The organism is Lelliottia jeotgali, assembly GCF_016771845.1.
Lineage (GTDB): Bacteria > Pseudomonadota > Gammaproteobacteria > Enterobacterales > Enterobacteriaceae > Enterobacter > Enterobacter jeotgali.
Window position 1 is genome coordinate 56,846 of record NZ_JAENMQ010000001.1, and the last position, 230,686, is coordinate 287,531.

212 protein-coding genes and 6 pseudogenes (1 of these 218 only partly in view) are annotated in these 230,686 nt (G+C 53.6%); 117 read left to right on the forward strand and 101 right to left on the reverse strand.

Going from position 1 to position 230,686, the window contains the following annotated elements; all coding sequences use genetic code 11:
• From rsxG to blr, 8 genes are all read right to left on the reverse strand, one after another.
• On the reverse strand, positions 1 to 32 hold the beginning of the coding sequence (gene rsxG / locus JBO43_RS00300) for an electron transport complex subunit RsxG (protein WP_095281824.1). The gene continues 589 nt to the left of window position 1, outside the view; only the first 32 of its 621 coding nucleotides appear in the window; the start codon lies at positions 30 to 32; its stop codon lies beyond the left edge, outside the window.
• 9 nt (positions 33 to 41) lie between these two features.
• Entirely contained in the window at positions 42 to 1,094 is a 1,053-nt protein-coding gene (gene rsxD, locus JBO43_RS00305) for an electron transport complex subunit RsxD (RefSeq protein WP_103949073.1), read from the reverse strand.
• Entirely contained in the window at positions 1,095 to 3,116 is a 2,022-nt protein-coding gene (gene rsxC / locus JBO43_RS00310) for an electron transport complex subunit RsxC (RefSeq protein WP_095281826.1), read from the reverse strand. It abuts the gene before it with no gap.
• Positions 3,109 to 3,684: an electron transport complex subunit RsxB gene (gene rsxB, locus JBO43_RS00315; protein ID WP_095281827.1), complete on the reverse strand. Its 576-nt coding sequence runs from the start codon at positions 3,682 to 3,684 to the stop codon at positions 3,109 to 3,111. The genes rsxC and rsxB overlap by 8 nt, the downstream gene beginning before the upstream one ends.
• On the reverse strand, positions 3,684 to 4,265 hold the full coding sequence (rsxA, locus tag JBO43_RS00320) for an electron transport complex subunit RsxA (protein WP_095281828.1): 582 nt from the start codon (positions 4,263 to 4,265) through the stop codon (positions 3,684 to 3,686). The genes rsxB and rsxA overlap by 1 nt, the downstream gene beginning before the upstream one ends.
• A 76-nt stretch (positions 4,266 to 4,341) precedes the next feature.
• On the reverse strand, positions 4,342 to 4,782 hold the full coding sequence (locus JBO43_RS00325; protein WP_095281829.1) for a DUF2569 domain-containing protein: 441 nt from the start codon (positions 4,780 to 4,782) through the stop codon (positions 4,342 to 4,344).
• A gap of 86 nt (positions 4,783 to 4,868) precedes the next feature.
• Positions 4,869 to 5,084: a transcription modulator YdgT gene (ydgT, locus tag JBO43_RS00330; RefSeq protein WP_095281830.1), complete on the reverse strand. Its 216-nt coding sequence runs from the start codon at positions 5,082 to 5,084 to the stop codon at positions 4,869 to 4,871.
• A gap of 225 nt (positions 5,085 to 5,309) precedes the next feature.
• Positions 5,310 to 5,435 (reverse strand): division septum protein Blr, encoded by a 126-nt coding sequence (gene blr / locus JBO43_RS00335; protein WP_174348432.1) that lies wholly within the window; start codon positions 5,433 to 5,435, stop codon positions 5,310 to 5,312.
• A 246-nt stretch (positions 5,436 to 5,681) separates the two neighbouring features.
• Here blr and JBO43_RS00340 point away from each other — a divergent pair, with 246 nt between their 5' ends.
• On the forward strand, positions 5,682 to 6,722 hold the full coding sequence (locus JBO43_RS00340; protein ID WP_095281832.1) for an oxidoreductase: 1,041 nt from the start codon (positions 5,682 to 5,684) through the stop codon (positions 6,720 to 6,722).
• 83 nt (positions 6,723 to 6,805) lie between these two features.
• Here JBO43_RS00340 and add read toward each other — a convergent pair whose 3' ends face one another.
• The 3 genes from add to malX all read right to left on the reverse strand — a co-directional run bounded on the left by add (position 6,806) and on the right by malX (position 10,712).
• Entirely contained in the window at positions 6,806 to 7,804 is a 999-nt protein-coding gene (gene add, locus JBO43_RS00345) for an adenosine deaminase (RefSeq protein WP_202673450.1), read from the reverse strand.
• Positions 7,805 to 7,900: 96 nt separating this feature from the next.
• The gene (locus tag JBO43_RS00350; RefSeq protein ID WP_202673451.1) at positions 7,901 to 9,073 is read right to left on the reverse strand and encodes a MalY/PatB family protein; all 1,173 of its coding nucleotides are present in this window, start codon (positions 9,071 to 9,073) and stop codon (positions 7,901 to 7,903) included.
• Positions 9,074 to 9,122: 49 nt separating this feature from the next.
• Positions 9,123 to 10,712 (reverse strand): maltose/glucose-specific PTS transporter subunit IIBC, encoded by a 1,590-nt coding sequence (gene malX, locus JBO43_RS00355; protein WP_202673452.1) that lies wholly within the window; start codon positions 10,710 to 10,712, stop codon positions 9,123 to 9,125.
• Positions 10,713 to 10,890: 178 nt separating this feature from the next.
• Between malX and JBO43_RS00360 the strand changes: the two genes are divergently transcribed.
• Positions 10,891 to 11,919 (forward strand): Mal regulon transcriptional regulator MalI, encoded by a 1,029-nt coding sequence (locus JBO43_RS00360; protein ID WP_095281836.1) that lies wholly within the window; start codon positions 10,891 to 10,893, stop codon positions 11,917 to 11,919.
• A gap of 5 nt (positions 11,920 to 11,924) precedes the next feature.
• On the opposite strand, the gene JBO43_RS00365 is transcribed toward JBO43_RS00360, so the two are convergent.
• Positions 11,925 to 13,112 (reverse strand): serine hydrolase domain-containing protein, encoded by a 1,188-nt coding sequence (locus JBO43_RS00365; protein ID WP_202673453.1) that lies wholly within the window; start codon positions 13,110 to 13,112, stop codon positions 11,925 to 11,927.
• A gap of 193 nt (positions 13,113 to 13,305) precedes the next feature.
• On the opposite strand from JBO43_RS00365, the gene JBO43_RS00370 reads away from it, so the two are divergent.
• Entirely contained in the window at positions 13,306 to 13,821 is a 516-nt protein-coding gene (locus JBO43_RS00370) for a phospholipase D family nuclease (protein ID WP_103946394.1), read from the forward strand.
• A gap of 102 nt (positions 13,822 to 13,923) precedes the next feature.
• On the opposite strand, the gene JBO43_RS00375 is transcribed toward JBO43_RS00370, so the two are convergent.
• Complete coding sequence (locus tag JBO43_RS00375; RefSeq protein WP_103946393.1) at positions 13,924 to 15,441, reverse strand: YdgA family protein; 1,518 nt, start codon at positions 15,439 to 15,441, stop codon at positions 13,924 to 13,926.
• An 87-nt stretch (positions 15,442 to 15,528) separates the two neighbouring features.
• Positions 15,529 to 16,704, reverse strand: coding sequence for a mannose-6-phosphate isomerase (gene manA / locus JBO43_RS00380; protein ID WP_095281840.1), 1,176 nt, complete (start codon positions 16,702 to 16,704; stop codon positions 15,529 to 15,531).
• A 201-nt stretch (positions 16,705 to 16,905) separates the two neighbouring features.
• On the opposite strand from manA, the gene fumA reads away from it, so the two are divergent.
• Positions 16,906 to 18,552 (forward strand): class I fumarate hydratase FumA, encoded by a 1,647-nt coding sequence (fumA, locus tag JBO43_RS00385; protein ID WP_095281841.1) that lies wholly within the window; start codon positions 16,906 to 16,908, stop codon positions 18,550 to 18,552.
• Positions 18,553 to 18,793: 241 nt separating this feature from the next.
• Entirely contained in the window at positions 18,794 to 20,188 is a 1,395-nt protein-coding gene (gene fumC, locus JBO43_RS00390) for a class II fumarate hydratase (RefSeq protein WP_202673454.1), read from the forward strand.
• Here fumC and tus read toward each other — a convergent pair whose 3' ends face one another.
• On the reverse strand, positions 20,189 to 21,118 hold the full coding sequence (tus, locus tag JBO43_RS00395; RefSeq protein WP_202673455.1) for a DNA replication terminus site-binding protein: 930 nt from the start codon (positions 21,116 to 21,118) through the stop codon (positions 20,189 to 20,191).
• Between the two features lie 239 nt (positions 21,119 to 21,357).
• On the opposite strand from tus, the gene nikA reads away from it, so the two are divergent.
• The 6 genes from nikA to nikR are packed head-to-tail and all read left to right on the forward strand — an operon-like array spanning position 21,358 to position 26,654.
• Entirely contained in the window at positions 21,358 to 22,929 is a 1,572-nt protein-coding gene (gene nikA / locus JBO43_RS00400) for a nickel ABC transporter substrate-binding protein (RefSeq protein WP_202673456.1), read from the forward strand.
• On the forward strand, positions 22,929 to 23,873 hold the full coding sequence (nikB, locus tag JBO43_RS00405; protein ID WP_202673457.1) for a nickel ABC transporter permease subunit NikB: 945 nt from the start codon (positions 22,929 to 22,931) through the stop codon (positions 23,871 to 23,873). Before nikA ends, nikB begins: the two co-directional genes overlap by 1 nt.
• Positions 23,870 to 24,703 (forward strand): nickel ABC transporter permease subunit NikC, encoded by an 834-nt coding sequence (gene nikC, locus JBO43_RS00410; protein ID WP_103946387.1) that lies wholly within the window; start codon positions 23,870 to 23,872, stop codon positions 24,701 to 24,703. The genes nikB and nikC overlap by 4 nt, the downstream gene beginning before the upstream one ends.
• Positions 24,703 to 25,467: a nickel import ATP-binding protein NikD gene (gene nikD / locus JBO43_RS00415; RefSeq protein WP_202673458.1), complete on the forward strand. Its 765-nt coding sequence runs from the start codon at positions 24,703 to 24,705 to the stop codon at positions 25,465 to 25,467. Before nikC ends, nikD begins: the two co-directional genes overlap by 1 nt.
• Positions 25,464 to 26,237, forward strand: coding sequence for a nickel import ATP-binding protein NikE (gene nikE, locus JBO43_RS00420; RefSeq protein WP_202673459.1), 774 nt, complete (start codon positions 25,464 to 25,466; stop codon positions 26,235 to 26,237). The genes nikD and nikE overlap by 4 nt, the downstream gene beginning before the upstream one ends.
• A gap of 15 nt (positions 26,238 to 26,252) precedes the next feature.
• Positions 26,253 to 26,654, forward strand: coding sequence for a nickel-responsive transcriptional regulator NikR (gene nikR, locus JBO43_RS00425; protein ID WP_095281849.1), 402 nt, complete (start codon positions 26,253 to 26,255; stop codon positions 26,652 to 26,654).
• On the opposite strand, the gene rstB is transcribed toward nikR, so the two are convergent.
• Both rstB and JBO43_RS00435 read right to left on the reverse strand, forming a co-directional pair.
• On the reverse strand, positions 26,651 to 27,958 hold the full coding sequence (gene rstB, locus JBO43_RS00430; protein ID WP_103946385.1) for a two-component system sensor histidine kinase RstB: 1,308 nt from the start codon (positions 27,956 to 27,958) through the stop codon (positions 26,651 to 26,653). The two genes, nikR and rstB, sit on opposite strands and share 4 nt — an antisense overlap.
• Before the next feature lie 29 nt (positions 27,959 to 27,987).
• A pseudogene (locus JBO43_RS00435) lies at positions 27,988 to 28,353 on the reverse strand (tyrosine-type recombinase/integrase); the annotation flags it as partial.
• Between the two features lie 568 nt (positions 28,354 to 28,921).
• On the opposite strand from JBO43_RS00435, the gene JBO43_RS23110 reads away from it, so the two are divergent.
• On the forward strand, positions 28,922 to 30,844 hold the full coding sequence (locus JBO43_RS23110; RefSeq protein ID WP_202673460.1) for an acyltransferase family protein: 1,923 nt from the start codon (positions 28,922 to 28,924) through the stop codon (positions 30,842 to 30,844).
• Between the two features lie 159 nt (positions 30,845 to 31,003).
• Here JBO43_RS23110 and rstA read toward each other — a convergent pair whose 3' ends face one another.
• Positions 31,004 to 31,720: a two-component system response regulator RstA gene (gene rstA, locus JBO43_RS00445; RefSeq protein ID WP_103949057.1), complete on the reverse strand. Its 717-nt coding sequence runs from the start codon at positions 31,718 to 31,720 to the stop codon at positions 31,004 to 31,006.
• 128 nt (positions 31,721 to 31,848) lie between these two features.
• On the opposite strand from rstA, the gene JBO43_RS00450 reads away from it, so the two are divergent.
• A complete protein-coding gene (locus JBO43_RS00450; protein WP_202673461.1) occupies positions 31,849 to 32,184 on the forward strand; it encodes a GlpM family protein in 336 nt (111 codons plus the stop codon).
• Here JBO43_RS00450 and folM read toward each other — a convergent pair.
• From folM to ydgH, 3 genes are all read right to left on the reverse strand, one after another.
• The gene (folM, locus tag JBO43_RS00455; RefSeq protein WP_095281855.1) at positions 32,181 to 32,903 is read right to left on the reverse strand and encodes a dihydromonapterin reductase; all 723 of its coding nucleotides are present in this window, start codon (positions 32,901 to 32,903) and stop codon (positions 32,181 to 32,183) included. The genes JBO43_RS00450 and folM overlap by 4 nt on opposite strands.
• A 40-nt stretch (positions 32,904 to 32,943) precedes the next feature.
• Complete coding sequence (locus tag JBO43_RS00460) at positions 32,944 to 34,326, reverse strand: amino acid permease (RefSeq protein WP_202673462.1); 1,383 nt, start codon at positions 34,324 to 34,326, stop codon at positions 32,944 to 32,946.
• Positions 34,327 to 34,510: 184 nt separating this feature from the next.
• Positions 34,511 to 35,455, reverse strand: a complete 945-nt coding sequence (gene ydgH, locus JBO43_RS00465; RefSeq protein WP_095281858.1) for a DUF1471 family protein YdgH — start codon at positions 35,453 to 35,455, stop codon at positions 34,511 to 34,513.
• A 535-nt stretch (positions 35,456 to 35,990) separates the two neighbouring features.
• Between ydgH and pntA the strand changes: the two genes are divergently transcribed.
• Both pntA and pntB read left to right on the forward strand, forming a co-directional pair.
• On the forward strand, positions 35,991 to 37,520 hold the full coding sequence (gene pntA, locus JBO43_RS00470; protein ID WP_202673463.1) for a Re/Si-specific NAD(P)(+) transhydrogenase subunit alpha: 1,530 nt from the start codon (positions 35,991 to 35,993) through the stop codon (positions 37,518 to 37,520).
• Between the two features lie 10 nt (positions 37,521 to 37,530).
• Positions 37,531 to 38,919 carry a Re/Si-specific NAD(P)(+) transhydrogenase subunit beta gene (gene pntB, locus JBO43_RS00475; RefSeq protein WP_095281860.1) on the forward strand — a complete coding sequence of 463 codons (1,389 nt, stop codon included), beginning with the start codon at positions 37,531 to 37,533 and terminating at the stop codon, positions 38,917 to 38,919.
• Between the two features lie 174 nt (positions 38,920 to 39,093).
• Here pntB and JBO43_RS00480 read toward each other — a convergent pair whose 3' ends face one another.
• The 7 genes from JBO43_RS00480 to JBO43_RS00510 form a co-directional block, all read right to left on the reverse strand.
• Positions 39,094 to 39,609 carry a DUF4823 domain-containing protein gene (locus JBO43_RS00480; protein ID WP_202673464.1) on the reverse strand — a complete coding sequence of 172 codons (516 nt, stop codon included), beginning with the start codon at positions 39,607 to 39,609 and terminating at the stop codon, positions 39,094 to 39,096.
• Positions 39,610 to 39,738: 129 nt separating this feature from the next.
• Complete coding sequence (uspE, locus tag JBO43_RS00485; protein ID WP_095281862.1) at positions 39,739 to 40,689, reverse strand: universal stress protein UspE; 951 nt, start codon at positions 40,687 to 40,689, stop codon at positions 39,739 to 39,741.
• A gap of 136 nt (positions 40,690 to 40,825) precedes the next feature.
• On the reverse strand, positions 40,826 to 41,578 hold the full coding sequence (gene fnr, locus JBO43_RS00490) for a fumarate/nitrate reduction transcriptional regulator Fnr (RefSeq protein ID WP_014070017.1): 753 nt from the start codon (positions 41,576 to 41,578) through the stop codon (positions 40,826 to 40,828).
• A 184-nt stretch (positions 41,579 to 41,762) separates the two neighbouring features.
• Complete coding sequence (gene ogt, locus JBO43_RS00495) at positions 41,763 to 42,275, reverse strand: methylated-DNA--[protein]-cysteine S-methyltransferase (RefSeq protein ID WP_202673465.1); 513 nt, start codon at positions 42,273 to 42,275, stop codon at positions 41,763 to 41,765.
• A gap of 10 nt (positions 42,276 to 42,285) precedes the next feature.
• Complete coding sequence (abgT, locus tag JBO43_RS00500) at positions 42,286 to 43,812, reverse strand: p-aminobenzoyl-glutamate transporter (protein WP_202673466.1); 1,527 nt, start codon at positions 43,810 to 43,812, stop codon at positions 42,286 to 42,288.
• A 52-nt stretch (positions 43,813 to 43,864) separates the two neighbouring features.
• Entirely contained in the window at positions 43,865 to 45,310 is a 1,446-nt protein-coding gene (locus JBO43_RS00505; RefSeq protein WP_202673467.1) for a M20 family metallopeptidase, read from the reverse strand.
• Positions 45,310 to 46,620, reverse strand: a complete 1,311-nt coding sequence (locus JBO43_RS00510; protein WP_202673468.1) for a M20 family metallo-hydrolase — start codon at positions 46,618 to 46,620, stop codon at positions 45,310 to 45,312. Before JBO43_RS00510 ends, JBO43_RS00505 begins: the two co-directional genes overlap by 1 nt.
• A 175-nt stretch (positions 46,621 to 46,795) precedes the next feature.
• Between JBO43_RS00510 and JBO43_RS00515 the strand changes: the two genes are divergently transcribed.
• Together JBO43_RS00515 and smrA are read left to right on the forward strand one after the other, a co-directional pair.
• Positions 46,796 to 47,716: a LysR family transcriptional regulator gene (locus JBO43_RS00515; protein WP_095281867.1), complete on the forward strand. Its 921-nt coding sequence runs from the start codon at positions 46,796 to 46,798 to the stop codon at positions 47,714 to 47,716.
• Positions 47,717 to 48,053: 337 nt separating this feature from the next.
• Complete coding sequence (gene smrA / locus JBO43_RS00520; protein WP_103949052.1) at positions 48,054 to 48,617, forward strand: DNA endonuclease SmrA; 564 nt, start codon at positions 48,054 to 48,056, stop codon at positions 48,615 to 48,617.
• Positions 48,618 to 48,620: 3 nt separating this feature from the next.
• Here the strand turns inward: smrA and tcp are convergent, their stop codons facing one another.
• Complete coding sequence (tcp, locus tag JBO43_RS00525) at positions 48,621 to 50,279, reverse strand: methyl-accepting chemotaxis citrate transducer (protein WP_202673469.1); 1,659 nt, start codon at positions 50,277 to 50,279, stop codon at positions 48,621 to 48,623.
• A gap of 97 nt (positions 50,280 to 50,376) precedes the next feature.
• Between tcp and JBO43_RS00530 the strand changes: the two genes are divergently transcribed.
• Positions 50,377 to 51,243, forward strand: a complete 867-nt coding sequence (locus JBO43_RS00530) for an aldo/keto reductase family oxidoreductase (RefSeq protein ID WP_103946374.1) — start codon at positions 50,377 to 50,379, stop codon at positions 51,241 to 51,243.
• A gap of 916 nt (positions 51,244 to 52,159) precedes the next feature.
• Positions 52,160 to 53,002 carry a hypothetical protein gene (locus tag JBO43_RS00535; RefSeq protein ID WP_202673470.1) on the forward strand — a complete coding sequence of 281 codons (843 nt, stop codon included), beginning with the start codon at positions 52,160 to 52,162 and terminating at the stop codon, positions 53,000 to 53,002.
• A gap of 12 nt (positions 53,003 to 53,014) precedes the next feature.
• Here the strand turns inward: JBO43_RS00535 and JBO43_RS00540 are convergent, their stop codons facing one another.
• Positions 53,015 to 53,302: a putative quinol monooxygenase gene (locus JBO43_RS00540; protein WP_095281873.1), complete on the reverse strand. Its 288-nt coding sequence runs from the start codon at positions 53,300 to 53,302 to the stop codon at positions 53,015 to 53,017.
• Positions 53,303 to 53,426: 124 nt separating this feature from the next.
• Here JBO43_RS00540 and umuD point away from each other — a divergent pair, with 124 nt between their 5' ends.
• From umuD to JBO43_RS00555, 3 genes are all read left to right on the forward strand, one after another.
• A complete protein-coding gene (gene umuD, locus JBO43_RS00545; RefSeq protein WP_095281874.1) occupies positions 53,427 to 53,861 on the forward strand; it encodes a translesion error-prone DNA polymerase V autoproteolytic subunit in 435 nt (144 codons plus the stop codon).
• Complete coding sequence (gene umuC, locus JBO43_RS00550; protein WP_202673471.1) at positions 53,845 to 55,107, forward strand: translesion error-prone DNA polymerase V subunit UmuC; 1,263 nt, start codon at positions 53,845 to 53,847, stop codon at positions 55,105 to 55,107. The genes umuD and umuC overlap by 17 nt, the downstream gene beginning before the upstream one ends.
• A gap of 61 nt (positions 55,108 to 55,168) precedes the next feature.
• Entirely contained in the window at positions 55,169 to 56,101 is a 933-nt protein-coding gene (locus tag JBO43_RS00555) for a zinc-dependent alcohol dehydrogenase family protein (RefSeq protein ID WP_202673472.1), read from the forward strand.
• Here JBO43_RS00555 and JBO43_RS00560 read toward each other — a convergent pair.
• Positions 56,088 to 57,122, reverse strand: a complete 1,035-nt coding sequence (locus JBO43_RS00560) for an AI-2E family transporter (RefSeq protein ID WP_103946363.1) — start codon at positions 57,120 to 57,122, stop codon at positions 56,088 to 56,090. The genes JBO43_RS00555 and JBO43_RS00560 overlap by 14 nt on opposite strands.
• 135 nt (positions 57,123 to 57,257) lie before the next feature.
• On the opposite strand from JBO43_RS00560, the gene JBO43_RS23255 reads away from it, so the two are divergent.
• From JBO43_RS23255 to JBO43_RS00575, 4 genes are all read left to right on the forward strand, one after another.
• On the forward strand, positions 57,258 to 57,428 hold the full coding sequence (locus tag JBO43_RS23255; protein WP_095281878.1) for a protein YdgV: 171 nt from the start codon (positions 57,258 to 57,260) through the stop codon (positions 57,426 to 57,428).
• A gap of 125 nt (positions 57,429 to 57,553) precedes the next feature.
• Complete coding sequence (mdtJ, locus tag JBO43_RS00565; protein WP_095281879.1) at positions 57,554 to 57,916, forward strand: multidrug/spermidine efflux SMR transporter subunit MdtJ; 363 nt, start codon at positions 57,554 to 57,556, stop codon at positions 57,914 to 57,916.
• Positions 57,903 to 58,232, forward strand: coding sequence for a multidrug/spermidine efflux SMR transporter subunit MdtI (gene mdtI / locus JBO43_RS00570; RefSeq protein ID WP_095281880.1), 330 nt, complete (start codon positions 57,903 to 57,905; stop codon positions 58,230 to 58,232). Before mdtJ ends, mdtI begins: the two co-directional genes overlap by 14 nt.
• A gap of 83 nt (positions 58,233 to 58,315) precedes the next feature.
• Complete coding sequence (locus JBO43_RS00575) at positions 58,316 to 60,478, forward strand: bifunctional diguanylate cyclase/phosphodiesterase (RefSeq protein ID WP_103949040.1); 2,163 nt, start codon at positions 58,316 to 58,318, stop codon at positions 60,476 to 60,478.
• 1 nt (position 60,479) lies between these two features.
• Here JBO43_RS00575 and JBO43_RS00580 read toward each other — a convergent pair whose 3' ends face one another.
• The 3 genes from JBO43_RS00580 to asr form a co-directional block, all read right to left on the reverse strand.
• Positions 60,480 to 61,301 (reverse strand): trypsin-like serine peptidase, encoded by an 822-nt coding sequence (locus JBO43_RS00580; RefSeq protein ID WP_202673473.1) that lies wholly within the window; start codon positions 61,299 to 61,301, stop codon positions 60,480 to 60,482.
• A gap of 101 nt (positions 61,302 to 61,402) precedes the next feature.
• Complete coding sequence (ydgU, locus tag JBO43_RS23260) at positions 61,403 to 61,486, reverse strand: small membrane protein YdgU (RefSeq protein WP_095281883.1); 84 nt, start codon at positions 61,484 to 61,486, stop codon at positions 61,403 to 61,405.
• A 91-nt stretch (positions 61,487 to 61,577) separates the two neighbouring features.
• Positions 61,578 to 61,976 carry an acid resistance repetitive basic protein Asr gene (gene asr, locus JBO43_RS00585; RefSeq protein WP_095281884.1) on the reverse strand — a complete coding sequence of 133 codons (399 nt, stop codon included), beginning with the start codon at positions 61,974 to 61,976 and terminating at the stop codon, positions 61,578 to 61,580.
• Positions 61,977 to 62,221: 245 nt separating this feature from the next.
• Here asr and JBO43_RS00590 point away from each other — a divergent pair, with 245 nt between their 5' ends.
• The gene (locus tag JBO43_RS00590; RefSeq protein ID WP_103946361.1) at positions 62,222 to 62,503 is read left to right on the forward strand and encodes a hypothetical protein; all 282 of its coding nucleotides are present in this window, start codon (positions 62,222 to 62,224) and stop codon (positions 62,501 to 62,503) included.
• A gap of 53 nt (positions 62,504 to 62,556) precedes the next feature.
• Here the strand turns inward: JBO43_RS00590 and JBO43_RS00595 are convergent, their stop codons facing one another.
• From JBO43_RS00595 to JBO43_RS00625, 7 genes are all read right to left on the reverse strand, one after another.
• Complete coding sequence (locus JBO43_RS00595) at positions 62,557 to 64,044, reverse strand: carboxypeptidase M32 (protein WP_202673474.1); 1,488 nt, start codon at positions 64,042 to 64,044, stop codon at positions 62,557 to 62,559.
• Positions 64,045 to 64,165: 121 nt separating this feature from the next.
• Entirely contained in the window at positions 64,166 to 64,495 is a 330-nt protein-coding gene (locus JBO43_RS00600; protein WP_202673475.1) for a DUF1493 family protein, read from the reverse strand.
• The gene (locus JBO43_RS00605; RefSeq protein ID WP_202673476.1) at positions 64,489 to 64,932 is read right to left on the reverse strand and encodes an STM2901 family protein; all 444 of its coding nucleotides are present in this window, start codon (positions 64,930 to 64,932) and stop codon (positions 64,489 to 64,491) included. Before JBO43_RS00605 ends, JBO43_RS00600 begins: the two co-directional genes overlap by 7 nt.
• Positions 64,933 to 64,943: 11 nt before the next feature.
• Entirely contained in the window at positions 64,944 to 65,414 is a 471-nt protein-coding gene (locus JBO43_RS00610) for an Hcp family type VI secretion system effector (protein WP_202673931.1), read from the reverse strand.
• Between the two features lie 539 nt (positions 65,415 to 65,953).
• Complete coding sequence (locus JBO43_RS00615) at positions 65,954 to 66,394, reverse strand: GNAT family N-acetyltransferase (RefSeq protein WP_202673477.1); 441 nt, start codon at positions 66,392 to 66,394, stop codon at positions 65,954 to 65,956.
• 49 nt (positions 66,395 to 66,443) lie between these two features.
• Entirely contained in the window at positions 66,444 to 66,833 is a 390-nt protein-coding gene (locus JBO43_RS00620) for a GFA family protein (RefSeq protein ID WP_095281890.1), read from the reverse strand.
• Between the two features lie 93 nt (positions 66,834 to 66,926).
• A complete protein-coding gene (locus JBO43_RS00625; RefSeq protein ID WP_202673478.1) occupies positions 66,927 to 67,271 on the reverse strand; it encodes a cupin domain-containing protein in 345 nt (114 codons plus the stop codon).
• Between the two features lie 346 nt (positions 67,272 to 67,617).
• Between JBO43_RS00625 and JBO43_RS00630 the strand changes: the two genes are divergently transcribed.
• The 3 genes from JBO43_RS00630 to JBO43_RS00640 all read left to right on the forward strand — a co-directional run bounded on the left by JBO43_RS00630 (position 67,618) and on the right by JBO43_RS00640 (position 80,357).
• On the forward strand, positions 67,618 to 68,088 hold the full coding sequence (locus tag JBO43_RS00630; RefSeq protein WP_202673479.1) for a hypothetical protein: 471 nt from the start codon (positions 67,618 to 67,620) through the stop codon (positions 68,086 to 68,088).
• Between the two features lie 1,093 nt (positions 68,089 to 69,181).
• Positions 69,182 to 78,769: an autotransporter-associated beta strand repeat-containing protein gene (locus JBO43_RS00635; RefSeq protein ID WP_202673480.1), complete on the forward strand. Its 9,588-nt coding sequence runs from the start codon at positions 69,182 to 69,184 to the stop codon at positions 78,767 to 78,769.
• Between the two features lie 553 nt (positions 78,770 to 79,322).
• Complete coding sequence (locus JBO43_RS00640; RefSeq protein WP_103946354.1) at positions 79,323 to 80,357, forward strand: GIY-YIG nuclease family protein; 1,035 nt, start codon at positions 79,323 to 79,325, stop codon at positions 80,355 to 80,357.
• A gap of 111 nt (positions 80,358 to 80,468) precedes the next feature.
• Here the strand turns inward: JBO43_RS00640 and JBO43_RS00645 are convergent, their stop codons facing one another.
• Positions 80,469 to 80,912, reverse strand: a complete 444-nt coding sequence (locus tag JBO43_RS00645) for a VOC family protein (RefSeq protein WP_202673481.1) — start codon at positions 80,910 to 80,912, stop codon at positions 80,469 to 80,471.
• A 473-nt stretch (positions 80,913 to 81,385) separates the two neighbouring features.
• Positions 81,386 to 82,324, reverse strand: coding sequence for an omptin family outer membrane protease (locus JBO43_RS00650; protein WP_095281897.1), 939 nt, complete (start codon positions 82,322 to 82,324; stop codon positions 81,386 to 81,388).
• Positions 82,325 to 82,493: 169 nt separating this feature from the next.
• Here JBO43_RS00650 and JBO43_RS00655 point away from each other — a divergent pair, with 169 nt between their 5' ends.
• The gene (locus JBO43_RS00655) at positions 82,494 to 83,012 is read left to right on the forward strand and encodes a ClbS/DfsB family four-helix bundle protein (protein ID WP_202673482.1); all 519 of its coding nucleotides are present in this window, start codon (positions 82,494 to 82,496) and stop codon (positions 83,010 to 83,012) included.
• 21 nt (positions 83,013 to 83,033) lie between these two features.
• On the opposite strand, the gene JBO43_RS00660 is transcribed toward JBO43_RS00655, so the two are convergent.
• Complete coding sequence (locus JBO43_RS00660; protein ID WP_202673483.1) at positions 83,034 to 83,498, reverse strand: NUDIX hydrolase; 465 nt, start codon at positions 83,496 to 83,498, stop codon at positions 83,034 to 83,036.
• 111 nt (positions 83,499 to 83,609) lie between these two features.
• On the opposite strand from JBO43_RS00660, the gene JBO43_RS00665 reads away from it, so the two are divergent.
• The 4 genes from JBO43_RS00665 to JBO43_RS00680 all read left to right on the forward strand — a co-directional run bounded on the left by JBO43_RS00665 (position 83,610) and on the right by JBO43_RS00680 (position 87,581).
• Positions 83,610 to 84,014: a YybH family protein gene (locus JBO43_RS00665; protein WP_202673484.1), complete on the forward strand. Its 405-nt coding sequence runs from the start codon at positions 83,610 to 83,612 to the stop codon at positions 84,012 to 84,014.
• 21 nt (positions 84,015 to 84,035) lie between these two features.
• Positions 84,036 to 84,713, forward strand: coding sequence for a hypothetical protein (locus JBO43_RS00670; protein WP_202673485.1), 678 nt, complete (start codon positions 84,036 to 84,038; stop codon positions 84,711 to 84,713).
• 427 nt (positions 84,714 to 85,140) lie between these two features.
• Positions 85,141 to 85,635, forward strand: coding sequence for a putative pterin-binding protein (locus JBO43_RS00675; protein ID WP_095281901.1), 495 nt, complete (start codon positions 85,141 to 85,143; stop codon positions 85,633 to 85,635).
• A gap of 17 nt (positions 85,636 to 85,652) precedes the next feature.
• The gene (locus JBO43_RS00680) at positions 85,653 to 87,581 is read left to right on the forward strand and encodes a putative bifunctional diguanylate cyclase/phosphodiesterase (protein ID WP_202673486.1); all 1,929 of its coding nucleotides are present in this window, start codon (positions 85,653 to 85,655) and stop codon (positions 87,579 to 87,581) included.
• A 23-nt stretch (positions 87,582 to 87,604) separates the two neighbouring features.
• Here the strand turns inward: JBO43_RS00680 and catA are convergent, their stop codons facing one another.
• Complete coding sequence (gene catA / locus JBO43_RS00685) at positions 87,605 to 88,282, reverse strand: type A chloramphenicol O-acetyltransferase (RefSeq protein ID WP_202673487.1); 678 nt, start codon at positions 88,280 to 88,282, stop codon at positions 87,605 to 87,607.
• Positions 88,283 to 88,426: 144 nt separating this feature from the next.
• On the opposite strand from catA, the pseudogene JBO43_RS22850 reads away from it, so the two are divergent.
• Together JBO43_RS22850 and JBO43_RS00690 are read left to right on the forward strand one after the other, a co-directional pair.
• Positions 88,427 to 88,516, forward strand: a pseudogene (locus tag JBO43_RS22850) (VOC family protein); the annotation flags it as partial.
• 35 nt (positions 88,517 to 88,551) lie between these two features.
• Positions 88,552 to 88,929, forward strand: a complete 378-nt coding sequence (locus tag JBO43_RS00690) for a RidA family protein (protein ID WP_202673488.1) — start codon at positions 88,552 to 88,554, stop codon at positions 88,927 to 88,929.
• Positions 88,930 to 89,169: 240 nt separating this feature from the next.
• Here the strand turns inward: JBO43_RS00690 and JBO43_RS00695 are convergent, their stop codons facing one another.
• Positions 89,170 to 90,159 (reverse strand): hypothetical protein, encoded by a 990-nt coding sequence (locus tag JBO43_RS00695; RefSeq protein ID WP_202673489.1) that lies wholly within the window; start codon positions 90,157 to 90,159, stop codon positions 89,170 to 89,172.
• Positions 90,160 to 90,500: 341 nt separating this feature from the next.
• Between JBO43_RS00695 and JBO43_RS00700 the strand changes: the two genes are divergently transcribed.
• From JBO43_RS00700 to JBO43_RS00715, 4 genes and pseudogenes are all read left to right on the forward strand, one after another.
• Positions 90,501 to 90,983: a glutathione peroxidase gene (locus tag JBO43_RS00700; RefSeq protein WP_202673490.1), complete on the forward strand. Its 483-nt coding sequence runs from the start codon at positions 90,501 to 90,503 to the stop codon at positions 90,981 to 90,983.
• A 71-nt stretch (positions 90,984 to 91,054) separates the two neighbouring features.
• A complete protein-coding gene (locus JBO43_RS00705; RefSeq protein WP_202673491.1) occupies positions 91,055 to 91,399 on the forward strand; it encodes a DUF1294 domain-containing protein in 345 nt (114 codons plus the stop codon).
• Between the two features lie 80 nt (positions 91,400 to 91,479).
• A pseudogene (locus JBO43_RS00710) lies at positions 91,480 to 92,222 on the forward strand (isocitrate lyase/PEP mutase family protein); the annotation flags it as partial.
• Between the two features lie 42 nt (positions 92,223 to 92,264).
• A pseudogene (locus tag JBO43_RS00715) lies at positions 92,265 to 92,543 on the forward strand (methylated-DNA--[protein]-cysteine S-methyltransferase); the annotation flags it as partial.
• Here the strand turns inward: JBO43_RS00715 and JBO43_RS00720 are convergent.
• Positions 92,544 to 93,797 (reverse strand): multidrug efflux MFS transporter YnfM/SxtP(Kp), encoded by a 1,254-nt coding sequence (locus tag JBO43_RS00720; RefSeq protein ID WP_095284261.1) that lies wholly within the window; start codon positions 93,795 to 93,797, stop codon positions 92,544 to 92,546.
• A gap of 121 nt (positions 93,798 to 93,918) precedes the next feature.
• Between JBO43_RS00720 and JBO43_RS00725 the strand changes: the two genes are divergently transcribed.
• The 3 genes from JBO43_RS00725 to bioD all read left to right on the forward strand — a co-directional run bounded on the left by JBO43_RS00725 (position 93,919) and on the right by bioD (position 96,995).
• Positions 93,919 to 94,827, forward strand: coding sequence for a multidrug efflux transcriptional activator YnfL/SxtR(Kp) (locus JBO43_RS00725; RefSeq protein WP_095281908.1), 909 nt, complete (start codon positions 93,919 to 93,921; stop codon positions 94,825 to 94,827).
• Between the two features lie 119 nt (positions 94,828 to 94,946).
• Positions 94,947 to 96,167: a sugar metabolism global transcriptional regulator Mlc gene (mlc, locus tag JBO43_RS00730; protein ID WP_103946342.1), complete on the forward strand. Its 1,221-nt coding sequence runs from the start codon at positions 94,947 to 94,949 to the stop codon at positions 96,165 to 96,167.
• Positions 96,168 to 96,299: 132 nt separating this feature from the next.
• Complete coding sequence (bioD, locus tag JBO43_RS00735) at positions 96,300 to 96,995, forward strand: dethiobiotin synthase (protein WP_095281910.1); 696 nt, start codon at positions 96,300 to 96,302, stop codon at positions 96,993 to 96,995.
• A gap of 41 nt (positions 96,996 to 97,036) precedes the next feature.
• Here the strand turns inward: bioD and osmV are convergent, their stop codons facing one another.
• The 7 genes from osmV to JBO43_RS00770 form a co-directional block, all read right to left on the reverse strand.
• Complete coding sequence (gene osmV, locus JBO43_RS00740) at positions 97,037 to 98,182, reverse strand: osmoprotectant ABC transporter ATP-binding protein OsmV (RefSeq protein ID WP_095281911.1); 1,146 nt, start codon at positions 98,180 to 98,182, stop codon at positions 97,037 to 97,039.
• Positions 98,182 to 98,829, reverse strand: coding sequence for an osmoprotectant ABC transporter permease OsmW (gene osmW / locus JBO43_RS00745; RefSeq protein ID WP_095281912.1), 648 nt, complete (start codon positions 98,827 to 98,829; stop codon positions 98,182 to 98,184). Before osmW ends, osmV begins: the two co-directional genes overlap by 1 nt.
• 9 nt (positions 98,830 to 98,838) lie before the next feature.
• Entirely contained in the window at positions 98,839 to 99,738 is a 900-nt protein-coding gene (gene osmX, locus JBO43_RS00750; RefSeq protein WP_202673492.1) for an osmoprotectant ABC transporter substrate-binding protein OsmX, read from the reverse strand.
• 18 nt (positions 99,739 to 99,756) lie between these two features.
• Complete coding sequence (gene osmY / locus JBO43_RS00755; RefSeq protein ID WP_202673493.1) at positions 99,757 to 100,470, reverse strand: osmoprotectant ABC transporter permease OsmY; 714 nt, start codon at positions 100,468 to 100,470, stop codon at positions 99,757 to 99,759.
• Positions 100,471 to 100,880: 410 nt separating this feature from the next.
• On the reverse strand, positions 100,881 to 101,495 hold the full coding sequence (gene dmsD / locus JBO43_RS00760; protein WP_202673494.1) for a Tat proofreading chaperone DmsD: 615 nt from the start codon (positions 101,493 to 101,495) through the stop codon (positions 100,881 to 100,883).
• Between the two features lie 12 nt (positions 101,496 to 101,507).
• Positions 101,508 to 103,946 carry a selenate/tellurate reductase subunit YnfE gene (gene ynfE / locus JBO43_RS00765; protein ID WP_202673495.1) on the reverse strand — a complete coding sequence of 813 codons (2,439 nt, stop codon included), beginning with the start codon at positions 103,944 to 103,946 and terminating at the stop codon, positions 101,508 to 101,510.
• A gap of 134 nt (positions 103,947 to 104,080) precedes the next feature.
• Complete coding sequence (locus JBO43_RS00770; RefSeq protein ID WP_095281918.1) at positions 104,081 to 104,383, reverse strand: DUF1161 domain-containing protein; 303 nt, start codon at positions 104,381 to 104,383, stop codon at positions 104,081 to 104,083.
• A 335-nt stretch (positions 104,384 to 104,718) separates the two neighbouring features.
• On the opposite strand from JBO43_RS00770, the gene JBO43_RS00775 reads away from it, so the two are divergent.
• The gene (locus JBO43_RS00775) at positions 104,719 to 105,750 is read left to right on the forward strand and encodes a methyltransferase (RefSeq protein WP_202673496.1); all 1,032 of its coding nucleotides are present in this window, start codon (positions 104,719 to 104,721) and stop codon (positions 105,748 to 105,750) included.
• Between the two features lie 107 nt (positions 105,751 to 105,857).
• The gene (locus JBO43_RS00780) at positions 105,858 to 106,568 is read left to right on the forward strand and encodes a YnfC family lipoprotein (protein ID WP_095281920.1); all 711 of its coding nucleotides are present in this window, start codon (positions 105,858 to 105,860) and stop codon (positions 106,566 to 106,568) included.
• 54 nt (positions 106,569 to 106,622) lie between these two features.
• Here JBO43_RS00780 and speG read toward each other — a convergent pair whose 3' ends face one another.
• Both speG and JBO43_RS00790 read right to left on the reverse strand, forming a co-directional pair.
• A complete protein-coding gene (gene speG, locus JBO43_RS00785) occupies positions 106,623 to 107,183 on the reverse strand; it encodes a spermidine N1-acetyltransferase (protein ID WP_095281921.1) in 561 nt (186 codons plus the stop codon).
• 23 nt (positions 107,184 to 107,206) lie between these two features.
• Complete coding sequence (locus JBO43_RS00790) at positions 107,207 to 107,545, reverse strand: DUF1283 family protein (protein WP_095281922.1); 339 nt, start codon at positions 107,543 to 107,545, stop codon at positions 107,207 to 107,209.
• A gap of 139 nt (positions 107,546 to 107,684) precedes the next feature.
• Between JBO43_RS00790 and JBO43_RS00795 the strand changes: the two genes are divergently transcribed.
• From JBO43_RS00795 to JBO43_RS00815, 5 genes are all read left to right on the forward strand, one after another.
• Positions 107,685 to 108,011: a YnfA family protein gene (locus tag JBO43_RS00795; RefSeq protein ID WP_095281923.1), complete on the forward strand. Its 327-nt coding sequence runs from the start codon at positions 107,685 to 107,687 to the stop codon at positions 108,009 to 108,011.
• A 109-nt stretch (positions 108,012 to 108,120) separates the two neighbouring features.
• Positions 108,121 to 109,335, forward strand: coding sequence for a D-mannonate dehydratase ManD (manD, locus tag JBO43_RS00800; protein ID WP_095281924.1), 1,215 nt, complete (start codon positions 108,121 to 108,123; stop codon positions 109,333 to 109,335).
• Between the two features lie 14 nt (positions 109,336 to 109,349).
• The gene (locus JBO43_RS00805) at positions 109,350 to 110,369 is read left to right on the forward strand and encodes a Zn-dependent oxidoreductase (RefSeq protein ID WP_202673497.1); all 1,020 of its coding nucleotides are present in this window, start codon (positions 109,350 to 109,352) and stop codon (positions 110,367 to 110,369) included.
• A gap of 53 nt (positions 110,370 to 110,422) precedes the next feature.
• Positions 110,423 to 111,793, forward strand: a complete 1,371-nt coding sequence (locus JBO43_RS00810) for an MFS transporter (protein WP_237729897.1) — start codon at positions 110,423 to 110,425, stop codon at positions 111,791 to 111,793.
• A 139-nt stretch (positions 111,794 to 111,932) separates the two neighbouring features.
• On the forward strand, positions 111,933 to 113,396 hold the full coding sequence (locus tag JBO43_RS00815; RefSeq protein ID WP_202673498.1) for a mannitol dehydrogenase family protein: 1,464 nt from the start codon (positions 111,933 to 111,935) through the stop codon (positions 113,394 to 113,396).
• A gap of 44 nt (positions 113,397 to 113,440) precedes the next feature.
• Here the strand turns inward: JBO43_RS00815 and ydfZ are convergent, their stop codons facing one another.
• Positions 113,441 to 113,644 (reverse strand): putative selenium delivery protein YdfZ, encoded by a 204-nt coding sequence (gene ydfZ / locus JBO43_RS00820; RefSeq protein WP_095281927.1) that lies wholly within the window; start codon positions 113,642 to 113,644, stop codon positions 113,441 to 113,443.
• Between the two features lie 285 nt (positions 113,645 to 113,929).
• Between ydfZ and JBO43_RS00825 the strand changes: the two genes are divergently transcribed.
• Positions 113,930 to 114,361, forward strand: coding sequence for a universal stress protein (locus tag JBO43_RS00825; RefSeq protein ID WP_103946333.1), 432 nt, complete (start codon positions 113,930 to 113,932; stop codon positions 114,359 to 114,361).
• A gap of 41 nt (positions 114,362 to 114,402) precedes the next feature.
• Here the strand turns inward: JBO43_RS00825 and JBO43_RS00830 are convergent, their stop codons facing one another.
• The 4 genes from JBO43_RS00830 to JBO43_RS00845 all read right to left on the reverse strand — a co-directional run bounded on the left by JBO43_RS00830 (position 114,403) and on the right by JBO43_RS00845 (position 116,674).
• Positions 114,403 to 115,089: a GntR family transcriptional regulator gene (locus JBO43_RS00830; protein ID WP_095281929.1), complete on the reverse strand. Its 687-nt coding sequence runs from the start codon at positions 115,087 to 115,089 to the stop codon at positions 114,403 to 114,405.
• A 92-nt stretch (positions 115,090 to 115,181) separates the two neighbouring features.
• Complete coding sequence (ydfG, locus tag JBO43_RS00835) at positions 115,182 to 115,928, reverse strand: bifunctional NADP-dependent 3-hydroxy acid dehydrogenase/3-hydroxypropionate dehydrogenase YdfG (RefSeq protein WP_095281930.1); 747 nt, start codon at positions 115,926 to 115,928, stop codon at positions 115,182 to 115,184.
• Positions 115,929 to 116,029: 101 nt separating this feature from the next.
• Positions 116,030 to 116,335, reverse strand: coding sequence for an outer membrane protein assembly factor BamE domain-containing protein (bamE, locus tag JBO43_RS00840; protein WP_095281931.1), 306 nt, complete (start codon positions 116,333 to 116,335; stop codon positions 116,030 to 116,032).
• 81 nt (positions 116,336 to 116,416) lie between these two features.
• Entirely contained in the window at positions 116,417 to 116,674 is a 258-nt protein-coding gene (locus JBO43_RS00845; RefSeq protein WP_202673499.1) for a hypothetical protein, read from the reverse strand.
• Between the two features lie 267 nt (positions 116,675 to 116,941).
• Between JBO43_RS00845 and dcp the strand changes: the two genes are divergently transcribed.
• Positions 116,942 to 118,981, forward strand: a complete 2,040-nt coding sequence (gene dcp, locus JBO43_RS00850; protein WP_202673500.1) for a peptidyl-dipeptidase Dcp — start codon at positions 116,942 to 116,944, stop codon at positions 118,979 to 118,981.
• A gap of 155 nt (positions 118,982 to 119,136) precedes the next feature.
• On the opposite strand, the gene JBO43_RS00855 is transcribed toward dcp, so the two are convergent.
• Positions 119,137 to 120,126 (reverse strand): 2-hydroxyacid dehydrogenase, encoded by a 990-nt coding sequence (locus JBO43_RS00855; protein ID WP_095281934.1) that lies wholly within the window; start codon positions 120,124 to 120,126, stop codon positions 119,137 to 119,139.
• Positions 120,127 to 120,335: 209 nt separating this feature from the next.
• On the opposite strand from JBO43_RS00855, the gene JBO43_RS00860 reads away from it, so the two are divergent.
• The 3 genes from JBO43_RS00860 to JBO43_RS00870 are packed head-to-tail and all read left to right on the forward strand — an operon-like array spanning position 120,336 to position 123,491.
• Entirely contained in the window at positions 120,336 to 122,975 is a 2,640-nt protein-coding gene (locus JBO43_RS00860; RefSeq protein ID WP_202673501.1) for a YdbH family protein, read from the forward strand.
• Positions 122,972 to 123,163, forward strand: a complete 192-nt coding sequence (locus tag JBO43_RS00865; protein ID WP_095281936.1) for a YnbE family lipoprotein — start codon at positions 122,972 to 122,974, stop codon at positions 123,161 to 123,163. Before JBO43_RS00860 ends, JBO43_RS00865 begins: the two co-directional genes overlap by 4 nt.
• A 7-nt stretch (positions 123,164 to 123,170) precedes the next feature.
• Positions 123,171 to 123,491, forward strand: coding sequence for a YdbL family probable chaperone protein (locus JBO43_RS00870; RefSeq protein WP_095281937.1), 321 nt, complete (start codon positions 123,171 to 123,173; stop codon positions 123,489 to 123,491).
• Here JBO43_RS00870 and feaR read toward each other — a convergent pair whose 3' ends face one another.
• Complete coding sequence (gene feaR, locus JBO43_RS00875) at positions 123,492 to 124,400, reverse strand: transcriptional regulator FeaR (RefSeq protein ID WP_202673502.1); 909 nt, start codon at positions 124,398 to 124,400, stop codon at positions 123,492 to 123,494.
• A gap of 261 nt (positions 124,401 to 124,661) precedes the next feature.
• Here feaR and JBO43_RS00880 point away from each other — a divergent pair, with 261 nt between their 5' ends.
• Positions 124,662 to 126,140: an aldehyde dehydrogenase family protein gene (locus JBO43_RS00880; RefSeq protein WP_202673933.1), complete on the forward strand. Its 1,479-nt coding sequence runs from the start codon at positions 124,662 to 124,664 to the stop codon at positions 126,138 to 126,140.
• Between the two features lie 101 nt (positions 126,141 to 126,241).
• Here the strand turns inward: JBO43_RS00880 and JBO43_RS00885 are convergent, their stop codons facing one another.
• The 4 genes from JBO43_RS00885 to paaZ form a co-directional block, all read right to left on the reverse strand.
• Positions 126,242 to 127,348, reverse strand: a complete 1,107-nt coding sequence (locus tag JBO43_RS00885; protein WP_202673503.1) for a GGDEF domain-containing protein — start codon at positions 127,346 to 127,348, stop codon at positions 126,242 to 126,244.
• 66 nt (positions 127,349 to 127,414) lie between these two features.
• Positions 127,415 to 129,391, reverse strand: coding sequence for an alkyl/aryl-sulfatase (locus tag JBO43_RS00890; RefSeq protein ID WP_202673504.1), 1,977 nt, complete (start codon positions 129,389 to 129,391; stop codon positions 127,415 to 127,417).
• Between the two features lie 171 nt (positions 129,392 to 129,562).
• On the reverse strand, positions 129,563 to 131,836 hold the full coding sequence (tynA, locus tag JBO43_RS00895; protein WP_202673505.1) for a primary-amine oxidase: 2,274 nt from the start codon (positions 131,834 to 131,836) through the stop codon (positions 129,563 to 129,565).
• Between the two features lie 275 nt (positions 131,837 to 132,111).
• Positions 132,112 to 134,157: a phenylacetic acid degradation bifunctional protein PaaZ gene (paaZ, locus tag JBO43_RS00900; RefSeq protein ID WP_202673506.1), complete on the reverse strand. Its 2,046-nt coding sequence runs from the start codon at positions 134,155 to 134,157 to the stop codon at positions 132,112 to 132,114.
• 284 nt (positions 134,158 to 134,441) lie between these two features.
• Between paaZ and paaA the strand changes: the two genes are divergently transcribed.
• The 14 genes from paaA to JBO43_RS00970 all read left to right on the forward strand — a co-directional run bounded on the left by paaA (position 134,442) and on the right by JBO43_RS00970 (position 146,049).
• A complete protein-coding gene (paaA, locus tag JBO43_RS00905; protein ID WP_233210382.1) occupies positions 134,442 to 135,371 on the forward strand; it encodes a 1,2-phenylacetyl-CoA epoxidase subunit PaaA in 930 nt (309 codons plus the stop codon).
• Between the two features lie 11 nt (positions 135,372 to 135,382).
• Positions 135,383 to 135,670 (forward strand): 1,2-phenylacetyl-CoA epoxidase subunit PaaB, encoded by a 288-nt coding sequence (paaB, locus tag JBO43_RS00910; RefSeq protein WP_008502380.1) that lies wholly within the window; start codon positions 135,383 to 135,385, stop codon positions 135,668 to 135,670.
• Between the two features lie 8 nt (positions 135,671 to 135,678).
• On the forward strand, positions 135,679 to 136,425 hold the full coding sequence (gene paaC, locus JBO43_RS00915; RefSeq protein ID WP_202673507.1) for a 1,2-phenylacetyl-CoA epoxidase subunit PaaC: 747 nt from the start codon (positions 135,679 to 135,681) through the stop codon (positions 136,423 to 136,425).
• Between the two features lie 12 nt (positions 136,426 to 136,437).
• Positions 136,438 to 136,935 carry a 1,2-phenylacetyl-CoA epoxidase subunit PaaD gene (gene paaD, locus JBO43_RS00920; protein WP_095281946.1) on the forward strand — a complete coding sequence of 166 codons (498 nt, stop codon included), beginning with the start codon at positions 136,438 to 136,440 and terminating at the stop codon, positions 136,933 to 136,935.
• Between the two features lie 7 nt (positions 136,936 to 136,942).
• Positions 136,943 to 138,013, forward strand: coding sequence for a 1,2-phenylacetyl-CoA epoxidase subunit PaaE (paaE, locus tag JBO43_RS00925; RefSeq protein WP_202673508.1), 1,071 nt, complete (start codon positions 136,943 to 136,945; stop codon positions 138,011 to 138,013).
• The gene (paaF, locus tag JBO43_RS00930; RefSeq protein ID WP_202673509.1) at positions 138,010 to 138,777 is read left to right on the forward strand and encodes a 2,3-dehydroadipyl-CoA hydratase PaaF; all 768 of its coding nucleotides are present in this window, start codon (positions 138,010 to 138,012) and stop codon (positions 138,775 to 138,777) included. Before paaE ends, paaF begins: the two co-directional genes overlap by 4 nt.
• Positions 138,777 to 139,565 carry a 2-(1,2-epoxy-1,2-dihydrophenyl)acetyl-CoA isomerase PaaG gene (paaG, locus tag JBO43_RS00935; RefSeq protein ID WP_202673934.1) on the forward strand — a complete coding sequence of 263 codons (789 nt, stop codon included), beginning with the start codon at positions 138,777 to 138,779 and terminating at the stop codon, positions 139,563 to 139,565. The genes paaF and paaG overlap by 1 nt, the downstream gene beginning before the upstream one ends.
• A 1-nt stretch (position 139,566) precedes the next feature.
• Positions 139,567 to 140,994, forward strand: coding sequence for a 3-hydroxyacyl-CoA dehydrogenase PaaH (gene paaH / locus JBO43_RS00940; RefSeq protein ID WP_202673510.1), 1,428 nt, complete (start codon positions 139,567 to 139,569; stop codon positions 140,992 to 140,994).
• Positions 140,984 to 141,406, forward strand: coding sequence for a hydroxyphenylacetyl-CoA thioesterase PaaI (gene paaI / locus JBO43_RS00945; RefSeq protein WP_095281951.1), 423 nt, complete (start codon positions 140,984 to 140,986; stop codon positions 141,404 to 141,406). The genes paaH and paaI overlap by 11 nt, the downstream gene beginning before the upstream one ends.
• Positions 141,406 to 142,611, forward strand: coding sequence for a 3-oxoadipyl-CoA thiolase (gene pcaF, locus JBO43_RS00950; protein WP_103946319.1), 1,206 nt, complete (start codon positions 141,406 to 141,408; stop codon positions 142,609 to 142,611). The genes paaI and pcaF overlap by 1 nt, the downstream gene beginning before the upstream one ends.
• A 28-nt stretch (positions 142,612 to 142,639) precedes the next feature.
• Positions 142,640 to 143,959: a phenylacetate--CoA ligase PaaK gene (paaK, locus tag JBO43_RS00955; protein WP_095284264.1), complete on the forward strand. Its 1,320-nt coding sequence runs from the start codon at positions 142,640 to 142,642 to the stop codon at positions 143,957 to 143,959.
• A 167-nt stretch (positions 143,960 to 144,126) separates the two neighbouring features.
• Positions 144,127 to 145,050 carry a phenylacetic acid degradation operon negative regulatory protein PaaX gene (gene paaX / locus JBO43_RS00960; RefSeq protein WP_095281953.1) on the forward strand — a complete coding sequence of 308 codons (924 nt, stop codon included), beginning with the start codon at positions 144,127 to 144,129 and terminating at the stop codon, positions 145,048 to 145,050.
• Positions 145,051 to 145,060: 10 nt separating this feature from the next.
• Positions 145,061 to 145,663, forward strand: coding sequence for a phenylacetic acid degradation protein PaaY (gene paaY, locus JBO43_RS00965; RefSeq protein WP_095281954.1), 603 nt, complete (start codon positions 145,061 to 145,063; stop codon positions 145,661 to 145,663).
• 170 nt (positions 145,664 to 145,833) lie between these two features.
• A complete protein-coding gene (locus JBO43_RS00970) occupies positions 145,834 to 146,049 on the forward strand; it encodes a cold shock domain-containing protein (protein ID WP_095281955.1) in 216 nt (71 codons plus the stop codon).
• A 77-nt stretch (positions 146,050 to 146,126) separates the two neighbouring features.
• On the opposite strand, the gene JBO43_RS22855 is transcribed toward JBO43_RS00970, so the two are convergent.
• Together JBO43_RS22855 and azoR are read right to left on the reverse strand one after the other, a co-directional pair.
• Positions 146,127 to 146,297 carry a YnfU family zinc-binding protein gene (locus JBO43_RS22855; RefSeq protein ID WP_318261141.1) on the reverse strand — a complete coding sequence of 57 codons (171 nt, stop codon included), beginning with the start codon at positions 146,295 to 146,297 and terminating at the stop codon, positions 146,127 to 146,129.
• A 221-nt stretch (positions 146,298 to 146,518) separates the two neighbouring features.
• Positions 146,519 to 147,124: an FMN-dependent NADH-azoreductase gene (gene azoR / locus JBO43_RS00975; protein ID WP_095281956.1), complete on the reverse strand. Its 606-nt coding sequence runs from the start codon at positions 147,122 to 147,124 to the stop codon at positions 146,519 to 146,521.
• 202 nt (positions 147,125 to 147,326) lie between these two features.
• Between azoR and hrpA the strand changes: the two genes are divergently transcribed.
• On the forward strand, positions 147,327 to 151,229 hold the full coding sequence (gene hrpA, locus JBO43_RS00980; protein WP_202673511.1) for an ATP-dependent RNA helicase HrpA: 3,903 nt from the start codon (positions 147,327 to 147,329) through the stop codon (positions 151,227 to 151,229).
• Positions 151,230 to 151,322: 93 nt separating this feature from the next.
• Here hrpA and JBO43_RS00985 read toward each other — a convergent pair whose 3' ends face one another.
• The 4 genes from JBO43_RS00985 to JBO43_RS01000 form a co-directional block, all read right to left on the reverse strand.
• On the reverse strand, positions 151,323 to 151,982 hold the full coding sequence (locus JBO43_RS00985; protein ID WP_103946317.1) for an O-methyltransferase: 660 nt from the start codon (positions 151,980 to 151,982) through the stop codon (positions 151,323 to 151,325).
• Between the two features lie 89 nt (positions 151,983 to 152,071).
• Positions 152,072 to 153,451: an efflux transporter outer membrane subunit gene (locus JBO43_RS00990; RefSeq protein ID WP_202673512.1), complete on the reverse strand. Its 1,380-nt coding sequence runs from the start codon at positions 153,449 to 153,451 to the stop codon at positions 152,072 to 152,074.
• The gene (locus JBO43_RS00995; RefSeq protein ID WP_095281960.1) at positions 153,448 to 154,530 is read right to left on the reverse strand and encodes an HlyD family secretion protein; all 1,083 of its coding nucleotides are present in this window, start codon (positions 154,528 to 154,530) and stop codon (positions 153,448 to 153,450) included. The genes JBO43_RS00990 and JBO43_RS00995 overlap by 4 nt, the downstream gene beginning before the upstream one ends.
• Positions 154,531 to 154,559: 29 nt before the next feature.
• Positions 154,560 to 156,212: an MFS transporter gene (locus JBO43_RS01000; protein WP_370446854.1), complete on the reverse strand. Its 1,653-nt coding sequence runs from the start codon at positions 156,210 to 156,212 to the stop codon at positions 154,560 to 154,562.
• Positions 156,213 to 156,424: 212 nt separating this feature from the next.
• Here JBO43_RS01000 and JBO43_RS01005 point away from each other — a divergent pair, with 212 nt between their 5' ends.
• Together JBO43_RS01005 and aldA are read left to right on the forward strand one after the other, a co-directional pair.
• On the forward strand, positions 156,425 to 157,219 hold the full coding sequence (locus JBO43_RS01005; RefSeq protein ID WP_202673513.1) for a YdcF family protein: 795 nt from the start codon (positions 156,425 to 156,427) through the stop codon (positions 157,217 to 157,219).
• A gap of 197 nt (positions 157,220 to 157,416) precedes the next feature.
• A complete protein-coding gene (gene aldA, locus JBO43_RS01010) occupies positions 157,417 to 158,856 on the forward strand; it encodes an aldehyde dehydrogenase (RefSeq protein WP_202673514.1) in 1,440 nt (479 codons plus the stop codon).
• Between the two features lie 38 nt (positions 158,857 to 158,894).
• Here aldA and gap read toward each other — a convergent pair whose 3' ends face one another.
• Positions 158,895 to 159,896 carry a type I glyceraldehyde-3-phosphate dehydrogenase gene (gap, locus tag JBO43_RS01015; protein ID WP_202673515.1) on the reverse strand — a complete coding sequence of 334 codons (1,002 nt, stop codon included), beginning with the start codon at positions 159,894 to 159,896 and terminating at the stop codon, positions 158,895 to 158,897.
• Positions 159,897 to 160,088: 192 nt separating this feature from the next.
• Between gap and cybB the strand changes: the two genes are divergently transcribed.
• Positions 160,089 to 160,616, forward strand: coding sequence for a cytochrome b561 (gene cybB / locus JBO43_RS01020; protein ID WP_202673516.1), 528 nt, complete (start codon positions 160,089 to 160,091; stop codon positions 160,614 to 160,616).
• 224 nt (positions 160,617 to 160,840) lie between these two features.
• Here the strand turns inward: cybB and JBO43_RS01025 are convergent, their stop codons facing one another.
• Both JBO43_RS01025 and JBO43_RS01030 read right to left on the reverse strand, forming a co-directional pair.
• Positions 160,841 to 161,269, reverse strand: a complete 429-nt coding sequence (locus tag JBO43_RS01025; protein ID WP_103948997.1) for a DUF3828 domain-containing protein — start codon at positions 161,267 to 161,269, stop codon at positions 160,841 to 160,843.
• Between the two features lies 1 nt (position 161,270).
• Entirely contained in the window at positions 161,271 to 161,633 is a 363-nt protein-coding gene (locus tag JBO43_RS01030) for a CHAP domain-containing protein (RefSeq protein WP_095281966.1), read from the reverse strand.
• Positions 161,634 to 162,088: 455 nt separating this feature from the next.
• Here JBO43_RS01030 and JBO43_RS01035 point away from each other — a divergent pair, with 455 nt between their 5' ends.
• From JBO43_RS01035 to JBO43_RS01045, 3 genes are all read left to right on the forward strand, one after another.
• Complete coding sequence (locus tag JBO43_RS01035; RefSeq protein ID WP_032610935.1) at positions 162,089 to 162,364, forward strand: metal/formaldehyde-sensitive transcriptional repressor; 276 nt, start codon at positions 162,089 to 162,091, stop codon at positions 162,362 to 162,364.
• A 29-nt stretch (positions 162,365 to 162,393) separates the two neighbouring features.
• Positions 162,394 to 163,512, forward strand: coding sequence for an S-(hydroxymethyl)glutathione dehydrogenase/class III alcohol dehydrogenase (locus JBO43_RS01040; protein WP_202673517.1), 1,119 nt, complete (start codon positions 162,394 to 162,396; stop codon positions 163,510 to 163,512).
• Positions 163,513 to 163,670: 158 nt separating this feature from the next.
• A complete protein-coding gene (locus tag JBO43_RS01045) occupies positions 163,671 to 165,362 on the forward strand; it encodes a methyl-accepting chemotaxis protein (protein WP_095281968.1) in 1,692 nt (563 codons plus the stop codon).
• Positions 165,363 to 165,488: 126 nt separating this feature from the next.
• Here JBO43_RS01045 and JBO43_RS01050 read toward each other — a convergent pair whose 3' ends face one another.
• Both JBO43_RS01050 and JBO43_RS01055 read right to left on the reverse strand, forming a co-directional pair.
• Positions 165,489 to 167,873, reverse strand: coding sequence for a membrane-bound PQQ-dependent dehydrogenase, glucose/quinate/shikimate family (locus tag JBO43_RS01050; protein WP_202673518.1), 2,385 nt, complete (start codon positions 167,871 to 167,873; stop codon positions 165,489 to 165,491).
• Between the two features lie 287 nt (positions 167,874 to 168,160).
• Positions 168,161 to 169,084: a LysR substrate-binding domain-containing protein gene (locus tag JBO43_RS01055; protein ID WP_095284267.1), complete on the reverse strand. Its 924-nt coding sequence runs from the start codon at positions 169,082 to 169,084 to the stop codon at positions 168,161 to 168,163.
• A gap of 263 nt (positions 169,085 to 169,347) precedes the next feature.
• On the opposite strand from JBO43_RS01055, the gene hglS reads away from it, so the two are divergent.
• A complete protein-coding gene (hglS, locus tag JBO43_RS01060) occupies positions 169,348 to 170,691 on the forward strand; it encodes a 2-oxoadipate dioxygenase/decarboxylase HglS (RefSeq protein WP_202673519.1) in 1,344 nt (447 codons plus the stop codon).
• A 42-nt stretch (positions 170,692 to 170,733) separates the two neighbouring features.
• A complete protein-coding gene (locus tag JBO43_RS01065; protein ID WP_095281971.1) occupies positions 170,734 to 172,242 on the forward strand; it encodes a carboxylesterase/lipase family protein in 1,509 nt (502 codons plus the stop codon).
• On the opposite strand, the gene JBO43_RS01070 is transcribed toward JBO43_RS01065, so the two are convergent.
• Together JBO43_RS01070 and ompC are read right to left on the reverse strand one after the other, a co-directional pair.
• A complete protein-coding gene (locus JBO43_RS01070) occupies positions 172,205 to 173,071 on the reverse strand; it encodes a LysR substrate-binding domain-containing protein (RefSeq protein ID WP_103948991.1) in 867 nt (288 codons plus the stop codon). The genes JBO43_RS01065 and JBO43_RS01070 overlap by 38 nt on opposite strands.
• A gap of 115 nt (positions 173,072 to 173,186) precedes the next feature.
• Complete coding sequence (ompC, locus tag JBO43_RS01075; RefSeq protein WP_103946306.1) at positions 173,187 to 174,329, reverse strand: porin OmpC; 1,143 nt, start codon at positions 174,327 to 174,329, stop codon at positions 173,187 to 173,189.
• Between the two features lie 450 nt (positions 174,330 to 174,779).
• Between ompC and JBO43_RS01080 the strand changes: the two genes are divergently transcribed.
• The 4 genes from JBO43_RS01080 (at position 174,780) to rimL (ending at position 179,233) form a co-directional block, all read left to right on the forward strand.
• A complete protein-coding gene (locus tag JBO43_RS01080) occupies positions 174,780 to 175,949 on the forward strand; it encodes a pyridoxal phosphate-dependent aminotransferase (protein ID WP_103946305.1) in 1,170 nt (389 codons plus the stop codon).
• Between the two features lie 11 nt (positions 175,950 to 175,960).
• Positions 175,961 to 176,734: an ABC transporter substrate-binding protein gene (locus tag JBO43_RS01085; RefSeq protein WP_095281975.1), complete on the forward strand. Its 774-nt coding sequence runs from the start codon at positions 175,961 to 175,963 to the stop codon at positions 176,732 to 176,734.
• A 245-nt stretch (positions 176,735 to 176,979) separates the two neighbouring features.
• Positions 176,980 to 178,635, forward strand: coding sequence for a glucan biosynthesis protein D (locus JBO43_RS01090; protein ID WP_095281976.1), 1,656 nt, complete (start codon positions 176,980 to 176,982; stop codon positions 178,633 to 178,635).
• 58 nt (positions 178,636 to 178,693) lie between these two features.
• Entirely contained in the window at positions 178,694 to 179,233 is a 540-nt protein-coding gene (gene rimL / locus JBO43_RS01095) for a 50S ribosomal protein L7/L12-serine acetyltransferase (protein WP_095284269.1), read from the forward strand.
• Here rimL and ydcK read toward each other — a convergent pair.
• Positions 179,228 to 180,208: a YdcK family protein gene (ydcK, locus tag JBO43_RS01100; RefSeq protein ID WP_202673520.1), complete on the reverse strand. Its 981-nt coding sequence runs from the start codon at positions 180,206 to 180,208 to the stop codon at positions 179,228 to 179,230. The two genes, rimL and ydcK, sit on opposite strands and share 6 nt — an antisense overlap.
• Positions 180,209 to 180,330: 122 nt before the next feature.
• On the opposite strand from ydcK, the gene tehA reads away from it, so the two are divergent.
• Both tehA and tehB read left to right on the forward strand, forming a co-directional pair.
• On the forward strand, positions 180,331 to 181,335 hold the full coding sequence (tehA, locus tag JBO43_RS01105) for a dicarboxylate transporter/tellurite-resistance protein TehA (RefSeq protein WP_202673521.1): 1,005 nt from the start codon (positions 180,331 to 180,333) through the stop codon (positions 181,333 to 181,335).
• Positions 181,332 to 181,928, forward strand: coding sequence for a tellurite resistance methyltransferase TehB (gene tehB, locus JBO43_RS01110; protein WP_103946301.1), 597 nt, complete (start codon positions 181,332 to 181,334; stop codon positions 181,926 to 181,928). The genes tehA and tehB overlap by 4 nt, the downstream gene beginning before the upstream one ends.
• Here tehB and pepT read toward each other — a convergent pair.
• Positions 181,925 to 183,154: a peptidase T gene (gene pepT, locus JBO43_RS01115; protein WP_202673522.1), complete on the reverse strand. Its 1,230-nt coding sequence runs from the start codon at positions 183,152 to 183,154 to the stop codon at positions 181,925 to 181,927. The two genes, tehB and pepT, sit on opposite strands and share 4 nt — an antisense overlap.
• Before the next feature lie 111 nt (positions 183,155 to 183,265).
• Between pepT and JBO43_RS01120 the strand changes: the two genes are divergently transcribed.
• Positions 183,266 to 184,858, forward strand: a complete 1,593-nt coding sequence (locus JBO43_RS01120) for an ABC transporter substrate-binding protein (RefSeq protein ID WP_202673523.1) — start codon at positions 183,266 to 183,268, stop codon at positions 184,856 to 184,858.
• Between the two features lie 139 nt (positions 184,859 to 184,997).
• Positions 184,998 to 185,672, forward strand: a complete 675-nt coding sequence (locus JBO43_RS01125) for a DUF3313 domain-containing protein (protein WP_103946299.1) — start codon at positions 184,998 to 185,000, stop codon at positions 185,670 to 185,672.
• A 35-nt stretch (positions 185,673 to 185,707) separates the two neighbouring features.
• On the opposite strand, the gene JBO43_RS01130 is transcribed toward JBO43_RS01125, so the two are convergent.
• Positions 185,708 to 186,604, reverse strand: a complete 897-nt coding sequence (locus tag JBO43_RS01130) for a DMT family transporter (protein WP_103946298.1) — start codon at positions 186,602 to 186,604, stop codon at positions 185,708 to 185,710.
• A gap of 171 nt (positions 186,605 to 186,775) precedes the next feature.
• On the opposite strand from JBO43_RS01130, the gene JBO43_RS01135 reads away from it, so the two are divergent.
• Complete coding sequence (locus JBO43_RS01135; RefSeq protein WP_202673524.1) at positions 186,776 to 187,648, forward strand: helix-turn-helix transcriptional regulator; 873 nt, start codon at positions 186,776 to 186,778, stop codon at positions 187,646 to 187,648.
• On the opposite strand, the gene JBO43_RS01140 is transcribed toward JBO43_RS01135, so the two are convergent.
• Complete coding sequence (locus JBO43_RS01140) at positions 187,628 to 188,794, reverse strand: benzoate/H(+) symporter BenE family transporter (protein ID WP_202673525.1); 1,167 nt, start codon at positions 188,792 to 188,794, stop codon at positions 187,628 to 187,630. The genes JBO43_RS01135 and JBO43_RS01140 overlap by 21 nt on opposite strands.
• A 92-nt stretch (positions 188,795 to 188,886) precedes the next feature.
• Between JBO43_RS01140 and JBO43_RS01145 the strand changes: the two genes are divergently transcribed.
• Positions 188,887 to 189,414, forward strand: coding sequence for a helix-turn-helix domain-containing protein (locus tag JBO43_RS01145; protein ID WP_103946295.1), 528 nt, complete (start codon positions 188,887 to 188,889; stop codon positions 189,412 to 189,414).
• A gap of 80 nt (positions 189,415 to 189,494) precedes the next feature.
• Positions 189,495 to 191,459, forward strand: coding sequence for a peptidase U32 family protein (locus JBO43_RS01150; protein ID WP_202673526.1), 1,965 nt, complete (start codon positions 189,495 to 189,497; stop codon positions 191,457 to 191,459).
• On the opposite strand, the gene JBO43_RS01155 is transcribed toward JBO43_RS01150, so the two are convergent.
• Positions 191,460 to 191,690, reverse strand: coding sequence for a DUF2554 family protein (locus tag JBO43_RS01155; protein WP_095281988.1), 231 nt, complete (start codon positions 191,688 to 191,690; stop codon positions 191,460 to 191,462).
• A 244-nt stretch (positions 191,691 to 191,934) separates the two neighbouring features.
• On the opposite strand from JBO43_RS01155, the gene JBO43_RS01160 reads away from it, so the two are divergent.
• Positions 191,935 to 192,312, forward strand: coding sequence for a hypothetical protein (locus JBO43_RS01160; RefSeq protein ID WP_103946292.1), 378 nt, complete (start codon positions 191,935 to 191,937; stop codon positions 192,310 to 192,312).
• 162 nt (positions 192,313 to 192,474) lie between these two features.
• Here the strand turns inward: JBO43_RS01160 and ftrA are convergent, their stop codons facing one another.
• Positions 192,475 to 193,491: a transcriptional regulator FtrA gene (gene ftrA / locus JBO43_RS01165; protein WP_202673935.1), complete on the reverse strand. Its 1,017-nt coding sequence runs from the start codon at positions 193,489 to 193,491 to the stop codon at positions 192,475 to 192,477.
• Positions 193,492 to 193,564: 73 nt separating this feature from the next.
• Here ftrA and JBO43_RS01170 point away from each other — a divergent pair, with 73 nt between their 5' ends.
• From JBO43_RS01170 to zinT, 8 genes are all read left to right on the forward strand, one after another.
• Positions 193,565 to 193,963: a rhodanese-like domain-containing protein gene (locus JBO43_RS01170; RefSeq protein ID WP_103946290.1), complete on the forward strand. Its 399-nt coding sequence runs from the start codon at positions 193,565 to 193,567 to the stop codon at positions 193,961 to 193,963.
• A 160-nt stretch (positions 193,964 to 194,123) separates the two neighbouring features.
• Entirely contained in the window at positions 194,124 to 195,227 is a 1,104-nt protein-coding gene (locus JBO43_RS01175; protein ID WP_103948979.1) for a cobalamin-independent methionine synthase II family protein, read from the forward strand.
• Between the two features lie 203 nt (positions 195,228 to 195,430).
• Positions 195,431 to 196,702 (forward strand): urea ABC transporter substrate-binding protein, encoded by a 1,272-nt coding sequence (urtA, locus tag JBO43_RS01180; RefSeq protein WP_103948978.1) that lies wholly within the window; start codon positions 195,431 to 195,433, stop codon positions 196,700 to 196,702.
• Between the two features lie 24 nt (positions 196,703 to 196,726).
• Positions 196,727 to 198,301 carry an urea ABC transporter permease subunit UrtB gene (gene urtB / locus JBO43_RS01185; protein WP_202673527.1) on the forward strand — a complete coding sequence of 525 codons (1,575 nt, stop codon included), beginning with the start codon at positions 196,727 to 196,729 and terminating at the stop codon, positions 198,299 to 198,301.
• Positions 198,301 to 199,374 carry an urea ABC transporter permease subunit UrtC gene (gene urtC, locus JBO43_RS01190; RefSeq protein ID WP_103946286.1) on the forward strand — a complete coding sequence of 358 codons (1,074 nt, stop codon included), beginning with the start codon at positions 198,301 to 198,303 and terminating at the stop codon, positions 199,372 to 199,374. Before urtB ends, urtC begins: the two co-directional genes overlap by 1 nt.
• Entirely contained in the window at positions 199,374 to 200,171 is a 798-nt protein-coding gene (gene urtD / locus JBO43_RS01195) for an urea ABC transporter ATP-binding protein UrtD (protein ID WP_202673528.1), read from the forward strand. The genes urtC and urtD overlap by 1 nt, the downstream gene beginning before the upstream one ends.
• A 9-nt stretch (positions 200,172 to 200,180) precedes the next feature.
• Entirely contained in the window at positions 200,181 to 200,879 is a 699-nt protein-coding gene (gene urtE, locus JBO43_RS01200) for an urea ABC transporter ATP-binding subunit UrtE (protein WP_202673529.1), read from the forward strand.
• Positions 200,880 to 200,947: 68 nt separating this feature from the next.
• The gene (gene zinT, locus JBO43_RS01205; RefSeq protein ID WP_103946284.1) at positions 200,948 to 201,589 is read left to right on the forward strand and encodes a metal-binding protein ZinT; all 642 of its coding nucleotides are present in this window, start codon (positions 200,948 to 200,950) and stop codon (positions 201,587 to 201,589) included.
• 105 nt (positions 201,590 to 201,694) lie between these two features.
• Here the strand turns inward: zinT and ydeE are convergent, their stop codons facing one another.
• Positions 201,695 to 202,888 (reverse strand): efflux MFS transporter YdeE, encoded by a 1,194-nt coding sequence (gene ydeE / locus JBO43_RS01210; RefSeq protein ID WP_202673530.1) that lies wholly within the window; start codon positions 202,886 to 202,888, stop codon positions 201,695 to 201,697.
• A gap of 188 nt (positions 202,889 to 203,076) precedes the next feature.
• Here ydeE and eamA point away from each other — a divergent pair, with 188 nt between their 5' ends.
• Positions 203,077 to 203,976 carry an O-acetylserine/cysteine exporter gene (gene eamA / locus JBO43_RS01215; RefSeq protein ID WP_202673531.1) on the forward strand — a complete coding sequence of 300 codons (900 nt, stop codon included), beginning with the start codon at positions 203,077 to 203,079 and terminating at the stop codon, positions 203,974 to 203,976.
• Between the two features lie 33 nt (positions 203,977 to 204,009).
• Here eamA and marB read toward each other — a convergent pair whose 3' ends face one another.
• Genes marB through marR form a run of 3 tightly spaced genes read right to left on the reverse strand, consistent with a single transcriptional unit; the run spans position 204,010 to position 205,096 of the window.
• Positions 204,010 to 204,228 carry a multiple antibiotic resistance protein MarB gene (marB, locus tag JBO43_RS01220; RefSeq protein ID WP_095282001.1) on the reverse strand — a complete coding sequence of 73 codons (219 nt, stop codon included), beginning with the start codon at positions 204,226 to 204,228 and terminating at the stop codon, positions 204,010 to 204,012.
• A gap of 31 nt (positions 204,229 to 204,259) precedes the next feature.
• Entirely contained in the window at positions 204,260 to 204,643 is a 384-nt protein-coding gene (marA, locus tag JBO43_RS01225) for an MDR efflux pump AcrAB transcriptional activator MarA (protein ID WP_146052590.1), read from the reverse strand.
• Positions 204,644 to 204,661: 18 nt separating this feature from the next.
• On the reverse strand, positions 204,662 to 205,096 hold the full coding sequence (gene marR / locus JBO43_RS01230) for a multiple antibiotic resistance transcriptional regulator MarR (RefSeq protein ID WP_095282003.1): 435 nt from the start codon (positions 205,094 to 205,096) through the stop codon (positions 204,662 to 204,664).
• 257 nt (positions 205,097 to 205,353) lie between these two features.
• Between marR and JBO43_RS01235 the strand changes: the two genes are divergently transcribed.
• Positions 205,354 to 206,019 carry a MarC family NAAT transporter gene (locus JBO43_RS01235; RefSeq protein ID WP_095282004.1) on the forward strand — a complete coding sequence of 222 codons (666 nt, stop codon included), beginning with the start codon at positions 205,354 to 205,356 and terminating at the stop codon, positions 206,017 to 206,019.
• Between the two features lie 79 nt (positions 206,020 to 206,098).
• Here JBO43_RS01235 and JBO43_RS01240 read toward each other — a convergent pair whose 3' ends face one another.
• Positions 206,099 to 207,295, reverse strand: a complete 1,197-nt coding sequence (locus JBO43_RS01240; protein WP_202673532.1) for a sugar transporter — start codon at positions 207,293 to 207,295, stop codon at positions 206,099 to 206,101.
• A gap of 176 nt (positions 207,296 to 207,471) precedes the next feature.
• On the opposite strand from JBO43_RS01240, the gene JBO43_RS01245 reads away from it, so the two are divergent.
• Positions 207,472 to 208,266: a PhzF family protein gene (locus tag JBO43_RS01245; RefSeq protein WP_103946280.1), complete on the forward strand. Its 795-nt coding sequence runs from the start codon at positions 207,472 to 207,474 to the stop codon at positions 208,264 to 208,266.
• 219 nt (positions 208,267 to 208,485) lie between these two features.
• Positions 208,486 to 208,968, forward strand: a complete 483-nt coding sequence (locus JBO43_RS01250) for a GNAT family N-acetyltransferase (RefSeq protein WP_103946279.1) — start codon at positions 208,486 to 208,488, stop codon at positions 208,966 to 208,968.
• Here the strand turns inward: JBO43_RS01250 and ptrR are convergent.
• Positions 208,922 to 209,800 carry a putrescine utilization regulator PtrR gene (gene ptrR, locus JBO43_RS01255; RefSeq protein WP_095282010.1) on the reverse strand — a complete coding sequence of 293 codons (879 nt, stop codon included), beginning with the start codon at positions 209,798 to 209,800 and terminating at the stop codon, positions 208,922 to 208,924. The genes JBO43_RS01250 and ptrR overlap by 47 nt on opposite strands.
• A 99-nt stretch (positions 209,801 to 209,899) precedes the next feature.
• On the opposite strand from ptrR, the gene sad reads away from it, so the two are divergent.
• From sad to JBO43_RS01300, 9 genes are all read left to right on the forward strand, one after another.
• Entirely contained in the window at positions 209,900 to 211,288 is a 1,389-nt protein-coding gene (sad, locus tag JBO43_RS01260; protein WP_202673533.1) for a succinate-semialdehyde dehydrogenase, read from the forward strand.
• Between the two features lie 122 nt (positions 211,289 to 211,410).
• Positions 211,411 to 212,988: a methyl-accepting chemotaxis protein gene (locus tag JBO43_RS01265; RefSeq protein ID WP_202673534.1), complete on the forward strand. Its 1,578-nt coding sequence runs from the start codon at positions 211,411 to 211,413 to the stop codon at positions 212,986 to 212,988.
• Positions 212,989 to 213,051: 63 nt separating this feature from the next.
• Entirely contained in the window at positions 213,052 to 213,978 is a 927-nt protein-coding gene (glsB, locus tag JBO43_RS01270) for a glutaminase B (RefSeq protein WP_095282013.1), read from the forward strand.
• Between the two features lie 131 nt (positions 213,979 to 214,109).
• The gene (locus tag JBO43_RS01275) at positions 214,110 to 215,558 is read left to right on the forward strand and encodes a GGDEF domain-containing protein (protein ID WP_103948969.1); all 1,449 of its coding nucleotides are present in this window, start codon (positions 214,110 to 214,112) and stop codon (positions 215,556 to 215,558) included.
• 180 nt (positions 215,559 to 215,738) lie between these two features.
• Positions 215,739 to 216,731 carry a diguanylate cyclase gene (locus JBO43_RS01280; protein WP_237729938.1) on the forward strand — a complete coding sequence of 331 codons (993 nt, stop codon included), beginning with the start codon at positions 215,739 to 215,741 and terminating at the stop codon, positions 216,729 to 216,731.
• 53 nt (positions 216,732 to 216,784) lie between these two features.
• On the forward strand, positions 216,785 to 217,750 hold the full coding sequence (locus JBO43_RS01285; protein ID WP_202673535.1) for a sensor domain-containing diguanylate cyclase: 966 nt from the start codon (positions 216,785 to 216,787) through the stop codon (positions 217,748 to 217,750).
• 83 nt (positions 217,751 to 217,833) lie between these two features.
• Positions 217,834 to 218,361: a GNAT family N-acetyltransferase gene (locus tag JBO43_RS01290; protein ID WP_095282016.1), complete on the forward strand. Its 528-nt coding sequence runs from the start codon at positions 217,834 to 217,836 to the stop codon at positions 218,359 to 218,361.
• Between the two features lie 116 nt (positions 218,362 to 218,477).
• On the forward strand, positions 218,478 to 219,929 hold the full coding sequence (locus JBO43_RS01295) for a tagaturonate reductase (RefSeq protein ID WP_202673536.1): 1,452 nt from the start codon (positions 218,478 to 218,480) through the stop codon (positions 219,927 to 219,929).
• A gap of 203 nt (positions 219,930 to 220,132) precedes the next feature.
• Complete coding sequence (locus JBO43_RS01300) at positions 220,133 to 221,047, forward strand: bestrophin family protein (protein WP_202673537.1); 915 nt, start codon at positions 220,133 to 220,135, stop codon at positions 221,045 to 221,047.
• A gap of 7 nt (positions 221,048 to 221,054) precedes the next feature.
• Here JBO43_RS01300 and JBO43_RS01305 read toward each other — a convergent pair whose 3' ends face one another.
• Positions 221,055 to 221,603, reverse strand: coding sequence for a GNAT family N-acetyltransferase (locus JBO43_RS01305; protein ID WP_095282019.1), 549 nt, complete (start codon positions 221,601 to 221,603; stop codon positions 221,055 to 221,057).
• A 96-nt stretch (positions 221,604 to 221,699) separates the two neighbouring features.
• On the opposite strand from JBO43_RS01305, the gene JBO43_RS01310 reads away from it, so the two are divergent.
• Both JBO43_RS01310 and JBO43_RS01315 read left to right on the forward strand, forming a co-directional pair.
• Entirely contained in the window at positions 221,700 to 222,188 is a 489-nt protein-coding gene (locus JBO43_RS01310; protein WP_202673538.1) for a GNAT family N-acetyltransferase, read from the forward strand.
• Complete coding sequence (locus JBO43_RS01315) at positions 222,185 to 222,625, forward strand: GNAT family N-acetyltransferase (RefSeq protein ID WP_095282021.1); 441 nt, start codon at positions 222,185 to 222,187, stop codon at positions 222,623 to 222,625. Before JBO43_RS01310 ends, JBO43_RS01315 begins: the two co-directional genes overlap by 4 nt.
• Positions 222,626 to 222,632: 7 nt before the next feature.
• Here the strand turns inward: JBO43_RS01315 and tam are convergent, their stop codons facing one another.
• Both tam and JBO43_RS01325 read right to left on the reverse strand, forming a co-directional pair.
• Entirely contained in the window at positions 222,633 to 223,391 is a 759-nt protein-coding gene (gene tam, locus JBO43_RS01320; protein WP_202673937.1) for a trans-aconitate 2-methyltransferase, read from the reverse strand.
• Between the two features lie 48 nt (positions 223,392 to 223,439).
• Complete coding sequence (locus tag JBO43_RS01325) at positions 223,440 to 224,015, reverse strand: nuclear transport factor 2 family protein (protein ID WP_202673539.1); 576 nt, start codon at positions 224,013 to 224,015, stop codon at positions 223,440 to 223,442.
• Positions 224,016 to 224,126: 111 nt separating this feature from the next.
• Between JBO43_RS01325 and JBO43_RS01330 the strand changes: the two genes are divergently transcribed.
• Complete coding sequence (locus JBO43_RS01330; protein ID WP_202673540.1) at positions 224,127 to 225,011, forward strand: LysR substrate-binding domain-containing protein; 885 nt, start codon at positions 224,127 to 224,129, stop codon at positions 225,009 to 225,011.
• Positions 225,012 to 225,201: 190 nt separating this feature from the next.
• A pseudogene (locus JBO43_RS01335) lies at positions 225,202 to 226,137 on the forward strand (site-specific integrase); the annotation flags it as partial.
• A gap of 52 nt (positions 226,138 to 226,189) precedes the next feature.
• Here JBO43_RS01335 and JBO43_RS22860 read toward each other — a convergent pair.
• From JBO43_RS22860 to JBO43_RS01360, 6 genes and pseudogenes are all read right to left on the reverse strand, one after another.
• A pseudogene (locus JBO43_RS22860) lies at positions 226,190 to 226,550 on the reverse strand (integrase core domain-containing protein); the annotation flags it as partial.
• Between the two features lie 158 nt (positions 226,551 to 226,708).
• A complete protein-coding gene (locus tag JBO43_RS22865) occupies positions 226,709 to 227,041 on the reverse strand; it encodes a hypothetical protein (protein WP_237729900.1) in 333 nt (110 codons plus the stop codon).
• Positions 227,034 to 227,441 carry a hypothetical protein gene (locus JBO43_RS22870; protein WP_237729901.1) on the reverse strand — a complete coding sequence of 136 codons (408 nt, stop codon included), beginning with the start codon at positions 227,439 to 227,441 and terminating at the stop codon, positions 227,034 to 227,036. The genes JBO43_RS22865 and JBO43_RS22870 overlap by 8 nt, the downstream gene beginning before the upstream one ends.
• A gap of 291 nt (positions 227,442 to 227,732) precedes the next feature.
• Positions 227,733 to 228,836, reverse strand: coding sequence for a hypothetical protein (locus tag JBO43_RS01350; protein ID WP_202673542.1), 1,104 nt, complete (start codon positions 228,834 to 228,836; stop codon positions 227,733 to 227,735).
• 734 nt (positions 228,837 to 229,570) lie between these two features.
• Complete coding sequence (locus tag JBO43_RS01355; protein ID WP_202673543.1) at positions 229,571 to 230,122, reverse strand: hypothetical protein; 552 nt, start codon at positions 230,120 to 230,122, stop codon at positions 229,571 to 229,573.
• Positions 230,123 to 230,216: 94 nt separating this feature from the next.
• Entirely contained in the window at positions 230,217 to 230,684 is a 468-nt protein-coding gene (locus JBO43_RS01360; protein ID WP_202673544.1) for a hypothetical protein, read from the reverse strand.
• Between the last annotated feature and the right edge of the window lie 2 nt (positions 230,685 to 230,686).

Here is a 230,686-nt window from a genome sequence, read left to right on the forward strand (position 1 = left end):
GTCACGCCGTGTTTTTGCATTGTTTTCAGCATGGCGAATCCTTAGCGGTGGCCATACACGCGAGGGCGCGTGTAGTAGTCGATGAGTGGCACCGTGATGTTGGCGAGCAGAACGGCAAACGCTACACCATCGGGATAGCCGCCAAAACTACGAATCAGCCACACCAGCAGCCCCGCCAGGGCGCCGAAAATCAGGCGTCCACGGTTGGTGGTTGAGGCAGTGACCGGATCGGTCAAAATAAAGAATGCGCCAAGCATCGTTGCGCCGGAGAGCAGGTGCATCTGCGGGCTTGGCAGCGGTTCGGACGAGAACAGCCAACCCAGCGTGGCGCAAATGGCCAGTGTCACCAGGAAACTCACTGGAATGTGCCAGCGAATCGCTTTCTTCCACAGCAGGAATACACCGCCCAGCAGATAGGCGATATTCACCCACTGCCAGCCTGCGCCCGCCAGCACCCCGCTGTAAATCGGGTACTGCATGATTTGTTCCAGACTATGACCGGCATGAAGCGAGGTTTTAAACGTATCGAGCGGCGTTGCCTGGCTAATCCCGTCAACGCCCATACGCAGCGTGGTCATATCGCCGCCTGAGGCCGTATGACCGGTGAAGATCACCTGCAGGGCATCCATAAAGCCCGGCACCGTCGCGGCGATTTCGTGCGGCGGCAGCCAACTGGTCATCTGCACCGGGAAGGAGATCAGCAGCACCACGTAGCCGATCATCGCCGGGTTAAACGGGTTATGTCCCAGACCACCGTACAGCTGTTTGGCAATAATGACTGCGAAAACGGTACCCAGTACCACCATCCACCACGGGGCAAAGGGCGGAATACTGATTGCCAGCAGGAGGCCTGTCAGCAGGGCTGAGTTGTCCGCCAGAATACGCGGGACGGGCATTTTGCGCAGCTTCAGCACCAGCGCTTCGGCAGCCAGCGCACTGACGCAGCCGAGGAGTATCTGAAACAGTGTCCCCCAGCCAAAAAACCAGAACTGCACAGCAATACCCGGCAGTGCTGCCAGGCAAACCAACATCATAATGCGCGACGTCTGGCGCTGGTTATGGGTGTAAGGGGAACTTGCGATTCTGAAAACCATTTAATCCTCGTTTACTGCCTGCTGTGCGGCTTTCTTAGCCTGAACGCGCGCAATCGCGGCAGCGACTGCGGCTTTGCGTGGGTCGTCGTTTGCTGCGGGTTCGGCTTCCTGCTGGGCCGCTTTACGCGCTTTCGCTCGGGCGATAGCCGCTTCGACGGCGGCTTTACGCGGGTCTACCGGGGCTTCCGGCGCGGCTGACGCTTCCTGCTGGGCCGTTTTACGTGCTTTGGCGCGGGCGATAGCGGCTTCAACGGCGGCTTTACGCGGGTCAATCGGGGCTTCCGGCGCGGCGGGCTCTTCCTGCTGCGTCGCTTTACGTGCTTTGGCACGAGCAATCGCTGCTTCCACAGCCGCTTTACGCGGATCAATTTCTGCGTTCGGCTGCACGTCCTGCGCTTTTTCTGCCTGACGGGCGCGGGCCTGTGCTTTACGCGCTTCGCGGGCGGCGATGGCTTCGCTGTTATCCGGTTTTTCACCGGCAGGAATAATCACCGGCTGCGCAGCAGAGGCTTTTTTCTCGCGAACGCGGGCCAGGGCGGCGTTAATCGCATCGTGATCTTTTTCAGCAGGCTGAACGGCGGCCTTTTTATGACGTTCCTGACGCGCCAGTTTCTCACGCTCAAGACGGGCCTGACGGGCTTCAAAGCGGGCTTTAGCTTCGGCAGCGCGTTTTTCTTCCATCGAAATAGCGTAAATCTCGGCCTTTTCCTGACGGAAGTATTGCACCAGCGGAATGCTGCTTGGACACACCCATGCGCAGGCCCCGCACTCGATGCAGTCGGCCAGATTATGCGCTTTGGCTTTGTCGTGCAGTTGGCCTTTGCTGTACCAGTACAGTTGCTGTGGCAGAAGGTCAGCCGGGCAGGCATCGGCGCAGGCACTACAGCGAATGCAGCCTTTCTCTTCCTGTTCTTCGCCCATCTCGCTGGCAGACGGTGCCAGCAAACAGTTGGTAATTTTGACCACCGGCACGTCGAGCCACGGCAGGGTAAAGCCCATCAGCGGGCCGCCCATGATCACCATCTGATCGCTACCCGGACAAAATCCGGCCTGCTCCAGCAGATGGCGCACTGGCGTCCCCAGACGCGCCCAAACGTTACCCGGCTGCGAAACGGATTCCCCGGTCAGGGTCACCACGCGTTCGGTCAGGGGTTCGCCGTCGACAACTGCGCGTTTCACCGCATAGGCGGTCCCGACGTTTTGCATCAGCACGCCGATATCTGAAGAGCGACCGCCGTGGGGAACCTGTTTGCCGGTTAAAATCTGAGTGAGCTGTTTTGCGCCGCCGGACGGATATTTAGTTGGAACAACGCGCAGGCCAATGTCATGACTGCCCGCGAGCACCGCACGCAGCATGGAAATCGCCTGCGGTTTGTTATCTTCAATGCCGATCAGCACTTCACGCGGTTGCAAAATATGCGCAAGAATGCGAATGCCTTCCACAACCTGTGCGGCGCAGTCTTGCATCAGACGGTCGTCGGCGGTGATATAAGGCTCGCACTCGGCGGCATTGATGATCAGGGTCTCTATCTTATCGCCGCCGCCGCGCAGTTTGGTTCCGGTTGGGAAGCCCGCGCCGCCCAGACCAGCCACGCCAAACTGATGGATGCGCTCGATCAGCGCCTCGCGACTCTGCGCGCGATAATCGCTCCAGCCGTCGCGATCGATCCAGCGGTCTTCACCGTCTGCTTCAATAGTGACGCTTAATTCGGACAGCGCCGAAGGGTGGGGCACTGTATGTGGGGCAATTGCCACCACTTTACCTGACGTTGGAGCATGAACCGGCAGCATACGCCCGCGCCCGAAGGTGAGCGGTTGGCCACGCAGTACGCTGTCACCGACCTGGACGCACAGTTCGCCCTCAGCGCCGATATGCTGTTTAAGCGGCATAACAAAACGGGTTGCCAGCGGGATCTGGCGCAGCGGCGTGCCGCTTGACTGGGTTTTCATTTCCGGCGGATGAATGCCGCCGTCGAAATCCCAAATCTTCTCTTTTCTGAAAGCAGAAAATAACTTAAGCATGGTGTTCCACAGGAATTATGCGAACTGGAATGGTTTGAAGATCCCACTTCCAGCTGTCGGGAGTCGTTTCAACCGGGCGCAGCTCAATGCATTGCGTTGGGCAGGGGGCCACACAGAGATTGCAGCCCGTACACAGATCCGCCATCACGGTATGCATCGCGCGCGTCGCGCCAACAATCGCATCAACCGGACACGCCTGAATGCATTTGGTGCAGCCTATGCAGTTGGCTTCATCGATGACGGCCAGCACGCGGACAGGCTCTTGCGCACTCTCATCGCCATCGACAGGTTGCGGATCGACGTTAAGCAGTGTGGCAATTTTCAGCATCACGGCTTCGCCACCGGGCGCACAGCGGTTAATCTTTTCACCGTTCCCAACTGCTTCTGCATACGGACGGCAGCCAGGATAGCCGCACTGTCCACACTGGCTTTGGGGCAGGAGGTCGTCGATTTTTTCCACGACAGGATCGCCCTCGACCGCAAAACGGCGCGAGGCGTAACCCAGAATAATGCCAAAAAACAGCCCCAACACGCTGATGGAGGCGATGGCAATCCAGATAGCATTCATTACAACTTCACCAGACCACTGAAGCCCATAAAGGCCAGAGACATCAAACCGGCGGTGACCAGCGCAATAGCGTTACCGCGAAAAGGTGCCGGAATATCGGCGGCGGCCATGCGTTCACGAATCGACGCAAACAGTACCATCACCAGCGAGAAGCCGACGGCAGCGGAAAAACCATACAGCGCTGATTGCAGGAAATTATGTCCCAGGTTGATGTTGAGCAGCGCCACGCCGAGAACCGCGCAGTTGGTGGTAATCAGCGGCAGGAAAATACCGAGCAGGCGATACAACGCCGGGCTGGTTTTGCGCACCACCATTTCCGTAAACTGCACCACAAAGGCAATCACCAGGATAAAAGCCAGCGTGCGCAGATAGGTCAGGCCGAGCGGGATCAATATCCAGGTATCAATCCACCAGGCGCAAATAGAGGCCAGCGTCATCACGAAGGTGGTCGCCAGTCCCATGCCCATCGCGGTCTCCAGTTTTTTGGAAACCCCCATGAACGGGCACAGGCCAAGGAACTTCACCAGCACGAAGTTATTAACCAGCACAGTTCCGACAAAGAGCAGTAAGTAATCGGTCATTATTTAGCCTGAAATAAAAAAGCCGCCTATTATCGGATAAACCACAACGGGCGACAACAGGATAACTGTAGGGTTATTACGGATTCACAAAGGTCTTTTTCACGCGGGCTGAGCGCCTGAAATAGGGTGCGAAGAGCGCGGCGGCCAGCAGCGGGAACAGCAGCTGGCGTGTCGCCAGTAAGTCTGAAACCGGCGAAAAGGCAAAAGCCTTAATGGCCAGCAGCACAGAAATCAGCAGCCAGATAATGTAATGCTTGCGTACTTTCTGACGACGTTTAAAGAACGCGATGGTCAGCCAAAGGGTGTAATACCACATGGCGATAGCAAAACCGAATGAAGCAAACCATAAAGCGATATTCACGGTGCTTTGCGAGGTCAGATTCTTTAACGCATACGGCGTGACGAGAGCCGTGGTGTACAGCAGCAGCGCAAGCGATGCGCTTAACAAAGCAACCAGTAACCAGGCGAGCGGGGCGAGTAACCAGCCTCCGATTTTTTCTCCAGGCGATGTGGTCATGTTATCTCCCTCAGTCTGCGCGAAATGATACCCGGCAAATTTACCGGGGCGTGAGTATATAACATTTCGCGCTGATGGCTACCGTCTTACAGCACGTAGCGCCAAACTGATTTAGGGACTTCGCCGACGTTGAACAAGCGTCCGCCTGACACCAGCTCCGCACGGCGATGGTCGGCGGCGCGATACATATTGATGATGTCCTGATTATCGGTGAGCGTGTAGTTCAAATGGTCAAACAGTTTTTCCAGGCTCTCGAGAGAACTGATCTTGCGAAATTTTAATAAATAGTCCTGAACTGTCATTTTATTAAGCTTCCATTTTAAAAGTAAATTTTACTGGCAGGGAAATTCGGTCGAATAATAAACGGATAAATAAGGACGTAAACGGCCCACTCAAGTGTTAAGGCTAAATTAGGAGTTTTCTTTGAATAAATCAGGCGTCGGACGACGCCCAGGGAAGAAGGTTAACGCTGATTTCTGCCACTGGCAATACGCAACTGACAGCATATGTCACTCTTTCATTGCGACTTATTTCGCCTGAGAGGCGGCAACAGGCTCAGGCGGCTGGTAGTTATCAATGTGGCTGGCAACGCCGAGCAAAATGACTGAAACACCGAGGACAACCCATCCCGCTAATTCCACAATTCGATTGATTATTGACGTCATGATCTTTGTTTGTGATTTATCCATAAATACAGTTTGAGAATGTTACAGCGCTGTTTCGGCTATCGCAAGTCCTTTGGGAACGGTTTCCTTGTATGAATTCAGCATGTTATATGAATGTAACAAAGACAAAAAGTGACTCGTGCTATTTTACTTTTTGTAATCCATTACAAAATTGTTGTGACAGCAATGTTGATAGTGTGAGAATGAGCGAAAGCAACGATGAGAGGCAATGACATGAGTGACAAAATCCGCGTAGGATTAATTGGTTATGGGTATGCCAGCAAGACGTTCCACGCGCCGCTGATTGCCGGTACGCCTGGAATGGAGCTGGCAGCAGTTTCGAGCAGCGATGCGACAAAAGTCCACGCTGACTGGCCAACGGTTCCGGTAGTTTCTGAGCCTAAACACCTGTTTAACGATCCAAACATCGATTTAATCGTCATTCCCACCCCCAATGACACGCACTTCCCGTTGGCGAAAGCCGCGCTGGAAGCGGGCAAGCACGTGGTGGTGGATAAACCTTTCACGGTCACGTTGTCGCAGGCACGCGAGCTGGACGCACTGGCAAAAAGCCTTGGGCGATTGCTGTCGGTTTTCCATAATCGTCGCTGGGACAGTGATTTCCTGACGCTCAAAGCGCTGATTGGCGAAGGAACGTTGGGTGAGGTGGCGTATTTCGAATCTCATTTCGACCGCTTCCGTCCGCAGGTGCGTAATCGCTGGCGCGAACAGGCCGGTCCGGGAAGTGGTATCTGGTACGATCTGGCCCCGCATCTTCTGGACCAGGCGGTGAATTTGTTTGGCCTGCCGGTCAGCATGACGGTCGATCTGGCGCAGCTGCGTCCTGGCGCACAGGCAACGGACTACTTCCATGCGATTCTGAGCTATCCGCAGCGTCGCGTGGTCCTGCACGGTACCATGCTGGCGGCGGCAGAATCTGCGCGATACATTGTTCATGGTACGCGCGGGAGCTACGTCAAGTTTGGTCTGGATCCGCAGGAAGACCGCCTCAAAAACGGCGAACGTCTGCCGCAGGAAGACTGGGGCTACGATATGCGTGATGGTGTTCTGACGCGTGTTGAAGGCGAAGAACAGGTACAGGAAACCTGGCTGACGCTGCCGGGCAATTACCCGGCCTACTATGCAGCAATTCGCGATGCGCTGAACGGTACGGGCGAAAACCCGGTTCCGGCCAGCCAGGCGATTCAGATTATGGAACTAATCGAGCTGGGTATCGAATCAGCGAAACACCGCTCGACGCTCTGTCTGGCGTAAGAGTGAAAAAGGCCGGCGAATGTGCCGGCCTTTTATTTTTCTGTGTTGGCCGGCAAAAGAAGTGCCGCCCGACAAGAGGTTTATCAACCAGCAACTTTATCGCGCAGCGCTTGTTTCTCCGCTGCGCTCAGGAATGCAATCTCCAGCCCGTTGATCTGTGCCTGGCGAATCTGCTCACGGCTCAGACCTGCCTGAGGTGCGGCGATATGATACTCATGGATAATATCGATACCCTGAACCGCCGGATCGTCGGTGTTCAGCGTTGCCAGCACGCCATGCTCAAGGAAGATTTTCAGCGGATGCTGTGCCAGGGACGCGACCGTGCTGGTCTGGATATTTGACGTCAGGCACGATTCGATACCGATACGCTGTTCAGCCAGGAAATCCATCAGCGTTCTGTCTTCAACGGCCTTCACGCCGTGGCCGATACGCTCGGCACCCAGCTCACGAATGGCCTGCCAGATACTTTCCGGGCCTGCCGCTTCGCCCGCATGTACGGTGACATGCCAGCCTGCATCGCGTGCGCGGTTGAAGTGGGAGAGGAACAAGCTGCCGGGGAAGCCCAGCTCGTCACCGGCCAGGTCGACGGCGGTAATATGGTCGCGGTGGGCTAGCAACGCTTCCAGCTCTTGCAGACACGCGGCTTCACCAAAAGTACGGCTCATAATACCAATCAGACGCGCCTGAACGTCAAACGCTTTACAGCCTTCGCGCACGCCTTCGATAACGGCTTCTACCACACCTTCAACAGGCAGATTGTGGGTCATTGCCATGTAGCCTGGGGAAAAACGCAGTTCGACATAGTGTAGGCCGTTGCGCGCAGCATCTTCGATGTTTTCAAACGCGACGCGACGACAGGCATCCAGCGAGGCCAGCACTTTCACGCCCCAGTCCAGCTTGCCGAGGAAACTCACCAGATCCGGCTCGTTCGTCGTTACCTGCACGTGGGGGATCAGGGTCTCAATAGTTTGAGCGGGGAGGGATAAATTAAACTGGCGGCCAAGATCGAGAATAGTTTGGGCACGAATGTTGCCATCAAGATGACGGTGGATATCGGTTAACGGAAGACGTGTATCAATCATGGTCGCACTCATTTTCTGGTTAAAGTGCGCCACATTATAAAAACATTTGCAGGTAAAAAGCTATTTGCGCAATAGGAAATTCTATTGCGCAACCCGTTACAGCAGAGATTGAATCCCCGCGATTAACCGCTCAACCCCTTGTTCCAGCTTGCTGCGCGGACATCCTGCATTCAAACGCACATAACCCTGACCTTCCACGCCGTAGGTATATCCCGGCATGATCGCCACTTTTTGCTGTTCGATGAGGACTTTTTGCAGCGATTTATCATCGATGCCTAATGGACTCAAATCAATCCACGCCAGATAAGTGGCTTCCGGCGGCTGCCAGTTGAGCTGTGGGAACGCAGCGTTTAACTGTTCTGCTACATAGTGCAGATTATTTTCCAGATAAGCCCGCAGTGCATCCAGCCACGCTTCACCTTGCTCGTAAGCGGCAATATGCGCCGTCAGCGCCAGCACGGAAGGGGACGAAAGTCCGTCACGACCTTTCAATGCTTTCAAATAACTCGCGCGACTTTTGTCATCGTCAATCAGCCCGTATGCGCCGGTCAGCGCCGGAATGTTAAAACTCTTGGAGCCTGAGGTCAGCAGCGCCCATTTGCGCTTCGCCACTTCGTTCCACGGCGTATGCTGATGGTCTCCCCACACCATATCCATATGAATTTCATCGCTGATCACCGCCACATCGTAACGGTCACACAGCTCGGCCATGATGTTTAGCTCGTCGCGCGTCCAGACTTTACCGGTCGGGTTTTGTGGGCTACACAGCAGCAGAACGGTGTTATCAGGTTTCGCCAGCTCAGCTTCCAGTCGGGTCATATCGCACATCCAGCCGGTCGCGCTTTTTTGCATCGAAACCGGAACCACTTTGCGATCGTTACCCTGCACGGCGTTATAAAACGCGTCGTAAGCGGGGGTGTGGACCACAATGCCGTCACCGGGTTTGGACCAGATGCGGATAAGCTCGGAGACCATATAAATCACCGACGGGCCATACACGAGGGTGTCGGTGTCGATACGGCTATTAAAACGTTGCTGGAACCAGTGCGCCACGGCAGCGAGAAACTCGTCGTTCTTCCAGCGACTGTAGCCAAATACGGCGTGGTTGATGCGCTGGTGCAGCGCCTCGGTAATGCACGGTGCGGTGGCAAAATCCATATCGGAAATGGTGAAGGGCAGTAGATCGTCCGCGCCAAAGCGGTCAGCGACGTAATCCCACTGCGTACACCAGGTTCCGTGGCGATCGACGACGGTTGAAAAATCAAACATGGCTCTCGTCCTTAAAGTAAAACCCCCTTCACTAGAAGGGGGCGAGGTGTCAGGCTTCTACCGTACGCATGAGCGTCGATAGTTCATCTTTAACCGACTGGACCTGCGGTCCAATCACCACCTGCAAATTATGCTGATTCAACTGTACCACGCCGATGGCCCGGTTGGCCTTCAGGGCGTTGGTGTCAACCTTCGACATATCGTTTACCGACAGGCGCAGGCGGGTGATGCAGTTATCCAGCGAGGTAATATTATCCGCACCGCCGAGAGCAGCCAGAATCGCTGGCGTGTTGTAGCCCGATTTACCAACAGTGCCCATAACCGCTTGTTCAGTGCTGGCTGTATCGGTATCACGGCCCGGCGTTTTGAGGTTAAAGCGCGTAATCGCGAAGCGGAAGATACCGTAGTACACCGCGAACCAAATCGCCGCAACCACGGGTACAAGGTACCATTTGGTCGACAGACCGTGCAGGATACCGAACACCACGAAGTCGATAACGTTGCCGTCGGTGTTGCCGATAGTCACACCCAGAACCGCCATCACGGTGAAGCCCAGGCCGGTCAGCACGGCGTGAATGAGGTACAGAACCGGAGCGACGAACAGGAACAGGAACTCGATTGGCTCAGTTGTTCCGCCGACCACACAGGCGATAACGCCAGAGATCAGCAGGCCTTTAATTTTGTGACGGTTTTCAGGGCGTGCGCAGTGGTACATCGCCAGAGCGGCACCCGGCAGACCGCCGAGGAAGGCCGGCATTTTACCCTGCGACAGGAAGCGGGTCGCGCTTTCAGAGAAGCCGTGGGTAGTCGGGCAGCTCAGCTGCGCCTGGAAGATAGTCAATGCGCCGCTGACATCGTGACCGCACACGTCCATCGTGCCGCCCGCTTCGGTAAAGCGGATCAGCGCCACCAGAATATGCTGCAAACCAAACGGCAGCAGCAGACGTTCACCGGTACCGAAAATCATCGGACCAAAATCGCCCGCGCTGTTAATAATGCGGCCAATGCCGGTGATTCCCATCGCGAAGACCGGCCAGATCAGCGGAATAATCAGGCCAAACAGGCCCATAACGAAGAGGGTAGCAATCGGCACAAAGCGCGTACCGCCGAAGAATGCCAGGGCGTCTGGCAGGCGGATATTGTGGAAGCGCTCGTGCAGCATCCAGATGATCACGCCCGCAATGACCGCACCGAGGATCCCGGTGTCGATGGACTGAATGCCCAGCACGCTCTGAATGTTGTTGGCTTTCAGGACGGCAGCGTCAGTGGTTGGCAGAATACCTTTGGCGGTCAGCCAGAAGTTCACTGCCAGGTTCATCACCGCGTAACCGACGAAACCCGCAAATGCGGCCACGCCTTTGTTTTCGCGCGCCAGACCCAGCGGGATTGCGATACAGAACATCACCGGCAGGAAGCTAAACGCGAAGGAGCCGACTTTGCTCATCCAGATGAAGATCGCCTGCAGCACCGGATTGCCCAGGAATGGGATCAGAGTAATGACATCGTGGCTGCTGAGCGAGCTGCCGATCCCGAGCATGATCCCGCAAAACGAGAGCAGTGCCACCGGCAACATAAAGGTTTTACCCAGTTGCTGGAAGAACTCCCACAGCGATATTTTTGGTGCTGCTTTCGCCGTCATAAAACGACTCCTTGAAGGTTAAAAGGGTTTTATCTGTTTCGTTGTGGCGAGAAGATAAAACGTTTTACCAAACTTTAGTGCGCTCTGAATCACATTCTCGTGCTTTAATTAGCAGTATAAATAGAACCTATTGATAAAACGTTTTATCGGACTGCACATCAGGGAGTTGGGCGTTCACATGTCTGTTGCGAAAAAGGTAACCATTAATGATGTTGCGCTGGTGGCCGGAGTATCGGTCAGTACCGTTTCGTTGGTGCTGAGCGGAAAAGGGCGCATTTCTCCTGCTACCGGTCAGCGCGTGAACGAGGCGGTGGAGCAACTGGGGTTTGTGCGTAACCGTCAGGCGGCTTCGCTTCGCGGCGGGCAAAGCGGCGTTATTGGGCTGATTGTGCGCGATCTCACCTCGCCGTTTTATGCGGAACTGACCGCCGGGCTGACGGAGGCGCTGGAAGCGCAGGGGCGAATGGTTTTCTTGCTGCACGGGGGACGCGAAGCGGATCAGCTGCTTTCCCGTCTGGATATGCTGCTGACCCAGGGCGTGGACGGTGTAATCATCGCAGGCGCGTCGGGCGTGGGCAGTGAACTGTGCGAACGTGCGGCGCAAAAGGGCGTTCCACTGGTGTTTGCCTCGCGCGCCAGCTATCTCGATGAAGCCGATACCCTGCGGCCCGACAACATGCAGGCAGCACAAATGCTGACTGAACATCTGATTCGTCGCGGTCATCAGAAAATCGCGTGGCTGGGCGGGAAAAGTTCCTCGCTGACCCGCGCTGAACGCGTGGGCGGCTACTGCTCAACGCTGATCAAATACGGCCTGCCATTCCACAGCGAATGGGTGGTCGAGTGTGAATCCAGCCAGAAGAAAGCGGCGGAAGCTATGGGCGCATTGTTGCGCAGCAATCCCACCATCAGCGCGGTGATTTGCTACAACGATATTATTGCGATGGGCGCGTGGTTCGGCCTGATCCGCGCCGGACGCCAGAGCGGTGAAGGCGGCGTTGAGACTTTCTTCGATCAGCAGGTGGCTTTGGGCGCTTTTGCTGACGTTGGAGAAAATGCATTAGACGATCTGCCTATCGTCTGGGCGACAACGCCAGCGCGGGAGATGGGCTACACGCTGGCGGACAGAATCATGCAGCGAATTGAAAAATCAGACGTACAAGCCGGGCATCAGATTGTCTCGGCGCGGCTGGTGACGGTGAAGTAGCACCGTCAGTTTGCAGCGAGGGTTTTCGGCTGTTTTGCCAGGTGCGTCAGGATCGTCTGGCCAATGTAGTTGCTCCAGTTAAAGCTATTTTGTAGCACGATCACCGCATTCTGATTTTGCTTATCAAAACCAATATAACTGGAATATCCACCAATATACCCCACCTGATAGGTCATTTTCTGACCGTTCATTTCGTCACTCACCCAGGCAATATTGGCGGCCTCTTTCTGCCGGTAATAGTAGGTGCGGGTGACGTCTTTAAACGTCTGATTGAGTGCGTCTTGATCGGTAGGGCTGAAGTGCGCTCGGGCGTAGGTCGCAAGATCGCGGGCGCTGCTGTACAGGCTGGCCGCAGCGGTCATATTGTGCTGGAAATGCCAGTCCGGCGTGAGCTCTCCACGGGGGATCAATTTGGGCTGATCGCCAGCATGACCGAGTGCGCGATACGGATAAGACTTGAGCCGCTCTGGCCTGTAACTGCTGTTACTCATGTGCAACGGGGCAAATATCTCGCGCTGTGCCAGTGCTTCAATGGGCTCTTCAGCGTGCCTTTGCAGAATGTAGCCCAGAATGGCATAGCCGATATTTGAATACTGCGGTGCGTGAGAGTCGGGGGCGTCGAAATCGCTCAGATAAGTCAGGACGTTGTTGCTATCAAGCTCTGAATAGAAGTTCTCACCGGTGCTGAAATAACGCATAAGATTTTCCAGCGTCAGCAGATCCATAGGTTGACGCGGCAAACCGGAGGTGTGCGTCACCAGCTGTAGCAGGGTGATATTTTTCGCATCAGGGCTTAACGGCGTGTCGGCAGGCAGCAGGGTGTCGAGCGTATCCGTCCAGTTGAGTTTTCCCTCATTGACCAGCAGCGTGGTCACTTCGGCGGTGACACCTTTACTCAACGAACCCAGGGCGAACAATGTATCAGGATTGATGGGGTGGCGATTTTTCTCGTCAGTGACACCGTAACTGTGAAATTCGGCGGGACCATTATGCTGAATAATCGCGACAATCATCCCGGTGACGTTTTTATCCTGCATATACAGATGGATCATGGGGTCGATGCCGCGCCCGTAATCACCGACCACAACGTGAGCGCGTTTTTGTTCCGGCATTTCCATTTGCGATAACGTACTGTTTCCACAGCCAGCTAACACCAACAGGGACAAGAGCAGTAATGGTGTTTTCATGTTCATTCTTGAAAGCTGACTGTGCCGCCCTGTCTGGAAAATGGAGCGCGCATTATACAAAGAATGCGCTTAGCGCGGCGCAGAAATTTGACTCTTTTCAGCGGGGAGCGGTATGTTGCGGTGATCCAGATCAAGGGCCACACCCGTTGAAGGATGCATATTCGGCGCTCCTGTTAAGTTCTGTAAAACGATTATCCTCATGCAAATCTTCAAAACTCTGCTCGCATTAGCGTTCATTCCCGCTGTTTCGATCGCCTCAAGCAATATTGAAGTCGGATTCTCACCGGAGGGCGGCGCCCAGGAACTGGTGCTGAAAACGATTAATAATGCCGAAAAATCGATCCGCATGATGGCCTTTTCATTCAGCGCCCCGGATGTGATGAACGCGCTGGTGGCGGCGCAAAAGCGCGGCGTTGACGTGCAAATTGTGATCGATGAGAAGGGAAACATCAGCGATAAAAGCCTGCTGGCGATGCGCTACGTGACGCAAAATGGCATCAAGCTGAGAACCGACGATCATTATCGAATTCAGCACGATAAAGTGATTATCGTCGACGGGTGCACGGTGGAGACCGGCTCATTCAACTTCGCCAAAACGGCGGAATACAAAAACTCGGAAAACGTGATTGTGATCCACAACGCCCCGGACCTGGTGGCGCAGTATCTTGCTCACTGGGAGAATCGCTGGCGACAGGGGGTGGATTTCTCGTCATAAAAAAAGCCGGGTGGCGGCTTCGCCTTACCCGGCCTACAAAACCCTCGATCGCACTGACTCTGTAGGCCGGGTAAGCGCAGCGCCACCCGGCTTTTTTCACCGTTACTGCTGCGGAGCCGCAGGTTCAGCCGGTTCCGGCATTCCCAGCGTTGGCATTCCGAACATGCCGACGAAATCTTCCAGCGGCATTTTCTGCCCGTTCAGCGTGACCTGGCCGTTTGCGTATTGCAGGCTGGTGCCAATCACGTTGTCTTCAAGCGTCGTAATGCGGAACATCTGGCCCATCGCCGCCATGCCTTTCACTTGCTGGCTTGCCAGCTTCGCCGCATCGGCTTCGTTATAGCCTTCGAGCTTCGCTATTTGCGTCATAAACTCGGTAGCCATATCCACCGGAATGGTCAGCTTGCTGTCGATGGACTTCACGCTGCGATCCACTTCCTGCGCCAGAGTCTGCGCTTCACCGGTCGCTGTTGCCGGATCTTTCAGGAACAGAGACAGATTAAAGTTGGTTTCGCCTTTGCCGTTTTTCCAGCTCAGGGGAGCAATGGTGATCACCGGTTCGCCTTTCAGCAGCAGCGGCAGGTTGCTTAACAGAGCATCCATTGCTTTTTGCTGATACAGCTCAGGATTTTTTGTCATCAGCTCTTTATCGGCCAGCAGCGCCTGGCTCTGAGCACGATACTGTTGGCTGAACTGGTGCCACGCCTGGCCGTCGATATTGCCGATTTTCAGCGTCAGTTTGCTGGAGCCCAGATCCTGATTCTGTACTTTCAGGCTATTCAGGCTGTAGTCCAGCTGGCTGTTCACGCTTTTGCCGTCTTTGGTGATTTCCGATTTGCCGTCCAGATTCATGCCTTCCAGCACGGCCATCTCTTTACCTTCCACGCCAAGTGACAATTTCTCAAGGCTAATTTTTTGATCGCCAATGCGTTCATCAAAGCTGGTCAGGCGGCTGTTACCGTCCAGTTTCAGGTTATTGAAGGTCATCTGGACCTTCTGATCGTATTCGTTCACCGCATTGACCAGTCCGCTTTCCGCTGTTCCACTCAGGGAAATTACGTTGCCTTCACGGTCCGCATCCAGTTTGAAATCGCCACCGCTGAAGGCGACTTTCTCTTCACCTTTTTCATAATTCAGCGCTTTCAGGGCGATATCAGAACTCGTATCACCGGCGTAGCTGATACGGGTATCCACCACAAACGGCGATTCGTTTTTCGCCAGGTCGAACAGCGGTTTGGTCGCTTCGTTATTCACCAGCGTGGATTTAACCGACGCCATCGAAGGGATCAGATTGAAATGCTTAAGCTGAGCCAACGGGAATGGGCCGTGATCGACCACTTCGTTCAGTACCACGCTTTGACCGGCCTTCAGCCAGCCATTTTCACTGCCTGCAACGGGTTTAACCACCAGTTGCATGTGGCTCTTGAAGACGCCGCGCTGATAATCCTGATAGCTCAATTCCAGCCCGGCTTCGGGTGCCGTACGTTTAATTTCGCTGTTGGCCTGCGCCACCATTTCCGCCAGACGGCTCTCCAGCTGCTTACCGGTGAACCACGAAGCACCCGTCCAGACCACGCCTAATGCGACAACAACGCTAACCGCTACAACCGATTTTTTCATCGTGATTATCCCTAAAATGAAACCAGGCGGTAGAAACCGCCTGGTGATATAAAGCCTTTAACTAGCTTAGCAAGAGTGCCGATAAACTTATAGCTTATTGAAGACTCGAGCCAAACGGCCAGTGCCGCTGATGCTGATCGGTGACTCATTCGCCGCCACAAATGCCGATTCACCCGGTTTCAGCACCAGGCGCTGCTCGCCTTTGCTCAGCACCGCTTCGCCTTCAACACAGAACAGGATCGCCGCGCTCTGCTGTGAAACCGCTGTCTCCGTTGCGCTCAGGTCATGCAGCGCAAAGGCGAAATCGTCAACCGGAATCGGGAAGTCCAGCTCTGCGCCGTTTTTCACCGGCTGAGTGAGCAGCTCTGCGGCAGGTTTCGCCACGAATTTCACGTTCGCCACCAGTTCAGGAATGTCGATGTACTTCGGCGTCAGACCGGCACGCAGGACGTTATCGGAGTTCGCCATCACTTCCAGCGCCACGCCTTGCAGGTAAGCGTGCGGCGTTTCGGCAAACAGGAACATCGCATCGCCCGGATTCAGCTTCACCACGTTCAGCAGCAGAGGGGAGAAGAGGCCGCTGTCGTTCGGGTAGAATTCAGAGATCAGGCGAATGGTCTGCCACGGTTCGCCCTGCTGGCTGTTCAGCGCGGCTTTCAGCACTGCCAGCGCGTGAGATTTTTCGTCGTCCTGCATGTTCAGCAGGCTGGCAAAAAGCTGGCTCAAGCCCGCTGCATCCGGGTTTTCGAGGAAATGGGCGATGGCATGATGGGCGCCTGCGACCGGTTGCAGCAGGGAGACAATCTCGGAGAACTCGCGGAAGGCGTTCATCGCCAGGAATGGTGTTAAGGCGAAAACCAGCTCCGGCTTGTGGTTCGGATCTTTGTAGTTACGCTCGGCGGCATCCAGCGGAATCCCGGCTTTATTCTCTTTTGCAAAACCGATTTCAGACGCTTTTTTGTTTGGGTGAACCTGAATGGACAGCGGCTGTGCGGCACACAGTACCTTGAACAGGAACGGCAATTCGCCGAAACGCTGGGCAACCGCATCACCGAGCAGCGCGGCTTTATCGGCGTCGATCACATCACGCAGAGAACGCACCTGACCGCTGGCGTCTTCAATTTTTGAGCTGCTCTTCGGATGCGCACCCATCCACAGTTCCGCCATCGGCAGATTGTCGGGATTGGCGATACCGTAGAGATCCGTTAACGCAGTTTGACTTCCCCAGGCATAGTTCTGCACTGAGTTGATGAGTTTTTGCATTATCAAGCCCTGTTTCAAATGTGGAATTATCTTCGCGTATTAAAGCAATAAACCGCGCGGAAGTAACCTGCGCATGTAAAAAGTCGTACTAGTCTCAGTTTTTGTTAAAAAATTGTGTAGGATAAGCAAACTCGCTTTTAAAGCAGGGCAGCGGAACATCTGCTCTTAAATAATCAGACCGAAGCAGTAAGTGAGAGAACAATGTCGAACAAACCCTTTCATTATCAAGATCCCTTCCCGCTGGCGAAGGATCAGACTGAATACTATCTGTTAACATCTGACCACGTCTCTGTCTCTGAATTCGAAGGGCAGGAGATCCTCAAAGTTGACCCCCAGGCGCTGACTTTGCTCGCGCAGCACGCCTTCCACGATGCCTCCTTTATGCTGCGTCCGGCGCATCAGCAGCAGGTTGCCGATATCCTGAGCGATCCGCAGGCCAGCGAAAACGACAAATACGTCGCGCTGCAATTCCTGCGTAACTCCGATATTGCTGCGAAAGGCATTCTGCCGACCTGTCAGGACACCGGTACGGCGATCATCACCGGCAAAAAAGGCCAGCGCGTCTGGACCGGCGGCGGCGACGAAGCCGCGCTGGCGCATGGCGTGTATAACACCTACATCGAAGATAACCTGCGCTATTCGCAAAATGCGGCGCTGGATATGTACAAAGAGGTGAATACGGGCACCAACCTGCCAGCGCAGATTGACCTCTACAGCGTCGACGGCGACGAGTACAAATTCCTGTGCATCGCCAAAGGTGGCGGTTCTGCCAACAAAACCTATCTGTATCAGGAAACCAAAGCGCTGCTCTCGCCGGGCAAGCTGAAAAACTATCTGGTCGAGAAGATGCGCACGCTCGGCACGGCTGCCTGTCCGCCGTATCACATTGCGTTTGTCATCGGCGGCACCTCGGCGGAAAGTACCCTGAAAACCGTCAAACTGGCATCCACGAAATACTATGACGGTCTGCCGACGGAAGGGAACGAACACGGTCAAGCGTTCCGCGACGTTCAGCTTGAACAGGAACTGCTGATCGAAGCGCAAAACCTGGGCCTCGGCGCGCAGTTCGGCGGAAAATATTTCGCCCACGACATCCGCGTCATTCGTTTGCCGCGCCACGGTGCGTCTTGCCCGGTCGGAATGGGCGTCTCCTGTTCGGCGGATCGCAACATTAAAGCGAAGATCAACCGCGACGGTATCTGGATCGAAAAACTGGAAAACAACCCAGGGAAATACATCCCGGAAGAGCTGCGTAAAGCCGGTGAAGGCGAAGCGGTTCACGTCGACCTTAACCGTCCGATGAGCGAGATCCTCGCGCAGCTGTCCCAGTATCCGGTTTCGACGCGTTTGTCGCTGAACGGCACTATTATCGTCGGGCGCGACATCGCGCACGCCAAGTTGCAGGAGCGTCTGGAGAACGGCGAAGGTCTGCCGCAGTACGTGAAAGATCACCCGATTTACTACGCGGGACCGGCGAAAACACCAGACGGTTATGCCTCGGGTTCACTTGGCCCGACCACAGCAGGGCGCATGGATTCCTATGTGGATCAGCTGCAGGCCAACGGCGGGAGCATGATCATGCTGGCGAAAGGCAACCGCAGCCAGCAGGTAACCGATGCCTGCCACAAGCACGGCGGATTCTATCTCGGGAGCATCGGTGGCCCGGCTGCGGTACTGGCGCAGGGCAGCATCAAGAGCCTGGAGTGCGTGGAATACCCGGAACTGGGGATGGAAGCCATCTGGAAAATTGAAGTGGAAGATTTCCCGGCGTTTATCCTCGTGGATGACAAAGGCAACGACTTCTTCAAACAGATCCAGTCGTCCCAGTGTTCGGCGTGCGTTAAGTAGTTTTTTCACAGTGCCGGGTGGCGGCTTCGCCTTACCCGGCCTACAAAACCTTGGGTCTGTAGGTCGGGTAAGCGAAGCGCCACCCGACACAAAAACCCTAGAATCCCGGACCTGGCGATACTTAACCGCCACCCGGCAAAAGTAGAGCGCACAAAGCGCCATACCGTTTTTTTGAAGCAAACAATACTTAATCCAGCATGTGAGCAATGTCCCCCATTTCATTGTTATCAAGGAGAAAGTAATGACCACCACACGTCGCGAGAACGATTCAATGGGCGCTATCGACGTCCCGGCTGACAAGCTATGGGGCGCGCAAACCCAGCGCTCGCTGGAGCATTTCCGTATCTCAACGGAGAAAATGCCCGTCTCGCTTATCCACGCTCTGGCGCTGACCAAACGCGCCGCCGCAAAAGTTAACCAGGATTTAGGCCTGCTTCCCGCCGAGAAAGCGACGGCTATCATCAGTGCCGCCGATGAAGTGCTGGCCGATAAACACCCCGACGAATTCCCGCTCGCCATCTGGCAGACCGGCTCCGGCACGCAAAGCAACATGAACATGAACGAAGTGCTGGCCAACCGCGCAAGCGAACTGCTGGGCGGCGTGCGCGGCATGGAGCGTAAAGTTCACCCGAACGATGACGTCAATAAAAGCCAGAGCTCCAACGACGTCTTCCCGACGGCGATGCACGTCGCGGCGATCGTTGCGCTGCGCGAACACCTCATTCCGCAATTGAAGGTGCTGACCCAAACCCTGAGCCAGAAATCACAGGCGTTCGGCGATATCGTTAAAATTGGTCGCACCCATTTACAGGATGCCACGCCGCTGACGCTCGGCCAGGAGATTTCCGGCTGGGTGGCGATGCTGGAGCATAACCTCAGACATATCGATAATAGCCTGCCGCATCTGTCTGAGCTGGCGCTGGGCGGCACGGCGGTCGGTACCGGGCTGAATACCCACCCGGAATATGCGGTGCGCGTGGCGAAAGAGTTGGCAGAGATCACCGGTCAGCCGTTTGTGACCGCACCAAACAAATTCGAAGCCCTCGGCACCTGTGACGCATTAGTCCATGCCCACGGTGCGCTGAAAGGGCTGGCGGCGTCGCTAATGAAAATCGCCAACGACGTGCGCTGGCTGGCGTCCGGCCCACGCTGTGGTATCGGGGAAATCAGTATTCCGGAAAACGAGCCTGGCAGTTCGATCATGCCGGGAAAAGTGAATCCAACGCAGTGCGAAGCCGTGACCATGCTGTGCTGCCAGGTTATTGGCAACGACGTGGCGGTGAATCTTGGCGGGGCATCGGGCAACTTTGAGCTTAACGTCTATCGCCCGATGGTTATCCATAACTTCCTGCAATCGGTGCGTCTGCTGGCAGACGGCATGGAAAGTTTTAACGAACACTGCGCGACGGGGATTGAGCCGAACCGGGAGCGCATCAGTCAGCTGCTGAATGAATCCCTGATGCTGGTGACCGCGCTCAACACCCATATTGGCTACGATAAAGCGGCAGAAATTGCCAAAAAAGCGCACAAAGAGGGGTTAACGCTAAAAGCCTCTGCGCTGGCGCTGGGCTATCTGAGCGAAGCCGAATTTGATCTCTGGGTGCGTCCGGAAGAGATGGTCGGTAGCAAGAAGTAATCACTCCGCCACATACAGGTGCAGCCGTGGGATAATCAATCGCAGCGGCTGTGCCTGCGGTTTATAACGGTGCTGAATATTTTCGGCATCGTAGTTCAGCAACTCCCCGATATCGGGCACCATCGCCCCCTGGTCGGTGTCGTACAGCGCAATCAACGGCGTCGGGCAGGCGTACTGCACCTGTTTTTGCTCACCGGAATACCAGACGCGCGCAATCGGCTGCACCTTCACCGGACGTTTGATTTTGAGCCGCGCATCGGCAGGCAGCGCGGCGATATTCTCGTACTCCTGTTCGAGACGCTCAATCCACTGCTCGCGCGACCAGGGCGCCATAGTGCGCGGGGATTTGAGACTCTTCTCCAGCATCGACAGCACCTCATTACGGGTGAAATTCTTGATGATGTGCTTGTTCGCCCAACCAAAGCGCAAAGTCGCTGGCTTGCGCAGCAGGGTCAGCGAGCGGTAAGCGTTGAGAGTAATCAGACCCGGCAACTGGCGATGCACCCACTCAAAGCGCGCGGCAGGGGCCAGACCAGACTCTTCGGTGACGATTTTCTCAAACGCGGCCTTCAGCGTATTAATCTGTGAGATCTGATTTTCGATCTGCTCGCGAAGGGGGGCATCGCATTGCAGGCAGATGACGCCCGGCAGGCGCACGGCGGCTTTACTGCTGCGATTTTCTGACTGCTGCTGGATAAACAGATGGCGGTAGTGGGCAATCGTCAGATCCAGCGCCTCTTTTCCGATGTGCTGTTTCACCTCAATCACATCCAGCGGATCGTGTTCCGCCCCTTTAACCACATCCGGCAAGCTAAAGACGCGCGCGGCCAGCAGCCGACAGCTTTTCAGCCGTTCGCTCAGGCTCATCAGTTCATGTTCAATCTGGTGAAAGGTCGAGTTCAGCCGTTCGAGAAGATCGTAAGTCGCCATAATACGCTCATAGTAGTTACAACATACTTATTATATAGCACAGTACGCCTGGTCAGGCTACGGTGCGAATTGGGTCGGGTAGGGTAAAGCTGTGCTTATTGATTGGGATTTAAATATACGAATTTTGTATATTTTCTGTCTCCCGCGCCCCGTCGGTTGATCCAGGACAGCTTAAAAGTATGATGAAAACCTAAAATCGTCACACGTTTTAGCTACCCCGAAAGGGTAAGAGGCAACTTTTGTCCAGATCTGGCCGTTTTGTCTGCGCGCTGCTGGCGTGCGTGTCGTTTTTCGCGCAGGCAGGCGCACCCGACGAACTGACAACCGCGTGGCCCGTCAATGTAGGACCGCTCAATCCCCATCTTTATACGCCCAATCAAATGTTTGCTCAGAGCATGGTGTACGAGCCACTGGTGAAATACCAGACCGACGGTTCGGTTAAACCCTGGCTGGCGAAAAGCTGGACCCACTCGGCGGATGGCAAAACCTGGCTATTTAGGTTGCGTGACAATGTCACATTTTCCAACGGTGAACCCTTCACTGCTCAGGCCGCCGCCGAGAACTTCCGTGCGGTACTGGATAACCGTCAGCGCCACGCCTGGCTGGAGCTGGCCCGGCAGATTGTCGATGTTAAAGCGCTCAATAACACCGAGCTGCAAATTACGCTGAAAAGCGCCTATTACCCGTTCCTGCAAGAACTCGCGCTGCCGCGTCCTTTCCGCTTTATCGCGCCGTCGCAGTTTAAAAATAACGAAACGATGAACGGCATTACCGCGCCTATTGGCACCGGTCCGTGGGTGCTTAAAGAGTCAAAACTCAATCAATACGACGTACTGGTGCGCAACGAGCACTACTGGGGCGAAAAGCCCGCCATCCGCCAGATTACGGTGAAAGTCATCCCGGACCCGACCACCCGAGCCGTGGCCTTTGAAACGGGGGATATTGACCTGCTTTACGGCAACGAAGGGTTGTTACCGCTGGATACCTTTGCCCGCTTTAGCCAAAGCGCACACTATCGTACTCAGCTTTCTCAGCCCGTAGAAACGGTGATGCTGGCGCTTAACTCCGCCAAAACGCCGACGGACGATCTCGCCGTGCGCGAAGCGCTGAACTACGCGGTCAACAAAAAATCCCTGATTGACAACGCCCTGTACGGCACGCAGCAGGTGGCGGAGACGCTGTTTGCTCCGACAGTGCCTTACGCGAACATTGGCCTGAAACCGCGTCAGTACGATCCGCAACAGGCGAAAGCGCTGCTGGAACAGGCCGGATGGAAGGCGCACAGCGGAAAAGCGATCCGCGAGAAAAACGGTCAGCCGCTGCGGATTGAACTGTCTTATATCGGCACCGATGCTCTGAGCAAATCAATGGCGGAAATCATTCAGGCCGATATGCGTCAGGTGGGCGTCGACGTGGCACTGGTAGGCGAAGAGGAGAGCAGTATTTACGCTCGTCAGCGCGACGGTCGCTTTGGCATGATCTTCAACCGCACCTGGGGCGCGCCCTACGACCCGCATGCTTTTATGAGCTCAATGCGCGTTCCCTCTCATGCCGATTACCAGGCTCAGCTGGGCCTCGCAGATAAACCGGTTATCGACAAAGAGATCGGCGAAGTGCTTTCGACGACCGATGAAACGCAGCGTCAGGCGTTGTACCGCGATATCTTAACTCGCCTGCACAATGACGCGGTTTATCTGCCCATCAGCTATGTGTCGATGATGGTGGTGGCGAAACCAGCGCTGGGCGTGATCCCGTTCGCGCCCATCGCGTCCGACATTCCGTTTGAACAGATCCAGCCGGTGAAACCCTGATGGGGCGCTCTATTTTGCGGCGCATACTGCTGCTGGTCCCGATGGTATTCGCCGCCTCGGTGATTATCTTTCTGATGCTGCGTCTTGGGACCGGCGATCCGGCGCTGGATTATCTTCGTCTGTCGAATCTGCCGCCCACGCCGGAAATGGTTGCGTCGACGCGGGTGATGCTCGGGCTGGATCAGCCTTTAATCGTGCAGTACGGCACCTGGCTTTGGCGAGCGTTGCATCTCGATTTCGGGGTGTCATTCGCCACTCAGCGCCCGGTGCTGGACGATGTTCTGAATTTTTTGCCTGCCACGCTGCTGCTGGCCGGTGCGGCGCTGGTGCTGATCTTGCTCACGTCGGTGCCGCTGGGGATTTGGGCGGCGCGTCATCGTGACCGTCTGCCCGATTTCATTGTGCGGGTGATTTCCTTTCTCGGTGTCTCGATGCCTAACTTCTGGCTCGCCTTCCTGCTGGTAATGTGCTTCTCGGTATGGCTCAAATGGCTCCCGGCGATGGGCTACGGTGACTGGCAGCATTTGATTCTGCCCGCCGTGTCAATTGCGTTTATGTCGTTGGCGATCAATGCCCGACTGCTGCGGGCCAGCATGCTCGACGTCGCCGGGCAGCGCCACGTCACCTGGGCGCGTTTGCGCGGTCTGAATCACAAGCAAACCGAGCGGCGTCACATTCTGCGCAATGCCTCGCTGCCGATGATCACCGCCGTGGGGATGCATATCGGCGAGCTGATTGGCGGGACGATGATCATTGAGAACATCTTTGCCTGGCCGGGTGTGGGGCGCTATGCGGTCTCGGCGATTTTTAACCGCGACTATCCGGTCATCCAGTGCTTTACGCTGATCATGGTGGTGGTGTTTGTCCTCTGCAATCTGGCGGTGGATGTGCTGAACGCGGCGCTCGACCCACGCATTCGTCGTCATGAAGGAGCGCATTCGTGAATTTCTATCGTTCCGCGCGTTTTTCCGTTCGCCTGGCGCTGGTCATTATCGCGTTGCTGGCGCTGGTGGCGCTGACCAGCCAGTGGTGGCTGCCGTTTGATCCGCAGGCGATTGACTTGCCTTCGCGGCTGTTGTCGCCGGACAGCCAGCACTGGCTGGGCACCGACCATCTCGGGCGCGACATTTTTTCTCGTTTGCTGGCGGCCACCCGCGTGTCGCTCGGCTCAGTGATGGCCTGCCTGCTGTTAGTGCTGATAGTAGGGATGGTGGTTGGTGGCGCTGCCGGGCTGCTTGGCGGGCGAGTCGATCAGATCACCATGCGCGTCGCCGATATGTTCATGACCTTTCCGACCTCGATTCTGTCGTTCTTCCTCGTGGGCGTACTGGGGACGGGGCTGACCAACGTCATCATCGCCATCGCGCTGTCCCACTGGGCCTGGTATGCGCGGATGGTACGCAGTCTGGTGATCGCCCTGCGCCAACGAGAATTTGTCCTCGCATCGCGCCTTTCAGGAGCCGGAAATCTACGCATTTTTATCGATCATCTCACCGGGGCTGCACTGCCGTCGCTGCTGGTGCTGGCGACGCTCGATATCGGCCATATGATGCTGCACGTCGCCGGGATGTCCTTCCTCGGCTTAGGTGTGACCGCGCCAACCGCCGAATGGGGCGTGATGATCAACGATGCGCGCCAGTATATCTGGACGCAGCCGCTGCAAATGGTCTGGCCTGGGGTGGCGCTGTTTATCAGCGTAATGGCCTTTAATCTGGTGGGTGACGCCCTGCGCGATCACCTCGATCCTCATCTGCTCACGGAGCATGCCCACTGATGCCACAACGTATTGATTTACAGAATCTCGTGCTTGAAGCGGATCGCCCGCTGGTGAAAGGCGTTTCTTTGACGCTCAGGCGTGGACGCGTGCTGGCGCTGGTCGGCGGAAGTGGCAGTGGGAAATCCCTGACCTGCGCGGCCATGCTTGGCGTGTTGCCCGCCGGTGTGCGTCAGACGGCGGGCCAGATTCTGGCGGACGGCAGGTTAATCGCGCCGGATAGCCTTCGCGGAATGAAGATCGCCACTATTATGCAAAACCCGCGCAGCGCCTTTAACCCGCTGCATACCATGACGACGCACGCCCGCGAAACCTGTCTGGCGCTGGATAAACCGTCAGACGCCAGGGCCCTTATCGCCGCGCTGGAAGCCGTTGGGCTGGAAGAGGCGTCGCGGGTGCTGAAGCTTTATCCGTTCGAAATGAGTGGCGGCATGTTACAGCGGATGATGATCGCCATTGTGATGCTGTGCGATGCGCCGTTTATCATCGCCGATGAACCGACCACCGATCTGGATGCCGTGGCGCAGTCGCGGATTCTCGATCTGCTGGACAGCATCATGCAAACTCGCGCACCTGGAATGCTGCTGGTGACGCACGATATGGGCGTGGTTGCTCGCCTGGCGGATGACGTGGCGGTAATGGATAACGGCGTGATTGTGGAGCAGGGCGAAGTTGACGCGCTGTTCCGTGCGCCGACGCATCCGGTGACGCACGGTCTGGTGTCGGCACATCTGGCGCTGTATGGCATGGAGTTAACGTCATGACCTTACTGTCTGTTTCTGCACTTTCGCATCAGTATACGCCTTCAGAGCGGGTGCTTAACGATGTCGCCATGAGCCTCAAAACCGGCGAAACCGTGGCTCTGTTGGGCCGCAGCGGCTGTGGGAAAAGCACGCTGGCGCGTTTGCTGGTAGGGCTGGAATCCCCCGGCCAGGGCGAGGTGTTCTGGCGGGGCGACTCGCTTTCACAGCTCAATCGGGCCAGACAAAAAGCGTTTCGTCGCGAGATTCAGATGGTGTTTCAGGATGCGATCAGCGCGGTAAATCCGCGTAAAACCGTCAGTGAAATCCTGCGCGAGCCGATGCGCCATCTTCTGTCCTTATCAAAAACCGAGCAGATAATCCGATCCCGCGAACTGCTGCGTGCGGTAGAACTGGATGATGCGCTTCTCACTAAACGTCCTCCACAGCTGAGCGGGGGTCAATTGCAGCGCGTATGTCTTGCGCGGGCGCTGGCCGTTGAACCGAAGCTATTAATCCTCGATGAAGCGGTGTCGAATCTTGACCTGGTCTTGCAGGCGAACGTGATTCGCTTGCTTAAAAAACTCCAGCAACAATTCGGGACAGCGTGCCTGTTTATCACCCATGATCTGCGTCTGGTAGAGCGGTTTTGCGATCGGGTTATGGTGATGGAGGCCGGGAAAATCGTTGAGACCCAGACAGTGGGTGAGGCTTTAACGTTTTTCTCTGACGCCGGACGCGAGCTACAAAACGCGGTACTTCCCCCATTCCCCGTGCGCCGATGCGCCAGTTAAGAAGGTTTACACCCGATGCAACGTGTCACTATTACCCTCGATGATGATTTGCTCCAGACGCTGGATAGCCTGAGTCAGCGCAGAGGTTACAACAATCGCTCGGAGGCGCTCCGCGATATTCTGCGCGGTGCGCTGGCGCAAGAGACCGCCCAGGAGCACGGCAGAAACGGGTTTGCGGTGCTGTCGTATGTGTATGAGCACGAGAAGCGCGATCTGGCGCGGCGGCTGGTTTCGACGCAACACCATCATCACGATCTGTCGGTGGCCACGCTGCACGTCCACGTTAGCCACGAGGATTGTCTGGAGATCGCGGTGTTAAAAGGTGATATGGGCGATATTCAGCATTTTGCCGATGATGTTATTGCCCAGCGTGGCGTGCGGCATGGGCATTTGCAGTGCTTACCTGACGAGGACTAAGTCCGTCCGACAGGGTCAGGAAGCGTGATGTGGTGATAGACCGGCCAGCTAAAGCAGAACTTCGCGCCGCCTAATTCACTGGCGTCGCAGCTCACGTGGCCGCCCATTGCCTGGGCGATAGAGTGCACAATCGCCAGTCCCAGACCGCAGCCGCCCGTCGCGCGGTCGCGACTTGGGTCGAGGCGCACAAACGGCTCAAACACCCGCTCACGCTCGTCTGGCGCAATGCCTGGTCCGTCATCTTCCACCGCTAAACTGGCTTCGCTACCGTTCAAATGCAAGCTGATGCGAAGCTGGTTTTCGCTGTAACGCAGGGCGTTGTTGACCAGGTTATCCAGCACGCGCTCCATCAGGCGCATATCCAGCGCACCGTAATCGCCGGGGCTGTTATCCAGCAGCAGCGTGCGCTGTGGATTCACACTTTGCACATCTTCGATATGGCTGCTTATCCACGCAGACAAATCGGGCGTACTGAGTTTAAGCTCGTTCTGCGGGCGATCGAGTCGGGCGTAGGTCAGCAGCTCTTCGATCAGCGCTTCAAGCTGGCCCACATCACGATTAAGCGCCTGCAATTCTGCTTCCGTCAGGTTTTCGCTCATCTCCAGGCGATAGCGCAGGCGCACCAGCGGGGTACGCAGTTCGTGTGCGATGCCGTCAATCAGTAACTTTTTACTCGCGATCAGGGCATTAATGTTATCGGCCATCTGGTTAAACGCCACGCCCAGACGCTCAAAGCTGGAGGCGCTGTCAAAATGGATACGTTCGGTAAGATGCCCGTCGCCAAAACGCTGCGCGGCGGATTCCAGACGCAACATATCCTGCCAGTGCGGGCGCATCCAGATAAAAACCGGAAAGGCCAGCGAGATAGCGATAAACGCCAGCAGCGCCATATCGAGCAGACGCATCTGATGCAAAAAATACAAATAGGGTACGGGACCGACCGCCAGCACGTAATGGCTGCGCGGGATACGCTGAATAAAAGTGTACTGATCGTCTAACGCCACGATGTCTCCGTCGCGCAGGCGTTGCGTCGTAGGGGCATCGAGATCGTAATTTTTAAGCGGTTCGATGCGCATATTAAACGACAGATTCAGGTCCAGCTCTTTCAGCGTGCGCGCCCAATCATGCGGCGGGATCTCACGCAATTCGCTGCGCATCAGATACAGCGAGCTTTTCATCAGGTCATCCAGCGACTGCTTGCCCGCGCGCTCGGCGGTAAACTTATAGACCAGCCCGACCAGCATGGTCATCACCAGAAAACAGACAAACAGCAAAAGATAAAACTGCACAAACAGCTTTTTCATGAAATCACACCATAAATACAATGAGTTAGCTAAACTGATTTTACCTTCAGGGGCACTATGGGGGCAGTGTTGTATTCATCTATGCGCTTGTTGAGGAACGCAATCTGATCGCCGTCCAAAGCATGTATCCAGGCAGAGTAAACGGTATAAACCATCTGTGCGTTTTCATGTCCCATTTGAGTTGCTATGAAAGCAGGGTTTGCCCCGGCTGACAATAACCAACATGCAAACGTATGGCGCGTTTGATAAGGGCGGCGGCGTCGGATGTTCGCTCTCCGAACGGCCACGTTCCAGATCGAGTTAATCGAGCCAAGATTATGTGCAACCTGCTTATCTCTCAATGCCCTCGGCATAAAAACAAAATTCAAATACTGGGTTTCGCTTCTTCCGAACTCTCAGTGCTGAATAGTAATAGGCAGCATTGGGGAAATGGTCAGTCATTTTTATGCATTCAGCGCGCTAAGGGTTGACTCAAGTAATTTAATGGTTCTGATGGCCTTGCCTAAACCTAATGATAACTTTCGCCATCTAATGGCCCCCGCGGGATTAGATGCATTGAGAATCGCCGAGGCTCAACTAAAAGCAGACCGCAAAATCATAGTTTGTCTATTTGAGTGTAAGTTGATGATAAGTAACTACATTAAGGTGATTGAAGTAAAGTGCATCCATGATGTGCCTTCTGGCAGTTGGTGAGATTTACCTTTAGAGATGCCCGAAAATAGCCTTTGGAACACTGAGGTAAAGTCGTGTCCTTTACGTAGGCTAACTGGGGGAGTCTAAGATGAAGCATAATTTCATTTTTTTACATTAGAGATCAAGTTCTGACAAGTAACATTGATGTCTTACATTAACTCAGTAGAAATCACTTTTAAAAGTAATCAGCAATATTTTGTAACCTAATCTTCATCACCAGACAGGTATGTGGTAGATTGCCGTTTTGCGATTTGAATTGTGAGACAGTAAGTGACTGTTACCTCAGTAAAAAACAAAACTAATTATCGTGCAGACATAGACGGGTTACGCGCCATCGCGGTCATTTCCGTTATATTGTATCATTTTGATGTTAGTGGCTTTAATGGTGGGTTTGTTGGTGTAGATATCTTTTTTGTTATTAGTGGCTATTTGATAACGAAAGGAATAGTCTCAGCCTTTACGAAGGATAAGTTTTCTTTTTCAGATTTTTATTTACGAAGAACCCGCAGACTGATTCCAGCTTTATTGGTTGTTATATTTTTAACATTTATATTTTCTTTTTATTTACTTGGGCCAGCTGACTTTGCCTCTTTTTCTGGTTCCGTTGTATATTCTCTCGCAGGGATTTCAAATTTTTATTTCTGGATGCAATCCGGATATTTTGATAGTTTTTCTAATATCAAGCCTCTGTTACATACCTGGTCTCTGAGTGTTGAGCTTCAATTCTATTTGTTGTGGCCTATAATTGTAATAGGTATTGTAAAGTATCTGAAGGGTGTTTATAGATTTATTTCTGTATTGATATTTATCATCTGCTTCTCCTGTGTTTCATTTTACTATTTAAATGTCGATTCTAGTGGTGCATTCTATCTCCCTTGGTTTAGGATGCATGAGTTTGTTATTGGGGCTATTGTGGTGTTCTGTGATGGGGTTCGAATTCGCAGACATATGAGTAGCTTTTTATATATTCTAGGATTGGCTTTGGTGTTAATTCCAATATTTTTTTATGACATAAGAAACATATCTTTCCCCGGGTATTTCGCTTTAATTCCATGTGTCGGTGCGGCATTGCTTATTTTTTCAGGCGAGGGTTCAATTTTTAGAATCTTTACAGCTAATAAAGTAGCGAGCCATATTGGAGAAATAAGTTATTCTTTATATCTAGTCCATTGGCCTTTATATGTGTTGTGGTCCTACGTCCTCGTTGCAAAACCATCCATAATGTGGATTGTTTTAATGTGCTGCGCGACTCTAATTGCAAGTTACTTGTTATACTATTGTGTAGAACGTAAATTTAGATTTCAGACAAACAAATCACTTAGTGGCCCGGCGTTCACTATGGTATGTATGGCGTTCATTGTTTTTCTGACTTTGCCGGCAGCCACAAGTTGGGCAAATAAGGGCTGGGAATGGCGACTACCTAAAGAAGTCCAGAATATTAATAATCTCTCGTCTGAGGTAGCTAAGGATTATACTTGGCAACTACAATCAGCGTTGGTAAAACGTGATAGCTTTGATTCAAGTCATTCAAAACAGAGAGTTCTTGTAATTGGCGATTCACAGTCTGCAGATGTTATAAATATGATGAATGAATCGGGGGTGATAAACAAATTTGATGTAATTGCACGCACAGTGGATTATCAATGCGCAACGCCTTATGTTAATGAGAAAGAGTCTGGAGAGTTCTTTAATAAAATAAATAAAAGAACAATAGCGGATCCTGGACGCATCCCTAAGTGTCTTAAACAAATAGCTGCCGCAACAGATCCTAAACTTCTGGCTACAGCAGATAGAATATATGTAGCAATGTTTTATGAGAATAACCTTGATTCATATGTTCAAAAAGGCATTGAGTTTATAAAAGATAATTCAAAAGCGGAAATATATGTGTTTGGGCGGAAAAACCTTTCTAAAAGTAGTATTGATATAGTCAATGCCTTCGGTCGTTTATATGGTGTTGATAAATATGCTCATGGGTTTGTAGATAAAGATGCTTTGATAATAAATGCTAACTTGGGGAATATCAAAGGTGTTAAGTTTATTGACTTGTTGAGTTTTATTTGTCCCGATGAATTTACGTGTAGGGTACTTACTCGAGATAATAAACCCATTTTTTATGATTATGTTCACTTGACAAAATACGGTGCGAAATCGATAGGGAACGCATTATTTGTTAATCTTAAAGATATTTAATTAAAACCCGCTTCGGCGGGTTTTTTCTTTAATGCTCAACTTACTAAAGAGCTGTAAATAGACCGATTTAGTTCCACGTATTTTTTTGAGATCCCAGCCAGATGATGTCGTAGTCGGTACTCCTCCGGCATCTTTGGCCTTATTGGCGATTGAAAATCATCAAGTTTCCCAGGCGTGCGGCGCGAACAAGTAGCCTTTGTTACGCACGGTTTTGATGCGGTATGGTTCGGTGGCGTTATCCAGCAGCTTTTTACGCAGGCGCGAAATGGCCACGTCAACGCTGCGATCCATACCGTCGTAGCTTACGCCGCGCAGGTTTTTCAGCAGAGCATCGCGATCCATAATTTGTCCGGCGTGGGTGGCAAGCTCCCACAGCAGGTCAAAATCAGCGGTCGAGAGGGCAATATCCACGCCGGAAAGTAATACCTGGCGGTTAACGGGATCGATAGATAAGGTGCCGAAGCGCATCGCTTTGTGCGGTGTGAGTGCAGCAGAAGGGGGTTGGCTCTCGGTTGCAACACGCTGGCGCAGGTGCAAACGCAGACGCGCCAGCAGCACCGCAGGCGGCGTGGTTTTGAGAATATAATCGTTGGCACCCATTTCCAGCGACAAAATATGGTTCATGTCGCTGTCGAGCGACGTGAGCAGCACGATCGGACCATCCCACTGCGCGCGCAGATCGCGACACACGGTCATCCCGTCTTTGCCGGGCAGCATGATATCCAGCAGTACCAGGTCGGGTTTCTCGCGCAGCACCACTTCTTCAGCCCGGTCGCCACGCGGCTCAACGATAACATCCATATCGTGTTTTCCCAGATAGGCGGCGATCAGCTGGCCGACTTCGGGTTCATCCTCAACAAAAACGATCTTATTCATACAACGTCTGTTTTCGCGAAAAAAGCCAACATACACCGCGCAACCTTAACCTTCCATTAATCTTTCAAAATTAACCTCAGTTCCGTTATTCTGGGCTTAATTGTTGTTTGATTGTTAAGGGAAAATGGATGGCGCTTTTGATCAAAGCCGCGCTGGGTGCGCTGGTGGTGGTGCTGATTGGCATTTTAGCGAAGACTAAAAATTACTATATCGCCGGGCTGATCCCGCTATTTCCGACCTTTGCGCTGATTGCCCATTATATTGTGGCCTCTGAGCGGGGAATTGAGGCGCTGCGGACCACCATCGTGTTTGGCATGTGGTCGATCATTCCCTATTTTATCTATCTGCTTTCCCTGTGGTATTTCACCGCCATAATGCGCCTTCCGCTGGCGCTGGGCGGCGCCGTGGTGTGCTGGAGCCTCAGCGCCTGGGTGTTGATATTCTTCTGGAGCCGTTTTCACTAATTCAGCGGACGGCCGCCGTCCACGCCAAACGAACGACCGGTGACGTAGCAACTGGTCAGCAAGTAGTCGATAAGGTCAATGACCTCTTTCTCGCCCGGTGCGATTTTCATCAGCGATTTATTGAGCGCTTTCTGGCGATATTCCGCATCGTCATCGTCGTTGAACATAATCAATGACGGGGCGATGGCATTGACCTTGACCTCCGGGGCCAGCTTGCGGGCGAACGAACGGGTCATGTTATCCAGCGCCGCCTTGCTCGCCGCATAGGCGATATGTTTGTCGCTCCCGCGCTCCACCACATAATCGGTAAAGTGAATGATATCGCTGGCGGCATGACCGTGCCCGCAGAGTAAATCCTGCAACGCATGATTGAGCAGATAGGGGGCGTGAACGTGGATTTGCATCATCGCTGCGAGAGTCTCACTGAGCGGCGTTCCCGGCTTTTCAGCCTGCCAGGCGCTGGCGTTATGCACGATGGCACGCAGGCCGCCAGTGGCCGATTTTACGTTATCGGCAAAGTCGAGAATCCCGGCATCCGTAGAGAAATCAGCTTGAATGCACACCGCGCCAGCGCGTCTTAATCCTTCGATGGAGCCGTATTCAGTACGGTAGCTGACAATCACCGGCTGGTGTTGGTTAAGAAAGTGGTGGGCAAGGGCGAGGCCGATACGTCGGCCTGCACCCGTAATGAGAATCGGGCGTTGCTGTGTGTTTCCCATCGTGTTCTCCTTTTCCGTTCGACAATGGGAAAAACGTCGCTTATCCCATCAACATCCACGTTGCCGGTACGGCAGCAACCAGTAACATGCCAATCAACGCCATTTCACGGCGCTTCAAGGCGTGTCCGAGCTGATGCGTGCGGCGGGCGTAGATAAACACCAGCAGGCCCGGTGCGTACAGCACAACGGACAGCAGCAGATGCATTGGCCCTGACGCATACAATAACCATAACCCATAGACGCAGGCACCGACACCGACCATGTAATGTGCCGGGCGGGTGGCTATTTTTAGCAAATATGCGCCGACTAAGAAATAGGGTACCAGAATCATTTCGGAGGCGATGGTCAGCAGGGTGTTATAGTCTGAGCCTGTGAGCCAGATCAGCACCAGACAGACCTGCACGCTGATGTTGGTCAGCCATAGCGATGCGGAAGGCGCGCTGTTTTTATTCTGACGGGCGAAAAGACGCGGGAAGGCTTTATGCGTCGCGGCCAGGAACGGCACTTCAGCTGCCATAATGGTCCAGCTCAGGTATGCGCCGCAGACCGAGACAATCAGCCCTGCGGCAATCACCACATCGCCCCAGGACCCCATCATTTTGACCATCAGGCCAGCCATCGACGGATTGCGCATTTCAGCAAGCTCTGGGCGAGCCACCACACCGATAGAGAGTAGCGTCACCAGCAGATAGACGCTGAGTGCAGCCAGCACCGCCAGCAGCGTGGCCCGACCGACGTCGCGCTTGTTACGCGCTCGCGCCGACACCACCACCGCGCCTTCCACACCGATAAACACCCATAGGGTGATCAGCATGGTGTTTTTCACCTGTTCCCAGACCGGCACGCCGAGCGCGACACCGCTGAAATCGAGGCTGAACACATCGAGACGAAACGCGATAAACGCCAGAACAATGAACAGACCCAGCGGAACCAGTTTTGCCAGCGTTGCCACCAAATTGATGCTCGCCGCTGTCTGCACGCCGCGCAGTACCAGCCAGTGAACCAGCCACAGCAGCACTGAAGCACCGATGATGGATTGCCAGGTATTGCCATCACCAAAGAAGCGCAATTCAGGCGTATCGGTAAAGAAGCTCAGCGCGGAGAAGACGATCACCAGATAGGAGACATTAGCGATCACCGCACAGAGCCAGTAGCCCCAGGCAGAGCAGAAGCCAATCAGCTCGCCAAAACCTTCGCGAGCATAGGTAAATATGCCGCCGTCCAGATCCGGGCGGATGCGCGTGAGTAAGAGCATGGCAAAGGCCAGCAGTAAGATCCCGACACCGGTGATCCCCCAACCGATGAGCAGCGCCGCTGGGCTGGCGACTTCCGCCATATTCTGCGGCAAACTGAATACGCCTGCGCCCAGCATGGAGCTTAAAACGAGCGCAGTTAAAGCGCTTAGGCCAAGTTTCTTTTCCATTGGCTTCCTGTTATGAAAGGTCCAAATCCAGAATAATTATTTCGCATAAGCGCATAAAAATGGTGGATCACACTAAGGCGCGGGATTTTACGGAGTGTCTTGCAGGCATGCAATGATGTGAGGCAGAAATTAGATAAAAGTTACAAAAAAGGCGGCATTGCGCCGCCTTTTCACACCTGTTTTGTTACTTGTACAGGTCAGCGCTGATGGTCATGTTATTACCACGTTCCTGCCACTGGCGGGTGATGTGATAATACTTAGCCCCTTTCTTCTGCGCACGCTTCGCCACCTGATAAGAGACTTCGGTCATGTTGCCGTAGTTTCCGGTGAACTTAATGCTGTCGAACGGAACCATCTGCGCAGCAGTGGTGTTGTTCAACTCTTCAATTTTAGTGCCGTCTGGCAGAGTGACAGTGTAACGGCCACCTTTGGTCGTCTGTGTTTCAAAGAAACGACCCACTTCAGCGCTTGGTGCCGCAGACATTGCTACGCCTGGGATCTCAACTTTCTTCGCTGCTTCGCCGCCTTTTGCAATGGCTGCGCGACCCGCATCAGAATCTGCCGGGATCACATCCGGGCTTTGCAGGACGCGTTTTTTCGCATCGGCTTTATAGATAAAAGCGGTGATACGCTGGTTGCCGCCCTGGTTGGCGTCAATCTGGCGCACGATATAGAAAGAGGCCGCGCCTTTGGCTTTTGCCGCTTTGGTGATGGCATCGTTCACTTCAGGCTGGGTGCGATAAAAACCCTGGATGGTGACAGTATCATAGGGCTCCAGGGCAATAGCCTGGTCCTTTGGCAGTTCGGTCACACCATTAATCACGCGGTTTTTCGGCGCGTCAGCTTTCGGCGCGTCGTTTTTATACAGTGCTACGATGACGCGCTGATTGCCGCTGTTACCGTAGTCAGATCGATCAACGACATAAAATGAGTCCGCGCCGACTTTATCGGCCTGCTTGGATGCGGCTTCAATGGTGTCGCCAATGGCGTTAAAACGACCGACAATGATTGCACGATCGTAAGGCTTCAACGCTGCCGCTTGCTCCGGCGTTAACTCTGTCGCTGCGTTAGCGGACAGGGCGGTCGCAGAAAGGAGTGCGGACGCCAGGAGAGTGTTCTTAAGCTTCATAAAAATAATCCTTCGCCTTGCGCAAACCAGGTACTGGTGTTGTTGTTAATTTGAAATCGTCGCCGATTATGGCATTTAAATCCCGTCGCTGTCTGCGCGATTTTTCACTCCCTGTGCTCGCGACAGGATCAAATTCGATAACATTTGCTGATATGTCGAGTAAACAGGCGTTTGAGCAGTAAAACTGATTAAGCATATGACTTTTACAAGTTAATTTAATGTTAATAAGTTGTTTTAATACGGCGCTATATCATGTTTTTACCGCTTCGCTTGAGCTATTTATCGGGCCTGGCGATGAAATTAAGGTAAATATCGCTGTCAGAGACGGCGATCACTTATTTTTCACAGATAAAGTCAGAAATAGTGTTTTCTTGCTGTAGATCACAGGCGGTATTTTCAGTAGGTTATAGAAAGTTTGTTACTGTTTTATTTTCCGCGGTTTTTCATCCGGCAGAGCGAGCACGTATCGAATGCTTATGCAAACCACGGTCATTTATCGACAAACCATCATCAAGAACCGATGGAAGGGAAAACTATGCGTATTGGGGTACCAAAAGAACGGTTAGCCAATGAAACCCGCGTTGCTGCTACGCCGAAAACGGTTGAGCAGTTACTTAAACTGGGTTTCACCGTCGCGGTAGAAAGCGGCGCGGGTAAACTGGCGAGCTTCGATGACGAGGCATTTATTCAGGCTGGCGCCGAGATTGTGGGCGAGGCTGAAATTTGGCAAGCGCCGGTGATTCTGAAGGTGAACGCGCCAACCGAGAGCGAAATTGCGCTGTTGAATCCTGGGACGACGCTGGTGAGTTTCGTCTGGCCTGCACAGAACCCGGAGCTGATGGAAAAGCTCGCCGCGCGCGGTGTTACCGTGATGGCGATGGACTCCGTGCCGCGTATTTCGCGCGCCCAGTCGCTGGATGCGCTGAGTTCTATGGCGAATATCGCCGGTTATCGTGCGATTGTTGAAGCTGCCCATGAATTTGGCCGCTTCTTTACCGGTCAAATCACTGCTGCGGGTAAAGTTCCGCCAGCAAAAGTGATGGTGATTGGTGCGGGTGTCGCCGGTCTTGCCGCGATCGGCGCGGCCAACAGCCTTGGCGCCATCGTTCGCGCCTTTGATACCCGCCCGGAAGTAAAAGAACAGGTCCAGAGTATGGGCGCAGAGTTCCTTGAGCTGGATTTCAAGGAAGAAGCGGGCAGCGGTGATGGCTACGCCAAAGTGATGTCTGAAGCGTTCATCAAAGCGGAAATGGAACTGTTTGCGGCCCAGGCTAAAGATGTCGATATCATCGTCACCACGGCGCTGATCCCGGGTAAACCGGCTCCGAAGCTGATCACCCGTGAAATGGTTGATTCGATGAAAGCCGGCAGCGTGATTGTCGATCTGGCCTCCCAGAACGGCGGTAACTGCGAATACACCGTGCCAAACGAAGTGATGACTACGGCGAATGGCGTAAAAATCATCGGTTATACCGACTTGCCAGGCCGTCTGCCTACACAATCTTCCCAGCTGTATGGCACCAACCTTGTTAACTTGCTGAAACTGCTGTGCAAAGAGAAAGACGGCAACGTAGTGGTTGATTTTGATGATGTGGTGGTACGCGGCGTTACGGTCATCCGTGATGGCGAAATCACCTGGCCTGCACCGCCGATTCAGGTTTCTGCACAACCGCAAGCCGCAGCGAAAGCCGCTCCTGTACCAAAAGAACCGCCTAAACCCGTTTCTCCGTGGCGCAAATATGCGCTGATGGCGCTGGTGATTATTCTGTTCGGCTGGCTGGCTGATGTGGCACCGAAAGAGTTCCTCGGCCACTTTACCGTCTTTGCGCTGTCGTGCGTGGTTGGTTATTACGTGGTGTGGAATGTGTCTCACGCGCTGCATACGCCGCTGATGTCGGTCACAAACGCCATTTCAGGGATTATTGTGGTGGGTGCGTTACTGCAGATTGGTCACGGCGGCTGGATTAGCTTCCTGAGCTTTATCGCGGTGCTTATCGCCAGTATCAATATTTTCGGTGGTTTCACCGTGACTCAGCGCATGCTGAAAATGTTTCGTAAAGGCTAAGGGGTAGCATATGTCTGGAGGATTAGTTACAGCGGCATACATTGTTGCTGCAATCCTGTTTATTTGCAGTCTGGCGGGGCTTTCCAAACACGAAACGTCGCAGCGCGGGAACCACTTCGGTATCGCGGGTATGGCGATCGCCTTGATTGCCACTATCTTCGGGCCGGATACCGGCAACGTCGCGTGGATCCTGGTGGCGATGATCATCGGTGGTGCGATTGGTATTCGTCTGGCGAAACGTGTGGAAATGACCGAAATGCCAGAGCTGGTCGCGATTCTGCACAGCTTTGTCGGTCTGGCGGCGGTACTGGTAGGCTTTAACAGCTACTTGTATCACGAACCGGGCATGGAACCGATTCTGGTCAATATTCATCTGACCGAAGTATTCCTCGGGATCTTCATCGGTGCAGTGACCTTCACCGGGTCTATCGTGGCGTTTGGCAAATTGCGCGGCAAGATTTCGTCTAAACCGCTGATGCTGCCAAACCGTCATAAAATGAACCTGGCGGCGCTGGTGGTTTCGTTCCTGCTGCTGGTGGTGTTCGTACGCACCGAAAGTACAGGTATGCAGGTTCTGGCGCTGCTGGTGATGACCGTCATTGCACTGGCGTTTGGCTGGCATCTGGTGGCGTCTATCGGCGGGGCGGATATGCCGGTGGTGGTGTCGATGCTGAACTCCTACTCCGGTTGGGCGGCAGCGGCGGCGGGCTTTATGCTCAGCAACGACCTGCTGATCGTTACCGGTGCGCTGGTGGGTTCATCGGGTGCGATCCTGTCGTACATCATGTGTAAGGCGATGAACCGTTCGTTCTTCAGCGTGATCGCCGGTGGCTTTGGTACCGACGGCGCGTCGTCCAGCGGTGATGAAGAAGTCGGTGAGCACCGTGAAATCACGGCAGAAGACACCGCCGAGATGCTGAAAAACTCGCATACGGTGATCATCACCCCAGGCTACGGCATGGCGGTGGCGCAAGCTCAGTATCCGGTGGCCGAAATCACTGAGAAGCTGCGTGCTCGCGGGATCAAAGTTCGCTTTGGTATTCACCCGGTGGCAGGGCGTTTGCCTGGTCACATGAACGTGCTGCTGGCTGAAGCTAAAGTGCCTTACGACGTAGTGCTGGAAATGGATGAGATCAACGATGATTTCACCGATACCGACACGGTGCTGGTTATCGGCGCTAACGACACGGTGAACCCGGCGGCGCAGGACGACCCTGGCAGCCCGATCGCGGGTATGCCGGTGCTGGAAGTGTGGAAGGCGCAGAACGTGATTGTCTTCAAACGCTCGATGAATACCGGGTATGCTGGTGTGCAGAACCCGCTGTTCTTCAAAGAGAACACCCACATGCTGTTTGGCGATGCCAAAGCCAGCGTGGATGCGATTCTGAAAGCGCTGTAAATGTGTTTTGCCCGGCGGCGCAAGCTTGCCGGGCCTACGAAGAACCTGTAGGCCGGGTAAGCGTCAGCGCCACCCGGCATAAAAAAAGCCGCCATAGTTGGCGTCTTTTTTCATCTATGTTTGATTTTTGCTCTGGTGAGGTCGTTTAATGTTTTTTATAGCAACATCAATAGATTAGTACAGGCTACTAACGTAATTGTTTATCGGTTCCGGTAGTAGATCCTGAGGATGGTCGCCACCAAATGTGGCCCACTTACTTTTTCCGCTTAAGATAGTTGACGAGATAATGCTACTTGTCTTTGCATCGTATACCGTTATTTTCACTTCCATTTTGTCAGGGATACCCGACCATTCAGTGGCGCGGTCTTCCCAGTGTAGAATTTGTGGAACAACATAGTATCCCTCGTTTAGCTTTCCTTTATCCTTTAAGCACTCAAGTCCAGAGCATTCAGGCACAGCTAAAACCTCGTTGGAGTATCGCTCAAAGGCGGCTTTAGTTGTCTGCGCTGTTGTTGAACCGGAACCCCTATAAGTTGTCGTTTCATAAATACCATCAACAGGGGTAGCAATTGAAACGGGCTTGTTTCGAGCCAATTGCTCCGTATTTTTAGTAACGCTAACGTTATTATACTTAGCAGAACACCCTGTAAGCAGCAGACATCCGAGTGAAATCACTACAATTTTTTTCATTTTTATTTCCGAGATTGGTTATCGGAATAGAGTAACACTTCATTTACTGTGGATAAAAGTGCTCGATTGAGAGTAAAAAAGGAAAAACCGCCATAGTTGGCGGCTTTTTTATGGGCGCTATGCACACATTCAATCGTCTTCTTCGTCATCCAGCTCAACCGGCGTTTGATATTGATCCGGTTTAATGACCAGCAGGTCGCAGCGCAGGTGGTCGATAACCTGTTCTGCGGTGTTGCCAAGGAATGCCGCGGAGATACCGGTTCTTCCGACGGTGCCGAGTACCACAATACCCGCTTGTAAATGCTCCGACAGATCCGGGATCACCTCTTCAGGCAGTCCTTTCTCAACGTGGGTCATTTTCTCGTCGATGCTGAATTTTTGGCGTAAGGCTTTCATTGCCAACAGATGCTGGCCACGGATCGCGTCGTTGTAAACGCTCGGGTCAAATTCAGGCAGTTCAATGGCGATATTGATAGGCGTGATTGGATAGGCGCCAACCAGATGGACTTCAGTATGATTGACCTGCTCGGCAAGATGGATAGTCTCTTTTACCAGCTTTTCGTTCAGGGCGTTGTGATAATTCTCTTCACTGGCGAGATTCACGGCAACCAGTGCTTTACCTCCTTCCGGCCACGGCTGGTCTTTGACCATCCATACCGGGCACGGGCATTTACGCAATAAGTGCCAGTCGGTTGGGGTAAAGATCACGGACTCCAGCTTATCGTGCTGATGCGCCATCTTCAGCAGCAGGTCATGTTTTTCACTGACCACTTCCTGGATGATGGCTTCGAAAGGACGGTTATGCCACACCACTTTGATGTCGATGGGAATACCGGCATCGATGTAATATTTTGCCTGCTCGCGGATCCACGCGGTACGCTGGCTGATCACTCCCTGACGCATAGCGGTACGCTCGTCAGGCGACAGAAGGGTGGTCATCTCATATGAGAAGTCATAGATCGGCAAAAACGCTTTGATTTTGCCGCCAATCCGTTGATGTAAATAGACAGCTCGCCGTAACGCCGGTTGATCGTCCTGATTAGGATCGATGGCCACCAGCATGTTTTGATACTTTGCCATACAGGTCTCCTTACTACTGTCACCACAGTCTGTAATTAAAAGAGTAACCTATATATGTTGAATGAAACAGGGGAGAAGGTTTTGCCAGATCAATAAATCACGAAAATTTATCGATCCGGCAGAAGAGAAGAGAGGCTTAGGCGACGTTACGAGAGTGACCGGCGAGGACCGCCAGCGCTTCACCGTTTTCAATGGTGATGTATTTGCCTTTAACAGCCAGCATTCCGCTTTTCTGGAAACGACCCAGCAGGCGGCTAATGGTTTCAACGGTCAGGCCCAGGTAGTTACCGATATCACCACGCGTCATGGTCAAACGGAATTCACGTGGAGAGAAACCACGCTCTGCAAAGCGGCGCGACAGGTTGTAGATGAAGGCCGCCAGACGCTCTTCCGCATTCTTTTTGGAAAGCAGCAGGATCATGTCCTGATCGCCTTTGATCTCACCGCTCATCAGACGCATCATCTGCTGGCGCAGGTTAGGCATTTTGCCTGACAGATCGTCCAGTGTTTCGAACGGGATTTCGCAAACCATTGAGGTTTCCAGCGCCTGAGCGAAGCTCGGGTGGTGACCGGTACCGATAGCGTCAAAGCCGACTAAATCGCCCGCCAGATGGAAGCCGGTGATTTGCTCATCGCCTTGCTCGGTGATGGTGTAGCTTTTAATGGTGCCAGAACGGATAGCATAGAGCGATTTCAGTTCGTCTCCCGCCTTAAACAGCGTCTGCCCTTTCTGAATAGGCTTTTTGCGCTCGATGATATTATCAAGCTGATCGAGTTCATGCTCATTCAGGGTAAACGGGATACAGAGCTGGCTAATGCTGCAATCCTGGCAATGGATAGCACAACCGCCAGACTGAATGCGTCGTATAATTCGCTTTTCCGGGATCATAGGTCTGCTCAAGCCTTAATTGATATTGGTCAATTTTAACATCTTTTTGGAGTGCGCGTAAGCCTGGGAAACCATCAATAGAGACAAGTGGCGACAATGTGTCGCCATCTTCTTGATATTCCACAGTTTGATTGTGGAATAATGACCTAAATCATAGAAAATTAAGCACTAAAAGCCTGGATTTCTAAAGCAGCAAATACCCTTCATGGCGCAATAACCACTCTTTACGCTGCACGCCTCCGGCGTAGCCGGTCATGGTGCCGTTGCGACCAATGACCCGATGGCAAGGCACCACAATGCTGACCGGATTTGAGCCATTAGCTGCACCCACGGCGCGTGCGGCTCCTGAGCGACCAAGCTGCTCGGCGAGCTGCCCGTAGTGCATAATTTGACCGCAAGGGATCGTGCGTAGCGCCTGCCACACTTCGCGCTGGAAAGGCGTTCCGGCGGTTGCAGTAGGCAGAGTATCAATGATGCCGAGATCGCCGTCGAAATAATCCGCCAGCTTCGCGCTCAAGCCGCCGGGATTGGTGGCACTGATACGCTCGTAGCCGTCGCGATAGTGGATGTTCAACAGTTCCACCATCCGATCGCTGTGCTCTTCCCACTCCACCGCGCGCAGGTTGAACTGCTCGTCAGCAACTATCCACAGTGGGCCAAGCGGCGTGGCAATCTTATCTTCGAGTAATCTCAGCATCCTTTGTCCCTTAATTCAGCCGTGGGTAAATCCCCGGTCCAATTGGCAGACCGACAAGATACCACGCGACTAACATCACCAGCCATACCCCTAAAAAGATAAGCGGATAGGGCAACACCAGCGAATAGTAGGTACCCAGTTTTGCTTCAGGTTTGTAGCGTTGCAGGAAGCCTAAGAACAGCGGGACAAACGGCGAAACAGGGGCCAGCGGGATCACTGAGGAATCGGCCACGCGGAACAGGATCTGCGCGAACGCTGGATGAAAACCGAGCAGCATAAACATTGGCACAAAAATCGGCGCCAGAATCGACCAGATGGCGGACCCGCTGGCGATAAACATGCACAGCAGCGAAGAGAGCAACGCCAGGCCGACAAACGCCGGAATGCCGCTCAGCCCGGCGGTTTCAAGGGCATCGGTCAGGCCTACGGCCATAAACTTGCCCATGTTGCTCCAGTTAAACATCGCCACGAACTGCGCCAGCGGGAACACCATCACGATAAAACCGGCCATCTCTTTCATCGGTTCGATCATCAGCTGTGGCAGATCGCCCTGACGGCGGATTTTGCCAGTAGCAATGCCGTAGGCCAGAGAAACAATAAAGAAGAACAGGATAATCAGTGGCACGATACCCTGAATAAACGGCGACGGCAGAACCGTGTGTTTCAGCGGATCGCGCAGCACGCCGTTTTCCGGGACGACCATTAGCGCAATGGCGGCGATAAACAGCAGCGAGACCACACCGGCGACGCGCAGGCCGTGGCGCTGCTCCTTGCTCAGTGCTTCCAGCTTTTCATCACGGCTGCCTTCCCATTTGCCCAGGCGCGGCTCGACAATTTTATCGGTAATCAGCCCGCCGACAATCGTCAGTACGATCACCGAGCTTGCCATAAAGTACCAGTTGTCGATCACGCTGACGTGCATGGCGGTATCGATGGTTTTTGCCGCTTCGGTACTGATCCCGGAAAGCAGTACGTCGGTGGTGACAATCAGCAGATTAGCCGTAAAGCCGCAGCCGACGCCGGCAATGGCGGCAAGCAGGCCCGCAACCGGATGACGCCCGACGGCGAGGAAAATCAGCGCCCCCATTGGCGGCATGATCACCAGCGCGGCGTCAGACGAAATGTGGCTGAAAAAGGCGATAAACAGCACCATGTAGCTGGCGTAACGTGCGTTCACGATCGACGCCATTTTGACCATCAGCGCGGGTAACAGTCCGACGCGTTCCGCCAGACCCGCGCCCAACACTAGCGCCAGAATCGCGCCGAGCGGCGCAAAACCGCTGAAGTTTTTAATCACATTCGGCAAAAACCAGTGCAAGCCTTCCACGCTGAGCAGGTTTTTCACCGCCACCATACTGCCGTCAGCCGGGCTGCGCACACTGACGTCGAAGGCTGACAGTACAGCGGTGGCGATCATCAGGATCACAATTAAATAGATAAAAAGCAGGAAAGGGTGCGGCACTTTGTTGCCGATCCTTTCAACCCAGCCATAGACCTTACCGGATGGGGAATGCGAAGGTATGGAAGACATACTCATGGGCGTTCCTCGGGACTGTTGTGTTGTTATGTTATTGTGTTTGCGTGTTTTTTTATTTTAATGGTGACGGTGTCACGTTATGCGGTATCGGACACTCGTACGGTCGTTCTGCGATCTGTTGTTCAAACTCATCCCGGCAGGCCTGCAGAAGTGAAGCGTCCTGCAGCAGGTTCAGGGCTGTCGCGCCCATCACTTTTCCGGCCAGCAACATTCCTTTATGAGCAATAGACGTGCGCCCCTGCGCGACTAACTGCCAGGTGTGCAGCGGCGTACCGACGGTAAAGCAGGGGGTGAAACACTGCGCGACGGGCATTTTCCAGCTCACATCACCCACGTCAGTGGAACCGGCCAGCACGTTATCGGTGATGGCGTAGGGGGCGACTTCATTAATCAGCAGTGTGTTCTGATGTCGACGGGCAAACGCTTTGCCTTCTTCTGCGCCCGTAGCGGCGATATTTTTCAGGCTGTTTTGCAGATCGTTAGCCGTCAGGGTTTGGCGGATCTCCCCGGCGAAGGCGCGTTCTTCTTCCGTCCACTCTGGCGTGCCGTAGTGCTGTAAGGCGCTGTACATCGCGGCTTCGAGCGTGCGGTTGGGCAAGTAGTTCGAGCAGGCTTTATCAAAACGGCACTCGACGGTGGTTTCGGTCATCAGCGCCGCGCCTTGTGCGATTTTCTCGATGCGTTCGTAGATTTGCTGCGCGTCGGCCATCTCCGGAGCGCGGATTAAATACAGCACTTCGGCCTGAGCCTGCACCACGTTTGGCGAAATCCCGCCGGTGTTGGTGATGGCGTAATGGACGCGGGCTTTTTCGATGATGTGCTCATTGAGGAAGTTGCTGCCGGTGGTCATCAGCGTGACGGCATCCAGCGCGCTACGCCCAAGATGAGGGGAATTCGCGGCATGTGCGGCGATGCCCTGAAAACGCCATGACGCCTGAATATTGGCCAGCGTGCTGACGTTAAACATCCCGGCGAAAGCTTCCGGATGCCAGGTCACGGCGGCATCGACATCGTCAAACAGCCCCTCGCGCACCATAAAGGTTTTGCCGGAACCGCCTTCTTCGCCAGGGCAGCCGTAAAAACGCACCGTCCCGCTACCGCTGTGCTGTTCCATCCAGGTCTTAACCGCCACTGCGCCCGCCAGCGCGGCGGTGCCGAGTAGGTTATGCCCGCAGCCGTGGCCGTTCTCGCCTGGCGTGTCAGATTGCGGGGTTGCACAGTGTGCTTTCTGGCTCAAACCGGCCAGCGCGTCAAATTCCCCTAACAGGGCGACGACGGGTTTACCGCTACCGAAACTGGCGATAAAGGCGTTAGGAATGCCGCCTGCTTCACGCTCTACGCTAAAGCCTTCGGCCTCAAGTGCTGCGGCCAGCCGTTCAGAAGACCAGAACTCCTCAAAGCGCGTTTCCGGATGATCCCAGATTTCATCGGCAATATCGGTAAAGATCTGACATCGGGTTTCGATGGCATCGTCAATAAAAGGGTAAATCTCCTGCATTACACACCTCGCGTCCACGGAAAGTTCAGCGCAGTTCGGGCCAGCGTCTCAATCGCTACGCCCATGATCTGCTCGTCAAAATCAAACTTCTCATTGTGATGCCCGGCACTTAAATCGGTCCCAAACACCATATACGACGCCAAACCATCATTTTTCTGGACGTGGGCCATCATCAGCGTAGCGTCCTCTGAACCCGCCGGGGCTTTCACTTTGTCGATGGCCAGACGGACAGCCGCAACCTGGCTTGCCTGTTCGCGCAGATAATCAACCCACGCAGGTGATGGTGAACTTGAGGTTGCCGCGCCCATCAGACGCATCTCGACCTTCACGCCGTACAGCGCGGCGGCACCGTCAATCACAGCCTGTGCGCGCTCGAAAACGTATTGATTAATCGCTTCGCTTTCGCCGCGCGTTTCCACTTTTAATAGCGCGTTAGCGGGAACGACGTTACGCCCGCTCCCGGCCTGCATCACCCCGACATTGACGCGTGATGCGCCTTCGCTGTGGGGCGCAATGCTGTGCAGCGCAAGGGATGCCTGAGCGGCGGCGAGCAGGGCATTGCGGCCATCTTCCGGTTTACCGCCTGCATGAGCGGCGACGCCGGTAAAGCGCACGTCGAATTTGGTGGTCGCCATAAAGTTATCGCTGCCACAGATGACGGTACCCGCCGGGACGCCGGTACCGATGTGGATCGCGGTAAAATAATCGATGCCGTCCAGCGCTCCGGCGGCCACCATCGCCCGCGCCCCGCGCGTACCTTCTTCGGCGGGCTGGAAGATAAGCTTAATGGTGCCGTTCAGCTGTGATTCGTTTTGCTTAAGAAGGTGGGCCAGACCGAGGCCAATTGTCGTGTGTCCGTCGTGGCCGCAGGCGTGCATCATACCGGGGTTACAGGAGGCAAAACCGTCGCGGAACGGGCGGTGACTGTCATCGAGCGCTTCGCTGAGATCCAGGGCGTCCATGTCCACCCGAAAGGCGAGGGTTGGGCCGGGGCGTCCGGTGTTTAGCGTCGCGACCAGACCGGTAAAACCACCTTCGAACGCGCTGATCCATTTTTCCGGCGCACCTTGCTGGCGGGCGCGGGCAAATTCAGATGCCAGCGTCTCGGCATCGGGCAGTCCCATTCGGCTGTCGGCATCGACCACGTCGCGGCCCATCGCCAGCTCATAGCCCAGGCTATCGAGTATCTCCGCCACCTTTGCCGCTGTGCGAAACTCCACCCAGCCGGATTCGGCAAAATGGTGAAAATCACGACGCCATGCACTCAGCTGCGGCGCTAATGTTTGAAGGGCTTGTGTCAGTGAATCCATCTCTTTTCCTGTCATCATAAAAATGTGTGAACTGCTTCACGTTGTGATAGTTTTTACTTATCGCTAACCAATTTTTCACAGTTTTAACCGTTCAGGAATTACCCTCGCACATCCCTTTCCATTAAAGTAGATGACAATTTCTTTACTCTGATAAACAACGGTTATCGGTCGGGCTATGTCATTTCAGGTTAAATTTCATCAAATTCGTGCCTTCGTTGAAGTGGCGCGTCAGGGCAGTATTCGCGGTGCCAGCCGGGCGATGAATCTGTCGCAACCGGCGTTAACCAAGTCGATAAAAGAGCTGGAAGAGGGAATGGCCGCGCAGCTATTTGTGCGCCGCAGTAAAGGCGTGGCGCTGACCGAATGCGGTGAGAGTTTTTATCAGCACGCTAATCTGATCCTCGAAGAGTTGCGTGCCGCGCAGGACGACATTCGTCAGCGTCAGGGACAACTGGGCGGGCAGATCAATATCGGGATGGGAGCAAGCGTTGCGAGGACACTCATGCCTGCGGTGATTACGCGTTTTCATGAGCAGCACCCGCAGGTCAAAGTCCGAATTATGGAAGGCCAGCTTGTTTCGATGATCAATGAATTACGCCAGGGAGAGCTGGATTTCACCATCAATACCTATTATCAGGGCCCCTACGATCACGAATTTAGCTTTGAAAAACTGTTTGAAAAACCGTTTGCGATATTTGGTCGGGAAGGGCATCCGGCGATCGGTGCTAAATCAATTAGTGAGCTTATGAATTATAACTGGACGATGCCAACGCCGCGCGGAAGTTATTATAAGCAGCTGGAGGATATATTTCGCCACCGCTCACAAATACCGCATATCGGCGTGGTGTGCGAAACATTCTCGTCCTGTATTAGCCTGGTTGCGCAAAGCGATTTTTTGAGCATTTTGCCGCAGGAGCTGGGCTGCGATCCGCTGCTGGCGCACCGTCTGGTGATGCTGCCTGTCGAAGAGGTTTTACCCCGCGCTGCTTATTATTTAATCCAGCGACGTGATTCCCGGCAAACACCGTTGACGGCGTCTTTAATAACGCAATTCAGAAGACATGCCCGTGGAATATTACTTAACGAAGGGAAATAAAAAAATAGAGCCTGCCGACATCTGACAGACCCTACAGTACACACAGCAGTGCATCCTTGTGCAAACTCCCGCTTGATTACTCCGTTTCGCAGGTTTATTTAGTTATAACAGCTTTCGCCCAAAAATAAAGTGATCGGAGTGTCTGATTTCACTTATTTTTAACTTAAATTATACAGTTAATGATTGATTAAATTTACTTTAAGGTGGCTTCATTGTTATTTATTAGCCGAATTAATAGTTTTCGCAGCGTGATTATTTTTTCTACGTCGTCCATGAATATTGAAACACCTCTCCGGCGCGGGTAGAGTACGCCTTCAGATGCCGCTGGAGGAGCACCATGAAACCTGACGACAAATCCCTTTTTCTTGACGCCATGGAAGATGTCCAGCCCCTGAAACGCTGCACCGATATCACCTGGCAGCCGAGCCGCAATCAGCGCACCCGCCAGAGTATCGACACCTCGCAGCTCGATAACTTTCTCACGCTCGGCTTCCTTGATGTTTTGCCGCTTGCCGAACCGCTAACTTTTCAGCGCGAGGGCATTCAGCAGGGCGTGATAGACAAATTACGTACCGGTAAATACCCACGCCAGGCCAGCCTGAACTTACTGCGTCAGCCGGTCGAACAGTGCCGCCAGTTGCTTTTTTCCTTTATTCAGCAGGCCCAGCAAAACGGTCTGCGTAACCTGATCATTATCCACGGCAAAGGCCGGGAAGATAACTCGCACGCTAACATTGTGCGCAGTTACCTGGCGCGCTGGCTGACCGAATTCGACGCCGTGCAGGCGGTCTGCGTGGCGCTGCCCCATCATGGCGGCAGCGGGGCGTGCTATGTTGCGCTACAAAAATCGGGTGAAGCTAAGCTGGAAAACCGGGAGCGGCACGCCAAGCGCAGCCGCTAACGGTCAGAACGTTTCCCAGTTTCCGTCTCCGGCGGAGGCCGTTGCCGGGCGCAACACCTGCGGTGTTTTCAGGTTTGTCGCGCGCGGTGCGGCGGTTTGCGTTTGTACATTCAGGCGGAATGCGGCGACAGCCTGACGCAACTGCTCTGCCTGATCTTCCAGTGCCGCTGCGGCCGTGGCGGATTCCTGAACCAGCGCGGCGTTTTGCTGCGTCACGCTATCCATCTGCGAAACGGCCAGACTCACTTGCTCAATACCCCGGCTCTGTTCATCTGACGCCGAGGCGATTTCGCCCATAATATCGGTCACGCGAGTGACGGCGGCGACGATCTCTTTCATGGTTTCGCCCGCTTCACTGACCTGTCCTGATCCGGTATTTACCCGGCTGACGGAGTTTTCGATCAGCGCTTTAATCTCTTTTGCGGCCTGCGCACTGCGGCTTGCCAGCGTGCGGACTTCACCTGCGACCACGGCAAATCCACGGCCTTGTTCCCCGGCGCGCGCGGCTTCGACGGCGGCGTTCAGAGCCAGAATATTGGTCTGGAAGGCAATGCTGTCGATAACGCTGGTGATGTGGGCAATCTGCTGAGAGCTGTCGGCGATTTCGGTCATCGTGCGGATGACGTTGTCTACCACCCGTCCGCCGCGATCGGCTGTTTCTGAGGCGTTTTTCGCCAGCAGAGTGGCTTGTCTCGCGTTGTCTGAGTTCTGTTTTACTGTGGCAGTTAGCTCTTCCATGCTGGCTGCCGTCTCTTCCAGCGAGGAGGCCTGCTGCTCGGTACGTGCTGAGAGGTCATTACTGCCCGCTGCGATTTCGCCCGCGCCGGTATAGATCGAATCGGTACTGCCGCGCACCGCGCTGACAGTGGTCACCAGCGAGGTTTGCATCTCGTGAAGACCGGCCGCCAGTTGGCCCATTTCATTGCGGCTATTGATGGCGATGGTGTGCGTCAGATCGCCGCTGGCTATGGTGCGGATATGGTTCATCACGCTACGAAGCGGTTTCAGCAACAGATGCTGTAATCCTTGCCAGAACACAATCAGGACTATCATCACCACCAGGAAAATCGTGCCCAGCGTCCACTGCATATGAGTAAAACTGCTCTGGTTTTCTTTTGCGGCGGCTTTTAACAGGGTGTTATTTTCGGCGCGCCAGTGGGTGTAAACCGCTTCCATATCGTCCTGCGCCTGCTGGGCATCGAGATCGCCGTACGCCTGATAATTATTGGCACGCAGATACTCAATCGACAGACGCATCACCTCATGCATCTGGGTATACGCTTTTTGCATTTCAGCCGTTAATTCCTGGCTCTGGCCGCTAACAGGCGGCATAGCATGCCAGGCGCTATAGTAGTTTTCAGCTTTCGTCAGAGAGTCGCTGGCGTTACCGAGCAGCTTATTGATTGCCGCAAGAGAAGCCGGATCGCGCTGATTTTTGAGGTAACGAATAGCCACGCGCGTGACCGTGACGCGGGTTTTGACCAGCGTGTTGACGCTGTCGCTCAGGCTCTCCTGCTGTGCATTGAGGCTACCTGAGTTCTGGAAGTTGTGACGGTCATTGCTGACTGCGGAATAGAACAATCCCCCCGTGACGACTTGCAACAGGCAGAATATAGTGAGAGCAAAGATAATCCCGGTAATGACGTGCAGATTTTTCAGCATAACGGAAGCCCATTTGATGTGCAGAAGTTGCATCATTGTTATCGACGTAGCAGGGCTAAACTTTAATTTTACTAATGCTTAAATCAGGTAGATCACTATGACGGATATTGATAAAAGCGGCATTTTTACGTTAGGTTCGCGTTCGGTTAAACGTCTCGGCTATGGCGCGATGCAGCTGGCCGGGCCTGGTGTCTTTGGCCCGCCAAAAAACAAAGAGGCGGCACTGGCAGTATTGCGCGAAGCCGTGGCGGCAGGAGTGAATCACATTGATACCAGTGATTTTTACGGCCCGCACGTCACCAATCAACTGATTCGGGAAGCATTACACCCGTACCGTGACGATCTGACGATTGTGACTAAAATCGGTGCCCGACGCGGCGACGATGCCTCCTGGCTACCGGCGTTTTCGGCTCAGGAGCTTACCCAGGCGGTGCACGATAACCTGCGCAATCTGCAGCTGGACGTTCTGGACGTGGTGAATTTACGCATTATGTTTAGCGCTCACGGTCCTGCGGAGGGATCAATTGAGGAACCCTTAACGGCGCTGGTTGAATTGCAGCGTCAGGGTCTGGTGCGACATATTGGTCTAAGCAATGTGACCGCCACGCAGATTGCGCAAGCCCAGAGGATTACACCGATAGTCTGCGTGCAAAACCTCTACAACATTGTTAATCGTAGCGATGATGCCATCATCGATGTGCTGGCGGAGCAGGGGATTGCGTATGTGCCTTTCTTCCCGCTGGGCGGATTTACACCGCTGCAATCATCCGGGCTGCAGGCCGTCGCGGATAAACTGAGTGCCACACCGATGCAGGTCGCGCTGGCCTGGTTGCTTAAGCGTTCGCCGAATATTCTGTTGATTCCCGGCACGTCTTCAGTGGCGCACCTGCACGAGAATTTGGCGGCTGGCAATCTGGTGTTGCCGGATGACGCTCTGGCCACGCTGAACGCGCTGGCGGAATAACGTGCCTGTCTGACGGCCACGTTTTTATTCCGTGGCCGGTTCCACCATTCGACTTCTTCTGTGCAATTCTAACGCTTCTGCCACAATTTCCTGTTTGCTCAGGCGCGTTTCATACGCCGTCGCTCTGACATATTCGACCAGCGCGGATTGAATCCTCGCGCTTAACATTTTAAGGTCTGCATCCTTTGCGGTGCCGCGTGCTACACGCTTGTCCGGGTAATCTCGACTAGGCATTGTTCAAGTCCTCTTAACGCTGTCTTGTTAATTCGTGCTGTGAAATATGCGTTGGGAGTGAAAACAAGTCAACTTTCTAAAACCACGGTTCAGTTTGTATTAAATCCGTTAAAAAAACGCCCGTATTTCACGACGTTTTTCATTTGAAAGGGGAAAGGGTTCAGTATGGAAAGCGGGAAAAATAGCGGAAGTTAAGCATCCGGTTTTGCATAGGACGTAAACGGTTCGTTACACGAAATGATCACTACATAAAACTATCCAATGCAATAATAAATCAGGTCAATGAATTACGAAGATTTAAAGGGTTAACGACGAGCGCCGCTTCAAATGTATACATATGCAGTGGAATGTTTTTTTATGCATTGAGAAACGGATTTTGTATTTTTTGAGCGTTTCTCGCGTCGCTAACCTCACGCGACAGCCGTAACAATTTTGCAAAAAATGGTCGAAATGTTTAGTGCAAAAACAGAATAATATCCTGAAAAAGTTTTATTTTAGTGATTTTGTAGTATCTGATTTTATGTGGTTAAGTGATGTGGTTAGTGTGATTAATACTATTTTAGTAGTGTTGGTCTAGTGTTGTCGTTTAAGAAATGTATACTCTGGTTGCACTGGCAATTCACAAACCCGTTCTTATTGTGTGTTATCCTGCCAGGGTCTGCGTAATCAGGAAGTCACCGGTATGTATCATCTTTTTCTAGAATTCGATAGCCTCGAACCCGGCGTGAAGTCTGTGGAGGATTTGAAGTATGTGATCCGCGATGACAAACACACGGCGTTTGTGATGAGCGCAGTAGTGGCCAGGTTCATCAAAGATGCGCTAATCATGAACCACACTATCATCAGCCTGAAGAACTGCCGTTTTGCGTTCGATGGCGGGACTGAGTTTGTGGAATTTGACGATAAAGGTCAGGCAACACTCTTTACCGAAACGCCGGACTGGTTTGTTACACCGGGTGAATTTGCGCGTTCTCAGTGGTTAGTTAATCACGAACTTCATGACCTCATGACGCCGCAATTTATCGCGACCTTTCTGGAAATGTTCTCCGATGTGAAAAAACGTCGGGAACACTGCAACGTGCTGTTTGATTTGCAGCTCGAAGATAACCGTAAACGCGGTAAAGCCGACGCGAAACCGGCAAATAAGCCCCGAGGCTCCACCAAGCAGAAGATTTTTGATCTCGGCTCGTTTGAGTTGTTCAGCCAGTTTTTTACCCGCCTGAAAAAATCCGTTGATGCTAATCAGTTCCCAACGGTACAGGTGCTAACGGACATCGACGAAGTCGCCAAAGTCCCCGCCACACTGAAAAGCGCCGTTCGAACCTGGTTTAAAGCCATTTCGTCCGAGATGCCGCCGAACACGAAAAGAGTGGGGGCCGGTAACGCTGAGCTGTTCTGCGCCCCTATTCGTGCGCAAATCCAGCAGATTGAAGCCTATGGCGTCGAGCGCTATTACAAGAAACTGTCAAAAGCGATAGCCGATGGCGGCGATCGTTACATCGCCGATTTCACGTTTAAGCTGTAGGGCTAATACGGTTTAACTAAAACCGTTCATCATGATAAATGTCGGTTCTTTACGCTGGTGCTGATTAATCATCGGCACCAGCCGTCTGAAGTGCTCACTCGCACAATGCGCATCCAGTGCTGCGCGATCGGGCCACTCTTCGATGAAGATAAAATGCCCCGGATCTTTCTCATCGACATATAAATCGTAAGCAATACACAGCGGCTCCCGTTTAGTGGCTGCAACCAGCGCACGATAAAGCGGGAGAACAGTCTCAACGGCTTGCGGTTTAATAAAATCTTCGGCGATGACTTTCAGCATGATCTCTCCTGGTTAAATTCCGTGTGGCGTCAACGGCTTCATTTTCGCGAGCCAGATTCGACTTGATCTGATCGCTAAATGCATAATACTGTATTTATATACAGTTATTGTCAGGTTGGCTATCATGAATCCCGTTTTTTCATGTGAATTGAAAGAAATCATCGAATTACCTCTTTTTCTGGAGCGCGTTCCGTGCGGCTTCCCTAGCCCGGCGCAGGATTATGTTGAGGATCGTCTCGATCTCAATAAGCTTCTCATCCAGCACCCCAGCGCCACCTATTTCGTCAAGGTGAGCGGCGATTCGATGATCGGTGTAGGGATTGGAGACGGGGATCTGCTGGTGATCGATCGTTCGTTAACGGCTGAGCATGGCGATATTGTGGTGGCGGCGATTGCAGGGGAGTTCACGGTGAAAGAGCTGCGAACCCGTCCGTATCTCCACCTGCTGCCACACAACAAAAACTTTTCTCCCATCGTTTTCCAGTCAGAGGATGAGCTGCAACTCTTTGGTGTTGTGACGCACACTGTGAAATCGCACCGACATGTTCGCACTCGTTGACGTCAACAGCTTCTATACCTCCTGCGAGACGGTATTTCGCCCCGATCTGCTGGGCAAACCGGTGGTGGTGGTGTCGAATAACGACGGGTGCATTATCTCGCGCTCGGCAGAGGCCAAGAAGCTGGGCATCAAGATGGGCGCGCCTTACTTCAAGATCAAAGACGAGCTGCGGCGGCAGAAAGTGGCGGTGTTTAGCTCGAACTATGCGTTGTACGCGGATCTGAGCCATCGCGTGATGTCGATTCTCACGGAGATGGCGCCCGCGGTTGAAGTCTATTCCATCGATGAGGCGTTTATTAATGTCTCCGGCGTGGCGAACTGCATTGCGCTGGAGACGTTTGGCCGCCAGATCCGCGAGCAAATCCTGAAAAATACCGGCCTGACCGTCGGCGTCGGCATCGCGCCAACCAAAACCCTCGCTAAGCTGGCTAATTTTGCGGCGAAAACATGGAGTAAAACCGATGGTGTGGTGGATCTGTCGGATCCTGAACGTCAGCGAAAATTGCTTGCGCTGGTGCCGGTGGGTGAAGTGTGGGGTGTGGGGCGGCGAATCGGTAAAAAACTCAATCAGATGGGAATTGAAAACGCGCTGCAGCTGGCGGAGTGCTCAACGTGGGTGATTCGCAAACACTTTAACGTGGTACTGGAGCGTACAGTGCGCGAACTGCGCGGTGAGCCTTGTCTGGAGATGGATGAATTCGCCCCGGCGAAACAACAGATTATCTGTAGCCGCTCTTTTGGGCACCGCATTACTGAGTACCGTGACATGCACCAGGCTGTATGCGCTTATGCGGAACGAGCAGCCGAGAAGCTTAGGGCAGAAAGGCAGTTTTGCTGCGTGATAAGTGTGTTTATGCGTACCAGCCCACATGCGGAAAACGAAGTGTTTTATGGCCCTCAGGCCAGCGGTCGTCTGGCCGTTCCGTCTAACGATACACGCGATATTATCCGCGTGGCTAGCCAGGCGCTGGAGCGCATTTGGCAGGAGGGTTTTCGCTATATGAAAGCAGGTGTGATGTTGAGTGACTTTTTCAGCCAGGGCGTTGCGCAACTGAATTTGTTTGATGAATATCAACCGCGATCTAACAGCCATGCGCTGATGCAGACCATTGATCGCCTTAATTCATCGGGGCGCGGTACGGTGTGGTTTGCAGGTCAAGGGAGCCAGAAAAACTGGGCGATGAAGCGTGAAATGCTCTCGCCGGGGTATACGACACGGTATTCGGATTTACCCGTGGCGAAATAATCATTTTCCCTGAACGAATGAGGCAGTAAGCTCTTGTTGATAACTCTTTTCAGGGCCGTACATGAATCATCTCGCATTAGGATATGGCTGCTTTGGTGAGCCTGAGTCCGTCCTCCAGCTGGAGGCGATTTCTCCCGGCTTGCTCAATCCCGATCAGCTGCGGGTACAAATGCTTTTTTCCCCGGTTAATGCCTCGGATCTGATCCCCATCACCGGCGCTTATCGCCATCGCACACCGCTGCCTGCCATCGCGGGCTATGAAGGTGTCGGCGTAGTCATTGACGGGCCGCAGCATCTGATGGGCAAACGCGTGCTGCCACTGCGCGGGCAGGGAACCTGGCAGCAGGTGGTGGACTCTCCTGTGGATCTGGCGATCCCGGTGCCCGATGATATCGACTCCATGCTTGCCGCTCGCGCCTGGATCAATCCGCTGGCCGCGCAGCTGATGCTGAAACTCTACCCGCCACAGGGGAAACGCGTGCTGTTGACGGCTGCGGGATCGGACTGTGCCATTCTGCTGGGGCAGTGGGCGCTCAACGCCGGAGCTGAAGCGGTGTACGGAATCCACCGCTCGCAAGTCCATGCCGACCGGCTGGCGGCACTGGGGATCACGCCAATATCACAACACAACGCTGCAGCAATTCGCGCGTTAGCGAAAGATGCGGATCTTGTCTATGACGCCACGGGCGGCGACGTGGCAGAGCAGATTCTGGATATGCTGCCCAAAGCCGGGACTTTTGTCTGCTACGGTCTGCTTTCCGGGCAGATGTTCAGGCAGCAAAAACAGGTGCGCTGGTTCCATATCCGCAACACGCTGGATGCGATGAGCGTGGACGAATGGCAGGGGCAATTTCGCGAAATATGGCCGAAATTGCAGACCAGCCATTATGGCGATGCCTCGCTGTTTGCGCTGAGCGCGTGGCGTGAAGCGCTGGCCTGTTACCGGGAAGCGGGGCGAACCGCGAAGCCGATGTTTGCCTTTACCGCTGGCTAACATCGCTCAGCAGTACCGCGATGCTCTGGCCGCCCGCCGTCTGCTCCAGCGCAATCTTCACGATAATGGTCAGCGGCACGGAAAGGAGCATCCCAACCGGGCCGAGCAGCCATCCCCAGAAGATCAGCGATAAAAAGACCACCAGCGTGGAAAGTCCCAGCCCGCGGCCCATCATGCGCGGTTCAAGAATATTGCCGAACACCAGGTTAATCACCAGATACCCCGTCAGCACAATCAAAGCATCGTACAATCCGCTAAACACCAGTACCTGGGCGATCGGAGGAATGGCGGCCAGCACCGAGCCAATGTTGGGAATATAGTTGAGCGCAAAGGCCAGCAAACCCCAGACAAACGCAAAGCGCACATCCAGCGCCGCCAGCATCGCCCACGCTACCAGCCCCGTCACAATACTGATGGCCGTTTTGAGCACCAGATAGCGCGAGACGCTGTCCAGCGCCCGCTGAATCGCGACCATTCCTTCCACCGGACGGGACATAACCTGCTGCAATTTGAGCGGTAGCTGAGGCACTTCGATCAGCATAAACACCACGGTCAGCAGCAGCAGGAAGATAGAGGTCATCGCGCTGGAAAGCTGTGACAGCAGGGCCGTCACCAGTGTCATGGCGGCGTTCGGGTCGATGTACTTCAGCAACTCTTCTACGGAGACTTCAATCCCGGCGCGCTGTAGCCAGGGTTCGATGTGCTGTAGCGGAACCACCAGCGAGGACCGGTATTGCGGCAGGGTACGCGCCAGTTCGTTCAGGGATGTTCCCAGATACGCCACCAGCAGCACCATCGCCAGGATGATGACGGTAATCAGTAACGAAATCGCCAGCACGCGCGGGACGCGCAGGCGCACCAGACGTTGCACCAGCGGATTGAGGATCACGGCGATAAACAGCGCCAGAATAAAAGGCACGATAATGTCAGCGGCAAAACGGATCCCCGCGAGAATGATCACCAGCATTCCGAGCATGATGACAATTTTTAATCCGTTCAGGGTAATGATGGGTTTTGCCATGAGAGTTCCTGAGTTAATTCTTATATCTATATCATAACGGGAATATTCATTTACTCTACTAACCAAGGTCAAACGGGCAGGGTAAAGAAGTGAAAAGGTTTTGAGTTAATTCCTGGCTTATGGTACAAATCAGGCGTGTTTAACTACCGAGGACAATTTTCATCCGCAATGACGAGAAGCAATACCGCGGATAATTGTAATATTATGGACAATCTGTTCAGGACGTACTTTTCAAATAACACCGCTGTTTTTTCAACTTCCCTCTGCCTGCTGTCCGGTGAGCAACACTGGCGCAACGCGCTATAGATCCCTCTTCTGCCTGTTATCTGAGCTAACGCCACGCGTTTAGCTATCTGATTGATATCATTTTTTCTGGGTTTGTCGTTTTCGACAAGCTGCAGTGATTTATATTCTCTTGCAGGAGATGCACCATGTTTTACTGGATATTGTTAGCCCTCGCTATTATCGCTGAAATTACTGGAACCTTGTCGATGAAATGGGCAAGCGTCAGCGATGGCAATACTGGCTTTATATTAATGCTGGTAATGATTTCCCTTTCGTATATTTTCCTGTCGTTCGCGGTAAAAAAAATCGCGCTCGGTGTGGCGTATGCGTTGTGGGAGGGGATCGGTATTCTGTTAATCACACTGTTCAGTGTGATGTTATTTGATGAAACCCTGTCAACAATGAAAATTGCCGGTCTGTCCACGCTGGTTGCGGGTATTGTGCTGATTAAATCGGGCACCCGCAAAGCGAAGAAACAGCCACAGGAGCCAACTCATGCAACAGTTTGAGTGGGTTCATGCGGCCTGGCTGGCGCTGGCGATTGTGCTGGAGATTGTCGCCAACGTTTTCCTTAAATTTTCGGATGGCTTCCGGCGTAAAATCTACGGCCTGATGTCTATCGCCGCCGTGTTGGGCGCGTTCAGTGCGCTTTCTCAGGCGGTGAAAGGGATCGATCTTTCCGTAGCCTACGCACTATGGGGCGGTTTTGGTATCGCTGCGACGCTGGCGGCGGGCTGGATACTGTTCGGTCAACGACTGAATCGCAAAGGCTGGATTGGTTTGGTTCTGCTGCTGGCTGGCATGATCATGATAAAACTGGCCTGATGTGATCGCTGCCTGTATTTACGGGCAGCGAAATTCGCTACCTGTATTACTCTTAGAAAGAAGTGCTTTTAAGAGGGCGGCGAATGTATAACCCATTAAGCTGGCGCAATATTCCCACCGCAAAAACCCTGTTCGTCATGATCTTTATGGCCGGGATCGGCTTGATCGTTTCTGTCGTCGCGCTACTTTATCTTTCTCTGCACCTGATCAGCAGTAAAACCAACGAAATAGACGAACACCGTTCGGCGCTTTCCGTGCAGGGGGCGATCCAGACATCGGCCAACCGCGTCTGGTCGCTGGTGATTGATAATGCCGTCTGGGATGACGCCGTCCGCGAAGTTTATCCTCCGGCCTTAAACACCGAATGGCTGTACAACACCTGGGGCGCTGGCTTTAAAATCAATAACCTGTATGACGGCACTTTCGTGCTGGATGAGCATTTCAACGTCCTGTGGGGTTCGTTTAAAAGCAAATCCTTTCACGAGCAGAATCTCGATTTTTTTGGCAATGGCCTGAAGGCGCTCATTCGTAACAATGCCGATTCGCTTCGGTCGGATAAAAATATTTACGCCGGGATCACCCGCACGCGCCAAGGGGTGGCGTTTGTCGGCATTGGTCTGATTCGCCCGATGATTGGCCGCTTACAGGTGCACAACGACGTGCGCCGCTATCTGGTGATTACCCGCCATCTCAACCCGCAAATCCTGAGCGATCTCGGAAATACCTTTCAGATTGAAAACCTTAATTTCACACCGGAACATACCAGCGAGGCCAGCGTCCCCCTGAAAAGCTCAGCGGGAGAACTGTTGGGTTATCTCAACTGGCAGCCGCGCCTGCCGGGTGCGCAGGCGGCGAGTGCGGCCTCGAGTGACATCACCCAAATTGTGATCCTGGCGGCGGGGCTGATCCTGCTGTTTATTCTGTTGAGTAGCGTCGGGTTGTACAAACTGGCGCGCGGTGAAAACCAGGCCCGGCGGGTCGCGCTGACGGACTGGCTGAGTCATTTACCCAATCGCCGCGCGCTGATCGAAGCGCTGGAGCAGGTCAGTCTGCGCGGCGATAGCGATGTCAAAAGCGTGGTGTTTATCGATCTCGACGGTTTTAAAGATGTGAATGATATTTACGGCCACGATGTGGGCGATGAGCTGATTATTATGATGGCTCGCGCGCTGCGTGAAAGGGTGCCGGACGGCGGAATGCTGGCCCGTATGGGAGGCGATGAGTTTGCGATGATGATTGGGGGCGGGTATTCGCAGGCGCGGGCGGCGGCGTTTGCGGGCAATGTGCTGGATTTTCTCAGTGCACCGCTGCGCCTGGGCGAGCGCACGATCCACATCAGCGCCAGTATCGGCATTGCCAGCGGCACGTTGATTGAATGCACCAGCTCAGAGCTGTTCCGCCGGGCGGATATCGCGATGTATCACTCGAAAATCACCGGCAAAGGCCGCGTCACCCAATACGACGCGGCGCTGAACAGCGTGCGCGAGCAGCAGTTGGCTATCGAAAATGAGATCCGCAGCGGCATGGAACGGGATGAATTTGAGGTCTGGTATCAGCCGATTATCGACGCGCGCAGCCAGAAAATGACCAGCGTCGAGGCGCTGGTGCGCTGGCCACGGCGTCCGGCGGGCGAATTGGGACCGGACGCTTTTATCAGCATCGCTGAAACTAGCGGTTTAATTTATGCCCTGGGGCAGTTTGTCCTGCGCCGTGCCTGTCAGGATCTGGAGCCTTTTAGCGATTTAAAGCTGTCGGTGAATATCTCCCCAGCGCAGTTCCGTGACCCTGAATTCGAGGAAAAAGTGGCGCGGGTGATTGAGATGACCCGTTTCCCGGCCAATCGTCTGCAGCTGGAAGTGACGGAAACCTACGTGCTGGAAAATCCAGAGCGCGCCAGGGCCGCCATTTCCAATCTCAAAGCGCTGGGGACTGCGGTGGCGCTGGACGATTTTGGCACCGGCTATTCAAGTATTGGCTACTTGAGACGCTTTAATTTCGACACCATCAAAATCGACAAATCGCTGGCCGGGCTGGTGGACAATGACGAACAGGCGGCGGCGCTGGTGAGCGGAACGGTAAGAATTGCCAGTGCGCTGGGCATGGCGGTGGTGGCCGAAGGGGTGGAAAACGAAAAACAGATGAAACTGCTGCGCCTCGCGGGTTGCGACCAGTTGCAAGGATTCTGGTTCAGCCAGCCGATGCCCATCGAGGCGATTATTGAATTACGTAAAGTCAGGTATGTGTAAATTATTCCTGCGCCAGTGCTTCCAGTTTTTCCCGAAAACCGGTCACGGATAACGCCCGGTTATCCGCACGCCAGCGGTCTTTGGCCGCAGGTGCCGAGCTTTGTACGCCAATCAGCTGCCAGCCGTTGTCGGTTTTCAGCATCAGCGGGGAGCCGCTATCGCCCGGCAATGTATCGCACTGGTGGGATAACACACTGTTTTGTGCCCAACCGGTGACGATGCAGTCGGTGTGGGTGTAAAGCGAATCCAGATGATCGACCGGATAGCCCGATTGTGTCACTTTACGGTCAGCCGCTTTTAAAGCTGCCGTCAGCGCCGCTTTGTCGCCATCAAATAGCGGCAGTGGGGAGATCCCCGATGGCGGATAACGCAGCACAATCAGACCAAAATCCCACTCGGCAGCAGCGGGTGGCACAATCCAGCCATCGCCGTCAGGTTTTAAACGTTTACCCAGCGAAGGATCAACGCGACCTTCCACGCCGTGAATTTCATAGCGCCAGACGCCTTTTTTCGAAATAAAGCGCAGGGCAACGGCTTTGTCAGGCTTGCCTTTCGGCGGGATCAATAAACAGTGCCCGGCGGTGAGTGCCAGGTGAGGGGAAATCAGGGTCGCGGTGCACAAATTACCGCTGGCGGTTTCCAGCTGCCCGATGGCATCCCAGGGAGCCTGGGTCGGATCGGTGACACGCGTACGGTCGTCATGACCAAAAAACAGCGTTTTGATCTCTTTCGCATCAATGGCGCTATCATCGCCATCATCCGCATGTGTCAGGCCAGAAAAGAGACAGAACGTTCCCAGTAACAACACAACAGTTTTCCGCATATCACACTCTGGTGGGGTAATTATGATTATTAAAAATGAACCCTGTGAAAATACTATAGACGGGACGGCGTTAAAGTGGGAGTAAAATCAGCGTGCTACATTCAGGAAAGATAAAACATGCTGGCGATAATCGCGCATAAAATAAGCGTGATAAGGATGAACTCAAACCGATAGCGTCGCAGCATACGCCCTCCGGATAAAAAAACGGCGCCGATTATTATGGCTCAGCGCCGATTTAGCAACGTGCCCGCGAGGGGCACGGTTTAGCGAGTTGGCTTACGCAGCTGGCTGTGCAGCAGGTTTAGCGGCTTCGTGTTTTACTGCTTTTTTGTGGTGCTTTTTAGCAGCCTGAGCTTTCTGCTCTACAGCAGGTTTAGCTGCTGCTTTCTTGTGGTGTTTTTTCGCAGCCTGGGCTTTCTGCTCAGTTGGCGCAGCAGTGGTGGTGGTTGCTGCTGGTTTGGTTGCTGCTTTTTTGTGGTGTTTTTTAGCGGCCTGAGCTTTCTGCTCTACAGCTGCTTTTTTGTGTTTTTTGTGGTGCACAGTTTTTGCTGGCGCCGCTTTAGTGGTCGCAGCAGCAGCCGGAGCTGGGGTAGCGGAGGTTGCAGCATCAGCAGCAAACGCAGCAGAAGACAGACCCATAGCAGCGGCAACAACCAGAGCTAATACTTTTTTCATTCTCATACCCTCGAATTTGGTTTCTCATTTAACCCCACTGCGGGGCCGTTGAAATAACTATATCCTTATGGATTCGAGGCTTCCGTGAGTCATTGGTATCGGCGTGTAACGTAATGTACAAAGCGCGTGTACATGGTCGATGGATGAAAGGCATTTCTTGCACCACAGAACTGCGCAGTCCTAATTTTCACTTAATCTTTTTCTCAGATAGTAGATTCTCACATTGTTTAAAGGGTTATTAATCTATGAGAAAGATTCTTCTTATTGCGCTTGCAGGGTCAGGAATGGCCGGTTCGGCCTTTGCACAGAACGTTACCGTGGATGTTCCGAGTGGTTATAAAGTGGTGATTGTGCCTTCATCCGCTACCGTTCCCCAGGCCGTCGTCGTTACCGCGCCAGCGCCTCAGACAGTGTACGTCGCGCCTGCGCCTGTGGCCGCTGCGCCGGTCTATCATCCTCGCGCACGCCATGTGGCCAGCGTGGCGGAAGGGATGGTGATTGAACATCAATACGATGACCATCATTAAGCAATAAGAAGGATTTGCCCCTGAGAGTGTTCAGGGGCAGATAGCGAGAAGGATTACAGGTAGCGGGACGTCAGATGTTCGCGGAAATAGCGGCTATTGAGATCTTCGCCCGTCGCCTGAGTAATAAGCTGCGAGGTGGTGAAGCGGCTACCGTGCTGCCAGATGTTTTGGTTTAGCCAGTCAAACAGCGCCGAGAAATCGCCGTCCGCAATGGAAGACTCCAGACCCGGCAACGCCGTTTTCGCTGCGCTGAACAACTGTGCGGCGTACATCGCGCCCAGGGTATAAGACGGGAAGTAGCCAAAGCCGCCGTCGGTCCAGTGGATATCCTGCATACAGCCGTTACGGTAGTTATCTTTAGTCGAGAGTCCAAGCCACGCCTGCATTTTCTCGTCCCACAGCGCCGGGATGTCATCCACTTCGATTTCGCCGTTAATCAGCGCACGTTCGATTTCATACCGCAGCACCACGTGCGCCGGATAGCTCACTTCGTCCGCATCGACGCGAATATAGCCCGGCTTCACGCGCTGGTTCCAGGCAATAAAGTTCTCTTCACTGAACGCCGCCTGGCTGCCAAAGCGAGCATGCACCGCCGGAAGCAGATGTTTCAGGAAGGCATTGCTGCGACCCAGCTGCATCTCAAAGAACAGGCTTTGCGATTCGTGAATAGCAGTTGAACGCGCCTGCGCGACGGGCTGACCGAGCCAGTTGCGCGGCAGGTTTTGCTCATATCGCGCATGGCCCGTTTCATGCACCACGCCAAACAGTGCACTCAGCAGTTCGTCTTCGTCGTAACGGGTGGTAATGCGCACATCTTCCGGCACGCCGCCACAGAACGGATGGGCGCTAACGTCCAGACGCCCGGCGTTGAAATCGAAGCCCAGCATTTTCATCGCTTCCAGCCCCAGATCGCGCTGAACGGCGGTCGGGAAGGGACCTTGCGGCGGAACGAACGATTTCTGTGACTGCTTCTCTACGACCTGCGCCAGCAGATCCGGCAGCCAGGATTTCAGATCACCAAACAGCACGTCGAGACGGGCGCTGGTCATGTCCGGCTCAAAGATATCAAGCAGGGCGTCGTAAGGCGTGCAGCCTTTGGCTTCGGCGCGCAGACGCGCTTCTTCGCGGCGGTACTTCACCACTTCTTTCAGATTAGTCGAAAAGCCCTGCCAGTCATTCGCCGGACGCTGGGTGCGCCACGCGTGTTCACATTTGCTGCCCGCCAGCGATTTGGCTTCAACCAGCGATTCCGGCAGCAGCGACGCCTGCTGGAAGTGGCGTTTCATCTCCCGCAGATTCGCCAGTTCGACGTCATTAAGATCTTCGCTTTCAGCGGCAGCCAGCCATTCACCCACTTTTTTATCGGTGAGAATTTGATGTTGCAACACGCTCATTTCTGCCAGCGCTTCACCGCGCGCCTGACTCCCGCCCGGCGGCATCATGGCAAACATATCCCAGCCAGCGATGGCGGAAAGGTGAGAGAAACGGGATAAGCGCAGGAACGTACGGGTGAGTTGTTGATAGTTGACACTTTTACTCATTGTTCTTCTTCTCATTCGGTTGGATGTGTTCTGGGAGTTTACCGTGATTGATGCCCGATTCAATGACCCAAACACTGGCAAATTATAAGAAGAAAGGGGCATAGCGCCCCTTATTGTCCAGTCAATATAACCACCTACCGGCCCTTGCTGATTCTGCAAGCATACGCAGCGTCAGAGGTTCCGGATCATCATCATCTCCGCCACTCGTCAAAAGTGCATAGAGGAAAAATGTTTCTTCAGGCCAGTATCTGTAAAAGTCAAAATCAGCGGGGTCTACATCGAACCGCTCAAAATACTCTTTCATGATTTCTGCACCTGTCTCACTAGCCCAGACATACTCACCTGTGGTCAGGCTCGTATCAATGGTGACAGGCCAGCGCTTACGAGAAAAATAACCTGGCTCATTAAATCGCTTGTTGTACCAGGCAATGACATCATCATCAGTCACCATAACTTATCGTTTCCTCTGGCTATGGTGTTGTATTTTGTGGTCACCTTGTAAGCAATGGTTGAGACATCGGCGGCAATGATGATAATCCCAAGAACTGGAATCCAGCGCCCCACAAATGCCCCCAGATTTCTTACATAACTGAACTTCAGGCGTTTGATGCTACCAGTCGTCAAAGTGGGTAAACGTCTGGTTCTGATGTTCAGATGGTGGCGTAATTGAGAACTGAGGAAAGACTTTCCAGGAGTAGCGCCAATGGGCTTACCCCTGGTGGCTATCTCTGGCTGACCTAACAGTATCAGGCCAATCGTCAGATAATCCTTTGTGCCAAAATGCTCACTTGTTTCATCGAGGAAGACCCAGAACAGCAATTCACCAGCAGATAGATTGTAATAGCCTTTATAGAAGTACGTTCCGTTAAGTTCCTCAACTGTATCCATCAGTTTGCCGCCTATCCAGTTACACGCTCATTCCATGCGTCAGTATATTGAATGTTTCCATCAAGATAACGCCAGGTGATTTTGGCGTAGCGTAACTGCACCTGCTCCAGATGCTCTACGTTTATCACCGTTTTGGTGTCGTGCATCATTGGTGTCACGGAGACAAGCTTCACACCTTCGAGCATCATGTTGTAATACTCGACCTCTTGCCCCGCATCGTTGATTCTGTACCACTTGAATTCAGCAGATTGCAGCGTCTGCCCTGTTGCAACAGCTTTGAAGAGATACGGTGACGAACTGTCGAATTCTTTCTCGAAAATAAGCGCACCATGAACACGTGTATCCGTCAGCTTTCCCGTGTTGCCGTCAGTCGGAATATAGAGGTTATGGCTGAACGATGTAATTTCAATCGACTGTTCACGGTCACGCACGTCCACAGAACCTTTGATGGGTAAATGAGCGTGTTTGTTTAACTTGTTGATTTAAATTCTCCTTAAGGGAAATTTATGAGCGCTACATTCAGAAAAGATAAAACCATGCAACGACTTCCACCCATATTCATCAACAATGGCGATCATGTCTCCACTGGAGATGGAAGAGAGAGGGGGAGAAAGAGATAGGTACAGAACAGACGAGCTGTTATTTTTCATGAAGTGCTCGTGTCTCAATCGGCAACAGTCAAAAGTAGCATCCGAGGGATAAATATGAGTGAAAAAACAATACAAAATTAAAGGGTTTTATGATTTGTCCGAAATAGATCCTACGGAAAATGACATTCTAAAAAGGGTTCGAACAAATCATGAATAAGGTACTTATCAACAGTGCACAGGCCTTAATCTTACTGACGGGGTTGTGCAGGCCATAACAAGTGGGTTGAACAGTCTGCCACGGTGAAATGTGCATGGGCAGAACTCGTAGGTCGATCAACGCCAGCCCATCCGGCTTTTTGTGGGGTGGTGTGAAAAATGAGCGGGTGGTTTGCTTTTTAACAGGAGCGGGCATCGATGAGTATTACCGTGAATTAAATGCCGCAGTATTTCTCTAATCTGATATCAGTGTCATTGATATTCGTTTTATTCCCCCAGCCGAGTTGCACATAGAATTGCGCCGCACGACTATTTTTATCCGTTTCAAGCCAGGCAATCTCATGATGTTTGAATAATTCATGCTCGGCTAGCTGAACAAGGCTACGGCCAATACCTCTGCCTTCGTATTCCGGCAGAACAAACGCCGCAAAAAGACAGCCGTCATCCGGCAAAATCATTGAGAAGCCAATGACGTTGTCGTTTACGGTGGCAACCCATGCGCATTGACTCTGCTCAATCATATCGGCAACGACACTTTCGTTAATCCCCATCTGCTGCATTTCTTCACGGCTCAGATGATTCTCAACAACCGAGGTTCTGACGTCGAAGATACTATCAATATCAGAAAGTTGAGCTGCCCTTGTAGAGATATTCATAAGTTTTAATCCATGTATGACAAAAAAATAATGCCCGGCACGTCCTTATTTACACCGCGGTATCAGGCATGATTTTTCTCCACCATTCAGGTTTCATATCCTCAAATGAGTGAGATTGTGGCGAAAACAAGGCGCATTCATTATGGTCGAAAATACCGCTGAGCAAAGCAGTCACCGGAGTGTCATCAATCGCACCGAGTGAACTGCCACATCTGGCGCAAAATGCTCTGGATGAAGACGCAGATGAGCGGAAAAGAGAAGGCGTGCCTCCTTCGCCAGTCCATTCAACATCTGCCGAGTGGAATTCAAGCCATACTGCGGTCTGGCAACCAGAATGCTTCTGGCATATATCGCAGGAGCAGGAGTGAGATGACGCAGGGTTTATCGCTGTGAATCTGATAAATCCACATAAACATCCACCTGACAATTTCTTATCCATATCAGTCGATACCTTATCAATGCTCAGAGAGTGACAAAGATAGCATCGTCCGCTCCTCGTTGCTCACACCAGACCTGACATTAGCCACATTGCTCAGGAAGCAGGGAGGTCAGTGCGATCACCTCGCGTAGAGGGCTGAGAAATGACGATAAACTCTACGGGAGATTGAGTGTTGTTACTGGCTTGATGCGCTGAACCCGGGGGGATTTCTCTTCCCTGCTGGGTCTTGATTTCATGCATCTTACCTTCAAGCTCCATGCTCAGTTCGCCCTGAAGCACAAAGAAAAACTGCCGGGAAACGGAGTGGTAGTGGCGTTTTTCGCAGGTTCCTGGCGGCATTTTTTCATGAATAACCAACATGTCCTTGCGGTTAACGAGATACCAGCCGTCACAATTATCGCCCCAGACATAATGCTCGGCATTGTCCTTTGAAATCATGGTTATTGTCCCGTTTTGGCGTCTTGGTTTTATAGGTTTTCACTATTTATACAGAAGAGGATTATTGAATCGCAACAGGCTTACTGTGTTACTTACCCAGTGGGACTAACAACTTAGTCAATAATCCAATGCAACTCATTGATTAAAATAATGTAACCACCCAAAAATAATTACATTCCACAACGAGATCCTCCTTCCAGTAATACCAGATGTAGATATCTGGCTATCGCCGTATTATTTCCCAGCACCTGCAACATCAGGTGCCGGGATTGGCCTCCTGAAATCCTTAGTGACGACATACCGGCGCGTTAGCGCCTTTTAAAAATCACTGAATGGAAATGACCTAATGATTCCCTTTATTACCCTCGCAGAAAATTTACTGAGCGTCCCGTTCACCGCCGCGACAGATTTCACCGATCTCGCTGACTGCTGCGACCGTTTTGCCGAACCCCTGATGGAATGTAACGAACCCGCCTACAAACTGGCGCTGCTGGGCCGAATCGGCGCGTGCCTCGCACTGCTGCGCCCGACGCTGAGTGAACCTATCCCGGCGCATCTTATCGAGCGCTTTACCGTCGATGCGTTGCCCGGAACGCCGTCATATTTTGAGCCGGATGCCGAAGCGTTGTGTGAATACTGCCAGACGTTGACCCAGGTGCTGTGCCAGCAGTCGCTGTTGCCGGAAATGAAAAAATCGCTGCGCGGGTTGTTGTGTGAACTGATGTGGATGTTCGCGGGGGAGTTAAACGCGCCTCGCTGGGCTCGCCAGCACACAGAACACAAAAAAAATATCCCTCCCCAGAAGCGAAGGCCCTGATTATTCAGGGCCTTTTTTGTTGACGCCTTCATCCTATATCGCCCGGTGGCGCTTCGCTTACCGGGCCTACGAAACCCTTCATTTGTAGGCCGGGTAAGGCGCAGCCGCCACCCGGCTTTTTGTTGGCGCCTTCACCCTATATCGCCCGGTGGCGCTTTGCTTACCGGGCCTACGAAACCCTGCATTTGTAGGCCGGGTAAGGCGCGGCCGCCACCCGGCTTTTAGTTGGCCCCGCACTAGACTTCGCCCGGTGGCGCTTCGCTTACCGGGCCTACGAAACCCTGCATTTGTAGGCCGGGTAAGGCGCAGCCGCCACCCGGCTTTTTGTTGGCGCCTTCACCCTATATCGCCCGGTGGCGCTTTGCTTACCGGGCCTACGAAACCCTGCATTTGTAGGCAGGGTAAGGCGCAGCCGCCGCCCTGCTTTTTTTTGACGCCGCGCCCTATATCGCCCGGTGGCGCTTCGCTTACCGGGCCTACGAAACCCTGCATCTGTAGGCCGGGTAAGGCGCGGCCGCCAGCCGGCTTTTAGTTGGTCCCGCACTAGACTTTGCCCGGTGGCGCTTCGCTTACCGGGCCTACGAAACCCTTCATTTGTAGGCCGGGTAAGGCGCAGCCGCCACCCGGATTTTAGTTGGCCCCGCACCAGACTTCGCCCGGTGGCGCTTCGCTTACCGGGCCTACGAAACCCTGCATTTGTAGGCCGGGTAAGGCGCAGCCGCCACCCGGCTTTTTAATGATGCCCGGCTTATCCATCCACGAACAAAACGTAACTATTACCCGGATAACAATTTTCCTCCGGTGTTTTTGTTTCTGACGCAATGGGAAAGAAATGTTCCGCCCGGGTTAATTCATTTACATCAGAATTAGGAATTTTCTCAGATGGCAATGAGCGGATGTCGTTTTTTGATTCTTCTCAAATAAAGTTGAAGAAATAAAAAATAGTATGCGTGCGAAACAATACACCACAAACAACATCACATCCGCTCGAATCGCAATGTTCATCCTGTATATGGCGATATTTCATTTCCATCTATTGCCTGTTGAGTGACATATCGCACTGCTTACGGACAGGCGGAAAGGTTAGTCGCAAATGAACAAAATTTATCGCGTTGTCTGGAGTGCCGCTCTGGGGCTCTGGGTTGTTGCATCCGAAACCACCCGCAGCCGTAAAAAAGGGCGGGTGCGTCGTGCGCTCCAGGTGGCGACCGCCAGTGCGCTTACCAGCCTGGTGCTCTCATCTTCAGTGCTGGCCGATGAAACTCTGAACTGGAGCCAGGCGGGCAGCTATATTCCTGCGCCGGATAAGGATGGGGTGATTGATGACTACGGCTATTTCGCCACTCTCAGCGATGCGATTGCGTCCCTGCCAGATGCTCAGCATAAAACCTACGCGGGTGGGACAAAACTGACGATCAACGGCCCGATCCCCAACATCCAGATGGGGACCAACGGCACCTCGCAAAACAAAACGTTGAAAGAGCTGCTGGCGTCCGGTGCGATTAAATCGATTACCGACAGCAAGGGTAATAACATCACGCTCGCCAATATCGATCAGTTCGTGGTCTCTTCCGGGTATAACGAGCCGAATGCGAATCAGAACATGGACCTCACGATGCCGGGCACCAGCGGCGGGGTTGAGCAGATCACCATATTTAATTCCGCTGATTTTCAGAATAGCGGGACCAATACCCTCGGGGATATCAGCGTCCCGATCTACGATTTTGACAGCATTTCTCAGTACAACCATTTCGGTATCAGCCACATCACCAACGACGGCGGCGACGTCACCCTGGATATTGGCGCGGATACCAACGGCAGCACGGCGATTGCCGATGCGAAAAATACCCTGCGCATGTACACCAAAAACACCGAGCTGACCCTGGCGGAAGGCGCAGCGGGAAATACCAGCCAGACGCACTGGCAGTCGGATAACTACATTCAGTTTGGCGGGGCGATCACGCTGCCGACTGAAACCAACAGCGGCAGCGGCTCGCTGAATGCCTGGAACAAAACGATCGAGTTGCCGACCTACACCCAGGACGCTGACGGCAATGTGGTGGCCGGGCCAACAAAAAGTTTCACCATCAACTCGCTGAGTGATATCGCTGCGGTAAATGATTTCCTCACGCAGTCGGGTAAGGGTCAGCCTTCCCAAATCCAGCTGTGGCTGCTCGGCGAAGAGACAATCAACGGCAATAAAGTGACCGACGGCACCGGCGTGCAGAACGTCTATCAGGCAATCATTAAAGATCTGCTCGACGCCAGACAAACTCAGGATGTGAACTGGACTTACAACCTGTGGTCGGACGATCAAAGCCACAGCGGCAACGCCACCCAGGGTGCGGGCACCGTCAGCGTGATTTTCGCCACCGGGAAAGACGCGCTGGGCGAAATCACTGACAAAGGCAGCCTGGCGGTTTCCGGCAGTCACCTTGGGGTGATGCATGCTGAAAAGGGCGCACAGATTATTAACAACGGCGCGCTCAATACCTGGAATGATACCGGCGCCCGCGCCGATGGCATGTACGCCAGCGACGCGACGGCGATCAATAACGGCACGCTGAACGCCGGACTGTTTATCGAAAAAGACGGCTCGCGTGTCGGTCACATTGACGTCAGCAATGTCGATCTCAGCAATCAGGGCTCGGTGGGGATTTACGCCACCGGAAGCAGCACCGTCACCAACAACGGCACGCTGAACGTGGCGCTGGCGGATAATGGCAACGGGCTGGCAGAGGGGATACACGCCGAAGGCAAAACCACGGCACTTAACAACAGCATCATCAACGTGGTGAATAACCCGCGCAATACGCTGGGCAGCGCCACCGCGTACGGCGTCAACGTCCTCGGCGATTCAACCTTCACCAACGCCAGCGGCGGGACCATTACCCTTGGGGTGAAAATGGACAGCGCCACTGCCAGCAGCGCCGACGGAGTGATGGAAGGCGGCAGTGCGCAAAGCGCGGCGATCCGCAGCCAGAGCACCGGGGATGTGATCAACGACGGAATGATCCTGCTCGCGAAATATGTGCGTAACGCCGTCGGGATGTTGTCCGAAGGCGGCGCAGGTAAGGTGATTAACAACGGGCGCATCGACGTGCTGGGCACCGCGCTGCCGGGCTCGAACAACATGGCGGGCAACTTTGGCCTGTACGCCCACGACGCCTCGGGCGTCATCAATAACGGCAAAATTAATATCGGCGGCGCGGGGAACAATGGCCTGCGCGTGTACGCCGATAACGCCAATGCCCACGCAGATTCCACGGCGACCGGGGCGATCACCGTCATTAAAAACACCGACGGCTCCGACGATCTGAAATACCGCAACTACGCGGTATACGTTGCCAGCCGGGACCAGAGCCATCAGGCCACAGCAAATATCGACTCTGGCATTACCCTCAACGCGCAGGGGGCAATTGGGGTTCACGTGCGCAATAACGCCGAGGCGGATCTGGGTAAAAACACCACCGTTGCCTTCAACAACCGCGATCAGATCGGCTATTACGCCTACGGCGAAAACGCGCGCATTAACCTCAATAACCTGACGCTAAACGACAATCAGCAGAAGCACACCACGCTGTTCCTGCTCGATCACGGCGCACGTTTTGACGGGGATAACATCGGCTACGACTTGACCCTCACCGGCGAAAAATCCGTCGGCGTGCTGGCGAACGGCACCGGGACCACGGTCAGCACCGGCAAAGCCAAAATACATGTCGATAACGAGGGCGGCGTCGGAGTGGAAGTGACCGGCGGTGCCAGCGGGACCATTGCCGACGGCGCAATTGTGCTCGACCACGACAACACTACCGCCGTGGTGGTGGACGGGCAGGGTCACGGTCTGGATGGTGCGGACAGTGGCAAAACCTTCGCCACATCGGTCACCTCTGACGCCAGAATAGCCACGCTCGACAGTCAGACGGGTGTGACCGGGTATGACGTCAGTCATCAGGGCGTGCTGACCCTGACCGGCACTTCCAGCCTGGATATTCGCGGACAGAACAATATCGGCGTGAACCTGGATACCGATGGCACGCTGGATAACCAATCCTCTTCCGCGCTGATGGTCAGCGGCAATGGCCGCCAGTCCGGAAATATCGGCGTACTGGTCAACGGCGCGAACGCTATTGTCAAACAACTTGGAACCGTCATCGCCAACGGCGGCGAAGCGGCGGTGAAACTGCAAAACGGCGCGACGCTGAATATATCTGGTTCGAACAACCACATTTCTGCCGCCGACGGCGCAGATGCGATCCTGCTCGCCAGCGGTGCGAAGCAGTTGACCGCGTCCAACACCACCATCGACGTGACCGGCTCCGGCGCAGGCATTCAGAACGATGCCAATAACTCCAATATTCAGCTCAATAACGTCACCATCAATGCAGGCGACGGTCCGGCGATCAGGACCTCGGTTTCCCTCAACGCGGGCGGTTCGAATAACGTCCTTAATGTGACCGGGAATGATGCCTCCGGCAGCGGGGCGGGTTTTGCCTTTGAGAATAAAAACTCCAGCGATCTGATTCAGGGTAAAGATCTGAACATCGGCGGGAGCTACGCGATCAACGTCGGGAACGCCGCAGGCGATGCCACCGGGAGCGGCATCCGCGCCAGAACGACCGGGAATGTCACCACCTCGACCACCATCAATATCAACGACAAAACTGGCGGCAGCGCGCTGCTGGCTGAAAACGCTAAATCGGTGACCAACAGCGGTAAAATCACCACCGCCAGCGACGGGGCGGCGGCGATCAACGCCAAAGCTGCGACCACCTTCACTAACACCGGCGATGTGGAATCGACCAGCACCGGCAGCACCGCGTCGCTGGTGGATCTCTCCGGTACCGACGCCGACACCGGCAACAGCAAAACGGTGCTCAACAGCGGGGCGCTGAAAACCGCCAGTCAGAACTCGGTGGTGCTGGATGTCAGCAGCAATACCAACAACACCATCACCAATCGCGGGGATCTGATTGCGGCGAACGGTGGCACCGCGCTGTTAAGCGGTGTAGGCAGCGACGCTATATTTTTTGAATCCGGAAATGTTACCGGTAACGTTCTGGCGGGTGACGGCGATGACACGTTGCAAATTTCCGGCGGCAGCGTCGCCAGCCGCATTGACATGGGCAACGGCAGCGATACTTTCACCTGGAATGCGGGCTCGCTCGCGGGCAGCGTCGACTTCAGCGGCACTCAGGGGAACGACCGCGGGAATATCGGCAACGTCGATTTAAGCAAAGTGACGCACGTGCTGACCGCCTCCAGCAGCGGCAACGCGCTGACCTTCACCGACACCCACGGCGCGGCGGCGAAAATCGGTAGCTTTGGGGTCGACGATTTAAGCAAAGGCACCAACATCGGCAGCGGCTGGAACAGCCTGACGGTGACGGGTGGGCAAGCCGATATGCGCGTGGTGGATAATCTTGCAGGCGTCAGCGCACTCAGCGTTACTAACGGTGCGACGTTGCGTTCAGGCGATAACGCGGTGACTGCCGGGCAGCACAGTATCGGTAATCTGAATGTCACAACCGCGGGGGCGAACAGCAAACTGGTGCTGGACGGCGACAGCAACACGATTTACAGCGGCGTCATCAGCGGCGACGGCCAACTGGAGCGCGCGGGTTCGGCGACCACCGTTCTGCTGGGTGATAACACGTACACCGGGCAAACCACCATCGACACCGGATCGGCGATCCAGGTCGGGAACGGCGGCACTGCCGGGGCATTATCCGACGTGACCCGCATTCTCGACAACGGTCTGTTCACGGTCAATCTCAGTAAAGAACAAACTCTCGGCGGCGCGATCACCGGCAGCGGCAGCTTCCACCAGGACGGCAGCGGCATGACGCGTCTCAACGGCGATAACGCGTATAAAGGCGCAACGCAGGTTAATCAGGGATCGCTGGTGATTAACGGCAACCAGAGCGCGGCGACCGGCGATGTCACCGTGGCGGATAACGCGCTGCTCGGCGGGCACGGTACGATTGGCGGGAACGTGGTGATGGGCGACAACGCCACGCTGCAGCCGGGCGACGGCGGCACCGGAACGCTGACCATCAGCAACGGCAAATCCCTGACGCTTGGCAAAAATACGGTTTCTGATTTTGAATTCGGCGAAGCCTACAAACCGGGTGGCAACCTGAATGACCTCGTCGACGTGGCGGGCGATTTAACGCTTGGCGGTAAGCTGGATGTCAGCACCGCGTCCGGCGGCAGCTTCGGCCCTGGCGTGTACCGCATCTACAACTACGGCGGCGCACTGCACAATGACGGCAAACTGGTGCTCGGCTCCTTACCGGGCGGCACGGCGGGCGATCACTACTACATCCAGACTGATATCGATCATGAGGTCAACCTGGTCAACGACGGTGGCCTGGCGCTTCAGTTCTGGGACGGTGCGGAGACAAACGGCGACCACGGCCCGACCGGCATCGAAGGGGATAATCACATCGACGGCGGAAACGGGGAATGGACTTCACGCGGCGATCTTGGGGATAACAACTGGACTACCGCCTCCGGGAAAGGCGACGCGCCGTGGGCGCAGTACGCGTACGCTATTTTCCAGAGCAAAGCCGGGACGGTCACGGTGGACGATAAAGTCGGCGATGTGCATTTTGCCGGAGGCCAGTTCGCCAGCGACGGTTACGTTGTCACGGGTGATGCGTTATACGCGGTCGATACGCTGACTGCGGCGTCTACCGACGGTTCGGTTCCGGCGGATTCTCCGCTGAAAAAAGGCGATCTGTGGCTGAACGTCGGCGACGGCACCGCCAGCTCAGAAAACTGGAAAGCAACCATTGAATCCGACCTTATGCAGGCCAACGCGGGCGATAACATCGCGCTGGTCAAAGGCGGCACCGGGGTGCTGATCCTTAAAGGCAACAACGACTATCTCGGCGGGACGCGCATCGAGGGCGGCACTTTGCAGGTGCAAGGCAACCAGAATCTCGGCGCGGCGGATTCCACTATCACCATCAACAATAACGCCACGCTGCAAAACGGCGCGGACTGGGACACCACGCGCGGAATTATTCTCGGCGATGCGGGCGGTCAGCTCGATCTCAACAGCCATGCGCTGAACGATAACGGTGTCATCAGCGGGAAAGGCAAACTGACGGTGCGCAGCAGCACTGCCGATGCCGACAGTCAGCTGACGCTGAACGGCGATAACACCTTCCAGGGCGGCACGGCGATTATTGGGACCGATCATCGTTCTGATGTGGTGGTGGATGCAGAGTCAACGGCGGCGCTGGGCGCGGGCAGCAGTAAGGTCGATCTCAGCTACGGCGCAACGCTGAACATCAACAATGCCAGCTCGACGCAAACGCACCACTTCACCGTCGACGACAGCCTGTTGACCCTCAACGACACCAGCCGTACCGCGGATTCGGTTATCGATATCAGCAATAAAGGCCAGGTGCAGTTCAACGACAACGCGCAGGGCGATAATGCGAAGATTAACGTCGGCAGCGGCGCATCGATGGCGATGAATAACGGCTCGGATGCGGGCAACGCGCAGATCGTCAATAAAGGCCGGGTAAGCTTTAGCGATCAAGCTCAGGGGCGCAGTGCGACAGTCGATAATCAGAAAGGCGGAACGGTGAATATCGCCGGAGCCGACGACCAGACGGCGATCGGCTCTCTTTCCGGGGCCGGGAACGTCGAACTCGGCGGCAACACCCTGCTGGAAGGGGCGCTGGAGCGTGCGGATGAGATCAGCGGTATTATCAGCGGCAATGGCGGTAGCCTGGTAAAAGAGGGTAATGGCACGCTGACCCTGAGCGGCGATAACACCTACACCGGCACGACGCACGTCGAACAGGGCGTGCTGCTGGTGAACGGTGATCAACACGCGGCGACGGGCGATGTGACGGTCGATGCGGGCACCACGCTCGGCGGGAACGGCGTTATCGGCGGGGATGTGACCATCGCCGATAACGGCCATATCGCGGCGGGGGCGGATCTCGGCAGCGTTGGCAAACTCACCACTGGCAGCCTGACGCTGGCGCAAAATTCGCAGCTCGATTATCAGCTTGGCGAAGCTTACATCGTCGGCGGTAAGCTCAACGATCTGATCGACGTCAACGGCGACCTGAATCTCGACGGCAAGCTGAACATCACTCAAACCAGCGGCGGCAACTTTGGCGTTGGGGTTTATCGCTTGATTAACTACACCGGCAGCCTGAATAACAATGGCCTGGATATCGCCAGCGCGCCGGAAGCGGCGGACAGCCTGTACGTGCAGACCTCGGTTAATCATCAGGTCAACCTGGTGAACCGCGCGGGCCTGCAATTGCGCTTCTGGGATGGCGCGGGCGGTAAAGACGGCGTGCAGAAGAATAACAATGTCATCGACGGCGGGGACGGTGTCTGGCAGAGCGGCGCGGGGAACGACAACTGGACCACAGATGGCACCAATCCATCGGGGGCACTCAACGCGCAATTTGACGACGATGCGTTTGCGGTGTTCGAAGGGGCAAAAGGAACCGTCACTGTCGATAAATCGTTGGGCGACGTGTGGTTAAGCGGCGCGCAATTTGCCACCGACGGCTATGTGGTGCAGGGCGATGCGCTCAACACCCATACCGCCGATACCATTCTGCGCGTCGGCGACGGTACGGTTGACGGTGCGAAGATGACCACCACCATCAACAGCGTCATCCAGGGAACCGGCGGAATCGACAAAACCGATATCGGCACCCTGGTGCTGAATGGCGATAACACCTACACCGGCGGAACGACCGTCAGCGGCGGGGTGTTGAACGTCAGTGCGGATAACAATCTGGGCGTGCATGAAACCAGCCTCACCCTCAATGGCGGTACGCTGCAATACGGCAAAGGCTTCGACACCGACCGCCAGGTGGTGCTCGGCGAATACGGCGGAGGTATCGACACGAATGGCAACAAAGCCACGTTGTCCACGGCGCTCACCGGCAGCGGTAAACTGACCAAACTCGGGAAAGGCACCCTGACGCTGACCGCCGACAGCCAGGCCACGGGCGGGACCACCATCGACGGCGGCGTGTTGCAGCTCGGTAACGGCGGCACCACCGGTGCAGTGCTGGGCGATATCGAAGATAACACCGGTCTGGCGGTCAATCGTAGCAATACCTTGACGCTTGATGGCGACATCAGCGGAAAAGGGGAAGTGCAGCAGACAGGTCGCGGCACCACGGTGCTGACGGGCGATAACAGCTACAGCGGTATGACGCGTGTCACCAACGGTACCTTGCAGGCAGGCGGCAAACAGACGCTGAGTGAAAACTCGGTGCACACCGTGTACCAGGGCGCGTTGCTGGATACTCAGGGTTACGATCAGCAGATCGCCGGCATGAACAATGCAGGAACCTTGAACCTGACCAGCGATCGCATCGGTTCGCAGCTCACGGTAAAAGGCAACTACGTGGGCGATAGCGGCACCATTAACCTGGCCGCGCAGCAGAAAGGCAGCGAAGGGACGGCGGATAAATTGGTTGTCGACGGCGGGACCGCATCGGGCCAGACCCGACTGAACATCGACATCTCACGCCTCGGCGCACCGACCCACGGCGACGGTATCGAAGTGGTGGAGGCACGCAACGGCGCGACCACTACCGCGCAGTCGTCTCGCGACGCGTTTACGCTTGGAGCCGATCATCTGGAAGCGGGCGCATTTGAATATCATCTGTTCGCCGGGGATCTGAAAGCGCAGGGCGAAAACTGGTATCTGCGCACCGACTATCGCTCAGAAGTGCCGCTGTTCGACGGCATTGCGCAGGCGGTGCGCACCGGCGATATGGCGGTGCTGGCGAATCTGCATAAACGTATGGGCGATGAAAACAGCTTCACCAAAGGCACTCCTGACGATAAACGTGCCTGGGCGCGTTACATCGGCGATGCCGGGCGGACTCGTCTCAATGATGCGGCAAACTCCTCCCTCGACACACACCTGAATGGCGTGCAGGTTGGGAGCGATCTCTGGACTAACGCGCAGTGGAAAACAGGACTGTATGCCAGCCTGATGGATAACAATACCTCGGTGAAGGGTCAGTCGGGCGGGAACAACGGCTACGTGGGGGATATCAAAGACCACGCCCTGTATCTCGGCGGCTATGCGACCTGGACGGCGGATAACGGATTCTGGGTGGATAACGTTGTGCAATATGGTCGCCACTCCCTGCGTGTGAAAACGCACGGGAAAACCTACGAGCCGGACGGCAACAGCCTGGGGGCGTCGGTGGAAATCGGCAAACCGTATCAACTGGGCGAAAGCCGCTGGCAGCTTGAGCCGCAGGCGCAGCTTATCTGGCAGCACAGCAATTTCGACGACATAAGCGTGAAGGGCGATACCAAAACCCAGGCGCAGATCGATGCCGGAGATTCTGTTACCGCGCGCATCGGCACCCGTCTGGTCGGCCATTATCAGACCCGACAGGGCGAAGTGACGCCGTATGTGCGCGTGAATCTGTGGCAGGGAATGGGCGGTTCGGATGACACGCGGTTTAGCAATAAAACAGCCACCACAAGTTTGTCTGCCGGACAGCGCTATTCCAGCACCGAAGCCGCTGCGGGTGCCACCTGGAGCGTCAAACCGACCCTGCAATTCTACGGCGAAGTGGGGCGCGAATGGAGCAACAAAGGCCAGCAGAGCGAGGTGAGCAAAGATGTGACCGGGAGCATTGGCTTTAAGGGGAGTTTTTAAGGTGAGGTAAATTAAGAACCCGTAGGCCGGATAAGCGCGAACGCTTATCCGGCTTTTTTTATATCATGTTCAGTTCAACTGCATCGTATTTTTTGACAACAGTATAAAACTCACCACATCATTAATTTTGTAATTTTCCTGGAAAAACGTTCTTAATCCCGTGCCGCCCATAATTCGTGGTGCCTGAGATTTGTTTGCTGTGCGATTAATGATTGCCGTGAGTCTTACTGAGCCATCTCTATTTATAATGGTAAGTGTGTCACCATCATCAGAAAATTCATCAGATGAGGAGACTGGAACATTAAAGAAACCGCGTTTCCAATAGGTCGGGGCCATATTGAAGCTGTGAGCTGTTTTTGTCGCTCCATCTTGTAAGGGATCCTCGACAACGAGAGGGCTGATACTATCGTTAACCTGAGGATCCGTGGTTAACTCTTTCGAACCGCCATTCGCCCCAGTCTGAAACTAATACACCCTGACTTTTACCCTTTAAGAAGAAAGTGTTATGGTATGAAACACGAAATCACATTCATTAATATACAGACAGGCTGTTATGACTGATAAATTGAAAGGGTATGTCTATATACTGGAAGTCGCTGATATTGATCTACCCGTATGTAAAATTGGCATGACCACCAGGGACCCTGTTTCTCGATGCCATGAGATAAATAAAAGCTCAACGGGGGATTTTATCTGGTCTGTGGCTTTTTCTCTGGCGGTTGATGACTGTCAGTCATTAGAAAAATTAATTCATCATAAACTGACGCCATTACGACAAAAAAGACGAGAGTTTTTTAATATTTCTCCAGAAAATGCCTGGAAAGCCGTCATCTCTATTTTTGATTCTCAAAGTGATATAAAAATTGTAGATAAATTCGATGAGATCGAAATTACACCTGAAATGAATACTCACTCCAAAACCAAAAAGAGCACCAGCCATACGACTAGACAGGATGCTGCCGGGTATACCGCTTTACTGCAGACGTTTTGTGAGGTGCTGGAAGTGAAAGGGCGGCCATTTGGTCAGCTGAACAAGCCCTTTTTTGGGATGAGTGACGGCAACGAAGGCGTTCAATGGAACATTTCGGTACACCCGCAGAGCAATACGATCCACATGGGGGTTAATCTGGAAGGTAAAATGTACAAAAACTGGCCTGTCTCTCAGCTTATACAATCAGAATTAATTGCGCCTGAGTTGCCTTCGCTGATAGCAAAAACAGATCACTCCGATGATATTTTCCTGACGTTTTGGCGAGATGCCTGGCAGGTTGCATCCAGACCCGAAATTAAAGAGAAATATATCGGAGGTCGGCCATTCAGACTAAATGAACTCACTGGGGAAAAGTGGCAGGGTATTTTGAGTGAAGCCCAGGAGTGTCTCGATAAAAAGGCCGGATATCAAAAGCGTAATACCCAAAATGTCACTATTGTTAAAAAAGATGGCACAACCCACTGCCGAACTATGCAGGTCTCACCTCATTTAACGGTGTGGTCACCCTTGTTCATTCACGACAGCATTGAACAGGCTGTGAGAGATAAAATCACGGAACTCACCGGTATTTACAGTTGGATGAAGAAACTGGCCTAAACAGACATTAACAAGCGGTGTAAGCAGAACCCGTAGGCCGGATAAGCGCTAGCGCCATCCGGCTTTTTTTAAAGGGTGTGAGATTTACGCCAGTAACGAACTACTGGCATGTTAACGGCTGGATTCACGCTCCGCACCCGAGGCTTCAAGCCCAACCCTTTGACCGTAGGATAGCTCTAGAGTATTCCCGTCAGGATCAGCGAAAAAGACAAAGTAGCCAACGGGATCGCCAGCCTGAACCGGCTCTTTGCGCAACACGCCCTCTGAACGTGCCATCTCCACTTTTTGGTCGATCTCCTCAATGCTGGCGCATGCGACGCCAAGATGACCAAAATTGCCCAACGGGGTATCGGTCACCACATCGGCCTGGACAAGAACGAGGGCAAACGGACGTGTGCGATCGCTTAGCCAGGCAACTTTGCGCGCCTCCGGGACGTCAGGTTTTCGTTTGTGAACAACATCCATGCCCGCATAGCGGTGATAGAAATCAATACTCTTATCCAGATCCCTTACGACAAATGCCACGTGGGTAAAACCAACATCCACCTCTTTCATAACCTGAGTCCTTTTTTTGAGTTCCGGAGGGTATCTTAAAAGCTCAAGTTAACTTCAGGTCAAGCCTGAGGGCAGCATTGGGCTGCCCACGAGACGGGAGGTTGAAACGGCAAAGCACGAGGTGCAGGGAGCAGGGCGTTTAACATTTCAGCGAGACTTAATGACCATCCGGATCGCACCATGCACTCATCAGCTGTTGCAAAATGTAGTTAAGTCCCAACACAACGAGCAGGGATACTAAGACTGCTGCTACAACAATAATCATCAGAAACTCCTTGTAATCCGTTTTCGTCCTTCAAAATCTTAGATCGTATTTTTGATTTGTCACTCGCTGAAGTGAATTTTCTTATCCTCAACAGGGGCAGGCCATCGCTACGAAACCTATATCCGGTTCTTTTTTGGAAATTAAATCAATAAAAAAGCCCCGTCAGGGGCTTAGTATTTTGTAGAAATAGATGACGCGTCTCGCTGCATCAGAATCGATATTGCAGACCGGCGGTAAGGGTATAGTTTTTGTTAGAAATGCCCGCTGCATCTCCGCCAATGGAACCTGATTCGCCACTGTTGTTATCAATAATCTGAGTGCCGCCTTTACCTTCTTCGTAGCTGCTATAGGCGAATTCGGCAAAGACTTTGGCGTGCGGTGTGACGTAATATCCCGCGTCAATTGAAGCGCCGTAATAGCGTGAGTTCGACGTTTTCTCACGGAAGGTCAGATCACGCATATAGTGCTCGTCGTTATCGTGTGCCCGGACCCAATCGCTGAATTTAAACAGCGCGTTAACTTCAAAGTCATTAAAGCGATATTGTCCCGCAAGGCCAATGTAGGGCATAGAGAATCGCTGGCTATAACCAATTCCCCGTTCACCTGCCGGGAAATTCCCCGTATTAGTGCCGTTATCATAATTGTAAGAGCCGCCGGTAGCCGTCCAGCTGAAACGTGTTTCCTGATAACCTGCGACTACCCCAGCTTTATAATTTTCGTTCTGAAATACCCAGCCTTTCACATTGAGATCGTATTCATTGGCATAATTGACATTCGTCGCCGGATGGGATGAGTGGTCTGTCCATGAGGACTGATTTTCGTTCATCCAGTCGTAGTCATCCATATGTCCCGAGCCTGATGCCAATGACGTCCAACCGCGCGCGTTCAGCGTCAGGAAAGAGTACGCGTCCCAGGAAATATCGCCTTTCAGAATGGCGACATTTTTTATTTTCCAGTCCAGTTGGCTGATTTTTCGGCCTGTTACTTCGTCATAAACCATCTCATGAGATTTCCCACTCAGCATCCCACCGGAGGCTGAAACACGTAAACTGTCTGGGGAAAAATCCGGTGTCCATTGCGCGGCACCCGCATAAACTGCGCCTGAAAATGTGGCCATCATCATTATTGCAACGCGACTTTTTTTCATTATTTTTTCCCTAAATAAAATTTAATCAATGAGTTGCAGAATTATTCTAAAAGTCATACAAATGACAATCAACTGCCAGTTTTGGTAATATTTTAGAACGCGCAGCGGGAATGCATCCTGACATCACAGTGATTTTCCGGTGTGTTTTCTTCCATGAGAGGGAATTCTGATGAGTGTGCCGCAAACAAAAGCTGAATTGCTTTTAGCTATTGATCAAAACTTCAGTAAATTAATCCGTTACCTCAATACCATCCCGCCCGAAATGACGTCCGGTTACGTAATGGAAGGGCACGCTAAAGGGACAGAGATGAGTGTTCATGACCTTGTTTCGTATTTACTCGGATGGAATTCTTTGGTGGTTAAGTGGGTAACTTCTGATGCTAAAGGCCAGCCTGTCGATTTTCCGGAATCCGGTTTTAAATGGAATCAGCTTGGTCTTCTTGCTCAAAAATTTTACGAAGATTATAGCGATTTACCTTATGACGCTCTCATTGCAGAACTGCAGACGGTAAAAAATGAAATTGTGACGCTGATTGATGAGCGTACTGATGATGTTTTGTATGGAAAACCCTGGTACACAAAATGGACGATGGGGCGAATGATTTCGTTTAATACCTCTTCGCCTTACGCCAATGCAAATGGAAGATTAAGGAAGTGGGCGAAAAAGAATAATGTCAGTTTGAAGTAAGGATCGGCGCGAACATCAAGCTTATGTCGATACCTTAAACGCTGAGGGGTCTTCAAGGATGCTGATGATCAAATCGAGCGGGAAGATGATCTCATGCGTCTGTCTTAGCTCGTCGAGTGTCCACCAGCGGTGATCGCGAATGACTTTCTTTTCATTGCTAGTCCACCTTGAGCGGTCAATATCTGATTTATCGGTATGAATAATAAAGAAACGCTCTTGTGCAAGAACCGTTTCCCCGCTGGGGAGCATCATTGTGAAGTTTCTGGACGCTATCTGCGGTCCTGCCGATGTTCTTGTCAGACCCGTTTCTTCCTGTAATTCGCGCAAAGCCGCCTGCTCAAAAGATTCATTGTGTTCAAGCCCGCCGCCTGGCGTTGCCCAGTAGGTTTTTCCGGTTAATGCATCATCGCTATGGCAGAAACAAAAGAGCAAAACGTGATTTTCAGGCGAAAGGACCAGTAACCGGGATGATGGACGAGTACGCACAAAGTCTCCTTAAATAAAATGTTAACCCCAATGATCAATAAAAATTGGTAGCTATACATATACACTGAGTTACCAGGTAATACAGGTTGGTCATTTTACAGGATAATATCCATGCACTCACATCCGCTACGCCAGATTATTGAATCCTGTGACAGGTCGATTTCCGCTAAAGACTTTGATTCTCTGATGGAGAATTACGCTGAGGATGCGGCTCTGGTGGTTAAACCAGGTTTGATCGTTACTGGCAAAGAAAATATCCGCAAAGCCTTTATCGCCATTTCTGATTACTTTCAGGATCAACTTATTGTTGAGCAGGGAGAGATGCAGGTTATTGAAGGCGGCGGCAATGCACTTGTTATCATGGAGACCGTCCTTCGTTTCCCTGATGGTCAGGGGGGAAGAGTCGAAACCACGCGGCGTGCAACCTATGTTTTCCGGCAGGAAAAGAGCGGTCGCTGGCTGTGTACAATTGATAATTCCTATGGCACGTCACTTTTAGATGCTGAGACTGCCTGATGAAAGGAGGGCGGTTCGGTCATGGAACCCACTCAACTGCAAAAAGTTTACGACGCCGCTAACCAGAAAACGCTCACCCTCTGGCGGGAAAACCCCGGCATCGGTGAAATCAGGACCGAGCGTTACTACGATCCCGACAAGCTGGCACTGGCAACAGGTATACGACCGCAGGTGCCAGCGCCAGTCGAAGAGCTCATTCGTGAGCTGAACACGCTCGTGGAGGGCGATCGGCTGGCCGATATCCTCCCGATCAGTAGCGTGCATTTTACCTTTCTGCCCCTGACTCTGCCGCTGTACGAAGAAAACGAATCGCTCCCGACGAAGGCAGGGGAATTGACCGATATCTGGCGTGAATATCAGGGGAAGCAAGTAGTGATCCGGCAGCTACGGCTGGTGGCTCTGCCCAGTCAGTTACTGCTTGCCGGTATCCCTGATGATCCGGCTATTGCCATGCGCCAGTCATTCTGCGAGAGCGTTTTAGCGTCTCAGTGGAAAGAGGAGTTGCTACAGCGTCATACCGGTAGCCCCTTGCCCGCGCCGTTCTGGCACAGCACGCTATTGCGATACAGCGCGCAATTTTTACCTACATCACTGCGCGAGTATTTTGCCCGGCATCAGGCGGTCGATTTTGGTGAGGTGTCGGGAGAACTTGTGTTAGCGAGAGTGAATTACAATTGGGGAAAGTGCTTAATTTATTGATTTATAATAGGTAAACCGCGCAAGGACGGGCGTTGCCGGAGACGCCGTCGTATTTTGAGCTGGAAGCTGATGCGCTGTGTAAATGATGTCAAAGAACCCGTAGGCCGGATAAGCGTCAGCGCCATCCGGCTTTTTTATTGAGAGGTGTGTGGTTGTTCTTGTGGTCCGCTTTATGCGGTGTATTTATTTGCGCTGAGTAATTACATTGCTTGTTTTTTGTACTAACGATGGTGCTGTTTGGGTATGCCAAATAACGGCATCGATCTTATTTAATCAATATAAAAAGAACGGTTTCTTTTAACTGGTTGATTTCAATGGATTAAAATAATGCTAAAATGATTGCAACAATAATAGCCCTGGATCATATGTAAATAGCACAATAACTAAATTATAATTCTTTAACATCCGGTTGATATACGAGGTCAGAATGCGGTTAATTGTCATGCTGTTAAGTTTTGCGCTCTCTACTCAGGTCTGGGCGGGTGAACTTGCCAGACCTACCGGTAAAGTCCTTTTAACGCTGTCTGGTCATATCGAAAATACAAATGAGGGTGGTAAAGCCATTTTTGATCTCGCGAGCCTTGAGAAACTGGGCATGGTCAGCTTCCAGACGACTTCTCCCTGGTACAATGGCCGCACAACCTTTACGGGTATTTCACTACAAAAACTCATGGATTATGTCGGGGCGAAAGGGTCTGTTGTTAAGGTCACTGCGCTCAATGACTACACCACCGAAATCCCGCTCAGTGATTTTAAGAAATACAACGTCATCCTTGCTTTAAAAATCAACGGCGAATATATGCGTATCCGTGATAAAGGCCCGTTGTTTGTGGTTTACCCTTACGACAGCATACCTGAGCTGAATAATCAGATTTATTATTCAAGATCAGCCTGGCAGGTCAGCAGAATGGCTATTGAGTAAGGGGTCATAAGACCAACATGAACAGAATTCTGGCTGGCATCATTTGTTTCCTTTTTATATCCACCGGGTATATCTCTTTCCTTGTGCATGAAAGGCAACAAGAGTTACAGAAATTGACTCACTACGCCGCTTCGTGGTCTGCGGCACAGCTGGTATCAGAATATTACAGGTTCGAATCGTTGCTGGGTCTTTACGCTATCGATGAGACGATGACGCTGGATGATGTGCGCATGCGTCTCGACATCATGCTCAGCCAAAGTGATTTGATGAAACAGGGTGATCTGAGTAATTACATCGAAAGTAGCAAAGCTCATCATGCACTGGCTTTACAGCTTGAAAAGACGCTTGATTATCTGGATGTTCACCTTGAGAAAATGAATCGCTCAGAACTCCAGGCTTACCTGCAAATAATGCACACGCTCGATCCGCAACTGGCTCGTCTGTCGTCCGGTGCTTTAGACAAAGATATCAACTCGATTAATGACGCCAACCTCAAAATTAAAACCCTGTACTATATTTACTCAGCGACCTCGGTATTGCTGATAATAATGAGTGCGATACTGGGTGTGCTGATATTTTTCCAGAACAGAAATATTCTGAAGGCACATCTTCAGGTAAAGAGTCTTGCTGAAGCATTGCAGGAATCGAAAGAAAAACTGCAAGTGCAGAATGCCAAGCTGGAGTATGACGTCTACCATGACTCTCTAACAGAAATGAATAACCGCCATTTCTTCTGGGAGAATTTAAATGAAACCATTGAGAGCGCAGTAAAAAGCAATAATTCTGTGAGCGTGATGTTGTTTGATTTAGACCGTTTCAAAGAGGTCAATGATACGTATGGTCATGATGTCGGTGATATGTTATTACGCCAGATATCAAAGCGTCTGACTTCGATGGGCCTTTCTTCTGACACGCTTTATCGTTTAGGCGGGGATGAATTTGCGTTTCTCTCAAGTGGCCTGACTGAGAGTCGTGCCATTTCACGAGCCCAAAATATATGTGATGCAATCAATCAGCCGTACACGATATATAACACGATTATTAATATCACCACCTGTGTCGGTATTGTCATCTCAGACACTGAACGCCGTTCCGACTATCTCTATAAATTTGCCGATCTGGCTCTGTATGAAGCCAAAAAAGAAGGTGCGGGTAAGATAAAAGTCTTCCGGCAATGGATGCTGGATAAGCTGCAAGAAAGCCGAACCCTCGAGCATGATATGGCGCTGGCTTTAGTGAATAAAGAATTCGTGGTTTATTATCAGCCTATTGTCGATTCTTTCAGCCGGGAAGTTTACAGCTATGAAGCCCTGATTCGTTGGATGCATCCTCTGAAGGGCCTTCTGTCGCCGGACAGTTTTATTCCTGTGGCTGAAAAAACAGGAATGATTAACGAGATGGGGAAATCGGTGCTTGAAATGGCCTGCCGGGAAGCTGCTTCCTGGGCGATTCCGGCTAAAATTTCCGTCAATGTTTCTCCTGTCCAGCTAGGCAGTAAAGCGTTTGCCGGAATAGTGATGTCCATTCTAAACGAAACGGGACTACCTGCTGATCGTCTTGAACTGGAAGTGACGGAATCATCTCTCTTTACTGAGAATAATACACCGATGAATACGCTTAACAGGCTGCGGGCTTTGGGGGTGAAAATATCTATCGATGATTTTGGTACCGGCTATTCTTCTCTTTCGCGCCTCAGCAGGCTTGCCTTCGATAAAATCAAAATAGATAAGTCCTTTGTGTATGCCATATCGACACAGCAAGACGCCGTTAATATTATCAGGCTCATCACCGGCATGGCGAAATCACTCAATATGAAGGCCGTTGCGGAAGGTGTTGAAACACAGGAGCAGCTGGAAAGCCTTCAGGTGCTGGGCTGCGATTTCGCACAAGGCTATCTGTTTGGTAAACCTCAGCCCCATATAGATGGGAAAATCAGAAACGGTTAAAGGGGAAGTGCTTTAATTCCACATCAGTCATTAAGTTCCTTTGACAGGTGCTGTATGTCATCGCACATCGCTTGTAATTCATTGAACAGTCTTGCTGCATGGAAACCATCGCATACGGAATGATGTACCTGAATGGCGAGAGGCAACAATATTTTTCCATCCTGTTCATAGTATTTTCCAAACGTAAACATGGGAGCGAAGAAGTTCTGCATGTGAGCAACGTTGACATTAAAACTGGTAAAAGTTACCCACGGAATAGACGAAACGAAAAATACATTTTCCGGAGACTCTCCCTTAGGCCAATAAGAAAGGTTATTACCATAGCGTGTAACGTCTTGTGAATAAGCGTCCTGGAAGTGATGAATGTTGCCATCGTAGTGACTCCATATTGAAGAGAAGGTCTCCGTTTCATTATGGAAAATGGTATAGCTTGGATGAATTTCATTCCATACGACAAGCTCATTGTTCTTTATGGCCATACGGAACTCTGAATGACTGTTTACGATTTTAGAGAGGAGGGAAATAATAGTAGGGTAAAATTTCCAACCCACCTCCTTTATATGTTTCAGAAGTGCGGTAATGTCTACCAGGACAGTTTGATTAATTGTACTCTGGGCAAATGACTGAAATACCTCAAAATGCTCTTTTCTTGCCCAACGAGATAAGTCAACAGGGGTATATTCTGGGGTTGTTTTTTTCATTTTATAACCTTTGATTGTACATTAAGCATACTTACAGGCCCCATACCGTTTTGGTAGCGAACGCATTTTGAGAGTAGCGCATCCTCATACAGGAGGGAAGGCGGTTTAAAACATTTTATATATCAGATAATAAAGTATCGCGAGGAGCCATGTGAAGAGGAATAGGGTACTGTTGTGGTCTTTGAAGATATCTCTGGCAACCGCTGGGATCTGTATCAGAGCAGGGAGGATTAAGGTCGCTATTTGTTCACTTTCAAGAGGCTTTCAACATGGGTCATGTAATAAGAAAGAATTATTCTGAGTTAGGTGATGTCAAAGCGCCGTACGTCCATTCCGTCAAGCATGGCAACACGCTCTACATTTCCGGACTCACTGCGTTTGGGACGGTGGCTCAACATGAAGGCATTGCTGAACAGGCGGAAGAAATATTCAGCCAAATCAAGAAAATAGTCAGCGTTGAGGGCATCGATTTTTCAGCGCTTATCAAAGTTACCCTGTTCGTGACCTCATTCGAGGAGATCGACGAACTTCGCAAAGTGCTGTATCGACATTACGGCGATCACTTGCCTGCCAGCTCGCTCGTGGAAGTCAGCCGTCTTTTCTCACCTGATCTTCACATTGAAATTGAAGCGATTTTCGGTCTTTGATCCATTCCGTTCTGGCAAAACGCACTAAAAGTGGTGTTAACACAGTATTAGGCCGGATACGCATTAGCGTTATCCGGCTTTTTGTTTGCGTGCAACTCTCCAGATATTACGCCTGAAAATACTGCGTTGTTACCCCAGCCTTAATGGGAAAACAGCGCAATCAGGATAATGATTGGAATAGGTACGCCTAAAAAGAACAGTAATAATGAGCGCATTTTAAACCTCTCGCATAATTAGGAATTATAAGTCACGTTGACGGCCACCGAAGGTCGCACACAGACTGGCGACGAAGGCACCCGCCAGCAGAGAAATGAACGTCCAAAGCATGAGATAGCTCGTGGTTTTACGTGCCGTATCAGCAGCCTGCTGCGCTTTCTCCTTCGCGTCTTTTAATTTAGCCTGGGCCTTGTCATAGGTGCTCTGTACCCGTTGTTCAGCCTCTTGCTGACTGATACCCGTATTTTGAGCAATCAGCCGGGCGACATACTGACGATCTTCCTGGGGTAAGGCGCCGGTGGTAATGCTGTTGGCAAAGATACCGGTCACTTCGCCAACCTGTGCAGGCGAAACGGGCTGATGAGATGCAGAGGGCATTGCAGGAGCAGGAGCCGCAGTTGGCGCAGCGGGATCGGCTGCAACGTTTGCCGGTGTGGCAGAATTGTTCGCCCTGAACAATGAGTTAACGAAATAGCTCATTGACGAACCGGAAACTGCAGACGACCCGTTTGCCATACTTGCTGCACCAGCCGCCGTGGTCACCGCAGCACCCCCGGCAACGGTACCCGCGATTTTAGCCCCCCCTCCCACGATGGCACCGACAGTGCTCGTTAACAGCGCCGCCGATACCAGCGCTGCCACAGCCCAGGCCAAAAATCCATGTGCCGTATCGCGGAAGTAAACTTCATCGGTGTGGGTATCGACCCATTTTGTGCGCAGTCGACCGGCTAAATAGCCTCCCATTCCCGACGCAACAATTTGAGTGAACGTCAACCAGGCAATGGCAGCGATACCCACCGTACCTGCGTCAAGACCGCGACTTTCCCAGGGCGAAACGGACGTAAGGCCTAAACCGGCGCCCAGCATCAGCAAAATCAAAGAGAGGGAAGCCGCTGCTGCCGCGCCTGCAAAAATGGCACCCCAGGATACGGCGCTGCTGCTCGCGGCGGGCAGGGTCAGACGCGTATCGGGGTAGCTAGTGTTAACTGCAGATTGTTCGTGAATGTGAGTCATAGCTGTTGTCCTTTAATTAATCTTTGCGTTCGGAACCAGGAACTGATTGAAAACAGGAAACATTATCACCTTCAACATTGAGGCTCTTCAGAAGCCAGGTGATGTCACTTGAAAAAGGGAAGGCTGTAAAACTGAAAGAAATTAAAACTGATGGTCACAATGGAAATTTATTCCATGAACTAAGGATAGTAGATAGTTTTGCGCTCTTGCCTGCGGGTTGATGAGAAAGCCATGTGCTGCACGATCACAAATGCGAAAGCCCGTTTGTTGTCCTTTTCGTTCGACTTTGCAAAGATGTATCGCACTTAACGTTAGACTGGTTCTGCACTGAGGATTCCGCCATGATCACCTTTCATCAACTGAAGGCCACCCGTCTGCGCGGCCAGCCCATCTCTATGGCTGAATACGCTGGAAAACTGGTTCTGGTGGTGAATACCGCCAGCCATTGTGGCTTCACGCCTCAATACGCGGGCCTGGAAATGCTCTACAAGAAGTATGCCCCCCAGGGGCTGGTGGTGCTTGGTTTCCCCTGCAACCAGTTCGGTAAGCAGGAACCCGGAGACGCCGACGCCATCGCGCAGACTTGCCACATCAACTACGGTGTGAGCTTCCCGATGTTCGAGAAAGTGGAGGTCAACGGCGCCGCTACCCATCCGCTATTTCGTTACCTGAAAGACGAATTGCCCGGCGTGCTGGGTGGACGGATTAAATGGAACTTCACTAAGTTCCTGATCGGGCGCGACGGCAAGCCGCTCAAGCGTTTTGCACCGTTCACCACCCCGGAGAAAATGGAAGCCGCCATCGTTGCAGCGCTTGAAATCTAAGTGCTCCTGGCATTCTACCCCTTCATTTTAGAGAGCTTGCGACAAGCTCTAACACGGCTGTAACTAACCTTATGAATCTCAATCGCATTTGTTATTTACTCCTGCTCTTCGCGGCAGTCGGCAGCTTTTTTACCTCACACCCGGTGATCATTTGGCTCCTGCTCGCCAACGTATTAACGCTGGTGATTTACGGGGTGGACAAAATGGCGGCGCGTAAGGCGTGGCGCAGAGTGCCGGAATCTACGTTGCTGGTGTTTGGGGTGGTCGGTGGATGGCCGGGCGCGATTGTGGGTCAACAGATTTTCCGCCATAAAACGCAAAAACAGCCGTTCAAAACCTGGTTCGTCATCAGCGTAATAGCGAGTATCGCCGTGATGGCGGCGCTTTACCGGTTTGCTCCCGTTTCGCCTTTCTAAAAATGCTCGTCCGATTTTCGGTTGTCGGTGTTTCCCCGAATGCCCTGGATTGAACCTGCACACCGCACAAGGGGATAACCATGAACTTCGCTGAACTTCCCCACCAGAACACACCATTACTTCTCGCTAACGTCTGGGATGCCTCCAGCGCTCGCGCGGCGGAGCAGGCGGGTTATCCGGCGCTGGGGACATCAAGTGCTGCCATTGCTGCAATGCTGGGTTACCCGGACGGAGAAGGTATGTCGTTTGACGAGTTGTTCTATATCGTCTCGCGGATTAAGTCAGCGACCGGTTTACCATTAAGCGTTGATATCGAAGCCGGTTTTGGTGAGAGCGCAAAGGAGATTGTCGGGAATCTTAAGCGTCTATCAACGTTGGGCATTGTCGGGGTAAACCTGGAAGACAGCAGAGTGGTTAACGGTGTTCGACAACTCGACGACGCAAGTGTATTTGCCGAGAAGTTAAAAGCGATTCGGGGTGAACTGACTGATATGTTTATCAATGTTCGCAGCGATCCGTATCTTGTGGGTCACGGGCAGGCATTACAGGAAACCCTCACTCGTGGACGGATGTATCAAGAGGCGGGGGCAGACGGATTTTTTATTCCCTGTCTGACGTCTGAGCTGGATATAGCGACCATTTCCAGAGAGATCGCGTTGCCGCTCAACGTCATGTGTATGCCCGATCTTCCCGACTTCCGCACTCTGACTGACTTGGTGTAAAGCGCATATCGATGGGGAATTTTGTACATGCGTCCGTTCAGGCGACGCTGGAAAAGACCTTAAAAACGATCGCATCGCAACAGTCCTTTGCTGGAGTCTTCCTCACCTGCAAACAATTGACTGGCGCAGCGCCAACGGAACAGCGCCAGCAGTTTGAGATTCAGCTTGATACGCCGGGCAGTGATTTCCAGCGTGTGGTCTGGCAGGGGTTACGCGCCGTTCCTTACGGGGAAACGGCGCACTATCAGGCGCTTGCAGAACAGATTGATAAGCCCAATGCCGTACGCGCAGTGGCCCCCGCCAATGGTACAAACCGGGTGGCTATCGTCATTCCGTGCCACCGAATTATCGGTATAGACGGCACGATGACCGGCTACGGTGGCGGCACTGCGCGTAAAGAGTGGCTTATTAATCATGAAAAATTAATGCAATCGCTTATGAAGACTCATGCCCACCAGCAGCGCCGAGCACAGCATCAACGCGATAAACCCACCGACGCCATTCCAGCCGTAGTTATGCCAGAACACGCCGCCGAGCGTCCCGGCGATGCTGGAGCCCAGATAGTAGCTGAACAAATACAGCGAAGAGGCCTGGCCTTTGGCGCGACGGGCGCGCGGGCCAATCCAGCTGCTGGCGACGGAGTGCGCGGCAAAAAAACCTGCGGAGAAAAGCAGCATCCCGGCGAAAATCACCCACAGCGGCGAGAGCAGCGTCAGCAGTAAACCCGCCAGCATCACGCCAGTCGAGACCAGCATCACCGGCCCACGACCGAACCGCGCGGTCATCGCACCGGCTTTCGGCGAACTCCAGGTCCCGGTGAGATAAGCCACGGACAGCAGGCCGACAAACGCCTGGCTGAGATGCCACGGGGAAAGCATCAGTCGATAGCCAATGTAGTTAAACAGCGTGACGAACGATCCCATCAGCAGGAAGCCCATCAGGAACAGGCGCGGTAGCCCCTGGTCGCGCCAGTGCAGGCGGAAGTTGATAAACAGCGTTTTGGGCCGCAGCGACGTGGGGCGGAAATGGCGGGACTCGGGCAGGATACGCCAGAACATCAGCGCCGAGGCGAGGGCGAAGCAGCCGATCACCGCCAGCGCGATGCGCCAGTTGAAAAGATCGGTGAAGACACCGCTCAGCAAGCGTCCACTCATGCCGCCAATCGAGTTACCGCTAATATACAGTCCCATCGAAAACGCGACAAAACTTGGGTGGATCTCTTCGCTCAGATAGGTCATCCCGACCGCCGCCACGCCGCTTAGCGACAGCCCAATCAGAGCACGCATCACCAGAATCCCGTGCCAGCTGGTCATCATCGTCGACAGCAGCGTGCAGACCGAGGCGAGCAACAGCGCCGTGACCATCACCGGTTTGCGGCCAATGGCGTCGGAAAGCGGGCCGGTAAACAGCAAACCGACCGCCAGCATCCCGGTTGAGATCGACAGGGAAATACTGCTGCTGGCAGGCGACACGCCAAACTCATGAGAAAGAACCGGGAGGATCGGCTGCACGCAGTACAGCAGGGCGAAGGTCGCGAGGCCTGCGGAAAATAGCGCGAGAGTAACGCGCATAAACTGGGAAGTACCGCGTTTGATAAACTGGGCTGGCGTGGGTGCTGCGGGTAAATCATCGATGTCGCTTGCCGGGGCGATATCAACGGTAGATGTACGACTCACAAAAGTTCCTTGCTTAAACATCCCCGTGATTTCTGGTGACGGGTATGACCACAAGATCAGAGTAGGAAATTGTAAATATTCTGTCTAATATATTAATAATCTCAAATGATACGTTAAACATATGAATATCGAGCTGCGCCATTTACGTTATTTTATCGCCGTTGCCGAAGAGCTGCATTTTGGACGAGCGGCGGCGCGCCTCAACATCTCCCAGCCGCCGTTGAGCCAGCAGATCCAAATCCTTGAGCAGCAGGTGGGCGCTCGCCTGCTGGCCCGCACTAACCGCAGCGTGAGCCTGACGGAAGCGGGGAGGCAGTTTCTGGCCGACAGCCGACATATCCTGAGCCTCGTCGAGGATGCCGCGGCCCGTGCCGAACGATTGCATCTGGGCGAAACGGGTGAACTGCGCATCGGGTTTACCTCGTCGGCCCCGTTTATCAGTGCGGTGTCGGACACGCTGTCGTCGTTTCGTCGCCATTACCCTGACGTGCATATTCAGACGCGGGAGATCAACACCCGTGAGCAAATCGTCCCGCTCAATGAGGGTTCGCTCGATTTAGGGCTGATGCGCAACACCCATTTGCCCGATACGCTGGCCTGGGAGGTTATCCTGCGCGAACCGCTGCTGGCGATGATCCCTCGCGATCATCCGCTGTCTTCACAGGCGTCGGTCACGCTTTCGGAACTGGCCCAGCAGCCGTTTGTCTTTTTCGATCCGCACGTGGGAACCGGATTGTATGATGATATCCTGGGCCTGATGCGTCGCTACGGGCTGGCCCCGGTCATCACCCAGGAGGTCGGCGAGGCGATGACTATTATCGGCCTGGTGGCGGCAGGGCTGGGGGTGTCGATTCTTCCGGCGTCATTTAAACGCGTGCAGCTCAGCGAAATGCGCTGGGTGGCGATTGCCGAAGAAGATGCGGTCTCGGAAATGTGGCTGGTATGGCCGAAACATCATGAACAAAGCAATGCGGCACAGCGTTTCAAAAACCAGCTAATTGCAGCCTCAAAGCGACCAATAACGGTCTGAAAAAGGGTAAAAAATGTGCGGTAAATCACATGGCTAAGTTTAAATTTGACGATTGCCTGCGAAGTGCTTCACCATAGCCCAAAGTTTATTTCGAAGCGCGAAAAATAAGGATGTAAGCGGTGGTTGCTGATAGTCAGCCAGGACATATTGATCAAATTAAGCAGACCAACGCGGGCGCGGTGTATCGCCTGATTGATCAGCTTGGCCCGGTCTCGCGTATCGATCTTTCTCGTCTGGCTCAACTGGCGCCAGCCAGTATTACCAAAATTGTACGTGAAATGCTGGAAGCCCATCTGGTTCAGGAGACGGAAATCCAGGAGCCTGGCAGCCGTGGCCGTCCTGCGGTCGGGCTGGTGGTGGAAACCGAAGCCTGGCACTACCTGTCTATTCGCATCAGCCGTGCTGAAGTGATCCTCGCCCTGCGCGATTTAAGCAGCAAGCTGGTGGTCGAAGACCGGCTTGAACTGCCGCTTCAGTCAGAGCAAACCCTGCTTGAACGCATTATTGCCCATATCGATCAGTTCTTTATTCGCCACCAGCAGAAGCTGGAACGTCTGACCTCCATCGCCATCACCATGCCGGGAATCATTGATACGGAGAATGGCATTGTGCATCGCATGCCGTTTTACGACGATGTAAAAGACATGCCGCTCGGCGAAGTGCTGGAGAATCACACCGGCGTGCCTGTTTATATTCAGCATGACATCAGCGCCTGGACGATGGCGGAAGCGTTATTCGGCGCGTCTCGCGGCGCACGCGACGTGATTCAGGTGGTGATTGATCATAACGTTGGCGCGGGGGTGATTACCGATGGGCGTCTGCTTCATGCAGGCAGCAGCAGCCTGGTGGAGATTGGCCATACGCAGGTCGATCCTTACGGTAAACGCTGCTATTGCGGCAACCACGGCTGTCTGGAAACGATTGCCAGCGTTGAGAGCGTGATGGATCTGGCGCAGCTGCGTTTGAGTCAGTCGATGAGCTCCTCGCTGCACGGCCAGCCATTGACCATTGAGTCATTGTGCGGCGCGGCGCGGCAGGGCGATCTGCTGGCGAAGGACATCATCACCGGCGTGGGTAATAACGTTGGGCGTATTCTCGCCATTATGGTGAATTTGTTTAATCCGCAAAAAATCCTCATTGGCTCGCCGCTGAATCAGGCCGCGGATATTCTCTTCCCGGCGATTACCGACTGTATTCGCCAGCAATCCCTCCCGGCCTACAGTAAGAATATGGTGGTCGAGAGCACGCAATTTTCCAATCAGGGCACGATGGCCGGTGCGGCGCTGGTGAAAGATGCGATGTATAACGGCTCATTATTGATTCGTCTGCTGCAGGGATAACTCTTTTTCGCTGATCTCATAAAAATTGCGCTATCTCAATCTGGACCGACGGCGCATACCTTAGACTCACTCCACTGAATTATTTACTTGGTTTATATTTTCAAAGCATATGCCCAAAAGGTGGAGTGAGTGATGCTTAAGCGTTTCTTTGTAACGGGTACTGATACTTCTGTCGGTAAGACGGTGGTGTCCCGCGCTTTGCTGCAGGCCCTGGCGGCAGGCGGTAAGAGTGTGGCAGGGTATAAACCGGTCGCGAAAGGAAGTAAAGAGACGCCAGATGGACTACGCAATAAAGATGCGCTGGTGCTGCAAAGTGTCTCAAGCCTTGAGCTGCCTTATCAGGCCATTAACCCTATTGCGCTGAGTGAAGACGAAAGCAGCGTCGCACATAGCGGTTTGATCAATTATTCGTTGCTGTCGAACGGGTTGGCGAATCTCGGTGACCAGGTCGATCACGTAGTCATTGAAGGCACCGGCGGATGGCGCAGCCTGATGAACGATTTGCGCCCGTTATCGGAGTGGGTGGTGCAGGAACAGCTGCCGGTACTGATGGTGGTGGGCATTCAGGAAGGGTGTATCAACCACGCGCTGTTGACCGCTCAGGCCATTGCCAACGACGGTTTACCGCTGATTGGCTGGGTGGCTAACCGTATTAACCCAGGACTGGCCCATTACGCCGAAATCATCGACGTATTAAGCAAAAAGCTGCAGGGCCCGCTGGTGGGTGAACTGCCGTATCTCCCGCGCGCCGAGCAGCGTGATCTGGCGCGTTACATCGATTTGACGATGCTGGACAGCACCTTTTCCGTTGAGAAGGTTGTCGCGTAACGCCAAAACCGGGCAGCAGTCCTGACTGCCCGGCTCTAACACTAGCTTTCGTGAATATTCAGCGCCCGACGGGTACGTCCTGAACTCAGATACTCCGCGATATAATCCTGCGAAATCTCACCGTTATAGCGTCCGTCTTCATCGACGATCGGCATCCAGCTGGTATTGCTCTCATACAGGCGCGACAGCACCACGCGCAGGTTATCTTCTGCTTTGCCCGTCATGCGGAACGGGTGCAGCATGTCCGCGCAGGCGCCCGTAGCGTGACGCGCCTCGCGACGTTTCACAAAGCCCAGCGGTTTGCCCTCTTCATCGACCACGGTGATAGCACGAATATCGTTGTCGTCCATCGTAGCAAACGCCTCTGGCAGGGCGGTGGATTCGCGCACGGTGATCGTCGGCTGCTGGTCGGTGACATCACCCGCCGAGACTAACAGCAGGCGTTTCAGCGTGCGGTCCTGCCCGACAAAGGAGCCGACAAATTCATTGGCCGGTTTCGCCAGCAGCTCGTCGGGGCTCGCGCACTGCACGATACGGCCCTGGCGGAACACAGCGATACGATCTCCGAGCTTGAGCGCTTCGTCGATATCATGACTGACAAGCATCACCGTCTTTTTCAGCTTACGTTGCATTTCGAGGAACTGATTCTGGATAACCTCGCGGTTGATCGGGTCCACCGCGCCAAACGGTTCATCCATCAGCAGCACCGGAGGATCGGCAGCCAGCGCGCGGATCACGCCGATACGCTGCTGCTGTCCGCCGGACATTTCTCGCGGATAGCGATTGAGGAACTTGTGCGGGTCCATCGCCACCATGTCCATCAGCTCTTCGGCCCGCGCTTTGCTGCGCGCTTTGTCCCAGCCCAGCATCCGTGGCACGACGGTAATGTTCTCTTCGATGGTCATGTTAGGGAACAGGCCAATCTGCTGGATAACGTAGCCAATATTACGGCGCAGCGTGACGGTGTCCATTTCGTTAGTATTTTCGCCGTTAATCAAAATATTGCCGCTACTCGGCGCAATCAGACGGTTGATCATCTTGAGGGTGGTGGTTTTACCGCACCCTGACGGCCCCAGCAGGACGCACATTTCCCCTTCGGGAACATTCAGATTAACGTTGTCCACGGCTTTAACCAGCTGGCCGCCTTTCTGTGAAAATTGTTTAGTGAGGTTTTCCAGTTTTATCATTATCGAATCCCCTTCGGAGTCAGCACGACCTGCAGGCGATGCAGCAACCAGTCGAGCACAATAGCTAAAAGACAAATCATTAAGGCACCGGCAATCAGCATACGAATGTCGCTTCCGCCTATGCCGTTGAGTAACAGCAGACCCAGGCCACCCGCGCCGATCACCGCAGCGATCGCCATAACGCCAATGTTCATGACCACGGCGGTGCGGATACCGCCAAATATCACCGGCAGCGCCATCGGGATTTCCACCCAACGTAGACGTTGCCAGAAAGTCATGCCTATCCCGCGTCCGGCTTCGCGCAGGCCCGGTGGCAGGCTGTCCAGCGCGGTGTGGGTGTTACGCACAATCGGCAACAGCGAGTACAGGAACACGGCGGTGACGGCGGGCAGGGCACCAATACCCTGACCGACCATCGAAAAGAGCGGGATCATCAGGCCAAACAAGGCAATCGACGGGATCGTCAGCACGATGGTCGCGATGCCCAACACCGGCGTGGCCAGCCATTTGTGACGCACGATCAAAATCCCTAGCGGTACGCCGATGATAATCGCTAGCCCGACCGCCAGCGCCACCAGCCACAGGTGCTGGAAGGTCAGCGTTAATAAATAATCCCAGTTATCAATAATGTAGTGAATCGTCTCCATAGCGCCTCCTTACAGCAGCTGTTTGCTACGCAGGAAATCACGGGCGACCTGCTGCGGTGACTGATGGTCGATATCAACCTTTTTATTGAGCTCGGTGATAACGTCGTTATTGAGCTGACCGGAAAGCGTATTGAGCGCTGCTTCCAGACCCGGATTGGCTTCCAGCGTGTCTTTACGTACCACCGGCGTCACGGCGTAGCTCGGGAAGAAGCCTTTGTCGTCTTCCAGCACTTTCAGGTCGAAACCTTTCACGCGCCCGTCGGTGGTGTAGATAAGTCCGGCATCGACAAAGCCGTCGCGCACCGCGTTATAGACCAGACCGGGGTCCATCTGGCGTATTTGCGGGCGGTCCAGACTCATCTGGTAAGCTTCCTGCAATGGCTTCATGCCGTCGCTGCGCCCGGCAAATTCGAGGTCCAGGCCCAGCAGCCAGTTGTTATCTGCGTCGGTTTTGCGGATCTGTTCAATTTTCGCCACCATCTCTGACATAGTATTGATGTGCTCGGCGTCGGCGCGTTTGCGCTGCATGGCGAACGCGTAGGTGTTGTTCATGTCCGCCGGTTTGAGCCACACCAGGCCGTGCTTCGCGTCCAGGCGTTTCACCGTGTCGTAAGACTCCTGCGGCGACATACGTTTGTTGATGTGGTTGAAGATGATCAGCGAGGTCCCGGTGTATTCCCACGTCATATCAATCTGCTTGTTGATCATCGCGTTACGGGAAATCACCGTCGCGATGTTGGTCTGCGGCTGAACCTGAAACCCTTTCTTCTGCAGATACTGGACGGTCATTGCGGACAAAATATGCTGTTCGGTAAAACTCTTGGTCGCCAGAATCAGCGGTGCGGCCTGAGCCTGGCTGACCAGAAACGCGGCGGCAACCAGCCCCGCAAGGCGTGAAAACAGTCTCATACGTGCTCCTTGTTATTGTTATCGTGCGATATGCGGGCTCATCAGACGCCCCAGCGCAGCCAGTAGCGTGTCCAGAATCAGCGCGAACAGCGCCGTAGCCGCCGCGCCCAGAATCAGCGTCGGGAAATCATTCAGATAGATGCCTGGGAAAATCAATTCACCGTAACTGCTGGCACCAATCAGGAACGCCAGCGGGGCGGTCCCGACGTTGATCGCCGTCGCAATGCGAATGCCTGAGAGCATCACCGGCCAGGCGTTCGGAATTTCCACCTGACGCAGACGCTGCCATTTGGTCATCCCGATACCGTTCGCGGCTTCCAGCAGCGAAGCGGGCACCGAGCACAGCCCGGCATAGGTGTTACGCACAATCGGCAGCAGTGAGGCAAGGAACAGCGCGATGATCGCCGGGGTATCGCCAATGCCCAGCACCACCATTGCCAGCGCCAGCACCGCCAGTGGAGGAAGCGTGTTGCCGACGTTAAAGATCTGCATCACGTATTCGGCGGTGCCACGTGCCGCCGGGCGGCTGAGCAAAATCCCGCTTGGAATCCCGACCAGCAGGGCAAAGAACATCGAAGAGAACACCAAAATCAGGTGCTGTTGACCGAGATACAGCAGGTCAACCCGGCGCGCTTTGATCGTATCCAGACCAATTCCCCACGCAAGGAGCGCGAGAACGGCAACAATCGCGGCGATGAAAAGCAGCGTGCGTTTGAGTAAAGATGAGTGCATTGCGGTGTGTCTCCCTGTGCGCATGCGTTATATACCCGTCATACTTCAAGTTGCTTATGCGTTGGCTGCACCCGCTCACCCCAGTCACTTACTTGAGTAAGCTCCTGGGGATTCTCGGGTTTGCCGCCTTCAAGCAACTTGAATTATTTAGAGTAAAGCAACCCATTGATTGCCTGTTGTTATGCCATGTTTCGGCAGGGGTAATTGAGCTATAGCAAGCGAATGGGAAGGGTTCCAGCGAAGCGCGAAATGAGTTGAGAGACGATAACAATGTAAACAGGCTGTTACGCCTTATGGGATAAGGGCTGAGCGGAAAAGGGCAGAATTGTCCTAAAGAGAGAAAGCGAAAAGTGACACCGTAACAAAAAAGGAGTTTCGCACGGCACCAGATGTGCCGTGCGAAGAGAGGATTATCGGTAAAGCGTTTTGTCTGCGACCGGAATGAGCAGCGCGGAATGCCATTCGGCCAGCGTCAGACGGGCGAGCTGAGCAATGCCAACGTAAAACGGATGGTTGGCCTGTTCAATAAACACCGTCAAGAAGCGCTGGCTCCACGGCAGCAAATGCCATGCCAGGAGTTGATCGCGTTCGGCGTCTCGTTCGTTTTCGGCAAGCCAGGCGGCCAGCATCAGCAGCGTGCCAAAATGATCTTCCGGCTCGTTCTGCTTCATTTCAAAAGCGATGCTGTTATCACGCATCCACTGGCGCAGGGCAAGGGTCGAGTCACCAAACAGCACCGACTCACGATCGAGCCAGACGGAACCCCACGGCGGCGCGGGCAGTGCCCACGGGCCGATAAACAGACGCTGCCAGGCGTCGGGCAGCGGCTCATCTGATGGAGTGCGCAGGGTTTCAGCGACAGGCAATAAGCTTGCCTGCTCCAGCGGCCAGTCCTGATACCAGTCGGTTGTGGTCAGGGCCGTGACCAGCGGAGCGGTCTGCTCACTTTCCGGTGAAAAGTAAAACAAGGCTCCCAGCACCCTGGCACTTAATGCGAACGACTCGCGGGGTAAAACTTCATTCATCACTGCGTTCCTTTAAACCTTCTCGATCTGCACCAGGTTGGTGTGCTGCGGGTTGCCTTTCGCCAGCGGCGAAGGGCGGTGTGTAGTAAGCGTATTGATACAGGAACCATGATCCACGCGGTCGCCGGTCATGTTGGCTTCGTGCCACGCGCCCTGGCCCATTGCGCTCACGCCCGGCATGATGCGCGGCGTGACTTTAGCGGGAATGCGCAACTCTCCACGAGCGTTAAATACGCGCACCAGATCGCCATTTTGAATGCCACGCTGGCCGGCATCGACTGGATTCAGCCACACTTCCTGACGACAGGCCGCCTGTAAGATATCAATATTACCGTAGCTTGAATGGGTGCGAGCCTTAAAGTGGAAACCAAACATTTGTAACGGGAACTGGCTGCGTTCAGGCGCGTCCCAACCGTCAAACGTGGAGGCATAGACCGGTAGCGGGCTGATGGTTTCGTCTTTCTCCAGCTCCCAGCTGTTAGCGATTTTTGCCAGTTGGCTGGAGTAGATTTCGATTTTGCCCGACGGGGTTTTCAGCGGGTTAGCCTCAGGGTTGTCGCGGAACTTTTTGTAGGCCACAAAGTGACCGTTCGGGTCTTTGCGCTTGTAAATCCCCATCTCTTTTAGCGCCTCGTAAGACGGCAGTTTAGGATCTTTTTCAATCATTTTCGCATACAGAAGCTTTAACCACTGCTCTTGCGTGCGGCCTTCGGTGAATTGCTGATAAACATCCGGCCCCAGGCGTTTCGCCACTTCGCTCATGATCCAGTAGATCGGTTTACGTTCAAATTTAGGCGCGGTGACGGGCTGGAGGAAAATCAGATAGCCCATGTTGCCCGCGTAGTCGTTAGGAATAATGTCTTCCTGTTCGACAGTCATCAGGTCCGGCAGCAGAATATCGGCGTATTTCGCCGACGAGGTCATGAAGTTGTCGATCACCACAATGGTGTCGCACAGGCTTTCGTCCTGCAAAATATCATGGGTTTTATTGATATCGGAATGCTGGTTGGTGATGGTGTTCCCGGCGTAATTCCAGATGAACTTGATTGGCACATCCAGCTTATCTTTACCGCGTACCCCATCACGCGTGGCGGTCATCTCCGGGCCACGCACAATCGCATCGGTCCAGCTAAAGCAGGAGATCTGCGTTTTCACCGGGTTGTCCGGCAGTGGCATGCGCTCGATGGTGATGGTGTAGGTGGATTCACGCGCGCCGCTGTTGCCGCCGTTGATCCCCACGTTGCCGGTTAGAATCGGCAGCATGGCAATGGCCCGCGACGTCAGTTCGCCGTTGGCCTGACGCTGCGGACCCCAGCCCTGGCAGATATACGCCGGTTTGGCGCTGCCGATTTCGCGCGCCAGTTTGATGATTCTGTCGACGGGAATGCCGGTGATGCGCGACGCCCACTCAGGCGTTTTCGCCGTGCCGTCTTCACCCTGGCCGAGAATATAGGCTTTGTAGTGACCGTTTGCGGGCGCATCGGCAGGCAGCGTTTTTTCATCATAGCCGACGCAGTATTTATCGAGGAACGGCTGATCGACGAGATTCTCATCGATTAACACCCATGCGATACCGGCGACCAGCGCGGCGTCGGTGCCTGGACGAATAGGTATCCACTCATCTTCACGCCCGGCGGCGGTGTCGGTATAGCGCGGGTCGATGACGATCATCCGCGCATTTGAACGTTCACGCGCCTGCTCGAGGAAGTAAGTGATCCCGCCGCCGCTCATTCGCGTTTCCGCCGGATTGTTGCCGAACATCACCACCAGTTTGGTGTTTTCGATATCCGAGGTGCTGTTACCGTCGTTGGTGCCGTAGGTGTAAGGCATGGCGCAGGCAATTTGTGCGGTGCTGTAGGTGCCATAATGGCTGAGGAAACCGCCGTAGCAGTTCATCAGACGTGCGACCAGCGAGGCGTAAGGCGAGGAGCGGGTGATGTTGCCGCCGACGATCCCGGAAGAGTAGTTGATGTACACGGCTTCATTACCGTATTTTTCCACCACACTTTTCAGGTTTTTGGTGAGGGTATCCAGCGCTTTATCCCAACTGATGCGCTCAAACTTACCTTCGCCGCGTTTGCCCACGCGCTTCATCGGGTAGTTGAGTCGATCGGGATGGTTAATTCTGCGGCGTATTGAGCGGCCGCGCAGGCAGGCGCGAACCTGGTGATCGCCGTAAATGTCTTCACCGGTGTTGTCGGTTTCGACCCAGTAAACTTCGTCATCTTTGACGTGTAATCGCAGGGCGCAGCGGCTGCCGCAGTTAACCGAACAGGCACCCCAGACCACTTTTTCAGCGGCAGGGTTTACGGCCTGTTGCACGGCGGCAGCGGCGCTTTTGAGGCCGAAGGGTAAAGAGATCCCACCGGCTGCGAGCGCCAGCGAGCCAATTGCAGTGGATTTAACCAACGCTCGACGGCTAATCCCGCCGTGATGTTCGACATCGGACATGACTCACTCCATCTTTGTCATTGCGTGTGATAAGCACCCGCGATTACAACCGGGCTAATGATGGAGTGAGTTTTACCTATTCAGGGGTAATAAACCTTAATCCTTATCAAGCTAAGGGAAATTCTGCGATGAAATTACTGCGGTTCGCTTTGGGTATTGTCCTGTGCGCCCGCGCTGCTGGCAGCATTGCCGCTGCTGGTGCGCGTATAAAGAATTTTGAACGTATCGTTGGCGCAATGCCCGACGACCTGCGCGTCAGGTTGATCCGCTTGATCGCCGGGAACGATGTTCAGGCTAAATCCAGACTCGGGTACGCCATTGTTGATGATTCGCTGCTGGATGTCGCTTTTCACTCGCTCGCAGGAGTCTGGAGCGGCCAGCACCGCAGGAGAAATACTTGTTAACAGCAGCGCGGTAATCCAGGGTAACCGTTTCATATCTAGCTCCTTATCTCTGTGTGTGGACTTTATTTTAGCAGGGATAATGTAAATAGCTGTATTGCAGAGAAATTTTCTGAAAAATCCGAGTGGTTAATTTACCTGGATTAGGTGCGAGATGTGATTATTTAATTCTGTGATGAGTAGTCATCTAATAGAGTCAATTGCTGGCCATATTAATGTACGCTATTTCTGGTGGCGTGGATTTTAATTGCCATGATGATAAAAAAGAATAAATTTTATTTGGTGGCTAATTTATTTAATCCCATTAGGCTTGTTGGCGGACGTTTCATTTTAATTCTGTACTTTACCTATATCGTCACAGGAGAAACAAAATGGTAAGCCAAAAAAGTTTATCGGATAAAGAACGTCGTGATGGCATGTATGTGTTAGAACAAAGCATGGGGTTTGTCTGGCAAGCCGCGCTACGCACCGCGGCGTTATTACGGGTTGCGGATCATCTGAAAGACGAAGCGAAAACCGCAGAACAGCTCGCGCAGGAATTGCACGTGGATTCCGGATTTTTGTATCGGGTGTTGCGCACGCTGGCTTCACGCGACGTGTTTAAAATGACCGACGACGGCCTGTTCAGTCTCACTCCCGCCGCACAGTTTCTGCGATCAGACACCCCGTACTCCCTGCGTGAAGGGGTGTTGATGTTGACGGATAAAACCATGTGGCAGCCCGCTGGCGAAATGACGGATATCGTCAAAGGCAAACCGGTCTTCAACGAATTATTTGGCATGCCTTTTTACGAGTACTGGGGCACGAAAAAAACGCCGTCCGGCGACGACGGTTTTCATGCCGGGATGGCATCTATGTCGAGCGTTGAAAACGACATCCTGGTGGATAATTATCAATTCCCGGAAAATGCCACGGTCGTTGATATTGCCGGTGGATTGGGGAATCTTCTATTAACGGTTTTACGCCGAAATCCAACGCTGCATGGTATTTTATTTGATCGCCCAAACGTCGTGACTGAAAACAGCCTGCATTTATTGGGCGACGATTCGCGCTGGGAAACCGTGGCAGGAAGTTTTTTTGAAGCCTGTCCGGTCGCTGATATTTATATGCTGAAATATATTTTGATGGACTGGCCGGACGACAAAGCCAGCCAGATATTAAAAACCTGTCGCAAAGCAATGAAAGCCAGTTCACGCTTATTAATTCTGGAGCCGATGATTAAAGAAAAGGATAACGAGCAGGGGAGATATGAGATGGATCTAATCTTGCTGTCGGGCTTCGACGGCGGACGGGCGCGCACGGAGAAAGAGTATGCAGAAATGTTGGGTAACGTCGGGCTGAAGATTAATCGGATAATCCACACGCCGTCGTATTTGTCGATTGTGGAGGCGGTTCTGGCCTGACGCTTGCTAACACATAAAGTGATAAATTGCCGATGCGGTTTCGCTATAATGTTTACATCTATATTGGCTAATATGATTGGGATTAATTTCCACGCATCGGTGAGAATGTGAAGAAACTAGCAGTAATGATTGGGCTGACCAGCCTGCTGGCAGGGTGCGATAACGCCTCCGGGCCGCTGTCTTTTACGCCGGAGATGGCCAGCTTTTCAAATGAATTTGATTTTGATCCCCTGCGCGGGCCGGTAAAAGACTTCACCCAGACGCTGTTCAATGAAAAAGGGGAAGTGAGTAAGCGCGTAACAGGATCGCTTTCGCAAGAAGGGTGTTTCGATACCCTGGAGTTGCACGATCTGGACGCAAACACTGGCGTAGCTCTGGTGCTGGACGCCAATTTTTATGTGGATGCCGAAACGCAGCAGCAGAAAATTAAGCTGCAGGGTAAATGCCAGTTAGCCGAATTACCCTCTGCGGGCGTCACCTGGGATACGGACGATAACGGGTTTATCGTGACCGCACACGGTAAGGCGATGGAAGTGAAATATCGCTACGACGCAGACGGTTATCCGCTGGGTAAAACCACGGTTTCAGGCGATCAGCATCTCTCGGTTTCGGCTACGCCATCGAAAGATAAACGTAAAAAACTGGATTATTCCGCCATCAGCCTGCTCAACGATAAACCGCTGGGTACGGTGAAACAGAGCTGTGATTACGATCGTCACGACAACCCGGTCAGTTGTGAGTTACAGATGACGGACGACAGCGTAAAACCGGCTGTTGAGCATAAGTACACGATCAAAAACAGTATTGAATATTATTGATAAATCGGTGTTGTACGCCGGGTAAGGCGAAGCCGCCACCCGGCAACAAACGCATTACTGCGCCGTAGGCTTCAACAGGTGGGTTCCGGACGACCTGTGCTCTGCCAGATACTTATCCTGGAAAATACACATTCGAATGGTGTTGCGGTACTCGCCGTTAATAAAGAATTCATGAATCAGTTCGCCCTCCACCATAAACCCAAGCTTGCGGTAAATATGGATGGCTTTTTCATTTTCTTTATCAACAATCAGATACAGTTTATACAGGTTGAGAACCGTAAATCCGTAGTCCATCGCCAGTTTCGCTGCGCGCGTCGCAAGGCCTTTGCCCTGGTATTCTGGCGAAATAATTATCTGAAATTCCGCCCGACGGTGGACGTGGTTGATCTCAACCAGCTCGACCAGACCGGCCTTTTCGCCGTCGCATTCGACAACGAAACGGCGCTCGCTCTGGTCGTGAATATGTTTATCGTAAAGATCCGACAGCTCGACAAAAGCCTCGTACGGCTCTTCGAACCAGTAACGCATGACGCTGGCGTTATTGTCGAGCTGGTGGACAAAGCGCAAATCCTCGCGCTCCAGCGGTCTGAGTTTTACTGTTAACGGGCTGGCCATAATCATCCTTCAGGCAGTCAATATTAAGGTGCTACCGTACGCCCGGTACGACGATCAAGGCAGCGCAGCGTATTAGGCTCCCAGTAGGCATTCACGTTCGCACTTTGCTGACAGTTATCCCGTGCATCAAAGGCGACGTCGTCTTTGTCCCACTCTTTTTCGGCACGTTTGTTCACTTTCTGGCGCAGGCTGCGGGTGTCATTCCATTGCTCTTTATCCATCGCGGCATTCTGGCGACTTTGCGCACTGTCACCTGATTCGATGATCAGTTTGCTGGTGTCGGCAGAGGCGGGCGCAGTGAAGGCAAAAGCCGTCAGAGAGAGCATGGCCGCCAGACAGAAGCGTTTGCTTAGTGTACTCATTGCATGTTCCTTGTATTGGGTGTACCCGAGACCAATTCTACACCAATCCGAAAAGGGGGCATATCCTCGTGTCGGTTATGGAATTAGCCACGCAATTATCGCGTATCATGGTTAAACCCAATCTCACTCAAACGCCAAAATGATTAAAACCACCTTACTTTTCTTTGCGACTGCCTTGTGCGAAATCATTGGCTGTTTTCTGCCGTGGCTATGGTTGAAACGCGGAGCGTCGGTATTGCTGCTCCTTCCGGCAGGGATCGCGCTGGCGCTGTTTGTCTGGCTACTGACGTTACATCCGGCGGCCAGCGGACGAGTCTACGCTGCCTACGGCGGCGTCTATGTCTGTACCGCACTTATCTGGCTACGGGTGGTCGACGGCGTGAAGCTCAGCGCCTATGACTGGGCAGGGGCTGCGATTGCCCTGTGCGGCATGTTGATTATCGTGGCGGGCTGGGGGCGCGCATAAGCGTTTTATTTGTGATCTATGGGTGATTTTTTGATCGCTATACTTGTATGGTAGTTGCGTAATTGCGTAAGTTTCTTGCATCACAACGAGCGATGTAAGGAACGGGATCATGAAAATTGTCGGGGCCGAAGTCTTTGTTACCTGCCCAGGGCGTAATTTTGTCACGCTTAAAATCACCACTGACGACGGGATCGTCGGCCTGGGTGATGCCACCTTAAACGGACGCGAGCTGTCCGTTGCCTCTTATCTTAAAGATCATCTCTGTCCGCAGTTGATTGGCCGCGATGCGCATCGCATCGAAGACATCTGGCAGTTCTTCTATAAAGGCGCGTACTGGCGGCGCGGACCGGTCACGATGTCGGCCATTTCTGCCGTCGATATGGCGCTGTGGGATATCAAAGCCAAAGCCGCCGGAATGCCGCTTTATCAGCTTTTGGGCGGAGCATCGCGTGAAGGTGTCATGGTTTATTGCCACACCACCGGCCACACGATTGACGATGTCCTGGAAGATTACGCCCGTCATAAAGAACAGGGATTCAAAGCCATCCGCGTGCAATGCGGCGTTCCGGGCATGAAAACCACTTACGGCATGTCGAAAGGCAAAGGGCTGGCGTATGAACCGGCGACCAAAGGCCACTGGCCGGACGAGCAGCTGTGGTCGACGGAAAAATACCTCGATTTCACGCCAAAACTGTTCGACGCCGTGCGCAACCAGTTTGGCTTTAACGAACATCTGCTCCACGACATGCACCACCGCCTGACACCGATTGAGGCAGCGCGGTTTGGTAAAAGCATTGAAGCGTTTCGCATGTTCTGGATGGAAGATCCGACGCCTGCTGAAAACCAGGAATGCTTCCGCCTGATTCGCCAACATACCGTTACGCCGATTGCTGTCGGGGAAGTTTTCAACAGCATCTGGGACTGCAAACAGCTGATCGAAGAACAGCTTATCGATTACATCCGCACTACCATCACCCATGCGGGCGGGATCACCGGTATGCGGCGGATTGCTGATTTCGCCTCACTCTACCAGGTGCGCACCGGTTCACACGGTCCATCGGATCTGTCGCCGATTTGCCACGCCGCCGCGCTGCATTTCGATCTGTGGGTGCCAAACTTCGGTGTGCAGGAATACATGGGTTATTCCGAGCAAATGCTGGAGGTTTTCCCGCACAGCTGGAGCTTCGACAACGGCTACATGCATCCGGGTGAAAAGGCGGGGCTGGGCATTGAATTCGACGAGAAACTGGCCGCGAAATATCCGTACGACCCGGCGTATCTGCCTGTCGCCCGCCTTGAAGATGGCACCCTATGGAACTGGTAAATCAGGAGCACACCATGAAAAGTATTGTGATTCAAAAACCGAATGCGCTGCTGATTGATGAGCGTCCATTACCTGTACCGGGCAACGGCGAAGTGCGGGTCAAAATTACCCTCGCGGGTATTTGCGGTTCCGACAGCCATATCTATCGCGGCCATAACCCGTTTGCCAAATACCCGCGCGTGATAGGGCATGAGTTCTTCGGTGTGATTGACGCGCTCGGTGAAGGCGTTGAAGAAAATCGTCTCGGGCAGCGCGTTTCCGTCGATCCGGTGATCAGCTGCGGGCACTGCTATCCGTGCTCGGTAGGGAAACCCAACGTCTGCACAACGCTGGTGGTGCTGGGCGTGCATCGTGACGGCGGCTTTAGCGAATATGCGGTGGTTCCGGCGAAAAATGCCTGGCACATCCCAGATACGATCCCCGATAAACACGCGGTAATGGTGGAGCCTTTCACGATTGCGGCCAACGTCACCGGGCACGTTCGGCCCACGGAGCAGGATGTTGCCCTGATTTACGGCGCGGGTCCGATGGGGCTGGTGACCGTGCAGGCGTTGAAAGGCGTTTATAAGGTGAAGCAAGTGATAGTGGTCGACAGGATTGACGAACGGCTGGAGATGGCGAAACGCAGCGGCGCTGACTGGACATTCAACAACGCAGAACAGTCGCTTCAGGCAGCGCTGGAAGAAAAGGGCATCAAACCAACGTTAATTGTTGATGCGGCCTGCCATCCGTCGATTCTTCAGGAAGCGATTACCCTCGCTTCTCCCGGCGCGCGCATTGTGCTGATGGGCTTCTCCAGCGACCCGAGCCAGATTGTGCAGCAGGGAATCACCGGCAAAGAACTGTCGATTTTCTCTTCTCGCCTGAACGCCAACAAATTTCCGGTGGTGATCGACTGGCTGGAAAAGGGGCTGATCGACCCAGACAAACTGATCACCCACTTCTTTGACTATCACCACGTCACTGACGCCATCGAACTGTTTGAGAAAGACCAGCGGCAGTGCTGCAAAGTCCTCCTCACGTTCGGCCAATAATAACAAACGCGGTTAAGTGGTACGCATCTTACCTTTATTCAGAGATAGCCATTATGACTCAAGCACAACCTCAAAGAACGACGTCGGATCTGGTGAAAGCGGCTGTTTCCGGCTGGCTCGGTACCGCGCTGGAATTCATGGATTTCCAGCTCTATTCCCTGGGTGCGGCGCTGGTGTTCCATGAAATATTCTTCCCGGAACAGTCCGCTGCAATGGCGTTGATTCTGGCGATGGGGACTTACGGCGCAGGCTATATTGCGCGTATCGTCGGGGCGTTTATCTTCGGCAAAATGGGCGATCGTATCGGGCGTAAAAAGGTGCTGTTTATCACCATCACCATGATGGGGATCTGTACCACGCTGATTGGCGTTCTGCCGACTTACGCGCAAATTGGCATTTTTGCGCCGGTGCTGCTGGTGACGCTGCGCATTATTCAGGGGCTGGGCGCCGGGGCAGAAATTTCTGGCGCGGGAACCATGCTGGCGGAATACGCGCCGAAGGGTAAGCGCGGAATAATTTCCTCGCTGGTGGCAATGGGAACCAATTGCGGAACCCTGAGCGCCACGGCTATCTGGGCGGTGATGTTCTTTGTGCTGGACCGTGAAGATCTTATCGCCTGGGGCTGGCGCGTGCCGTTCCTCGCCAGCGTCGTGGTGATGATCTTCGCCATCTGGCTGCGAATGAACCTGAAAGAAAGCCCGGTGTTTGAGAAGGTTAACGATGAAAGCGGCCCGGTAGTGACCGCTGAAGAAACCTCGCTCGGCGCGATGTTCAAAAGCAAATCATTCTGGCTGGCGACCGGGCTGCGTTTTGGTCAGGCGGGAAATTCAGGTTTGATTCAAACCTTCCTCGCCGGTTATCTGGTGCAGACGCTGCTGTTTAATAAAAGCATTCCGACCGATGCGCTGATGATAAGCTCGATCCTCGGGTTTATCTCCATCCCGCTGCTGGGCTGGCTGTCCGATAAAGTGGGGCGCCGCCTGCCGTACATTCTGCTCAATATCTCCGCCATTATTCTGGCGTACCCGATGCTGTCGATTATCGTCGATAAAAGCTACAGCCCCGGGGTGATTATGCTATCGATCATCGTCATCCATAACTTTGCAGTGCTGGGCCTGTTTGCGCTGGAAAACATCACTATGGCGGAGATGTTTGGCTCGCGGAACCGTTTTACCCGCATGGCGATTTCGAAAGAGGCGGGTGGTTTGGTGGCGGTCGGATTCGGCCCGGTGCTGGCGGGGATCTTCTGCAATATTACCGGTTCCTGGTGGCCAATTGTGGTGATGATGGTGGTCTATTCGGTAATCGGTCTGATATCAGCGGTGCTGATGCCGGAAGTGCGCGACCGCGATCTGAGCCTCGCGGAAGATGCCGCCGAAAAAGCGATTTCCACCGTGCCGCTTGGCCATACGGTGAATCAGTAAGATCGCAGGGCGGGAGGTCGATCCCGCCTTTTCTTCTCTTCTTGTATGGTAGTTGATGGAAATCAAAGATGTCATACCAATTGCATGAGATGGTCTACCTCCTCAGATTCGACGACCACTCACTAAAATGAGCCTCCTCATGAATAATAAATTGTTGAATGCCAAAGCGTCACTTCCTGCCTACGACCGTAACAAGCTAGTGCCACGCATCGTGCACCTCGGTTTCGGCGCGTTCCATCGTGCTCATCAGGCCGTTTACACGGATATCCTCGCGGCTGAGCACGGCAGCGACTGGGGTTACACCGAAGTGAGCCTGATTGGCGGCGAACAGCAAATTGCCGATCTCAAGGCCCAGGATAATCTCTACACCGTGGCGGAAATGTCCGCCGACGCCTGGACAGCTCGCGTCGTCGGTGTCGTCAAAAATGCGCTTCATGCGCAGGTTGATGGTCTGGAGACCGTGCTGGCTGCCATGTGCGAGCCGCAGGTGGCGATTGTTTCGCTGACCATCACCGAAAAAGGTTACTGCCATGCGCCTGCGACCGGGCAACTTATGCTCGATAACCCGCTGATCGCCGCCGATCTGCAAAATCCGCATCAGCCAAAATCTGCGCCGGGCGTGGTGGTAGAAGCGCTGGCGCGTCGTAAAGCGGCGGGTTTACCGGCTTTCAGCGTCATGTCTTGCGACAACATACCGGAAAACGGCCATGTCTTGCGTAACGTCACCTGCGCGTATGCGCGAGCGGTAAACAGCGAACTGGCAGACTGGATTGAAGCGAACGTCACGTTCCCGTCGACGATGGTCGATCGTATTGTGCCGGCAGTGACGCCGGAAACGCTGGATAAAATCGAACAGTTAACTGGCGTGCGCGATCCTGCGGGCGTGGCCTGCGAACCATTCCGTCAGTGGGTAGTAGAAGATAACTTTGTTGCCGGGCGTCCTGAGTGGGAAAAAGCAGGCGCAGAGCTGGTGGCAGATGTGATTCCGTTTGAAGAGATGAAGCTGCGTATGCTTAACGGCAGCCACTCTTTCCTGGCGTATCTCGGCTATCTGGCGGGTTATCAGCACATCAACGACTGCATGGAAGACGAAAATTATCGTCAGGCCGCTCATGCGCTGATGCTCAATGAACAAGCGCCAACCCTGAAGGTAAAAGGTGTTGATCTGGGGCGTTACGCCGATCTGCTGATTGCGCGCTACAGCAATCCGGCGCTGCGTCATCGCACCTGGCAAATCGCGATGGACGGCAGCCAGAAGTTACCGCAGCGTATGCTCGATTCTGTACGCTGGCATCTGGCGCATCAGCGCAGTTTCCCGCTGCTGGCGCTGGGCGTAGCAGGATGGATGCGTTATGTCGGCGGCGTGGATGAAAGTGGAAACGCGATCGAAGTCTGCGATCCGCTGCTGTCCACCCTTCAGGCGGCGGTCAAGGGTAGTGCCGAAGGCGAAAGCCGGGTGAAAGCGCTGTTGGGTATCGAGGCGATTTTCGGTAACGGATTACCGCTGGAAGCCCGCTTTGTGGATGCGGTGATGGGCGCGTATAAAATGTTGCTGGAGCAGGGCGCGAAAGCGACGGTGGCACAAACTCTCGCTTCGAAATAAACACGTATCATGCCGCCGTTTGCGGCGGCATGTCATTAGGCCTGTTAGTGCATTCCTAAGCGAATCAGTTCAATCGGTTCGAACTTGCCTTCACAACCTTCCACTTCTACCGTTTTACTGCGGCGAACCTGCGCGGCGTCCAGCCCCTGAGCGTGAATTGCACGGACAGTCCCTGTGCGCCCGGTGCCGTTAATCATCACACGGCTGCCAGTGGTAATTGCGTTACGGTTGCGGTCATACGTCATCATGGTTATTTCTCCTCTTCTCTACACATCACGGCCCTGTTATTCCTGCCGCTGACGGGAGAATATAAATACGCCTGTTGCGTTCACATTTTTTTGTTTTTGATCAAGCTCACACTTTTTTGTCTGCATTTTATTGCCATTGGGCGGTTCAGACGCAAATTGACAAAACGGACAATTGTTTTCATTTATTGATAGTTTCGCCACTGAACGGTTTAGCCTTCGTTTCAAGTAGCCATGTCACTCTTAAGTCAGATAACTCATTATTTTATTTGGAATAAGGAAGGGCTTATGTACAAGAAAATATTAATGCCTGTAGACGTATTTGAAATGAACCTCAGTGATAAAGCGGTGCGTCATGCGGAGTTTCTGGCGAAAGCGGATAACGCGACCATCACCTTGCTGAACATCCTGCCCATCAGCAGCCGCTCGTTGCTTCGCGGGTTTAACTCTGACATCAAAAAGTTCGAAGCCTACATGGTCACCGAGTCAGAGAAAAAGATGAATGAATTAAAGCGTTTATTTGATATCGCGCCGGAGAATATTCACACTGAGGTGCGCTTCGGTAATGTTCGCGATGAAATCATCAGCATGAGTAATAAAGAGGATTACGAGGTAATTGTTATCGGTTCGAAGACGCCGGGAATGTCCAGCCATCTGCTTGGCTCAAACGCGGAATCGGTTATTCGCTACGCCAAAATACCTGTCTTAGTGGTACGCTAATTATTTAAGCGCCTCCCTGTTGGGAAGGGAGGCGCTTAATATTAATCTTCTGTAAACCAGTCGCTGTTTTCCTGGCGAATAAGCTGCACCGACTCGCCAATTTCTTGCAAATGCACGGTCATCGCTTTGTCGACGGCATCAACGTCACGCTTTTCCAGTGCGGCGAAAATATCATGGTGCTGACGCAACAGCATTTCCGGTGGCGAGACGTGATCGAGGCTCATATAGCGCACGCGGTCCATCGTGGCTTTGATATTTTCAATGGTATCCCACGCCAGTTGACAGTCGGCAATTTGCGCCAGTTTCTGATGAAACTCATCGTCGAGCTGGAAAAAGTCATTCAGCTGTTTGCGTTCAATCGCAATGCGCTGCTGGTGGAGATTCTGTTCCAGCAAATAGCACTGATTTTCGTCAATCAGAGAAGCCGCACGACGCACCACCGCGCATTCAATCGCCTGGCGGACAAAACAGCCGTTACGCACCTGCGAAAGGGATATTTTATTCACGTAGCTGCCGCGCTGCGGGCGAATTTGAATCAGACCGTTTTCGGCAAGTTTAATGAATGCTTCGCGCACCGGCTGACGCGATACGTCAAAACGCACCGAGACCTCTTTTTCAGAGAGCGGTGTACCAGGCGGGATCAGACAATGGACGATATCACGTCGCAAAATGCGGTAAATTTGCTGATTAACAGGCTGGGTAGGATTCAGTTGCGATTCGGCGGCCATTGGATGTGATTTCTCAAAGAGTTAACACTTCAATACTACCATTCTTTTACCGGTCATCCCAGACCCGACCCGCAGGCCGGGCAGGGAAATAATCAGCCGCGATGCACGCTTAATCCGGCAAAGCTCTGGCTGACTGGCATCATTTCGACGGTGTTAATGTTGACGTGTTTTGGCAGCGTCGCGACCCACCAGACGGTTTCGGTCACATCTTCCGGGGTCAGAGCCTCGGTGTTTTCATAGGTTTTGCCTGCTTTCGCGTCATCGCCTTTGAAACGCACGTTGGAAAACTCGGTCCCGCCGACCAGACCCGGCTCAATATCCGTCACGCGGATCGCCGTGCCGTGCAGATCGGTACGCAGATTCAGGCTGAACTGACGCACAAAAGCTTTGGTTGCGCCGTACACGTTTCCACCTGCGTAAGGCCAGCTTCCGGCGGTCGAGCCGATATTAATGATATGACCGCGGTTACGCTCGACCATGCCCGGCAGCACCGCGCGGGTCATGTACACCAGCCCTTTGTTGTTGGTGTCGATCATGTTTTCCCAGTCTTCGACGCTGGCTTTATGCGCAGGCTCCATCCCCAGCGCCAGACCGGCGTTGTTGACCAGTAAATCAATGGCACGCCATTCTGCGGGCAGGTTAGCCAGCATCTCTTCAATGGCCGCACGATTACGCACGTCGAGTTGTGCGGTCAAAATGCTGTCGCCAAGCTCATCCTTCAGCTCCTGCAAACGCTCCTGACGGCGACCTGTTGCAATCACTTTATGGCCGTTGGCGACGAAGCGACGCGTGATGCTTTCACCAAAACCCGCCGTTGCCCCGGTAACTAATACGATCATCTCACTGTTCCTCAACGCTTTTTGTGTTGTACAACCATAGCACGCCATCTGGCACGTCGTTAAGGCAACTTTTGTATCGCTAAATGAACGTGGAGAGGGCACTAAAAGACGACGATTCCTGTAACAGGGGCTCCCGCGCTACGAATTTGGCCGCTGCCATACTGAACGACTTTTCCGTCGACAAAAGTGACGTAATAGTCGCCTTTATCCCAACCCCATCCGGATGCCAGGCGATTGCTATACTGGATCTGTTCTTTATTGCCTTCAACCGCATCACCATCAGGCGTGCCTAACACGTCGATGACCTGTGCCTTAGTCATTCCCGTCTGAACATTATGTATTTTTTCGCCAGTGGTACACCCTGCCAGCAGCAGTAACGCCAAACTGGCTAAAAGATTTTTTTTCATTGTTGTCTCAGTAACGATAAGGATTAAATTTAGAACGTTTAAAAAATCAAATTAGAATATCGAATGCTTTCCTGCCGAAGGCTAGCGAATACGCTGAACATCGACGGATTCGCCATCTTCAATGCTGACAATTTTATCTTCATCATCGGTGACGACCACATCTGATGCCGGTAGCCACAAGCCGCTGGTGATAGTGTCATAGCTGGCAACCTGCCATACGGAATTATCATCGAGAATAAGGATTTCCCCATTGGCATTATTACTTTTAATGAAATGCTGTTCAGCGGCTATGGCAGGAGTCAGGCAGAGTAACGATATAAAAAAGAGAATGGTTTTCATTAATAGCTCCAGAGCGAATGTATTTCGACATTAAAAGACGAAGGGTAAATTTGCGTTTAGGTTAATGCCTGACTCACAAGTCGTGTTGATCTTCGTCACGCTTTTTATGATTTGAAATTAATGAAACCGTTCAGAAATTAAACATGCAAACATTAATATCAGGAGAGACATAATATCTGATGGCAATAAATCTGCTCCTAATGGGGATTGCAGCACGCCGCTGGCTGTCCTACTCTGGGGAGATAATTATGTGCCCAGGAGTCAACGATGTCGGTTTCAAATCCGTTATTTGAAGTAAGCGTATTACCCTATCAGGCACCTCGATTCGATGTCATCGAAGACTGCCATTATCGTCCGGCATTTGATGAGGCGATGCGCCAGAAGCGCGCAGATATTGATGCCATTATTGCCAGTTACGCCGCGCCGGATTTTGCCAACACGGTTTTGGCACTGGAAAAAAGCGGTGCGATGCTTTCGCGCGTCAGCAGCGTGTTCTTCGCCATGACCTCCGCGCACACCAACGACTATTTGCAGGAACTGGACGAAGCTTTTTCTACCGAACTGGCGGGATTAGCCAACGATATCTGGCTCAACGACGCGCTGTTTTCGCGCGTGCAGGCCGTGTGGGAAGGGCGGAAATCGCTGGATGCTGAGTCATGCCGGTTGGTGGAAGAGACCCATCAGCACTTTATTCTGGCAGGCGCAAAACTGACTGAGACGCAGAAAGCCGAATTAAAATCACTCAATACCGAAGCCGCATCGCTGACCAGTCAGTTCAATCAGAAACTGCTGGCGGCAGACAAAGCGGGTGGTTTGGTTGTCGATTATGCGCATCAGCTTGAAGGGCTGAGCGCCGACGAAATCGCCAGCGCCGCACAGGCAGCCGCAGATAAAGGGCTGGCGGATCGCTGGCTTATCTCATTACTCAATACCACGCAGCAGCCTGCGCTTTCGGCACTTCACGATCGTCAGACGCGTGAAAATCTGTTCAACGCAGGCTGGATTCGCACCCAGAAGAATGATGAAAACGATACCCGTATGATTGTGCTCAGACTGGCGAATTTACGCGCCCGTCGTGCGCAGTTGCTTGGGTTCGAGAGCTACGCTAGCTGGAGTACCGCCGATCAGATGGCGAAAACGCCTGACGCGGCACTGAAATTTATGCGAGGTATTGTCCCGGCAGCGCGAGCGCGCGCGCAACGGGAGCAGGCCGATATCCAGAAAGTGATTGATGACGAGCAGGGGCGTTTCAGCGTGCAGGCCTGGGATTGGGCGTATTACGCTGAGCGCGTTCGTCTGGAGAAATACGCTCTGGATGAATCGCAGATCAAACCCTATTTTGCCCTCGATACTGCGCTGCACGATGGCGTGTTCTGGGCGGCTAGCCAGTTGTTCGGTATTCGCTTTGTCGAGCGCTTCGATATTCCGGTTTATCACCCGGATGTTCGCGTCTGGGAGATTTTCGACCATAACGGCGAAGGTATGGCGCTGTTTTACGGTGATTTCTTCGCGCGTGATTCCAAAGGCGGCGGGGCGTGGATGGGGAATTTCGTCGAACAATCCCATGAACTCGCTGCACGCCCGGTGATTTACAACGTCTGTAACTACCAGAAACCGGCTTCCGGACAGGCGGCGCTACTCTCCTGGGATGATGTCATTACGTTGTTCCACGAGTTCGGTCACACGCTGCACGGCCTGTTTGCCGATCAGCGTTTCGCCACATTATCCGGCACCAACACGCCGCGCGACTTTGTTGAATTCCCGTCGCAAATCAACGAACACTGGGCCAGCCATCCGCAGGTCTTTGCGAACTATGCCCGCCATTATCAAACCGGAGAACCGATGCCAGACGCCCTGCGCGAGAAAATGCTCAGCGCGACGCAGTTCAATAAGGGTTACGACATGACCGAGCTTTTAAGCGCGGCGTTACTGGATATGAACTGGCACGGTATCGGCACGCAGGAAACGGTCACGGACGTGGATACGTTTGAATCGTCAGCGCTTAAAAAAGAGGGGCTGGATCTGCCCGCTGTTCCGCCGCGCTATCGCAGCAGTTATTTTGCGCACATCTTTGGTGGCGGTTATGCAGCCGGATATTACGCCTATCTGTGGACGCAAATGCTGGCGGATGACGGCTATCAGTGGTTTGTCGAACAGGGCGGCTTAACGCGTGAAAACGGACAGCGGTTCCGCGAGGCTATTTTGTCGCGCGGGAACAGTAGCGATCTGGAAGCGTTGTATCGCGACTGGAGAGGGCACGATCCGTTGATCGAGCCGATGTTGAAGAATCGTGGGTTAAGCGATTAGTTCTTTGCGGTCTGATGCCCTCACCCCGACCCTCTCCCACCGGGAGAGGGAGAAAGCCGAGTCCGAGCTTGAGGGAGAAAACCGGCTCCGTGCTTGAGGGAGACCAGCGGACGATCCCCTCTCCCATTGGGAGAGGGTTAGGGTGAGGGGAAAAATTACACCACTTCGTTCGGACAATCTTCGCCGTTTTCCAGCTGTTTAAGATTACCCAGCGTTGTTTCTGAAATGCTGATCAGCGCTTCAGCAGTCAGGAACGCCTGGTGTCCGGTAAACAGCACGTTGTGGCAGGCAGACAGACGGCGGAACACATCGTCCTGAATCACGTCGTTAGACTTGTCTTCAAAGAACAGATCGCGTTCGTTCTCATACACATCCATTCCCAGCGCGCCGATTTTTTGCGTTTTTAGGGCTTCAATTGCTGCCTGAGAATCGATCAGGCCGCCACGGCTGGTATTGATAATCATCACGCCGTCTTTCATCTGATCAAAGGCGTCTTGGTTGAGCAGGTGATAGTTCTCCGGCGTCAACGGGCAGTGCAGGGAAATCACGTCCGACTGCGAGAGCAGCGTTGGCAGGTCAACATACTCCACGCCCAGCTCCAATGCAGCAGCACTTGGGTACGGATCGAACGCCAGCAGACGCATACCGAAACCTTTCAGAATGCGCAGAGTCGCCACGCCGATTTTACCGGTGCCGATCACGCCCGCCGTTTTTCCGTACATGGTAAAACCGGTCAGACCTTCGAGAGAGAAGTTGGCATCACGGGTGCGCTGATATGCGCGGTGAATGCGTCGGTTCAGGGACATCATCATTCCGATGGCATGTTCCGCGACGGCTTCCGGGGAGTAGGCCGGAACACGCACCACTTTCAGACCCAGCTCTTTGGCGGCGTCCAGATCGACGTTATTAAAGCCCGCACAGCGCAACGCAATGTATTTTACGCCGTGTTTTTTCAACTCTTCCAGCACCGGGCGGCTACCGTCGTCGTTGACGAAAATGCACACCGCTTCGCAGCCGTTCGCCGTTTTGGCGGTTCTTTCGGTCAGCAGAAAGTCGAAAAATTCGAGTTCGAATCCGTAAGTCTCGTTAACATGTTGCAGATACTTTTTATCGTACTGTTTTGTGCTATATACCGCGAGTTTCATAAGACTTTCTCCAGTGATTTTGCATTCACGTTAGCATGATTAAAATAATCTTACAATTTATAAAATTTTATTGAATTCAATAAGTTCTATCAATAATTCTAGAGCAACTATCCTTAAAACTGGCGTTGACTTCAACTGACTGGCTAAACATGCCACAATGACGGGCACTGTCGGCTTATTTTTTCGCTAAATCAGGATATTAACTGCCCATGAGGGGTAAATACAAAGCCGTAATTCCGCTACTTCTGCTCATCATTCTCTTGCCGCTGACGCTGCTGATGACGCTTGCCCAGTGGGTCCCCACTCTTGCCGGGATTTGGCTCCCTGTCGGTACGCGCATTGCATTTGAAAAAAGCCCGCGCCTCAGCCGCAATCAGATTGTGATCCCCGATCTCCGTTATCTGGTCGATGACTGCGAAATCGCCCGCGTGGAAAACGCCACGCTGTCTCATCCCAGCCGCTGGAAGCTTGACGTCGGCGCGCTCGAGCTCAATACCGCCTGCCTGAGTAAACTGCCGCAGACGGAACAGGCCAATACTGCGCCGAAAACGCTCGCCGAATGGCAGTCAATGCTGCCGAATACCTGGCTTAATATCGATCGTCTAACACTTTCCCCGTGGCAGCAGTGGCAGGGAAAACTCAACGTATCATTAACGCCGTCAATGCAGGAAGTGACTTACCTGGGTGAACAGGTAAAAGTGCGAGGTAAACTTCGCGGCCAAAGCCTGACCATCAGCGAATTTGAACTTCACCTGCCGGATTATCCACAGCCGATTCAACTGGCGGGAGAGTTCACACTGCCGTTGATTCCGGACGGCGTGCCGGTAAAAGGCCACGCAGAGGCCACCCTGAGCGTGCCGCAAATTACATCGCCGGTGGATGTCGATCTCGACTGGGAACAGAACCGGGGTCAACTGGTGATGAGCGCCCGCGATAACCCCGATCCGCTGCTCGATTTACCGTGGCAACTCACCGCCGAACAGCTGACGATCAGCGACGGGCGCTGGCACTGGGATCTCACCGGTCTGCCATTAAGCGGGCGCGTGGGGCTGAAAGTTGAAAACTGGCAGCAAGGCCTGGAAAACGCCATCTTTACCGGTCGTCTGAACGTGCTGACCCAGGGCGATGCCGGTAAAGGCAACGCCGTGCTAACCCTCGGTCCGGGCAAACTGAGCATGGATAACAGCGCTATGCCGCTCCAGTTGACGGGCGAAGCCAAGCAGGGCGATCTGATTTTATATGCCATTCTTCCGGCCCAACTGACCGGCAGCCTTGCCGATCCGCATCTGGCATTTGAACCTGGTGCACTGCTGCGCTCACGCGGTCGGGTCATTGACTCCCTGAATATAGATGAAATCCGCTGGCCGCTGGCGGGAGTAAAACTGTCGCAGAAGGGCGTGGACGGGCGTTTACAGGCCATTCTCAAAGCACATGAAAACGAAATGGGCGATTTTGTTCTGCATCTGGACGGACAAGCGAATGACTTTCTGCCGGACAGCGGCCTGTGGCAGTGGCGATACTGGGGCGATGGTCACTTTACGCCAATGAATGCCCGCTGGGATGTGGCTGGCAAAGGCGAGTGGCGCGACAGCGCGATTGAACTGACGGCATTATCGACCGGTTTCGATAAACTGGAATACGGCACCATGCTGGTGAGCAAACCGCGTCTGATATTAGACCAACCCGTGCGCTGGCTGCGTGGCGAAAATAATCCGCATTTCAGCGGTGCGTTATCGCTGGATGCGCAGCAAACGTCGTTCTCCGGCGGCAGCGTGTTACCGCCGTCGACGCTCAAATTCAGCGTTGACGGCACGGACCCGACATTCTTCCAGTTTAAGGGCTCACTGCATGCGGGTGAAATCGGCCCGGTTCAGCTCAATGGTCGCTGGGATGGAGAGCGTCTGCGCGGGCAGGCCTGGTGGCCAAAACAATCGCTGACGGTGTTCCAGCCGCTGGTACCGCCCGACTGGAAAATGAATTTGCGCGACGGCGAGTTGTACGCGCAGGTGGCGTTTTCTGCCGCCGCTGGTCAGGGATTTGAAGCGGGCGGTCACGGCGTGCTGAAAAGCGGCAGCGTCTGGATGCCGGATAACCAAATTAACGGCATCGATTTTGTCCTGCCGTTCCGTTTCAGCGAAGGCACCTGGTCGCTGGGCACGCGCGGCCCGGTGACGCTGCGTATTGCTGAAGTGGTCAACCAGGTGACGGCGCGCAATATCACGGCGGATTTGCAGGGTGATTACCCGTGGAGCGAGCACAACCCGCTGCTGCTGACCAACGTCAGCACCGACGTGTTGGGGGGAAAAATCACCATGCAGCAGTTGCGAATGCCGCAGCACGATCCGGCCCTGCTGCGGGTGAATAATATCTCCGCCAGTGAGCTCATCAGCGCCGTCAATCCGAAACAGTTTGCCATGTCTGGCCCGGTCAGCGGTGCGCTGCCGTTCTGGCTGGAGAACGAAAAATGGATAATCAAAGACGGCTGGCTGACCAATCCCGGCCCGATGACCTTGCGTATCGACAAAGACACGGCGGATGCCATCGTCAAAGACAACATGGCGGCGGGTGTGGCGATTAACTGGCTCCGTTATATGGAAATTTCTCGCTCGTGGACGAAAATCAATGTAGATAATCTGGGTGTGCTGACTATGCAATCGGCGATCAGCGGTACCAGCCGGGTAGACGGAAAAAGTAACACCGTGCACCTCAATTACACCCACGAAGAGAATCTTTTTACCCTGTGGCGCAGCCTGCGCTACGGGGATAATTTACAGGCATGGCTTGAGCAACACGCGGCGTTACCGGATGTCCGCTGTCAGGCAGGTAAGGAATGTGAGGAACAACAATGAAAAATCTGACTGGCGCGCTTGGCGTGATCATGGTCGTAATGCTCTCGGGCTGTACGCCGCGTATTGAAGTGGCGGCGCCGAAAGAGCCGATCACCATCAATATGAACGTCAAAATCGAACATGAGATCCACATCAAAGTGGATAAAGACGTCGAAACCCTGCTGAAATCGCGCAGCGATCTGTTCTGAGGATGCCATGAAACGACTTCTTGCAATCGGTCTGCTGGTGTTAGGCATCAACGTGCAGGCGCAGGCGATCACCTTAAACGAAGCACGTGCGCAGGGGCTGGTCGGCGAAACCCTGAGCGGCTACATTGCGCCGCTGCGCCAGGATAAGCAGACGCTGGCGTTGGTCAATGAGATCAATGCAGCCCGCACAGAAAGTTATCAGAAGCTGGCAGACAGCAATAATCTTCCGGTCGATGAAGTGGCGAAAATGGCCGGACAGAAGCTGGTGGCCCGCGCACAGCCGGGGGAATATGTGAAGGGGATTAACGGGAAGTGGCTGAAAAAGTGATCAGCGATAGCGCTTGCGGTACTCGCCCGGTGAGACACCAAAACGTTGTTTGAACGCCGTTGAAAAATGGCTATGGTCGGCAAAACCCCAGCTGTAGCCAATTCCCGCCAGTTTTTCATCATCACCCGTGGCGCGTAACACTTGCGCGCACAGGTCCAGCCGCCGGTTTTTGATGTACTGCGCCACCACCAGGCCTTTATCGGCAAACATGCGATACAGGCTGCGCACGGACATGCCGCTCTCGGTGGCGATCCACTCCGGGCGCAAAGCTTCCGACTGAATGTGCGAATCAATCAGCGTCAGCACATTCTGGAACTGACGTTCTTTACGCGGCGGTGCGGATTCTCGCTGTTGAAAAGCAGGGCGCAGTAAACACACCATTGCCTCCAGCGCCGCTTCGCTTTCCAGATCGCTCAGATGGGCGTTATCCATGCTCTCCTGCAACAGCCGATAGCTCAGTTGCACCGTCGGCAGGTTGCGCGACAGCTTGAGCGCGCAGCTGACTTCCTGAAAGCGACACTGCTGTTCCAGAATCTGGCGTGGGAGTAAAAGAGAAATCTGGCGTGATTTATCGTGCCAATAAATCGAACAGGGGCGTGAAGCATCGATAAGCGTAATGTCACCCGCTTCAATCACCGTTTGCCTGTCGTCCTGTTCCAGCGTCGCATTGCCTTCGAGCTGAAATACGGTGTAGAACCAGGCGTCGTTGCTGCCTTTGATCTCATGACGAGTGCGAAAGAGATTAACGCCTGCGGCAGTGACAGTGCTGAGCTTCATACTTCTGGCGTAGCTGGTTTCCAGTTCGCCAAGAAACGGACCTGCCAGCGGACGCGCGGCAAAGCTGCCACACACCTGGTTAATTTGCGCCAGCCACTGTTGATATTTTTCCTGCTCGCTTGCACACGCCATCGTTCATCTCGCTGCACTGTCAATGTTTTTGCATTGTTGCATTTGTGTTGCATTTTGTCAGGGGTCTGGGCTGACTATAGGAAAGAACACTCGCTGATAACAGTGTTATAAGGCGGAATTATCTTTATTTGCGGGGGCTGTCACAGGTGGCAAAGCGAATGTCACACAGATAAAAGCGTATCTGGCAAAGCGATCTTAGACTGCGTTAACACCCTGCGAATAATAATGAAGGAGCACCCCATGTCTTAGACACAGACCGCCATTCTGCCGAGCGTGCAGCAGTTTTTAGACCGCCAACATGGCCTGTGGATTGAGGGCCGTCAGTCCGCTTCTGAAAGTGAAAAACGCCTGAATATCTTCAACCCGGCCACGGGTGAAATGATTGCCTCTACGGCAGATGCAAGCGTGAGCGATGTGGATCGCGCGGTAATGTCCGGCTGGCGTGCGTTTGTCTCCCGCAGCTGGGCGGGGAAACTGCCTGCCGAGCGTGAACGTATTTTGCTGCGTTTTGCCGATCTGGTTGAGCAGAACACGGAAGAACTCGCACAGCTCGAAACTCTGGAGCAGGGTAAATCAATTAATATTTCTCGCGCTTTTGAAGTGGGCTGCACGCTGAACTGGATGCGCTACACCGCCGGGCTGACCACCAAAATTGCCGGGAAAACCCTGGACCTCTCCATTCCGATGCCACAGGGCGCGCGCTATCAGGCGTGGACCCGTAAAGAGCCGGTTGGCGTGGTCGCCGGTATTGTGCCGTGGAACTTCCCGCTGCTGATCGGCATGTGGAAAGTGATGCCAGCGCTGGCCGCGGGCTGTTCCATTGTGATTAAACCGTCCGAAACCACGCCGCTGACGCTGCTGCGCGTGGCTGAGCTGGCAAGCGAAGCGGGCGTTCCTGATGGTGTATTTAACGTCGTCACCGGCAGCGGTGCAGTGTGCGGCGCGGCATTGACCTCGCATCCGCATATCGCCAAGGTCAGTTTTACCGGGTCAACCGCGACCGGCAAACAGATTGCGCGCGTCGCTGCCGATACGCTAACGGGCGTGACGCTGGAGCTGGGCGGTAAAAATCCGGCGATCGTGCTGAAAGATGCCGATCCGGCGTGGGTGGTGGAAGGGCTGATGACCGGCAGTTTCCTCAATCAGGGGCAGGTGTGTGCCGCAAGTTCGCGCATTTACATCGAAGCGCCGCTTTTCGATACTCTGGTGAGTCACTTTGAGCAAGCGGTGAAATCCCTGAGCGTCGGGCCAGGCATGTCGCCGACGGCGCACATCAACCCGCTCGTCTCCCGCGCCCACTGCGACAAAGTGCAAAGCTTCCTCAACGAAGCGCAATCCCGCAACGCCGAGCTGATTCCCGGCAACAGCGGCCCGGACAAGCAGGGCTACTACGTTGCGCCTACGCTGGTGGTCAACCCGGATGCCAGCCTGCGCCTGACCCGCGAAGAGGTATTTGGCCCGGTGGTGAATCTGGTGCGCGTGTCTGATGGTGAAGAGGCGTTACATCTGGCGAACGATACGGAATACGGCCTGACGGCCAGCGTCTGGACGCAAAATATCAGTAAAGCGCTGGAGTATACGGACCGACTTCAGGCCGGTACCGTATGGGTGAATAGCCATACGCTGATCGACGCCAACCTGCCGTTCGGCGGCATGAAACAGTCCGGCACCGGGCGAGATTTCGGCCCGGACTGGCTGGACGGCTGGTGCGAAACCAAGTCGGTGTGTGTGCGGTACTAGTTGTTTTTGCCGGATGGCGGCTTTGCCTTATCCGGCCTACACATTCGGCTCCCTCTCCCTGCGGGAGAGGGTTGGGGTGAGTGCATCAAACCGCAAAAGCTTCAACGTGACCAACGATTGCGCCCACCTTCCTTTGCCCGATACAACGCCGCATCCGCCTGCGCCACCATCTCGTCGGCGGTTAATCCCGCCGTCATTCCTGCAATGCCCATACTGGCGGTGACGTATTCGCTCACCTTTGACGCCTTATGCACAATCGCGGCCTGGCGTAAATTCGCCTGAATGCGCTGCGCCACCTGATCGGCCGCATCGGGCGGGCAATCAAACAGGATCAACAAAAACTCCTCGCCGCCGTAGCGCGATACCAGATCTTCCGGCGTGCGCACCGACGCTTTCAGCGCCTGCGCCACCCGCACCAGACACTCATCGCCCGCCTGATGCCCGTAAGCGTCGTTGTAAAGCTTGAAGTAATCCACATCAAGCATCAGAAGCGTGAAGGATTTTCCCTGGCTCACGGCGCGTTCCAGCACGTTTTCCATCTCACGCCGGTTGGCAGTTTCGGTCAGCGGGTCCTGATGCGCCAGGGCGTCGAGACGAGCGATCAGCAGCTGGTTTTGCTGGTTGCGCTGCCAGGCTTCGTCGAACCAGCGCAGAAGAATAAAACGCCCGCAAATCAGGATCAGCGTAAAGACAATCCACACCGCCGCGAAGCGCATATTTAACCCGTGATTGAGCACCACGCTGGCGATCGGCAGGGTAAACCACAGCGGGAGCACGCTGGAGAGCAATCCCACGGGATAGAAATAGAGCGCGGTGACGGCGGTCAATAACAGAATGGTGCACAGGGGCCAGGCATGCGGAAGTTGCCAGTCAACGATAAACCAGTAGCAGCACAGCGCCCACAGCAGCCCTGAGGTGAACAGCACCAGGCTAATCCCGGTAATATGCCGCCAGCTCATGACAATCAGCGCCGCCGACAGGGCGATTACCCCGAGCATTGCAGCATCGACCAGGGACGAAATCTGCTGCCCGGATACATGGGCGGGGTCGAAATTGTGTACCAGCGTGTTACGCAGCAAAATCATCAGCGCAAAGCTGACGTGCACGAACGCCAGCCACGGCATGTTGATGGTCAGACCGCGAGAGACCATCGCCTGGCGGGTCGGCCATGAGGTCAGTTCAGAAGAGAAAGGGTGACGTTTTTCCATACATTCACTGTGTTAGAAGAAGAGAGCCGGCAGGCAGGCCGCTCAACGGCCTGCCTGCCGGAAAGGTTACGGTGTCACAATGTTGAACCAGAATTCAAACTTATCCATATAGCCCAGCATCTGATCCAGTTTAGCGCCATCACCGGTCACTTTCACGTCGCCGCTGTCCTGTGCCTGTTTCAGCGTCACTTCTTTGAGGATGATTTTATTCAGCGTGTCGCGGTTGAGTGCAATGGTCGTGTCCGCGTCTTTTGCTTCGGTATTGGCCGTGTGGTTAAGCACGCCGTTTTCCAGCTCGAGCTTGTATTTTCCGCCGTCGCTGCCGAGATCGATGTTAAACACGGACTTCGCATCCCCGGCTTTTTCCCCGTTGATATGCACCGCCAGATAGTCGAAGAACATCTCTGGCGTCATGGCGCGCACGGTATCCGGGCTGGCGGTGTTCGGCGTTGGCAGTTTCTGCACGCCATTGCGTAACTCCTGCGCGCCGGTCAGATAGAAATTACGCCACGGGCCAGATTCTGCCTGATAACCGAGCTGTTCCAGTGCATCGGCCTCCAGATTGCGCGCCGCCTGGTTATTCGGATCGGCAAACACCACTTTGCTGACCACCTGCGCCACCCAGCGATAGTTCCCCTGGTCAAAGTCGGTTTTAGCTTTCTGCAAAATCGCATCGGCACCGCCCATGTACTCGACAAATTTCTTCGCGCCTTCTTCTGGCGGCAGTTCGTCGAGCGTTGCCGGGTTGCCGTCAAACCAGCCGAGATAAAGCACGTAGGTGGCTTTCACGTCATGGCTGACGGAACCGTAGTAGCCGCGGTTTGCCCAGGTGTGGGCCAGCGAATCAGGCAGTTTGAAGTTGGCGGCGATTTCGTCGCGCGTCAGCCCCTCGTTGGCCATGCGCAGGGTCTGGTCGTTGATGTAACGATAGAGGTCACGCTGGCTTTTCAGCAGCTTGACCACGTTGTCATTGCCCCAGGTCGGCCAGTGGTGCTGGGCCATGATGATCTCGGCTTTGTCACCCCAGCGGACAATCGCCTCGTTGATGTATTTTGACCACGGCAGCGGCTCGCGGATTTTGGCCCCGCGCAGAGAGTAGGTGTTGTGCAGGGTATGGGTGACATCCTCAGCAGATTCGATCAGTTTTTTCTCTTCGATATACCACAGCATTTCCGACGGCGCTTCCGAACCCGGTGCCAGCATGAAGTCATAGGTCAGGCCATCGATCACCTCTTTCTGGCCGTCTTTTTCAATGATATTGGTCGGAGCGATCAGCGTGACGTTCCCGGCAGAGGTGGTGGTTCCCAGCCCGGCACCCACCTGACCTTTGGCGTCGGGTTTCAGCAAGTTACCGTACATATAGCTGGCGCGGCGGCTCATCACGTTACCGGCCATGATGTTTTCTGCGACGGCGGCTTCCATAAATCCGGCGGGTGCATAAATCTTCACTTTGCCCGCTTTCACATCCGCTTCATCCACCACGCCGCGCACGCCGCCGTAATGGTCCACGTGGCTGTGGGTATAAATCACGGCTACCACCGGTTTTTGACCGCGATTTTTAAAATAGAGATCCATCCCGACTTTCGCTGTTTCAGCAGAGACCAGCGGGTCAACGACGGTGACGCCTTCTTTACCTTCAATAATCGTCATATTCGACAGATCGAGATTACGGATCTGATACACCCCATCGGTGACTTCAAATAAACCGCTGATATTAATCAGCTGCGCCTGACGCCATAAACTGGGGTTGACGGAATCCGGCGCTTTATCGCCTTCTTTAATAAAGGCGTATTGCTGTGGATTCCAGACCACATTCCCTTGTTCCCCTTTAATCACGTCCTGAGGGATCGGGGCGATAAAGCCTTTGTGGGCATCGGTAAAATCGGTGTTGTCGTCAAACGGGAGCTGGCTGTAGAGGGCGTTATTGGCCTGTTGGGTGGCGGCAGTGGCGTCCTTAGGCGCTTCTGCCGCTAGGGCGTTCGGGCTGAAGGAAATAAACAGTCCCGCCAGTGCGAGGCTGGTGGCTATGGCGTTCAATCTCATTCTAAAACCTCTCAGAAGTAAGTACGACGTTGCGTGTGAAACTTCGTGTCCTGGCTGAAAAATGGTTCAAGAGATGAAAATAATGCGGGGAGGCATGACTAACTATAATCGGGCTAACTCATTCGGCAAGTGAATGAAATAAACAGGCCGGGGAGTTCCCGGCCTTGGTAATTACTTCTCGTCCTTCTTCTTGCCAAGCGTTGGCGTCTCGTCGAAGAAGTTCCACGGTTTGAGCAGGGTGTGGACCCACTCTGTTGGCATAATCGGCCACTCTTCGGCGCGCGCCACGTGGGTGGTCCCGGTGGTCATCCACACCACATCATCCTGATTATCAATGGATTCGTTATCCTTACTGTACTTGCCCAGACCGCTGTCGTGAATCGAACGGTTCGGGAATTTGCCTTCCGGATACATCTCGTTCGGATGGTAGCGCGTCACCCACAGTTGTTTATCCATAAAGCTCAGGCGATGGTAAATCCATTCGTCCGGGGCGAATTTCGCACCGGTGGCGACCGGATGAGTGCCGCCCGCATAAGGGATAATCTGGTACGACACCGGGTTGCCCATGCGGTTCTCTTTGCTGGTATTACTCAGCAGTCGAATGGTGCCTGGGTCAAACTTCTGCGCGGCCTGCTGTTCGGTATCGATGTTGTACTGATTGATCTGCATGGTACTGGTGCGCGGGCCACCGGCGGTGTTGGGTTTCACTTCCGGGTCCATCGCCACCAGACGGTTGTTGGTGCCATCCACGTCCATATCCAGACGGAAGTTGTAGATATGCTGGTGGGTGGTCCCGACGATGTTGTGATCGATCAGGGTGCCGTATTTGGTGTCGTCTTTGGCGCTCGGGTCGTGCATGGTTTTCGCCTGCACGCCTTTCACCGCTTCGATGCCAGTTGCCCCCGCATCGATGCCGATGGTGCCGTTTTCGTGGAAAATCCAGTCAAAGATATAGTCGTAGTTACCGACGGTACTGACCCAGCGTACCACCAGTTCGCGGCGCTCGGTGCTGACGTTCGGCTGGCCCATCTCCTGATGTTTATATTCCGGCCCGGCGTAGCGTTCAAAGACGGCAATCGCGCGCGGGATCTCCATCGGCGCACCGGTGTAATCCGGAATGGTTTCGTTGAGCATCACCGCGTTCGACGGCGCGTCTTTGCCGCGCACCAGCGGCGAGGTCAGGGTGCCCATGCCATAGTCACCGGAATCAAGATAGGCTTTAAAGTACCAGCCCACGTCCGGGTCGCCGTACGGCACAATCATCCCGCCGAGTGAACCCTGATACATCACCTGGCGTTTTTTGCCGTTATCGTTGTAGGTCACGGTGGAGATAATCGGCCCGACGCGAGAATCGAGGCTCAGGTGGAAGTCCCAGTTCTGCCAGTGGATCATGTCGCCGGTGATAGTGTAGTTCTTACCTTCTGGCTCACTGATTTCCAGCGGTTTTTTCACCGGAGCAATGCGGTCGCGACCATCATACGGACGGGCGAGCATGGGCACAGGAACCACCGGGCCTTCTTCAATTTTGATGATTTTTTTCTGTTCAAGATCGACGACCGCCACCAGGTTTTCAATCGGGTGCGCCCAGTAGTTGCCGTCGCCGGTATCCAGATAGCTGACCACTTTCAGCAGGCGATCTTCCTGTTTCAAACCGTCTTTACCGTCAAAATAGCCGACGGTGAGCGGGGTGCCAATCACTTTCTTAGGATCGGTCACGCCGTGTTTTTTCAGCGCCTCGGCGTATTCCGGGCTCGCCATGATGATCTGCTGCACGGAGGTGAAATCATCCAGCAGGACCATGCCGTGAGCGTCGTTGACTGGCGTCCAGCTCACGACTTTTTTGTCCTTCAGGTCAACCACGCTTTCGATAACGTGTTTGCCATCGAGCATGGTGACGTTCGCCTGGCGCGGGCTATCAACCACCGTGCCGTTCAGCACGAAATCCCACACTTTGGCCTTTTCAGGTTCCGCCAGCGCGATCTGGGTAAAACGGGTATTGGGTTTAAAATCCGCCGAGGTTTTGACGATCTCGACGGCTTGTTTAATTTCGTCTGCGGTCAACGCGTTCAGCGGGTGCGGGTGCTTCTCCACCTGGAAGGTCTGATCAAGCCCCGACTGGAACACATCATTGATGAAGGTGTCGGAGATAAACGCTTTTTTACCTTTCATCACCACCGGCACCTGCAGTGTGAGCGGTTTGCCGTTGACGATGGCGGTTTTCGCGCCCGGTTTGACCTTCACAAAGGCACCGTCTTTGGTGAGAGTAAACATCTGAGCGTAATCGTCCCACTGCACATCAGCGCCAAAGTCAGCAAGTGTCTTGTCCATTGGAACCATATGCGCTTCGCCGCCGTGGGCGAAAACCGGTGACTGCCAGGAGCATAACAACGCGACTGCCACGGCCAGTGCCGTTTTACGGGCAGAAAAAGAAGAAGGGCTTCCCATCGTTGACCTCATAATTATTGTGTTATACCCGTCATACTTCGAGTTGCATGTGCGTTGGCTGCGCCTGCTCACCCCAGTCACTTACTAGAGTAAGTGACTGGGGATTCTCAAGCTTGCCGCCTTCCTGCAACTCGAATTATTTAGGGTATATTGAGTGTTGTGCAGCCTTATCCTGGCAGGAGCGGGCGCAAACTGTTTGCCTGCACCTGCCAGGCGTTTTGTCATGTTTGCCAAATTAAAAACCGGGAAGGGACCTTCCCGGTAAAAAGAACGGATCAGTCGGTGAAATCGCCCTGCTGGCGAGCCACGAGCGTCAGAATGGAGTACAGCGCGACGGGCTGCTGGTGCTGATTGAACACTTCAACCGCCCATTCGACCACGCCAGTCGGTTTCTCTTCTGCCGTGCGCTGTTTCTTGAGGGTTTTACGCTTGCAGGTCAGACGTACCTGGATGGTATCGCCCGGTTTCACTGGCTCGATAAAGCGCAAGTTTTCCATGCCGTAGTTGGCGATCACCGGTCCGACGCCTGCATCAACAAACAGGCCAGCGGCGGCAGAAATCACAAAGTAACCGTGGACCACGCGCTCACCGAAGATCGACTCCGCTGCGCCAATTTTGTCCATGTGGGCGTAGAAATGATCCCCGCTCAGGCAGGCAAAATTAACGATATCCGCTTCGGTCATGGTGCGACGCGGAGTCAGCAGGCTGTCGCCCGGCTGCAACTCTTCGAAGTATTTGCGGAACGGATGAATGCGGTCCTCTTGCACCTGCGCGCCACGTACCCACTGCTGGCTGATGGCGGCCAGCATCGACGGGCTGCCCTGGATCGCGGTGCGTTGCAGATAGTGTTTCACCGCGCGCAAACCGCCCAGCTCTTCACCACCGCCTGCTCGACCCGGACCGCCGTGAACCAGCTGCGGCAGCGGGGAGCCGTGGCCGGTAGACTCTTTTGCTGACTCTTCGTTGAGGATCTGAATACGCCCGTGGGCACGCGCCGCGCCGGAAATAAACTGCCGGGCGATACGCGAATCAGCGGTGACCAGCGTACCCGCCAGGCTACCTTCACCGGCGCGCACCAGGGTCATAGCATGTTCCGCGTCGCGATACGGCATCAGCGTGGCGACCGGGCCAAAGGCTTCGGTAGCATGAACGGCAGGGGACTCGTCCGGGTGCGGGCAGAACAGCAGCGTCGGCGGGAAGAATGCCCCGGCGGCCTGCAGATCGGCTTTGCCACCGAGGCGAATCTGGCAGCCCGCCTCGACCAGCAGATCCACTTTTTCCTGCACGTCGGCACGCTGTTCGGCGTTGACCAGCGCCCCCATTTTGACGCCTTCCTGCGCCGGATTGCCGACCACCACTTTCTCAAGACGCGCAATCAGCGCCTGGCTCACCGCCTCAATTTGCCCCTGCGGGACGATGATGCGGCGAATGGCAGTACATTTTTGTCCGGCTTTGGCGGTCATCTCCCGCACCACTTCACGGATAAACAGGGCAAACTCCGGCTGTTCCGGGGTCACATCTTCGCCGAGCACGCAGCAGTTCAGGGAATCCGCTTCCATCGTGAACGGAATGGATTTGCCGACGATATTTGGGTGGACGCGCAGCATCTGGCCGGTGGAGGCGGAGCCGGTAAAGGTCACCACGTCCTGACTGTCGAGATGATTGAGCAGGTCGCCCGCACCGCCGCAGATCAGGCTGATCGCACCCTCCGGCACCAGACCGCTATCGACGATGGATTTCACCATCGCCTGCGTCACCTGCGCGGTAGCCGTCGCCGGCTTGATGATCGCAGGCATCCCGGCAAGCCAGGTCGGGGCCAGTTTTTCCAGCATCCCCCAGCAGGGGAAGTTAAAGGCGTTGATATGCACCGCCACGCCGGATTTGGAGGTCAGTACGTGTCGCGCGGCAAAGCCGCCTTCTTTCGACAGCGGGATCAACTCGTCTTCCGGCCACAGAGTGTCGTCCGGCAATTCACGGCTACCGAGGCTGGCGTAGGTAAACATTGTGCCGATACCGCCTTCGATATCCACCCAGCTGTCCGCGCGGGTCGCGCCGGTTTCTGCCGACAGGGCGTAAAACTGCTCTTTCTGGCTCAGCAGATGTTTGGCGACCGCTTTCAGCATTGCCGCGCGCTCGATAAAGGTCATGGCGTGAAGTGATTCACCCCCGCGTTCGATGGCGAAGCGACGCGCCGCCGCCATATCCAGGCCTTCACTGGTCACTTCCCACAGGGCTTCGCCGCTGATGGCGTGATGAATGTTGCGCTCGCGGCCCCGGCCAGACTGCCAGATGCCGGATAAGAAGCTGGCTAACTGCTGCATCTTTCTCTCCAAGTGTTACGTAATTTCACTATAGATAGTTTGATTATGAATCATAAAAAGCAAGCAATGTTTTAATGATTTGTTAACAATGTGATCTTGTCAGATGAATCACGCTGTACGCATTGCCCGTTATGAGCGGCCTTGTGTAAAAGCCTTGCGAGCGGCATCACAAAATAGACAAACAATCCTTGGGGTTATATTTAACCTTTGTGTAACTTTTATGAAACGAAGTGATTCATCATTAAACGATGATTAACGATTTAACGAATCATAAAGGTGACGACGTGACGGAAGAACAACGCTTTGAGCAGCGCATCGCACAGGAGACAGCCATCGAGCCGCAAGACTGGATGCCTGACGCCTACCGCAAAACCCTGATCCGCCAGATTGGTCAGCATGCGCACTCCGAAATTGTCGGCATGCTGCCGGAAGGTAACTGGATCACCCGCGCCCCGACGCTGCGTCGCAAAGCGATTCTGCTGGCGAAGGTGCAGGACGAAGCAGGGCACGGGCTCTATCTCTACAGCGCGGCGGAAACCCTGGGCTGCGCGCGGGAAGACATCTACCAGAAGATGCTCGACGGCAAGATGAAATACTCCTCGATCTTCAACTACCCGACCCTGAGCTGGGCCGATATCGGTGTGATTGGTTGGCTGGTGGATGGCGCGGCCATCGTTAACCAGGTGGCGCTATGCCGCACCTCTTACGGGCCGTATGCCCGCGCAATGGTGAAAATCTGTAAAGAAGAGAGCTTCCATCAGCGCCAGGGTTTTGAAGCCTGCATGGTGTTGGCGCAGGGCAGCGAATCTCAGCGTCAGATGTTGCAGGACGCCATCAACCGTTTCTGGTGGCCAGCCCTGATGATGTTCGGGCCGAACGACGACAACTCCCCGAACAGCGCCCGCAGCCTCGCGTGGAAAATCAAACGTTTTGGCAATGACGAACTGCGTCAGCGCTTCGTCGACAACACCGTTTCGCAGGTCGAAATGCTGGGCATGACCGTCCCGGATGCAGATCTGCATTTCGACGAAGAGAGCGGTCACTACCGTTTCGGCGAAATCGACTGGCAGGAATTTGAAGAAGTGATTAACGGGCGCGGCGTGTGCAACCACGAACGCCTTGCCGCGAAAAACAGAGCCTGGGAAGAAGGGGCGTGGGTGCGCGAAGCCGCACTGGCGCACGCAGAAAAACAACACGCCCGCACCGCCGCGTAAGAGGAATTAACATGAGCAATGTCTACTGGCCGTTATATGAAGTCTTTGTCCGCAGCAAACAGGGGTTATCCCACCGTCACGTCGGCAGCCTGCACGCCGCCGACGACCGCATGGCGCTGGAAAACGCGCGTGATGCCTACACCCGCCGCAGCGAAGGCTGTTCGATCTGGGTGGTGAAGGCGAGCGAAATCGTCGCCTCGCAGCCGGAAGAACGCGGCGAATTTTTCGACCCGGCGGAGAGTAAGGTTTACCGCCATCCGACGTTTTACACCATCCCTGATGGCATCGAGCACATGTGAGGATGGCTATGAAACCGACTACCCAATATGCCCTGCGCCTGGGCGATAACTGTCTGATCCTCTCCCAGCGTCTCGGGGCGTGGTGCGGCCATGCACCGGAGCTGGAGATCGACCTGGCGCTGGCCAATATCGGCCTCGATCTGCTCGGGCAGGCGCGCAATTTCTTAACCTACGCCGCCGAACTGGAAGGCAGCGGCGACGAAGACACGCTGGCCTTTGGTCGCGACGAGCGCCAGTTCTGCAACCTGCTGCTGGTGGAACAGCCGAACGGCAACTTCGCCGACACCCTGGTGCGTCAGTATTTCATCGACGCCTGGCACGTGGCGCTCTTTACCCGTCTGACCCAAAGCCGCGATGCGCAAATTGCGGCAATTGCCGCGAAAGCGATCAAAGAAGCACGCTATCACCTGCGCTTTAGCCGTGGCTGGCTGGAGCGTCTGGGCAACGGCACCGACGTTTCTGCGCAGAAAATGCAGCAGGCGATTGACTCCTTGTGGCGCTTCACCGCCGAACTGTTCGAGGCCGACGCGCTGGAACAACAGCTGATCGCCGAAGGTATCGCCGTTGACCCGCGCGAACTGCGTGCCGAGTGGGAAGCGGAAGTGTTTGCCGGGTTTGAACAGGCCTGCCTCCAGGTCCCGCAAGAAGCGGCGTACCGCACTGGCGGCAAAAAAGGGCTGCACACCGAACATCTGGGACCGATGCTGGCGGAGATGCAATACCTCCAGCGCATGTATCCTGGTCAGCAGTGGTAAGAGGAGGTCGCTATGCAACGTCTCGCTGAGATCGCCCCGGCGGAAATCCCGCAAATCTGGTCCCTGTTAAGCCAGATCCCGGACCCGGAAGTGCCGGTGCTCACCATCACCGATTTGGGCATGGTGCGCAGCGTTTCTGCCCAGGCGGGCGGCTGGGTGATTGGCTTTACGCCGACGTATTCCGGCTGTCCGGCGACGGAGCATCTGCTGGGGGCCATTCGCGAGACGATGACCGCCCACGGGTTTACGCCGGTGCATATCGTCCTCCAGCTCGACCCGGCCTGGACCACCGACTGGATGACCGACGACGCCCGCACACGGCTGCGTGAATACGGTATCAGTCCGCCGGTCGGCCACAGCTGTCACGCCCACGTGCCTGCTGAAGTGGCCTGTCCGCGCTGCGCGAGCACCGACACGTCGGTTATCAGTGAATTTGGTTCGACGGCCTGCAAAGCGCTCTATCGCTGCAACGCCTGCCGTGAACCTTTCGACTATTTCAAATGTATCTGAGGTTGCCATGACAACGTTTCATTCCTTAACGGTGGCAAAAGTGGAACCCGAAACCCGCGATGCGGTGACCATTACCTTCGCGGTTCCACAGACTTTGCAGGACGCTTATCGTTTTCGTCCCGGCCAGCATCTGACGCTGAAAGCGCGTCTGGCGGGAGAAGAGTTACGCCGCTGTTATTCCATCTGCCGTAGTGTGACGCCGGGCGAAATTAGCGTGGCGGTGAAAGCCATCGACGGCGGGCGTTTCTCCCGCTATGCCCGCGATGAGATCAAACAAGGTATGGCGCTGGAGGTTATGGTGCCGCAGGGCCACTTCGGTTATCAGCCGCAGGCTGAACGCGCCGGGCGCTATCTGGCGATCGCCGCCGGGTCCGGCATTACGCCGATGCTGGCGATTGTCTCCAGCACGCTGCTGGTCGAGCCGGATAGCCACTTTACGCTTATCTACGGCAACCGCAGCAGCCAGAGCATGATGTTCCGCCAGGCGCTGGCAGATCTGAAAGATAAATACCCGCAGCGTCTGCAACTGGTGAATATTTTCAGCCAGGAGACGCTCGACAGCGACCTGCTGCACGGGCGTATCGACGGCGAAAAACTGCATCAGCTGGGGAAAACCCTGATTGATTTCAGCCTGTTTGAGGAAGCCTTTATCTGCGGCCCGTCGGCGATGATGGACGACGCCGAACTGGCGCTGAAAGCGCTGGGAATGCCGGAAAAAACCATTCATCTGGAGCGCTTTAACACGCCAGGCAGCGGCGTGAAACGCGCCTCGACAGTGCATGCGCAGGGGCAAAAAGTTACCGTGCGTCAGGACGGGCGTGACCGTGAAATCACGCTCACCGCCGACGACGAAAGCATTCTCGACGCGGCGCTGCGTCAGGGGGCAGACCTGCCGTACGCCTGCAAGGGCGGCGTCTGCGCCACCTGTAAATGCAAAGTGCTGCGCGGGAAAGTGGATATGGCGACCAACTACAGCCTCGAGCCGGACGAACTGGCGGCGGGTTACGTATTGAGCTGCCAGGCGCTGCCGCTCACCGCTGATGTGGTGGTCGACTTTGACGCAAAGGGGATGGCATGAGCGAGCTGATTGTTACCCGTCATGGCCGCGTGCTGCTTCTGACGCTGAATCGTCCGGCGGCGCGCAACGCTCTCAACAACGCGCTGCTGACGCAAATCTCGGAAGCACTGGAAAATGCCGCGCAGGACGGCGAGATCTCCGCCTGTGTCATTTATGGCAACGAGCGCTGCTTTGCCGCCGGGGCCGATCTCAATGAGATGGCGGAGAAAGATCTTCCCGCCACCCTGAACGACATTCGCCCGCAGCTGTGGGCGCGCATCAATAACTTCAACAAGCCGCTGATCGCCGCTGTAAACGGCTATGCGCTGGGCGCGGGCTGCGAACTGGCGCTTTTATGTGACGTGGTGATTGCTGGCGACAACGCCCGGTTTGGGTTGCCGGAAATCACGCTGGGCATTATGCCGGGCGCGGGCGGAACTCAGCGTTTGATTCGCAGTGTCGGTAAATCTCTCGCCAGCAAAATGGTGCTGACGGGCGAAAGCATTACCGCGCAGCAGGCGCAAGCGGCGGGGCTGGTGAGCGACGTGTTCCCGACGTATCTGGTGCTGGAATATGCCCTGAAACAGGCTGCGCTGATGGCGCGCCATTCGCCGCTGGCGTTGCAGGCCGCGAAACAAGCGCTGCGCCAGTCGCAGGAAGTGCCTTTGCAGGCCGGTCTGATGCAGGAGCGCCAGCTGTTTACGCAGCTGTCTGCCACGGAAGACAGGCGGGAAGGCATCGCCGCTTTCTTACAAAAACGCACCCCCGACTTTAAAGGACGCTAATTGTGGAATTTATTCTGAGTCATGTTGAGCAGGGCGTGATGACCATTACGCTGAACCGCCCGGGGCGTCTGAACAGCTTTAACGATGTGATGCACCAGCAGCTTTCCGAGTGCCTGAAACAGGCCGAGCGGGATGACACCATCCGCTGCCTGCTGATCACCGGAGCCGGGCGCGGTTTTTGCGCCGGTCAGGATCTGAATGACCGCAACGTTGACCCGAACGGCCCCGCGCCGGATCTGGGCTATTCCGTGGAAACCTTTTACAACCCGCTGGTGCGCCGTCTGGCGAAACTGCCGAAACCAGTCATTGCCGCCGTCAACGGCGTGGCGGCTGGCGCTGGTGCGACATTAGCGTTGGGCTGCGACATGGTGATCGCCGCCCGCTCAGTGAATTTCATGATGGCCTTCAGCAAGCTGGGTCTGGTGCCTGACTGCGGCGGCACCTGGCTGTTGCCGCGCGTCGCCGGACGGGCGCGGGCAATGGGACTGGCGCTACTGGGGGATAAACTCAGCGCCGAACAGGCCCACGCCTGGGGGATGATCTGGCAGGTGGTCGATGACGAAGAGTTGTCTTCCACGGCGCAAAAACTGGCTATCCATTTTGCCTCTCAACCGACCTTTGGTTTAGGTCTTATCAAACAGGCAATGAACGCCGCCGAAACCAATACGCTCGATGAACAGCTCGACCTGGAGCGCGATTACCAGCGTATGGCCGGGCGCAGCGACGACTACCGCGAGGGCGTTAGCGCATTCCTCGCTAAACGCACGCCGAACTTCACGGGGAAATGAGATGACGATGAGAATTCACACCGTCGCCGTGATTGGCAGCGGCACGATGGGCGCCGGGATCGCGGAAGTAGCTGCCAGCAGCGGACATCAGGTGCTGGTGTACGACATCGCCTCTGACGTGGTGGCCCGCGCCATCGACGGGATTCGTGCACGGCTGGAATCCCGCGTGGCACGCGGAAAACTGACCGCTGAAGCCTTTGAGAAGATCGTCGCGCGTCTGCTGCCAGTCAATGATATTCATGCCCTTGCCGCCGCCGATCTGGTGATTGAAGCGGCCTCCGAACGCCTCGACGTGAAAAAAGCGCTGTTCAAACAGCTGGGCGAAATCTGCCCCCCGCAGACGCTGCTCACCAGTAACACGTCGTCGATTTCGATAACGGCGGTGGCTGCTGACGTGCGCCATCCGGAACGCGTCGCAGGGCTGCATTTCTTTAACCCGGCGCCGGTGATGAAACTGGTTGAAGTGGTCAGCGGACTGGCGACCTCCAGCGAAGTGGCCGATCAGCTGTGCGAGCTGGCGCTGAACTGGGGCAAACAGCCGGTGCGCTGCCAGTCCACACCGGGATTTATCGTCAACCGCGTCGCGCGTCCGTTCTACTCTGAAGCCTGGCGTGCGCTGGAAGAAAACGTGGCCCCGGCGCAGGACATCGACGCCGCGTTGCGCGAAGGCGGCGGTTTCCCGATGGGGCCGCTGGAGCTGACGGACTTGATTGGTCAGGATGTTAACTTCGCCGTGACCTGCTCGGTGTTTAACGCATTCTGGCAGGAGCGCCGCTTCCTGCCGTCGCTGGTCCAGCAGGAGCTGGTACTCGGCGGACGCCTGGGCAAGAAAACCGGGCAGGGCGTATACGACTGGCATGGCGAACGTCCTGCTGCGCAGTGGCTTGCCCCGGTCGGAGCGACCTTCAGCCCGGTAACAGCGCAAAAAAGAAGTGACGGTGTCACGGAGCTGGATGAGGTGCTACTGGTAGAAACCACAGGCGAAACCGCGCAAAGTCTCGCTCTGCGCCTCAATCGCCCGGTGGTGGTGGTCGACAGAATGGACGGTGACGTTGTAGTGATCGCGACGGCCGCCAGCAACCCACACTCTGCCACGCAAAAAGCGATTTATCACCTGCAGCAGCAGGGGAAACGCGTCCTGCACATGACGGATTATCCCGGCCTGCTAATCTGGCGCACCGTGGCGATGATTATCAACGAAGCGCTGGATGCCCTGCAAAAAGGGGTCGCCAGCGAACAGGATATCGATACCGCCCTGCGCCTGGGCGTGAACTATCCCGTTGGGCCGATTGCCTGGGGTGAACGTCTGGGATGGCAACGCCTGTTAATTCTACTGGAAAACCTGCAACGTCATTACGGCGAAGAGCGCTATCGCCCGTGTTCACTGCTGCGCCAGCGTGCGCTTGTGGAGAGTAGCTATGAGTCATAACGCCTGGCACAACGCCCGCGCCATGTATGAAAACGACGCCTGCGCGCAGGCGCTTGGGATCGATATTGTAGAGATGGACGAGGGGTACGCGGTGGTGACGATGACCATCACCCCACAGATGCTCAACGGTCACAAAACCTGCCACGGTGGACAGCTGTTCTCTCTGGCTGATACGGCTTTCGCCTACGCCTGTAACAGCCAGGGGCTGGCGGCTGTGGCCTCGGCATGCACCATTGATTTTCTGCGCCCTGGCTTTGCGGGAGACAAGCTGACCGCCAGCGCTCGCGTAAAACATCAGGGCAAACTGACCGGCGTGTACGACATCGAAATAACTAACCAACAACAAAAAACAGTCGCCTTGTTTCGCGGTAAATCGCACCGCATTGGTGGCAGTGTGACAGGAGAAGCCTGATGCGTGATGCATTTATCTGTGATGGTGTTCGTACCCCGGTGGGGCGTTATGGCGGTGCATTGTCTGGTGTACGCGCCGACGATCTGGCGGCTGTGCCGCTGCGTGCGCTGCTGGCGCGCTATCCGCACCTGGACGCTGAACGTATTGACGATGTGATCTTCGGCTGTGCAAATCAGGCCGGAGAAGACAACCGTAACGTGGCGCGTATGGCGGCGCTGCTGGCCGGATTCCCGCAGACGGTGTCTGGCACCACCATCAATCGTTTGTGCGGTTCCGGACTTGACGCCGTTGGTTTTGCCGCGCGAGCAATCAAAGCAGGCGATGCTGATCTGCTGATCGCCGGTGGCGTGGAATCCATGTCCCGTGCGCCGTTCGTGATGGGCAAAGCGACCACGCCGTTCCAGCGTCAGGCAGAGATGTTTGATACCACCATTGGCTGGCGATTTGTGAATCCGCTCATGCATCAGCAATACGGAACTGACAGCATGCCCGAAACGGCAGAGAATGTAGCTGAATTGTTAAATATCAGCCGTGCCGATCAGGATGCCTTCGCGCTGCGCAGTCAGCAGCGGACGGCGATTGCCCAGCAGAACGGGATTCTGGCGCAGGAAATCGTGCCGGTGAGCGTCGCGGGTAAAAAGGGCGCGATTACCGAAGTGCTGATCGATGAACATCCGCGTGGAGATACCACGCTTGAGCAGCTCTCCGCCCTGAAAACCCCATTCCGTAAAAACGGCGTGGTGACGGCGGGCAACGCCTCTGGCGTGAACGACGGCGCGGCGGCGCTGATTATCGCCAGCGAAGCGATGGCGCATCAGCAGGGATTAACCCCGCGAGCGCGTATCGTGGCGATGGCCAGCGCGGGCGTGGAACCACGACTGATGGGGCTTGGCCCGGTTCCGGCAACACGCAAAGTGCTGGAGCGCGCGGGTCTGAGCATTAACGATATGGACGTGATTGAGCTCAACGAAGCTTTTGCGTCACAGGCACTGGGCGTGCTGCGCCAGCTCGGGTTAGCGGATGATGCCGCGCATGTGAACCCGAACGGCGGCGCGATAGCCCTGGGCCATCCGCTGGGGATGAGCGGTGCACGACTGGTGCTGGCGGCCAGCAATGAATTGCATCGACGCAACGGGCGCTACGCGCTTTGTACGATGTGCATCGGTGTGGGCCAGGGCATTGCCCTGATCCTGGAGCGTGTTTGAGCAAAACTACCTGCGAGTACCCTACAAAATGACAACGACAACAACACAACTTGATGCAATTGAAACTGCCTCCGTGGACGAATTACAGGCGCTGCAAACCGAACGCCTGAAGTGGACGCTGAAGCATGCTTACAACAATGTGCCAATGTACAAACGCAAATTTGACGCAGCGGGCGTGCATCCTGACGATTTCAAAGAGTTAAGCGATCTCAATAAATTCCCGTGCACCACCAAACAGGATCTGCGGGATAACTATCCGTTCGATACCTTCGCGGTGCCGATGGAGCAGGTGGTGCGCATTCATGCGTCCTCCGGCACGACGGGTAAACCGACGGTGGTCGGCTACACGCAAAACGATATCGACAACTGGGCCAATATTGTCGCCCGTTCTCTGCGCGCCGCCGGCGGCACGCGCAAGGATAAAATTCACGTGGCTTATGGCTACGGACTCTTTACCGGCGGGCTGGGCGCGCATTACGGCGCCGAGCGTTTAGGGGCGACGGTGATCCCGATGTCCGGTGGCCAGACCGAGAAGCAGGCGCAGCTGATCCGCGATTTCCAGCCGGATATGATCATGGTGACGCCGTCCTACTGCCTTAACCTGATTGAAGAGCTGGAGCGCCAGATGGGCGGCGACGCCAGCCAATGTTCCCTGCGCGTCGGCGTCTTTGGCGCGGAGCCCTGGACCCTGGCGATGCGCCATGAGATCGAGCGTCGCCTGGGGATCACCGCCCTGGATATTTACGGCCTGTCTGAAGTGATGGGACCGGGCGTGGCGATGGAGTGCATCGAAACCGCCGACGGCCCGACCATCTGGGAAGATCATTTCTATCCAGAAATCGTCAATCCGAACGACGGCACGCCGCTGGCCGACGGTCAGCAGGGCGAACTGCTGTTCACCACGCTCACCAAAGAGGCGTTGCCGGTTATCCGCTATCGCACCCGCGACCTGACGCGTCTCCTGCCAGGCACTGCGCGCACCATGCGCCGCATGGACCGTATCAGTGGACGCAGCGATGACATGCTGATCATTCGCGGCGTGAACGTTTTCCCGTCCCAGCTGGAAGAGGAGATTGTTAAGTTTGAGCATCTGTCGCCGCATTACCAGCTGGAAGTGAACCGCCGCGGCCATCTTGATTCACTTTCAGTGAAAGTGGAGCTGAAAGAGAGCAGCCTGGTGCTGAGCCACGAACAGCGCTGCCAGGTATGTCATCAGTTGCGTCATCGTATTAAGTCAATGGTCGGGATCTCCACCGACGTGACAATCGTCAACTGCGGCAGCATTCCGCGCTCTGAAGGCAAGGCGTGTCGGGTGTTTGATCTGCGCAAGGTGGCGGCGAACGGGTAGGTAGGGTGCGGTTTTTGCCCCTCACCCCGGCCCTCTCCCCAGGGGAGAGGGAGAAAACCGGACAGTTCCCTCTCCCTTTGGGAGAGGGTTAGGGTGAGGGAGAGCTGGCGCGTAAAAATTCTATGCTATGATTCATCCAGGACAAAAACCACAACAGAATGAATCAGATGAGTAAACTCGATACTTTTATTCAGCACGCCGTTAGCTCTGTGCCGATCAGCGGAACCTCGCTGATTTCATCCTTGTATGGCGACTCGCTCTCCCATCGCGGCGGTGAAATTTGGCTTGGCAGTCTGGCCGCATTGCTTGAAGGGATGGGATTTGGCGAACGCTTTGTGCGTACCGCGCTGTTTCGCCTGAATAAAGAAGGCTGGCTGGATGTTTCCCGCATTGGCAGGCGCAGTTTTTATCGACTGAGCGACAAAGGGTTGCGTTTGACCCGTCGCGCGGAGAACAAAATTTATCGCGCAGAACTGCCCGCCTGGGACGGGAAATGGCTGCTGTTGCTCTCTGAAGGGCTGGATAAAGCGACGCTTGCCGATGTCAAAAAACAGCTGATCTGGCAGGGGTTTGGCACGCTGGCCGCCAGCCTGATGGCCTCTCCGTCACAAAAAATGGCAGATGTACAGACCCTGCTGCATGAAGCGGGGGTAGCCGAAAACGTTATCTGTTTTGAAGCGCATTCCCCACTGGCGCTGTCGCGCGCGGCGCTGCGTTCCCGCGTCGAAGAGTGCTGGCAACTGACTGAACAGAACGTGATGTATGAAAAGTTTATTGAGTCGTTCCGGCCCTTGCTGCCGCTGTTAAAAGAGGCCGCCGATGAACTGACGCCGGAGCGCTGTTTCCAGATTCAGCTGTTGCTGATCCATTTCTATCGCCGCGTGGTGTTGAAAGATCCGCTGTTGCCCGAGGAATTACTCCCGGCGCACTGGGCTGGGCAAACCGCGCGGCAGCTGTGTATTAATATTTATCAGCGGGTTGCGCCAGGTGCGCTGGCTTTTGTCAGTGAAAAAGGCGAAACCTCGGTTGGAGAGTTGCCCACGCCGGGGGCGCTTTATTTCCAGCGTTTTGGCGGGCTGAATATCACATAACGGAGGAAGAATGCCTGTATATCAGATAGATGGACTGACGCCAGTCGTTCCCGATGAAAGCTACGTACATCCTACGGCAGTGCTGATTGGCGACGTGATCCTCGGCAAAGGGGTGTACGTCGGGCCAAACGCCAGCCTGCGCGGTGATTTTGGTCGCATCGTCGTAAAAGACGGTGCGAATATTCAGGATAATTGCGTGATGCACGGCTTCCCTGAACAGGATACGGTCGTTGAAGAGCACGGTCATATCGGTCACAGCGCCATTTTGCACGGCTGCGTTGTGCGTAAAAATGCGCTGGTCGGCATGAACGCGGTGGTAATGGATGGCGCGGTCATCGGCGAGAACAGCATCGTCGGCGCGGCGGCATTTGTGAAAGCTAAAGCGGAAATGCCCGCCAACACTCTGATTATCGGCAGCCCGGCAAAAGCTATTCGTCAGCTGAGCGATCAGGAACTCGAATGGAAAAAGCAAGGGACGCGCGAATATCAGGTGCTGGTTGAACGCTGCAAGCTGACAATGCATCAGGTTGAACCGCTGCGGGAAGTGGAACCGGGCAGAACGCGTTTGGTATTTGACGAAAATTTACGACCGAAATCGTCACAGGCAAATTAATCTTTGACTATTTGCCCTAGCGCTGAATTATTTCATCAATTAATTCAGCCTTTGTTGACATGTGCGGTAAAAATAAACATTGCTTAATATATCGCCCCGTGCATTAATGCCCAGCGTTTACAATGCGAAAAAATTTTGTCAGCCGAAAGGCCAGAAAAAAGGAGCCTTATATGTCTGCAAAAATTATTGGTTTAGTGAAGTGGTTTAACGAAGATAAAGGCTTTGGCTTTATTTCTCCGGTTGATGGCAGCAAAGATGTTTTTGTCCATTTCTCTGCGTTGCAGGGTGATAATTTCAAAACCTTGTTTGAAGGCCAGAAAGTGGAATTCGTGATTGAAGCGGGTGCGAAAGGCCCGGCTGCGGCTAACGTTATTCTGCGCGACTAACCGGTTTGATCTCTGCGAGTCTGCAACCACGATGAAGGCGTAAGCCTGAGTAGTCAGAATCGCAGAGGATCAATACATCAGACTTTTTGGCTGGATTTGAACATTGTGCTGCAGTAAGGGCAAACAAGCAGTGACCCTTTTTGAACACGTGAGTAGCTGTGTTCAGAGTCTTTTGAGCAGTTTGGGCAAGGACATTTAATCAGAAAGTTACGGCGGGCTTTTCCATCTTTGCGATCGGACATAGGCATTTCCTGTGTAATTGGCCTGCTACCATACACGCATAATCCTCAAATAGCTCGTATTCATTTCCATTTCAAAAGAATTAACACTCCTTCGCCTCAAAATACCCCGAAAATATTTAAGAATAATTCCGTATTTTTATTTTCAGAAGAATGAATGAAGCAGGGGAAATATACAGCGGATGAAGAGAAGGAAAAACCCTCCCACCGGGCGGTGAGAGGGGGAATTCTTATGCTGCAACCAGGCTGTCGATAGCAGATTTTGCATCGGTCTGTGCTTTGGTCGCCACTTCTGGACCGTAAGCAATACCTTCAGCAAACACAAAGTTCACGTCGGTGATACCGATGAAGCCCAGGAACAGCGTCAGGTACGGTGCGACCAGGTCAGTTGGGGTATCTTTGTGAATACCGCCACGGCTGGACAGTACAATAGCGCGTTTACCTTTCACCAGGCCTTCAGGACCGTTTTCGGTGTAACGGAAGGTTACGCCAGCACGAGCGACCAGGTCGAAATAGTTTTTCAGCTGAGTAGGGATGTTGAAGTTGTACATTGGGGCGTTGATAACGATGACGTCATGCGCCTGCAGCTCAGCAATCAGTTCATCAGACAGCGCCAGCGCTTCCTGCTGACGTGGTGTCAGCGGTGCATCGCTTGGACGCAGCGCGCCAACCAACTCACCGTCCAGTACCGGAATCGGGTTTGCAGCCAGATCGCGAACGGTGATTTCGTCAGCGCTGTGCTGTTCACGCCACTGCTCAACGAAATAATCAGACAGCTGACCGGACTGAGAGTACCCTGCCAGAATACTGGATTTGAGAACTAATACTTTGCTCATGGGTGATTCCTTTAATTGGTTTGGATTGGGGTTTTCCCCGTTGCTTGCTGACACTCTATTCACAATCCTGTCGCAGGGATAGCGCAATATATCGAATCCTATGTTCGATTTTTTTGAATAAGGCAGTCAAAGCGGCGGTGTGGTACTCTATACCCATCATTCAAGTGAGATTTAGCCTGGCAGAGCACTGCCCCCTAACACTATGACAGAACAACAAAAATTAACCTTCCCGATGCTGATGCAACAGCTCGATACGCTGATGCTGCGCGACAAGCAGCGCTTCGCACGCCGTCTTCACGGGATTAAAAAGGTTAAAAATCCTGATGCACAACAGGCCATTTACCAGGAGATGGCGAAAGAGATTGAACAGGCTGCAGGGAAAGTCGTGCTGCGTGAAGCAGCACGTCCGGTGATTGAATACCCGCAAAACCTGCCGGTCAGTCAGAAAAAACAGGAAATCCTCGAAGCCGTTCGCGATAACCAGGTGGTGATTGTGGCCGGTGAGACGGGTTCTGGTAAAACCACGCAGCTACCAAAAATTTGTATGGAGCTGGGGCGCGGAATTAAAGGCCTGATTGGTCATACCCAGCCGCGCCGTCTGGCGGCGCGTACCGTGGCGAACCGTATTGCCGAGGAGCTGCAAACGGAGCCGGGTGGTTGCATCGGCTATAAAGTGCGTTTTAGCGATCACGTCAGCGACAACACTATGGTCAAACTGATGACCGACGGGATTCTGTTGGCTGAAATCCAGCAGGATCGCCTGCTGATGCAGTACGACACCATCATCATCGATGAAGCGCACGAACGCAGTCTGAATATCGATTTCCTGCTGGGCTATCTGCGTGAATTACTGCCGCGTCGCCCGGATCTGAAAATCATTATTACCTCCGCGACCATCGACCCGGAGCGCTTCTCGCGCCACTTTAACAACGCGCCGATCATCGAAGTCTCTGGTCGTACTTATCCGGTGGACGTGCGCTATCGTCCGATCGTCGAAGAGGCGGATGATGTCGATCGCGACCAGCTGCAGGCTATTTTTGACGCCGTCGATGAGCTGGGCCGTGAAAGCCCCGGCGACATACTGATCTTCATGAGCGGTGAGCGTGAAATCCGCGATACCGCCGACGCCCTAAGCAAGCGCGATCTGCGCCACACAGAAATCTTACCGCTCTACGCCCGCTTGTCGAACAGCGAGCAGAACCGCGTTTTCCAGGCCCACAGCGGACGGCGCATCGTGCTGGCGACCAACGTCGCCGAAACCTCACTGACCGTGCCGGGCATCAAGTATGTGATTGACCCTGGCACCGCGCGTATCAGCCGCTACAGCTATCGCACCAAGGTGCAGCGTCTGCCGATCGAGCCGGTTTCACAGGCCTCTGCTAACCAGCGTAAAGGCCGCTGCGGTCGTGTTTCGGAAGGTATCTGTATTCGCCTGTATTCCGAAGACGATTTCCTGTCGCGCCCGGAATTTACCGATCCAGAGATTCTGCGTACCAACCTCGCGTCGGTTATTTTGCAGATGACGGCTCTGGGGCTGGGCGATATCGCCGCGTTCCCGTTTGTCGAAGCGCCGGATAAGCGCAATATTCAGGACGGCGTGCGCCTGCTGGAAGAGCTGGGCGCTATTACCACTGACGAACAGGCCACCGCCTACAAACTGACGCCGATGGGCCGTCAGCTGAGCCAGCTGCCGGTGGACCCGCGTCTGGCGAGGATGGTGATTGAGGCGCAAAAACACGGCTGCGTGCGTGAGGCGATGATTATCACTTCAGCGCTGTCGATTCAGGACCCGCGTGAACGTCCGATGGACAAAAAGCAGGCGTCCGATGAAAAACATCAGCGTTTCCACGACAAAGAGTCCGACTTCCTCGCCTTTGTGAACCTGTGGAATTACCTCGGCGAGCAGCAAAAAGCGCTGTCGTCGAACCAGTTCCGCCGTCAGTGTAAGGTCGAATATCTTAACTACCTGCGCGTGCGCGAGTGGCAGGATATCTACACCCAGCTGCGTCAGGTGGTGAAAGAGCTGGGCATTCCGGTGAACAGCGAACCGGCAGAGTACCGCGAAATTCACATGGCGCTGCTGACCGGGTTGCTGTCGCACATCGGTATGAAAGACGCCGATAAGCAGGAATATACCGGCGCGCGTAACGCCCGTTTCTCCATCTTCCCAGGTTCTGGTTTATTCAAGAAACCGCCGAAATGGACCATCGTGGCAGAGCTGGTGGAAACCAGCCGTCTGTGGGGCCGTATTGCAGCGCGTATTGATCCTGAATGGGTCGAACCTGTCGCGCAGCACCTGCTGAAACGCTCATACAGTGAACCACACTGGGAGCGGGCGCAGGGCGCGGTAATGGCGACCGAAAAAGTGACTGTTTACGGCCTGCCGGTCGTTGCGGCGCGTAAGGTGAATTACAGCCTGATCGACCCGGCGCTCTCCCGTGAGCTGTTTATCCGCCACGCGCTGGTGGAGGGCGACTGGCAGACACGTCACGCCTTCTTCCGTGAAAACCTGAAGCTGCGCGCCGAAGTCGAAGAGCTGGAACACAAAACGCGCCGCCGCGACATCCTTGTGGATGACGAAGCGCTGTTTGAGTTTTATGACCAGCGCATCAGCCACGACGTGGTTTCTGCGCGTCACTTCGACAGCTGGTGGAAAAAGGCCAGTAAGGAATCGCCGGATCTGCTCAACTTTGAAAAGAGCATGTTGATCAAAGAGGGCGCGGAGCAGGTCAGCAAGCTGGACTACCCGAACTTCTGGCATCAGGGCAATCTCAAGCTGCGTCTGACCTATCAGTTTGAACCAGGCGCGGACGCCGACGGCGTGACAGTCCACATTCCGCTGCCGCTGCTCAATCAGGTGGATGAGAGTGGTTTTGAGTGGCAAATCCCCGGCCTGCGCCGCGAGCTGGTGATTGCGCTGATCAAATCCTTGCCTAAACCGGTTCGCCGTAATTTTGTTCCGGCGCCAAACTATGCCGAGGCATTTTTAGCCCGTGTTACGCCGCTGGAACTGCCGCTGCTCGATGCACTGGAGAAAGAGCTGCGCCGTATGTCGGGGGTGACCATTGACCGCGAATCCTGGCACTGGGATCAGGTGCCCGATCATCTGAAAATCACCTTCCGGGTAGTGGATGACAAAAACAAAAAGCTCAACGAAGGCCGCTCGCTGACTGAACTCAAGGATGCGCTGAAAGGCAAAGTGCAGGAGACGCTCTCAGCGGTGGCTGACGATGGTATCGAGCAGAGCGGATTGCATATCTGGAGTTTCGGCAATCTGCCGGATCACTACGAGCAGAAACGCGGCAACTACAAAGTGAAGGCCTGGCCTGCGCTGGTGGATGAGCGCGACAGTGTGGCGATCAAGTTGTTTGATAATCCGCAGGAACAACAGCAGGCGATGTGGCGCGGTTTGCGCCGCTTGCTGCTGCTGAATATCCCGTCGCCTATCAAATATCTTCATGAAAAACTGCCGAACAAAGCCAAACTCGGTTTGTACTTCAACCCGTACGGTAAGGTGCTGGACCTGATCGACGACTGCATCTCCTGCGGAGTGGACAAGCTGATTGACGAAGCGGGCGGGCCGGTGTGGACGGAAGAGGGCTTTGCCGCCCTGCACGACAAAGTGCGCGCCGGGCTGAACGAGACGGTGGTGACGATTGCGAAGCAGGTCGAACAGATCCTGACGGCGGTGTTTAATATCAACAAACGCCTGAAAGGGCGCGTGGATATGACGATGGCGCTGGCGCTGTCGGACGTGAAAGCGCAGATGGGTGGGCTGGTGTATCGCGGATTTGTCACCGGCAACGGTTTCAAACGTCTCGGTGATACGCTGCGTTATCTGAATGCGATTGAAAAACGTCTGGAGAAGCTGGCCGTCGATCCGCACCGCGATCGCGCGCAAATGCTGAAAGTGGAAAGCGTCCAGCAGGCGTGGCAGCAGTGGTTAAACAAACTGCCGCCCGCGCGTCGTGATGACGAGGACGTGCAGGAGATCCGCTGGATGATCGAAGAGCTGCGCGTGAGTTTCTTTGCGCAGCAGCTGGGAACGCCTTATCCGATTTCCGATAAGCGTATCTTGCAGGCGATGGAGCAGATTACGGCTTAACGCTTGCCCGGTGGCGCTGCGCTTACCGCGCCTACAAAAACCGCATAACTGTATCGTTGGCCGGGTAAGGCGTCGCCGCTACCCGGCTTTTTTTCAGCTATTCACTATGGCCAGCGTAAACCCATCCCAACCTTTCGTGCCCACGGTTTGCAGCGCAGTGGCTGTGAGACGAGGGTTATCTCCGGTCATTTCGATAAAACGCCGTACACCCTGCACGCGGTCATCGTTGCTTTGGTCATTGATCACTTCACCGTCACGCACCACGTTATCGCCAATAATCACGGTTCCCGGTCGTGAGTAGCGCAGCGCCCACTCCAGATAGCCCGGATTGTTAGGCTTATCCGCATCGATAAAGATCAGATCAAACGGCGGAATGTCGCCGAAGTCTTTCAGCGATTGCAATCCAGGACCTTCGATAAGCTCAATTTTTCGCTGCAAACCGGCAAGGTGGATATTCTGTCTGGCGATTTCGGCATGAACTGGATCGGCTTCAAGGGTGATAATTTTGCCGTCTGGTGGCAAAGCGCGCGCCATCCAGATAGTGCTATACGCGCCCAGGGTACCGATTTCCAGGATACGTTTCGCTTGCGTCATTTGTACGAATAATGCCAGCAATTGCCCCTGATTTGCCGCCACGTCATGCTCCGGCAGCCCGGCTCGTTTGTTGTTCTCCAGAACCTGTTGCAGTACCGCATCTTGGGGAATGAGAGAAGAAATCATATAGTTATCTACTGCAGACCACGTTTGTTGCATCGACTGACCTCCTGATTAATCTCTGAACCAATGCCCGGTGGCGTTGCGCTTACCGGGCCTACAGAACCCCGCATAGGCCGGGTAAGGCGTTATGCCGCCGACCATCCGCCACCCAGTGTTTTATACAAATCAATCTGTGCAAGCAGCAGGTTATTTTTCACCTGCACCACATTGGTTTGCACCGAGAACAGTGTGCGCTGGGCGTCAAGTACATCCAGATACGAAGAATACCCGTTGCGATAGCGATTTTGTGCGATGCGCAGCGTCTCCTGTGCCACATCCTGCTGCGCGAGTAGCTCGGTCAGCTGTTCCTGATAGCGCGTGATGGCATCCAGACTGTCGTTCACTTCACGAAACGCATTGCGCACGGTTTTTTCGTAGCCATACAGCGCCTGATTACGCTGTGATTGCGAAATATCCACCTGAGCGTTGAGCGCCTGGCGATTCAGCAGCGGGGCCAGAATACTCCCGCCGAGACTCCAGAGCTGAAGCGGGTTATCCAGCAAGCCGGGCAACGTACGATCCTGTACCGATCCGCTGGCGGTGAGGTTGATCGACGGCAGCAGGCTGGCGCGAGAAGCGTCGAGCGTGGCGTCGGCGGCGATCAGCTGGCGCTCCGCCTGCACAATATCCGGGCGGCGATTGAGTAGCGAGGAGGGAAGCTGTGACGGGAGTTGTAGCGGTGTCAGCGCACTAAAACTGTCGCTTCGTGCGACATCTTCAGGGTTATCGCCCAGCAGCTGGCTGAGCGCGTTTTCCTGAACCGCAATTTGATGCTGCAAAAGTGGGATTTGTGCACGCGTTGAGCGCAGCTCAGAATCCGACTGCATTAGCTCCAGCCGCGAGCTGTAACCCGTTTCAAACTGCCGTTTTGCCAGCGCCAGCGCATCTTCACGCGATTTCACTGTCGACTGCGTGACGCGCAATTGTTCATCCAGCGCAAGCAATGTCACATAGCCCGAGGCCACCGATGAGGCGACGGTTAAGTCCGCTGCCGCTGCTGCCGCTTTTTGTGCCTCGAGTGAGGCTTGCGCTGCGTTCGCCGTGCTGCGGTTCACGCCCCAGATATCCACGTCGTAGCTGGCGGTCAGGCTGCCTTTGTATAAGGTACTGTAAACCGGCAGCCCGGTCGCAGCAGATTGAGTCCGCGCGCGAGTGCCGCTGACGCCGGCATCCAGCGAGGGGAACAGACTGCTGTCGGCGGCGTAGACGCGCGCCTGATATTCATTAATCCGCTCACGGGCGATCAGCACGTCGCTGTTATTGTGCAGCGCCTGATCGACGTAGCGGTTGAGGTGGTTATCGTGAAAATTACGCCACCATAGCTGCTCGGTCGGGCTCGTGGGGCCTGACGTCGCACGCCACTGTGCCGGAATTTGCAGCGTATTTTTGGCCGGGGCGACATCTGCCGACTGACATCCTACCAGGAAGGTCGCAATCAATAATCCAGCGACGGGGCGAAGCGTCATTCTTTCGTCTCCCGTGTGTCGATGTTCACCTGCACCGACATCCCAGGGCGCAGCAGGGCTGAATCTTCCGCTTTGCCGAGCACTTCAATGCGCACCGGAATGCGCTGGGCGATTTTGACAAAGTTGCCGGTGGCGTTATCCGGCGTAATGGCGCTGAACTCAACGCCAGTCGCCGGAGAGATACTCTGCACGCGGCCCTCATAGGCTTTACCATTAAGCGCATCGACGGTGAATTTCACCGGCTGCCCAACGCGGAGATCGGCAAGCTGTGTCTCTTTAATATTGGCAATGACCCAGTGCTGCGGCGGAACCAGCGTGGTGAGATGGGTTCCTGCGGTGACGTAAGCGCCCAAACGCACGGCAATCTGCCCGAGCTGTCCGTCGCGCGGGGCGACAATCCGCGTGTTTTGCAAATCGATTTGCGCCAGTTCCAGCGCGGCTTTGGCGCTCTCAACGTCGGCTTCCAGCGAGCCGCGATTGACAATGACGGTTTGCAGATCCTGGCGTGACATCTCAAGCGTGGCTTTGGCCTGCTCAATATCAGCACTGCCCTGCGCGGCACTGGCAAGAGCTGCATCGCGCTCGCGAATCGAGAGTGAACCGTCGGCAGTCAGATCTTTAACGCGCTTTAAATCGGCCTGGGTTTTCAGGCTCTGGGCGCGGGCATTTTTCAGCGCCGCGTCGTTGCGAACAATCACTGCCTCAGCGCTTTTACGCTGCTGAAGATTATTGTTTAGCGCTGCCATTTTCATCGCCAGCTGGGCCTCGGCCTGATGTACGCGCTGGCGGTAAATTCTGTCGTCGATTTGCAGCAGCAGGTCGCCTTTTTTCACCTGCACAAAATCCTGTACTTTCACCTCAGTAATATAACCGTTCACCTGCGGGCTGATAAACGTGGTCTGCCCGCGCACGTAGGCGTTATCGGTGAACTGGGTATGGCGCGTGAACGGCGGCAATTGCCAGGCGTACAGAATCACCAGCACTCCGACGATGCCGATGGCGGCCGCAGCAAACAGTGAAACAATGCGCAAATTGTTGCGCGTAGTGGCCTGCTCTTTGGCGGCATCCTGCTGACTCATAACGTCTCCCGAGGTAAATCACTGTTCATTTATTTGGTCCCTGTCGCGCGTTTTAGCGCCAGTCGTGCGGTAATTCTCAGGCGCAGCAAGCGCCATAAAATCCACACCAGCGTGGCGGTGGCAATGGCCGCCGTCAGCATATAGGTGTCGTTATAGGCCAGAATATTCGCTTCCAGCGTGGTGACCGTTTGCAGTTGCAGCGTCGCCTGTGTGCCGAGCAGCGCACTGTCGCCAATCAAATTCTGGTACATCTGGCTGTACATTTGCAGCCGCTCGTTGACCAGCGGATTGAGCGTGGTGAGCTGATCGGACAATAAGCTGGAATGATATTTCTCGCGCCAGGTCTGGAAGGTGCCCAAAATCGCGGAGCCTAACAGGCCGCCAATGTTCTGGCTCATGCCAAACAGCACCGAGAAACTAACCAGATTGCGCGGGTCGGCAATCACACCGCCAATGCCTGCCAGCATCGCGGGGGCAAGGAAAAACGCACTGCCAAAACCCAGTAAAAATTGGCTCAGCATCAGCTGGTCCGGGCGGGTTAAATTGCTGGACTGGCTGTCCAGCAGCGAGGCGATAATCATCAGCAATAAAGAGGTGACAATCGGCCAGGCAAGTTTGGTCGGCTTGATGGTCAGACAGCTGGCGACAATTCCGCAGACGATCCCGGCGAAAATTGACCACGCCAGATTCGTCATCTGTTCATTCTGTAAACCAACATACTGCAGCCAGCCGATCACCCCGGTGTTTTGCTCTGCCAGCACGATGCGGATCAGCAGCATAATCAGTCCCAGACGCAGAATACTGCCGCTGGAAAGCCAGCGGGTATTGAGCAGCGGGTTGCTGCGGCGGTGCTCAAACATGACAGCCGAGAGGATTAGCACCAGTGACGCAGCCAGCGCCCAGCCGATCCACGGCGCTTCAAACCACCAGTCGAGTCTTCCGAGAGAGAGCACTGCACACAGGAGCGCCATGCCGGGTGCCAGCAGGAAGAAGGTGATGAAGTCTTTCTTCTCGAAGACTTTGCGGCGATCGCCCGGCGGCAGTTTCAGGGCGATCACGCAGCCCAGCGAAATCAGCGCCAGACCGAGTTCGAAGAAGTACAGCCCGCGCCATTCGTCGAGCTGTAAAAGCTCGCTGGAAAACAGCCGCGCAATGGGGATCGCCAGCGAAGAACCGGTAATGCCGATGGTCAGCGCCTTAAGACGATGTTTGGCAGGCCAGGCCTGGATTTGATAATAAATCCCCAGCGAGCTGAGTGCGGCGGCGACCATTCCGTGGGCGGCGCGAACCATCATGGCTGAACTTAGGTCATTGACGAACAGGTGGAAAAAGGTGACCAGCACGTACAGCACCAGAAACCCTTCGGTAAAGGCGCGCAACCCGAATTGCTGGCGAAACTTGACCAGTAACAGGTTGATCGACACGTTGGTCATCACGTAAACGGCGGGAAGCCAGGCGATTTCTGTCGACCAGACGGCAAACGTTCCCTGCAGGTTTTGCAGATTTGCGGCGACCATCGCGTTGCCAAGCGCACCCGTCAGGCAAACGAGCAAACCAACCACCCCATAAGCTACCCGTTTAGGCGTACTGTGAAAGGGCGTCGAAGGGGAGCCGAGCAGGGCGGGTTTTTCGTGAGGCTGCCACTCGCGAGGAGCATAAGGATCGCGTTGAGGCAGGCGCATAACGTCGTTTACCTTTGGAAAATTTGAATAGTTAGTGGGCTAATGATTCTACCTGTGGCAGAAATCATAATTCAAGTGAATATGAAAAGCCTCATTAAATCAAATATGATTGCGTTCAGCAGCGGTAAAGAGCGGGCGGCTTTCGGAGAGATCCTCTGTTGTGCATAATCCTGTGCGTTACCCTAAAAATAACCTGATGTAAGGAGGTAACGATGACTCTGAACCTTTTTCCCTGTCTGCCCGATGCCACACTGGCGGCAGTCAACACCGTCGGTTCATGGCTGGCACAAGACGATTATCGTCATGACCAGCAATTTGATGCGGTGATTCTTGCCGGGAACGCGGTGATCCCAACGATTGACGCCGCCTGTCGTATTGCGTCTGAGCAAGCGATTCCGCTGTTGATCAGCGGCGGCATTGGTCACTCGACGACATTTCTGTACGCGGCGACAGCTCGCCATCCGCGCTATAACACTGTGCCCACCACCGGACGGGCAGAGGCGGCGATCCTTTCGGATATCGCGCGCAAGTTCTGGCACATCGCTGATGAACGCGTTCTGATCGAGGATCAGTCTACCAACTGCGGTGAGAATGCGCGGTTTAGCTGGAACATGTTGAAGCAGCACGCTCCGGTCCCGGAACGCATTTTGGTGGTTCAAGACCCGACGATGCAGCGGCGCACAATGGCGACGTTCGCCCGCGTGTGTCGCGACGAATCGGCTTTACCGCGCTTTGTCAGTCATCCCGGCTTTGTTCCGAGCCTGCAAAACAGCGAAAACGGCCTGGTGTTTAGCCACGGCGGTGAAGGGCTATGGCCGGTTGAGCGCTACCTGTCGCTGGTGCTTGGTGAACTCCCGCGCCTGAAAGACGATGTGAACGGTTATGGTCCTGCGGGGCGCGACTTTATCGCGCATGTGGAGATTCCGGCCAATGTAGAAGCCGCCTGGCGGATTCTGCGCAATGACAGCACCCTGACTGAAGCGCTGGTTAGCCGCTCTCTGCTGTAAGTTTTGCCCGTTTGCGCATACCTCGTCGCAAACGGGCATTTTATGTTGCTCATCTGTGATGAAATGGTTTTGCTGATGCGATTCTTTTTTGAGATATCTCACAAATACAGCGCGATAGCATAGGCAATCAGGCTCCTGCTTGTAATTTTTAACAATAATTTTACTTGTTAAAAACAGTGCAATTACAGGAGCAGGTCATGACAGTACCCGTACAACATCCTATGTATATCGATGGACAGTTTGTTGCCTGGCAAGGTGAAGGGTGGATTGATGTCACCAATCCGGCCACCGAAGAGGTCATTTCCCGTATTCCCGATGGACGTGCCGAAGACGCTCGCAAAGCGATTGAAGCTGCCGAACGTGCCCAGGTGGGTTGGGAAGCACTTCCGGCGATTGAGCGCGCTGGCTGGCTGCGTAAAATTTCCGCCGGTATCCGCGAGCGTGTGGGTGAAATCAGCGCCCTGATCGTCGCTGAAGGCGGCAAAATTCAGCAACTGGCGGAAGTGGAAGTCAACTTTACCGCCGATTATATCGACTACATGGCCGAGTGGGCGCGTCGCTACGAAGGCGAAATCATCCAAAGCGATCGCCCGGGCGAAAATATTCTGGTCTTCAAACGTGCGCTGGGCGTGACAACGGGCATTTTGCCGTGGAACTTCCCGTTCTTCCTGATTGCCCGCAAACTGGCGCCCGCGCTGCTGACGGGCAACACCATTGTGATCAAACCGAGTGAATTCACACCAAATAACGCCATCGCCTTCGCGAAAATTGTGGATGAAATTGGTTTGCCGAAAGGGGTCTTTAACCTGGTGTTGGGGCGCGGTGAAACCGTGGGGCAGGAACTGGCGGGCAACCCGAAGGTGGCGATGGTCAGCATGACCGGCAGCGTGACCGCCGGTGAGAAAATCATGGCCGCAGCGGCAAAAAACATCACCAAAGTGTGTCTGGAGCTGGGCGGCAAAGCACCCGCTGTTGTAATGGACGACGCAGATCTGGAGTTGGCCGTCAAAGCGATTGTTGATTCGCGGGTGATCAACACCGGGCAGGTGTGTAACTGCGCCGAGCGCGTGTATGTGCAAAAAGGGATTTACGATCGCTTTGTGAATCGTCTGGGCGAGGCGATGAAAGCCGTGCAGTTTGGCAATCCGGCTGAGCGCACGGATATCGCGATGGGGCCGTTAATAAACGCCGCGGCCCTTGAGCGTGTCGAGCAAAAAGTGGCGCGTGCGGTGCAGGAAGGTGCGCGCGTTGCGCTGGGTGGCAAAGCGGTGGAAGGCAAAGGCTATTACTATCCGCCGACGTTGCTGCTGGATGTACGCCAGGATATGACCATTATGCATGAAGAGACCTTTGGCCCGGTGCTGCCGGTGGTGGCGTTTGATTCTCTGGAAGAGGCACTGGAGATGGCCAACGACAGCGATTACGGCCTGACGTCTTCTGTTTACACCCAGGATCTGAACGTGGCAATGAAAGCCATCAAAGGGCTGAAGTTCGGCGAGACGTACATCAACCGCGAAAACTTTGAGGCGATGCAGGGGTTCCACGCGGGCTGGCGTAAATCGGGGATTGGCGGGGCTGACGGTAAACACGGTTTGCATGAATATCTGCAAACTCAGGTGGTCTATTTGCAGTCGTAACCAGGCAAGATGCGGGCAGCCGGACTGCCCGCTTTTCATCAGAGTGCGGCGAATTTATCCAGCGTGCGCACCAGTTGGGTCACAAAACCGTATTCGTTGTCGTACCAGGCGACGGTTTTCACCAGCTGCACGTCTCCTGCCTCGCTCACTTCCGTTTGAGTGGCATCAAATATGGAACCAAAGTGAGAGCCGATCACATCCGACGACACAATCTCTTCGTCGGTGTAGCCGAAAGAGTCATTGCCCTCGGTCGCCTTTTTCAGCGCGGCGTGAATCTCCTCCACCGTCACCTTTTTCTCCAGAATTGACACCAGCTCCGTCACCGAACCGGTTTTTACCGGCACACGTTGAGCGTGGCCTTTGAGCTTGCCGCTCAGGGTAGGTATCACCAGGCCAATCGCTTTTGCCGCCCCGGTAGTGTGCGGGATGATATTTTCAGCCGCCGCACGCGAGGCGCGAAGATCTTTCCCGCGCGGCCCATCCACCAGCGCCTGCGTCCCAGTGTAGGCATGAATGGTGGTCATGGTCCCAACCTTTATACCAAAAGCATCGTGCAACACTTTTGCCAGTGGGGCCAGGCAATTGGTGGTGCATGACGCGACGGAAATAATGGTATCGCTGGCGTCTATAGTATCGTCATTGACATTGAAAACGATGGTTTTCATTTCACCCGCAGGCGCGGAAATCAGCACTTTTTTTGCACCCGCATCCAGATGGGCCTGGGATTTTTCTGCCGAGGTGTAAAAACCGGTGCTTTCAACGACCAAATCCACACCCGCCGAAGACCACGGAATGTGTTTGGCCTCTTTTTCGGCGTAGACGGAGATCGATTTGCCATCGACGATCAGCGAGTCTTCGGTGAAGTCCACGCTCCACGGGAAGGGGCCGTAGTTCGAATCATGTTTCAACAGATAGGCCAGCACTTTGGGGGAGGTGAGATCGTTAATTGCGACGACGGTGTTGCTGTCCTGAGTTTCAAGCAGACGGCGCAGAACGAGACGTCCGATGCGGCCAAAACCATTAATGCCAATTTTACTCATGGTTGACTCCTGTATGAACTGAACGATGCGACAGTTTGAACTCCTCCAGGCTTAGACCATGTCGGCGAGTGAGGCAATTGAAGATGATTCATGAGCAGGCGAAGTTTTTGAAAAACCATACAGAAAAGTTAATGAATTTTTAAGGAAAGCCCGTTATGTTGACCCTTTGTTCGACTTTATCCAGGAAATCATATGCGTAATAAATATACTGGCCTGCAAATTGGCATTCACTGGCTGGTGTTTCTTCTGGTGATTGTGGCCTACGCGGCAATGGAGTTACGTGGATTCTTCCCGCGTACGGCGCGTCCCCTCATTAATATGATTCATGTTTCCTGTGGGATTTCGATCCTCGTTCTGATGGTGGCGCGTTTACTGGTGCGCCTCAAATTCCCGGCACCGCCGATTCAGCCAAAGCCAAAACCGATGATCACCGGGATGTCGCACCTGGGGCATCTGGTGGTGTATCTGTTGTTTATCGCGTTACCGCTGATTGGCCTGGTGATGATGTATAACCGTGGCAACCCGTGGCTGGCGTTTGGTCTGGTGATGCCTCATGCGGCAGAGGCAAACTTCGATCTGGTCGACAGCCTGAAGACGTGGCACGTGACGCTGGCAAACGTCGGGTATTTCGTTATCGGCATTCACGCCTTTGCGGCGCTGCTGCATCATTACTACTGGAAAGACAACACGCTGTTGCGAATGATGCCGAAGAAGAAGTGATGGTTATTTAGCAGAAAAACATTCGCTCTTAAGGCAGGCTTTAACCTGATGATTTGGTTTAAGTCTGTTTAATTTCAACGATGAATATATCCATGACAACCACAGGGTTAGCAGTTATAAATGCACTATCCACCACGGACAGGGTGTATTCCAATCTGCAATGCTGTGTGTTTACAGGGCCTGACCGATGTCGGCAGGCCCTGGATTTTCATTAATGCAGGGTATTAATTAAAGTCGCGAGCGGCGACAGATTGCACTTTCCAGAATCCATCTTCTTTGACCATGCAGTCAATAACTGTGTGTTTCTTCTTCTTGCCAAATTCAATATAGACGTTCACGCAAACCGGATCGGTATCACCTGCAACGACGGTAACAAAATCAGCCCAGTCATCGCCGATGTACTGAGACTTTGTGAATATGTCTGCATCGTAAAAAGGATCATCGCTATAGTCGGCCTCCTGCGTGCGGCGCAATTTCTTCATCGTTGATGCTGTAACGTATTTATCGATTTCATGACTGTCTGTGATCGGGAATTTATCCTCGTTAATTTGTTTCACGTACCACTTATTGAACGCAACAGCTTGCTTTTCTGGATCGCTGTCCTGGGCTATGGCAGATGCGGCTATGAATATGAGTAGTAATAATTTTTTCATATTAGTAGTGCCTGTAAATGGTGATTTTTGGCTGAATTTCTCGATAGCGAGGGCCAGGGTATAAAGTGCGCTGCGTAAAATCAGAATACCAGGTACCAGAACCATCATAAATGCAGGCGTGCCCGTACTGACTCGGCCCCGGTAGTGCCTCCATAACAGCTATATCGCCTTCAATTGGCGTCCCATAAACTTTGGTAAAGCCTGCATTCTCAAGTGAGCGCCAAAAATTTTTTGCATCAGCATCTTCCACGCGGATGCCACCGGCGCGAATTGCTGCAGCAACCGCTCTGGCGCAATGACCACCACTTTTGAGATGAGAGTGCTGGCGAGCATATAAAACTGCATCGTGCGGTTTCCATGACACTATTCTATTTCCTTATTAAGTGAACGTGAATAACGCATGTTTTACACCTGTTTTTGATAATTGTTTGTATTTTAGGGTGAGATGATATTAACCACTATCCATGCAATCAATATAACTCTTTTTAGTTATTTGAAAATTTAATGCTCGCTATTTTGTTTTTTATTGAAGAAATAAAATCTGCACAAACAATTATTCCCGGATTTTCTCCCACCCTTACAGCAGTAAACTGGGCCTTTCGCTGCTAACTGCTCCTGCAATTGTTGGTGTTTTTTATAAGAGTGCATACTGAAAATTAACCAAAAATATGTTAAGCCTGTTTTTCACGCTATTTTGCAAAATATTTTGAACGGATGTTAATCAGTATGCTTTTGTCTGATGTCCACTCGAATCCATTATTTGCATGAATACCTAAACCAAGTTACTATACCCCCCTACAGTATCCAGCGGGAGGGCGTATGCCACATTCACCCGAAGACAAAAAACGCGTTTTGACTCGCGTGCGTCGCATCCGGGGGCAGGTTGATGCCCTGGAACGTGCGCTGGAGTCCGGCGAACCCTGCCTTGCCATTCTGCAACAAATCGCGGCGGTCCGCGGTGCAGCGAACGGCTTGATGGGCGAGATGGTCGAAATTCACCTCAAAGATGAGCTGGTAACGGGGGAAACCACCGCCGACCAGCGTGCGGTGCGTATGGCGGAAGTCGGTCATTTGCTGCGCTCTTATCTAAAATAAAACACAGGCATCACATAAAGGAAATCAATATGAAATCACGTGCAGCTGTCGCATTTGGCCCCGGCCAGCCGTTGAAGATCGTTGAAATTGACGTCGCGCCGCCGAAGAAAGGCGAAGTGCTGGTCAAAATTACCCATACCGGTGTGTGTCATACGGATGCATTTACCTTGTCCGGTGACGACCCAGAAGGCGTATTCCCGGCAGTGTTGGGCCATGAAGGTGGTGGCGTAGTGGTCGAAGTGGGCGAAGGGGTCACCAGTCTGAAGGCGGGCGACCACGTTATTCCTTTATATACCGCTGAATGCGGCGAGTGTAAGTTCTGTAAGTCCGGCAAAACGAACCTTTGTCAGGCCGTTCGCACCACTCAGGGTAAAGGCCTGATGCCCGATGGCACCACGCGTTTTTCCTACAACGGCGAGCCGATTTATCACTATATGGGCACCAGCACGTTCAGCGAATACACGGTCTGTGCAGAAATTTCTCTGGCCAAAGTTAACCCACAGGCGCCGCTGGATAAAGTCTGCCTGCTGGGCTGCGGCGTGACCACCGGTATTGGTGCGGTACATAACACGGCGAAAGTGAAAGAGGGCGACACCGTTGCGGTGTTTGGTCTCGGCGGAATCGGTCTGGCGGTGATTCAGGGGGCGGTTCAGGCAAAAGCCGGACGTATTCTGGCCGTTGATACCAACCCGGAGAAATTCAAACTGGCGGGTGAAATGGGCGCGACCGATTTCATCAACCCAAAAGATTATGATAAACCGGTTCAGGACGTCATTGTTGAACTGACCGACGGTGGCGTAGACTTCAGCTTCGAATGTATCGGCAACGTCAACGTGATGCGTTCCGCACTGGAATGCTGTCACAAAGGCTGGGGTGAAAGTATTATCATCGGCGTGGCCGGTGCGGGTCAGGAAATCAAAACCCGTCCATTCCAGCTGGTGACCGGTCGCGTATGGCGCGGTTCAGCATTTGGCGGCGTAAAAGGGCGTACTCAGCTGCCGGGCATGGTGGAAGAGGCGATGGCCGGGAAAATCAATCTCGATCCGTTCATTACCCACCGTTTGCCGCTGGAGCAAATCAACGAAGCCTTCGATCTGATGCACGAAGGAAAGTCGATTCGTACCGTCATACATTTCGGCAGCAACTAATTATTCTGCCAGCGGTTTTTGCCGCTGGCACTTCCTGCATTTTCTTCTCTAAAGTGTGACCCATCTGGCGATTTTAGCCGTAATCAAATTTCCCGCCGTGCCGATGACTAATTTACAGGCGTGTTTATACGCATTTACCTATAAGAGAGTCGACGGTCATGGACAACACAAAAACGATGCGAAGCCCGCAAACGCTTAGCTTCCTGCATCATATCCGGCTGGTTCCGCTGTTTTCCTCAATTCTCGGTGGCATCATTTTGTTATTTGCGTTGAGTTCGGCTCTTGCAGGGTATTTCCTGCTGAAAGCCGATACGGATCTGCAGGATGTCACGTCAGAAATTCAGGTGCGCACGGGGTTGTCGAACAGTTCTAACCATCTGCGTACCGCGCGTATCAATATGATCCATGCCGGTGCGGCGAGCCGTATCGCTGAAATGGACGCGATGAAGCAGAATATTTCAGAAGCCGAAACGCGTATCAAGCAGTCTCAGGAAAGCTTCGCGGCGTACATGAATCGCGCGGTGCGTACACCTGCTGACGAAGCGCTGGATGGCGAACTGAAAACGCGCTTTGATGCTTATATCGCCGGGCTGCAGCCGATGCTGAAATATGCCAAAAACGGTATGTTTGAAGCCATCATCAACCATGAGAATGAATCCGCCCGTCCGCTGGACGATGGCTACAATGAAATTCTGCTGAAGGCGATTAAGATCCGTACCGACCGCGCCAATGCGCTGACGTCCGACGCCCATAAACGTACCCAGCTCGGCCTGATGTTTATGGTTGGAGCGTTTGCACTGGCGCTGGTGCTGACTGCGATGACCTTCGTGGTGCTGCGCCGTACCGTGATTCATCCATTGCAGCGCGCGGCGCGTCGCATCGAGCAGATTGCGAAGGGCGATTTGACGATGGCGGACGATCTGACCGGTCGCAGCGAAATTGGGCGTCTCACCCGCGATCTGCAAACCATGCAGCACTCGCTGGTCAACACCGTAGGCACTGTGCGTCAGGGGGCAGAGCAGATTTATCGTGGTACCAGCGAGATATCCGCCGGTAACACCGATCTCTCTTCCCGTACTGAGCAGCAGGCGGCTGCGATTGAGCAGACTGCCGCCAGTATGGAAGAGCTGACCGCGACCGTGAAACAAAACGCCGATAATGCCCATCATGCGAGCAAACTGGCGGAAGACGCATCCGGGAAAGCCAGCCGTGGCGGCCAGATGGTCTCTGGCGTGGTGAAAACCATGAGCAATATTTCGACCAGTTCGAAGAAAATCTCTGAAATTACCGCGGTGATCAACAGCATTGCCTTCCAGACCAATATTCTGGCGCTGAATGCCGCTGTCGAAGCAGCGCGCGCGGGTGAACAAGGACGCGGATTTGCCGTCGTCGCCAGCGAAGTCCGTACTCTGGCCAGTCGCAGTGCGAACGCCGCGAAAGAGATCGAAGGGTTGATTAACGAATCCGTGACGCTTATCGATCAGGGTTCTGGCGAAGTGGTTGCCGCCGGAAACACCATGAATGAAATCGTCGAAGCTGTTAAGCGTGTCACCGATATCATGCTGGAAATCGCTGCCGCATCCGATGAGCAAAGCCGTGGGATTGTTCAGGTGAGTCAGGCGATTTCTGAGATGGATAAAGTCACGCAGCAGAACGCCTCGCTGGTGGAAGAAGCTTCTGCAGCGGCGGCGTCCCTCGAAGAGCAGGGTGCGCGTCTGACGGAAGCGGTGGGAGCGTTTCGTCTGAATGGTGTTACGACAGGACGTGGGAATAAGAGTGCGCCAGTTACCCAGGCTGCGCCATTGCGCCAGACTGCGGTTGCAAGTGGGGATAACTGGGAAACGTTCTGAGCGGGTAAAAGTCGGGTGGCGGCTGCGCCTTACCCGACCGACAAAATACAAAACCAGTAGGCCCGCGCAAGCGTAGCGCCGCCGGGCAAAAAAAAGGGGCCAAGTGGCCCCTTTTGCTTTGTATCGTTATGACTTATCCGGCAAAGCGTAGGCAATAATGTAATCGCCCCTGTCCGGCGACTGGCGTGCGCCACCCGCGTTAATGATGATGTACTGTTTACCGGTTTTCGGTGAGACGTAGGTCATTGGGCCAGACTGGCTACCCACTGGCAGACGGTCTTTCCAGATCTCTTTCCCGGTGGCAGTATCAAACGCGCGCAGGTAGAAATCCTGAGTGCCCGCAAAGAACAGCAAACCAGACTGCGTTGACAGCGATGCCCCCAGCGTCGGCATGCCGATAGGGATTGGCATATGCATGCGAATGCCCAGCGGACCGGTATCTTCAACCGTACCGACAGGAACCTGCCACACCAGTTTACCGCTTTTCAGATCCACGGCTGACATGGTGCCGAACGGTGGCTTCTGGCATGGAATGCCCAGCGGAGAGAGGAAGCGCTCGCGCATTGCCCCAAACGGCGTGCCGTCCATCGGTACGATACCCATCTCGATGCCGCTGGCGTTTTTTGCCACGTTTGCGCGCGGCACCATGTAGTTTGCCAGGCCCAGACGCATATCGTTGACGAACATCAGACCGTTGTTCGGATCAACCGACACGCTGCCCCAGTTCATCCCGCCAAGCGAGCCAGGGAACTGCAGCGATCGGTCAAGGCCCGGAGGGGTAAAGACGCCCTGATGACGCATCTCTTTAAACTGAATGCGGCACAGCAGCAGATCGACCGGCGTCGCGCCCCACATGTCGGATTCCGTCAGTGTCTGGTTGCCAATCATCGGCATGCCCACGGAATACGGCTGCGTCGGGGAGTAACGTTCACCTTCAATATTACCTGCCGGGACCGGACGCTCTTCGACTTTCGCCACCGGTTTACCGGTTTCGCGGTTGAGCATAAAGATCATGCCCTGTTTACTGGTTTGCACCAGTACCGGTGTGGTGCCACCTTTTCCGTCAGGCAGATCGTACAGCAGCGGCTGAGAAGGCAGGTCAAAATCCCACAGATCGTGGTGAGTGGTCTGGAAGTGCCAGCGCACCTGACCGGTCGTGGCATCGACGGCCACTATCGATGAGCTGTATTTATCGTCCAGCGCGGTACGTTCGCCTGCGTAGAAATCTGGCGTGGCGTTACCGGTTGGCAGATAGATCAGGTTCAGTTTGGCGTCGTAGGACATGGCAGACCACACGTTCGGCGTACCGCGCGTATAGGTCTGGCCTTCCGGCGGCAGGCCGGTCAGCTCAGGGTTGCCTGGGTCCCATGCCCACGCCAGTTTACCGGTGTGCACGTCATAGGCACGCACCACGCCCGGCGGTTCACCGGTGGAGAAGTTATCCGCCACGCGTCCACCGACGACGACCACATTCCCGGCTACCAGCGGCGTTGACGTTTGCTGGTAATAACCCGGTTTGATTTCACCCATACCAATGCTGAGATCAACCACACCGTGCTCACCAAAGTCTTCGCAGACTTTACCGGTATCGGCATTGATGGCAATCAGGCGCGCATCGGTGGTTGGCAGGAATAGGCGACGGGAACAGGCGGCAGGGGGAGTGTCGCTTTGTGACGTTGTCACGACACTGTGATCTTCAAAGAAGCCAAGACCACGGCAGCGCTGCCAGTTAGGCGCAGTCGCTTTCGAATCGTAGCGCCATTTTTCTTTACCGGAATCGACATCCAGCGCCAGCACTTTGCTGTACGGCGTGCAGACAAACAAGGTGTCACCGATCTGAAGCGGCGTATTCTGGTCTTCTGCGCCGGAACCGTTGCTGACCGGGATGTCTCCCGTGTGCGCGGTCCAGGCTACTTTCAGTTCACCGATATTTTGCTTATTGATCTGATCAAGTGCGGCAAAACGGTCGCCGTGGGTGGTGTTACCCCAATGCTCCCAGTTTTTCTGCTCTTCGCCTGGTGCGACCGGTTTCACCGGCACCGGCTCATTCGCGGCGACCAGGGTTTGCGGTTTAAACATCCAGCCGACACTGACCAGCATGACCACTGCCAGCACAGCCGCAAGGGCAAATGCCGGTTTTGTGTTAGCCGGTTGATGGCTGTTGGCTGCACGCAGGAACGGCCAGACGATGGCACATAAAAATGCCAGCACCGCCAGGGTAAACAGACGCGAGAACAGCGGCCAGAAATCCCAGCCTGCATCGCTGACTGCCCAGAACAGCGACGCGATAAACGCGATGGCATAGAGCACGATGCCGCTGTTGCGATTCATCAGAATTAAACCGGCGGAGATCAACATCACTACGCCTACTATCAGGAAGTACCAACTTCCGCCTACGGTGGCGAGCTTAAAGCCCAGACCACCGATCGCCAGTCCGATGATGGCCATCAGAACGACCAGGAGCCACTGCAGGAGTCTCGGAACCCCGCGCGGCGCGCTGCCAAATGCCATGTCTATCTCCTTAAAGACCTCGTATTCATCCGACTGCAATGGCGTTACGTTTGTACCAAATGGATAATCGAATACGGATTTAATGATGATTTATACGATGAATACCGCTTGTACGGCTTTTAAATCCACGTGATGAAATGGTTTGCGAACCATTTGGTGAATTAGCAGCTATGATAAATCTGTTAAATTGTTTAGCGCAATTGTTAATAAATAATTTCGCATTATTTGATTAAACAGATTAAAAACCCGTCATAGCGACGGGTGCGGGGAAGGCTGAAAGCTGAAAATTAGACAGGCATCGACTTACGAATGGCGCTCAGCAGGGATTGTGCGCCCGAGGAGAGCGGAGAGTCTACGCGGGTTAGAATACCAATCGGTTCACCGGCTCCCGGCGAAGCAACGGGCAGAGCGATCAGCGTACCCTGGCGTAAATCTTCTTTCACTGCGCCGGAGGGGACGAACCAAACGTAGTCATAATCTACCGTAAGCTGACGCGAAAGCGAGGCTGACAGCGTTTCGATACAACCGGACGGCAGCTTGCAGCCCTGCATTTGCAGCATCACTTCGGCATTATGGCGGGGAACCGTACCTTTTGGTGACACAACGACGGGCCATTCCATCACCCGGCTCAGGGTCACCGTATCATGCAACAGAGGATGATGAGGGCGAACCACCAGCTTGAGCGATTCCAGGAACAACAGTTCGTAGTTCAGACCGCCCATCAGCTCCGGGTCAGACATGCGTCCAATTCCGAGATCCAACTCGCCAGACTTTAAACCGGCCAGCAGCATTGTGTTATTCATGGTCGCCACTTGAAGCGTGGTGTTTTTTTGCTGCTTATGAAACTGTCCGATGGCTGAGGGCAGAATACCCAGTGCTGCCGTTGGCAAAGCACCTATGCGCACGACATCCGTTGGCTGATCGTCTTTGCGACTCAGAGCCTGACCGGCGGTATTCAGGGCGTCCAGTACTTTGACGGCGTGCGTCAAAAATTGTTCGCCGACGAGAGTGAGTTGAGCGCCGAGCCGCCCGCGATCGAACAGGCGTGTTCCGGTCAATTGTTCCAGTTCGTTCAGAGTCTTCGAAAGGGCTGGCTGGCTAAGATTAAGAGTTTCAGCCGCGCGCCCCAGCGTTCCCTGTTGAGCGACGGCCACAAAAGTGTGCAGATGGCGCAAGCGTATGCGCTGACTAAACAAACCATTTTTTTCCATATGCGATGTTAAGAACAGAGCCATGCGAGTGACAAGGAAAGATGTTTAATTTTGATAACCTGATAGCAAAATATTATTAACATTTGATCTATTTGAGTTACAAGATATTTTTCATACCCACATTCTTCTCTTATTAAGGCGACAGGCGTCAAAAGCGCAGGGAATGACCACTTGTCTGCCAGGATCACAAATCGTAAATTCTTCCCCCCAACGCGGATGGCCTTCTCTACACTCCAGGTAATATTCACTGGAGGCATGACATCATGGCGAACACCATCACGGCTGATGATATTCGGGAACACTTTTCGCAGGCTATGTCAGCGATGTACCAGCAGGAAGTTCCGCAGTACGGCACATTGCTGGAACTGGTCGCGGATGTGAATCTGGCGGTACTGGAAAACAACCCGCACTTACATGAACAACTCGCCAATGCGGATGAGCTGGCGCGTTTGAACGTCGAGCGCCACGGGGCAATCCGCGTGGGCAGTGCGCAGGAACTGTCCACTCTGCGGCGGATATTTGCCATTATGGGCATGTATCCGGTCAGCTATTACGATCTTTCCCAGGCAGGCGTTCCGGTACACTCCACGGCGTTTCGCCCGATTGATGATGCAGCGCTGTCGCGAAACCCTTTCCGCGTTTTCACCTCGTTACTGCGTCTGGAACTCATCGAGAATGTTGAACTGCGTAAACGCGCCGCTGAAATTCTCGCGCAACGCGCCATTTTTACTCCACGTTGCCTGGAACTGATTGACCTGCATGAGTCCGAAGGGAAATTTACTGAAGCTCAGGCGCGTGAGTTTGTTCGTGAAGCGCTGGAAACGTTCCGTTGGCATCGCCACGCTACCGTCGATCAGGAAACCTATCAGGCGCTGCACAATGAACATCGCCTGATTGCCGATGTGGTCTGTTTCCCTGGCTGTCATATCAACCATCTGACGCCGCGCACCCTCGATATTGACCGGGCGCAGGAGCTGATGCCGAAGTACGGCATTGAACCGAAGATCCTGATCGAAGGGCCGCCGCGCCGCGAAGTCCCTATATTGCTGCGCCAGACCAGTTTTAAAGCGCTGGAAGAGCCGGTGCTGTTTGCCGGGGAACATAAAGGCACGCATACGGCGCGTTTTGGTGAGATTGAACAGCGTGGGGTTGCGTTAACGCCGAAAGGCCGCGAACTGTACGATCGTCTGCTGAATGAAGCGGGTACGGGGAAGGACAACCTGACGCATCAGCTGCATTTGCGTGATGTGTTTCAGACGTTTCCGGACAGTGAAATGTTCCTGCGTCGTCAGGAACTGGCGTATTTCCGCTACCGTCTGACGCCGACAGGCGAGGCGCACCGCCAGGCATTCCGGGCAGGTGACGATCCGCAGCCGCTGATTGAACGTGGGTGGGTAGTGGCGCAGCCGATTACCTATGAAGATTTTCTCCCGGTGAGCGCGGCAGGAATTTTCCAGTCTAATCTCGGGAATCAAACCCAGGCGCGTAGCCACGGAAATTCAAGCCGTGCGGCATTTGAGACCGCGCTTGGCTGCGAGGTGTTCGACGAATTTGAGCTGTATCAGCAGGCGGAAGACCGCAGTAAACGGCGTTGCGGTTTGCTCTGAAATCGCTACTCTGCTGGGGTGTGAAGGAAAAAGAAGGTGATTATGGAACATTCCTCGACCCCAGTGGTTACCACGCGCCAGGGTGCGCTGAGCGGTTTTACCGATGATGATGTACACGTCTGGTGCGGTATTCCGTATGCCGCACCGCCCGTTGGTGCGCTGCGCTGGCGATCGCCACAACCGCTTGAATCCTGGGACGGTATTCGTGTGGCCGATACGATTTCGGCATCCAGCTGGCAAAACAGTGATTATTGCCGCGAGCTGGGCGGGGGCGACCCGGGGCGCTTCTCGGAAGATTGTCTCTATCTCAACGTCTGGTCTCCAGTAAAACGCAGTGAGCCTCTGCCGGTGATGGTTTGGTTGCACGGTGGCGGATTTACGATCGGAGCAGGTGGCTTACCGCCTTATAACGGCAAAGCGCTGGCGCGTCGCGAGGTGGTTGTCGTTACCATCAATTATCGGCTCGGGCATCTTGGCTTCTTTGCTCATCCGGCGCTGGCAGGCGAAGAAGCATCTGTGGTGCATAATTTCGCCCTGTGCGACCAAATTGCCGCGCTCAAGTGGGTGCGGGACAATATTGCCGCGTTTGGCGGCGATCCGAATAATCTGACCTTATTTGGCGAATCTGCCGGGGCGCGGAGCGTGCTTTCGCTGCTGGCTTCTCCGCTGGCTAAAGGACTGTTTCACAAAGCGATTGTGCAGAGCGGTTACACGCTGCCCGATACGCCGCGCGAGCAGGCGTTGCAAAAAGGCGAAGCGCTGGCGGCACATTTTGGCTTAGAAAATGCCACCGCAGAACAACTTCGCGCGATCCCGGCTGAAGCCTTCTGGCCACTGGCTGCACCGCTGAACATTGCGCCTACGCCGATCGTCGGTGATTGTGTGTTGCCCGAACCGATGCTGGATGTGTTCTTTGCGGCCCGTCAGCACCCGGTTCCGTTGATGATTGGCTCAAACAGCGATGAGGCCAGCGTCATGGCGGTGTTTGGTATCGATCTTGCCGGACAAATTCAAAAACTGCGCCGTGAGCGTCGATTTGGTCTGGGGCTGATCAAGCTGCTGTATCCCGGGGTGAAAGGGGATGAAGAGCTGGGACGGCAGGTGTGTCGTGATATGGCGTTTACGACCATGGGATTTGTGGTGATGCAGGCCCAGCAGCGCGTCGGCGAACCTTGCTGGCGCTACTGGTTTGATTATGTGGCAGAGGCGGAGCACGACACTTATCTGAATGGGGCATGGCACGGGAATGAAGTGCCGTATGTTTTTGATACGCTGGGGAACATTGAACCTTCATGCCAGTATGTGAACGAACGCGACCTGGCGTTCGCCGCGCAGGTGGCCGATTACTGGGTAAACTTTGCCCGTCATGCGAGCCGAACCTGCGATGCGTTACATGGTCCGACGCGCTGGCCTGCCTGTCGCAAAGGTCGAGACGTATTGTTGCGCATCGGTTTGAATAAACATGCAGGTTTTCGGCTGGAAAACCGTTTCATGCGTGCCCGGATGAGTCTGTTTAAACGGGTGATGAAGCATCATGTGAGCCTTGATTAAGCAAGCACGCACGAAATGCGGCCAGTCCGGCGGCTTTCGCGCGTGATTCCCTTAAAACCAGCCGGTAACTGGCCCCGGTTTTGACGCTGGTGTCAAAAGGGCGCGCCAGACGTCCGGCTCGAATATCCTCTTCAACCAGCGTTTCGTCAGCGATGGCCACACCAAGCCCCTGCATCGCGGCGGTAATAGCCAAATCCATCGTGTCGAAATGCTGATTCCTGTGCATCGAAAGGGGGAGCTCTGCCTGTCTGGAAAGCCACAGTGACCAGTCCGTTTTGTCCCGCGTTGGATGAAGAAACGTCAGACTATCCAGCGGAGAATGCATACGCAGTGGGCTCATCACCGGCGTGAGTGCCTCTTCAAAAAGCAGATCGCCCGCGCTCAAATGGGTGCCAAAGACGATCGCGGCGTCATAAGATTCGGTTTTGAAGTTAACCGTATGATCGGTTGTGGTCGTCAGCGCAATTTGCAGTTCGGGCTGATCGCGCTCGACTTCAAGCAGCCGTGGGACCAGCCAGCGCATAGCGCACGTTGGTACTTTCAAACGCACTACCGTTTGCTGAGCGCGTGCTTGCTCGGCCACGGTAAGCAGATGTTCGAATGCAGCCTGTAAGTCTGGAAGCAGGGCGCTCCCCTGAGATGAGAGCCGTAATCCACGCGCATGGCGTTCAAAAAGCGGAAAGCCGAACCAGGTTTCCAGGGTGGCAATTTTACGGCTAACGGCACCCTGAGTGAGACACAGCTCTTTCGCGGCGTGAGTGAGATTCAGATGACGGGCGGTGACCAGAAAGGCGTCAACCGCATTGTGCGGAAACGAACGGCGCGACATAAACACTCCAGGTATGCATTTTTATCATGCCGCTCATAACACCTGAGCTTGCGGAGTCTGTCAATTGGCGAAAAATAAACCCGCCGGTTGGCGGGTTTTTTTATGATGCGCAGAATTAGAACTGATAAACCAGACCTAAAGCCACGATGTCGTCAGTTGCGATGCCAGCATCTTTATAGAACTGATCGTCGTTGTCCAGCAGGTTGATTTTATAATCAACGTAGGTAGACATGTTTTTGTTGAAGTAATAGGTTGCGCCGATATCAGCGTATTTAACCAGATCTTTATCTGCATTATCGCCGTTGTAAGTTAAGTCCTTACCTTTAGATTGCAGGTAAGAAATCGCAGGGCGCAGACCGAAATCGAACTGGTACTGTGCAGTCACTTCGAAGTTCTGAGTTTTGTTAGCCACGCCGCCGATGTCGTTATTATCGGTGCTACCGTAAACGGTCATGTTACGGGTTTCTGAATACATGGTTGCCAGATAGATATTATTGGCATCGTATTTCAGACCAGCAGTCCATGCATCGGCTTTATCGCCTTTTGCCATGTAATCACTGGCGCTATTTTGTTGCGCGTTGGTACGATCAGATGAAGCATAAGCTGCACCTGCGCTGAAGCCCATGCCGAAATCATAGGTAGAGGAGATGCCGAAACCATCACCGTTCTCATGACGCGCATCGCGACCATTACCATTGTTGGTGCCTTCGTTACCGTTGCCCGCACTTTCGTTATTACCCTGATACTGCAGGGCAAAGTTCAGGCCGTCTACCAGACCATAGAAGTTGTTGTTACGGTAGGTAGCAACGCCGTTCGCACGGCTGGTCATGAATACGTCAGCCTGAGAATAAGAGTCGCCGCCGAACTCTGGCAGCATATCGGTCCAGCCTTCTACGTCGTAAAGAACGCCGTAGTTACGACCGTAGTCGAATGAGCCGTAGTCACCGAATTTCAGACCCGCGAAGCCCAGACGGGTCCAGGACTGGTTTGAAGAACCTTCAGTGTTGTTGGCCTGAACGTTGTATTCCCACTGGCCGAAACCGGTCAGTTGGTCGTTAATCTGAGTTTCACCTTTGAAGCCGAGACGAACATAGCTCTGATCGCCATCTGCAGAAGTGTTGTCAGAGAAATAATGCAGACCATCGACTTTACCGTACAGGTCCAGCTTGTTGCCGTCTTTGTTATAAATCTCTGCCGCGTGAGCTGCGCCTGCTGCCAGCAGAGCAGGGATAACGAGTGCCAATACTTTTCTATTCATTTTTTCATTCCTTAGAAAGGTTTTTATTATGATTTGAAATGAACTTTTGCCCATAACAAGAATCACACGAATCCTAATATTGTTTTGAATGTCCCGGCAATTAATATGGTCCGGTAAAATGTTAATATTTAATTCAAAATTAACCAAATGAAATCTTAATTAATATAAGTAATGAGTTAACCAAATTCATTCACTGTATTTATTTATTTTGAATTAACAGTGGTGTTGTTTTATTCTGATTTTACTTGTTTTGATGCAACGCTTTTAATATTTGTGATCGTTATTTGAGTTTTAAACAGAGAAATAATTTCAGCTTTCTTCTGGCTCGTAACGCTATCTAACGCATTGAGCCATGCATTTTCGTCATGACGCTTATGACAACAATTCGGTTGTCGTCTCGGTAACCTTCTTGTTGAATAGTTATGCAATATCCACGCGAAAGGATTGATGATGACTCTGCATACTCCGGTGCAAACCCGCTCTAAACTGCCTGATGTTGGCACCACTATTTTTACTGTTATTGGGCAACTTTCCGCTCAACATAACGCCATCAATCTTTCTCAGGGGGCACCTAATTTCTCCTGCGATCCGAAACTCATCGCGGGCGTGACGCGTGCAATGGAAGCAGGGCACAACCAATATGCCGCCATGACAGGCCTGCAACCACTCAAAGAACGCATCGTCGATAAAATTGCCTCCTTGTATGGCACACGCTATGACGCCAGCAGCGAAGTGCTGATCACTGCCAGCGCCAGCGAAGGGCTTTATTCTGCGATCAGTGGTCTGGTGCATCCCGGTGATGAAGTGATTTATTTTGAGCCGTCTTTTGATAGCTATGCGCCGATTGTCCGCTTACAGGGTGCAACGCCTGTGGCGATTAAACTGACGGTGCCGGATTTTGCCGTGGACTGGAATGAAGTCCGCGCGGCGGTGACGTCCCGCACGCGGATGATCATCATCAACACGCCGCACAATCCGAGTGGGCAGGTATTTTCAGCCGCAGATCTGGAACAGCTGGCAGCGATTACCCGCCAGACAGACATCATTATATTGTCTGATGAAGTGTACGAACACGTGGTGTTTGATGGCCAGCCGCATCACGGAATGGCCACGCACCCGCAGCTTGCGGAGCGCAGCGTGATCATTTCATCCTTTGGAAAAACCTATCACGTCACCGGCTGGCGCGTGGGATATTGTGTCGCTCCGGCTGAACTGATGGACGAGATTTGCAAAGTGCATCAATTTTTGATGTTTTCTGCCGATACTCCGATGCAGTACGCTTTTGCGGAACACATGGCCGATCCGCAAACCTGGTTGTCGCTGTCGGCGTTTTACCAGCGTAAACGCGATTTGCTGCAAAATTTACTGGCGGAGTCGCCGTTCCGTCTGCTGCCAAGCGCGGGTTCTTTCTTCCTGCTGGCCGATTACAGTCACTTCAGCGACGAAAGCGACAGCGAGATGGTCAAACGACTGATCGTTGAATCCGGAGTAGCAACCATCCCGCTGTCGGCGTTTTATACAGACGGGACGGATAACAAATTGATCCGCCTCTCTTTTGCAAAAGATGAGGCAACATTACGGGCAGGTGCGCAGGCCCTGTGTCGGGTTAAACCACGCTAAGGAGTGTTGAGATGAAATTTAACGCATTAGTTGTCGGCATGGGATTGCTGTGTTCATTTTCTTCCTTCGCTGCGACTGAGCTGCGCTATGGCCTGGAAGCAGAATATCCACCGTTTGAAAGCCGCAATGCGTCGGGCGAACTGGAAGGATTTGATATTGATCTGGGTAAGGCAATTTGCAAAGCCGCTGAGCTGAAATGCAGCTGGGTAGAGACCTCATTTGATGCGTTGATTCCAGGGCTGATGGCCAAGAAATTTGACGCCATTAATTCGGCGATGAACATCACCGAACAGCGCCGTCAGAGCATTGACTTCACCCAGCCAATCTACCGTATTCCTTCGCAACTGGTAGGAAAAGAAGGGAGTGGCGTTGAAGCGACGCCGGAAGGTTTAAAAGGTAAAACGATTGGCGTGCTGCAGGGTTCTATTCAGGAAACCTATGCTAAAGAGCACTGGGAAAAACACGGTGTCACCGTGGTGTCTTATAAAGATCAGAATATGGCCTGGGGTGACTTGCTGAACGGTCGTATCGACGCCTCGCTGGTGATGTCAGCGGCCGGGCAGGCAGGTTTCCTCAGTAAGCCGCAGGGGAAAGGGTTTGGCTTTATTGGCAAACCAGTGTCAGACGACACCATCCTCGGCAGCGGGATCGGTTTCGGGCTGCGTAAAGGTGATGAGGCCACCAAAAAACAGCTCGATGCGGCCATTGAGAAAGTCCGCGCTGACGGAACGATCGACACACTGGCGAAGAAATACTTCCCGGGTATCGATGTCAGCGTAAAATAATAATATTGCGCCTGATTTGCCCCCGATGCAGATGTCCATCGGGGGCTTTTTATTTAGGGTAATTCTGTTTTTCTAAACAATTAAGCTCATTCCCCTCGACAGAAAATATTTCTCGCTTTGCTCAGATATTCGCCGCTCAACAATTGGATTCTTAACCGTTTTTGTTTAGGCTGTGCGTTCTTTCTTGCCGTCGTTTCGCTGCCCGCGAAACTCATTCACACGACCATAAGGACGTTTTCCCAGGCATGAATCGCAGACGTTTTTTAAAAGGCTCGCTGGCAATGGCTGCGCTGAGCGGTACCGCTGGACTCTCATCGCTGTTTTCCCGCGCGGCATTTGCTGCTGAGTCGGATATTGCCGACGGTCAGAGCCGCCGCTTTGACTTCTCTGTCCTGCAATCGATGGCACACGATCTGGCGCAAACACCGTGGGGCGGGGCTCCGCGTCCACTGCCTGAAACGCTGGCCACCATGACGCCGCAGGCGTACAACGCCATCAAGTACGATGAGAAACAGTCTCTGTGGAACAATATCGAAGACCGTCAGTTAGACGTGCAATTCTTCCATATGGGAATGGGTTTCCGCCGTCGTGTGCGCATGTTCTCACTCGATTCCGCGACGTCCCAGGCGCGTGAGATCCACTTCCGCCCGGAGTTGTTCAGCTACAACGATACGGATGTCGACACCAAACAATTGCAGGGGCAGAGCGATTTAGGTTTTGCGGGTTTCCGCGCGTTTAAAGCGCCTGAACTGGCGCGACGCGACATCGTGTCTTTCCTCGGTGCGAGCTACTTCCGCGCGGTTGATGATACCTATCAGTACGGACTGTCCGCGCGTGGCCTGGCGATCGATACCTTTACCGACACGCCGGAAGAGTTCCCAGATTTCACTTCGTTCTGGTTTGAAACCGTCAAACCGAACGACACCACCTTTACCGTCTACGCGCTGCTCGACAGCCCAAGTATCACCGGTGCCTATAAGTTCGTGATCCACTGCGAGAAGAGCCAGGTGATCATGGAGGTGGATAACCATCTGTACGCGCGCAAAGACATCAAGCAGCTTGGCATTTCGCCGATGACCAGTATGTTCAGCTGCGGCAATAACGAACGCCGCATGTGCGACACCATTCACCCGCAAATCCACGACTCCGATCGCCTGGCGATGTGGCGCGGGAACGGGGAGTGGATCTGCCGTCCGCTGAACAACCCGCAGAAACTGCAGTTCAACGCTTTCCAGGATAAAAACCCGAAAGGCTTTGGCCTGCTGCAGCTGGACCGCGATTTCTCTCACTATCAGGACATCATGGGCTGGTACAACAAACGCCCGAGCCTGTGGGTCGAGCCACGAAATCAGTGGGGCAAGGGCAGCGTTGGCTTGATGGAGATCCCAACCACTGGCGAGACTTTGGATAACGTAGTCTGCTTCTGGCAGCCAGAAAAACCTGTTAAAGCGGGCGATGAGCTGGACTTCAAATATCGTCTCTACTGGAGCGCGCAACCGCCGGTCCGCTCGCCGCTGGCGAACGTCTTTGCCACCCGTACCGGCATGGGCGGTTTCCCGGAAGGCTGGGCGCCGGGAGAAAACTATCCGAAAGTGTGGGCGCGCCGCTTTGCCATCGACTTTGTGGGTGGCGATTTGAAAGCCGCTGCACCGAAAGGTATCGAGCCGGTCATCACTCTGTCTAACGGCGAAGCAAAACAGGTGGAAATCCTTTACGTTGAACCGTTCGACGGCTATCGCATTTTGTTTGACTGGTATCCGACCAACGACTCCACCGATCCGGTTGAAATGCGCATGTTCCTGCGCTGTCAGGGGGAGGCGATCAGCGAAACCTGGTTGTATCAGTATTTCCCGCCTGCACCGGATAAACGCAATTACGTTGACGACCGCGTGATGCGCTAACGCTGAAAATCCCTCTCCTTTTCTGGGGAGAGGGAAAGTGTGAGGAATCATGACTGCCATTCCCGTTGAAATCATTCCCGTTACCGACCGCATCGAACTGCGGGCCATCGACGAGCGCTATACCAGCGAGCTTCATGCGCTGGTAATTAAGAACAAAACCTGGCTGCAAACGGCGTTTGACTGGGCGCAGTATGTTGGTACGCAAGACGATACGCGCAAAAATGTGCTGAGCAATCAGATGCTGCATCAGCGTGGCTACGCCAAAATGTTCCTGATTTTTCAGGACGAGACGCTAAAAGGTGTGCTGTCGTTCAATTCTATCGAACCGACGAATAAGACGGGGTATATCGGCTACTGGCTGGATAAAGGCAATCAGGGGCAAGGTATTCTGTCGCAATCTTTGCAGGCGTTTATGCGTTACTACGCGGCGCGCGGGGAAATCCGTCGTTTCGTTATTAAGTGTCGCGTGGGGAATGAGCAGAGTAACCGCGTGGCAGTGCGCAACGGTTTCACGCTGGAAGGGTGCCTGAAAGAAGCCGAGTTTTTGAATGGCGAATTTCAGGACGTGAATACCTACGCCAAAATTATTGGCCTATAGCGCGCCAAGCAGCGGTGTACGGGTGATTCGCTGCTGCCCGTTGATCACTTTCTCGCCGCGCAGATGGATGTTATCCCCGCCAAAAGCTTCAATCACCGCATCGTCGGTAATCTCGATTCGATGCTCGATCAGCACATCGCCGCTGATTCTGGCCCGTCCCTGAATCACCACTTTGTCGTCAATCATGATTGGCCCGCCGCGTAGCCACGCCTGGCCGCCAATCAGGACATGATGTTTGATAATCACATTTCCCTCGATGACCGCATTTTCCGCCACCTGCGAGCTGTAGCGCAGAGTGGGAATGGCGTCATCGTCGCGGCCCGCAATGATTCGGGCATTGCCGTAAACTTTGGCGCAATCGCAGATCCAAACGTTGTTGAGATCATTTCCTTCGATGAGCGCGTTCTCAAATACCTCGGCGCGATGTTCGATGAAAGCAAAATTGACCATCGCATCCCCGTAGATTTGCGCCTGATGGACAATGCGAGACTGGCTGACGGTGGCGTTATCGTAGATTTTCAGAACCTGTTCCCGATCCGGTGTCAGGCCAAGCGCCGCTATGATGGTGCTTTGATGCAGAACGCGTGCGTTGCCGTAAAGATGGCAGGTGCCGCGCACTTCGGAGGATTGAATAGTGACGTTGTCACTTAGCTGCGCGCCGTGGCTCACCTGCGAACCCTCCACCCAGCTGTTATCACCGATTTTCGCCGCATGGCTAATCACGCAGGGCTGTGTAATGCGCGCGTTATCGCAAATTTGTGCCTGGGCAAAGACAACGCTGTTTTCGTCGTACACCCAGCAGTTGCCGTCATGAGACAGGGCACTTTCATCCTCCAGCCAGCCGCCTTTGGTCCCGGCGGTGACATCGCTGAAATCACGCTCGGCAATAATCTGGCGCAGGGTCACGCTCGCTTTTCCCTCGCCGTTCTGCCAGTGATAAAGGCGGGTTTCGTCGCTGAGTCGGTATTTTTTCATTACAGTCTCTCTGCTCATCATCTTCATTAAACGTAGCAAACTTTACGCCTTCTGAAGTACTGGCAACCGAGTCTGAAACCCCTTAAACTAGCATTTCAAATATAATTTATACTTTAAAATTAATGCATAAAAGACACAAATCTGAACAGATTCTTAACTTACCCTTCGGCTACTTCGGCATGGTATTAGGGACCATTGGCATGGGTTTCGCCTGGCGCTATGCCAGCACTGTCTGGCCGGTTTCACACTGGCCGGGTGAGATTCTGGTGTCGCTTGCAATGGCTATCTGGTTTTTGCTGACCCTGGCATTCATTACCCGCGCCGTGCGCTTTCCGCATAGCGTGCTGGCGGAGATGCGCCATCCGGTGATGAGCAGTTTTGTAAGCCTGTTTCCCGCTACCACGATGCTGGTAGCGATGGGTTTTGTTCCCTGGTGTCGTCCCGTTTCGCTGATGTTGTTTGGCACTGGCGTGGTGGTGCAGCTGAGCTATTCCGCCTGGCAGAGCGCCGGGTTGTGGCGGGGGAAACATCCTGAAGAGGCCACCACGCCGGGCCTGTATCTTCCGACAGTTGCCAATAACTTTATCAGCGCGATGGCCTGCGGTGCGCTCGGGTTCCACGATGCCGGGCTGGTGTTCTTAGGCGCTGGCGTCTTTTCCTGGCTGAGCCTTGAACCTGTGATTTTGCAACGCCTACGCAGTGCCGGTGAACTGCCTGCGGCGCTTCGCACCTCGCTCGGGATTCAGCTGGCCCCCGCACTGGTGGCCTGTAGTGCCTGGTTGAGCGTTAACGGCGGCGAGGCGGATACCTTCGCTAAAATGCTGTTTGGCTACGGCCTGTTGCAGCTGCTATTTATGCTGCGCCTGATGCCCTGGTATCTTTCGCAGCCGTTTAATGCCTCTTTCTGGAGCTTCTCGTTCGGCGTGTCCGCGCTCGCCACCACCGGGCTTCATCTGGGGCAGAGCAGTCCGACGGGCTTTTTCCACGCCATCGCGGTTCCGCTGTTCATTTTTACCAACTGCATCATTGCGCTCTTACTGGTGCGTACCTTCATTTTGCTGGTGCAGGGAAAACTTTTAGTTCGTTCAGATAAAGCCACGCTTATGCACGCTGAGGAAAAGAAATGACTCACTTTGATGAAAACTACTTTACCGAAAAATACGGTTTGACCCGCACGCACTCGGATGTGGTCTACAGCGCCGGGATCGTCAAACCGGGAAAAACCCTGGATCTGGGCTGTGGCAATGGTCGCAACAGTCTGTTCCTGGCCGCCAATGGCTATGACGTGACCGCCTGGGATAAAAACCCGATGAGTATCGATAATATCGAGCGCATTAAGGCGGAAGAAGGGATCGAAAATCTGCAGGCTTCGGTTCAGGATTTGAACAGCCTGAGCTTTGACGGTGAGTACGATTTTATTCTCTCGACCGTGGTAATGATGTTCCTGGACGCTAAAACCATTCCTGGGCTGATCGCGAATATGCAACGTTGCACCACGCCAGGAGGCTATAACCTGATTGTGGCGGCAATGGACACGGAAGATTACCCGTGCACTGTCGGGTTCCCTTTTGCGTTTAAAAGCGGCGAACTGAGCCGCTATTACGAAGGCTGGGAGCTGTTGAAATACAACGAAGACGTCGGTGAGTTACACCGCACCGACGCCAACGGTAACCGCATCAAGCTGCGTTTCGCCACCATGCTGGCGCGCAAACCGGTTTAACGGGCGGCCAGCAGGCAAAGTTGCAGGGCGGTTTTGTACGATGCCTCGAACGACGACAGCGGCAAGAACTCAAACTTTGAGTGGAAGTTATGCGCGCCGGTGAAGAAGTTCGGGGTCAGCAGGCCTTTCGCCGACAACGCTGCGCCATCGGTGCCACCGCGCATTGGCGTCGGTTTTGGCGTAATGCCGAGTGATTCCATCGCTTCAAACATCAAATCAATGGCGCGTCGGTCTTCGCCAATCGCATTGCTGATATTGCTGTAAGTGTCTTCGATGTGGTGCTCGACGCGGGCGGTGGGGTGTTGGTCAGCAATGTGGCTCGCAACGTCAGCGATTTGCTGTTTACGCGCGGCAAAACGGTCTTTGTCGAAGTCACGGATATTGGCTTTAAGCGCCGCTTCGTTCTGTCCGGCCTGAATGCCGTTAAACCAGATGTATCCTTCGCGCCCCTCGGTGCATTCCGGTGTTTCTTGTCGGTCGAAATGGCTGATGAAGTCCATCGCCATCAGCAGCGGATTTACCAGTACGCCTTTCGCCGACATCGGATGGGCGGTCACACCGGTAAAGCGGATTTCTGCCGCAGCGGCGTTAAAGTTCTCGTAAACAATTTCGCCAATTTCGCAGCAGTCGATGGTCCAGGCGAAATCAACGTCGAAGCGTTTGAGATCCAGCGCTTTCGCGCCGCACAGACCGATCTCTTCATCCGGCACGAAGGCCACCACAATATCCCCGTGCTGATGTTCCGCCGTCAGGTTTTCCAGCACCGTCATTACTACCGTCACAGCGGCTTTATTATCTGCGCCTAATACGCTGGTCCCGTCGCTGAAAATAATCTCTTCATCTGGGTATGCCAGTATTTCCGGATGCTCATTCACGCGTAACCAGATCTGTTTCTCTTTATTCAGGCAGAGGTCTTCTCCTGCAAATCTTAATATTTGTGGATGAATATCCGGTGTTAATCCGACGTCAACCGTATCAATATGGGTAATAAAACCAATGCGCGGCGCGTCGCTGACTGTCCCTTTTTTGACGGCGGTGACGGTGGCGAATTCATCGATCACGATGTCGCTCAAACCCAGTGATTCCAGCTCTTTCGCCAGTTCTCGTGCCATCTCATGCTGACCGGGCGTAGAGGGCAGCGTTTTGCTTTTCGGATCGCTCTGGCTGGTAATAGCCAGGTAGCGATAAAAGCGTTGGGTTAATTGACTGGAGAGTGAGAGCGCCATAGTGATTCCTTCTTTATTTGTATTATCAGGTGTTTGCATCATCACTTTAATGGTATTTGTGTATTGGCAAAAGAATTAATTAGCCGTCGAATAAAAAGACAGGAAAATGCGATGAACAGCAACTTGACAAAATTAACCCTGGCCATTGCCGCATTAACGGTAAGTTCCACCGTGGCGGCAAAAACACTGGTGTATTGCTCGGAAGGATCGCCGGAGAATTTCAACCCGCAGCTCTACACCTCGGGTACCAGCGTGGATGCCAGTGCGGTTCCGGTCTATAACCGCCTGGTCGATTTTAAACCGGGCACTACGGAGCTGGTGCCAAGCCTGGCCGAAAGCTGGGACGTGAGCGAAGACGGCAAGGTCTACACCTTCCATCTGCGCAAAGGCGTGAAATTCCAGAGCAACAAATTCTACAAGCCGACGCGCGACTTTAACGCCGATGACGTGATTTTCTCCTTCATGCGGCAGAAAGACGTCAATCATCCGTATCACAACGTCTCGAATGGCAGCTATTCAAACTTTGAAAGTCTGGAGTTTGGCAGCCTGATTACCGCCATCGACAAGGTGGACGATCATACCGTGCGCTTTACCCTGGCCCATCCGGAAGCGCCGTTTGTCGCCGATTTGGCCTGGTATTTTGCCTCGATTCTTTCAGCGGAATACGCCGACGCGATGCTCAAAGCGGGCACGCCGGAAAAAGTGGATATGGAGCCGATAGGCACCGGGCCGTTTAAACTGACGCAATATCAAAAAGATTCACGCATTCTTTTTACCGCGTTCCCGGAATACTGGCAGGGCAAGTCGAAGCTCGACCGTCTGGTGTTTAGCATCACACCGGACGCCTCCGTTCGCCTGGCCAAAATCGAGAAAAATGAGTGTCAGGTGATGCCGTTCCCGAATCCGGCGGATCTGCCGCGCATGAAAGCCAACAAAGATATCAACCTGATGAGCAAGGCGGGGCTGAACACCGGTTTCCTGGCGTTTAACACCCAGAAACCGCCGCTGGATAATGTGAAAGTGCGTCAGGCGCTGGCGATGGCGATCAATAAACCGGCGATCATCGATGCGGTGTTCCACGGTACCGGCACCGCGGCGAAAAACCTGCTGCCGCCGGGCGTCTGGAGCGCGGACAGCGAGCTGAAGGATTATGACTACGATCCCGAAAAAGCCAAAGCGCTGCTCAAAGAAGCTGGATTTGCCAACGGCGTGAGCGTCGATCTGTGGGCCATGCCGGTGCAACGTCCGTATAACCCGAATGCCAAACGGATGGCCGAGGTGATTCAGGCCGACTGGGCGAAGGTCGGCGTGCAGACCAAAATCGTCACCTATGAGTGGGGCGAATATCTCAAACGCGTGAAGGGCGGTGAACACCAGGCGGCGCTGATGGGCTGGACGACCGCGACAGGCGACCCGGATAACTTCTTTGGCCCGCTGTTTACCTGCACGTCAGCCAACGGCGGGTCAAACTCGGCGAAATGGTGCTATCAGCCGTTTGATAAAATCATCAATGAGGCTAAATCGATAACCGATCATGAAAAACGCGTGGCGCTGTACAAAGAGGCGCAACAAATGATGCACGATCAAATGCCTGCGGTGATGATTGCGCACTCCACCATTTTCGAACCGGTGAGAAAAGAGGTGACAGGCTACGAAATTGACCCATTTGGCAAACATCTGTTCTGGCAAGTGGATATTAAATAGCCATAAATCACTGCCCGTGACTATTCCGGGCAGTCTGTTTTCTGAATTGTGCGGCGAGCACCTTTTTTGTCACAACAAACCCCTGATACTTTTGCTATAACTTCATATGCATATCTGCATATAACAGGGATCTACCACCATGCGTACTCAGACTTTATTTAAAGTTGCAGCGCTCTCTGGCCTGCTGGCATTAGCGGGCTGTGCGTCCAAAGTGGCGCAACCCGATCAATATTCGGGCTTTTTAAAAGATTATTCAGGCTTGCAGCAAACGACGTCAGCGACCGGTAAACCGACGCTGCGCTGGGTCGATCCATCCTACAACCCGTCTAATTACGACAATATCGTCTGGAACCCAATTACCTATTATCCGGTCCCTAAACCGACCACACAGGTAGGGCAAAAACTGCTGGATGATCTGTTGGCTTACACCAACACCAAAATGAAAGCGGCTATTGGGCAGACGAAACCTCTGGTGACCACCCCTGGGCCGCGTAGCCTCATCTTCCGTGGCGCTGTCACCGGTGTAAGCTCGAAGAAAGAAGGTCTGCAATTCTATGAAGTGGTCCCGGTTGCTCTGGTCGTAGCCGGTACGCAAATGGCGACGGGACACCGTACAATGGATACCCATCTCTATTTCGAAGGTGAGCTGATCGATGCTTCAACGGGTAAACCGGTTATCAAGGTGGTTCGTAAAGGCGAAGGTAAAGAGCTGAACAACGAAAACGCACCGATGACGATTGCGACGTTGAAACAGGTTGTTGATGACATGGCGACGGATGCCACCATGTTTGATGTGAATAAGACCAGAAAATAAAATACTCACCGGCGGCATAGTGCCGCCGGTGTATTTTACGCCGTCCGTAGTCGCTTAAACCAGGTTTCCGGTTTCGTGAACATCACCATATTTCCCGTCAGAATCAGCAGCAATCCTGCCACGGCATTCATGTGCCAGACGTAGCCTTCGTATACCGTAGAAATCGACAGCGCGACCAGCGGGAACAACAGGGTGCTGTACGCCGCTTTACCGGCGCCAATGCGCCCGACCAGCGTAAAGTACACGCCAAAGGCTATGACCGAGCCGAAAATTGCCAGATACAGCAGCGCACCGATGTAGCTCACTGTCCATTGCGGCATAAAACTGTCGCCGCGCACCAGCGCAATCACGCCCATCACCAGCGTGCCGTACATCATCGCCCAGGCGTTGGTGGTCATGGTTTCCAGACCGTTACGCTGATGGCGAAGGCTAATCATATTCCCCAGCGAGAAGCCGTAGGTTCCGAGCGCCGACAGGCCAATGCCCAGCAGCAGCTCATGGCTCCAGCCGCTGGCGAGCAGATCGTCCCAGAAGAGGGTGATGATACCGAGTAATCCGAGAATAGCGGCGGTCCAGAAACGTGCTGGTGGACGCTGTCCGAAGAAAATAAAGCTGTTAATGGCGTTATACAGCACCGCCATCGAGAAAATGACCGACTCAAGACCGGTATTGATAAACTTCGCCGCGGTATAAAAACACCAGAAGTTAAAGCAAAACACGCAGCAGCCCTGAATCATACAGAACAGGTGATCGCGCATCGCCATTTTGCGCAAACGTCCCAATGCCAGCAGGACAATCATCATGGTGGCGCTCGCCACGGCAAAACGCCAGAAGATGGAGACGGGAGCCGCGACCGGCCCTTGTTGCAGGAAAATCGCAATCCACGTCGTTCCCCAGATAACCACCACCAGTCCATACAAAAGTGCGTTCATGTTTCTCTCTTATCAAACCGCAAAAAAGCAGTATGACGTGAGCCACACAACCCGGCTTTCAGCATCTTGCGGCTGACTTGCAGAATCTTGCGCTTTTTTATGGTGACAACGCTGGTATCGCGGGGCAACACTTCTTAGACTAACGATCTCTTTCATTACCAGCTGACGGATATGTCTCGCGCTTACGACACCTTTGAAACGCTTCGCCAACAAAATGCCGTGCTGCGGGAAACGGTCGCGCTGAATTCGGGCATCCAGCTGGCGGCGTGGTACAACAAGCACGATACGGTCACGGTAAAAAGTAACCACCACACCCTGAGTTTGTACGTGGCCGATGGTTATGAGAGCTACCACAAAACTAACAGCGGCTGGAAAAACGGCGGTGGGCCAGACCGTTTTTGCCTGATGCCGAAAGAGAGCGAGTCGAGCTGGGATATCCGTGATGATTTGTCATTTGTGCATCTTTACTGCACCGATGAGCATCTGCGGGAGATTGGCGAAAAAATCTGGGATAAAAGCCCGGCCGGGATTTCACTGGACGAAAAAACCTTCGCCAGCGATCCCAAAATCGCCATGCTTTACCGCCAGTTTTTGCTCGGCTGCGACTGGCAGCAGCAGGCGAATCAGCTGACGTTAAGCACCGCCAGCACCTTGCTGTTGACCCACTTGATCCAACATTATTCCAGCGTTCAGTGGAAGTTACCGGTGGTGACAGGCGGACTGTCGCCGTTCGTTCTGCGCAATGTGCTGGCCTATATTGACGAAAATCTTTCACAAGCCTTAACGCTTGCTGAACTCGCTGCGATTGCGGCATTGAGCGAATACCATTTTGCCCGCATGTTCCGCCAGTCTATGAACATGGCTCCGCATCAGTACGTCATGCAGCAGCGGATGGAAAAGGCAAAAGGTCTGGTGCAATTCTCGCAGCAACCACTGACCGACATCGCGCTGGCCTGCGGTTTTAGCTCGGCCAGCCACTTTAGCAACCGATTTAAGGCGTCAACCGGATTCACCCCCTCGCAGCTACGCGCGGCGAAAGAGTGAGAACGCGGTAAAGCAGATCCCGCCCGCCACCAGTCCCCAGAATGCCGAACCTATTCCAAGCAGCGTCACGCCGCTGGCTGTGACCAGAAAGGTCACGATGGCCGCGTCGCGCTCAGCCTCAAGTTGTAACGCCTGATATAAACTGCCGCTGATCGTCCCCAGCAACGCCAGCCCGGCCAACGTCTGGATCCAGCTCACGGGCAGCGCCGCCATCAGGGCAGTAATGGAACCGCCAAAAATCCCTGCCAGCAAATAAAACACGCCAGCCGCCGCCGCGGCCAGCCAGCGTTTTTGCGCATCCGGATGCGCGTCCGGGCTTTGACAGATGGCGGCGGTGATCGCGGCAATGCAGATGGAATAGACGCCGAAAGGCGAGAACAGCAGGGCCAGTGCGCCCGTAAATATGATTAACGGCGAGACGGCAACCGGATAACCAGAGGCTTTCATGGTGGCGAAACCGGGCGCATTTTGTGAGGCCATCGTCACCAGGAAAAACGGCAGGCCGATACTGATAAGCGTGGTAAAGGTAAATTTTGGCGCGATAAACTCCGGCATGACCACCTTAAAGGCGAGATTGTTAGTGACAACGTCACCTCCAGCCCAGGCCGTGACGCTCCCTACCAACAGAGTGGCGACAATGGCATAACGTGGAACGAAGGTTTTGGCTATCAGCCACGCCAGCAACATGCTTCCGCACAGCAGGAAATGCCCTTCCAGATTTGTGAATGCCTGCAGGCCAAATCGCAGCAGCACACCTGCCAGCATCGCCGCCGCCAGGGTATGCGGGATAATCTTCATCAGTCTGGCAAATAGTCCAGTCAAACCGCAGAGTAAAATCAGGGCGTTAGCGAAAATAAAAATACCGATGGTTTCCGCAAGCGTCACGCCCTGTAAGCTGGTGGCAAGCAGGGCGGCACCAGGCGTTGACCAGGCGGTTAACACCGGCGCTTTGTACCAAAGGGAAAGTGCTAATGTGCTAACACCCATGCCGATACCGAGCGCGGTCATCCAGCCTGCAATTTGGTGAGGCGTTGCGCCAGCTGCCGCCGCAGCCTGCCAGATAATGGCGGCAGAACTGGCGTAACCGACCAGAACCGCGACGAAACCGGCCAGGATCGCAGGAAAAAGAGAAGATGAACTGGGCATGAAAACTCCGATGTGCGTTATAGCGTCCGAGTAAAGGTAACACTGTGCGCTATAGCGTACAAGTGGTACACTTCGCCGCAACGGGAGGATCTATGAATATCACTGAACATCTTGCCTCAACGCTGAAAACTGAGCGTCAGGCGCGAGGCTGGAGCCTGTCAAAACTGGCCGACGAGACGGGCGTGTCGAAAGCGATGCTTGGACAAATCGAGCGCAACGAGTCCAGCCCGACCGTCTCTACGCTGTGGAAAATCGCCACGGGTTTGAACGTTCCGTTTTCGGCATTTATTACGCCGGAAGCCCATCCGCAGCCGGTTTTCGATCCTCAAGAGCAGGCGATGGTGGTCAAACCGCTGTTCCCCTGGGATGACGCGCTTAAGTTTGATCATTTCTCGATTACCCTCGCGCCCGGTGCCTTGAGTGAATCCACGCCGCACGAAGCCGGTGTGATTGAACATGTGGTGGTGATCAACGGTGAACTGGATATGTGTATTGAAGGGGTCTGGCGCACGATTTTGCCTGATTCAGGCCTGCGTTTTGCAGGGGACAAACCCCATGCCTATCGCAACAGCAGCAGCCAGACGGTGCACTTTCATTCGTTGATTCATTATCCCCGTTAAAGGTACGCAAAACGGTTTCGCTGTCGTAGACTTCTGACTACAATAGCCGCCATTTTGACCATAACGGATAACGACGAAGTATGCGCCTGCAATCCCATCATCTTGAACTCTTAAGCCCGGCCCGTGACGCCTCGATTGCCCGCGAGGCAATTCTGCACGGTGCAGATGCGGTCTATATCGGCGGTCCTGGCTTTGGCGCTCGCCATAATGCCAGCAACAGCCTGCGCGATATCGCTGAGCTGGTGCCGTTTGCCCACCGATTTGGGGCGAAAGTGTTCGTGACCCTGAACACTATTCTTCATGATGATGAACTTGAGCCTGCGCAACGCCTGATTACCGATTTATACCAGACCGGCGTCGATGCCCTGATCGTTCAGGACATGGGCGTGCTCGAACTGGATATTCCTCCGATTGAACTGCATGCCAGCACCCAGTGCGATATTCGTACCGTCGAAAAAGCGAAATTCCTGTCTGACGTTGGTTTCACCCAGATAGTGTTGGCGCGCGAGCTGAATCTGAATCAAATCCGCGATATTCACCAGGCGACAGACGCCACCATTGAATTTTTCATTCACGGTGCGCTGTGTGTGGCTTATTCCGGGCAGTGCAACATTTCCCACGCCCAGACCGGGCGCAGCGCCAACCGTGGCGACTGCTCTCAGGCGTGTCGTCTGCCGTATACGCTGAAAGACGATCAGGGCCGCGTCGTGGCTTTCGAAAAACACCTCCTGTCGATGAAAGATAACGATCAAACCGCAAACCTCGCGGCATTGATCGACGCGGGTGTGCGCTCCTTCAAAATCGAAGGGCGATATAAAGACATGAGCTACGTGAAAAATATCACGGCGCACTACCGCCAGATGCTGGACGCCATTATTGAAGACCGAAACGATCTGGCGCGCGCGTCCGCCGGGCGTACCGAGCATTTCTTCATTCCGTCCACCGATAAAACCTTTCATCGCGGCAGCACCGATTACTTTGTGAATGCGCGTAAAGACGATATCGGCGCCTTCGATTCACCCAAGTTTATCGGCCTGCCAGTCGGTGAAGTGCTGAAAGTGTCCAAAGACCATCTCGACGTGAAAGTGACCGAAACGCTGGCGAACGGCGATGGTCTGAACGTGATGATCAAGCGTGAAATCGTCGGTTTCCGTGCGAATACCGTGGAGAAAACCGGCGAAAATCAGTATCGCGTCTGGCCAAACGAAATGCCTGCCGATCTGTATAAGGCACGTCCGAACGCGGCGCTGAATCGCAACCTGGATCACAACTGGCAGCAGGCGTTGCTGAAAACCTCCAGTGAGCGCCGGATTGCCGTCGATATCGAACTGGGCGGCTGGGAAGAGCAGCTGATCCTGACCATGACCAGCGAAGACGGCGTGAGTGTTACACATACGCTGGATGGTCAGTTTGAAGAGGCCAATAACGCCGAGAAAGCGCTGAACAACCTGAAAGACGGCGTAGCGAAGCTTGGGCAGACGATTTATTACGCGCGTGATATTCAGGTGAACCTGCCTGCGGCGCTGTTTGTTCCGAACAGTCTGCTAAACCAGTTCCGCCGCGAAACCGCAGAAATGCTTGATGATGCGCGACTGGCAAACTATCCGCGCGGCAGCCGCAAAGCGGTATCCGATCCTGCGCCGGTTTATCCGGATTCACACTTGTCATTCCTTGCAAACGTGTACAACCACAAAGCGCGGGAGTTTTACCATCGCTATGGCGTCCAACTGATTGATGCAGCGTATGAGGCGCACGAAGAGAAGGGCGACGTGCCGGTGATGATCACCAAGCACTGCCTGCGTTTTGCCTTCAACCTGTGTCCGAAACAGGCCAAAGGCAATATTAAAAGCTGGAAAGCAACGCCGATGCAGCTGGTGAATGGCGATGAAGTTCTGACGCTGAAATTTGACTGCCGCCCGTGTGAAATGCACGTAATTGGCAAGATGAAAAATCACATCTTCAAGATGCCACAGCCGGGAAGCGTGGTGGCCTCTGTGAGTCCTGACGATCTGATGAAGACCCTGCCAAAGCGCAAAGGCGCTTAATCAGCGAAAATAGGTATCCGGTTTGCGCGACTTCTGCCAGTGATGGTGCTCGCGCAAACCTTCCGCTGATTCTTCTGCCACACTCCGCAGTTCATCACTGTCCGCCGCATGACGTAGCTGGTGGTCTGCATTCTGTACCCACAAATATTCATGCCCTTTATGTCCTGCCATTAATTGACCTGAAAATAGCGCACAGGTTAATAGTATGAAAACCAAACTTGTTTTAACCATTTCGTTACCACCGCATCACATTTAGCGGCCATAATGCCAATAGTTTCGTTGGGTTATTATTTGATGATTTAAACTAACGCAAATAAATTGTCAATTTATGCGCTGAATTTACCGCAAGTCTATTTATGGACAATAAAAATCGGCTCAAGATTCTGGGATTTACTCTTTCAGGAGGGTGACAGGGATTATGTATTTAGGAAAAGTCCGATATAATTGCCTTTTGACTATGGACCAGGTCGAGTAGATGAAACAAGCATTAACTATAACGTCGTTTTGTATTGCTGCAGCGGCAGTAGCGTATATCGGTTACACCTCTTTCACCGACAAACCAGAATATCTCCAGGCCGCAGAAACGCGTGTCGGTTCATATTTGACCAGTGATGTCGGGCGCGTCTCTTGTAACAGTACCAAAGTGGCGGATCAGCACTGGCGTCTTGATTGCAGCACCCAGGCAAAAGGGAAGATATTCGAGTATTCCGTTTACCCTGCTGAGAATGCGCCTTATGCCGTCTCACGTGCGTTTTATCTTGAAGCCGTCAATGAGAGCGCTATTCAAAGCGCCGGAGAAGGGCTCATGAAGTATCTGCAAATCAACACAGCGGCGACGAATATTCAGTCGTAACTAACAGGGTAAACCCTTTGTTTAGTATTCATTTAAATTGTGGGTGTTAAGTTATTATCGATCCGCAACCGGTCATGGAATACCGGAACGTAGATACCAAAATATATATCTATCCATGCAAGCATTTACCGCCAGATTATGGCGGTTTTTTTTGCTTAAAATTCAGCGTATTTCCTGCTGTCTGAGGCCTGAATTAACGCGTTTTCGATATTGTGTCGGAGACTCATTATAGTGCTGGCGAAAATGATGGCGCAGCGTTGCGGAATGGCCAAACCCCGTTTGCTCAGCGATGCTGTCGACGCTTAAACGTGTGTTTTCCAGATACTCTTTTGCTCTTAGCAGGCGTTCGCTGAGCAGCCAGCGAGCGGGGGTTGTCCCGGTGGCACTGGCAAAGCGGCGTAAAAAAGTACGTTCGCTCATTCCAACGCGTCGGGCCAGAGAGCTTACGCTATGATTGACCGTCAGCTGCAGGTGCAGGAAATCAAACAGCTCGCCAAAACGCTGACTTTCTCTTAGTACTGCCACCGGACGCGTCACGTGCTGCGTTTGCGTTCCATCACGGTGCGGGGGGATAACCAGGCGCCTGGCAACGAGATTTGCGGCATCTATTCCATAATCCCGGCGTACTACGTGCAAACAGAGATCGAGACCGGCGGCGCTCCCTGCGGACGTCAGGACCGTCCCTTCATCCTGATACAACACATCTTCAATCACCTGAATGGCCGGAAAGCGGGTCTTTAACGTCTCGGTATAACGCCAGTGCGTGGTGGCTTTGCGTCCGTCGAGCACACCCGCAGCGGCCAGAACGAACACCCCGGAACAAATCGAGAGCAGATGACTGCCGCGCGCATGGGCTTTGCGTAATGCCTCGCACAGCGCAGGAGGAACCCTTTCATCCGCACCTCGCCAGCCGGGGATCACAACCAGGCTGGCCTGTTCCAGTAACGACAGATCGCCGTCGGCCACCATCCTAATCCCGCCGGTGGCGCGCAATTCTCCTTCTTCAACGCTGGCGACGCTAAAACGATACCAGTCGTTGCCCATTTCCGGGCGCGGCAGGCCAAAAACTTCTACCGCCACGCCAAACTCGAAGGTGCACAGGCCGTCATACGCCAGGACCACCACCAGCGGGCGCGGTGCTTGTCGTAAGTTTGTCATCATTTTGCTGTTTTCTGGCATAACCGCAGGCATTCACTGACTGATTTTTTGGATAACGTACTGTTAACACAAACGCCAAACTGGAGAAAGCACCATGAGTTACGTCACTGAATTTCCCACCGCCGACCCGCAGGAGTCCGTTGCCCATTTTCTGCGCCGCCTGAGCGTCGAAACCGACTGTGCCGACGTGCACCACGCGCTGGCAAATCATCAGCAGGATTTTGTTTTGCTACATGTGGTAGGCCGCCCGGAGCAGTTCGCGCGCCGCCATCTGCCGGGTGCCATTCATCTCCCCTGGTCCGCCATGACCGCTGAAACGATGGCGCAATGGCCGCAGGATACGTTGTTCGTGGTCTATTGCGCCGGACCACATTGCAATGGTGCGGATCGGGCGGCGCTGAAGCTCTCACGCCTGGGCCTGCCAGTCAAAATTATGCTCGGTGGCATCACCGGCTGGGAAGATGAAAACTTCGCCTTTGCCAGTGAGGATTAAGTCGAAGATGAATAAAATTCATCACGCATGAAATTTTCTCGTTTGCTGCAACGCAGGGGTTATGACATCTTTTTGGACATATAGCCATCCAGAAGTCTAAAAGTTCAATTAATGAATTATCACTGTGGGCAATCAATTGCCGGCAGTAAAGGAGAGAGTCATGCAGCGACAACACGCCCCGTACCGTGCCGATGTGGTAGGCAGCTTTTTACGTCCCGACGCGATTAAACAGGCGCGACTGCAGTTCGCCAGCGGTGAGATTGACGCCGGGCAGCTCCGCGCTGTGGAAAACGATGCGATTCGCCATGTAGTTGAGCAGCAATGCGCCTGCGGCCTGCACGTAGTCACTGACGGAGAGTTCCGCCGCGCGTGGTGGCATTTTGATTTCTTCGACGGTTTGCAGGGCGTGGAACGCTACGATTCAAACCAGGGCATCCAGTTTAACGGCGTTCAGACTAAGGCTCACGGCGTGCGAGTCACCGGAAAACTGGCCTTTGGCGACCATCCGATGCTGGAAGATTTCCGCTATCTGAAAAGCATCAGCGGTAACGCACAGCCGAAAATGACCATTCCCAGCCCAAGCGTGCTGCATTTCCGTGGTGGGCGTAAAGACATCGACGCGACGGTATATCCGGAACTGGACGCTTACTTTGACGATCTGGCGACCACCTGGCGCGATGCGATCCATGCGTTCTATGAAGCGGGCTGCCGCTATCTGCAACTCGACGACACGGTCTGGGCCTATCTCTGCTCAGATGATCAGCGCCGCCAGATTACTGAGCGCGGCGACGATGCAGACCAGCTGGCGCGCACCTATGCCCGCGTGTTGAACAAAGCGCTGGAAGGCAAACCGGAAGATCTGACTATCGGTCTGCACGTGTGTCGCGGCAATTTCCGCTCTACCTGGATCTCCGAAGGCGGCTACGAGCCGGTGGCCGAAGTGCTTTTCGGCTCCGTTAACGTGGATGCCTTCTTCCTGGAGTACGACAATGACCGCAGCGGGGATTTCGCGCCGCTACGCTTCGTCCGTCCGGGCAAACAGCAGGTGGTGTTGGGCCTTATCACCACCAAAAACGGCGAGCTGGAAAACCCGGAAGGGGTGAAAGCGCGTCTGGAAGAGGCGGCGCAATACGTTTCGAAAGAGCAGATTTGCCTCAGCCCGCAGTGCGGTTTTGCCTCAACGGAAGAGGGCAACAGTCTTACCGAAACCCAGCAGTGGGACAAAGTGCGTCTGGTTACGCAAATCGCTGACGAAGTCTGGTGATTTTTCGGGCACAGCGTTGCACTTTATTAATGCAGCGCTGTGCCATTCTGAATCGTTAACGCTTTTTTTGCGCCTGTACTCCCCTGAATTTCCGCCGTTTTCCATTCTGGCATCCTTTTTGCTCTCCTGAAGCTGACACGTTTGATTCTGCGTCCACATGGTTACGGACGTTTTCGCACAGCTTTCTTTTCAGGAGTGAAAATATGCATCGTCGTACCTTCATCAAAGCTTTCGCGCTGTCGGCCTCCGTTGTGGCGATGGGAATGAGTTTCGGCGTTCAGGCTGCCGATACGATCAAAATCGGTATCATGCACTCGCTCTCCGGCACGATGGCGATCTCCGAAACGCCGCTCAAAGACGTGGCGTTAATGACCATCGATGAAATTAACGCCAAAGGCGGCGTGCTGGGTAAACAACTGGAACCGGTTGTTGTTGACCCGGCCTCTAACTGGCCGCTGTTTGCAGAGAAAGCGCGCCAGCTGTTAAGCCAGGATAAGGTCGCGGCGGTGTTTGGCTGCTGGACTTCCGTCTCGCGTAAATCGGTTCTGCCGGTATTCGAGGAGCTGAATGGTCTGCTGTTCTATCCTGTCCAGTACGAGGGCGAAGAGATGTCGCCAAACGTGTTTTACACCGGCGCGGCACCAAATCAGCAGGCGATTCCGGCGGTGGAATATCTGATGAGTGAAGACGGCGGCAGCGCGAAACGCTTCTTCTTGCTCGGGACGGATTACGTTTATCCACGCACCACCAACAAGATCCTGCGTGCGTTCCTGCACTCAAAAGGCGTTCAGGACAAAGATATTGAAGAGGTCTACACCCCGTTTGGGCATAGCGATTACCAGACCATTGTCGCCAATATCAAGAAATTCTCCGCGGGCGGCAAAACGGCAGTGGTGTCCACCATCAACGGCGACTCCAATGTTCCCTTCTATAAAGAGCTGGCCAACCAGGGCGTAAAAGCCACGGATGTGCCGGTCGTCGCGTTCTCGGTCGGAGAAGAGGAACTGCGCGGGATTGATACCAAACCTCTGGTCGGCAATCTGGCGGCATGGAACTACTTTGAGTCCGTCGATAACCCAACCAACCAGACCTTTGTCGCGGCGTACAAAGCCTATGCCAAAGCGCACAAACTGCCGAACGCCGATACCGTGGTGACTAACGATCCGATGGAAGCCACCTACGTGGGTATCCATATGTGGGCGCAGGCCGTGGAGAAAGCGGGAACCACCGATGTGGATAAAGTGCGCGCGGCGATGGCCGGTCAATCCTTCAAAGCACCGTCGGGGTTCACGCTGACGATGGATGCCACCAACCACCATCTGCATAAGCCAGTGATGATTGGCGAAATTGAAGGTGACGGCCAGTTCAACGTTGTCTGGCAGACCGAAGAGACCGTCCGCGCCCAGCCGTGGAGCCCGTTCATTCAGGGCAACGACAAAAAACCAGACCAGCCGATGAAAACCGCCAGTAACTAAGCCTTAATCGCACGGAGAAAAGCCATGAGCGTAATGCGAATGTTCGTCGCAATAGTCTGGCTTGCCGGTCTGCTGCCAGGGATGGCGCAGGCGTCGGATGCGGACACGTTTGTCGCCGCAAGCCGCAGCCAGCAAACCGCACTGCTGGAAAAGTGGGCCGTCGCCCCGGATGAGAAGCGTCTGCCGCTGTTGCAGGCGCTACAAAAAGAAAACCTGTTTGCTGACGGGCAAAAGCACGCTTTTGCCCGCGTGAAGGGTGAGATGGTGGCGCTGGGGGATTCACCCGCGGCGGAGGGCGACCCGAAAGCGGTGCGCCTGACCAACCGCCTGCGGGTGCTGGCCTCCGCAGCGCTGGCGACGCATCAGCTTGCAAGTGACAGTGTCACGCAGCGCAAGGGCGCAGCGCTACAGTTACAGCGCGAGGCCACGCCTGAAATGCTGAATATGTTGCAGCAGCGTCTGCAGGCGGAGAAGGACGAGGGCGTGCGTCAGGCGCTGGAAGTGGCGCTGGCCAATTTACAGCTCGTCAGCCCAAATGCGGAGGTGCGTTTGCAGGCCATCGAGCTGTTGGCGCACTCATCCGATCCCGAAACGCAGACCCGGCTGTTGCCGTTCACTCAGGTGCAAACCGAACCCGACGCCCGCGTGCGCGAGGCGGCGGAAAACAGTCTGCGCAAAATCGAGCATCGTCTGTTGATTAGCGATCTGCTGGGGCAGGCGTTTATGGGGCTGTCGCTGGGGTCAGTCCTGCTGCTGGCGGCGCTCGGGCTGGCGATCACCTACGGTCTGCTCGGGGTGATCAATATGGCCCACGGCGAAATGCTGATGCTCGGGGCGTATTGCACGTGGATGGTTCAGCAGGCGATGGCGCAGTTTATGCCCCAGTGGCTGGCGTTCTACCCGGTGGTGGCGCTGCCGGTGGCGTTCCTCGTGACCGCCGGAATCGGTATGGCGCTGGAGCGCACCATTATTCGTCATCTTTATGGCCGCCCACTGGAAACTCTGCTCGCAACCTGGGGCATTAGCCTGATGCTTATCCAGATTGTGCGCATGACCTTTGGCGCGCAGAACCTTGAAGTGGCAAATCCGGCGTGGCTTTCGGGTGGCGTGCAGGTCTACGCCAATCTGATCCTGCCGTGGAACCGTATCGTGGTGCTGGGCTTTGTGCTGCTGGTGCTGTTCTTCACCTGGCTTATCCTCAACAAAACGCGGCTAGGGCTGAACGTGCGGGCAGTGACGCAAAACCGCAGCATGGCCGCCTGCTGCGGCGTGCCGACCGGGCGGATCGACATGCTGGCGTTTGGTTTGGGCTCGGGAATTGCCGGGTTGGGCGGCGTAGCGCTGTCGCAGCTCGGCAACGTCGGGCCGGAACTTGGGCAGGGTTACATCATTGACTCGTTCCTGGTGGTGGTGCTGGGCGGTGTCGGACAGTTGGCCGGGAGCGTGGCGGCAGCGTTTGGCCTCGGGATCTTCAACAAAATTCTCGAACCGCAAATGGGTGCGGTGCTCGGTAAAATTCTGATCCTGGTGGCGATTATTCTGTTCATTCAGAAACGCCCGCAGGGACTGTTTGCGCTTAAAGGGAGGGTGACAGACTGATGAGCCAGCCGCTGACGTTAACACTGGCGCGTAAGGCGCCGCGCGTGACCCAACTTTTTGGCAGTCTGATCCTTGCCATTCTGCTGGTGCTGCCGTTTCTGGCGCTGCTTCCGGCCAGCCATCCGCTGGCGGTTTCCACCTGGATGCTGACGCTGGTCGGTAAAATTCTCTGCTACGCCATCGTCGCCGTGGCGCTCGATCTGGTGTGGGGTTACGCCGGAATGCTGTCGCTTGGACACGGGATTTTCTTTGCTCTCGGCGGTTATGCGATGGGGATGTACCTGATGCGCCAGGCCTCGGGCGATAGTCTTCCGGCATTTATGTCGTTTCTCTCCTGGAGCGAACTGCCGTGGTTTTGGTGGGGAACTCAGCATTTTGCCTGGGCGATGCTGCTGGTGGTGATGATCCCAGGCCTGCTGGCGCTTGTTTTCGGCTGGTTTGCTTTTCGCTCCAAAATCAAAGGGGTCTATTTTTCTATCATGACCCAGGCGCTGACCTACGCGGGGATGCTGCTGTTCTTTCGAAATGAAACCGGCTTTGGTGGCAACAACGGGTTTACCGGTTTCACCACGCTGCTGGGCTTTTCGGTGACGGCGACGACAACGCGTATCGCGCTGTTTCTGGCGACCGTCGCGCTACTGGTGGCGTCACTGGCTATCGGTTTTGCGCTGGCGAAAAGCAAATTTGGCCGCATTCTGACGGCAGTGCGTGATGCGGAAAACCGCCTGACGTTTTGTGGTTACGATCCGCGCGGATTTAAGCTGCTGGTGTGGACGCTTTCTGCCGTGCTATGCGGACTCGCCGGGGCGCTGTATGTCCCACAGGTGGGGATTATCAATCCTGGTGAAATGTCGCCGACCAATTCCATTGAAGCGGCCATTTGGGTCGCGCTCGGCGGGCGTGGAACCCTGGTCGGCCCGGTGATCGGCGCGGCGCTGGTGAATGGTGCGAAAAGCTACTTTACCGTGGCGATGCCGGAATACTGGCAGTTGTTTCTCGGGCTGATTTTTATCGCGGTCACGCTCTTTTTACCGCGCGGCGTGTACGGGCTTTTTCGTAAGGGAGAGAAATAATGCAGCCAGCCGAAGGACTTTTTACTCGTCAGTTGCCCGGCGACCGTTTTCGCGACCAGACCGATCCCGTGCTCCAGCTGGAATCGATAAACGTCAATTTTGACGGCTTTCAGGCGCTAACCGATCTGTCGCTGAACATCGGCGTCGGCGAGTTACGCTGCGTCATCGGCCCGAACGGTGCCGGGAAAACTACGCTAATGGATGTGATCACCGGCAAAACACGTCCTCAGAGCGGGCGGGCGATTTACGATCAGTCTATCGATTTAACAGCGCTGGAACCGGCGGCGATTGCACGCCAGGGTATCGGGCGTAAGTTCCAGAAACCGACGGTGTTCGAAGCGCTGACGGTATGGGAAAACCTCGAGCTGGCGATGAAAGGCGATAAGTCCGTGTGGGCCAGTCTGCGCGCGCGATTAACCTCGGAGCAGAGCGATCGTATCAGCGAGATGTTAACCCTCCTGCGCCTGAGCGCCGAGCGCGACCGTTGCGCCGGAATGCTCTCCCACGGGCAAAAACAGTTTCTGGAAATCGGCATGCTGCTGGTGCAGGAGCCGCATTTGCTGCTGCTTGATGAGCCCGCCGCCGGGATGACCGACGCCGAAACCGAATATTCGGCAGAACTTTTTCGCACGCTCGCCGGGAAACACTCGCTGATGGTGGTGGAGCACGATATGGGTTTTGTTGAAACCATCGCCGATCACGTCACCGTTTTGCATCAGGGAAGAGTGCTGGCGGAAGGCTCGCTGCGGGAAGTGCAGGCCAACGAGCAGGTGATTGAAGTCTATCTGGGACGCTAAGGAGCCATCATGCTACAGGTGAATGAACTGAATCAGTATTACGGTGGCAGCCACATTTTGCGCGGCGTGAACTTTGACGCGCCGGGCGGGGAAGTGACCTGTTTGCTCGGGCGTAACGGCGTGGGGAAAACCACGCTGCTTAAATGTCTGATGGGGCTGATTCCGGCACGCAGCGGGGAGATTGTCTGGCAGGGGAAAACGATTACCCATGCGAAACCGCATCACCGGGTGCAGTCCGGCGTGGCGTATGTCCCGCAGGGACGCGAGATTTTTCCGCGCCTCACGGTGGAAGAAAATTTGCTGCTGGGGCTATCGCGCTTTACGGCGCGGGAAGCGAAAAGCGTTCCGGAGGATATCTGGCAGCTGTTTCCGGTATTGAAAGAGATGAAGCACCGGCGCGGGGGCGATCTTTCGGGCGGGCAACAGCAGCAGCTGGCGATCGGTCGCGCGCTGGCGAGCCGTCCGCAGCTGTTAATTCTCGATGAGCCGACCGAGGGGATTCAGCCGTCGGTGATCAAAGAGATTGGCGTGGTGATCCGCCAGCTCGCCAGCCGGGGGGATATGGCGATTTTGCTGGTGGAACAGTTCTATGATTTTGCGGCGGAACTGGCGGATAACTACCTGCTGATGTCACGCGGGAGCATCATCCAGCGTGGTCGCGGAGAAAATATGGAACAGGAAGGCGTGCGCGGTCTGGTGGCGATCTAGGGTTATTGTGTTTTGAAATGTTATATTATAACATTCGCATTCTCATAACATGGAGTGAGGATCGCACGTTGGCTTTACACATTGGAAAATTTGCAATGACTCTGGGGGCGCTGCTGGTCAGCGGCCAGCTGTTTGCCCACTCGCACGGCCATCAGATGACCGAAGCGGAACAAAAAGCGGCAAACGGGGTATTTGAAGATAAAGACGTTAAGGACCGTAAGCTCTCTGACTGGGACGGCACCTGGCAGTCGGTTTATCCTTTCCTGCTGGACGGTTCGCTTGATCCGGTATTTAAAAAGAAAGTCGAAAAAGACGCCAGTAAATCGTTCGAGGAAGTGAAAGCCTATTACCGTAAGGGCTACGCTACGGATGTGGAAACCATCGGCATTGAAAATAACGTGATGGAATTCCACACCGGCAAATCGGTGGCGAGCTGTCAGTATGATTACAGCGGCTACAAGATCCTGACCTACGCATCAGGCAAGAAGGGCGTGCGTTACCTGTTTGAATGTAAAGACGCCAGTTCGAAAGCGCCGAAATTTGTCCAGTTCAGCGATCATACCATCGGCCCGCGCGCCTCGGCGCATTTCCATATCTTTATGGGCAACACCTCGCATGAAGCCTTACTGAAAGAGATGGACAACTGGCCGACCTATTACCCGAACGAGATGTTTAAGAAGCAGGTGGTGGAGGAGATGTTGCACCATTAAGCCGTGTTTTGCCGGGTGGCGGCTTCGCCTTACCCGGCCTACAAAACCCTGGAACGTAGGCCCGGTAAGCACAGCGCCACCGGGCATTTCAGACCGCACCAGCCATCACGCCGTTTCCACCCGTTCGGCATAGGGTTCCACGCTCATCCCGCGCAAAATCATCAGCCACGCTACCACGATCGCGACCATCATAATCACAAACAACGACCAGTGCGGCAGGTGGGTCAGAATCAGTCCTGTGACCATCGGATTGGCAGCAGCGCCCAGCCAGCCGAGCGCTTGCGCTGAGAAGTAGCTCGCTTTCATCCCCGGCGGCGCAATGTTATCAATCAGCAAGTATTCACCCGGCGCATAGATAATCTCCCCAATCGTGAACACCGCCGAGGCAATTCCCCAGTAGATCAAATTGGTGCCAGAGAGCATAAACCCGCCCAGTCCAAGAAGGAAAAAGAGCGTGCCAATCGCCATTAACGGGCGAATATTGCTGGCTTTGATTTTACGGCCAATAAAATACTGCAGCGACACCACCATCGCGGCGTTAGCGGGCAGCACCACGGCAACCACTTTTTCCGCGAATTCACTGGTGTAATCCGCCGCCAGTACATACTGGGAAATACAGCTCGCAAACGAGCCGCCCACGTAGGACGCCAGCAGACCGGAGAGCGTATACCAGAACAGCGCCCGGTCACGCAGAAGTACCGACGGCTGCCACGGCACGGTGACGTTTTCACTGTCGGCGGCAATGCTTTTCTGCACATACATCTGGATAAACACCAGTGGCAGCGCGGCGCAGAAGGCTGCCAGCCAAAATGGCAGTTGCAGGCTGTACATCACCAGCAGCGTGCCGATCGGTGGGCCGATCGTCCAGCCGATATTGAGGAAGCTGTAGTTTAGGGAAAATACGCGTGCTTTCTCGCCTGGCGACAGCACATCCGCGAACCAGGCTTTAAGCACCGTCGAGAACACGGAATACGCGCAGTTAATCAGGGCGAAGAACAGCACCACCAGCGTGACATTATTCACCAGCGGGATCGCCACGAACCCGGCAATAAACGCCAGAATCGACAGCATCATGTAGCGCTTTTTGTCGAACTTATCCGCCAGGATGCCAAACCCCATGCTGAACACCACGCCAATCGTCAGAGCGATGGTCAGGGCGTAGCCGATATTCGCGACGCTCATCTGATAAACGCGCGTGAGGTAGATGGTCATAAACGGCAGCGTCGCGCCACGGCCAATGGTTAACAACAACGACGATGCCAGTAACGCTGCGGTTGAGCGCCTGAGAGATGATTTCATTTTCCTGTCCGACATATGCTTATGCTTTTTTTATGTCTAAATGATTATCACGCCACCAGGGGCGTTGTATAGCACCCAATTTTTCCATCAGTGCTTTATCTGACTGCCAGAATTAATGATCTTTTCCTGCCGCGTTTTTTTCGTTAACGTGAATCTGTTTACAAAAATTTAATAATCAGGGGCAAGGTATGACGCGTAAAGACGGGCTGCTGGCGTTACTGGTGGTCGTGGTGTGGGGGCTAAATTTTGTGGTCATTAAGGTGGGGTTGCATAACATGCCGCCGCTGATGCTGGCCGGTTTGCGTTTCTTACTGGTGGCCTTCCCGGCACTGTTTTTCGTCGACCGTCCAAAGATCCCGTTTCGTCTGCTCCTTGGTTACGGTCTGACCATCAGCTTCGGTCAGTTCGCCTTTCTGTTTTGCGCGATCAAATTCGGGATGCCCGCAGGACTGGCGTCGCTGGTATTACAGGCGCAGGCCTTCTTTACTATTATTCTCGGCGCGTTTGTGTTCGGTGAACGTTTGCAGGGTAAACAACTGGCGGGGATCACGCTGGCGGTGTTTGGTGTGCTAGTTCTGGCTGAGGCCAGTCTCAACGGTCAACATGTGGCGATGCTGGGCTTTATGTTGACGCTGGCGGCGGGGCTGAGCTGGGCATGCGGGAACATCTTCAACAAGCTGATTATGCAGCACGATGCACGACCGGCGGTGATGTCGCTCGTCGTCTGGAGCGCGCTGATTCCCGTGATTCCCTTTATGGTGGCGTCACTTATTTTTGACGGTCCGGCGCTGATGCTGACAAGCCTGATCGAGATTGACCTGACGACCATTCTGTCGCTGGTATATCTGGCGTTTGTCGCCACGATTGTCGGGTACGGGATTTGGGGAACGCTGCTGGGGCGTTACGAAACCTGGCGGGTTGCACCGCTGTCACTGCTGGTACCGGTCGTGGGTATGGCGAGTGCGGCAATTTTGTTGGGGGAAAAACTGACCACGCTGCAATTGATCGGTGCGGTGCTGATCATGGCCGGGCTGTACATCAACGTGTTTGGTTTGCGGTTGCGTCGGACGACGCGGGTCAGGGGATGAAAAAAGCCCCGCAATTAGCGGGGCAAAAACGAATCAGAGGTCGTGCTGATTGTAATACGGCACGCCTAATTCGTCGGATTTGTCGCTGCCCGCACCCATATGATTGAAATCAAACGGTGATTGTTCGTGTGCGGTAGGCAGAACCATCGTGGTGCGACTGTTCTGCTGGTTAGCGTGAGTGGTTTGCTCCGCAAAAGTCTGGCCGGAGACCAGCACCAGTAAGGTGAGGGCGGCGGAGGCGATAAATTTCATGATTTCCTCGGTTACGTCTTAATACAGGCGATTAGCAGTTACAGTGTGTTAGCGGATGCAGATATCGGGATTCACCGGGCATACTGGTGATTCGGTATTTATGCGGCGGCACGTCGAAATAGTTCTTAAATGTGCGGGTCAGGGTCTGTTGCGATTCAAACCCATAACGCTCTGCCAGATACAGAATCGGCTCGTTGCTCTCTTTCAGTTTCTGCGCAATTTCCGTCAGCTTACGGCTACGAATATATTGGCCTAAAGAATGACCGGTCTCTTTTTTGAACATCCGTTGCAGGTGCCATTTTGAGTAACCTGAACGCTCGGACACCTTTTCAAGTGAGAGCGGCGATTCCAGGTTCTCTTCGATCCAGTCCAAAATGCTATGAATAGTGATGGCGTCATTATTGCGTCTGGACATCGTCATACCTCTTTCTGTTTACGGCAGGATTTTCTTCAGCAAATGCTCAAGAGTGACCACTTCATCCGCCGTTAAGTTTTTTGTTAGTTCCTGGTGCAGTGTTTGTCCTACTAACTCATGACATTTTTCACACATCGCCGCGCCATCACTGGTGAGTTGCACCAGTACGCCGCGTTTGTCATTGGGGTTAGGGCGTCTTTCAATCCATCCTTTGCAGACAAGACGATCGAGCATGCGCGTGAGCGCCCCCAGGTCGACAGAAAGCACCTTTTTCAGCTCAACCGGGGTGATGCATACTTCGCAGCGAATGGAACACAGCACTTTGAACTGAGTCGCGGTGATGTCCATCGGAGACAGATAGTCATTGAGCAGGCGATCTTTTTTCTGGTTCACCATATGAATAAGACGGCCCAGTGGAATAATTTCGTTAAAGAGATCACTGGTGCTTTTCACAATGGTTGCCCTGGCAAGTAGTTTAATCACGGCAGATATTATTGCTCAGGCAAGTATAAGTCAACTGAATGTATCCGCCGATGCCACGATTTGCTAAAACGTTTCATGAACTTTTTTTGAGGCCTTTTAAATCATAAACATAACGGATGGTTATCTTTATCCAGCGGAAAACACTGCTTACGTTGTCTGCGTGGCTCACGCAAGGCATTTCACCGTATACTGTGAGGGTTGATTATGGAAAAGGACGACAACGCACTATGGTGGAATTATTTCAGGCAATAGGTCTTGGGCTGGTGGTGCTGTTGCCACTGGCAAACCCGTTAACAACTGTGGCGTTGTTCCTGGGGCTGGCGGGGAACATGAATACCGCCGAACGTAATCACCAGTCGCTGATGGCCTCGGTGTACGTATTCATTATCATGATGGTGGCGTATTACGCCGGACAGCTGGTGATGAACACGTTTGGGATTTCGATTCCTGGGTTGCGTATTGCAGGGGGCCTGATCGTCGCCTTTATCGGTTTCCGCATGTTGTTCCCGGCGCAAAAAGCGCACGAATCGCCGGAAGCCAAAAGCAAATCGGAAGAGATGGAAACGGAGCCTTCTGCCAATATCGCTTTTGTGCCGCTGGCGATGCCGAGCACGGCGGGTCCGGGTACGATTGCGATGATCATCAGTTCCGCTTCCACGGTTCGCGATGGCACGACGTTTTCGGCGTGGGTAGTCATGGTGGCGCCACCGCTGATCTTCGCATTGATTGGCGTGATTTTGTGGGCGAGCCTTCGCAGTTCAGGCGCGATCATGCGCTGGGTGGGTAAGGGCGGAATCGAAGCAATTTCCCGTCTGATGGGGTTCCTGCTGGTGTGTATGGGCGTGCAGTTTATTATTAACGGCGTGCTGGAAATTATTAAGACTTACCACTGACTTTTTGCCGGGTGGCGCTGCGCTTACCCGGCCTACTCTTCCCGTAGGCCCTGCAAGCGAAGCGCCGCTGGGCAAAAAACTACCCACGATGCGTCTGTTCTTCTAAGGCCACAGGCCATTTGCGGAATATCAGAATCGACCAGATAAATGCCGCCAGCGCCGGAATTGCCCCGAGATAGCCAATCGCCGACATTGAAAAATGCAGGCTTACCTGATTCCCGACCAGCGCCCCCGCGCCAATGCCTAAATTGAAGATCCCAGAGAAGAGCGACATCGCCACGTCGGTGGCGTCCGGGGCCAGCGCCAGCACTTTGACCTGCATTCCCAGGCCGATAATCATCATCGCCACGCCCCAGCAAATACTCAATATCGCCAGATTGGTCTCGCTTCCCGCCGCAGGCATCAGCAACACCAGACACAGCATCAGCATCCCGATTGCACCGCTCACCAGCAGCGACGCGTGCTGGTTGCCCAGTTTGCCAAACAGGATGCTGCCGATGATTCCGGCCCCGCCGAGGAGTAACAGCAAGACAGTGGCAAAGTTGGCGCTAAAGCCCGCGACCACCTGTACAAAAGGCTCGATATAGCTGTACGCCGTGTAATGGGCGGTGACCACAACCACCGTCAGCAGATAAATACTCATCAACGCCGGGCGGCGGAACAGCAGCGGCAGGCTTTTCAGCGAGCCAGAATGTTCGCTCGGCAATTTTGGCAGGAGTTTAATCAGACACAGAAGGGTGATTAACGCCCCCATGCCGATGGCAAAGAAGGTGGTTCGCCAGCCGAAATACTGCCCGACGATTCGCCCGATCGGCAAACCGAGCACCATTGCCAGCGCGGTTCCGGTTGCCAGCAGGCTCAGCGCCTGAGCGCGTTTGCCCGCCGGGGCCAGTCGAATGGCCAGCGAGGCGGTAATCGACCAGAAAATGGCGTGTGCAAAGGCGATACCAATCCGGCTAATCACCAGCACGGTAAAGTTCCACGCCAGGAACGACAATACATGGCTGGCGATAAACAACACAAACAGGCCAATCAGCAGCTTGCGCCGTTCCACTTGGCTGGTGAGAAGCATAAAGGGTAGCGACATCAACGCGACCACCCAGGCGTAGATAGTCAGCATGATCCCGACCTGCGCTGTTTCCATATGGAAACTTTGAGCAATATCGGAAAGCAACCCTACGGGCACAAATTCTGTGGTATTAAAGATAAACGCAGCAATGGCAAGCGTGACCACACGTAGCCACGCGACCTTGCGGGAAACCGTGTTCGAAGGCATAAGTATAATTAGGGTTCGTTGCTGAAAAGAGGAGAAGGCGATCTTAAAGCCTTCACTGGTTAAAAGACAATCATTATGTGATGTAGATCTCAAAGTTTACCTTATGCAACCGGTAGCGAAGGGCGTTGTTTTCCTTGAATATAAAGAACAGCACAATAAAAACAGGCGGTAACACGATGCAGGAAATTGATTTTTATCTGGTGGATGCCTTTAGCGATAAAGCCTTTGGCGGTAACGCAGCAGCCGTATGTCCGCTGGAAGAGTGGCTCCCGGACGAGATACTCCTCAGCATGGCGAAGCAACACAATCAGTCGGAGACGGCGTTTTTCGTGCGTACCGATGAGGGTTTTGAGCTGCGCTGGTTCACCACACTCTCTGAGATAGACCTCTGCGGACATGCCACGCTCGCGGCGTCGCATGTGATTTTTGAATACCTCGATTATCCACACACTGAGATCGAATTCTCGACCCGCTTCGTGGGTAAACTGACCGTTAAACGTAACGGCGACTGGCTGACGCTAAACTTCCCTGCATGGGCGAGTGAGCCGGTGGACAATGCGCCAGCGCTGCTGTTTTACGCTCTGGGGATCACCGAAGCGAAAGAAGTGCGCGTCGCGCGTGACTACATGGTGGTGCTGGAAAACCAACAGCAGGTCGAAGCGATTGCCCCGGATATCGCCGCGATGATCCCGCTGGATAAAATGGTCTGCATTACTGCACCCGGCGACAAAGCTGATTTTGTCAGCCGCTTCTTCTGTCCAGGAGAGGGCGTACCGGAAGATCCGGTGACAGGCTCTACCCACAGTATGCTAATCCCTTACTGGAGCGAAAAACTCGGCAAAACGCAGATGAATGCCCGCCAGGTGTCAGCCCGAGGCGGGGAGTTGCGCTGCGAGCTATTGGGCGATCGTGTGCTAATCGGCGGCCAGGCGACGTTGTACCTGAAAGGCAAAATCTTCCTGCGCGTGTAGGCCATACTGAAATGCCCGCACTGCGGGCATTTCAGGTAAGCGTTGTTCACGAGTGACGGGCATATTATCGCAATTCCTATACCAATACTGTATATAACTACAGCACCCCGCATTTTTGGCACTCTTTGTTAGATTCCCCTCAAGAAAGATAAGTTAACCGTATGACCCTTTGGCGATGGAGGCCGCTATGTTGATAACAAACAACAAAAGGAGCCTGCCATGTATTCCATTACCTCTGAATCTGCCTCTCATCCGGATATTGTGGCGCTGATCACCGCCCTGGATCGCTATCAAACCGAGTTGTACCCGGCAGAAAGTAATCATCTGATTGATTTGACCCAGTTAGCAGCCGGCTCGCTGCTGATGATGGTGATTCGCGATAATCAATTAAATGCCGTAGGCTGCGGGGCGATAGTGCTCAACGGTGACGGCAGTGGGGAGATGAAGCGGGTCTATATCGATCCCACCCATCGCGGACAAAAATTGGGTGAAAAACTGCTGGCGGCGCTGGAGGATGAAGCTCTGAGCCGCCACTGCCACACGCTTCGCCTCGAAACGGGCATTAAGCAGCATGCGGCGATTCAGCTGTATGAACGCTGCGGGTATCAGACGCGCACGGCGTTTGCGCCATACGCGGAAGATCCGTTAAGCCTGTTTATGGAGAAGGTGCTGGTGGCTGACGTTCGTTTAGCAGTGCTATAAACGCCTCAAGTGGACGCGTCATCGCGCCGCGTCGCCATACCAGCCAGGTGGTGAGCCAGCGCCAGTTTTCCGCGAGCGGCCACGCCTCCACCTGATGATGCCCCGGCATGCTCTCCAGCATCGAGCGGGGCATCAGCGCAATTCCCGCTCCGGCTACCACGCAGGCGAGCATCCCGTGATATGACTCCATCTCATGAATTCGCCCGGGCATCGCCCGGTCCGCATGAAACCAGCTTTCAAGATGGCGGCGGTAGGAACAGTTGGCGCGAAAGGCGTAGACATCGCGCCCGCTCACCTGGGTAGCGCGCGACACTTTTTCGTGTCCGGCAGCCGCAACCAACATCATCTCTTCCTGATAGACCGGCATACCGTCAAGTTCCGGGTGTGACAGCGGCCCGTCAACGAACGCCGCGCTTAATGTGCCCTCCAGCACGCCGTCAATCATTGTCCCGGAAGGCCCGGTCGACAGGGCAAACTGAATACGCGGATAGCGCTGATTAAATTGTGCGAGGGATTCTGGAATGCGCACCGCTGCTGTGCTTTCCAGCGCCCCGAGGGCAAACAGCCCCTGCGGTTCATCACCCGCAACCACCATCCGCGCTTCCTCGACCAGGGCGAGGATCTGTTTGCTGTAGCGCAGGAAGTTATGCCCAGCCGGCGAGAGGCGCAAACGCTGGTTTTCGCGGATGAACAGCTCCACACCGAGATCGGCCTCCAGTTGGCGGATACGGGTGGTCAGGTTCGACGGGACGCGATGCACTTTTTGCGCCGCCTGGGTGATGCTGCCGGTCTGGGCGACCGCATTGAACATTTCAAGCTGGGTTAAATCCATAGCGTTCTCGATTCGTGAATAAGTGAGTCAGTATTATTCATTTTTAAGAAATAACAGAGTGGGCCACAATCAATCAACCCTTATTACGTGGAGAAGACTATGACTCACTCACCTGCAACGCATGCGCTGTCTATTGATCCGGCCACCGGCAAAACGCTGGCGGCATATCCGTGGGCCACGAAAGAAGACGTGGAACAGGCTATCACTCTGGCGGATCGTGGTTTTCGTCTGTGGCGAAACGAAACGGTTTCTCAACGGGCGAAAGTACTTCGCCAACTCGGTACTGCGCTGCGTGCACGTGCTGAAGAGATGGCACAGATGATGTCGCGTGAGATGGGAAAACCCATTGTGCAGGCTCGTGCCGAAGTCACTAAATCTGCCGGTCTGTGCGACTGGTACGCCGAGCACGGCCCGGCGATGCTTGCCGCTGAGCCGACGCAGGTTGAAAACCAGAAAGCGGTGATTGAGTATCGCCCGCTGGGCGCGATTCTGGCGGTGATGCCGTGGAACTTCCCGCTATGGCAGGTGCTGCGCGGTGCGGTGCCGATCCTGCTTGCGGGTAATAGCTATCTGCTCAAACATGCACCTAACGTTCTGGGTTCGGCGACGCTAATCGGGGAGATTTTCGCTGACGCGGGTTTTGAGCCGGGCGTGTTTGGCTGGGTAAATGCCACGAATGACGGCGTGACTCAGGCAATTAATGACCGTCGTATAGCCGCGATTACCGTGACCGGAAGTGTGCGAGCCGGTGCGGCGATTGGTGCTCAGGCGGCAGCGGCGCTGAAAAAATGTGTGCTGGAGCTGGGCGGTTCGGATCCGTTTATTGTGCTGAACGATGCGGATCTGGATCTGGCTGTAAACGCCGCAGTCACCGGGCGCTATCAAAATACCGGGCAGGTTTGCGCGGCGGCTAAACGCTTTATCGTCGAAGAGGGCATTGCGGAACAGTTCACCGAACGTTTTGTGGCGGCGGCGGCTGCGCTGAAGATGGGCGCACCGGACAACGAAGCGCATTATCTCGGGCCGATGGCGCGTTTCGATCTGCGCGATGAGCTGCATCAGCAGGTGCAGGCGACACTTAATGAAGGCGCCACGCTGTTGCTCGGCGGCGAGAAAGTGGCGGGAGAGGGCAATTATTACCCGGTAACCGTGCTTGGCAATGTGACGCCAGAAATGACCGCGTTCCGTCAGGAATTGTTCGGTCCGGTGGCGGCAATCACGATAGCGAAAGACGCTGAACATGCCCTGGCGCTGGCCAACGACAGTGACTTTGGTCTGTCGGCAACGGTATTTACTGCCGATCAACACCTGGCCGACACCTTCGCGAGTCAGCTTGAATGCGGTGGCGTGTTCATTAACGGTTTCAGCGCCAGCGATGCGCGCGTGGCCTTTGGCGGCGTTAAGAAAAGCGGCTTTGGCCGCGAGCTGTCCCATTTCGGTTTGCATGAATTCTGCAATATCCAGACCGTGTGGAAAGACCGGGTGTAAATTCTGCAATAAACGCTTAAAAGGCCTTCATCACGAAGGCCTTTGTCATTTTTGTGTCATGGTTCTGTCATTTAGGTTTCGTAGACTCGCACGCGTCTAACGTACTGTTACAGAAGAATATTATGAACCTAACGCAAATTTTTAGCCGTATTGCGAAGCGTCAGTTTGGTCTGCTGGCCGGCATCTTCTGCATTATCGCCCTTTTTTCTGCTTTACAGCTTTCCTCCTCGATTCTCCTGACCGCTTCACTGCGCGATGCGAAACTCAATGAACAACAAAACCAGCTGGCGCAACAGCAGCAGAGCAAACTCGATCTGGCTCGCGTCTCGCTGCTGGCGGCAAGTGACCTGCTCAATCGTTCAGGCGTCTATTTTATGCAGGATAAAGAGACCGGCTCGGAGGGGAGCTGGAACAGCCTGATGGATGAAGCACAGAAGGCGTTGAGTGCCTCTCAGCAGGCTTGGAACGCGTGGCTGGCGCTGAATCCGCCGAAAGATGACGCGCTGATCAACAGCTATCAATTGTTCTACGGCGCGATCAATGAGCAGGCGCAAGGGCTGATCAAAACCAACTCCATCGATGCCTTTTTCGCGGTACCTGCCCAGGCATTTCAGACCGATTTTAATGATAACTACGCGCGCTTTCAGCAACTCAGCGAACAACAGGCAGGCGTGGGGCGACAGTCGCTGATGGACCGTCTATCGGATTTGCAGTCGCTGTTCCTGTTGGCGCCGGTGGTGCTGCTGCTCATTGCGGTTGCGGTTTGGTTTGGAATGTCTCGCTGGGTGATTGTCCCTCTGCGCAGGCTCATTGCGCATATCAATCAGCTGGCGGCGGGAGATCTCTCCGGGAATGCGCCTGCGGTGAATGGCTTTAACCGCGAAATCGGACAGCTGAGCGTGAGCGTCATGACCATGCAGCGCGGATTACAGCAGCTGGTGACCCAGGTGAGTGAGGCCACAACGTCGATGGTGTCGAATATTGGCGAGCTGGCGGAAGGTAATCAGAAACTGTATCAGCAGTCGGCACGCCAGGCGCAAGAGCTGAGCGATGTTACGGCGCATATCGCGACGCTGGAAACGCACGTTGAAGGCAATACCGGCTATGCAAAACTGGCCAGCTCACGTGCCAACGAAGCGCGTCAGACGGCGGCGAGTGGCGATATGATGATGTCGACCGTGAATGCGTCGATGCAGGCGATCGTTGAACGATCGTCTGAGATGCGCGGGATCGTCTCTCTGATCGACAGCGTGGCATTCCAGACCAATATTCTGGCCCTAAACGCCGCCATTGAAGCCGCCCATGCGGGCAATCAGGGGCGCGGTTTTGCGGTGGTTGCGCGTGAGGTCGGCCTGCTGGCGAGAAAGAGCAGCCATTCGACGCAGACGATTCAGGAGCTGATCAATCATTCGTTGCAAGGGATTGAGGACGGCTCAAAAGCAGTGGTCAAGCTGGAGAACAATTTGCAGCAGGTTACCGGGCTGGTGGCGAATCTCAGCAGTTTGCTCGATGACATCTCTGCCGCCACCCTGAGCCAGGGCGACAGTATTCATCAGATGACGCGACAGTTACAGGCGCTGAATCAGGTTTCGCAGCAGACTGATGTCCTGGTGAGCACTGCGTCTGAAGCCTCGCGCCGCTTACACGATGAGTCTTATCTTCTGATGCAGGCGGTTTCGCGTTTTCGTCTTCCTGCCTGACGGAGCGTATCGCCCTCTGTTATACTCGCAGCCCGTTTTTGGCCTGTGGGCAAGGAGCAAAGTGTGGCTGCGGTCATTGATAATCAGATGCTGGAAGAGATTCTGGCCCAGGTTCGCCCGTTACTGGGGCAAGGTAACGTTGCCGATTACATTCCCGCGCTGGCGTGTATCAGCGGCAATAAACTGGGTATCGCGATTTGTACCGTTGAGGGGCAACTTTATCAGGCGGGGGATGCCACTGAGCGTTTTTCGATTCAGTCGATCTCCAAAGTGCTGAGTCTGGTGGCGGCGATGCGTCAATATGATGAAGACGAGATCTGGCAGCGGGTCGGGAAAGATCCCTCGGGTCAGCCGTTTAACTCTTTGCTCCAGCTGGAAATCGAACAGGGCAAACCGCGTAATCCGTTCATCAACGCCGGCGCGCTGGTGGTGTGCGATATGCTGCAAAGCCGTCTCAGTGCGCCGCGCCAGAGAATGCTGGAGATTGTGCGTCAGCTGAGCGGTGTATCCGATTTGAGTTACGACGCCAACGTGGCGCGTTCTGAGTTTGAACACTCTGCGCGGAACGCCGCCATTGCCTGGCTGATGAAATCCTTCGGCAATTTTCACAATGATGTCGCCACCGTGCTGCAAAACTATTTCCATTACTGTGCGCTGAAAATGAGCTGCGTGGAGCTGGCGCGTACCTTTCTGTTTCTTGCCGATCAGGGCCATTCTGCGCTGCATAATCAGGCCGTTGTGACGCCGATGCAGGCGCGGCAGGTGAATGCACTCATGGCGACCAGCGGGATGTATCAAAATGCCGGTGAATTTGCCTGGCGGGTAGGGTTACCGGCCAAATCGGGCGTTGGCGGTGGCGTCGTGGCGATTGTTCCTCACGAAATGGCGATTGCGGTCTGGAGCCCGGAGCTTGATGCCGCCGGGAACTCGCTGGCAGGCGTTGCGGTGCTGGAACAACTCACTCAGCGGCTTGGGCGTTCGGTTTACTGATCAAATACACCACTAACGTTGATGGGTTATGCTCCCTGGGGATGTATGTTATAGATAGGTGCTAATCTTTTAGTATTCCTGCTGATGACCGCGAAATAATTGCGTTAAGCGATTATATGGATTGATATTTGATGCAATCTTCTTTGACCTCATTTAAACCTTTTCAACCCGACAATCCGCTGCGTAATGCGGTGAGTATTTTTATTCTCACCACGCTATTTTATTTCATTGGTGCGGAATTACGTCTGGTGGAGGCGCTCTCGCTTTTCTGGCCGCTGAATGGCGTGATGGCGGGCGTATTTGCCCGTTACGCTTATCTCAACCGCCTGCATTATTATGCGGTGTCGTATGTCGCGATGCTGATGTATGACGCGGTAACCACTAACTGGGGCATGGCCTCGGTGGTGATCAATCTTTCCAATATGGTGTTTATCGTCACCGTCGCGTTGCTGGTGACGCGGGACAGACGCAGAGGACGGCTGGTTCCGGACCCGATTAACGCCCTACGACTGTTTAATTATTGTCTGCTGGCGGCACTTCTGTGCGCGCTGATAGGCGCAATGGGCTCGGTCGGCATTGACAGTCAAACTTTCTGGCCACTGTTTGCCGACTGGTTTAGCGAGCAATTCTCGACGGGAGTGCTGATTCTGCCGTGCCTGATGACAGTCAAAATCCCGGAGCTCAAACATCCGGTGCGGCTGGATCACTTTATGCCGGTGGTGGCGCTGATCGTTTCGGTGATGGCTTCAGTGGTGATCGGTGGAGCGGGCAGTCTGGCGTTTCCGCTGCCTGCGCTTATCTGGTGTGCGGTGCGCTATTCTCTCCCGGCGACCTGTTTGCTGACCTTTGTGACGGGAGGCGTAGAAATCATCCTGGTCGCCAATTCGATTATTAATATTGCTGTGGCCGCACCGCTGTCGACGCCAATGATGTTCTCTGCGCGTCTGGGGATTGCCACGATGGCGATTTGCCCGGTGATGGTTTCCGTGAGCGTTGCGGCGATTAACTCGCTCATTCATCAGGTGTCGCTGCGCGCTGATTATGACTTTCTGACCCGCGTCTATTCACGATCGGGCCTGTATGAAGCGCTGAAAAATGAAGAATCTCATCGCCATCCGCGTTTTCTGACGGTCATGCTGCTGGATATCGATTATTTCAAAAGCATCAATGATAACTATGGTCATGAGTGCGGGGACCGTGTTCTTGCCGAGTTTGCCGGCAAGGTGCAGCAGACCGTCGGTGAAGACGGGCTGGTGGCAAGAATGGGCGGCGAAGAGTTTGCGGTGGTGGTGAACTCCGTGGATGCGCGTCAGGGCGTTGAACTGGCGGAACGTATAAGGGAATCTATCGCTTCGCATCCGTTTAGCTGGCGTCAGCAAACGCTCTTTCTGACGGTGAGTATCGGTCTCGGGAGCGCCAAATCCGAGTCCTGGCAGCTGACTGAGGTGTTTAATAAGCTGATGGCCGAAGCAGATGAGTATCTGTATCGCTCGAAAAAAGCAGGGCGAAATCGTACCAGTGCGCGTCAACTGGACAATCAGCTTAGCGTTGAACCCGAAAAAAGTACGGAGCACGTGTAAACGTATCCATCCCAGGCAGAATGCGGCCTTGATGTTATCAAATTGCTGATAAATTGCTTGCTACGTATTTTTAAGCTCAATAAGATACCGGGGATAACACATCGGAAAAATCGCGTGATGAACGGAATTGATAAACTGAGTAAAAACCATCGCTTACCAGGGAGTCGTTTTGTCAAACGTATGTATCTGATGCGTATCCTTGGCACGTTTCTCTGTTTTATCCCCATTATCTCCGCCCTCATTGAGCAGAATTGTTCAGAATGGCTCATGCTTTTGCTGGCTGTGAACGCTTTTGTCTGGCCGACGGTCGCCTGGCAGCGCGCTCGTCGCTCTTCTACGCCGCTGGTGACGGAACATCAAAATCTGGTGATTGATGCGGGAGCGGGCGGTTTTTGGATCGCCATGATGGCTGTCAATCCGCTCCCCTCGGTCGTCATTGCGACGATCCTGCTGGCAGACCGGCTTTCCGCTGGCGGTTTTGCGCTGATGAAGAAAGCGGCGTTTGCGATGCTGGCGGTGTTTCTCGCCGCCTGGCTGGTACAGGGAATGGCAGTGGTCACCACCGTTTCTCAGCAGACCATGTTTGCCACGTTGCCCTTAATTGCTATCTACATCATCGCCCTCAGCGTGCTGACGGACAGTATTGCGCTGCGCTTGCGCATTAAATCGCGCGAGCTGGAACGTATTGCAATGATGGACCCGCTGCTGGATATCGCCAATCGCCGCTTGCTCGAAAAACGCATTGAGCATGAACTCAAAAAACTCCAGCAGGCCTGTCGGGAATCGGCGTTGATGTTTATCGATATCGATAACTTTAAAGAGGTAAACGACCGTTTCGGTCATAAAGTCGGGGATGCGATGCTCGCTGCGGTATCGCAAATTTTGCATCTCGCCACGCGTTCCACCGATACACCGGCTCGACTGGGTGGCGATGAATTTGTGATATTGCTACCGGATACCTCTATTGAAGAGGCCCACGTGGTGGCGTCGCGGATTATGGAAGCCGCCGCCATTATGCAAGATGTGGCGCAAGAAACGATCAATTGTACGTTGAGCATTGGTATTGCAGGGGCGACCCGCGAGATGTCGAATGTCACCGACTGGCTACAGGCGGCGGATACGGCGCTGTACCAGGCTAAGCGCGGCGGCAAAAATCGAATTTTCGCGCACTGACAAGTTGACTGTTTAGGCTAAGCTATTAAAAAAGCTGAGTGTCAGGAGACATTATGAAAGCGCCCGCGATCCCTGCCAATGAATCAGACCGTCTTTTATCCCTGCGTGATTCCGGGCTTCTGGAATCCTCTCACCATCAGCCTTACGACCGTATTACCCGTCTGGCGACGCGTATTTTTAACGTGCCGGTGGCGATGATCAATCTCATTGATGAGCATTCGCTGGTGGCTTTGTCTACGAAGGGTTCAACGGTAAACCTCCCGCCGCGCAGCCACTCTTTTTGCGGCCATACCCTGAGTGGCAACGTGCCGCTGGTGGTTCCTGATACCCACCATGACGCTCGTTTTGGCGATAATCCGCAGGTCAGGGGATCGCTGGGCGTGCGTTTTTATGCGGGCATTCCACTGCATTTACCTGATGGTGCGATTGCCGGAACGCTGTGTCTGATGGACGCCGTTCCTCGGGATTTCAGCGATCAGGACATGGCCGCGCTGAACGATTTGGCGGCGCTGGCGGAAGATGAATTTGCGGCGGCCTGTGCTGCGACCACCGACGATCTGACGGGGCTGTTTAACCGGCGCGGGTTTAACCAGTTTGCGGCTTTCGCATTATCCGGTGCCCGGCGGCGGGCAGAGCCATTAACACTCGCCTGGATGGATCTGGGCAGATTCCGCCAGATTAATGAACGCTACGGTCAGAGTGAAGGTGATATTGCGCTTAAAGCGATGGCTGAACTGATGCGCGCCTCGTTTCGCGAAGCCGATCTTTTAGTGCGGTATGGCGGTGACGAGTTCGCGGTATTGTTTGCCGATACCGATGAGAAGGGTGCCTGGATTGCGATGCAATATCTTAATGAACAGGTCGCGGAATACAACCAGCGCGGTCTGCATCCGTGGATTCTTACGTTTTCGTGGGGAGTTTGTGAGTTCGAGCATCAGCAAAATGATCTTCAGCAATGGCTACATGCCGCCCATGAGAGGATTCTCGCGGCGAAGCAGCAGCACAGCGCGGGTGGCTGACATCATAAAATCCTATGAGCGCGGCTCTTGCGTTAAATAAATGTTAAGAGCAATCTGAGGAGGTCAATTCACAAGGAAATCCAATGACCTCCTCGCTGCATATTCACTCTCTTTCTCGGGAAGCGATCCTTTCCCATATCGATTCGCTGGCTGATATCCTCGAAAACTGCGTCAGCGGTGGGGCATCGGTGAGCTTTATGCTGCCTTTTACCCCTGAAAAAGCGCGCCAGTTCTGGCTGGGCGTGGCCGAAAGCGTGGGGCGGCAGGAGCGCACCGTGCTGGCGTGCAGTGACGAACGTGAGGCGTTTTTAGGCACAGTCCAGCTCATCACCGATCAACCTGAAAACCAGCCGCACCGCGCGGATGTTGCCAAACTGTTGGTACATGAAAAAGCCCGTCGTCGCGGTGTGGCTATGGCATTGATGGACGCACTGGAATCGGTCGCGCAAAATCAGGGAAAATCCGTTCTGGTATTGGATACCGCAACCGGCAGCGGCGCGGAAACATTCTATCAGCGTGCTGGCTGGCAAAAGGTAGGAGAGATCCCGCGCTATGCGCTGATGCCGGACGGTGAAATGACGGCGACCTCAGTGTTTTATAAGTTTTTATAATATTTTTTACAATTGCTGCATGGTTTGATCAAAACAGGGTTTCATGGTCTCAAAGTTTGATAAGTTATTGGACCAATCTTATCGGGCTGTATGACTAATTAAAAAAGGAACCCCTTGTGAACACACTCAACCGTCGTGATTTTCCCGGTGCTCTCTATCCTGAACGTATCATCCAGTTTGGTGAAGGTAACTTTTTACGTGCGTTCATCGACTGGCAGGTAGACCTGCTGAATGAACACACCGACCTCAACTCTGGGGTGGTGATTGTCCGCCCAATCCAGAGTGATTTCCCGCCTTCGCTCAGCACTCAGGACGGCCTGTACACCACAATTATTCGTGGTCTGAATGAGAAAGGTGAAGCCGTCAGCGACGCGCGTCTTATCCGATCCGTGAACCGCGAAATCAGCGTCTACAGTCAGTACGATGAATTCCTCAAGCTCGCGCACAATCCCGATATGCGTTTTGTGTTCTCCAACACCACCGAAGCGGGTATCTGCTATCACGCCGACGACAAATTCGACGATGCGCCAGCCGTGAGCTATCCGGCAAAACTGACTCGTTTGCTGTTTGAACGTTTCAGCCATTTCAACGGCGCGGCCGATAAGGGCTGGGTAATTATTCCGTGCGAACTGATTGATTATAATGGCGATGCACTGCGTGAACTGGTGCTGCGCTACGCTCAGGAATGGGCGCTTCCCGCTGCATTTATTCAATGGCTGAATGATGCTAACAGCTTCTGTTCAACCCTGGTTGACCGCATCGTGACGGGCTATCCGCGTGACGAAGTGGCTGCACTCGAAACAGAGCTTGGCTACCACGATGGCTTCCTCGACACCGCTGAGCATTTCTATCTGTTTGTTATTCAGGGGCCAAAATCCCTGGCAGCCGAACTGCGTCTCGATAAATTCCCGCTTAACGTGCTGATTGTTGACGACATTAAACCGTACAAAGAACGCAAAGTAGCGATCCTGAATGGCGCGCACACGGCGCTGGTGCCAGTGGCTTTCCAGGCGGGGCTGGACACGGTCGGCGAGGCGATGAACGATGCAGAGATCTGCGCATTCGTGGAAAAGGCTATCTACCAGGAGATCATCCCGGTGCTGGATTTACCAAAAGATGAGCTGGAATCCTTCGCCAGTGCGGTGACAGGGCGGTTCCGTAACCCGTATATCAAACATCAGCTTCTGTCGATTTCCCTGAACGGGATGACCAAATACCGCACCCGCATCCTGCCGCAACTGCTGGCAGGGCAGAAGGCCACCGGACAATTACCGGCGCGTCTGACATTTGCATTGGCGGCACTGATGGCGTTTTATCGCGGAGAACGCAACGGCGAAAGCTATCCGGTGCAGGACGATGCCCACTGGCTGGAGCGTTTCCAGCAGCTGTGGACGCAACATAACGATAAACAAATCAGCACCAGCGAACTGGTGAAAGCGGTTCTGAGCGTCAGCGATCACTGGGAGCAGGACCTGACCAACGTGAACGGATTGGTAGAACAAGTTACTCTCGATCTGGATGCAATTTTGTTGCAGGGGATGCGCGCTGCCGTGAAACAGCTGTGCTAAACACGATTCCCGGCTTTGGCCGGGTTTTGTTTAAACACCGATTAGTTACAACATACTATGCGTTCCGTTTTTTTAAAACACACATTGGCATCGTGCGCTTTTTGTCTGGCAGTTAAAAAGGGAACAGCAATCTCGTAACAAGCTTGCAACCGTGATGGTGATCACGTTTAATAGTCACGCTCTTTATTGACCTGAAGCTAACTATGATTGTTCGTCCTCAACAGCACTGGCTGCGCCTGATTTTCGTCTGGCACGGTTCCGTCCTGTCTAAAATTTTTACCCGGTTGTTCCTTAACTTCCTGTTATCCATCGCTGTTATCGTGATGTTGCCGTGGTACTCATCGCTGGGCATCAAATTGACCGTTGCGCCATTTAGCATCCTCGGGGTGGCCATCGCGATCTTCCTCGGTTTTCGCAATAACGCCTGTTATTCGCGCTACGTCGAGGCTCGCCAGCTTTGGGGGCAACTGATGATAGCGTCACGCTCGCTATTTCGCGAGGTGAAAAACACGCTTCCGGACGATCCGCATTTGAGCGAGTTCGTGCGTCTGCAAATTGCCTTCGCCCATTGTCTGCGCATGACGCTTAGAAGACAGCCGCAGGCGGACCAGCTTGCACGTTATCTTTCAGCTCCACATCTTCGCGCGGTAATGGATTCGAATTCGCCGTCGAACCGCATTTTACTGATAATGGGTGAATGGCTCGCCGTAAGGCGTCGGGAAGGGCACCTGTCGGACATTCTGTTCCACAGTCTCAACAATCGCCTAAACGATATGTCAGTGGTACTGGCCGGATGTGAACGCATTGCTAACACGCCGGTGCCGTTTGCTTATACCCTGATTTTGCACCGCACCGTGTACCTGTTCTGCATCATGCTGCCGTTTGCCCTGGTGGTTGATCTGCACTACATGACGCCATTCGTCTCGGTCCTGATCTCCTACACCTTTATCTCTCTCGATGCGCTGGCAGAAGAGCTGGAAGAACCTTTCGGTACCGAAAATAACGACTTACCGCTGGATGCTATCTGCAATGCGATGGAAATCGATCTGCTACAGATGAACGACGAGCCAGAAATCCCGGCCCGCGTTTTACCGGATAAACATTACCAGCTCACATAGTGAATATTCAGGAACGCGGCAACGCGTTCCATTCATCGCGGGTGATTTCCCACAGCTCTGAGTCCAGCTCACCGCTGACGTAGGATTTCTTTTCGGTTCTCACCAGGCGCATCCCGCTGCTCGCTGAAATCTTCTGAGAACGTTCATTAACGGCGGCTTTTGGGGCTCGCAGAACCGGTTTGTTTAGCGTATTGAACCAGTAATCTGTTGCGGCAATACTGGCTTCGCGCATATATCCCTGGCCTTGCCATTCGGGTGTCAGCCAGAATCCACGGTTATTATCTTCCACGTCGTACAAACAGATCAGACCAACCAACTCGTCAGGCGAAGCTTTGCGACGAATCGTCCAGAACCATGCAACACCATTTTCCACGTCCGGCAAGGCGACGTTATTGACGTAATTCTCTGCACCATCGTCCGGATAAGGCCACGGCACGCTCGCTACCATATAGCGCACGATCTCCCAGCGCGGATATAGCTTCTGAATTTGCGCCGCATCTTTTGCTTCCAGCGGTTTAAGCAACAAGCGTTCGGTGGTCAACGTTGGTGTATTCACGGCTCGTATCTCCATTTTTTGTCGTTATGTTTTTGTTTGCCTTCTGCTATTTTCATGATTATCACATTCTTTGTTATCTGAATAGCCGAGGAAAATATGACCTTAAGACTGGCCGTGCCAGAAGAGGCTGAAAAGCTCTGGGAAGTTCGTAATCTTGCTATCCGCGCAGGCTGTCAGAGCAGCTACGATTCTGAAGTGATCGCCCGATGGACTCCGGAGGCGATGCCTGAAAGCTATCGTCAGGTCATCATCGATAATCCTTTTTACGTAGTAGAAGATGAGAAGGGCGAAATTGTGGCGAGCGGCTATCTCGACCTTGATGCAAATAGCGTGGAAGCAATTTTTACCGTACCCGAAGCCGCGGGAAAAGGACTCGCGGGACGAGTCATCACAGCGATACTGAGCAATGCGCGCGAGCGTGGTATTTCTCGATTAACGCTTTCCTCAACGCCAAATGCACACACTTTTTATCAGAAACACGGATTCATCACCCTGGGTGAAAGCCTGCATCCTTCAAGAATGGCGGGCGCTGAGTTGCGCTGTTTCAACATGGCCATTGATTTATCCGATGAGGAGAAACCATGACAGTAATCGTGAGGGCATTGCGCAAAGGCGATTATGCCGGCTGGCGTCCGTTGTGGAATGGTTATACGGCGTTTTACGCATGTGAACTCGATGAATCCGTGACGGCATTAACATGGGAAAGGGCGCTCAACCCGCATTCGTCCCTGTTTTGTCGGGTCGCAGAAATCGATGGCAAGGTGATCGGTTTTGCCATGTGCGTGCTGCACGAAGGCACTTGGACCACCGCACCCGTTTGTTATCTTGAAGACTTGTTTGTTGATGAAAATGTTCGCGGAAAGGGTGCCGGAAAGGCGCTGATTGAGGCGCTCCAGGCGGAAGGAAAACGCGAAGGGTGGTCAACGCTCTATTGGGTGACACGTCAAAACAACCCTGCGCGAAAACTCTACGACATGTTTAGCGAAGCAGACGATTTCGTCCGCTATCGTGTGTCGCTCTGAACCTGCGTTATGGCTCGCGACGAGCAACGATAAACAGACGCGGAAACGCCAGCAGTATCTGACCGTTTTCCTGGAGCGGATACTGCTGTTCCAGAAGCTCGTGATAGCGCTCCAGATAGTTCCGCTGCTCATGCTCACTCAGTTCCTGCAACCAGGGACGCAATCCCGTCGCGCTGACCCAGTCGATGATGGCCTGATGAGAACTCATTTTGTGAAAGTACGTTGTGCGCCAGATATCCACGTCGCATCCCGCATCGGTCAGAATATCAAAATAAGCATGAACGCCGGGCAACGGGTCGCGGCTAAGGTCAGGAAAACCTTGCTCATACGCCACTTCTCGCATCAGAACGTGGGTAGGTTCATCGCGGTTATCCGGCATCTGAATCGCGAGCACGCCGTTCAGTTTGAGCAGAGAAACCAGGTGCGGGAGTAGCTCATAATGGTCGGGTATCCACTGTAACGACGCGTTGGCATAGACCAGATCGACGGAATGCTGAGGACGATACGTTTTTATGTTCGCTTCAATAAACTGACACTCGGGTAAGGCGACTCGCGCCTGTTCCAGCATCGCGGGCGAATTATCCACGCCAACAATATGTGCTGATGGCCAACGCTGGTGCAAAAGCGTAGTGCTGTTAGCCGGGCCGCAGCCCAGATCCAGAACCTCAGAAACGTCGTTTAGCGCCACTCTTGCCAGCAATTCGGCGGCGGGACGGGTGCGTTCCGCGCCATATTGCAGATATAAAGAAGGATTCCAGTCGGCCATCATCGCATCTCCAGTTTGCGGTTTTCAGCAAGTGTAGATGATTTATGTTCAGGTGTTTAGCCAGGCCTGGCCATCGGCCTTCATTTTTCGCTCTAATTCGCTGCCACGAGTGGCAAAGACGCGCTTAACCGGAAAACCACTTTTTTCCAGTACATAGGCCAGCGCAGCATATTCACGCGGGTATTTTTCGGCCGTCGCCGTGTCTATTTCCACAAGCCCAAGAGGAAACGTGAAAGTGCCCATGTCATAAATGCTCTGACGATGGAACAGTTTCCAGGCGCCATTTCGTTTTTCCATCAGATCGTAAAAACGATTATGTCCGTTACAGCCCACGTTAAGTTTGACGTTCTCAGCGATAATAATGGCGTTAGTTTCAACAATTGCTTTGTCGCCGTTGAAGGTGATAATCGGGCTGCCCATCAGATGTTTAGTCCGAATATCTGACGCTCCCATACGCTCTGAACCGGTCACAAAATCGCTGAACAATCCTTCAAACCAGGTCACCTCGATGGTGCCGTCCGGATGAAACAATGAACGCAGCTGCTCCCATTCGTTCAGATCCCGGTGGATCCAGCCATTGATCAGGTCGGTAATCTGCAGGCGATCTTCAATTCTGTTTTCCATTTCTGTGCTCCAGTGTGTGAAAGTTGTATGGAGTATTGACCTTACCTTCGATAACATCAAATAGCTTATAATGACAGATTAATCATTTTTACTGATGAATGGAGGGCGAACGTGGATTTACGCCAGTTACGCTATTTTCTGGCCGTAGCGCAAGAGAAACACTTTGGTCGCGCAGCCCAGACGCTAAACATCGTGCAGCCTGCACTCAGCATGCAGATTCGTGCCTTAGAGGAAGAACTCGGCGGCGCGTTATTTGTCAGAACCAGCCGCAGCGTTGAGCTGACCGAAGCCGGAAAATTGTTCCAGACTGAGGCGCAACGCACGCTAGACCAGGCTGAGTTTGCCCGCCGATCTGTTGAACGGTCGCTACGCGGTGAAACCGGTACGGTACGAATTGGATTCGCCGGAAACGCCATTTTCAGCGGTCAACTGATGCAAGATTTACGTTTTTTCCGCAAACAGTATCCCGACGTAGAAATAACGCTGAAGGAAATCCCCCCGCAGCAGCAGGTGGAGGCGATCCTCGCCGGACAGCAGGATATTGGGTATACGCCTGATCACAGTAAAACCCTCACTGACGGGATTAACGTAAAGAGAATAGGGGAATGGGCGTTTCTGGTGGCGCTATCGAATGAACATCCGCTGGCTGAACATCCGTATTTCACTTTCGAGATGCTCTCCGGCGAACCGCTGATCCTCTACGATGCCCATGACACACATGAAAAGCTTTACCTCCTGTTGAGTCAGAAACTGAAGAGTGCTCTTAAGGTTGCGCATCGTTCTGACAGTTCGTTGAGCGTTTTGGCTCTTGCTGCCGCAGGACTCGGAATCGCGCTGGTTCCCGAACCGCTAAAGCAGGTCAATATTCCAGGACTGGTTTACCGCAGCCTGAGTGCTTCGGAGTTAACGGCTAATTTGCTGATGATCAGCCGTAGTGATGAAACTAACGGCGCGGTTAACGCTTTCTTAGCGCTGAAATCGCAAGGACAAGGATGACGATAACGATGCTGGATTCTGCCAGAGTTATGATTGGTACGCATAATGTATATTATGTTAAATCTAGTCCGCCATCCATTTAGTTCATACCCATCCACGGACCACGATCAATCATACACTTACCCTGCACTCCATCTTCTTCTTGCAAGACGTTATGTTTGCTGGTTACTTTCTTCATACACATAATTTTTTGTTCATACTCACACAACTCAATATCAACCAACGACTGCGTCTATGGGTACTGATGGATACTCATACGTGCCAGCCGCTTTTATACCCGTTACTATATCTTATAGATCATCTGGCTTTGCGTTCATCAGCCACGCAATCCGCTTCACTTCAAGCGCTCAAGTTTTTCTATGAATTCTGGCACCAGAAACATGGCGTGACGTTTTGCTTCAGTTTCTATTCCTCGAACCACAATCCATTGATTGCCATTGATGAACTGACAGCCTTTTTTCATTATCTGGAAAATACGCATTTATATGTACCAGCGTTAACCATCAGGTCTGCTACGCAGACCATGCCTCAGCGTCGTACAAACATTAGGCATGTACATGTGGTTATTCGCTTTATCCGATATTTGATTAACACGTATATCTCGCCGAGATATATTGATGGCTCACCTAAAGAGCTCACACGACTTGCCACGCAGTTAACGGGACGGTTATCGATACATAAAGCAGAATTCCGTACTCTTACCCATTCTCGTCAGATGAACAATGGCACGGCCCATAAGCGTTTTCGAAGTCTGACTGCTGAGATGGTCATGGCTTTTTACCAAATTATTACACCAGGTTCACTTTCAAAGAAAAACCCACTTAATCCCTTCCCCGCTGGTGAAATCCAGCTACGTAATTTTCTGATTTGCCGGTTGCTTTTAAATTATGGATTGCGTGTCAGTGAATTACTGCTTTTGGAGTGTCATTCGATCAAACCAAATCTCCGAGGGGATCAGTTCAGCCTGATTGTGACCACAGTAGATGACGACGTACCAGATCAGCGAAAAAGATTACCTTCATTAAAAAATGTCTATGCAAATCGGGTGCTGGCATTAGATAAGCTGGACTATCATTTTCTAAATCTATACATCCATAAAATCCGCCATAGCGCCTCACATAGTTTTCACTAGTTATTAGGGATTATGCTTATAGCTATGTAAATATAACATTTTAGTTCTACGCACTTTTTGAGAACTTGGCCTGATAGTGTTGTAATCGGTGTTCCTCCGGTGTCAGTTTTTTCAGTGATTCATGTGGACGTTCAACGTTATATTCTGAAAGCCACCACTTTGGGATTTCCCGTACTTCGTTCAGCGTCCTGACTGCGTGCATTTCAGCCCACTCAGCCTGAGTAAGAGAAACAAATTCCGAGCCGTTATCCATGCGAGGCCTCGTAGGAATATCCTCGGTTTGTTGCGTTCCTTTCGAGCATACGAGGCACTCGCTGAGACGGCAGGCTCAGGACTATTTCAATCGATATAGCCTCGCGATAGAAATCATTGACGATACTGAACGTGCAAAAGTAGCGACCGTAAATCCCCTTGCGCATCTCATCGGTGAGCATTCACGCCTTTCTAGGCCTGATTGAGTCGTTTTGTTTTCAGGTTCTGTTAGTTGATTTTAAACTGACAATGTGCCGCTCCTTGACTGTTTGCTTACGCGGGCTGCAAATGCAGGCGGTTCAAAGCAAGCAAGTTAACGAACTAGATCAATATCCTTAGCGTATACGAAGCCTTCGGTAGTGGTGATTGGTACGTTGAACGGGCTGCAAAAAACGTCGTATTTGCCAATATTGTTTTCAGCACGATAAGACCAATCGAGCGCCAAGATTACCTTCTTTTCGCGTAGCTCTGGGATTTCTCGGCATTTGTCTGCAATAATATTCGTGATGTTGAAAACGAATTTGTACATATCAAATCCGAGTTCATATACCTTTCCATCAAGCCTTAGACTGGGCTTTTGGCAGAACATTTCGAGGTCTTTCATGAGATTTGCGGCGTAGTCGAAGATCTCAGCGATATCACTCATTTCCCTCTGTACGAATCGCAATTTGGATTTGTAATTTTTGTTTTTTTTTGTCAGGTATCGTGTTATCGATAAATGATTTGACGCTTTTTGCGAGCACTTCTAGTGGTATTAGAAGGTGTTGCGAATGGCTAACGAGAACATTTTCCTCGATTTTGACATGGAGACGAATTTCGTCAACGTCCCCGACATGGTGAAAATAATTCCTGATAAGCCTGAGTACTTTGAATTCTGGAGCAGTTTTAATGCTGCAGTTGAATAACTCATGCAGCTTATCAGCCGTAGAGTGGAGGTTATTCAGGTAGGTAAACAGCGTATTGATATCCCGCTCTTCAGAATGCCTGATGTCCAACAGCTCGCGCTGGCTGTGAAAATATCGATCAATAAACGTGTAATTATCCATGTGGCTAGGCCCCACTCCCCGGCTGATTTCATATTTTATACTGAGGCTCAAGATAGTTCGAACTCATGCTCACTCACTCACTCTGCGCAAGTCTAGGGATAGGCTATCTGCAGCGGATTCGAGTATCGCTGAAGGCCACTCGCTCCCGAGTGGCCTTGTAACTTTAGTTGGGTAGTTAAATTCAAAAGAGTCCTCGCGGTAGAGATTTTAGAATTTCTTTATCTTTTCTTAATGCCTAAGCCATTTATAAAGCTTTAATACCTTTATAAAGGGTTGCTTGTTAGAATTTATTCAATTTTTCATTTTTGCTTTAAATGTTTCAAGAAATACATTTTCATCATTTACTTTGAAAATGGCGTCTTGTAAAAACTTTCCATTCTTGTCAAATAAGAAAGTCCACTCCCCTTTTTTTATAAGTCGAATTTGTTTAGAAATTAACTTCTCAAGACGCTTTTCTTTAGGTTTATACAAGAGATTTTCTACAAGTTTAAACATCATTTCCCCAAGACTTCTTTTGCTATAATTTGCAATCCTGATTTCATCCTTAATTAGAGCCATTGTGATTAACTTTTTCTGCTCATAATTCCCAGCTGTGAAGTATTTGGGCTTGTCGATTATCCTTAGATTCTTGTCAGTGATTCTTGCATAAAGTTCTCGTAGTTGAATATCATTAACTTTTCCAGTGATTTTTTTAAGATACTCATCGATTAATTTATGAACAATTTTTGAATCATCAATAACACAGATAATTGTGAAATCTCTCAATTTAACCATAACCGTTCCGGTACCGTACAAGTCGATATAATCAAAAGGTTCACTAAATTCAGAATCGTCACATTCAAAAAAGAACATGCTCCCGTAGGTTTTTTCGTCTATGATAACCCCTGAATAAATACTTCTCGCTATACAGTATGTGTGATGTAATCTTTCCCACTCATAACTGTCTGAAATTTTGTCTCTTTTTTTGAAGTCTGAGATAAATTCTCTATCTTTTAAATGGGTTTTGATATAAAGCAAGCAAACCCACTGGAATATTAATTCCTTATTTTTATTAAAAAATGAAAGCGACCTATTGATATCTCCACCAAAACCTTCAGATACTTTTTTTTCCAAGCCAGTTCCTAGCAAAGAATTACATCCTTTACAACAGGATATTTTATATTTCCCGTATTTAAAGGTTTTTCCATTCGGTAAACTTATTGTTTTCTCAAATAAGCTGAATTTTTTTAGGATCCAACGTGGGATAACATGTTCATCATTAAAGTCTTTTTTTTCATATTCATCACCACAAATAAAGCACGTTTTCCCTTCACATATTTTCGTTGCAAAGTTCTCCTTTGAGAATAGCAATACTTTATTTTCCTCATCAACAATATTTCCGTCTATTATTTTCACTTTACTTCCCCATGTTATTAATTTTTATCTTTTGTGGTGAATTATATATAACAATTTCATAACAGATAATTGAGATGCTATAATTGTACATTATTATATTGCTCTAAGGCTATCTCAATCACTTCTTACACCAGCTGTTTATCAATCCGAGGCGCATCAGCCCTAAAGGAAAGAGATTGTGCAGGCTGATGGCCAGCGTATATCTCGCCAAGCTGGTGCATAACCGACTGCGCCATGACGCCCCTCCAGGTTTTAATGGGCTTTCCGGGCTAATCCAGCGAGTGCGATTTGCCAACCTCGAAAATGAGCAACTCCCAGGCAGGTGAAGAACGAACGCTGACCGTAAGGCTGTTTTCCTCGGACAGAAAATGCAAAGCGATAGCACGGTGATGTCAATACACCTACCCCAGTGCCGCTAAATCGCATGCTGTAACCTTTTGTTACGTTTGGAAAAGGCCCATGAAATGAAGCAGAGTAAGCTGTCAGTACATACTCATAAGAGGCGCATTTCCTGTTAGTTCATGAAGTTCTCTTAAAGTGATTTCACCATCCTGTTAAAAATATCATTTATAGCATAGAGATATGTATCCTGTGGTTTATGAACTGGATTCGCACATAACATAAGTTAAATAACCTCCATAGGGCTGTAGTTAAGTTAATGCACTACATACACGATGTCGACATATATAATGGCCCGACACCTCGGGCCTTCTACCTAGTGCTGATTTGAAAGGTTATTGTATTTTAATTGATTTGAATACAATGTCTGGCACCTGATGATATTTTGAACTATATTTTGGACTCATCACCAATATTGCGTAGTACTTATCATCAGATGAAATAATAAGCATTTTTGCTTTCGATTTTTTTGATTCTATATCTGTAAAATCTGATGGGGTTAAGTAAGATGTTCTTCCATCAGTTTTTCCCCTGATGAATTTAATACCACCCTCTGAGGTGAAATTTTCTTCAAGCTGCGAAATCATAAGATTTACAAAACCTGCCAGCTTATTATCTTTAATTGCGTAGGATGGTACCCAGGAAAGCATGATGGTCGAGTCGTCATCGCTAACCCAGACATGTCTAATGCCAAATTTTTTTTCGGCTTCTTCCTCATCAATTTTCTCATACCCCACTGGGATAGATAGTGAAAAGTTTGCATCAACCTGAACAGGTGTCACAGCATATTTAACCTGTTCAGTTGACGAGACGTTTTCGCTCGATTTAGCATCACATCCTGTCAGGAGAATGGCCTGAAGAACTGCTGCAAATATAATTACTTTCATGTGAATTCCTGGTTAGTATTTCGTTGGTATGTATGTTTTCTAAAAGTCAGCGGAGTGCAGGACGGTATGAAATACCGGCATTCTCGTGCCGTCATTAATTTAAAAAATAATGAAAAGCTATACCCGATAATAGGTATGCGGAATAACACGCCAGCAAAGTTGCTACTATGGAAGCATATCGTGAAACTGCATTGCAGGGTCTTCTAATTATCTTTGATAAAATTGTTGCTCCTGTAAACATAACCACAATCCCCAGAGCCCCTCCCGCCAAAAGTGGTGCTAAAAGTAATAGCCAGATTTTCTCATGCCATCTCATCTTCGGCACTAAACGTACAATTTCCTCATTGATTTTTACTATCGGGACCGGATCAAGGAAATGATCTAACTCCAACCCCACCACAACTGGCCTGTTCGTGTCATCCTGGATATGATACCTCCTTTTAAATATTGTCGTTTTTTTTTGCTCAACGTCGTCCACAAAAAGTTTCGCACCCTTTAAAAGGGTAAGCCGGACTGAGACCTTTTTCTTCCTTAATAGCGGGTGTTTTACTGGGTAATCCATTA

Coding starts and splice junctions, on each gene's coding strand:
- rsxD (WP_103949073.1), bottom strand. CDS start 1,094: ATGGTTTTCAGAATCGCAAGTTCCCCTTACACCCATAACCAGCGCCAG.
- rsxC (WP_095281826.1), bottom strand. CDS start 3,116: ATGCTTAAGTTATTTTCTGCTTTCAGAAAAGAGAAGATTTGGGATTTC.
- rsxB (WP_095281827.1), bottom strand. CDS start 3,684: ATGAATGCTATCTGGATTGCCATCGCCTCCATCAGCGTGTTGGGGCTG.
- rsxA (WP_095281828.1), bottom strand. CDS start 4,265: ATGACCGATTACTTACTGCTCTTTGTCGGAACTGTGCTGGTTAATAAC.
- JBO43_RS00325 (WP_095281829.1), bottom strand. CDS start 4,782: ATGACCACATCGCCTGGAGAAAAAATCGGAGGCTGGTTACTCGCCCCG.
- ydgT (WP_095281830.1), bottom strand. CDS start 5,084: ATGACAGTTCAGGACTATTTATTAAAATTTCGCAAGATCAGTTCTCTC.
- JBO43_RS00340 (WP_095281832.1), top strand. CDS start 5,682: ATGAGTGACAAAATCCGCGTAGGATTAATTGGTTATGGGTATGCCAGC.
- add (WP_202673450.1), bottom strand. CDS start 7,804: ATGATTGATACACGTCTTCCGTTAACCGATATCCACCGTCATCTTGAT.
- JBO43_RS00350 (WP_202673451.1), bottom strand. CDS start 9,073: ATGTTTGATTTTTCAACCGTCGTCGATCGCCACGGAACCTGGTGTACG.
- malX (WP_202673452.1), bottom strand. CDS start 10,712: ATGACGGCGAAAGCAGCACCAAAAATATCGCTGTGGGAGTTCTTCCAG.
- JBO43_RS00360 (WP_095281836.1), top strand. CDS start 10,891: ATGTCTGTTGCGAAAAAGGTAACCATTAATGATGTTGCGCTGGTGGCC.
- JBO43_RS00365 (WP_202673453.1), bottom strand. CDS start 13,112: ATGAACATGAAAACACCATTACTGCTCTTGTCCCTGTTGGTGTTAGCT.
- JBO43_RS00370 (WP_103946394.1), top strand. CDS start 13,306: ATGCAAATCTTCAAAACTCTGCTCGCATTAGCGTTCATTCCCGCTGTT.
- JBO43_RS00375 (WP_103946393.1), bottom strand. CDS start 15,441: ATGAAAAAATCGGTTGTAGCGGTTAGCGTTGTTGTCGCATTAGGCGTG.
- manA (WP_095281840.1), bottom strand. CDS start 16,704: ATGCAAAAACTCATCAACTCAGTGCAGAACTATGCCTGGGGAAGTCAA.
- fumA (WP_095281841.1), top strand. CDS start 16,906: ATGTCGAACAAACCCTTTCATTATCAAGATCCCTTCCCGCTGGCGAAG.
- fumC (WP_202673454.1), top strand. CDS start 18,794: ATGACCACCACACGTCGCGAGAACGATTCAATGGGCGCTATCGACGTC.
- tus (WP_202673455.1), bottom strand. CDS start 21,118: ATGGCGACTTACGATCTTCTCGAACGGCTGAACTCGACCTTTCACCAG.
- nikB (WP_202673457.1), top strand. CDS start 22,929: ATGGGGCGCTCTATTTTGCGGCGCATACTGCTGCTGGTCCCGATGGTA.
- nikD (WP_202673458.1), top strand. CDS start 24,703: ATGCCACAACGTATTGATTTACAGAATCTCGTGCTTGAAGCGGATCGC.
- nikE (WP_202673459.1), top strand. CDS start 25,464: ATGACCTTACTGTCTGTTTCTGCACTTTCGCATCAGTATACGCCTTCA.
- nikR (WP_095281849.1), top strand. CDS start 26,253: ATGCAACGTGTCACTATTACCCTCGATGATGATTTGCTCCAGACGCTG.
- rstB (WP_103946385.1), bottom strand. CDS start 27,958: ATGAAAAAGCTGTTTGTGCAGTTTTATCTTTTGCTGTTTGTCTGTTTT.
- rstA (WP_103949057.1), bottom strand. CDS start 31,720: ATGAATAAGATCGTTTTTGTTGAGGATGAACCCGAAGTCGGCCAGCTG.
- JBO43_RS00450 (WP_202673461.1), top strand. CDS start 31,849: ATGGCGCTTTTGATCAAAGCCGCGCTGGGTGCGCTGGTGGTGGTGCTG.
- folM (WP_095281855.1), bottom strand. CDS start 32,903: ATGGGAAACACACAGCAACGCCCGATTCTCATTACGGGTGCAGGCCGA.
- JBO43_RS00460 (WP_202673462.1), bottom strand. CDS start 34,326: ATGGAAAAGAAACTTGGCCTAAGCGCTTTAACTGCGCTCGTTTTAAGC.
- ydgH (WP_095281858.1), bottom strand. CDS start 35,455: ATGAAGCTTAAGAACACTCTCCTGGCGTCCGCACTCCTTTCTGCGACC.
- pntA (WP_202673463.1), top strand. CDS start 35,991: ATGCGTATTGGGGTACCAAAAGAACGGTTAGCCAATGAAACCCGCGTT.
- pntB (WP_095281860.1), top strand. CDS start 37,531: ATGTCTGGAGGATTAGTTACAGCGGCATACATTGTTGCTGCAATCCTG.
- JBO43_RS00480 (WP_202673464.1), bottom strand. CDS start 39,609: ATGAAAAAAATTGTAGTGATTTCACTCGGATGTCTGCTGCTTACAGGG.
- uspE (WP_095281862.1), bottom strand. CDS start 40,689: ATGGCAAAGTATCAAAACATGCTGGTGGCCATCGATCCTAATCAGGAC.
- fnr (WP_014070017.1), bottom strand. CDS start 41,578: ATGATCCCGGAAAAGCGAATTATACGACGCATTCAGTCTGGCGGTTGT.
- ogt (WP_202673465.1), bottom strand. CDS start 42,275: ATGCTGAGATTACTCGAAGATAAGATTGCCACGCCGCTTGGCCCACTG.
- abgT (WP_202673466.1), bottom strand. CDS start 43,812: ATGAGTATGTCTTCCATACCTTCGCATTCCCCATCCGGTAAGGTCTAT.
- JBO43_RS00505 (WP_202673467.1), bottom strand. CDS start 45,310: ATGCAGGAGATTTACCCTTTTATTGACGATGCCATCGAAACCCGATGT.
- JBO43_RS00510 (WP_202673468.1), bottom strand. CDS start 46,620: ATGGATTCACTGACACAAGCCCTTCAAACATTAGCGCCGCAGCTGAGT.
- JBO43_RS00515 (WP_095281867.1), top strand. CDS start 46,796: ATGTCATTTCAGGTTAAATTTCATCAAATTCGTGCCTTCGTTGAAGTG.
- smrA (WP_103949052.1), top strand. CDS start 48,054: ATGAAACCTGACGACAAATCCCTTTTTCTTGACGCCATGGAAGATGTC.
- tcp (WP_202673469.1), bottom strand. CDS start 50,279: ATGCTGAAAAATCTGCACGTCATTACCGGGATTATCTTTGCTCTCACT.
- JBO43_RS00530 (WP_103946374.1), top strand. CDS start 50,377: ATGACGGATATTGATAAAAGCGGCATTTTTACGTTAGGTTCGCGTTCG.
- JBO43_RS00535 (WP_202673470.1), top strand. CDS start 52,160: ATGTATCATCTTTTTCTAGAATTCGATAGCCTCGAACCCGGCGTGAAG.
- JBO43_RS00540 (WP_095281873.1), bottom strand. CDS start 53,302: ATGCTGAAAGTCATCGCCGAAGATTTTATTAAACCGCAAGCCGTTGAG.
- umuD (WP_095281874.1), top strand. CDS start 53,427: ATGAATCCCGTTTTTTCATGTGAATTGAAAGAAATCATCGAATTACCT.
- umuC (WP_202673471.1), top strand. CDS start 53,845: ATGTTCGCACTCGTTGACGTCAACAGCTTCTATACCTCCTGCGAGACG.
- JBO43_RS00555 (WP_202673472.1), top strand. CDS start 55,169: ATGAATCATCTCGCATTAGGATATGGCTGCTTTGGTGAGCCTGAGTCC.
- JBO43_RS00560 (WP_103946363.1), bottom strand. CDS start 57,122: ATGGCAAAACCCATCATTACCCTGAACGGATTAAAAATTGTCATCATG.
- mdtJ (WP_095281879.1), top strand. CDS start 57,554: ATGTTTTACTGGATATTGTTAGCCCTCGCTATTATCGCTGAAATTACT.
- mdtI (WP_095281880.1), top strand. CDS start 57,903: ATGCAACAGTTTGAGTGGGTTCATGCGGCCTGGCTGGCGCTGGCGATT.
- JBO43_RS00575 (WP_103949040.1), top strand. CDS start 58,316: ATGTATAACCCATTAAGCTGGCGCAATATTCCCACCGCAAAAACCCTG.
- JBO43_RS00580 (WP_202673473.1), bottom strand. CDS start 61,301: ATGCGGAAAACTGTTGTGTTGTTACTGGGAACGTTCTGTCTCTTTTCT.
- ydgU (WP_095281883.1), bottom strand. CDS start 61,486: ATGCTGCGACGCTATCGGTTTGAGTTCATCCTTATCACGCTTATTTTA.
- asr (WP_095281884.1), bottom strand. CDS start 61,976: ATGAAAAAAGTATTAGCTCTGGTTGTTGCCGCTGCTATGGGTCTGTCT.
- JBO43_RS00590 (WP_103946361.1), top strand. CDS start 62,222: ATGAGAAAGATTCTTCTTATTGCGCTTGCAGGGTCAGGAATGGCCGGT.
- JBO43_RS00595 (WP_202673474.1), bottom strand. CDS start 64,044: ATGAGTAAAAGTGTCAACTATCAACAACTCACCCGTACGTTCCTGCGC.
- JBO43_RS00600 (WP_202673475.1), bottom strand. CDS start 64,495: ATGGTGACTGATGATGATGTCATTGCCTGGTACAACAAGCGATTTAAT.
- JBO43_RS00605 (WP_202673476.1), bottom strand. CDS start 64,932: ATGGATACAGTTGAGGAACTTAACGGAACGTACTTCTATAAAGGCTAT.
- JBO43_RS00615 (WP_202673477.1), bottom strand. CDS start 66,394: ATGAATATCTCTACAAGGGCAGCTCAACTTTCTGATATTGATAGTATC.
- JBO43_RS00620 (WP_095281890.1), bottom strand. CDS start 66,833: ATGGATAAGAAATTGTCAGGTGGATGTTTATGTGGATTTATCAGATTC.
- JBO43_RS00625 (WP_202673478.1), bottom strand. CDS start 67,271: ATGATTTCAAAGGACAATGCCGAGCATTATGTCTGGGGCGATAATTGT.
- JBO43_RS00630 (WP_202673479.1), top strand. CDS start 67,618: ATGATTCCCTTTATTACCCTCGCAGAAAATTTACTGAGCGTCCCGTTC.
- JBO43_RS00635 (WP_202673480.1), top strand. CDS start 69,182: ATGAACAAAATTTATCGCGTTGTCTGGAGTGCCGCTCTGGGGCTCTGG.
- JBO43_RS00640 (WP_103946354.1), top strand. CDS start 79,323: ATGACTGATAAATTGAAAGGGTATGTCTATATACTGGAAGTCGCTGAT.
- JBO43_RS00645 (WP_202673481.1), bottom strand. CDS start 80,912: ATGAAAGAGGTGGATGTTGGTTTTACCCACGTGGCATTTGTCGTAAGG.
- JBO43_RS00650 (WP_095281897.1), bottom strand. CDS start 82,324: ATGAAAAAAAGTCGCGTTGCAATAATGATGATGGCCACATTTTCAGGC.
- JBO43_RS00655 (WP_202673482.1), top strand. CDS start 82,494: ATGAGTGTGCCGCAAACAAAAGCTGAATTGCTTTTAGCTATTGATCAA.
- JBO43_RS00665 (WP_202673484.1), top strand. CDS start 83,610: ATGCACTCACATCCGCTACGCCAGATTATTGAATCCTGTGACAGGTCG.
- JBO43_RS00670 (WP_202673485.1), top strand. CDS start 84,036: ATGGAACCCACTCAACTGCAAAAAGTTTACGACGCCGCTAACCAGAAA.
- JBO43_RS00675 (WP_095281901.1), top strand. CDS start 85,141: ATGCGGTTAATTGTCATGCTGTTAAGTTTTGCGCTCTCTACTCAGGTC.
- JBO43_RS00680 (WP_202673486.1), top strand. CDS start 85,653: ATGAACAGAATTCTGGCTGGCATCATTTGTTTCCTTTTTATATCCACC.
- catA (WP_202673487.1), bottom strand. CDS start 88,282: ATGAAAAAAACAACCCCAGAATATACCCCTGTTGACTTATCTCGTTGG.
- JBO43_RS00690 (WP_202673488.1), top strand. CDS start 88,552: ATGGGTCATGTAATAAGAAAGAATTATTCTGAGTTAGGTGATGTCAAA.
- JBO43_RS00695 (WP_202673489.1), bottom strand. CDS start 90,159: ATGACTCACATTCACGAACAATCTGCAGTTAACACTAGCTACCCCGAT.
- JBO43_RS00700 (WP_202673490.1), top strand. CDS start 90,501: ATGATCACCTTTCATCAACTGAAGGCCACCCGTCTGCGCGGCCAGCCC.
- JBO43_RS00705 (WP_202673491.1), top strand. CDS start 91,055: ATGAATCTCAATCGCATTTGTTATTTACTCCTGCTCTTCGCGGCAGTC.
- JBO43_RS00725 (WP_095281908.1), top strand. CDS start 93,919: ATGAATATCGAGCTGCGCCATTTACGTTATTTTATCGCCGTTGCCGAA.
- bioD (WP_095281910.1), top strand. CDS start 96,300: ATGCTTAAGCGTTTCTTTGTAACGGGTACTGATACTTCTGTCGGTAAG.
- osmV (WP_095281911.1), bottom strand. CDS start 98,182: ATGATAAAACTGGAAAACCTCACTAAACAATTTTCACAGAAAGGCGGC.
- osmW (WP_095281912.1), bottom strand. CDS start 98,829: ATGGAGACGATTCACTACATTATTGATAACTGGGATTATTTATTAACG.
- osmX (WP_202673492.1), bottom strand. CDS start 99,738: ATGAGACTGTTTTCACGCCTTGCGGGGCTGGTTGCCGCCGCGTTTCTG.
- osmY (WP_202673493.1), bottom strand. CDS start 100,470: ATGCACTCATCTTTACTCAAACGCACGCTGCTTTTCATCGCCGCGATT.
- dmsD (WP_202673494.1), bottom strand. CDS start 101,495: ATGAATGAAGTTTTACCCCGCGAGTCGTTCGCATTAAGTGCCAGGGTG.
- ynfE (WP_202673495.1), bottom strand. CDS start 103,946: ATGTCCGATGTCGAACATCACGGCGGGATTAGCCGTCGAGCGTTGGTT.
- JBO43_RS00770 (WP_095281918.1), bottom strand. CDS start 104,383: ATGAAACGGTTACCCTGGATTACCGCGCTGCTGTTAACAAGTATTTCT.
- JBO43_RS00775 (WP_202673496.1), top strand. CDS start 104,719: ATGGTAAGCCAAAAAAGTTTATCGGATAAAGAACGTCGTGATGGCATG.
- speG (WP_095281921.1), bottom strand. CDS start 107,183: ATGGCCAGCCCGTTAACAGTAAAACTCAGACCGCTGGAGCGCGAGGAT.
- JBO43_RS00790 (WP_095281922.1), bottom strand. CDS start 107,545: ATGAGTACACTAAGCAAACGCTTCTGTCTGGCGGCCATGCTCTCTCTG.
- JBO43_RS00795 (WP_095281923.1), top strand. CDS start 107,685: ATGATTAAAACCACCTTACTTTTCTTTGCGACTGCCTTGTGCGAAATC.
- manD (WP_095281924.1), top strand. CDS start 108,121: ATGAAAATTGTCGGGGCCGAAGTCTTTGTTACCTGCCCAGGGCGTAAT.
- JBO43_RS00805 (WP_202673497.1), top strand. CDS start 109,350: ATGAAAAGTATTGTGATTCAAAAACCGAATGCGCTGCTGATTGATGAG.
- JBO43_RS00810 (WP_237729897.1), top strand. CDS start 110,423: ATGACTCAAGCACAACCTCAAAGAACGACGTCGGATCTGGTGAAAGCG.
- JBO43_RS00815 (WP_202673498.1), top strand. CDS start 111,933: ATGAATAATAAATTGTTGAATGCCAAAGCGTCACTTCCTGCCTACGAC.
- ydfZ (WP_095281927.1), bottom strand. CDS start 113,644: ATGATGACGTATGACCGCAACCGTAACGCAATTACCACTGGCAGCCGT.
- JBO43_RS00825 (WP_103946333.1), top strand. CDS start 113,930: ATGTACAAGAAAATATTAATGCCTGTAGACGTATTTGAAATGAACCTC.
- JBO43_RS00830 (WP_095281929.1), bottom strand. CDS start 115,089: ATGGCCGCCGAATCGCAACTGAATCCTACCCAGCCTGTTAATCAGCAA.
- ydfG (WP_095281930.1), bottom strand. CDS start 115,928: ATGATCGTATTAGTTACCGGGGCAACGGCGGGTTTTGGTGAAAGCATC.
- bamE (WP_095281931.1), bottom strand. CDS start 116,335: ATGAAAAAAAATCTTTTAGCCAGTTTGGCGTTACTGCTGCTGGCAGGG.
- JBO43_RS00845 (WP_202673499.1), bottom strand. CDS start 116,674: ATGAAAACCATTCTCTTTTTTATATCGTTACTCTGCCTGACTCCTGCC.
- dcp (WP_202673500.1), top strand. CDS start 116,942: ATGTCGGTTTCAAATCCGTTATTTGAAGTAAGCGTATTACCCTATCAG.
- JBO43_RS00855 (WP_095281934.1), bottom strand. CDS start 120,126: ATGAAACTCGCGGTATATAGCACAAAACAGTACGATAAAAAGTATCTG.
- JBO43_RS00860 (WP_202673501.1), top strand. CDS start 120,336: ATGAGGGGTAAATACAAAGCCGTAATTCCGCTACTTCTGCTCATCATT.
- JBO43_RS00865 (WP_095281936.1), top strand. CDS start 122,972: ATGAAAAATCTGACTGGCGCGCTTGGCGTGATCATGGTCGTAATGCTC.
- JBO43_RS00870 (WP_095281937.1), top strand. CDS start 123,171: ATGAAACGACTTCTTGCAATCGGTCTGCTGGTGTTAGGCATCAACGTG.
- feaR (WP_202673502.1), bottom strand. CDS start 124,400: ATGGCGTGTGCAAGCGAGCAGGAAAAATATCAACAGTGGCTGGCGCAA.
- JBO43_RS00885 (WP_202673503.1), bottom strand. CDS start 127,348: ATGGAAAAACGTCACCCTTTCTCTTCTGAACTGACCTCATGGCCGACC.
- JBO43_RS00890 (WP_202673504.1), bottom strand. CDS start 129,391: ATGAGATTGAACGCCATAGCCACCAGCCTCGCACTGGCGGGACTGTTT.
- tynA (WP_202673505.1), bottom strand. CDS start 131,836: ATGGGAAGCCCTTCTTCTTTTTCTGCCCGTAAAACGGCACTGGCCGTG.
- paaZ (WP_202673506.1), bottom strand. CDS start 134,157: ATGCAGCAGTTAGCCAGCTTCTTATCCGGCATCTGGCAGTCTGGCCGG.
- paaB (WP_008502380.1), top strand. CDS start 135,383: ATGAGCAATGTCTACTGGCCGTTATATGAAGTCTTTGTCCGCAGCAAA.
- paaC (WP_202673507.1), top strand. CDS start 135,679: ATGAAACCGACTACCCAATATGCCCTGCGCCTGGGCGATAACTGTCTG.
- paaD (WP_095281946.1), top strand. CDS start 136,438: ATGCAACGTCTCGCTGAGATCGCCCCGGCGGAAATCCCGCAAATCTGG.
- paaE (WP_202673508.1), top strand. CDS start 136,943: ATGACAACGTTTCATTCCTTAACGGTGGCAAAAGTGGAACCCGAAACC.
- paaF (WP_202673509.1), top strand. CDS start 138,010: ATGAGCGAGCTGATTGTTACCCGTCATGGCCGCGTGCTGCTTCTGACG.
- paaH (WP_202673510.1), top strand. CDS start 139,567: ATGACGATGAGAATTCACACCGTCGCCGTGATTGGCAGCGGCACGATG.
- paaI (WP_095281951.1), top strand. CDS start 140,984: ATGAGTCATAACGCCTGGCACAACGCCCGCGCCATGTATGAAAACGAC.
- pcaF (WP_103946319.1), top strand. CDS start 141,406: ATGCGTGATGCATTTATCTGTGATGGTGTTCGTACCCCGGTGGGGCGT.
- paaK (WP_095284264.1), top strand. CDS start 142,640: ATGACAACGACAACAACACAACTTGATGCAATTGAAACTGCCTCCGTG.
- paaX (WP_095281953.1), top strand. CDS start 144,127: ATGAGTAAACTCGATACTTTTATTCAGCACGCCGTTAGCTCTGTGCCG.
- paaY (WP_095281954.1), top strand. CDS start 145,061: ATGCCTGTATATCAGATAGATGGACTGACGCCAGTCGTTCCCGATGAA.
- JBO43_RS00970 (WP_095281955.1), top strand. CDS start 145,834: ATGTCTGCAAAAATTATTGGTTTAGTGAAGTGGTTTAACGAAGATAAA.
- JBO43_RS22855 (WP_318261141.1), bottom strand. CDS start 146,297: ATGCCTATGTCCGATCGCAAAGATGGAAAAGCCCGCCGTAACTTTCTG.
- azoR (WP_095281956.1), bottom strand. CDS start 147,124: ATGAGCAAAGTATTAGTTCTCAAATCCAGTATTCTGGCAGGGTACTCT.
- hrpA (WP_202673511.1), top strand. CDS start 147,327: ATGACAGAACAACAAAAATTAACCTTCCCGATGCTGATGCAACAGCTC.
- JBO43_RS00985 (WP_103946317.1), bottom strand. CDS start 151,982: ATGCAACAAACGTGGTCTGCAGTAGATAACTATATGATTTCTTCTCTC.
- JBO43_RS00990 (WP_202673512.1), bottom strand. CDS start 153,451: ATGACGCTTCGCCCCGTCGCTGGATTATTGATTGCGACCTTCCTGGTA.
- JBO43_RS00995 (WP_095281960.1), bottom strand. CDS start 154,530: ATGAGTCAGCAGGATGCCGCCAAAGAGCAGGCCACTACGCGCAACAAT.
- JBO43_RS01000 (WP_370446854.1), bottom strand. CDS start 156,212: ATGCGCCTGCCTCAACGCGATCCTTATGCTCCTCGCGAGTGGCAGCCT.
- JBO43_RS01005 (WP_202673513.1), top strand. CDS start 156,425: ATGACTCTGAACCTTTTTCCCTGTCTGCCCGATGCCACACTGGCGGCA.
- aldA (WP_202673514.1), top strand. CDS start 157,417: ATGACAGTACCCGTACAACATCCTATGTATATCGATGGACAGTTTGTT.
- gap (WP_202673515.1), bottom strand. CDS start 159,896: ATGAGTAAAATTGGCATTAATGGTTTTGGCCGCATCGGACGTCTCGTT.
- cybB (WP_202673516.1), top strand. CDS start 160,089: ATGCGTAATAAATATACTGGCCTGCAAATTGGCATTCACTGGCTGGTG.
- JBO43_RS01025 (WP_103948997.1), bottom strand. CDS start 161,269: ATGAAAAAATTATTACTACTCATATTCATAGCCGCATCTGCCATAGCC.
- JBO43_RS01035 (WP_032610935.1), top strand. CDS start 162,089: ATGCCACATTCACCCGAAGACAAAAAACGCGTTTTGACTCGCGTGCGT.
- JBO43_RS01040 (WP_202673517.1), top strand. CDS start 162,394: ATGAAATCACGTGCAGCTGTCGCATTTGGCCCCGGCCAGCCGTTGAAG.
- JBO43_RS01045 (WP_095281968.1), top strand. CDS start 163,671: ATGGACAACACAAAAACGATGCGAAGCCCGCAAACGCTTAGCTTCCTG.
- JBO43_RS01050 (WP_202673518.1), bottom strand. CDS start 167,873: ATGGCATTTGGCAGCGCGCCGCGCGGGGTTCCGAGACTCCTGCAGTGG.
- JBO43_RS01055 (WP_095284267.1), bottom strand. CDS start 169,084: ATGGAAAAAAATGGTTTGTTTAGTCAGCGCATACGCTTGCGCCATCTG.
- hglS (WP_202673519.1), top strand. CDS start 169,348: ATGGCGAACACCATCACGGCTGATGATATTCGGGAACACTTTTCGCAG.
- JBO43_RS01065 (WP_095281971.1), top strand. CDS start 170,734: ATGGAACATTCCTCGACCCCAGTGGTTACCACGCGCCAGGGTGCGCTG.
- JBO43_RS01070 (WP_103948991.1), bottom strand. CDS start 173,071: ATGTCGCGCCGTTCGTTTCCGCACAATGCGGTTGACGCCTTTCTGGTC.
- ompC (WP_103946306.1), bottom strand. CDS start 174,329: ATGAATAGAAAAGTATTGGCACTCGTTATCCCTGCTCTGCTGGCAGCA.
- JBO43_RS01080 (WP_103946305.1), top strand. CDS start 174,780: ATGACTCTGCATACTCCGGTGCAAACCCGCTCTAAACTGCCTGATGTT.
- JBO43_RS01085 (WP_095281975.1), top strand. CDS start 175,961: ATGAAATTTAACGCATTAGTTGTCGGCATGGGATTGCTGTGTTCATTT.
- JBO43_RS01090 (WP_095281976.1), top strand. CDS start 176,980: ATGAATCGCAGACGTTTTTTAAAAGGCTCGCTGGCAATGGCTGCGCTG.
- ydcK (WP_202673520.1), bottom strand. CDS start 180,208: ATGAAAAAATACCGACTCAGCGACGAAACCCGCCTTTATCACTGGCAG.
- tehA (WP_202673521.1), top strand. CDS start 180,331: ATGCATAAAAGACACAAATCTGAACAGATTCTTAACTTACCCTTCGGC.
- tehB (WP_103946301.1), top strand. CDS start 181,332: ATGACTCACTTTGATGAAAACTACTTTACCGAAAAATACGGTTTGACC.
- pepT (WP_202673522.1), bottom strand. CDS start 183,154: ATGGCGCTCTCACTCTCCAGTCAATTAACCCAACGCTTTTATCGCTAC.
- JBO43_RS01120 (WP_202673523.1), top strand. CDS start 183,266: ATGAACAGCAACTTGACAAAATTAACCCTGGCCATTGCCGCATTAACG.
- JBO43_RS01125 (WP_103946299.1), top strand. CDS start 184,998: ATGCGTACTCAGACTTTATTTAAAGTTGCAGCGCTCTCTGGCCTGCTG.
- JBO43_RS01130 (WP_103946298.1), bottom strand. CDS start 186,604: ATGAACGCACTTTTGTATGGACTGGTGGTGGTTATCTGGGGAACGACG.
- JBO43_RS01135 (WP_202673524.1), top strand. CDS start 186,776: ATGTCTCGCGCTTACGACACCTTTGAAACGCTTCGCCAACAAAATGCC.
- JBO43_RS01140 (WP_202673525.1), bottom strand. CDS start 188,794: ATGCCCAGTTCATCTTCTCTTTTTCCTGCGATCCTGGCCGGTTTCGTC.
- JBO43_RS01145 (WP_103946295.1), top strand. CDS start 188,887: ATGAATATCACTGAACATCTTGCCTCAACGCTGAAAACTGAGCGTCAG.
- JBO43_RS01150 (WP_202673526.1), top strand. CDS start 189,495: ATGCGCCTGCAATCCCATCATCTTGAACTCTTAAGCCCGGCCCGTGAC.
- JBO43_RS01155 (WP_095281988.1), bottom strand. CDS start 191,690: ATGGTTAAAACAAGTTTGGTTTTCATACTATTAACCTGTGCGCTATTT.
- JBO43_RS01160 (WP_103946292.1), top strand. CDS start 191,935: ATGAAACAAGCATTAACTATAACGTCGTTTTGTATTGCTGCAGCGGCA.
- ftrA (WP_202673935.1), bottom strand. CDS start 193,491: ATGCCAGAAAACAGCAAAATGATGACAAACTTACGACAAGCACCGCGC.
- JBO43_RS01170 (WP_103946290.1), top strand. CDS start 193,565: ATGAGTTACGTCACTGAATTTCCCACCGCCGACCCGCAGGAGTCCGTT.
- JBO43_RS01175 (WP_103948979.1), top strand. CDS start 194,124: ATGCAGCGACAACACGCCCCGTACCGTGCCGATGTGGTAGGCAGCTTT.
- urtA (WP_103948978.1), top strand. CDS start 195,431: ATGCATCGTCGTACCTTCATCAAAGCTTTCGCGCTGTCGGCCTCCGTT.
- urtB (WP_202673527.1), top strand. CDS start 196,727: ATGAGCGTAATGCGAATGTTCGTCGCAATAGTCTGGCTTGCCGGTCTG.
- urtC (WP_103946286.1), top strand. CDS start 198,301: ATGAGCCAGCCGCTGACGTTAACACTGGCGCGTAAGGCGCCGCGCGTG.
- urtD (WP_202673528.1), top strand. CDS start 199,374: ATGCAGCCAGCCGAAGGACTTTTTACTCGTCAGTTGCCCGGCGACCGT.
- urtE (WP_202673529.1), top strand. CDS start 200,181: ATGCTACAGGTGAATGAACTGAATCAGTATTACGGTGGCAGCCACATT.
- ydeE (WP_202673530.1), bottom strand. CDS start 202,888: ATGAAATCATCTCTCAGGCGCTCAACCGCAGCGTTACTGGCATCGTCG.
- eamA (WP_202673531.1), top strand. CDS start 203,077: ATGACGCGTAAAGACGGGCTGCTGGCGTTACTGGTGGTCGTGGTGTGG.
- marB (WP_095282001.1), bottom strand. CDS start 204,228: ATGAAATTTATCGCCTCCGCCGCCCTCACCTTACTGGTGCTGGTCTCC.
- marA (WP_146052590.1), bottom strand. CDS start 204,643: ATGTCCAGACGCAATAATGACGCCATCACTATTCATAGCATTTTGGAC.
- JBO43_RS01235 (WP_095282004.1), top strand. CDS start 205,354: ATGGTGGAATTATTTCAGGCAATAGGTCTTGGGCTGGTGGTGCTGTTG.
- JBO43_RS01240 (WP_202673532.1), bottom strand. CDS start 207,295: ATGCCTTCGAACACGGTTTCCCGCAAGGTCGCGTGGCTACGTGTGGTC.
- JBO43_RS01245 (WP_103946280.1), top strand. CDS start 207,472: ATGCAGGAAATTGATTTTTATCTGGTGGATGCCTTTAGCGATAAAGCC.
- JBO43_RS01250 (WP_103946279.1), top strand. CDS start 208,486: ATGTATTCCATTACCTCTGAATCTGCCTCTCATCCGGATATTGTGGCG.
- ptrR (WP_095282010.1), bottom strand. CDS start 209,800: ATGGATTTAACCCAGCTTGAAATGTTCAATGCGGTCGCCCAGACCGGC.
- sad (WP_202673533.1), top strand. CDS start 209,900: ATGACTCACTCACCTGCAACGCATGCGCTGTCTATTGATCCGGCCACC.
- JBO43_RS01265 (WP_202673534.1), top strand. CDS start 211,411: ATGAACCTAACGCAAATTTTTAGCCGTATTGCGAAGCGTCAGTTTGGT.
- JBO43_RS01275 (WP_103948969.1), top strand. CDS start 214,110: ATGCAATCTTCTTTGACCTCATTTAAACCTTTTCAACCCGACAATCCG.
- JBO43_RS01280 (WP_237729938.1), top strand. CDS start 215,739: ATGTATCTGATGCGTATCCTTGGCACGTTTCTCTGTTTTATCCCCATT.
- JBO43_RS01285 (WP_202673535.1), top strand. CDS start 216,785: ATGAAAGCGCCCGCGATCCCTGCCAATGAATCAGACCGTCTTTTATCC.
- JBO43_RS01290 (WP_095282016.1), top strand. CDS start 217,834: ATGACCTCCTCGCTGCATATTCACTCTCTTTCTCGGGAAGCGATCCTT.
- JBO43_RS01300 (WP_202673537.1), top strand. CDS start 220,133: ATGATTGTTCGTCCTCAACAGCACTGGCTGCGCCTGATTTTCGTCTGG.
- JBO43_RS01310 (WP_202673538.1), top strand. CDS start 221,700: ATGACCTTAAGACTGGCCGTGCCAGAAGAGGCTGAAAAGCTCTGGGAA.
- JBO43_RS01315 (WP_095282021.1), top strand. CDS start 222,185: ATGACAGTAATCGTGAGGGCATTGCGCAAAGGCGATTATGCCGGCTGG.
- tam (WP_202673937.1), bottom strand. CDS start 223,391: ATGGCCGACTGGAATCCTTCTTTATATCTGCAATATGGCGCGGAACGC.
- JBO43_RS01325 (WP_202673539.1), bottom strand. CDS start 224,015: ATGGAAAACAGAATTGAAGATCGCCTGCAGATTACCGACCTGATCAAT.
- JBO43_RS22865 (WP_237729900.1), bottom strand. CDS start 227,041: ATGAGTGATATCGCTGAGATCTTCGACTACGCCGCAAATCTCATGAAA.
- JBO43_RS22870 (WP_237729901.1), bottom strand. CDS start 227,441: ATGGATAATTACACGTTTATTGATCGATATTTTCACAGCCAGCGCGAG.
- JBO43_RS01355 (WP_202673543.1), bottom strand. CDS start 230,122: ATGAAAGTAATTATATTTGCAGCAGTTCTTCAGGCCATTCTCCTGACA.
- JBO43_RS01360 (WP_202673544.1), bottom strand. CDS start 230,684: ATGGATTACCCAGTAAAACACCCGCTATTAAGGAAGAAAAAGGTCTCA.